Below are 230,686 nucleotides of genomic sequence, written 5' to 3' on the forward strand. Positions count from 1 at the left end.
TTTTCCGCTGGCACCCGCGAGCCTGTTGGTGCCGAGGCGCTGGTACGATGGAACCATCCGCAGCACGGTTTACTGATGCCGGACAAATTCATCGGGCTGGCAGAGAAAACCGGTCTGATCATCAACATCGGTGAATGGGTGCTCAACGAGGCCTGCCGACAGATGCGCGTCTGGTATGACGGCGGATTCACCCATTGGCGGATCGCCGTGAACCTGTCGGCTCTGCAGTTTTGTCATGCGGGACTGGTGGACACCGTCGCCCGCGCGCTGGCGACCCACGGCCTGCCGGCCAACTGCCTGACCCTGGAAATCACCGAAACCACGGCCATGAACGACGCTGACGCCAGCATGACGGTGCTGCAGAAATTGTCGGACATGGGCGTGGACCTTTCCATCGATGACTTCGGCACCGGTTATTCCAGCCTGATGTACCTGAAACGCTTGCCGGCCAACGAACTGAAGATCGACCGGGGTTTCGTGCGCGACCTGGAGCACGACAGCGACGACGCAGCAATCGTTTCCGCCATCGTGGCGCTGGGTCAGGCGCTGAACTTGCGGATCGTCGCGGAAGGTGTCGAGACCGCCAGCCAGCAAAACTTCCTGACCCGTCTGGGCTGTGATTCGCTGCAGGGTTATCTGCTGGGCCATCCATTGCCAGCGGACCGGTTCATGGCTGATATTAGCGCGGCACGGAAACACGTATCCGAAAACACCCACTGACGCTTCACGCTGTGCCAACACATAACAATAGAAAACACACAACACGTCACGAGCATCGATCGATTCGGAAACTTCATGGATAAAAACCTCCTCATCACTGGCGGCTCCCGAGGTATCGGCGCCGCCACGGCAGTTCTGGCGGCTGCACAGGGTTATCGCGTTTGCATCAATTATCTGTCCGACCACGCCGCTGCCGAGCGCGTGTGCGGCCAGATCCGCGAGGCGGGGGGACACGCCATCGCGGTACAGGGAGACGTCAGCAACGAAGACGAAATCATTCGTCTGTTCGCGCGCGTGGATGCCGAACTCGGACGGATCACGGCGCTGGTCAACAACGCCGGCACCGTGGCCGAGACCTCGCGCGTCGATGCGATGTCGGAGTTTCGCCTGCTCAAGATCATGATGAGCAACGTGGTCGGGCCGATGCTGTGCAGCAAACATGCATTGTTGCGCATGCTGCCGCGCCACGGTGGGCGCGGCGGCAGCATCGTCAATGTGTCTTCGGTGGCGGCGCGTCTGGGCTCGCCCGGCGAGTACGTGGACTACGCCGCGTCCAAGGGCGCGCTCGACACCTTCACGGTCGGGCTGGCCAAGGAAGTGGCGGGCGAAGGGGTGCGGGTCAACGCGGTGCGACCCGGGTACATCTTTACCGAATTCCACGCGCTGAGCGGGGATCCGCAGCGGGTCAGCAAGCTGGAGCCGACCATTCCCATGGGCCGCGGCGGGCTGGCCGATGAGGTGGCCGAAGCGATCCTGTGGCTGCTCTCGGACAAGGCGTCGTACTCCACCGGGACGTTCATCGATCTCGGCGGCGGTCGTTAGGTCCGGGGTCGATGAAGCACACCTGCGGCAGCGCAAAGATCCGCTCCCGCAGGTCTGATGTCTTGAGTATGAAATCAGGCAGACCTCGCGTTTAACCCACCATCATTGACCGGATGATCTTGCCCAGGGTCTCCATCGCGCGTTCGCTCGTGTCGCTCCAGGGCGTGCCGTAGTTCAGGCGGATGCAGTGCTTGAACCGGCGCGTAGGCGAGAAGATCGGCCCCGGCGCGACGCTGATGCCCTGCGCCAGAGCAATCTGAAAGACCTTCAGGGAATCCACCTGCTCAGGCAGTTCCAGCCAGAGGAAATAGCCTCCCGACGGTTGGCTCACGCGTGTCTGCGCGGGGAAATATCGCGCCACGGCACCCAGCATGGCGCGCAACTGATCTTCCAGACTGTTACGCAGCTTGCGCAAATGACGGTCGTATCCGCCATGTTGCAAGTAATCGGCAATGGCCGCCTGGGCGGGCATCGAGGCACACAGCGAGGTCATCAGTTTCAGCCGCTCGACTTTCTGCGCGTAACGTCCTGCCGCGACCCAGCCGACGCGATATCCTGGGGCCAGGCTCTTGGCGAACGAGCCGCAATGCAGCACCAGGCCCTCGGTGTCGAACGCTTTGGCCGGCTTGGGCGCATGCTGACCGTAATAGAGTTCGGCGTACACGTCGTCTTCGATCAGCGGGACGTCATGTTTGCGCAGCAATTCCACGAGTTTGCGTTTGCGGGCCTCGGAAACCGTCGCGCCCGTGGGGTTCTGGAAGCTGGTCATGCTCCAGCAGGCCTTGACCGGGTAGCGTTCCAGCGTCTGCGCCAGAATGCCCAGATCGATGCCGGTCTGCGGATGCACCGGGATTTCCACGGCCTTGAGCTTCAGCCGTTCCAGCACTTGCAGGCAGGCATAGAACGCGGGGGCCTCGATGGCCACCAGATCGCCCGGTTCGGTGACCGCTTGCAGACACAGGTTCAACGCTTCGAGCGCACCGTTGGTGATCAGCAATTCTTCCATCGGCAGCATCTGCCCGGCGACCATGTAGCGCAGGGCTATCTGCCGCCGCAACACCGGATTGCCCGGCGACAGGTCACTGACCACCATGCGCGGGTCCATGTCTCGGGTCGCGCTGGCCAACGAGCGGGCCAGCCGTTGCAGCGGGAACAGTCCGGCACTGGGGAATGCCGAACCGAAGGGCACGGTGTTGGGATCCTTGATCGATTCCAGCACCGAAAACACCAGTTCACTGACATCGACCTCGGTGGATTCGCTGACATGAGCCTCCTGCGAGGCATGCGCCGGGCTCTCCGGATCGAAACCCTGGGTGGCAAGGCCCTCGCGGCTGAAGCTGTCGTTGACGAAGTAACCCGACCGCGGGCGTGCGCGAATCAGGCCGCGTCGTTCCAGCAGGTAATAGGCCTGAAAGACCGTCGACGGGCTGATGCCGTGGGTCTGGCTGGCGTAGCGCACCGAGGGCACGCGTTGACCGGCGGCCAGCACACCGGAGCGGATCAGCTCGGCGATATCGTCGGCAAACTTTTCATAACGCTTCATGGAGGGCTCGCGAATGCCCGGTGCAGGGCAGGGAGGCGTTGGGGAACGTCCGGCACTATGCGCGGGAAAGAGGTTTCAGTACAGGTGCAGTTTTTTCGATAAACAGCAGATCAGATGAAACGGGCTTCGACGCCCCGAGCAAATCCGTGGCGACTCCATGAGCGGCTCTGCCCATGGAAATGCGCCGTGATCCCACGACATGTCGCTCGCAGGGCGGTTGTTCAACAGGCGCCTGGCGCGCCCGATCTCGTCAGTTCCGATCAGACGACCGGCGAATCTTCACCCGGCTCCACGCCGACGGTGTGATGGCGCAGGTCGCGGGCTTTGTAGACCGTCAGCGCGTCGGCTTCAGCCTCGGTGATCGGGACTTTCCTGCCGCCGATTTCGGCTTCGGACATGTGTGTGACGTCATTGGTGGTGATGATCACGTCGACCACCGCGCCGCGGTATTCGACGCCGTCGATGAGGGCTGAGCAATGCTCGTATGTGCCATCGAATTCCAGTGGCATGATCGTTCTCCAGCGCAGGTTGATGAAGGTACGACTGCACCTCCAGACCGTCGTTTCCGCCATCCGACCGTGGGCATCATGCCTTGGCGCGGAATTTCGTCCGAGGCGCCGCGGTCCATAGCTCTGATCGCCCGCAACGGGAAAAAGGAATGCCTATGAATGCCTGGTGGCAAGAAGTCGTGGACACGCTGCAAGCCGAATTTTCCGACATCACGGACGCCGCTCAACTGACCCGGGTGACCGTACGATTGGTCATCGCCGCGCTATTGGGGGCGGTGCTGGGGTTTGAGCGCGAGCATAAAGGCAAGGCGGCGGGGGTTCGCACGCACATGCTGGTGAGCATGGGGGCCGCGCTGTTTGTTCTGGTGCCGCGACTGGCGGGTGCTGACGACGCCGCGCTGAGTCGCGTGGTGCAGGGCATCGTGGCCGGGATCGGTTTTCTTGGCGCAGGCACCATTCTCAAGGGCGAGAATCTCAATACGCATCAGGTCAAAGGACTCACCACCGCTGCCGGTCTGTGGATGACCGCCGCCATTGGCATCGCCGCAGGAATGGGCAGGGAAATGACCGCTGTGCTGAGCACCATTCTGGCGCTGGGGATTCTCAGTCTGATGCCGTACATCGTTGATCGCTTCGATCCGCCAGAGAACCGGGAAAAGCGCCCGGATCGCAAGACCGGCGGCAATTCCCAGCAGCCCTGAGCATGCCCGATCCCGCCAGAGCAGGCGTCGGCATGCCCAGGCGTGGATCATTCCGGAAAGTTGTCGTCGAGAACCGCAGGTGGCTCCTGGGAAGGCGGGTCGCCCTTGGGCTCCTCGATTACCGGAGGCATGGTTGGCGGTGGCGGCACTTCGGGATTGCGCCCCGGCAATTCCGGGTTGTCGATGTTTGGATCGGGTGTTTCTGCGGGAATGGGAATGTTCATGGCTTCACCTTCCTTGAGCGCCGTGTCGAGAGGCGTCATTGCCGGTTTTTCAAAGCGCTCGCAGGCTTCGACCTGTCGCCGCTTTGAATGATTCAGCACAATTCTCAAGCGCGGATCAAACGGCTGACTAAGCTGGCATTGCTTCGATTTTTTTGCATCACAAGCTCTTTGAACTTTTCCCCAAGGCTGGCGTTCGGAACCTATGCGGCCACGTCGGGATGCGGTGAATCCGGTGGCTCCCCCTATTGTTTCTATGGATAAGACGTTGCTGGAACGGACTCTTACAAGGAGCGTCCCTGGGGCGTGAGGAGTGATGCTCGATGAATGTGACTGCAGATCAGCCATACGGTCCGGATTCCCTGGCCACCGATATACCGCACCCAACCCAGCCTTTACCCCTGACTCAGGCCTTGCAGCTGCCGCGTATCGTGATTGAAGACACGCAGCCGGTGATCGATGCCGGGCAGCTTGCGGCCAAGGCGATCGTCGGCCAACCGGTGGTGGTGACCAGCAAGGTATTCGCCGACGGTCACGACAAGATGGCCGTGCGTATCCTGTACCGTGCAGCAAACGAAGAAGAATGGCACCAGGCACCGATGCGGGAGCTGGGCAACGACAGCTGGATCGGCGAGTTCACCCCGACATCCGTGAGCCGGTATGTGTTCCGTCTCGAGGCCTGGATAGACCAGTTCGCCAGTTATCGCTACGAACTCGAGAAGAAGTATTCAGCCGGCGTGCCCATCGGCCTTGAGCTGGAAGAGGGGCGTCTGCACCTGGTCCATGCGGCCGAACGCAGTCAGCATGAATTGCGGGGCCAGCTCGACAGCCTTCTGCGGCGCCTGGGTGAGAACACTGAGCACGAGGCTCAGGTGGCGCTGCTGCTCAACAGCGAAACTGCGGCGATCATGGCCAAGGCCGACAATCACGCGTTTCTGAGCCGCAGTATTGAATTCCCCCTTGAGGTCGAGCGCGAGCGTGCCCAGTTCGCCAGTTGGTACGAACTGTTCCCGCGCTCGATTACAGACGACAAGCATCGCCACGGCACCTTCAATGACGTGCACAGCCGGCTGCCGATGATCCGCGACATGGGATTCGACGTGCTGTATTTCCCGCCGATTCACCCGATCGGTCGTGCCCATCGCAAGGGTCCGAACAACTCGCTGCAGGCAGGGCCGGACGATCCCGGCAGCCCGTACGCCATCGGCAGCGCTGACGGCGGCCACGACGCGATTCACCCGCAACTGGGCACCCGTGAGGACTTCCGCAATCTCGTCGCGGCCGCAGCCGAGCACGGGCTTGAAATCGCGCTCGATTTCGCCATCCAGTGTTCTCAGGATCACTTGTGGCTCAAGGAGCACCCGGGCTGGTTCTCGTGGCGCCCGGACGGCACGATTCGCTACGCCGAAAATCCGCCGAAAAAATATCAGGACATCGTCAACGTCGATTTCTACGCTCCGGACGCGATCCCGAGTCTGTGGCTTGAGTTGCGCGACGTGGTGCTGGGCTGGGTCGAGGAGGGCGTGAAGATCTTCCGCGTCGACAACCCGCACACCAAGCCGCTGCCGTTCTGGCAATGGATGATTGCCGACATCCGGGCTCAGCACCCGGACGTGATGTTCCTCGCCGAGGCGTTCACCAAGCCTGCAATGATGGCGCGGCTGGGCAAGGTAGGTTATTCGCAGAGCTACACCTACTTCACGTGGCGCAACACCAAGGCCGAGCTGGCCGAGTATTTCACCCAGCTCAACGAGTCGCCGTGGCGCGAGTGCTACCGGCCCAACTTCTTCGTCAACACGCCGGACATCAACCCGTACTTCCTGCACGATTCAGGGCGTCCGGGATTCCTCATCCGCGCGGCGTTGGCGACCATGGGCTCGGGCCTGTGGGGCATGTATTCGGGCTTCGAGTTGTGCGAGTCGGCGCCTGTGCCGGGCAAGGAGGAATACCTGGACTCCGAGAAGTACGAGATTCGTCCGCGGGACTTTACCCAGCCTGGCAACATCATTGCCGAGATCGCCCAGCTCAACCGCATCCGTCGCCAGAACCCGGCGTTGCAGACGCACCTTGGGCTGCGCATTTACAACGCCTGGAACGACAACATTCTCTACTTCGGCAAACGCAGCCATGACGGCAGCAACTTCATTCTGATCGCGGTGAGTCTGGATCCGGTCAACCCTCAGGAAGCTCACTTCGAGCTGCCGCTGTGGGAGCTGGGTCTGCCGGACGACGCCGCGACCCTGGGCGAAGACCTCATGACCGGGCACACCTGGACCTGGTACGGAAAGACGCAGTGGATGCGCATCGATCCGTCTTATCAGCCGTTCGGAATCTGGCGCATCAAAACCACAAACCAATAATTCAAAGGATGTGGTCATGGCGAAGAAGCCTCGCAACGCTGCCTTTATCGAAGACCCGCTCTGGTACAAGGATGCGGTGATTTACCAGGTCCACGTGAAGTCGTATTTCGATTCCAACAACGACGGAATCGGCGATTTCCCTGGCCTGATCGCCAAGCTTGATTACATTGCCGAGCTTGGCGTGAACACCATCTGGCTGTTGCCGTTTTATCCTTCGCCGCGCCGCGACGATGGTTACGACATCTCCGATTATCGGGGCGTACACACCGATTACGGCACCATGTCCGATGCGAAGAAATTCATCGCCGAGGCGCACAAGCGCGGACTGCGGGTGATTACCGAACTGGTCATCAACCACACCTCTGACCAGCATCCCTGGTTTCAGCGGGCGCGCCATGCCAAGAAAGGCTCCAAAGCCCGGGACTTCTACGTCTGGTCTGACGATGACCAGAAATACGACGGCACGCGGATCATTTTTCTCGACACGGAAAAATCCAACTGGACCTGGGACCCCGTGGCAGGCCAGTACTTCTGGCATCGGTTCTACTCGCACCAGCCGGACCTGAACTTCGATAATCCGCAAGTCATGAAGGCGGTGCTGGAAGTCATGCGCTATTGGCTGGACATGGGCATTGACGGGTTGCGTCTGGATGCGATTCCTTACTTGATCGAGCGAGACGGCACCAACAACGAGAACCTGCAGGAGACGCACAACGTGCTCAAGCAGATTCGTGCCGAAATCGACGCCAATTACCCGGACCGCATGCTGCTGGCCGAAGCCAACCAATGGCCTGAAGACACGCAGCTGTACTTCGGCGATCGCAAGGGCAAAGATGGCGACGAGTGCCACATGGCCTTTCACTTCCCCTTGATGCCCCGCATGTACATGGCGGTGGCGCAGGAGGACCGCTTTCCGATCACCGACATTCTGCGTCAGACCCCGGAAATTCCGGAGAACTGCCAGTGGGCGATTTTCCTTCGTAACCACGATGAGCTGACCCTGGAAATGGTCACCGATCGTGAGCGTGACTATTTGTGGAACTACTACGCCTCTGACCGCCGCGCGCGGATCAACCTGGGCATCCGTCGCCGCCTGGCGCCGTTGCTTGAGCGTGACCGACGCCGTGTAGAGCTCCTAAACAGTATGTTGTTGTCCATGCCAGGCACGCCGACCCTGTATTACGGCGACGAAATCGGCATGGGTGACAACATTTATCTCGGCGACCGCGACGGCGTGCGCACCCCGATGCAGTGGTCCATCGACCGAAATGGCGGGTTTTCTCGGGCCAACCCGGCCAGTCTGGTCCTGCCGCCGATCATGGACCCGCTTTATGGCTATCAGTCGGTCAACGTCGAGGCCCAGGACCACGACCCGCATTCGCTGCTCAATTGGACCCGGCGCATGCTCGCCGTGCGCAAGCAGCAGAAGGCGTTTGGCCGTGGCACGCTGAAGATGCTTTCCCCCAGCAACCGCCGCATCCTTGCCTACACCCGCGAATACACCGGGCCCGACGGCAAGAGTGAAATGATCCTGTGTGTCGCCAACGTCTCCTCAGCATCCCAGGCGGCCGAACTCGAACTGTCGCAGTACGCCGGCACCGTGCCGGTGGAAATGCTTGGCGGCAGCGCCTTTCCACCCATTGGCCAGCTCAATTACCTGCTCACGTTGCCGCCCTATGGCTTCTACTGGTTCTTGCTGGCCGCGGAGAATCAAATGCCCAGCTGGCACGTCGAACCCGCTCAAAGCATGCCGGACTTCCCGACGCTGGTGCTTAAACAGCGCCTGGAAGAAATCCTCGATCAACCGCTGCGCCAGACCATGGAGCAGACGTCGTTGTCGGTCTATCTGCCCAAGCGACGCTGGTTCGCGGGCAAAGGCACGGCCATCGACAACGTTCACATCGCCTATGCGGTGCGCTTCGGCACCACGGTGCGCCCGGTTTTGCTGAGTGAGATCGAAGTCACGTCAGGGGATGAGGTGGTGCGCTATCAGTTGCCGTTCGGCCTGTTGCCTGAAGACGACATCAGCAGCGCGCTGCCGCAGCAACTGGCCCTGGCCCGTGTGCGGCGCGGGCGTCAGGTCGGGTTGATTACCGATGCCTTCACCCTGGAGCCGTTCATTCGCGCCGTCATCAAGGGCATGCACGAAGAGATCGTGCTGCCGACCAATGATGGCGAACTCAGGTTCCAGCAGAGCTCGAAACTTGCGCCGCTGGGCTTGAATGAAGAGTCTGAGGTCCGCTATCTGTCTGCCGAGCAGTCCAACAGCTCGGTGGTCGTGGGCAAGGCGCTGGTCCTGAAAATGATCCGCCGTGTTGCCGCCGGCACTCACCCGGAACTGGAAATGGGCGCCTATCTGACCGAAGCCGGTTATTCGCACATCTCGCCATTGCTTGGCGCGGTGGTGCGGGTGGATCAGCAGGGCGAAAGCAACCTGTTGATGATCGCCCAGGGTTACCTGAGCAATCAGGGCGATGCCTGGGAGTGGACGCAGAACAATCTCGAACGCGCAGTGCGCGATGAGATGGCCCACGGTCATTCCAATCTCGAACAACATGCGAACGCGCTGCTGGAGCTCAAGGATTTCGCAGGGTTGCTGGGTCAGCGGCTGGGCGAAATGCATGTGGTATTGAGCGCGCCCACCGAAAATCCGGACTTCAAGACCGAGGTCACCAGCGTCAAGGACAGTCAGGCATCAGCAAAAAGTGTCTCGGCGCAGATCGAGCGTGCGCTGGGTTTGCTCGAACAACATCGAGATTCTCTGGAACCGCAGGATCAGCAATTGGTCAGTGAACTGCTGAGTAAACGCAAAGCGCTGCTGGCCCAGGTGCAAACCCTGGCCAGACAGTCAGTGGGCGGGTTGCGGATGCGGGTCCACGGTGACTTGCATCTGGGGCAGATGCTGGTGGTCAAGGGCGATGCTTATCTGATCGATTTTGAGGGTGAACCGGCTCGACCGCTGCAGGAAAGAAGGGCGAAATACAGCCCGTTCAAAGATGTCAGCGGCGTGTTGCGATCCTTCGACTACGCTGCCGCGATGGCTGTACGCAATGCGCAGAGCGCCGATACTTCGCCGCAGGCGCAAGCGGCGCGCAAACATGTTGCCGATACGTATTTGAGTCAGGCACGGGAAGCATTCCTCGAGGGCTACGCCAAAGCCACGGGCGAGGTCGCCCATGCCTGGAAAGATGCCAAGGGAGAAGCCGCCGCACTGGCGTTGTTCACCCTGGAAAAAGCCGCTTATGAAGTGGCCTATGAGGCCGAGAATCGGCCGACCTGGTTGTCGGTTCCGCTTCAAGGTTTGCGCGGGCTGCTGGACCTGTCTGATGGAGAATGAAAATGAGTGCGTCTGACCAATTCGGCAAAGGCAACCATGAGTTGTTGCCCAACGCCGCAGATATGGACGCGTTGATCCGCGCCGAACATCGTGACCCTTTCTCCATGCTCGGCCCTCACAGCGACGGCAAGGAGGGCCAGGTTATCCGCGCCTACCTGCCTAATGCTTTGAGTGTGCGGGTGCTGTCTCGCGATGGCGAGCGTGATCTGGGCGAACTGAGCATGAGCGAGAAGCCGGGCTTCTTCGCCGGGCATTTTGACGTCCGCGAGCCGTACTTGCTGAAGATCACCTGGGCGACCGGCGAGCAGATCACCGAGGACCCTTACAGCTTCGGCCAACTGCTGGGCGAAATGGACTTGTACCTGTTCGCCGAGGGCAATCACCGCGACCTGAGCAGCGCGCTCGGCGCGCAGGTGAAGAATGTCGACGGCGTCGACGGCGTGCGGTTCTCCGTCTGGGCGCCGAACGCGCGCCGTGTGTCGGTGGTGGGCGACTTCAACAGCTGGGACGGCCGCCGTCACCCAATGCGTTTGCGCCATCCTACGGGCGTCTGGGAAATCTTCATCCCGCGCATCGGCCCGGGCGAGTCTTACAAATATGAAATCCTCGGTCAGCACGGCGTTTTGCCGCTCAAGGCCGATCCGATGGCCCTGGCCACTACGCTGCCACCGGACACTGCCTCGAAAGTGGCGGCGCCGCTGAGTTTCGACTGGCAGGACAACGACTGGATGCAGTCGCGCGGTGACAAGCAGGACATTCACAAGCCGCTGTCGATCTACGAATTGCATGCTGGCTCATGGAAGTGGCACCACGGCGGCGAAGACGAACCGGATCGGCCGTTCAACTGGCACGAACTGGCCGAGCACCTGATTCCGTACATCAAGGATCTGGGTTTCACCCACATCGAGCTGATGCCGATCATGGAGCACCCGTTCGGCGGCTCGTGGGGCTATCAGTTGCTCTCGCAGTTCGCACCGAGTGCGCGCTACGGCACACCCGAAGATTTCGCGGCGTTCGTCAACGCCTGTCACCAGAATGACATTGGCGTGATCCTCGATTGGGTGCCGGCGCATTTCCCGACCGACACCCACGGCCTGGCGCAGTTCGACGGCACGGCGTTGTACGAATACGGCAACCCCCAGGAAGGCTTTCATCAGGATTGGGACACGCTGATCTACAACCTCGGTCGTACCGAAGTACACGGCTTCATGATTGCCTCAGGCTTGCACTGGCTGAAGAATTTCCACGTCGACGGTCTGCGCGTCGACGCGGTGGCGTCCATGCTGTATCGCGACTATTCACGTAAGGCCGGTGAGTGGGTGCCTAACCGCTATGGCGGCCGGGAAAACCTGGAGGCCATTGATTTCCTGCGTCACTTGAACGACGTCGTTGCTCTGGAAGCACCAGGAGCGCTGGTTATCGCCGAAGAATCGACGGCCTGGCCGGGCGTCAGCCAGCCGACCCAGCAGGGCGGCCTGGGCTTTGCCTACAAGTGGAACATGGGCTGGATGCATGACACGCTCAAGTACATCGAACAAGACCCGATTCATCGTCAACATCACCATGATCGACTGAGTTTCGGACTGGTGTACGCGTGGTCGGAGCGCTTCATTCTGCCGATCTCCCACGACGAGGTGGTGCATGGCAAGCATTCGCTGATCGACAAGATGCCGGGCGACCGCTGGCAGAAATTCGCCAACCTGCGCGCCTATCTGTCGTTCATGTGGACCCATCCGGGCAAGAAGTTGCTGTTCATGGGCTGTGAGTTCGGACAGTGGCGTGAATGGAACCACGACACCGAGCTGGACTGGCACTTCCTCCAGTATGCCGATCACAAGGGCGTGCATACGCTGGTGGGGGATCTGAACCGCCTGTACAAATCGGAAAAGGCGCTGCACGAGCAGGACTGCCAGCCCCAAGGGTTCCAATGGGTTATTGGCGACGATGCCGGCAATAGCGTTTACGCGTATCTGCGCTGGAGCAGGGAGGGCGAGCCGCTGCTGGTGGTGGCCAACCTGACGCCTGTGCCGCGTGAAGATTATCGCGTGGGTGTGCCTTTCAGCGGCAAGTGGGCTGAAGTGCTCAACTCCGATGCCGACGTTTACGCGGGGTCGAACTTCGGTAACGGCGGCGCAGTGACCGCGCAGGACGTCAAAAGCCATGGCCAGCCCTGCTCGCTGTCGCTCAGGCTCCCGCCACTGGGGGTCGTGGTATTCAAGCCCATAGCCGACAAGTGATACGGCAGCCGCCACGGCCAGTCTGTGGCGGCATCCTTTCTAAAGCGCGTTTGGTTGGGCAAGGGTGGGCAGCCGCTGCACAGGTGGTGGTTGGAAGTCAGTCTTCGCGGGCAAGCGCGCTCCTACAAGGGTAATGCGGAGCTGACTTGTATCGAGCGGGGCCACAAAAAATTGGGGCGAGCTTACTCATAAAGGCTGACTTCCGGACACTGCATCTCCATAGCGTGCACTGGCTCCTTCCCGGCTGAAGCCGGTCCTATAGACGGCGCAAGCTCTTCGTAGGACCGGCTTTAGCCAGGAAAAGGCCGGTGCGTCCGTCGGGCATGCGGCGGTGGGAATTCAGTCTTCGCGTGCAAGCTCACTCCTACAGACTCCAAGTCGGCCGCAACCAATCCAGGCTGCGCCACGCGACCGTTTACGCAACGCCGATTTTCCACTGTGCCGGGGGCGGGGTGCCGTTGACGGCGAAGTCGCCGACGATGCGGTCTTTGTAGATGCGCGGGTTGTGCGATGCCAGGGTCCGGGCGTTGCGCCAGAAGCGGTCCAGACCGTTCGGTCGCAGGGTCGCCGAGGCGCTGACGGCGTCGAACATCCGCGAGCTGGCGTCGATGATCAGGTCGCTGACGATGGTTTGCGACTGGGCGATTTCCAGTTCGGCGATGTCCACGGCCTGTCTCAGCTTTTCGGCATCGCCATGGGCGCCCGCTTCGTAGGCGCGCTGGATCGCCTCGGCATTTTTCAACACGATGGCGCCTGCGCTGTAGGCGGCCGCTCTGAGGCTGCCCACCACCTGCAGGACCTGCGGATCCTGCGCGACCCTGGACGCGTTGCCGTTGCTGAAGCTGCGGGTGCGCTTTGCCACGGCATTGGCCACTTCGCCGCTGAGGGCCCGACCGATGCCGGCCAGGTTGGCCAGATGAATGATCTGGAAAAACGCCGGCGAATATTGGAAACGCTCCTCGTTGCTGACGATGTTGCGAGGATCGACCGCCACCTGACGGAAATACGCCGTGCCGCTGGCGGTCAGGGTCTGACCGAAGCCGTTCCAGTCGTCGACGACTTCGACGCCGTGTGCATCGCGGCGTACGGTCACGAACACCCGCTTGCGGTCGTGGTCGCTGACCGCCACGTCGATCCAGTCGCTGTAGAGGCTGCCGGTGGTGTAGAACTTCTCGCCGTCGATGCGCCATTGCTCGCCGTCCAGGTACAGCCGGGAACTGAGTTGCGATTGCGGCGTCTGGCCGACTTCGCCAGTCGCCGGGCCCACGGTTTCGCCTCGTCCGATGCGTTCCAGCCAGAGGTGACGCCGCGCCTCGTTCGGGCTGTTGAGCACGCTTTCGGTAAAGCCCAGGTGGCCACGCAAGGCCTGCACCAGGTTGGAGTCCGCCTCGCCCAGTTCGATCAGCAGGTTGGTCAGCTCCGGAATGCTGACGCCCGAACCGCCAAAGGCCTTGGGCACCCGCAAAGCCGTGAAACCGGATGCCTTGAGCAACTGGATTTCTTCAAATGGCAGGCGCCGCTCGAGCTCGCGGGCGATCGCGCCTTCGCGCAGCGTGGCGAACAGAGGGCGGAAGCGCTCGGCCAGTTGTTCATAGTCGGCGGAAGGGCCGGCGCCCCATGCGGCGTTGATTTGGTGGGTCATGCGGGATTCTCTTTGCAGTCGAAAAAGGTCAGGCGAACGCCGAATTCAAGGCCGGTCGCCGTCATCGGGGCGATCAGATCGCCAGGGAAACTTCTCGCTTGAGTGTCGCCGGATGCGCGGGGCGCGGCAGGCCAAGGCGCTCGCGCAGGGTGTTGCCGACAGGCCCCTCGGCTGGCACCAGGCCACGACGTTTGAGCTCCGGAAGGATCAGCGAAATGAAGTCGTCGAGGCCCTCGGGATACGTCGGCGGGAGGATATTGAAGCCGTCCGCGCCGTAGCCCTCGAACCACGCCTGCAGCTGATCCACCACTTCTTCCGGCGAGCCGACCAGCGTCCAGTGCCCGCGTGCGCCGGCCAGACGCAGGTACAACTGGCGAATGCTCAGGCCTTCGGCAGCCAGTTGCAGAATCAGTTGCTGACGACTTTTCGACGCATTGGTGGCGGGCAGGTCCTGCGGCAACGGCCCGTCGAGGGATAAGTGCGACAGGTCGACCCCGCCGAGAAGGCCGGACAGCAGGCTCAAGCCGACCTGCGGATGCACCAGGTCCTGCAGGCGCTGGTGTTTGGCGTGGGCCTGGGCGGAAGTCGGTGCAGTAAAGATTGTCACGCCTGGCAGAATCTTGATGTGCTCGGGCTTGCGCCCCAGCACGGCCGCGCGGGTCTTGATGTCGCTGTAGAAGGCCTGCGCATCGGCCAGGCTCTGATGGGCGGCGAAGATCGCCTCGGCCGTGGCAGCGGCCAGCGCGCGGCCATCGTCGGAGGCGCCGGCCTGCACCAACACCGGCTTGCCCTGGGGCGAGCGCAGTACATTGAGCGGTCCGCGAACGTGAAAATGTTCGCCCTGATGATCGGCCAGGTGCAGCTTGGTGCGATCCAGGAACACGCCACTTTCCTTATCCAGCAGCAGCGCGTCGTCTTCCCAGCTGTCCCAGAGCTTGTCCACCACCTGATGAAATTCCCGGGCCCGGCTGTAGCGGTCGGCGTGTGCTGCCTGGGCGCCCTGCGCCGAGGTGCCGAAATTCTTCGCCGCGTCCGGGTCGCTGCTGGTCACCAGGTTCCAGCCGACGCGGCCGCCACTGATATGGTCGAGGGAGGCGAATTGCCGGGCCAGGTTGAACGGTTCGCTGTAGCTGGTGCTGGCGGTCGCGATCAGGCCGATGCGCGAGGTGACGGTCGCCAGTGCCGAGAGCAGTGTCAGCGGTTCGAAACTCAGACTGGGCGCGATTACGCGATCGAACGTCGGCGCATCGATCCCCCGCACCGACACGCTGTCGGCCAGAAACAGCGTATCAAATCCCGCCGCCTCGGCCTTGCGCGCCTGATCGATGAAGTGGTCCAGACGAATCCCTGCGTCGGCCTGGGAGCCACTGTCGCGCCAGGCGGCGATGTGGTGACCGGTGGCCCGCAGGAAGAGGCCGAGCTTGAGCGTGTCTTTGCGTTGAGTCATGTAGGGTTTCCTTGATGGCGTAGTGGCGCTAGCAGGCGACAGCGAACGAAAGGCTGCTGCTCAGCGGGATCGAGGGTTGCCGGTGGCCGGGAATGGCCGCCAGCAGGCGTTGGGTGTAGCGGTGTTGCGGGTCTTGCCAGAGCCGGTGCGGCGTCGCCTGTTCGACGATGTGCGCGTCGTGCATGACCAGCACGCGGTCGGAGAAATAGCGCACCACCGACAGGTCATGGGAAATGAACAGGTACGAGAGATCGAAGGCCTCACGCAACTCCACCAGCAGATTGAGGATCTGCGCCTGAGTGGAGACGTCCAGCGCCGAAACCGGCTCGTCGCAGATCACCAGTTTCGGCCTGACGATGAGCGCGCGGGCGATGCCGATGCGTTGACGCTGGCCGCCGGAAAACTGGTGGGGCAGGCGGTCCAGGCTGTTGCGCGCCAGGCCCACGGCGTCGAGCATGTCTTCGCGGGCCCGGCGCCTCAGGCGAGCGTCCGACTGGCCGTGCAGGCGTTGCACGCGGTCCAGCAGCGTGTCGATGGAGTGCCGTGGGTTGAGGGCGGCGTAGGGGTCCTGAAAGATCATTTGCAGCTGACCGCGCCACGTCAGCTGCTCGGTGGCGCTGAACGTGGCGATGTCGCGACCGCCAAAGGCGATGTGGCCCTGACGGGGCTTGAGCAGGCCCAGCAGCGCTTTGCTGAGGGTTGATTTGCCACAGCCGGACTCACCGACCAGTCCTACGGTTTCCCGTTTGCCGATGTCGAACGACAGCCCGCTGAGCACGTCACGCGCGCCGTAGCCCAGGCTCAGGTTGTCCACCTGCAACAGCGGCGGCGTGTCCTGACTGGCCGGCCGTGGCGCATGACCTGGCAGGTACCGCGTGCTGCTGACGCTGTACGCGTTGGGCTGACCCGGCGTGCGCGTCACCTGAATTTCCGGCAGGCGACTGGCAAGGTAATGCTGCCCGTGATCGCGGCCCAGCGAGGCATTGAGCAGACCCTGGGTGTAAGGGTGACGGGCAGCGCTGAACAGCTCGGCATTGCTGCGCCGTTCCAGCGCCTGACCGTCGTGCATGATGATCACGTGATCAGCCTGTTGCGCCACCACGCCCAGATCATGCGTGATCAACAGCAAGCCCATGCGCAATTCGCGGCGTAAACGGTCCAGCAACGCCAGGATCTGCGCCTGAACACAGACATCCAGCGCGGTGGTCGGCTCATCGGCAATCAACAAGCGCGGCTGACAGGCGACGGCCATGGCGATCATGACCCGTTGGCGCTGCCCGCCCGACAAATGCTGCGGGTATTCGCCGAGGTGCGCGCGCGGGCGCGGCAACTGCACCAGACCGAAGAGCTCTTCAGCGCGTTTCGCCGCCTGGCGCCGGGTCAGGTCAGTGTGGGTGAGCAGCGTTTCGGTCAACTGTTCACCCAGCGTCAGCACCGGGTTCAGGCTCGATAATGGCTCCTGAAACACCATGCCCAACGCGTTGCCCTGCAACTGGCGCATGTGCCGGGGCGACAGTTGCAGCAGATCGCGCCCTTCGAACAGCGCCTGGCCACCCAGGCGGGCGTTGTCCGGCAACAGCCGCAGCAACGCCAGCGCCGTGGTGGATTTACCGCAGCCGGACTCACCGACCAGCGCCAGTGTTTCTCCGGCGTCCAGAGTGAAGTCCAGTCCGCGGACGGCGTCGACACCTTCGTAACTCACGCGCAGCCCGCGTACGTCGAGCAGGCTCATGGGATGTACCGGCGCAGGCGTGGATTGAGCGCATCGTTCAAGCCGTCGCCGAGCATGTTGAAGGCCAGCACCACGCTGATGATCGCAAGGCCGGGCAGCGCGGTCAGGAACCAGGCGCTGGCAATCTGCTCACGGCCGCTGCCGATCATGCCGCCCCAACTCGGCGTGTTCGGGTCGCTCATGCCGAGAAACGCCAGGCCCGCTTCGATCAGAATGGCCGACGCCACCAGAATCGACGCCGTGACCACCAGGGGCGCCAAGGCATTGGGGAGGATTTCGTGGACGATGATAGCGCGGTGACTGAAACCCTGGCTGCGCGCCGCGGTGACGAAGTCGGCTTCACGCAGGGTGCGGAATTCGGCGCGAATCAAGCGGGCAATCGTCGGCCAGGACGAGACACCGATCGCCAGGGCAATGATGTGCACCGTCGGGTTGCCGATGGCGACGATCACGATCACCAGCAGAAACGACGGCACGGTCTGGAACACTTCGGTAATGCGCATCAGCACGTCGCCCAGGCGGGCGCCGTGATAGCCGGCCAGTGCGCCGACCAGCACACCGATGACCACGCTGATCAGCGTGCCGTACAGCGCGATCAGCAGTGAGGCCCGTGCGCCGTAGGCTATGCCGGCCGCGACGTTGCGGCCCAGTGAGTCGGTGCCCAGCGGATACGCCGGATCGCTGCCGGGCCAAAGCATGGGCTCGGCGACCATTTCCGAGAGGTCGCCGGGGAAGAAGTAGCCGGCGCTCGCGGCCATGGCCAGCGTCAGCACAAGGATGGCGCTGCCGGTCAACGCCGCCGGGCTGCGACGCAGCGCTGCCCAGAGGCTTTCGCTGTGGCCGGACCTGATCGATTCAATAGCCGTCGTGGTCATCGAACACTCACTCATCGAAATAAAGGGTTAATCCGCCTGGATACGCGGGTCGAGCCAGGCTTGCAGCAGGTCCATGGACACGTTGATCACCACCACCAGCATCGAGGACAGCAGCAGAATGCCGAGCAGCAGGTTGTAGTCGCGCGACAACACGGCATCGAGGGTCAGGCGGCCCAGGCCGGGCCAGCCGAACAGTGTTTCCGTCACCGCCGCGCCGCCCAGCAGCGCCGCGAAATGCAGGCCGGCCAGGGTCGTGACCGGCAACAAGGCGTTGCGCAGCACGTGACGGATCGCCACCCGCGCCGGGCTCAGGCCTTTGGCGCGGGCAGTGCGGACGAAATCCTGACGCTGCACTTCCAGCATCGAGGCGCGGGTCAGGCGGGCATACAGCGCGATGTAGAAGGTGGCAAGCGTCAGCACCGGAAGCACGGCGTGACGGACGCGGTCGAGCAGCCAGTCCACGCCGTGCAGGTCCATGCCCAGCGTCTCGCTGCCATCGCTGGGCAGCCAGCCAAGGGTGACCGAGAACAGCACGACGGCCATCAGGCCGATCCAGAACCCCGGCGTGGAATACAACAGCAACACGGCCAGCGTCAACACCCGGTCCGGCCAGCGCCCGGCCTTGCTGGCCATGACCGCACCGGCGGCGATGCCGACCACCAGCGCCAGGGCCAGCGCGCTGACCATCAACACCAGCGTGTTGGGTAACCGCTCGAGCACCAGCTGGATCACCGGCACGTTGAAGCGCGGCGACAGGCCCAGATCCAGGTGCGCCAGATGATTGAGGTAGGCGAGCAGTTGTTGCCACAGGTTCAGGTCCAGGCCAAAGTGCGACCGCCACTGCGCCAGCGTCGCCTCGGTCGCGCCGCCCGATTCGCTCGCCAGCACATCCACCGCATCGCCGGGAATCAGCCGCAGCAGGAGGAAGTTCAACAGCAGAATGCCGAACACCGTCGGCACCGCTTGCCACAGCGTTCGCCGGGCCATTCGCAGGATGCGCAGACGATCAGCCATGGGCCAGCGCTTCCCCGCCGAGGCGCACATCGGCCAGGCTGCCGTCCAGGCCGTTGCCGTCAGCCTCGAACCCGGACACCCGGGCGTTGAACACCGTTACCTGTTGTTGCATGACCAGCGTGATGTTCGGCAGCTCCTCGATGACGATCTTCTGAAAGGCCTTGAAGAACTCGCCGCGCTTGTGCTCGTCGGTTTCCACCGCAGCGGCTTCCAGCAGACGATCGACCTCGGGATTGTTGTAGTGCGAGCCGTTGGAAAAGGGCAGGCCTTTGCGAAAGTTCTTTGACCAGAACAGCCGCTGCACGCCGACAGTGGGGTCGAACATGGTGCCCATGCCCACCACCGCGAAGTCGAAATCCCGGTCGGTGTAGATGCGCTTGGTGTAGGTCGGGAAGTCCTGCGAGCGCAACTGCACGTCGATGCCGATGCGCGCCAGCGCCGTGCGGATGTACGCTGCCGTACGCGCGTAGCTGTCGCCATAGGGCAGGGGATCGAGGGTCAGGCTGAACCGCGACGGGCCTTTTCTCGGCAGTCCGGCAGCATCGAGCAGCGCGTTGGCCCTGGCGATGTCGAACGGGTAGGGATCCGGCCCTTCATACACATACTGGGCGAAGTTCTTCGGAATCGGCGAGACGCTGACATCGGCGTAACCGTAGTAGACGACTTTTCGGATGACTTCTCGATCGATCGCATGGGCGATGGCCTGGCGCACCTCGTGGCGCGCCAGCAGCGGGTTGTCCAGATTGAACTCGAGCATCGTCGGGGTGATGCTGTAGGCATAGCCCCGGGTGGTGAACTGCAGTTTTCCCGACTGAGTGATGCGCTTGAGATCGCTCAACGGCACCGGACTCTGACCACCGGCATCCAGGCTGCCGTTTTCGAAAGCGGCCAGCCGCGCGGCCGAGTCGGGCACCACTTTGAGGAACAGCGCGTCGACCCCCGGCAAGCTGCTGTCCCAGTAATCCGGATTGCGCTCATATTCGATGAAACTGCCACGCTGCCACTGCTTGAAGCGGTAAGGCCCGGTGCCCACCGGCGCGTTGTTGTGCGGGTTGCTCAGCGGGTCACCCGAGGCGTACAGGTGCTTCGGCACGATGGGCGTTTCACTGCCGGCAAACGCGCGAATCAGGTACGGCGCAGGTTTGCCCAGGCGGACGATGGCGGTGTGGTCATCGGGCGTTTCGACGCTCAGCAGGTTGGCGAAAGTGCTGCCGCCTCGCGGGTGGTAGCGTTTGTTCAGGTCCAGCGAAAACGCCACGTCCTGAGCGGTGAACGGCTGGCCGTCGTGCCATTTCACCCCTTGGCGCAGGGTGAAGCGGTAACTCAGGCCGTCGGCGGCCGCTTCCCAGGCCACCGCCAGCCCGGGCTGCGGCGTCAGGTTCTCGTCGTAACGAAGCAAGCCTTCGAGCACCTTGCTGCTGGCGGTGATGGTGGTGCCAGCGGTGGTGTTGAACGAGCTGAGCGACGGCGGCTCCGGGTTCACCAGCAAGTTGAAGATGCGCCGGCCGCTGACGGCTTCCGCGGTGGCCGCTGCCAGGGCGCTGGGCAGAAAAGGCACGCTGGCACCCAATAGCGGCAGTGCCGACAGGCCGGCGATGAATTGACGACGAGAGAAGGGCATTGACGGTTTTCCTTGCAGAATGTCAGTGGCGCAAACCGGCCTGATAGAGCAGGGGCAGCACGCGTTCGGCGAACTGCTCCAGGTCCGGCGCAAAGTCGAAAAAGCTCAGTTGAATGCCGTCGATGCCGGCCTGCTTCAGCCGGACGATGTCGCGCACCACGGTTTCCGGGCTGCCGACCAGCTGGATATTGCCGCCCACATAACGGTGGTCAGCCTTATGCCCGCGCCAGGCGTGGGCGTCGCTGGCTTCGCGAGCGTGACCTTCCAGCGTGCCGGGATCCCCTGCGGCGGTGATCGCGGCGTGAACTTCCCAGGCTTCGGCGTCGCTGTCGCGGCAGATCACCAGCGGGTTGATCAGCGTGCGCACCTGACGGCCGTGGCTGAGTGCCGCCTGTTTGATGCGCAGCAGGTGGTCGGGCAGCTTGCTCAGGGCGTCCTCGATTTCAGCGCTGCCGGGGCTGGTGGTAAAGACAATGTCGGAGTGACGGGCCGCGAAGTCGATACCGGCGGTGGAACCGGTGGCATTGACCAGCACCGGCCGACCGTAGCGCGGCTTGACGCTGCTGTAGGCTTCCTGCAGCCGGTAATAGTCGCCGTTGAAGTCGACGTTTTCGTCGCTGCCCCAGAGCTGTTGCACCACCCGAATGAACTCGTCGGCCTGCTGGTAGCGCTGGTCGTGCTCGATGGGCGCATGACCGAATCTGCGGTGTTCGCGATGGCGGTGGCCGGTGACCAGATTCAGGCCCCAGCGACCGTTGCTGATATGGTCGAGCGTGGCGCCGAACTTCGCCAGATGCAGCGGATGCCAGGGACCGTAGAGCACGTGCAAGGTTGAAATCAGCAGGATGCGCTCAGTCACCGACGCGAGGGCGGCCTGGGTGATGAAGGCATCGAGGGATTCGTCGTGGTAGCGAATGTCCCCTCCATAGCCGCCTTTGCCCAGCCATTCGGCAAGCGCGAACACCAGATCGAACCCGAGTGCCTCGGCGCGCAGCGTCAGTTGTTTGTTGTAATCGAATGTCCAGTCAGTGCCACGTGGCAGTGCCGAAGCGCTCCAGCCGCCCGATTGAATGGGAAGAAACAGACCCAGTATCAAGGGCTGATTGAATGCCCGGGATAACGGGCTGTCTGGAAAGTCGAGCGGCGACGTTAATAAAGACAAGAGAAACACCCCGGCAATGAATGTTGTCGCTGAACAATTGCAAGGCGTATGCCGCCGCTGACAACTTGTCAGTGAATGTCCGTAATTAAAGGGGCATGGAGGCGAAATCGTTGAAGCGCGCGTGACCCCGCTGCTGCGCTGGTTTGGCAGCATCTGCGGGACTGCTGTTGCTGGAGAAACACTTGTAAGACGGCACGCGCTGTCGAGTCATAACATTAGTTTAAAACGTTATAGGCAATCCATTAGTTGTGATTGACGATGAATAACGACGCTCTTTATTGTCGCCTCGATTCTTTATCTGCGCACGTCGTTCAACAGGGCAACTGTTATCCGCTTGTTCTGTGAAGTGTTTTATTTGCGTGCCTGTTTTTTTAATGGTTGTTGCAACAATGGAGTGGTCATGAGCGCTATCGAATATCGTCCCTTGGGTCGTCATGGAATCAAAGTTTCCCCACTGACGCTGGGCACCATGATGTTCGGCGGGCAGACGGATGAAGCGGTCTCCCGGCGAATCACCGACAAGGCGTTCGAACAGGGCGTCAACTTCATCGACACCGCCAACGGGTACAACGCTGGCGCATCGGAGCAGGTCGTCGGTCGACTGATCGCCGCACGTCGCCAGCAGTGGGTACTGGCGACCAAGTTCGTCAACCCGGACCCCGACGGCGCAGGCCCGAACAATCGAAGGAACAGCGACATGCAAGCACACAACAGCCGCAGGGCGTTCATCAAACAGGTCGCACTGCTGAGTGCCGCCGGCGCGGCAGGGCTGATCCTGCCGGGCTGCGACAAGCCGCCCAAGGTAGTCGACGGTGCGCCCGCGGTGATCAGACAGCGCGCCGATCAGGTGGTGAAGTTCAAATACCCGGACAACCCGTCGTTCGATCTGGTGTACCTGGCAGATTCGCTGGGTTACTTCGACGGCTCGCGCACCCGGCCCGACTACATCGGCAAGATTGCCGCGCCGCAGATCATCCCGCTGGTGGGCACCGGGGAAATCGACTTCGGGACGCGGATGGTGCCATTGGTGATTTCCGCCATCGCCAGTGGGCTGGACCTCAAGGTGGTGGCGGCCGGGGGCAAGACCCTGCAGGAAGCGCCGCACATGAAGTACTTCGTGCGTGCCGATTCCGGGATCTTCACGCCCAAGGACATGGAAGGCAAAACCGTCGGCTTCAACAGCTTCGGTGCCTGTGCCGAGTTCGTGACCAAGAAATACCTGCGTGAGCATCAGGTCGATGTCGACAAGATCAACTGGGTGGTGATCCCCGACAATCAGGGCGAACAGACGCTGGTCAGCCGTAACGTCGACATCGCGATCATTCATCCGCCGGCCTCCGGCGGGGCAGAGCACAACCCGGAACTGCGCAAGCTATGGAGCGATTACGATCTGGACAAGGGCCTGGGCGGCATGGCGCCTTACAGCGGCTACGGCAAGTTTATCCGCGCCAATCCCGAAGCCACGCAGGACTTCGTTGCGGCCATCGCCAAGGCGGCCAACTGGGTCAACGCCAATCCGGACGAGGCGCGCAAGATCGTCTCGCAACGCATCGGCACCCGGCTTGAACTGGTCGAGCGCTATGCCTACATCGACGACCTGATCATCACCGAACCGCCGATCCAGTACTACATCGACATCTTGCAGAGCGAACAGAAGATCCGCCCGGGCGCGGTGTCGGTGAAGGACGTGTACACCAACGATTTCAACCCCTTCGCCAAAGCCAAAGCGTGATCGCAGGGTGTTCTGGCGGATGCAACGACGGGTGCGCGGTGGCCCGCCTGTCGCGGGTTTTGGTTTTGCAGGGGATCAGGCGTGGCAGTGAAGATTTCGGCATCAGGCGTGAGGATGGACTACCAGGCTCAGGATGAGGCGGGGCGCAGCGAGCGGGTAGAAGTGCTGAAGGATTTCGATCTGGACGTGCGCGAAGGCGAGTTCCTGTCGATTCTTGGCCCGTCCGGCTGCGGCAAATCGACGTTTTTGAACATCCTGGCGGGGCTTGCGAACAAGACCGGTGGCTCGCTTTCCATCGACGGCAAACCGTTGCAGGGGATCAATAAAAATCAGGGCGTGGTGTTCCAGGGCTATGCCTTGCTGCCGTGGCGCACGGTGCTCGACAACATCGCCGTAGGGCTTGAAATTCGCGGCGTCGGCAAGGCCGAACGGCTCGAGCGGGCGCGCGAGTACCTTGATCTGGTGGGCCTGAACGGCTTTGCATCACGCTATCCCCACGAGCTGTCCGGCGGCATGCGTCAGCGGATCGCCATTGCGCGCTCGCTGGTCTATGAGCCGGACGTGCTGTTGATGGACGAGCCTTTCGCCGCGCTGGATGCGCAAACCCGCGAAAGCCTGCAGGACGAATTGCTGCGCATCTGGGACCTGCACAAGAAAACCATCGTGTTCATCACCCACAGCCTGGATGAGGCGATTTTCCTGTCGGACCGCGTGGTGGTCATGACGCCGAGGCCGGGACGGGTCAAGGAGATCATCGACATCGATCTGGCACGTCCGCGGCTGCCGCAGTTGCGCAACAGCCACGCGTTCGTGCAACTGCGCCAGCGCGCCTGGACCTCTTTGCGCGAAGCGATGGGGGCCGCAGTGGACGAACTTGCGCTGGAGCAGGCGCTGGGCCGTCATGAAAGCTGGCAGCACGTCGCGCAACGCAGCGGTTATCGGATCGGAGTGTAGCCATGACCTTGAACAGAACCTGGCGTCGGGTGCTCGACAGCTCCATCGGTATCCTCGCGTTTCTGGCGCTATGGGAAGCGCTGCCGCGACTGGGGGTGGTCAACCCGGGCTATCTGAGCCCGCCCTCGGACGTCGTCGGGGCGATCATCGACATGGCCGGCAACGGCCAGTTGGTCAGGCACCTGCAGGCCAGCCTCATCCGTTCGCTGGCCGGGCTGGTGCTGGCGATATTCGCCGGCGTCACTCTGGGCCTGTTGATGGGCTGGTTCGCCCGGCTGGAACGGATGCTCGACCCACTCCTGCAGCTCTTTCGGCAGACCTCGGCGCTGGCGCTGTTTCCGGTGTTCATCCTCTTTCTGGGGATCGGCGAGCTGTCCAAAGTGGCGATCATCTTCTGGGCAGCGTTCTGGCCGATCCTGTTGAGCACCATCAGCGGCGTCAAACAGGTGGACACCTTGCTGATCAACTCGGCGCTGTCGATGGGTGCGAACCGGCGCTTTCTGTTTCTGAAGATCGTCCTGCCTTCGGCATCGCCCTCGATCTTCACGGGCGTGCGGCTGGCGGGCGCTTACTGCATCACGGCGCTGGTGGCCGCGGAGATGATTGGCGCGCATTCGGGGCTCGGGTTCCTGACCCTCAATTCGCAGGAAGTGTTCCAGATCCCCAGCATGTACGCCGGCATCCTGCTGCTCGCCGTGGTCGGGCTGCTGCTCAACTTCCTGCTTGCGCTGCTGGAGCGCCGCTTCACCCGCTGGCGTCGCGGCCTCAAACATGCCGGCTGAGCAACCGAGCGGCCGTGCGCGACAGGGCCTGCGTTATGGCCTTGCGCTGTTGGCCGGGCTGGCGGTCGTCTGCGGCATCTGGCTCTTGCCGCTGCTGGACACGGCGGATCTGCAGGGCGGTCCGGTGCTGCAGGATGCGCGCAGCCACAACGTGTTGCGCATCGGCGTGCGCAGCTATCCGCGCCCCGGAAACAGCACAGAGGCGCTGGTGTCCGAACCCGACGACATGGACGCCGAGCTGGCCCGGGCGCTGGGTCGCTATCTGGGCATCGACGTGCGCCTGAGCGCCATTCCCAATGAGGCACTGGCGGATTACCTGAGCAAAGGCGAAGTCGATGCCGTACTGGTCGGCAGCCTTGACGTTCCGGCCCTCGAACGCCAGCGCGCCGCGTTGAGCGAGCCGCCACGGGCTTACCGCGAGGGTGGCTTGCTGAGCTTGCGCAACGCGCCGGTGCATTCGGGAATCAGCGGCCAGACCGTCTGCATTGCGTTCGGCAGCCCGTGGGCGGCAACGCTGCAACGTCAGGGCGCGCAGGTGCAGACGTTTGCCTCGAACATCCGGGCAGCCACCGCGTTCATGGCCGGTGAATGTCGGCTGCTTGCGGACGAGCGCAACGTGCTGGCGAGCCTGTTGCAGACCCCGGACTGGCGCTTTTACCGTCTGCTGCCGCAGGTACTCGACGCCAGCAGCGACGCGCGCGTTTACCTCGCTCGACCGGATCAGAAAACCCTGCGCGTCCTGCAGGCCGGGTTGCGCGACTGGCAATCGCGCGGCGGCCAGACCAAGGCGTGGGACTTGCACAGCAATGCCTTTCTGGTGGACAGCCTTAAGGTCGGCGACGGTCTGGTCTGCCACTGACCTGACCTGACCTGACCTGACCTGACCGCAGCGAGGCGAGGATCACCGCTGTTGCTGGAGCAACAGCGTGCCAGCAGTTGGGAGGAAAAACAGACAGTTACGACGCATTTGCGCCGTCAGCCAGAGCCATCGTATGGGCGGTTTGTCGACGTTGTTGGGAGTGGCACAAAGCCTGCAATCAGCGACAGATCACCTTTTAGTCGATTCTGGAGCTTTTGTGTCCCGCGTGCTGCCCCCGCAACCCCTCATTCAAGGTCGACGCTGACATGGCATTCGATGTCGCGTTCGCCTTGTCCACGCTTCCAGCCTTCATCACCGCCGTGGGCGTGACCTTGCAGGTCGGCCTGATCGCCATCGCGACGTCGCTGTGCGTCGCACTGATCAACGCTGCAATCGCGGCCTTTCAGATCCGCCCGCTTCAGCCCATCGTGCGTGCGTACGTCGAGCTGGCGCGCAATACGCCGCTGCTGATTCAGCTTTTCTTCATTTACTTCGCGCTGCCCGCGTTGGGCGTCAAAGTGTCCGGATTCGCCTCGGCGATCATCGCCATGACCTTCATGGGCGGCGCATACCTGACCGAAATCCTGCGTGCCGGGATCGAGGCGGTGCCCAGGTCGCAGATCGAATCGGGCCTGTCGATCGGCTTGTCGCGCTGGCAATTGCTGCGCCATGTGGTGCTGCCGCAAGCTGGCATCCTCAGCCTGCCGGCGCTGTTCGCCAACTTCGTGTTCCTGCTCAAGGAAACCACCGTGGTGTCGGCGGTGGCGGTGCCGGAAATCCTCTACACCACCAAGAGTTACATCGCGTTGTACTACAAGACCTATGAAATGCTCGCCGTCATGACTGGCCTCTGCGTGCTGCTGTTCGTGCCGCTTTCACTGTTGCTGCGGGTTGTGGAAAGGAGGCTCCAGCATGGCCAGTTCGGGTCTTGAGCTGTTATGGATCAGCGCCCCGCAGCTTGCACAGGGCATTGGCCGCACGCTGGGGATCTCGGCGCTGGCCATCGTCTTCAGCGCAGTGGGTGGCCTGATCTACGGTGTGCTGCGCAATCTGGGCATTCGCTGGATCGATTGGCTGCTGCTGGTTTACCTGGAGCTGTTCCGGGCCATTCCGGTGCTGGTCTGGCTGTATCTGTTTTTCTTCGGACTGCCGATTTTTCTTGGCTGGAGCATTCCGGGATTCTGGTGCGCCGTGCTGGTCCTGTCGTTATGGGGCGCGAGCGAAACCGGTGAGGTGGTGCGCGGTGCCTTGCGCTCGATTCCTCGCGGTCAGCGTGAAGCCGGCCTGTCGATTGGTCTGGGCCAGGTTCAGCTGTACGGCCGGGTGCTGTTGCCGCAGGCGCTGCGGCGCATGACGCCGCCGATGATCAACGTCTTCACCCGCCTGATCAAGACCAGCTCGCTGGCGGTGCTGATTGGCGTGGTGGACGTGATCAAGATCGGCCAGCAGATCATCGAGCGCACCTACGAGTCGGTGCTCATCTACGGCTTCCTGTTTGTGTTTTTCTTTCTGGCCTGCTACCCGCTGTCGGCGGTGTCGCGGGTGCTCGAACGGCGTTGGAATCATTCATGAGTGCGTTGATAGAACTGTCCGGTTTCAGCAAGCGTTTCGGCGCGGTGCCGGTGCTGCAAGACATCGACCTGAGCGTGCGCGAAGGCGAAGTGGTGGTGATCCTCGGCCCCAGCGGCTGCGGCAAGAGCACCTTGTTGCGCTGCCTCAACGGCCTTGAGCTGGGCCATGCCGGGCAGTACCGCTTCGGCGGACTCGAGTTGTCGGCCAATGCCGACTGGCGCCAGGTGCGCCAGCAGATCGGCATGGTGTTTCAGAGCTACCACCTGTTCCCGCACATGACCGTGCTGGACAACATTCTGCTGGGACCGGTGAGCGTGCAGAAACGCGCGCGCAACGACTCGCGTCAGCAGGCCGAAACCCTGCTCGCGAGGGTCGGCCTGCTGGACAAGCGCGACGCCTTTCCCCGCGAGCTGTCCGGTGGGCAGCAGCAGCGGATCGCCATCGTCCGCTCGCTGTGCATGAACCCCCAGGTCATGTTGTTCGATGAAGTCACCGCCGCCCTTGACCCGGAAATGGTCAAGGAAGTGCTGGAGGTGATTCTGGACCTTGCCCGCAGCGGCATGACGCTGTTGATCGTCACCCACGAAATGGCCTTTGCCCGCGCGGTGGCCGATCGAATCCTGTTCATGGACGGCGGACGCATCGCCGAACAGAGCGACCCCGAAACGTTTTTCAGTAACCCGCAGACCGCACGCGCGCAGCAGTTCCTGGAGAAGTTCTCCTACGTAGAAAACATGCCAAAAAGGAAAGCATCGTGACGTTTAAATCTGCCCTCGTTCTCCCTCTGATCGCCCTCGGTTTGCTGGCCGGCACTGCCGCGGCCCACGCCGAAGGCTATCTGGACAAAATCAAGGCGCGCGACAAACTCGTCGTTGGCGTCTTCAGCGACAAGCCGCCGTTCGGTTTCGTCAACGAGAAGGGCGACTATGTCGGTTTCGATACCGATCTGGGACGCCGCTTCGCGAAGGACCTGCTCGGCGACGAGAAAAAAATCGAGTTCGTGGTGGTCGAGCCGGCCAGCCGCATTCCGTTTCTGCAGAGCGACAAGGTCGATCTGATCCTGGCCAACATGACCGTCACCCCCGAGCGGGCTCAGGTGGTGGACTTCACCCATCCGAACCTGCGCGTGGCAGTTCAGGCGCTGGTGCCGGACAACAGTGCGGTGAAGAACCTTGACGATCTGGCCAGCAAGACGGTGATCGTCACCACCGGTACCACCGCGGACATCTGGCTGACCAGGCATCATCCTGACTGGAAGCTGCTCAAGTTCGAGAAAAACTCCGAATCGCTTCAGGCGTTGGCGAACGGGCGCGGTGATGCCTACGCGCAGGACAATCTGGTGCTGTTCAGCTGGGCGAAACAGAATCCCGGCTATCGGCTGCTCCCGCAGAAGCTTGGTGAAGAAGCGCCTATCGGCCCTGCGGTGAAGAAGGGCAATACCGAGCTGCGCGATTGGGTCAACACTGAGCTGGCGACACTGGGTCAGGAAAAATACCTGCTCACGCTGTACAACCAGTATGTGCGCGACCAACTGGCCGAGGGCACCGACCCGGCGGCGGTCATCGTTGAAGGTGGCGCCTGGAAGCCCTGACCGGCTGCTGAGTCGAGCCTTGGGTTGAATGCGGCCTGTCGACAGTTGTGCGTGACGCGCCTGACTGCCCACAGGCCGTCTTGCATCCGGCGATCCGGTTTCAGACGCAACAGCGCGGGCGAAGCTGCCGTACGGTTTCACTGTTATCGGCACGGTGGCTGTGGCGTACTGGGCCCCTGAGACTTCTTGCAACACGCCCTTTTTGATGAGGAAGCAGACAGATGAATGCGTTCGCGACGAAGGTAGTGCTCATTACCGGGGGTTCCAAAGGTATTGGTCTGGCCTGCGCCCGACAGTTTGTCGAGCAGGGCGCGCGCGTGGTGATCAGCTCGCGTTCGCAGGCCAATATCGATCAGGCCCTCAGTGAACTGCCCGGGGCGCAGGGCTTTGCCGCCGACCTGAGCGACGACACGGCTGCGGCGAATCTGGTCAGGCAGATGGAAGAGCAGGTCGGTCCCATCGACGTGCTGATCAGCTCGGCGGGCGCGGCGAAGCGTTCGCCGCCCGAGGAGCTGACCCCGGCGTTCTGGCGCGCAGCCATGGACGCTAAATTCTTCTCGACGATCAATGTGGTAGATCCGGTGATCAAACTCATGGCCCGGCGCGGTTGCGGTGTGATCGTCAACATCATCGGCGCGGGTGGCAAGGTCGCCAGCCCGATTCACCTGGCTGGCGGTTCGGCCAACGCAGCACTGATGCTCGCCACCGCCGGGCTGGGCAATGCCTATGCGGCGTCGGGCGTACGGATCATCGGTGTCAATCCGGGGCTGACCGAAACCGGCCGGGTCGGCGAAGGCATGGCCGCCGATGCCCGTCATGCGGGGATCAGTCCCGAGGCGGCGAAAGAGCGCGCCGTGAGCAAGATACCGCTCGGGCGCATGGCGCAGCCGGAGGAGGTCGCGCATCTGGTGTTGTTCCTGGCGTCCGGCAAGGCCAGTTACATCACCGGCACGACCGTGACGATGGATGGCGCGCAGCACCCGGTGGTGGTGTAGCCGATGTTACCCCTCGGCCAGCCGGCACAGCTGGTAACCGATGCCGTAAATCGTGTGGATGAGGGGAAAGGCAGCGCCGTCATCCACGATTTTTCTGATTTCGTGAAGCCGGGTGCCGACGCCGCTGGTGTTCTTGACGACGTTTTCGCCCCACAGAATCGCGGAAATCTCCTCACGACGGACGACGCCCGGGCTGCGGCGCATCAGCAGGGTGAGTATCTCGATGTTGGTCGGGTTGAGCCTCAGCGGCCTGTCGTTGCGAAACGCTCTGAGTTTTTCCGTGTCGAGCATCAGGTCTTCCACGATCAACATTTCTACATCCGTCACCGAGACAATCCGCGCATGGTAGGCAGGCAGATGTAAAAAATTGGTTTGGTCGTCGTGAAGGGTGTGTCATTTTGCCAACTGCGGCTGGCAGGCGGTTCCAGCGGCGGTTGACCAGTCGGTGCATCGGGCGCCCTGCGTCGGGGCCGGGTGCAGGATCAATGCGCCGGATTGCCCGGCGCGCAGCGGCAGAGTTTCAGAGCAGATGACCACTCGCCAGGGCCGGAAAGACGCTCCAGCGCTTTTGCGGTATCGGTAGATTGCAGGATTCGCCCCGGCCCATCGGGAAGTAATGAAAGCCTCGTCGGGCAAGCCGTTCCGGATCATACAGGTTGCGGCCGTCGAAGATCACCGGCGCGCTCAGGCGCTGCTGGATCAGCTCGAAATCGGGTGCCTTGAACGCTTGCCATTCGGTGCAGACGATCAGCGCGTCGGCACCTTCCAGCGCCGCTTCCGGCGTGCCCAGCAGCATGAGGTCCTTGCGGCGACCGTAGATCCGCTGGGTTTCGCCCATTGCCTCCGGATCGAACGCCCGCACGTTCGCACCGGCATCCCACAGTGCCTGCATCAGCACGCGGCTGGGCGCGTCCCGCATGTCGTCGGTGTTGGGTTTGAACGCCAGGCCCCACAAAGCAAACGTCTTGCCGCGCAGGTGACCTTGGTAGAACGCGTTGATGCGCTCGAACAACTTGTGCTTCTGCCGTTCGTTGATGGCTTCGACCACCAACAGCAGGTCGTTCGAGCAGTCGGCTTGCTGTGCGCTGCGAATCAGCGCGCGGATGTCCTTGCCGAAGCAGGAGCCGCCGTAACCGCAGCCCGGGTAGATGAAGTCATAGCCGATCCGCGAGTCGGCGCCGATGCCGCGGCGCACGGATTCGACATCCGCGCCCAAGTGCTCCGCCAGTTCTGCGATCTGGTTGATGAAGCTGATCTTGGTGGCGAGCATGCAATTGGCGGCGTACTTGGTCAGCTCGGCGCTGCGCAGGTCCATGAACAGGATCCGGTCATGGTTACGGTTGAACGGTGCGTACAGTTCGCGCATGACCTGGCGGACGGCTTCGTTGTCGCTGCCGATTATGATGCGGTCGGGCCGCCGGCAGTCATTGACCGCGGAGCCTTCTTTGAGAAATTCGGGGTTGGAGACGATCTCGAATTGCAGCAAGCGTCCGGCCTGACGCAATGCCCTGTCGATGTGGCTGCGCAGGGCGTCGCCGCTGCCGACCGGAACGGTAGACTTTTCGACGATGATCAGTGGCTGACTGCGATGCCTGGCGATGGCCTCACCGACGGCGAAGAAGCCGCTCAGATCGGCCGAGCCATCTTCGCGGGACGGCGTGCCGACGGCAATGAACAGCACGTCGGCGTGTTCGACCGCCCATTGCGCGTCGGTGGTGAATTGCAGACGCCTGTTGTCGAGGTTGTCGCGCACCAGAGCGGCAAGCCCAGGCTCGTAGATGTGCACCTGGCCCTGACGCAGCTGATGGACCTTGGCCTCATCGATGTCCATGCATACGACGTCGTGTCCCACCTCGGCAAGCACGGTGGCTTGCACCAGACCGACATAACCACTTCCGAATACGCTGATTTTCATGTGACGAGTCCCTGCAAGACGCGCGGAAAGTCGGGGCGCAAGACGCCCACCTGTTTCAGCGTGCCACTGGCAGTTTTCGATCCTGTGACGCTTTCATGCACATCCGATGTTGGGGAGTGCGTCGGACGTGATTCAGACGCTGCCCTCGCTTTCCACGACCAGGATCCGCGCCTCGCCGATCGGATGAGCGACGTGCGCCGTTCCAACGGAGGCATAAAAGATATCGCCAGTTTCCAGCCGTACGGCTTTCTCGATGTTTTCTTCTTTGTAATGCATGTCGACACGCCCATCCAATACCACGAACACTTCCTGGCCATCATTGACGTGCCACTTATAAGGTTGGTCAGTCCAGTGCAGGCGCGTGGTTATTCCATTCATGTTGGCAATGTCCAACGCTGCCCATGGACGTTCGCCGGTAAATGTTTTACTGCGGATGATTTTCAAACGAATACCTTCCTGAATGAGTCGTTCTGAACTTGAGCGCGGGTGATGTGGATACCCCCGGCGCCAGCGTCGCGATGATACGTGGGCTGACGACGGCTGCAACGGGATCGCCAACGCACTGGTCAATAACCGCAAGATTGCGCAAGTTGCGACGGCTTTTCCCATCTGTCTCGCGGCCTTTTACTCGCCATTGTCGCGATTCGGCGACCGGTAAGCCGCGAATTTAGCGGAGGACAGCCACGTTCGGCAGTCGATGTCCGGAATCCTTGCGGATTCGTCATTGTTGACCCATTTGATCGCCCCTAACATTCATTTCAACGGATTAGACGACTGGTCTACTCCAAAGTAACTACAGCAACAGTCAATTTACGCAATGCTCAAGACGGATAAGCAAAGTTGTCTTTCAGCGTGCCGGGTGCGACGAGCACTTAGGGCCTGATATACGCACCTTTCGAACTTACGAGCTGACTGATGTTGCACTTCTTATCTATATCGACTCACGCTTCTGGAGATTATTGATATGGCCACTGCCTCCCGCACACGTGTATCTAACAGCCTGTTCGACGGTCCTTATTACCTGAGCATTGCCGGCCAACTGGTCGAAACCCATGAAACATTCGATGTGATGAACCCGGCCACCGGCCAGGTTCTGGCTCAGGCACCGGCCGGCACCGCCGAGCAACTGGAAGACGCCATTGCCGCTGCCAAATCGGCGTTCAAAGGCTGGTCTGCGCTGAGCTACGACGAACGCGAGCAGTACCTGATTGCTTATGCCGACGCCTTGCAGGCGCATCGCGATGAATTGTCCGTGTTGCTGACGCTGGAGCAGGGCAAGCCGCTCAAAACCATGGCGCAGCCTGAAGTCGATCAGGCGATTTCCTGGATTCGCCAGATCGCCGCGCGGCGCATTCCGGTCGAGATCGTGGAAGAGAATGACAGCCACATCGTCGAGCTGCACCATACGCCGCTGGGCGTCGTCGGCGCGATCACGCCGTGGAACTTCCCGGTACTGCTGGCGTTGTGGAAGGTCGCGCCTGCGCTGCTGACCGGCAACACCATGGTGATCAAGCCGTCACCGTTCACCCCGTTGACCACTCTGCGTTTCGGGCAAATCGCCCAATCGGTACTGCCGGCCGGCGTTTTGTCGGTGGTCTCCGGCGGCAACGAACTCGGCCCGCAGATGACCGCTCACCCCGACATCGCCAAGATCAGCTTCACTGGCTCGACCGAGACCGGCAAGCACGTGATCCGCTCGGCTGCCGGCACGGTCAAGCGCCTGACCCTGGAAATGGGCGGCAACGATGCGGCCATCGTCATGCCCGACGCTGACTGGAAATCAATCATCCCGCAGCTGTTCTGGGGCGCCATCGGCAACTCCGGGCAGTGGTGCGTCGGCATCAAGCGCCTCTACATCCATCGCTCGTTCCATGCGCCGTTCGTGGCGGCGTTCGTCGAATACGCCCGTCAGCAGAAACTCGGTAACGGTCTGGATGCCGAGGTCACGGTCGGACCGGTGCAGAACAAGATGCAGTTCGACAAAGTCCGCACGTTCCTGGACGACATCAAGGCCAACGGCCAGAACATCGTTCTGGGCGGCGAGGTCGATGAAAGCCGTCCGGGCTACTTCATCCCGGTGACGGTGGTGGATAACCCGCCCGAGCAATCGAAGATCGTCCAGGAAGAGCAGTTCGGCCCCATCGTCCCGATCATCGTTTACGACGAAGTGGATGACGTGATCGAGCGTGCCAACGACAGCCCGTTCGGCCTCGGCGGTTCGGTCTGGGGGCGTGACACTCGCGCGGCGGTGGCGGTGGCCAATCGCCTGGAGACCGGCATGGTCTGGGTCAATGAAATGCACACCCAGGGCGTGGACATCCCGTTCGGCGGCCACAAGCAATCCGGGGTAGGCACCGAGCAGGGGCATGAAGGCCGGCTGCTGTTCACCAACCCCAAGACCGTCCTGATCAAGAAGTAAGCCGGCCGCTGGCCTCTCGCACAGAGAGGCCACGCGCCACTCGATTTATCTCCTCTTTCTCAACCGGAATACCGCCATGTCTCATCACGCTCTGTTTACGCCCGTGGAACTGGGTCGCCTGACCCTCAAGAACCGTATCGCTTTCCCGCCCCTGACCCGGCAACGGAGCGCCCAGCCGGGCGATGTCGCCTCCGACCTGATGTCGGTGTATTACCGCCAGCGCGCTTCGGCGGGCTTCATGGTCACCGAAGGTACGCAGATCGAGCCGCGCGGACAGGGCTATGCCTGGACGCCGGGCATCTACACCCAGGCGCAGATCGAGGGCTGGAGGAAAGTCACCGACGCGGTGCACGCTGAAGACGGCGTGATTTTCGCCCAGCTCTGGCACGTCGGGCGGGTCTCTCATCATGCGCTGCAGCCCGATGGCGCCGCGCCAGTGGCACCTTCGGCCATCCGTGCCGAAAACGCCAAAGCTTTCATTCAGACCGGTCCGGGCACCGGCGAACTGGTTGCGCCGTCACTGCCGCGTGCATTGAGCATTGCCGAAATCGAAACCCTGGTCGGGCTCTACGCCACCGCCGCGCGAAATGCGATTGCCGCCGGTTTCGACGGCGTCGAGATTCATGCCGCAAACGGCTATCTGGTCAATCAGTTCATTTCCGAGCATTCCAACCAGCGCGATGACCAATACGGCGGTTCGCTGGAAAACCGCCTGCGCTTTCTCCGCGAGGTGGTTCAGGCCGTCGCCGACGCCGTCGGTCCTGAACGTCTGGGCGTGCGCTTCACGCCGCTGTTCACCAGCACCGATCAGGACCGCGTGTACATCGGCATGGTGGAGAAAGACCCGCACCACACCTACATCGAGGCGATCAAGGTGTTGCAGGAGGCAGGCGTTGCCTATGTTTCGATTGCCGAAGCGGACTGGGACAACGCGCCCGATCTGCCCGAGCAGTTCCGTCGCGACGTGCGCACAACCTTCAGCGGCCGGATTATCTACGCCGGTCGCTACACCGCTGAGCGCGGCGCCCGGCTGGTAGAGGCGGGGCTGGCGGACCTCATCGGGTTCGGCCGTCCGTTCATTGCCAATCCGGATTTGCCGGCGCGCATCTCCAATGGCTGGCCGCTCAACCCGTTGATCCCGTCGACCCTCTACGGCGGCACGGAAGCGGGCTTCACCGACTACCCGGCCTACGCCGGCTGACCGCAACCCTTCGCCGGGCCGGCATGAGTCGGTCCGGCCCGTTCCGGGCTCGGAACCAAGCCGTCGCTGAGGGGCGCCATCGTCCGCTTGGCGCTGGTGGGCACGCCGGCCACCACGATCGCGTCGAGTGCCATTCATTCGGGGCAGTGCCGCTTCCGGCGCTCGGCATGGGCGGACCTTTCCCGCTGGCCATGACGCTGCCGCTTGACAATGCATCCATCCCGAAACGCTGCGGCCCAGGAAATCCGCGGGTTTCGGATCCAATAAGCTATCAAAGTGCTATTAGACGGAAGGTCGCTTCCAGCTATTGAGTTAGTAGTGGCTCAATGACATATTCGCGCCGTCTCCACTACCTCTCGTGTACAAAAATGCGCCCCCTCAAGTCGCTTGTAGCAGCCTCAGTGCTGATCAGCGGGTGCAATGGAATGCCAGTCGCTTTTACCCAGGATCCAGTCTATGACCAAGCGTTCGTCGTTCATTCCGGCGCGCCGCTGCCCTATATCCTGATGGGCACGGCGATCCAGTGGAATGAAGACTACGCGGTGACGGTCAAGCACATTCCTTATCTGTCAGGCTCGGTGTACCAGGGGCAGGGCGACGTGCAGTTCTTCCGCCACAAGGCCAATGGCGTCCCGCTCTGGCGCGCCTATCAGCCCGGCGAAGCAGTCACGGCGGTGGGCTTCAACTCGGTGTACATGTCGGTCAAGGGCAGCGGTCATGCCTTGCCGGCGATGGTCCGGCTGGACAGCAAAGAAGGCAACGTCATGTACGGCACCCACGATGGCCCGACCGCCAAGGGGATGTCCGGCGGGCCGGTTTTCGCCGCCGATGGCAAAGTGGTCGGCATCACCGTGGCGTTCCTTACGTCCGGTGACCTGACCGCCCTGAAACGTCCGGATCTGGCCAACCAGCCGCGGGTCAGCATCTTCATGCCGTACGCCGAGATCAACCGTGAATGGAACCGTTACCTGGCGCAGGCCGCCCCCGTCGCTGCGCCAGCCACCCACCTGGCCAGCCGCTGATCAACGCTCACGCAAGGCTTCGCGTGCGCGATTGAGCGGTTTGATCAGGTAGTCGAGCACGGTCTTTTCGCCAGTGCGGATGTCTACCGTGGCGATCATGCCGGGCACGATGGCGAAGCTTTTACCGGCCTTGTTGCGCAGTACATCCGACTGGGTGCGGATGTACACCCGGTAATAGAAGATCTCGGGTTTGACTTCGTCCTGGATAGTGTCCGGCGAAATGGTCACCACTTTGCCATCCAGGCTTCCGTAGATCGAATAGTCGTAGGCGGTGATCTTGACCTTGGCTTCCTGATCCGGATGGATGAAGGCAATGTCGCGCGGCGAGATGCGCGTCTCGATCAGCAATTGCTCATCCAGCGGCACGATCTGCATCAACTGACCGTTGGGCGGCACCACACCGCCGATGGTCGTGACTTCAATGTCCTTGACGACGCCGCGCACCGGCGAGCGGATTGTCAGGCGTGACAGCGAATCGGTGCGGCCGCGAATGACCGCGATCAGCGTCTGCGCTTCGGCGTTGGCCTTGGCCAGATCCTCACGCGCGCGCACCATGTAATCCGATTTCGCTTCGGTGACTTTCAGCTCAAGCTCCGATCGCTGACGGTTCAGCCGCAGCACTTCGACACGACTGGAAGCGCCGATCTTAGCCAGGTTTTCAGTGATGGCCAGCTCGTCACGCACCAGCTTGAGCGAACTCTGAATGCCTGCCAGGGTTTCTTCCAGGCCCTTGCGTCGAGTGGTGTACAGCTCGGTTTCGGCGCGGATCAGCTCGGGGTAGCGACTCAGTGACTCGTCGAACTTCAGCGGTTTCTCGCTCACTTCGGCCTGCAGTCGATTGACGCTCGCCAGCGCGGCCCGGTACTTGGCTTCACTTTCGCCGACATTGGATTCAGTCTTCACCGCGTCCAGTTGCGCAAGCACCTGACCGCGCTCGACGAGGGCGCCCTCGGTGACATTCATCTCCTTGATGATGCCGCCTTCCATTGACTGGATGAGCTGCTCGCGGGAGCTGGGCACGACCTTGCCGGTGCCGGTCGACACTTCCACGACTTCGAACCACGCCGCCCAGGCGAGAAAGCACGCCAGCATCAATGTGCATCCCCAGATCACCCGCACGCCGCCGGTGATGCTGCGCTCGTCGCTGCCGTCCAGATACGTCACCTGGTCGGGCAGGCGCGGCGTCTGGTCAGTGGTGAGTGATTTCATGCCTGAGCTCCTTGCGGCTGACGCAGTCGGGTGAGGGCCGCATCGCGATGGTCATCGATGACGATTCTGCCGTTGTCGACCACGATGATGCGTTCCACCAGTTGCAGCACGCTGACCCTGTGCGTTGCCACAATCAACGTGCGGCCCTGACACCAGGTCGTGAGCTTTTCCAGGAGCAGGCGTTCGGTGATGTCATCCAGCGACGCCGTGGGCTCGTCCAGCAACAGCACCTGCGGCTGGCGGATCAGCAGGCGTGACAGCAGCAGACTCTGGCGCTGCCCGCCGGACAGTCCCAGCCCGCCTTCCAGAATCAGATGGTCCATGCCTTTGGGCAATTGGCGGACGAAGTCGAGTGCGCCGGTCACCGCCAACGCCGCGATAATTTCCTGATCGCTGGCCTGACCGGCGCCCAGGGTGATGTTGTCTCGCAGCGTGCCGTGGAACAGCCGCGCCTGCTGGGACATCAGGCCGACATCGCGACGCAGGTCGGCCGGATCGATGTGAGCCAGAGCGATGCCGTCCAGGGTGGTTTCGCCGCTGCTCAGGTCCATGGCCCCGGCGAGCGCTTGCAGAAGGGTCGATTTACCCGCGCCGTTGCGACCCAGAACGGCGATGCGTTCGCCGGGACGGATCTTCAGGTCGATACCGCTCAGCGCTGGCGAGGCTTCTTCGCTATAGCGAAAGCCGGCCTGCCGCAGTTGATAGTCGCCGCGGATCGCCGGCAGGTGCACGCGCTGGCTGCCCTCGGGATGGTCCACCGGCATCTGCATGATCCGGTTCAAGCCCTGCAGGGCGACCTTGGCCTGTTGCCAGCGGGTCAGCACGTGGGTCAGTTGGGCCATCGGGCCCATCATCCGCGAAGACAGGATCGACGCAGCCACCAGACTGCCGGTGGTCAGGTCGCCGGAAATGACCATGGGCGCCCCGAAGACGATGACGATGGCAAACACGCCGCCTTGCACGTTCTGGGTCCAGGCCACCAGGCTGTTGGTCAGCGAGCGCAAGCGCAGGCTGCTGTCGGCCGATGCCGCGTTGTAGTGGTTCCACTGTTGCTGAAAGCGCTGCTCGGCTTGCAGCGCCTTGATGTCGTCCATGCCCTGGACGCTTTCCACCAGCATTGCATTGCGCAGCGCGGCCTCGCGCATCGATGCATTGGCCAGCTTCGCCAGCTTGCCCTGGGCGAGCATGCCCGGCAGCACCATCGCCACCAGCGCCAGCAACGGGATCAGCACCAGATTCCCGCCGATCAGATAAAACACCAGCAGAAACAGGAAAAAGAACGGCATGTCCGCCAGCGCCGTCGCGGTACTGGAGGTGATCAGGTCGCGGATCTGCTCAAGCTCGCGCAACTGTGAAATGAACGAGCCGGTGGATTTGGGGCGCACCGAATTGCGCAGGCGCAGGGCGTGGCCGAATACCAGGTCCGACACCCGCAGGTCGGCGCGTTTGCCGAGTACGTCGGTGATGCGCAGGCGCATGACGCGCATGACGAAGTCGAAGATCAGCGCCAGCATCACGCCGCCGAACAGCACATACAGCGTCGGCAGCGACTCGGCAGGGATGACGCGGTCATAGACCTGCATGGAAAACAGCACGCCAGCCATGCCCAGCAGGTTGGCCACCAGCGAGGCGAGCATCACCTGACTGTAGGGGCGCAGGTCGCTGAGGACGATGCGCCTGAACCAGTGCTCGTCGTACGGCTTGATGTAGTCGTTGGTGCGCACATCGCTCAGCGGCTGGGTGGGTCGCAGAATCACCGTGCGCAGCGCCTGGCTGGCCAGCGCCGACGGATCGATGCGACTCTGCAGGCCCTGATCGCCGCTGTAGGCGATGCCCAGTTCGCCGTGCTCGCTCACGCTTTCGATGACGCCAATCTGCCCGTCCTGCAACTGCACGATCAGCGGCGTTCGCCAGCGGCTCAGGCTCTTGTGATCATAGCGGGCGAACTTGACGCTCAGACCGGCCTGACGCGCCATGTGCCGGACGACGTCCTCCACCCGGCCTTCGCTGTGGATCGAAGCGAGGCGAATGCTTTCCGGCGAAACATCCAGCCGGTAGTGCCGCGCGACCTTGAGCACCGCTTCCAGCCACGGCGAGTAATCCTGGCGCTGGGGCCCGGCTGACGGATCGTGAGGGATGACCACGGAATCGTTCATGGCAGGATCTCCACATGCTGGATGGTGCTGTGATCGATACCGAAGGCACGTCGCAGCGCGCCACTGTTGTACAGGCAGTCGATCTGCAGACGGCGCAGGTCGGCCTGGGTGTTGGCGAGGTCGAAGCGCGACTGATGGATTTCCTGCTCGGCGTTGAGCAGGTCGAGCAGCGGGCGCGTGCCCAGTTCAAGGTACTGCCTGCCGTACAGTTCACGGGCTTCGGTGATGCTGGTCTGGCGGTATTCCAGCGAGTTGAGCCGGCGCGTGAGCCCGGAGGTTTGCGCCTGTGCTTCACTCAGTCCCTGGCGTGCCTGCAGGCGGGCGGCGTCTTCGGCCGAGTCGGCGGCAGTCAATGCGTACCCGGCCGCGCGGCTGCGGGCGCTGATGGCGCCGCCTTGATAGATCGGCACCTCCAGATTAAGGAAAATGCCGACCTGGGTGCGGTCGATGGCCGGGTTCTGATTGTCATAATTGTTGTCCAGGTACTGGTTGAACGACGGCTGCAGCGACAGCGTCGGATAGGCCTCGGACCTGGCCTGCGCCAGTTCGGCCTGCGCCTGGGTGCGTTGCGCGGCTGCCTGCAGCACGGCAGGCAGCGCGTCGGTGATGACCGGCGCGTTGCAGGCCTGTCCCAGCGACGGCGTAAACGCCTCGTTGACCTGCGGCGGCGTCTGGCGTCCGAGCAGGTTGGTCAGGGTGGCGAGCCAGCGGGCGTACTGCGCCTTGAACTCCTGCAACGTGGCCATGCCGCCCTCGGCGCGCGACTGGGCTTGAACGACATCGGAACGGGTGCTGGCGCCCATGTCACTGCGCTGCTTGGCAAGCTCGACGATGTCGCCGATGCCGCTGATCTGCTGGCGGGCAATTTCCAGCAAGTGTTGATAGCGCTGCACTTCGATGTAGGCGAAGGCCGTATCGCGGCCGACCTGATCGATCGCCAGCAGAATTCCGGCCTGGCTGCGGGCGGCCCGGGCTTTTGCGGCGTCGACGGCGTTGGAAACCTTGCCGAAGTCGTAGAGCATTTGCTTGAGCGAAATGCTGACCGACTGGCTGCTCGCATCGCTGCCGGTTCCGCTGCTGTATCCGCCTTTCACGCCGCCGGATATCTGCGGGTAGTAGCCGGCTTCGGCGACGTTGATGCCTTCGGCCTGCTGATACAGCGTACCGATGGCTTCGCTGATGCTGGGGTGCCAATCGACCGCAAGCCGCACCGCCTGCTCCAGGCCCAGCGTCTGGTTGTCCTCCCTCGCCGGCACAGAAGAGGCAGGCAGCACAGGTCTTTTGCGTGTATCGGCCGCCGGATGGGTTTGCAGGCGGGAAGGGCTGATGCTGCGCAGGCCGGGATCGATGTGATCCTGGGCCGTTGCAGCGGTAACCATCGGGTGGTACAGGCCGACGGTCAACACCACCATCGGCCATTTTTGACGACGAACGCCTCTCACATTATTCCCTTACTGTTCGAAAGCCGGCTTTCCTGGCAATTGCTTCAAACGACATGAATGCCGTTCTGTACCCATAAATGGTGAGTCGGGTCCTCCTGAGGTGTGTATTGGGTGTAGTCGATGCCGTTGGCCTGATGCACGCCGTCGGCAGCCCATGTGTTGGTGAGGTGCACGCTGTCCTCGGTGCCGCCCTTGATCAGCAGGGTGCTGGTGTCTGCCGAGGTGATCGCCAGCAGATCGGCCAGGCTCACCGTCAGCGAAACCGCGCTGGTGTGGTTCAGGTCCAGCACCTCGATGTTGTGGATTCGGCTCTGCAGATCGCCGAGGTTGATCGTCGCATCGCCGCCAGCCCACAACAGGGTATCAGTGCCGGTGCCGCCATCCACCGACGCGAACTTCTGGTCGGCGATAATCAGCGTGTCGTTACCGGCGCCGCCCTGCAGGGTGATGGCGCCGCCATGTGAACCATCCAGCGTGTCGTTGCCCTCCGTGCCCTGGATCAGCTCGGTGCCCGCCGCTGATGTCACGGTCGCTGCGTTGTGATCCTCGGCGCTGGTCAGTGTGCTCAGCGAGGCAACCGAAGTGCTGGCCAGTGCGCCGGCCTGGTCGAGATCGATGGTCAGGGTGGCCGTGTCGGTGGTGCCGTTGGGGTGAGTCAGCTGGTAGGTGAAAACGTCCTCATGTCCTATCACGGCGTTGGTCTGACCGGGCGTGAGCGTGTAGGTGTAACTGCCGTCGGCATGTACCAGCAGCGAGCCGTACGTCCCGGCAATCGTGGTGCCGTTGTAACCCGGCGTCACATAAGTGCTGCCAACGAGGACACTGAGTACGGTGTAGGCCGAGCCCAGAACGTCCGCCCCGGCGCCCGCCGCATCGGTCAGCAGGTTGCCGGCCACCGGTGTGTAGCTGCTGACCACGAACTGGTTGGTGTACGTCGCGGCATTGATCACGCTGGTGTTGACGGTGCTGAGCACACCCAGCCCGCCGACTGACACCTTCACCTGATACGTGCCGGAGGTCTGGTCATCGAAGCGGATGCCGTAATTGCCATTCCCCAGGTTCAACAGCGCCGAGCCGCCATAGCTCTTGACCAGCACGTACTGGTTGGTGGCAGTGTTGAGCTTGTACAGACCGACCGTCATCGCCCCGAGGAGGCTCACCAGATTACTGGCGTTGACCACTACGGTGAGGTCGCTGACGGTATTGGCCGCCACGCTGGTGGTGTAGGTGCCGCTGCCACCGCCGAGCAGGACGCCGAAGCTGCCCAGGTTCGAGGTGCTGGTCACCTCTCTGTTGACCAGGGTGATGTCCGTGGTGGCGAAGTCGTTGGTGGCGTCCACCAGCGTGGCAGGCGCGCCGAGATTAGTGTCGCTCCAGACCTCGGTGGCCTGCGGGCTGTCGATGCGCACATACAGATGCGCCGTGTCGCTCAGGCCGTTCGGGTGCACCAGTTGATAGTCGAACACATCGACCTTGCCGACGCTGCTGACCGCGCCGTTGGGCGTGTAGGTGTAATGCCCGCTGGCGTCGATGGTCAGCGTGCCGTAAAGCCCTTGCACGGTGACGCCGGTGCCGGCGCTGACATAGCTGCCGCCTTTCAGGATCTGCAGCTGCGCACCGTGGTCCGGACCGGTCTGGTCGGCCTGGCCGTCGGTGCCGACGTCGCTGATGACGTTGCCGGTGACGGGCGCGCCAGCGGTGCCGTTGAATTGCGTCAGGCTGGTGATGTCCAGCTGCAGTTGCGTGTTGACCGTTGCCAGCACGCCGATGCCGTTGCTCGCGACCGTCAGCCGATAATCGCCGCTGAGCAGGTCGCCGATGTTGACCCGCAGCCCTTGTCCGGCCAAGGCGACGAGGTCGAGCAGCCCCCCGTTGCCGTTGACGTCCAGGGTGATCCACGCGCCGCTGGCGCTTTTGACTTGCAGCGTGTAGACCACGCCGTCCAGCAGCGACACCAGACTGCCGGTGGTGAGGGTCAGGGTCGGATCGACACTGGTGCCGCTGCCGACGGTGAACGCGAAGGTCTTGGAGAACCCGGCCAGCAATGTAGTGAACGAGTCAGCGAAGTTCTGTGTGACCTTCACCGGCGCGATGACCACTGTGGCGGTGGCCAGATTGTCGCTGGCCACCACTGGCGCGTTGGCGTCGACGTCGGGCGCTGTGACCGTGCCGGAGACCGAGACGTTGCCGCGGCTGTCAGTGAGGCTGACGGTCAACCGCTCGCCGTTGATCTGCGCGGCGTTGAGTGTGACGCCGAAGCTGCCGGTCGGGCCAACGGTGGCGGTTCCGAGCACGGTGCCGCTGGCCGACTTGATGGTCACCGTCGAGCCGATTTCACCCGTGCCACTGACCGTCGCTCCGTCGGCGCTGACCAGTAGAGCGGCAGGCGCGGCGGGCGGTGTAAGGTCGGGCGCCGTGGTGGTGGCGGAAACCGATACGTTGCCGGCCGGGTCGGCCTGGGTCACGGTCAACACCTGATTGTCGATCTGTGCCGCTGCCAGGGCCACGGAGAAACTGCCATTGGCGGCAACGGTCGCGGTGCCCAGTACCGTGCCAGCGGCGTTGCGTACGGTCACGGTCGACCCGGCCACGCCGGTGCCCGTCACCACCGAGCCGCTGCCGTTGATGGCCACTGCGGTGGGCGCTGCGGGTGCCGTGATATCAGGCGCGGTCAACGTGGATGCGGCGGAGATGTTGGTGGCGCCGTCGACTTGCCGCACGGTCAGCACCTGACCGTCCAGTTGCGCGCTGTTGAGGGTGAGGTTGAAGGTGCCGCCATTGCCGACGGTGCCTGTGCCCAACAAGGTGCCGGCAGCGTTGTAGACGTTGACCGTGGCGCCCGCTTCGCCAACGCCCGTCAGTGTCAGACCGTTTGCGGCCAGGGCCAGCGCGGTCGGTGCGGCCGGGGCCTGAACGTCGGTGGCGGTCAGATCGGCCACCGGCGACGCATTGCCGGCAGCATCGGTCTGCTGAACATGCAGCAATTGCCCATTGAGTTGCGCGGCGGACAGCGACACCGTAAAGGTGCCCGCGGCGTTGACCGTGGCCGTACCCAGCAAGGTCCCGGCTGCATTGGTGACGCGCACGGTCGCGCCGGCTTCGCCGCTGCCGCTCACTTGCAGACCTGCGCTGTTCAGCGCCAGATTGCTCAGCCCGGCAGGCGGGGTGGTGTCGGCAGCATTGAGGCTGGCGTTCGTCGAGACGTTGCCGGCGGCATCGCTCTGGCTCACGGTCAACGCCTGCCCATTCAACTGCGGACCGGACAGCGAAACCGTGAAACTGCCGTTGGCGGCAACGAGTGCGCTGCCCAGTATCGCGCCGGTGGCGCTGCGTACGGTGACGGTCGCACCGGCTTCCCCGGTCCCGCTCAGCGCAGTGCCTGCGCCGTTCAGGGTCAGCGATGCAGGCGCGCCAGGAGCCGTGATGTCGGGCGCTGTCAGCGGTTGGTTCGCCGAGCTCAGGCCGGCGGCATCGGTCTGGTGGACGTTAATGCCCTGACCGTTCGCTTGTGCCGGCGTCAGCGTGGCGCTGAACGTACCGTTGGCGCCGACAGTTGCGGTGCCCAGCGTCGCGCCGTTGCTGGCGGTGACGGTGACGGTCGCACCGATTTCGCCGCGACCGGTCACCACGGTGCCTGTGGCGTTCACCGCAAGGTCGGTCAGCGACGCAGGCGCTGTGGTGTCGCCCGCCACCAGCGATGTCGGCAGGGAGGCGCCGCCGGCAACGGTGCTGGCGGTGACGCCGAGGTTCTCGCCGTTGGTCTGCGCCGTTTGCAGCGTGACGGTGAAGACGCCATTGCTGGCGGTGAGTCCCGTGCCGAGCACCGCACCGTTCAGGCCGTACACCGTAATGGTCGTGCCCGCAGCCGCGACCCCGGTCAGGGTCAAGCCATTGGCGGTCAGCGACAGGTTGGTCGGTGCATCGGGCGCAGGCGTTACAGGAACGGTGAGCGTTGCGTCTTCGGATGTGTTCAGCGCCGCATCCAGCTGGACGACCGTCAGTTCCTGGTTGGCTGTGATGCCAGGCGCCAGGTTGATCAGAAAGCTGCCGTTGGCACCCACCACGCCGGTGCCGACCGTGATGCCCGCGGCGTTGGTCACCACAATGCTCGCACCGACTTCGCCACGCCCGGCAAGGACAGTATGGTCGGCACTGATGGTCAGGTTGGTGACGGCTTCCGGCGCAAGGGTGTCGAGGGTGGTGTACGCCAGCGGCGCGGATTGATTGTTCGACCCGTCGCTGGCGACCACGGTGAGTACCTGGCCATTGTTCTGAGCCGCGTCGAGGGTTACCGAATAAGTGCCGTCTTCGCCGGTCACCGCCGTGCCCAAGACCGTTCCGTTCGCCGAGGTCACGGTGATCGTGCTACCGGCTTCGGCGGTGCCTGCCAGGGTGACGCCGTCGGTCAAGGATGTCACCGCAGGCAGCGCCGGCGGCGTGGTATCCGGCGCCGAAACCGTGGCAGGCGCAGCGTCGTTGCCGGCGACATCAGCCTGGACGACGGTCAGCGTCTGGCCGTTCACCTGAGCACTGGACAGTGTCACGCTGAAGCTTCCGTCGGCACCCACGGTAGCGCTGCCGAGCGTGTTGCCGCCCAGCGATACGCTGACCGTCGCCCCAGGCTCGCCGGTGCCGGTCACCAGCAGACCGTTCTGGCTCACTGCCAGATCGTCGACCGGCGCCGGGTCCGTGACATCGCGCACTTGATACGTGGTATCGGTCGAAACGTTGCTGCCGGTATCGGTCTGCGTGAGGTGCAGCGTTTCGCCATTCAGCTGCGGCGTGTTCAATGTGACGCTGAACGTGCCGTCAGCATTCACCGTTGCCGAGCCCAGGCGGATCCCGTCGGCAGTGGTCACGCGAACCGTCGCACCGGGCTCACCGGTGCCGCTGAGGGTGATGCCATTGCTGGTGAGCGTGGTGGCGACGGGCGGCGCAGGCGGCGTGACATCGGGGGCGGAAATTGTCTCGCCGATCGACGGGTTACCCGCCGCATCGCGCTGCACCACTGAGAGCTGCTCGCCATTGAGCTGGGCCACCGGCAAGGTCACGGTAAACGTGCCGTTCGCACTGACGGTACCGCTGCCGACGATGTTGCCGGCAGGATCGGTGACGTAGACGCTGGCACCGGCTTCGCCCGTGCCGCTGATGACATTCCCCGCGTCGTTGATCTGCAGGCCGGCCACGGTGGCGGGCGGTGTGGTGTCCGGCGCAAGCAGGCTGCCCGTCGCCGAGGCATTGCCCGCGGTGTCGGTCAGCACGACGAACACTTGCTCGCCGGCGGTCTGTGCCTGGGTCAGGTTGATCAGGAACGTGCCGTCGACCCCGACCGTGCCGGTGCCGACCTGTGTGCCGTCGGCCAGCGTCAGGCTCACCGTTGCACCGGCTTCGCCCGTGCCAGTCAGGACGTCGCCCGTTGCGTTGAATTGCAGCTGGGCGGCGACTGCCGGCGGCGTCAAGTCCGGCGCAGTGACGGTCGCAGGTTCGCTGACGTTGCCGGGCGGATCCGCCTGCTGAACGCTCAGGACCTCTTTGTTGATCTGTGGCGTGTTCAACGTCACGCTGAACGAACCGTCGCCCAGCACCGTGGCGGTGCCCAGAAGCGTACCGTTGGCGTCCTTGACCGTGACCGTGGCGCCGGGCTCGCCAGTGCCGGTGACCACGGCCCCGGCGGCATTGATCGAGACATTGTCCAGTGGATCCGGCGGGGTGAAGTCCGGCGTGGTCAGGCTTGCCGCCGGTGAGGCATTTCCCGCGCGGTCGGTCTGTACCAGTGTCAGCACTTCAGCGTTGGTCAGCGGATCGGCCAGGACCAGTGTGAAGGTGCCGGTGCTGCCGACCGTGGCGGTCCCCAGCACATTGCCGGCGCTATCGGTGACGGTAACGGTCGCGCCCGCTTCGCCATGGCCGCTGAGCGTGGCGCCGTCACTGGAAATCACCAGTTGGCTCAACGCAGCGGGCGCTGTGGTGTCGCCCGCATTGAGGCTGGTCGCGGTCGACGTGTTGCCAGCCGCGTCGGTCAGCGTCAACGACAACAGCTGCCCGTTTGCCTGCGCAGAACTGAGCGTGACCTGAAACGAGCCGTCGATGCGCACGCTGCCCGTGCCGAGCAGGGTGCCGTTGGCGCTGTAGACGTTGACCGTCGAGCCCGGCTCACCGGTGCCGGTCAGTAGTGTCCCCTCGACGCTCACCGCGAGGGCGGCAGGCGCCGTCGGCGCCACCAGGTCGCGAGCCACGACATTGAGGCTGGCGGACTCGTTACCCGACGCGTCGGTCTGGCTGACGCTCAGGGTCTGGCCCTGAATCTGCGGCGTGTTGAAGGTGATGCTGAAGGCGCCGTTGGCCGCCACTTGACCGGTGCCGACGATCACACCGCCTGCGCCCAGTACCGTCACCGTCGACCCGGCCTCGCCGTGCCCGGTCAGTGTGGCGCCGTTGGGAGCCAGCACCAGATTACTGAGGGAATCCGGCGCAGTGACGTCGGCGGCAACGTAGCCCGTTGGCAGAGAACTGACGCCGTCGGGAGAGGTGGCCGTCGCGGAGAGCGGCTCGCCGTTCAATTGCGCTGCATTCAGGGCTGCCGTGAACGTGCCGTCGCTGGCCACCAGCGCAGTGCCCAGCAGTACGCCGGAGGCGCTGCGCACGCTGACCGTACTGCCTGCAGTGGCGGTACCCGTCAGGGTGAGGCCGTTGCCGCTGAGGGCCAGGTTCTGCGGAGCAGGTTCGGCCAGATTACCGGGCGCGGTGACGGAGCTCGAAGGCGATGCGTTGCCCGCGGCGTCCGTCTGCACGACCGTAACGGTCGAGCCCGCAGGCGCCGCCGAAGTCAGCGTCACGCTGAAACTGCCGTTGCCGTTCACCGTTGCGGTGCCGAGTGTGTTGCCATTGGCGTCACGCACGACAATGCTGGCGCCCGGCTCGCCATTCCCGGCCAGGGTCAGGCCGTCGCCGCTGAGCGCCAGGTTACTGGTCGCCACTGGTGCTGTGGAATCCGCCGCGGTATAGGGCGCGGAAGCCGAGACGTTGCCCGCGGCATCGCTGGCCGTAACGGTCAGGGCCTGACCATTGAGTTGCGTGCTGGACAACGTGACCTGGAACGTGCCGTTGGCCGAGGCGGTGGCGGTGCCCAGCACGTTGCCGCCAGCGTCGCGCACGATCACCGTGCTGCCCGCTTCGGCGTTACCGGTCAGCTGCGACCCGGTGCTGTTGAGGGCCAGCGCGGCAGGCGCGTCGGGCGCGGTGAGATCGACCGACACGACATTCACCGCTGTGGACACATTGCCGGGCGGATCTTCCTGAGTAACGGTCAGAACCTGGGCGTTGATCTGCGCTGTGCTGAGGGTGAGGGTGAACGCGCCGTCCGCGCCGACACGTCCGGTTCCCAGCAGCGTGCCGTCAACGCTGCGCACCGAGACCAGTGCGCCCGGTTCGCCATGGCCCGTGACGGTCAGGCCATCGGCATTTACGGCCACCTGAGTGAGGGCAGCAGGCGGAGTGATGTCGGGCGCGGAAACCGTGGTTGATGGCGAGACATTGCCCGCCACGTCAGTCTGACTGACGTCCAGGGTCTGTCCGTTGCTGGGGGCGGACGGCAGGGCGACACCGAATGTGCCGTCCGCCGCCACCACGGCGCTGCCGAGCACGGCACCGCTGCCGTCAGTGACCCTGACCGTCGCGCCTGCTTCGCCCGTCCCGGTGAGCACAGTGCCGCTGGCGTTGACCTGCAGATTCTGCACGGCAGACGGCGGCGTTGTGTCGACGGTCGCAACCGCGGTAGGCGGTGAGACATGGCCGGCGGCGTCGGTCAGCGTGACTTGCAGTGGCGCGCCGGTGGTTTGCGCGGTCGGCAGGGTGACCTGGAAGTGGCCGCTCTGATCGACGATGCCGGTGTTGAGGATGTTTCCCGCCGCATCGCGCACGGTCACGGTCGCCCCGACTTCGCCCAGCCCACTGACCACGGTGCCGACATTGTTGATGGTCAGGCCCGTCGCAGCAGCGGGAGCCTGCAAGTCCGGGGCGATGACGCTGTCGGGTTGCGACACATTGCCGGCGGCGTCGCTTTGCGTGACGGTCAATGGTTGCGCGTTGATCTGTGCCGGGGTCAGCGTCACGTTGAACGTGCCATTGCTGGCAACGACCGCACTGCCCAGCACTGTCCCCGATGGATTGGTGATCGTCACCGTCGCTCCGGCTTCGCCGCGTCCCGACACCACACTGCCGCCAGCGTTGATGCTCAGACCGGTCGGAGCGTCGGGCGCCGTGCTGTCGGCGGCGACGATTATGCCGGGCACCGACGTGTGGCCGTCGGCGTCGGTTGCGGTAACGTGCAGCGACTGCGCGTTGAGCTGGGCGAAGCGCATCAGAATGCTGAAACGACCCAGGCTATCGACCCGGCCACTGCCAATATTCTGGCCGGTGCCGTCGAAGACATTGATGGTGGTGCCGGGTGTGCCCGAACCGGTCAGGGTGAAACCGTCACCGCTGATGGCCAGGTCCGAGGGCGAGGCCACTTGCGTGCCGTCAGGTCCGGGTAAGGTGACCGGCGGCGAACCGTTGCCGCCCGCATCAGTGCTGACCACGTTCAGATTGCTGCCGGCAGCTGCGGGCGGGTTAAGGCCGATGATGAACGTGCCGTCGCTGCCGACCGTACCGGAACCCAGCACGGTTCCGTCGGGCGCGGTCACCGTTACCGTAGTACCTGCTTCGCCGGTGCCTGAGACGCTGCTGCCGTCCGGACTGATCGTGAGGTTGTCCACTTGCGCAGGGGGGACGTTGTCCGGGGCGTTAGTGGCGATGGGGAGCGAATCGTTGCGGCCATCGGTGGCGATGACCTGCACCGGTTGTCCGTTATTCAGACCGCCTGGCAGAGGGAAGCTGAACGTCCCGTCAGGCCCGGCCGTCACGGTGCCGATCGTGTTGCCGTCGGCATCCACGATTTTCACTGCGCCGTCTGGCTGGGTGGTGCCGGTCAGCACGCCGTTGGCGTCGACGGCGACATCGCTCGGCGCGGGGGGCGCGGTCACATCCGGTGCGGTTACGGCGGCGGGCGAGGAGGGCAGGTTGCTGGCGTCGATCTGGATGATATTCAGTTGCTGACCATCCAGCTGCGCCGGGTTCAGCGTAACGGTGAAGGTGCCATTGCTGCCAACGGTCGCGGTGCCAAGCAAGGTTCCGCCTGCGTTACGCACTTCGATGGTATCGCCGGCAACGCCGTTGCCGGAAACGCTTTGACCGTCTGCGCTGATCGCAACGGCCGTAGGCGCCGTCGCCGGTGTGGTGTCTGGAACTGGCAGCGGCGTAGACGATCCGGCATTGCCTCGCGCATCCGACTGGGACACCTGCAACGTCTGCCCGTTGTTCTGGGCGGTGGGCAAGGTGACCTCGAATTGCCCGGTGACCGGGTCGGCGGTCGCGGTCGCCAGGATGTTGCCCGCCGCGTCGCGCACGGTCACAGTCGCGCCCGGTTCGCCCTGACCGGTCACCAGCGTGCCGGTCGGATCCAGCGTCACATCGGTGGGCGCGTCAGGTGCCTGAATGTCCGGCGCCTGCACGGCCACAGCGCCCGACGGCGTCGGCGACGCGTCGGCCTGACTGACGTTCAGCGTCTGGCCGTTGGTCTGAGCGGCGGAAAGATTGACCTCGAAGCGGCCATTGCTGCCCACCACGGCAGAGCCCAGCGTGACGCCATTGGCGTCCGTCACCGTTACCGTGGCGCCCGCCTGACCATTGCCGCTGATGACAAGACCATTCGCCGAAATGACAGCGTTGGTCACCGGTTCCGGCGTGCTCAGGTCCGGGGCGTTCACCGTCACCGACGTGGACTGATTGCCCGCGTTGTCGGCCTGGATGACTTGCAGCTGTTGGCCATCGGTCTGAGTGGTGGTCAGTGTCAGCGTGAATTGACCATTGCTGCCAACATTCCCTGTGCCGATCACCGTGCCGCTTGCATCGCGTACCGTGACGGTTGCGCCGGCTTCCCCGGAGCCAGTCAAGACCCGACCCTGACCGTCAAGCGCAAGCTGGGTCAGCGGCGCCGGCGCCTGGGTGTCGGGCGCGTGATAGGTCAGCGGCGGCGCGGCATTGCCGGCGCTATCGCTGGCGTTGATCGTCAAGGTCTGGCCGTTGTTCTGCGCGCTGCTCAGCGTCACGCTGAAGGTGCCGTCGGCCGATACCACGGTTGAGCCAAGGACACGGCCGCCCGCGTCGGTCACGGTGATGCGTGAGCCGGCTTCACCGGTGCCGCTCAACACCGTGCCGTTGGCACTGATGATGACATGGGCGGGTTGCAGCGGGCCGTCCAGGTCCGGTGCGGAAACGGGCGTGGTGGCCGACGGGTTGCCCGCAGGGTCGGTCAACACCACTTGCAATGATTGACCATTGGTCTGTGCAGCGTTGAGCGTCACGGAAAAACTGCCCGTCGGCGAAACGGTGGCGGTGCCCAGCACGTGGCCTTGAGCATCCGAGACCGTCACCGTTGCGCCTGCCTCGCCACGGCCACTCACGGACAAGCCGTTATTGGCGACGGTAAGGTCGCTGGCAGCGGTAGGCCCGGTGATGTCGGGTGCGCTGACGGGGACGGTCACCGAGCTTTCACCCGATGTGTCGGTGGCCTGGACATCGAGCACTTCGCCGTTGGCCTGGGCGGGCACGAGGGTGATCGTGAACCTGCCATCGCTGCCGGCCGTTGCGCTGCCCAGAACGTTGCCCTCTGCGTCGCGCACCTCGACCCGCGAGCCCGGCGAAGCGGTGCCGGTCAGTTGCTCGCCGTTTGCGCTGACGAGCAGGCCGGACGGCGTCGCCGGGCCGTCGGCATCCGGCGCGGTGACACTGAGCCCCGGTGAATGATTGCCGGCCGCGTCTGTTTGCGAGACCTGCAGCACGGCACCGGTTGCCACCGGCGTGGTCAGGTTGATCTGGAAGGTGCCGTTGGTGCCCACCACGCCGGTGCCGATGGGGTTGCCATTGGCATCATTGACCGTGACGGTCGCGCCAGGTTCGCCGCGGCCCGAGAGCTGAGTGCCGTCCGCACTGATGACGACGTTCTGGACCTGGGCAGGCACGGTCGTGTCGTTGGCGGTGAGCTGCACGGTCGAGGTATTTCCGGCGGCGTCGACGACGCTGACATCGAGTTTTTCACCATTGACCTGCGCGGCACTGAGCGCCACTGTGAAATTGCCATCGAGCCCGGCCTGCCCGGTGCCCAGCACCACGCCGCCCGCGCCGCGGATGACGATGCGCGCGCCTGCTTCGGCATGCCCGCTCAGCGACAGGCCGTCGGCCGACAAGGTGAGGGTCGTCGGTTGCGCCGGCGGTGTTGTGTCGGGCGACGTGATCGCCACGTTACTGGAGACGTTACCGGCAGCGTCTGTCAGGGTGACCTGCAACACCTGGCCGGCTGTCTGTGGCGGGTTGAGGGTGACGTTGAACGACCCGTCGGCGCCGACGACCGCGGTGCCCAGCACTGTACCGTTGGCATCGATCACGCTGACGGTGCTGCCGGCTTCACCGCGACCGCTGACCAGTTGCCCGCTGTGACTGATGGTCACGCCGGTCGGCGCTGTCGGCGGGGTGACATCGCCACCCGGTGGGTTGACGTCGACATCCGGGGCCTGTGCCTGGGCGGGCACCGAGGTATTGCCGGCTGCATCGGTCGCGCTGACCGACACGACCTGTCCGTTGGTCTGTGGCGGATTCAACGTCAGGCTGAAGGAGCCATCGGGCCCGACGATGCCGGTCCCCAGCAGCGTGCCATCCGCGCCGCGCACTTGAATCGTTGCGCCTGCTTCGCCGTTGCCGGTGAGAAGGGTGCCTGTGCTGTTGATCAGCAAGTTACTGGGCGCCAACGGCGCCGTGGTATCAGGCGGTGTCGTGCCACTGCCGCCACCGCTCGATCCACCACCACCACCGCCTCCACCGCCACCCGACGCGGCGGCCGCACCGCCTGCGCCCAGCAAGCCCAGCCCGGCAATGGCCCAGGCTGGCGTGGCGCTGCCGACCACGCCAGCCCCCGCGATCAATTCATCCAGAGAGTCGACCTCAGCGAAGGTGAACCCGTTGAAGGATTCGGCACTGTACTGAGCCTGCCAGAGCGTCCCGTCTTCAGCCTGAAAGACCATGTCGCTGGCGACGCCTTCCTGGGCATTGAAGAAGTTGGCGACCTTGACGTGTTCGCCGTTCTTGAGATTGACCACCAGGTCCTGACCGCTGCGGGTAACCGAGGCCACCTGGCTCGGCGCAACGGGCATTTGAACGACGGCGGGGTTGTCGAGGGCCAGGTCGCCCCAGGATTTGGCGGTGAGTTGAGAAGTTGATTTGTCGGCAACGACAATGTTGTCCATTTCAGGCAGTCCCTTTCATCGCAATTACGTTTCACGACAACGTAATGCTCACGCTAATTACCGCCGTGGAGCATCGTGGCGCTCCTAAAGCCGGCGGAGTTCTTTTGAGTGAAATCCGTTTGGAGGCAAATCTAGATTGGATCCACACGACTTCAATGGTCAGAGGATTGACATCACTGAAATGTTTCAGGAGTGGGCGTCGTAAGTGACTGGCAGGAAAGGACCGTCCATCGATCCGATATCGAAATGCCGGTCGTCGGGTAAGGCTGAGAAAGCCTTCAAACGAGGGCTTTTAGAGTTCGGTCAGATTGCACTTTTCGAGTGCGCTCAGACAGGAATACGCAAGTGAGTTGCAGCTATTTCGTCCCAGTCGGGGGTGGTGAGTGAACAGACACTGACGACCCATTCTTCCGTATCCGAAACAGCGACGCTTGCACGCCTGCGCCGTGGATCATGTTATTCCCATATGTTGGGATATTACGTCACATATTGAGGAGTGCGATCTTCTGGTCTAAGGTGGCCCTGTCGTCATCATCAGTCTCATAACAACAACAGCGAGGTGATATGCAACAGCCATCGATGCCAACGGACCTGCACGCCAGCACCATGAAGCGCCTGAATCTCAAGCTGATTCCGTTTCTGATGTTGCTGTACATGGTTGCCTACATAGACAAATCGAACATCTCGGTCGCAGCGCTGCAGATGAATGCAGAGCTGGGGCTGACGGCCCGGATGTATGGCATTGGAGTGGGGCTGTTCTTCCTCACTTACATCCTCTTTGAAGTCCCCAGCAGCGTCATCCTTACCCGGGTCGGTGCGCGCCGCTGGATCGCGCGGATCATGATCACCTGGGGCATCGTTGCAGCGGGGATGTCGCTGGTGCAGAGCGCCAATCAGCTGTACGGCATGCGCTTGCTGCTGGGTGCTGCCGAAGCGGGCTTCACGCCGGGCATCATCTACTACCTCTCCCAGTGGTATCCGCGCAGCGACCGGGCCAAAGCCATGTCGTTCTTCTACATCGGTGCTGCGCTGGCATCGGTCATCGGGCTTCCTCTGTCCGGCGCGTTTCTTCACCTTGACGGCTACTTCGGCGTCAGCGGCTGGCGCTGGTTGTTCCTTCTGGAAGGCATTCCTGCTGTCGTGCTGGGCGTAGTGGTGTTGCGTTACCTGCCGGATTCGCCGCACACCACCCACTGGTTACAGCCAGATCAACAGCAGTGGCTTAGTCAGACCATTGCAGCGGAGCAGGCCACGACGCCGATCTCCCCTCATGCCGGTTGGCAGATGGCGTTCCGCAGTCGTCAGGTCTGGCTGCTGAGCCTGTTCTGGTTGCTTCAGGCCTTCGGCACCATCGGCATCACCCTGTTCCTGCCCCTGATCGTGAAGTCGGTATCCGGCCAGGATTCGTTCACGGTCAGCGCGTTGTCCGCATTACCGTTCCTGTTCGCCTGCGTATTCATGTACTTCAACGGGACCCATTCGGACCGGACGCGAGAACGAGGCTGGCACCTTGGTGTGCCCTTGATGATCGCAGGCGTACTGTTGGCGGGTGCTGTGGCCACGGGTAATGCCTGGCTGGCGTACGGCTTGCTGGTGGTGGCGGTGGGGTTGAACTGGGCAGCGACGCCGGTGTTCTGGGCGACCACCACCGAATACTTGTCCGGCGCGGCGGCAGCGGCATCCATCGCCTTGATCAACTCCATCGCCAACATTGCCGGTCTCGGCCTACCGCCGGTCATGGGATGGATTAAGGATGCGACGCAAAGTTACGACTATGCCTTGCTGATGGTCGCTGCGGCACTGCTGGCGGGTGGTGTTCTGGGTTTATATCTGGTCAGGGCGCCCCGTCCGGTGCCGGCGGCGGAACAAGCCGCTGGCCCTTTGGCCAATTCCGCACGCGCTGATCAGCGGCATGAGACGCGGGGAGCCTGATCTGGATGATCAGGTCGTCGGCGGCGCAGAACGGCTAACACAGACCTGCGCCGCGCAGCGCCCGCGCCGGGCGCCCTGGTTGGCGGATCGCTTACTTTTTCTCGTCGTTCTGCTGCATCTGCACCGATGCCTTTGACGTGTCCTTGTCTTTGCTCTGATCGTTGTCAAAGCATCCATTGAGCGATGCCAGTACGCAGCAGATGCCTGCCAACGCGCACACTTTCCTGATCATCTCTATTCACTCCTGGTTCAAGAGGGACATGCGCCGTGCGCATGCAAACGTGTTTCGCCACGCTCAAGAGAGGGATGCCGCGATACCGGAAAAATTCAGCGGATCCGCCCGCGTGCGCGACGGCAGACCGCTCATCCATCGGCTGCCGAATTATTTTGAACGACGCTTTGCAAATGCCTACTGACAGTTTGGAGAGCAGATCATCATCCGTTCGAGTGAGTCTGGGGCTGCGCGACGTGCGAGGTCCGGGCCTAACCCAGCCGAAGAGGAATAACCATGATAAAGACTCATCGCAAATGGCTGTGGCTGATGTCCGCAGTGGGCGTTATCGCAGCGTTGAACGGTTGCGCCCGAGACCCCGAAAAACACTCGTTGTCGGAGCTGGCTGTCAGCGGCACCAAGAGCGTGCTGCGCACTGATTCGGACATGCAGACGGTGCTCAATAAATTTGCCAGCTTCGATGCCAAGGCGGTTGAGAAGACTACGCCGGCAGAGGCGCGTCAGCAACCAACCCTGGCAGACGCCGTCAAGGCGGTGCTCGCCGAACAGAAGCGTGACAGTGCCGGCACGGCGCTGGTGCCCGGCGTGACGACACGTGACATCAACGTCACCGGGGCTGCGGGTAATTTGCCCGCGACGGTCTATACGCCTGCCGGCAGCGGACCGTTTCCGGTTGTGCTGTACTTCCACGGCGGCGGTTGGGTGTTCGCTGACCGTCACGTGTATGACGCAGGCGCGCGGGGCCTGGCCAGACAGGCAAACGCAGTTGTGCTGTCCGTGGATTATCGACTCGCACCGGAACACAAATTTCCGGCGGCCCATGATGATGCGCTCGCCGCCTATCGCTGGCTGACGAATCATGCGACATCGATCAATGGCGATCCGCAGCGGCTGGCGCTCGCGGGCGAAAGCGCCGGCGGGAACCTGGCAGTGGCGACGGCTGTGGCGGCGCACAAAGCCGGGTTGATCGCGCCGCGCCACGTGCTCTCCGTTTACCCGGTCGCGCAATCGAGCACTGACACGGAGTCTTATCTGAAATACGCCGATGCAATGCCGCTGAACCGCCCCATGATGCTGTGGTTCATTGCTCAGGTGACGCGAAGTGCGGCAGACGCCAAGGACCCGCGCATTGATCTGGTTCACGCCGACTTGCAGGGACTGCCGCCGGTCACGTTGATCAACGCTGAAATCGATCCGCTGCGCGATGACGGCGCGCAACTCGAGCAGGCGTTGCGTACTGCAGGCGTGAGTGTCGAGCGTCGTCTGTATCCGGGCGTCACCCACGAGTTTTTCGGTGCGGCGGCCGTCGTGCAGAAGGCTCAGCAGGCCCAGCAATATGCCGGTGAGCGGCTTTCGGCTTCGTTTGAAAAGTGATTGAACCGACCTTCCTTTGTACGGAGACACCACTGCGATGGATGCCATTGAACATGAGATGCAGGACAAACGTTATCCGGTGGATGAGGACATCGCGCTGCAGCGCCGGATCTGGCGGTTCGAGCGCGTCGGCTGGTATTTACTGCTGGTGGTCGTGCTGTTGACGCTGTGCGGCCTGTTTTCCCATGGCATGCTGAGTTCAGTGAGTACCACCACGCCCCAGGGTGACCTGACAGTTGAGTACGAGCGCTTCCATCGCAGCGGCGCGGTCAATGCGATGGTGATCCACAGTCGCGGTGAACCGGGGCGACAGCACACCCTCACCCTCAGCCACCGTATGATGAAGGGCTTCAGCGTTGAATCGATGCAGCCCCAGCCGGTGCGTTCGGCCGGCACGCGTGAGGGCCTGGAATTGACCCTGCCGGCGGATGCGCATGGCGAAAGCACGCTGTATCTGACTTGGCGCAGCGACGGTCTCGGCTATTTTAAAAGTAAAATTGGCCTGGAAGGCGGCGGCCAGGTTTCAGTCACTCAGTTCATTTATCCCTAGGTGTGAAATGGATGCAGTCTTGCGGGCAGGTGCGATCTATCTGGCACTGATGGTGCTGTTCCGGATTTCCGGAAGACGATCGCTGGGGGAGTTGACGTCATTCGATTTCGTCCTGCTGATGATCATCGGCGAAGCGACGCAACAGGCGTTGCTCGGCGATGACTTCTCGGTGACCAACGCCATTCTGGTGATCATCACGCTGATTGCCATCGATGTCGGATTTTCACTGGCCAAACGTAAATCTACCCGGCTGGGTAAACTGATCGATGGTGGCCCGACCATCATCGTCGAGAACGGTGCATTCCTGCGGCATCGGATGAACGAGGCGAGGATCGGCGAAGACGACGTCATGCAGGCGGCACGGCTGGCTCAAGGCATCGAGCGGGTCGAGCAGATCAAATTCGCGATCATTGAGCGAAACGGCAAGATTTCGATCATCACCCGTGATCAGTCAGCAGACTGAGCGAGGACTCAGCAGAGGCAGGCCGTCGCACCGAGGCCGGCGCGACGACGGCACCATCAACGCAGGCGGACGTCGTCGGCGTACGGCGTTTGCAGGTCTCGCTCGGGAATTTCCCAGACCACCAGTTTCGGCGGTGTCTGCGTGAAGGCCGGGCTCTCCAGATAGCCCTTCGCTGCGCCGGAGAACTCGCCGCCATCCTTGGCAAAATTACCCACCGGTGCCCGCAGAGCCGCTTCCAGGAAACCCACGAAATTGGAGTTGCGCGAGAACGACGTGCCGATCAGCGCGGTGTTCGGCAGATTGTTGTCACCGAACAGATCGTCCAGATCATCGGCACCGCCGGTGGCCTCCATGCGTTCTTTGATCTGTGTTGCCGCAACGTATTCAGGCTTGGGTTGCCACGACACCGGCAGCCAGTCGATACCCGCCAGGCGAACCAGATCGCCCGGGCGTACGGCACTGGCTTGCGCCGTCAGGTCGAAGGCCTTGTGCGGCGTGGCGCTGAACTTGAGTGCGCTGATTGCCTGAGCGACACGGCCGGCCGCCGCCTTGGCGCCGGTCTCGCTCCAGTGCGTGTCGGTGCGCAGGTAGGCCGATTCGCCCAGAGGTTGCAGCGTCGGCGTAAGGTCCACGGCAGGTACGCCCGCGCCTTGCAGCATCGTCAGCCAGTCGCCGATGCGCGGCGCCAGTGATGCCGGGCGCGTCAGTGAGCACAGTTGCGCAGCGGCGATACGGCTCTTGTCGGGGACCACGGCGACAACCAGCTGAATGCCTCGGCTCGCCAGGCTGTGCTGCAGATCGATCACCGCCTGAGCCTTGGCCCGGGCGTTGAGCGGCGCATTGCGATTGAGGCGCAGCTCATCGGTGAGGAACAGCCAGTCCGCGCAGCCTTCACGGACCCGAGGGCCCAGGTCGCCGAACGCCAGCCAGCTGGCGCCGCGCTCCAGGTCTGCTGCGCGTTTGGGAATCACGGCATCGGACAGGGTCTTGGCGAAGCGGTGAGTGAGGTCGCCGTGCAGCAGCATGTCTTGAGTGACGACCTTGGGCACGAACTCGATCGGGCCTTTGATCATCAACCAGGCGCAGGAGGCAAATGCGGCGGCGATAAACAGGGAAAAGGTCACGCCGGCCAGCGGACTGACACGAAGCTCCAGCTCGGACGGCAGGGTGGGTGCAGTGCTCGGGGATTGCGTTGGCTTGGTCATCAGAACTGAAAGTACAGAAAGGGCACGGCTTCACGGCTGGCGATCAAAGCGAACGACAGGGCGAATCCGAGCACGGGCCAAAGGGCTGCAGCCAACGCAAAAACCGTATTGTCTGCGAATCGTCTTTCACAACGGGTCTGAAGCAAGGGTGCCAGGATGCACAGCACGCCAAGCAATGCCGCCAGACCGTGCACCGGGCGCAGCGTCACCGCCAGCGCGTCACCCAGGGCAAAACCGTGCTGCCCGAACTGACCGCCATACATGCTCAAGGCCGTGGCGAAATCCGGGGCGCGGAACAACGTCCAGGCCAGGCACACGAACAACAGCGTGCCGGTGTGCGATGCCCAGAGCGGCACCCGTGGCAGTGTCGAGCGTGACCAGGCGCGGTCCACGCACAGGGCGATGCCGTGGGCCGAACCCCACAACAGGTAGTTCCAGCTGTCGCCGCCGTGCCAGAGGCCTGCGATGGCCATGGTCAGGAACAGATTGCGATAGGTCTTCCACGCCCCTTTGCGGTTACCGCCCAGCGCGATGTAGAGGTAGTCGCGCAGCCAGCTTGACAGCGAAAGGTGCCAGCGCCGCCAGAAATCCTGAATGCTGTACGCAAGGTACGGACGGTTGAAGTTTTCCGGAAAGTGGAATCCCAGGATCAGCCCCAGACCGATGGCCATGGCGCTGTAGCCGGCGAAGTCGAAGAACAGCTGCAGCGAGTACGCCAGGCACCCGATCCAGGCATCGACGAACGACGGTTCCGGCAGATGGAAGGCCACGTCGACCAAGGGCGACAGGGTGTCGGCCACCAGCACTTTCATGCACATGCCGATCATGAATCGACGCGCGCCGAGCGAGAAGTTCTGCCAGTTGAAATAGCGCTGGTTCAGTTCCCGGCGTACCCAGTCGTAGCGAATGATCGGGCCGGCAATCGAGTGACCGAACATCGAAATGTAGGTCGCGTAATTGACGAAGCTGCGTTCCACCGGCACCACGTGCCGATGCACGTCCACCAGATAGGAAATCGCCTGCAACACGATGAATGACAAGCCGGCAGGCAGCGCGACTCGCTGCCAGCTCATCGGCATGGCGCCGTAGTAGGTGATCAGGTCATTCCAGGTGCCCGCCAGGATATTCGCGTATTTGTACCAGCAGAGCACGGCGGTGTTGATCACGATCAGGCTGATCAACAGACGGATGCGTCCTCTGGAGTCTTCGCGCGAGCGATCCACCAGCAGACCGCCGACCCAGGCCAGAACGGTCAGCACCATGTGCAGGAACAAAAACAACGGGCTCAGCCAGCCGTAAAACAGCCAGCTGCCGATCAGCAGAATGACGTTGCGCCATGCCGGTTTCGCCAAGGCGTAAACGAGCAGAAAAGCAGGCAGGAACAACGTCAGGAACTCGAGCGAGGCGAAAACCATGGCGGCGCGGTATTCCGATCAGTTGGACACAGCGTCCGTGGCGGTCAGGAGGCGAGGGCCGGTGGCCGATGGCAGCAGCAACAGGCTGTAACGCTTGTTCGCCTCCAAAGGACCGAGCTCGACCGCGGGGCCGACTTTGCTGCCCGCGCAGACCAGCTGCACGGCCAGCGAAGGACGTGGATTGAGTTCCTGACGACGAGGGTTGCCTTCGGGGGCTTTCTGGAACAGGTCGACATCGCGGTCTGCCAGGTTGACCTTGGCGTCCACGCAGCCCGGATCGGCGTTGAACAACGCCAGCGAGGCCTTGAGCTGGTTGGGGATGTCGAACGCTTCGTTCACCACGACCTGCCTGATGCCTTTATGGCCGTCGTCCAGCGCGAACACGGTGGCGAAATCGCCAGCGGCCACGCTGACGTCCAGCGGCACGCGGTTGCCGTCGCGGCTCAGCGTGCCTTTGATGGTCTGGCCACCCGGGACCGGGATGAAATCGGTGACCGCCTTGGTGCCTTCAAGCTTCAGCGTGGTGCTCGAACCGTCAGGTGCCAGCTCCAGCGCGCTGTCGGAGGCGTTGACGAAGCGAAGGTATGCCGAATCCTGAGAAGGACCGGTCGGGTAGAGAGCAATCTGTGCACTGAACGCGTTCGCGCTCAGTGCCAGACCTGCAAGCCCCAGCGTGACGTGCAGAGCCCGCTTCACGGATTGGCTCCTTTTACGGCGTCGGCAGGCAGTTCGCCCAGCGATTTGCCAATGGCGGCCGCCCACGACTTGTAGCCGGCAATGGTGAAGTGCTGGCCGTCGGAGGTGATCCACTCACCCGGTTTGGAGAACTTGGTTGAGTCGATGTAGGTGCACGGCGCGACCATGTTGGCCAGCGTGCTGGCAACCAGTTGGGTACGAACCTGGTTCTTGCCGTACTGGTTTTCGTTGGTGTTGCTGCCGTTGGCCTTGCCCCAGGCCGGACCGACCCAGACGCATTTCTTGCCGCTGTCGGCGATCTGCTTCGTCAGCGCGGTCACGCTCTGATAGGCCCAGACCTTGGGGAACGGCGTGGTTTTGTACGACGCCATGGTGTCACCCATGATCAGCACGACCAGGTCGGGCTTGTCCTTGGCGATCACGTCTTTGATCGGCTGGGTGTCCAGCGTGCCGCGACTCATGACCTTGATCTTCTCGCCCGGATCGCGGGTGGCGCCGCAGTCGAGTTTCAGCTTGGGCGTCACCCAGTCCGCCGGGTTGGCGCCACAGGCACCGATGGCGTGAACCTGGGCGCCTTGCTGGGTCAGGTTGTCATACAGCGGATTCATCAGTGAGTCGGGAAAACTCATGTGGCTTTCGCCAATCACAAGCAACGTCAAACCAGCGAGCACAGAAGAAGCCATGAACCATTCCTCGTTAAATCAATTCGTGTAAGGAGAACCAAAAGGGCTGACCGGCAGATTCATCGGGCCCGTCATGTCCTCGAAGGTGTAACGCAGGTACATCGCACCCACGTATTGTTTGTAATCACTGGCGTTATCCACGCCGACGCTGCCGCCCAGGAAGAAGTTGGAGCCGAACTTGTATTCTCCTGCGGCGTTGAAGCTGTAGCCGATACCGGTTTTGCTGTCGCTGTCGTAACCGTTCAGACCGGCTGCGTTGGCACGCGGATTCAGCTCGCTGTGACCGGGGAAGATATCGGCGCTGTCCTGACCGATGTACTGCACGCCCAACGAGCCCTTGACCCGGTACGTGAAGCGATCGGTGCGTTGCGACCAACTGACCGGCACGCCGAGTGCGAAGAACTTCTGCGGACTGAAATAGCCGCCGTGCCCGTAGGTGTAGAAGTCCTGGTTGTCGGTGTACGTCAGTGCCGATCCGCTGACGCCCAGGGTGAGGGTGCTGTCCGGCGCGTTGCGCAAGTACCAGTAAACCCCGCTGCCCAGTTCGAAACGGTTGTTGGAGTCGACATTGTTACCCAGCAGCTTGTGCGCCGAGGTGTAGCCATACGCCCCGAACGACTGATCGTCGTAGCTCAGCTCGCCACGCACGCCGTTGGCCGTCACGCCGCCCCATTTGTCGCCGGTGCGGGGATCCCTGGAACCGGCGAACGAGGTCTGGCTGTCGGTGACCGCGCGACGCGAAACGCTCACGCCATAGCTGTAATCGGGGCTGCCCTCGAACGGTCGGCTCACGCTGACACCGCCCACCGGCGTCGAGTAGATGAAACCGATCGGGCTCATCCCTGCATCGGCCTTGATGCCCTGATCTTTATCCCGGTACGCCACGGCAACACCCACGCCGCTGTCTTTCTGCGACCCGACCGAATCCAGGCCGCTGGCCCCGAAGCGCGCCTGAGCGAAGTTGCTCGGGCTGCCCGAATACAGCGACACCGGAGTGATCTGCAGCGCCATCATTGCGCTGTTGTAGCCGACCGGCATACCGATCTCGAACGGGGTTTCGATGTCAGTGAGTTTGCCCAGGCCTTTTTCACTGTTGTTGTTACGCACGCTCAAACCCTGGACCGCATAACCGCTGCGGTCCTGAAGGATGTCGTTCAACGCTTGCTGGGCGGGGCTTACGTCCGCGCGAGGGGTCGTTTCGCGAGCGTACGGATCGCCCGACGGCATGACGTTGCCGTCGAACGAGGAAGCCGCGTAGCTTTTGCGGCCCACGGGCATTGGCAACGCCTGCGGATCGCTGCTGCCAGCGCCGGTCATTGCGCCGGTGGCGGGTGCATCGACGGGCGGCGGGATCAGCGAAGCCGACGCCAGCATCGTGCTTTTACGACGCTGGCCCGGCAAGCCCACGAACGGGTTGGCCGGGGCCGTCGGATCGACCGGTGCGGCGACCACGACGGTTTCGATACGTTGACTGTTCTCGATCTCGATGGCCTTGCGCAGCAGCTTGCCCGCTTCGCCTGTCTTGCCCATGCCACGGTAAATCCGCGCCGAGGCCGTCAGGGTCTGTGGCACGGCGGGTTCCAGCTCCAGCGCCTTCTTCACCGAGCTTTCAGCGAGGGAAAAATCGCGGCCCTGAAGGGCGATGTCAGCCAGGCCTAGCTGCAGCCTGGCGTTGGACGGGTCGGCCTTGATCAGCGGCGCGTAAAGCTCCTGGGCCTTCTCAGTATTGCCACTGGCGGCGTACATGCGCGCCAGCGAGGCAACCGCCAGGCTGTCGTTGGGACGTTGCTTGAGCGCAGGCGACAAGATGTCGAAAGCCGCGACCAGATCGTCTTTCTCGCGCAGTTCATCGGCCTGCTTGACCCGATACAGGAACACCAGATCGTCGTAGCGCTTGCTGGCGGTCTCACTCATCGGCTTGCCCTGCAACTGACGCAGGATCTCGCTGACCTCGGTGTCTTCACCGGCCTTGAGCAGCACGCCTGCGTACAGCAACTGCAAATCCGGAGTCGAAGGCGATTTCTCCAGCAATGCGCGCATCATGCTCACGGCCTGATCCGGGTTGCCTGCATCGGCAAAGGCTGACGCCAGTACGGCAACCCGCTCAGGTTTGCCCAGCGTCAACGGCTCGCAACGCGACAACAGCGCCCAGGCTTCCTGACGCTGACCACGGCGTGCCACGTCGACCGCGATCTCGGTCTGAATGTGCAGCCTGATGTCGCGGTCCATCTCGTTCATGTCGCTGCTGCGCTTGGCCGCAGGAATTCTCGACAGCGTGCTTTGCGCCTTGGTCCACTCGCCCAGTTCGGCGGAGAGCAGGGTGCTGGTGTACAGCGCATCGGGTTGATCGGGTTGCTGCTTGAGCAGTTCGTCGATCAGGTCGCGCGCCACCTGGGCCTGACCGCTGCGCAGGTACACGCGGGCCAGGGCGAAGCGAGTCCACGGGTTTTTCGGGTCGTCAGCCAGGGCTTCTTTATAAGCTTTCTGCGCACCCGCCAGATCGCCACGGCGCTCGGCGCCTTTGGCCACTTGAATCGCCCGCAGCGAGCGAATGCGGATCGACGGCGCCAGCCGCGTCTGTTCGGCCGGGGACAGTGCGTCGATCAGTTGCAGTGCTTCATCGGATTTGCCTTCGCGCGACAGCACGCCGATCAGGCCGCTCAGGGCGTCCGGATAATTCGGGTTTTTGGCCAGCACCTGACGATACCCGGCTTCGGCGTCATCGTACTGTCCGGCCTGGGATTGCAGGCCGGCCAAGGCGGTCAGGCCGGCAGGTTCCTGCGGGTTCTTGGCGATGGCCTGACCGATCAGATCACGCGCCTGTGCTTGCCGGCCACTGCGTTGGGCTTCGTTGGCCTTTTCGAGCAACACCCAGTAGCGGACGTCTTCCAGCGCCTTGTTCCACTGAGCGCCGCCGGGCGTCTGGGTGGCCTGCACCAGATAGCGTTCGGCCTCGTCCAGGCGCTTTTGCTGTTGGCGCAAGATGCCCATGCCGCCCAGTGCGTCGAAGTCGCTGGGCTTGTCTTTCAGGCGAGCCTGAAATTCCTGTTCGGCAGTTTTCAGGTCACCTTCGTCGAGCGCTTTCAGCCCGCGCGCAACGTGAGGGTCGCGCTGCCAGCCGTTGCCGGTACGACCCTGCGCGATGCCTTTGTCCATCAGTGCACGGATTTCAGTGTCGTCGGGGTGCGCTTGAAGGTATTGCTGGAACAGCGAGACCTGATCACGCGAAGGAGGGCCCAGCCAGACCAGCGCAAAACGCCAGGTTTCATCGGCGTTGCCGCCGATGTCCGGGTTATGCGACAGACGCGCCAGAGCACGAATGCCCTCAGGGCGACTGTCTGGATTGCGCGCCAGGTGCAGCGCCAGGAACAGGTCCAGAATCGAGTCGTCCGGGCGCTCGGTGCGCAGGCGTTCGAGGCCGACACGGGCTTCGGGCCAGCCACCGGTCGCAAAGCCCAGGGTGTTGTAATACTCGCGGGCGATCAGCCCTTGGGGCTGGCGACCCTCGAGCAGTTCACGATAAGCCGCCACGGCCTTGTCACGCTCGCCGGCGTCGCTCAGCTCACGGGCTTTTTCGAGCAGTTGCTGTTTGTCATCCGGCGCCAGGGCGATGTCTTGCTCCAGCTGCAGGGCCTGGCGTGGCAACGGCTTGATCGCCTGCAGACGTGCCAGGTAGTTCTGCGCGCCCGGCAGGCGCTTTTGTTGCAGGTCGATCAGGCCCAGTCCGTACAGCGCGTCCGGCTGTTCAGGCACCAGGTTCAAGAGTTTGGTCCAGGCCTCGGCGGCGCGTTCCGGGTGCTCCTTGCCCTGCCAGTAATAACCTTGCTCGATCAACAACGATTGCGGAGTGCTGGTGCCTGCGGCAAAACCTGCAGAGCAGGTCATTGCGGCGCAGACCGCCAGGGCTAGGGTTTGCTTGCGCATGCGGCCTCCCAGGAGACTTTCACGGTGCCGTCAGTGTTGAACTGGTAGCGTTTTTCGCTCCAGCCGAGGGAGAACAGGCTCAGCATCACGTGGTAATACTGATGCTGCTGGTAGGCCGGGTCGGCAGGGTCGGTAAAGTGCGCGATCGCCTGATCGACGACGCGTTGCTGCTGATCGGCCAGCAGCGGCAACCCCTTGGCGCGCAGGTAAGGCACCAGTGAGGCAGAGAAACCGTAAGGCCCCTGGCCTTCGGTGGTGCCGGTCAACACTTGCACCTTTTCCGGCGGCACGCCTGTGGACGCGACCGACTGCGCCATGCCGTCGAGGTTATCCAGCATCGGCTTGGCCAGCGGGTCCTGAGGCGACGCCATGCCTGCCCACAAATACGTGCGGATGGCGTCATAGCTGCCCAGCGCGTTGGTGAACTTGTCGACCACGAACATGCCTTTGTTGACGTCGGTGGCGCGGTAGCCGATCCAGTCCGGTACGAAGCCCAGCGGGTTCATCTTCCTGTCGGCGAACATTTTCGCGGTGCTTTCAGCGACTTCTTTCCACGGACTGGACGGCGTCTCTCTGGTAAACCGACGCATCAGCGGCAGCGGCATGTAGCTGGCGTTGAAGCGCCAGAGCTGGTCCGGGTGCTCGTAACCGACCGGGCCAGGCAACACCATCTTGCCCAGGCCCGGAATGTTGCGGATCAGGGTTTTTTCGACGTTGTCGAGGATCAGCTGCGCGTCGGTGCGGTAGGCCGGCTTGTGCCACAGACGGTCAGCCTCGAGCAGCGCGTAGGCGAACCACAGGTCCGCGTCGCTGGCCGAGTTCTTGTCGATCACGCCCCATTTGCCGTCCGGCGTCTTGCCCCACAGCCAGCCGGGCAGGTTCTGCGCGATGTCGGCGCCGGCCATGTTGTCCTTGGTCCAGCGCCAGAGCTGGTCGAACGTCGCCTGATCGTTGGCGACCAGCGCGAAGAACATCCCGTAGGACTGTCCTTCGGAACTGCTCTGATCGGGGTCCATGCTCGAACCGAGCATGCGCCCGTCTTTTTGCACGAAACGTTCGGTGTAGTCTTTCCACAGCGGCCAGGTCTGCGTCGCGCAGCTCGACTGGGCGCTGGCGAAGGTCGGCATCAACGCCGCCAGCGGCAGCAGGGCGGCCAGCAGCCGTCCGGCCTTGCGCGTCGAACGTCGACTCGAAGGCGTCTGAAGCCCTTTGATGGTTGCGTTCACAGTCATGACAGGCGCTTCTTGGCACGGGAGCGCAGGTACAGATAAAGCAGGCCGCTGACCATGAACAGGCCGCAGACCGTGACCAGCAACATCCAGATCAGGTTTTGCGACAGCGTCCACTGCACGCGTTTAAACAGATTCAGATCGCCGACGTAATACTGATCGTCAGCCACCAGCGAGGTGATCTGCTTGCCGTTCACCACCGCCAGGCTGCCCTGGATGGTTTCCTTGTACTGATCGCCCCCAATCAGCGCGTCCGTCGCATCGACCAGGCCTTCCGGCTTGCCGCTGACAATCACCACGACGCTGCGCTCGGGTTTGAGCGGCGACTGGAAGCCGGCCAGGTACGTGCTGCTGGCGGGGCCGGTGTAGGTCACGTTCAGGCGTGGTTTACGCAGGTTGGCCTGCGGGTCCGGGCTGATCCAGTCACGCACGCGCAGGGTCAGGTCGGACAGGGAAAAACGGTGGGTTTCGCCGGTGAAGCTCGCCGGCAGGTGCGCTGCCCACTGCGTCAGCAACGGCTGGTTGTCACCCGAGGCGAGGACCAGCAGGTCCTTGTCGCTGACTGACTGCACGTCATTGGCCTGCACCACTTTCACCGCGGTGGCCGGATAACCGGTGGACTCACCGAAGCGCCCGAGCACGGTCAGGTATGCGCCCCATTCGGCAGGGCCGCTCTTGTCCGGCATCACCACGGCGCTCTGCGAAAGGTCGGCCATGCGTGTGAACGGGAAGCCGCTGTCGTTGAACACGCCCAGGTTCGGCAGGGCGATGTAGTGGTTGTAACCGCTCAGGTCGAGACTGGAATCCGGGTCGATCAGACCGCGCATGTTGTCGACGATGATGTCGCGGCATTCGCCCTGCTTGATGTAGTCGAACATGAAGCGGAACTGCAGCTGCGACTGCGCAGGCGCCAGGCCCAACGGCAACAGCACGCTGGCTTCGCGCGGCAGGCTGGTGTCCTTTTTCAGCAGCTCCAGCAGGTTGTCGCCACCTTTGAGGTTGGTGACCGAGGGCAGCGGCATGGACTTCATGAAGTTGTTGTTCAGGCTGACCAGCAACGAAGAGTTGGTCGACTCTTGTTGCGGCGTGTAGCGGTATTTCAGGTTCAGCGGAACGCCCGCTTCGCGCCAGTTGAACAGGTCCGGCGGCAGACGTACCGGAATGGTGATGTTGCCCGGGTTGTAGCCGGAAACACTGAGCAGTTTGGTGTCGAGCAATTCGCCAAGCTTGACGGGGCGGTCCGACGGCAGCCAGTTCGGTGCGTCGTAAGGTTTGCGCGGCGCGAGCGGGTCGAGGCGGTCGATCGTGACGCTGTTGCCGACCAGCGATTTGCTGCCCACGGCGACGGCTGAGGCGGCGAATTTCAGTTCGGCGGCATCGCGACCGGCCACGATCAGCAGTTTGCCGTGGGCATCGTTGGGATTGCTCATCAACGTGACCGTGGCGCCTTTTACCGCTGGCAGCTGCAAGCCGCCGAGCTGGATGGCGTCTTTGCTCTCGATCAGGACGATGGCGTTGCCCTTGTCCGGAATCTGCCCGACATTGCTGGTGAAACTGGCGCCACGGTAAGCGGCGAGGGCGCCGATCCATGACGACAGGGCGCCAGCGGCTTCGAGGGTGGCGTTGTCCGGCGCCGAAGCGAAGACGATCGGCAGGTTGACCTGACGGGCATCGCGTCGATCGAAGAACGGCAGCGGCAGAATTGCCAGATCATCCTTGAGCTGGATTGGCGAAACGTTGAGTTTCAGTTCCGAGCTGTTGTTGATCTTGGCCCACAGGCTGCTGTGTTGCGGGTCTTCGCACTGCATCGAGTAGTGACCGATGAACTGCAGGCGCAGACGGTTGAATTCGGTGATCAGGCGCGGCGGGATATCGACCACCTGCTCCTGCGGGGTGCCGGCGCGCTCTTTGGGCAACGACAGGCTGGCGGCCACCTCATCGTTGACCAGCACGTTGATCTGCGAGAGGTCTGCCAGCAGCGCTGGCGAATAGCTGTAGCGCAGCACCAGTTGGGCGCCGTTTACCACTTCGTCGGCGCGGATGTCGAAGTTGACACCGTCGGCCGCTTCCACGCCCTGCAGGTTCATGGTGTCCAGTCGGCCCAGCTGCTTGAGCGTCATGTTCTGGCTGTAGCTGCCGGCCGGCGCGGGTGGGTTGGTTGCGGTCTCGGCGTGCGCAGCCTGGCTCAGGCCCGACAGGCACAGGACAGACGACGCCAGCAGCGTGAGCGGGTGATGAGGGCGGCGGGTTTCACTGCGCACGGAAAATTTGCTGATCATGACTTGTCCATAGAAGATTCGAGCGATTTCGTTTGAGCCGGTGTCCCGGTGAGGCTGTGACGCGCCTGCAGGGCGGTCGCCTTGACCAGCGCGCCCATGCCGAGCAGGCCGATGGTGCTGACCTCGCGCAGGGCCGAGAGCGGGGTGTCGAGCTTGCCGCTGCCCCAACTGGTCGCCCAGGTGTCGGCGCGCGAGAAGGTCATGCGCACCAGTTCGCTCTGCTGACGCAGGGTCAGCGGGTCGAACAACGCGCCCAGGTCCTGGCCTTTGCTGAACACCACGGTGGTGTCGAACTGGCTGGTCCTGGCGTTGCGGAACAGCGAAACGCGCATGCGTTCGCCCGGCTTGACCGTCGTGCCTGGCGGCAAGCGCAGGCCCAGGCCACGCTGCGAAAAGTCCTGCGTGGTGCCGTAGACTTCGGTGCCGTCTTCCAGCTCGACCTTGACCGGCAACTCGGCGCGCACACGCGGTTCGGCACGCACCTGGCGCGTCTCACTCGCGACCGCCACCGCAGCACTGGTGATGATCAGGTTGTAGAGCGTCCAGGCGGTGTTGATGAGCACGGTGACGGCAGTGTCCGGCGCGCCCCAGATCAGTTGATGGATGCCGAAGCCCAGGCCGGTCAGGTTCATCAGCAGCAGCACGATGTAAGGACGTGCGAGCTTCCAGTCGAAGAAGTCCTTGTCGATGATGCCGCCCTTGTCGGTGACGTTGAAGCCGCCGAACTTGGGATTGACCAGCGCCATCAGCACCGGCGGCATGATGTACCAGGCCAGCACCGTCTCGTAGACCTCGTTCCAGAACGAATGCCGGAAACGCCCCTGAATGCAGGAGTTGGTGAGGTTGGAGTGAAACAGGTGCGGCAGCACGTACGCGGTGATCATCAGCGCCGAGGCGTGGAAAATCTCGGCGCCGAAGATCAGGTAGGCCAGTGGCGCGGTGAGGAAGGTCAGGCGCGGCAAGCCATAAAAGAAGTGCAACATGGCGTTGGCGTAGCAGACGCGTTGACCCAGGTTCAGGCCCTTGCCGAACAGCGGGTTGTCGAGGCGAAAAATCTGCGCCATTCCGCGAGCCCAGCGAATCCGCTGGCTGATGTGGCGTGACAGGCTTTCAGTCGCAAGACCGGCTGCCTGGGGAATGGCCAGATAGGCGGTGTTATAGCCGGCGCGGTTGAGCTTGAGCGCCGTGTGGGCGTCCTCGGTCACGGTTTCGACGGCGACACCGCCGATTTCTTCCAGCGGCTTGCGGCGCAGAATCGCGCACGAGCCACAGAAGAACGTCGCGTTCCACAGGTCGTTGCCGTCCTGAACCAGCCCGTAGAACAACTCACCTTCGTTCGGTACGGCACGGAACGTGTTGAGGTTCTTCTCGAACGGGTCAGGGGAAAAGAAGAAGTGCGGCGTCTGCAGCATCGCCAGCTTCGGATCCTTGAGGAACCAGCCCATGCCGATCTGCAGGAAGGAGCGGGTCGGCACATGGTCGGCGTCGAACATGGCGATGTATTCGCCATCGGTGACTTTCAGCGCCGCGTTGAGGTTGCCCGCCTTGGCGTGATGATTGTTGTCACGCACGATGTAGTTGACACCGATGGCCTGACAGAAACGCCGAAAGTCGTCGCGACGGCCATCATCGAGGACGTGGATACGCAGCTTGTCTTTGGGCCAGTCCATCGCCTGAGCCGCGAAAATGCTCAGTTTCACGATGCTCAGCGCTTCGTTATAGGTAGGAATGAACACATCCACCGTTGGCCAGTCGCTGGGGTCGCCGGTCAGCAGCACCGGTTGACGACGCAGCGGCCAGGCGGTCTGCACATACCCGAAGATCAACACCACCAATGCATAGATTTCGGCGAGCACCAGGCCATAGCCGAACATGATGTCCAGCCAGCCTTCGAAACCCAGCGTGTCGGTCAGGCGCCAGTACATGTAACGCAACGAGGCGACCAGCGACATCACGATCAACGCCAGGATCGGCAGGCGACCGGGAAGGCGTTTGATGAACAGCGCGGAACAGAAACACAGCGCCGCGAACAGGCACTGGGTATAGAGGTCAAGCGGCGCGCTGATGATGCTGATCAGCAGCAGCGCAGCGATGATCGAACCGACCAGAATCAGCGTACGGCGTACCGCGCGAGGCCATTGGCTGACGCGGTTGAACAAACCATTGGCGCGCAGTTCCGGGCGCCCCGGGGAGTGGGGCGTGGGATTTGTAACCTGGGTCATGACAAATAGGGCTCTTGCGTGCCTTCCATGAGGAGTTCGCAAAGCGAACCTGCGATGTCGAGGGTGTCCTGGCAGCCTCGGGTGCTTGGGGTGTGCGCCAGCGGATTGCGGTCGTACGCCAATGATTCACTGATGAAGTGATCCTGGCGGATCACGCCCAGCAGTTGATCGCCTATTCTTTTCTTCAGCAGATCGCACATGTCGAGGCTGAATTGGCGAGACGTGTCCAGCTGGTTGATGACGACTTTGCACTGCGCGGCATTTTCCCGTTGCAGGTAAGGCGCGAGCAGTCTGTCCATCTGGTTGTAACTGGTGTAGGAGGCCGCGTCGGCGAGGGTCACGACCACTACCACGCTGGCAACCTCCAGCACCTGGTTCAGATACACCGTGGCGCCGGGCGGCGTGTCGATCACGACGGTGTCCTGCTCACCCAGATTCATGGCTTCCAGGCAGCGGGCCAGCCACAGGTGATCGTTTGTGAGCAGCTGTTCGAAATCCACGCGTTCCTGGTCGGTGGTCACACCGTAAGCCAGGCACTGGCTGCCCGCATAACCCTTGCGGGCAATGTCGCGCCAGTCGACGTTGCGTTGGCTGGCTTGAGCGATGCCTGGCCATTGTTCATTGCCTCCAAGGTGCAGGCACAATGAATTCTGCGGATCGAAGTCGACGGCGAAGGTGCGACCGCCCGGGCGTTTGATCGCACTGGCCAGAGCGCCAGCCAGCGTACTTCGGCCCGCGCCGCCTTTGTTCGATACCACCGCGATGACGCTGGCTTCAAGGTGGGGTCTTGACGATTGCGCCGCGCGCTCATCGACGGGTGAACCCTCACGTTGCTGCTCGATTTCGTTCAACAGGCGGCTAAGCGCTGTGGAACCGGCCGCCGCAGGCAGCGCAGCCACCAATGGCTCGTCCACGCGCACTTCGTCCGCCCCGACAGTCATCGGCATTTCATGGGTGTGGGGCATATCCCCAACATTTTCAGAAGTGGTCTGCTCGCCAGGAACGCTTTTCAACGCCGCAGAAAAAGGCGTGGCCATCTCTTCGGTGTACTCGTAGCGGGGTTCGATCTCGCGATAAAACTCAGCGCTACTCCCGAATCTGCTGAACAAATTCGCAATATCGTCAGAACGGTGCATATAGGTATCCCTTCCCGGAAATGGGTTCGTACAACAATGAAGGGAATTGCTAGCCCAACTGCGCACTCCATGAAACATACGCAACTTCGTGCGTGATATCAATATGATGTTGCCCCGTATTGCTGTCTAATTGATTTTTTCAAAATCTGGAAAGTTTAAGCCAAGAATTTGGCGCTCAAACGGCGTGCGATGAGAATGCTGTCGGAGCTGAGTCAATAGATCCGGTTGAATTGCCTGCATTTTGGCGCGTAGGGCGTTTAGATCTGCGGTGGTGGCCTGATCGTAGCGGGGCGAGATAGGCTGGGCGGCGATGCGTCGACGCCTGTAAAGTCGCTGAAACACGTCTTCATTTGGGTGCTCGAAGAGCAAGTCCGTCGATTTTGACGATGTCGAATGTAACGAAGGGTGTAAGCCCGTTACTTGGCCGTATTCATGTTGCCGCTTCATATGCCGAAGGGGCGTGATGATTATCGGTGCGACACGACATCAAGTTTCAGCGATAAGTTTCATCGCATGTTCAAATTTTTATTAATACGCGCAACTCGTTGTCGTTCAAAGATTTCGAGAGCAATGGTGACGGCGGTATTGCCCGGGCGATTGCCCATGCACGCGCTTGAAGGCCACGCCGAACGCGGCATCGGACAGGTAGCCGAGCGAATCGGCCACCGTCGCGACCGTGTCCACGCCGTTGCACAGCCGGGAAGCCGCTACCTGCATGCGCCATCGGGTAGCGTATTCCACCGGCGTCTGGCCGACGCGCGTTTTGAACAACGCCGCGAAGCCCGAGCGTGACATGCACGCGATCGCCGCCATTTCCGCCAGTTTCCATGAATGCGCCGGTGCGCTGTGCACTGCCCGCATCACGTTGGCGATGGCCGGTTCCCGCAGGCCGCCCAGCCAGGCCAGCTCGGCCAGGTCAGCCGTGACAATGTGGTGGCGCAGTGCATGGACGAAAATCAGCCTGAGCAAGTCGTTGCACATGGCGTAGGCGCCGGCTTGCGCGGATTGCCATTCCCGGTCCAGCTCATCCAGCAGCCAGGCGAAGGAGGAGGCACCGCTCGCGCTGGCCTCGATGATGATCACCGGCGGCAGCCACTCCAGCAGATCGGCCGCGCCAGGACTGGACAGCGACACGCTGCCGCCCAGCAGTTCGACGTCATTGCCCACGCCGTAGATGGCAGAGGAGCCAGACTCCGCGAACACCTCCGAGGCGTTGATGGCCTGCATGTCAGCCGTGCTCGACAAGATAAACGGTGTGCGTGACACCACGAAACAGTCCCCGGCGCGCAGGCGACGCGCAGGCCGGTCACGGACGCGCAGCCAGCATGCACCGCGGCGCACGACGTTGAATTTCAATTCGATGGGCTGAAAGCGTAACGCCCAGTCGCCGCCCGCTTGCAGCCGGACCGAACAGGCAGCGCGCAGACCTGAGAGGGCGAGCACATCAGAGAGTGGGTCGGACAGTGGGTTCTGGATGATCACGATAGAAATCCGGATTATTTGAGCTGTTTCGTCCAGTGATATTAACCAAGAATCAACGCTTCAGAAAGACGCGGAGAGACCTCATGATCACCCTTCAATCCCCCCTTGCATCCCCCTTCGACGCCGCCAGCACCGCTGCCGAAGTCATGGCGGGTGTAGACCTGCGTGGGAAACTGGCAATCGTCACCGGCGGCTATTCCGGCCTTGGCCTGGTCACCTCGCGACACCTGGCCGCAGCTGGCGCCCGGGTCATCGTCCCGGCCAGAGACCCGAAACGGGCGAGCGCTGCACTGGCTGGCATCGACGGCTCAGTGGTCGAGCCGATGGACCTGATCAGTGCGGACTCGGTGAGTGTGTTTTGCGCGCGGGTTGTCGGCCGAGGTCAGCCTGTTTCATTGCTGATCAACTGCGCCGGTGTCATGGCATCGCCGCTTGCCCGTGACGTCGAGGGGCATGAGAGCCAGTTTTCAATCAATCATCTGGGGCATTACCGCCTGACGTGCGGGCTATGGCCGGCATTGCTCGCAGCGGGATCCGCCAGGGTGGTGGCCGTGTCGTCCCGTGGGCATCAGATCGCAGGCATGGACTTCGACGACACTGACTTCCAGCGTCGGCCATATGACAAATGGGTGGCTTACGGTCAGTCCAAGACCGCAAACGCGCTGTTCGCCATGGCACTCGACACGCGCGGTCGTGAGCAGGGCGTCCGTGCGTTCTCGTTGCATCCGGGGCAAATTCTGACTGACCTGGCGCGCCACTTGAGCAGCAGCGAAATCGAAGCGTTCGACGTGTTCGACGAGAATGGCCAGTACAAGGTCGCTCCGCAGGCAGGCCTGAAAACCCTGGAACAAGGCGCAGCGACCGGGCTTTGGTGCGCCACGAGCCCCGCGCTGGACGGCAAGGGTGGGGTGTACTGCGAGGATTGCAACATCGCGTCGGTCAATCAGCCGGAAATCGGCCGTAAAGGCGTGGCGCAATGGGCGTCCGACCCCGACGCCGCCGAACGGCTGTGGCAGCTGTCGCAGCAATGGACGGGGCTGAGCCTGGCCAAGTCCCGTGACATGGAAAGGTGAACGGGCGTCGATGGCCGTCCGCGCTGAGGCACAGGGGGCGACAAAATGCGCTATGCCTCGCTGTCTACCGGCTCAGTGCACCCGATCGATAGCGGCCGAAGGCCCCTGCCTCCACGTTGTAGGGGAGGCAGGGGCCTTGTCGACGGGCTATCAAAGCTGACGCTGGCCAGGAGGCGCACAGGTGCCATTGTCACCGCATGCAAGATCAGGCCTCGGTAGCGCCGTAATACGGATAGCTGGAATAGCCCTCGGCGCCTTGGGTGAACCAGGTGCTCGGATCGTCTTGCGACAGTGGTAACTGGTCTTTCAGGCGCGCTGGCAAGTCCGGGTTGGCGATGAACGGACGACCGAAGGCGATCGCGTCCGCCAGTCCGGATTCAACCGCCGCCTGCGCCCGGGCAATGTCGTAATCGGAGTTGAGGATCAGCACGCCCTTGAAGGCGCGGCGAATGGCCGGCGCCATCGGCGGCCGTTCCGACGCGCCGAATGTGCCATCCATGGGCGGTTCGCGCAGCTCCAGATGAGCGATCCCGATATCGGACAGCACCTGCGCGGCGCGAACGAACAACGGTTCCGGGTCACTGTCGCGCACACCCTGATCATAACTGCCGGGCGACAGGCGAACGGAAGTCCGATCAGCGCCGATGACCTCGGCCACCGCCTTTGTGACCTCCTTCAACAGTCGAATCCGGTTGTCGATCGATCCCCCATAGCCATCGGTGCGGAAATTCCCGCTGTCGCGTAGGAACTGGTCGATCAGATAGCCGTTGGCGGCATGAACCTGCACCCCGTCGAAGCCGGCTTCGATGGCATTGCGGGTCGCCTGGCGAAACTGCTCGAGCAAGGCAGGGATTTCATCGGTGCCCAGCGCCCTTGCCGCGCTGTAGGGTTGCTTGCCGGCATAAGTGTGTGCGAGGCCGGGCGCGGTGGTGACGGACGCCGATACCGGCTGCCCGCCTTGCAGGAAACTGGGGTGCACGACCCGGCCCATGTGCCAGAGTTGCGCGACGATCCGTCCGCCCCTGGCATGCACCGCGTCGGTAATTCGTTTCCAGCCGGCAATCTGCTCGCCGGACCAGATGCCGGTGGCGTACGCCCAACCCAGCCCTTGCTGACTGATGCCGATCGCCTCGGAGATGATCAGTCCGGCGCTGGCGCGTTGTGCGTAGTAGTCGATCATCATCTCGGTGGGTACGTGCTCACGGGTGCCGCGGCCTCGGGTCATCGGGGCCATGAGAATGCGGTGGGGCAGCGAGAGGGCGCCCATCTGCAGGGATTGGAACAGCGAAGTCATTGGCAGAATCTCCTGAGTCATTTGCAAGGGCGCCTTAAACCAGGCGGGCGCCGCCGTCGATGTTGAGCACCGCGCCGTTCATGAAGGTGTTGGCCATCAGAAACACCACGGCGTTGCCGGCTTCTTCAGCCGAACCGAGGCGGTGCAGAGGCAGTGTCTGTTCCAGCGACGCCACGAACGCATCACGCCCTTCGCCCAGCGCCTTGCCCAGAATCGGTGTGTTGATCGGACCGGGAGAGAGCGTGTTGACGCGCACTGGTGCAAGCTCCAGCGCCATGCCGCGGGCCATGGCCTCCATGGCGGCCGAGGCTGCGGCCAGCACCGCGGTGCCATAGGCGTTCGGACGGTCGGCGAGGTTGCCGGAAATGAAGGTGATCGAGCCGCTTTTCGACAGCTTGTCGCCCAACGCCCGAATGGCGTGGATGGACGCCCAGATGCGCTCTTCGAATGCGCGGCGCAGGTGATCGATGTCGGCATCCAGCACGCGGCCTGCGACGAAGCTGCCCGCCAGCAGCACCAGATGATCGACGTGGGCGATGTCCGAGACCGCCGCGTAAATCGTTTCACTGCGAGTGACGTCAGCCGCGCGCCATCCTGCCAGACCATGTGCTTCGGCGGCTTGTCTGGCTCGCTCGGCGTTCGAGCCGATGACGATCACTGCCGCGCCAGCGGCTTTTGCCTGAATGGCGGCGAGGCCGATGCCGGATGTCCCGCCAAAAATAACGACGGTCTGGTCTTGCAGATTCGAGGGGAACAGTGGGGTAGCGAAAGTCTTGGTCATGTCGATCTCCTTGGAACGCCGATGTGGCGTGCGATGGAGGTGAGATTAAAGCGTGACCTAAGGATTGATAATTGGGCTGGAAGTCGCTTTACTAGTGCCATGAAGGAACAAATGGGTTTAGAGCGTTTGACCGGCCTGATCGCGTTCGCGCGCGCAGCGTCCCTGGGCAGCTACACCGCAGCTGCGCGGGCGTTGTCGGTGTCCCCGTCAGCCATCAGCAAGAGCGTTCAGCGGCTGGAGCAGCACTTTGGCCTAAAACTCTTCACCCGCACGACGCGCTCATTGACGCTGACGCCGGAGGGTCGTGATCTGTTCGAGCGGGCGATGCGCATCCTGCATGAGGTCGAGGGGATCGATCAGGCCGCCGTCGCCTCGCGGGCAGAGCCTTCCGGCACGCTGAAAATCACCGCTCCGCTGCCCATCGGCCTGAACATCCTTGCGCCTGCGCTGCCGCGATTCCGCGAGCGTTACCCCAACGTCACCCTCGACTTGCGCCTTGGCGATCAGTATTCGGACATCATCGAACAGGGCATCGACGTCCTCATCAGGGTCGGGCAATTGTCGGACTCACGGCTGATCAGCCGTCATCTGGGTCCGCACCGCACCGGCGCATTCGCCTCGCCGCGTTACCTCGAACGCAAAGGCACGCCGCGTCACCCGTCGGAACTCAGCGAACACGACTGCGTGAATTTCCGTTATCAGAGTTCCGGGCAGGCGCTGCGCTGGACGTACAACGAAGGAGAGCGTTCGCAGGAGGTCATCCCCGAGGCGGGCATCACCATTGACTTGAGCGATGCGGTCGCAGCGACGATGGCGGCGGACGGCGGCATTGGCATCACCCCGAATTACGTGGCCGCGCCTTATGTCCTGCGCGGCGAACTGGTGCCGGTGTTGCCGCAATTGATCATGGAGCGGTTTCCGATCACTGCGCTGTGGCCGGAAAGCCGCAGGGGCAGCCCTAATGTGAAGGCGTTCCTGGCTTTTCTGGCCGAGGTCTTCCCATCGCCGGCACCTTGGGATCAGGCGGTGGCCGCACACATGCCAGGGGCTGACTGAGCTGAGTCGACCCCCGCGCGGCGTTCAGCACATGACGCGAATTCCCCGTTTGAACGAAGCGTGCGAGGTGCCAGTCGTAACAGCACAATCGTTATCGAGAGTTCTGGCCCATGGTTTTTCGTTCTGCCGTTTATGTCGGCCTGTGCGCCCTGGTCGTCAATTCCCCGGCGTGGGCGCAGGAGCCGCTGCGTATCGAGAGCCTGAAACGGTGCGGTGATCTGCTGGACAATCAACACCAACAGTGGTGCCTGAACGTTCAGGGCATGACCGCGCAAACCCCGACCCTTTACCTCGATAGTCAGCCGCTGTCGGCCACTGCTGTCGAGCGCGACGGCGACCGGTTGCGCGTGCAGGTCGACAGCCATGGACGCCAGAGCGGGCCGCTCTATCTCAGAGACGGGGCACGGTCGAGCAACGCGACCTGGCTGACGCTGCGCAACAGTCACGTGGTTGCCGCCGGCCCTGACGAAGTCGCGAAGAACATGGACGGCCTGACCACCTATGTCGATCTGGTCAGTGTGGTGATCGAAGAAGACCACGACGGACGTCCCGAGGCTGAAAGGCTGGCGAAAAAATACGGCGCAACGGTCGTCGGCAGCATCGCACCCTTGAACCTGTATCAGTTACGTCTGCCCGCCACGGACCTGGTGCAGCGCGACGCTTTGGTGCTGCGTCTGGGCAGCGAAACCAGTGTCGATGCGGTGGTCATCGAGGAGTCGGCTGCGGAGAAAACCGAAGAGGGCGTCAGTCCCGCTCCAGACCCGGCCAGGCCGTCGGTGGACTCCGATGAATGGGCGGCCAACCGCTTTCTCGACGCGGTGAATTATTACCGGCGACGTGTTCCGGCCCGGCAGGCGCCGATTCAGCCGCAACCGATCCGGGTGGGACTGATCGAGCGCGACGTTGATTTCGACACCGCCGACTTCGCCGAGTACGTGGGCAATTGTGCGCCGCCGCGCACCTGCGTGTATGCCCGAGATTCGAAGAAACCGGACGCTCACGGCACTACCGTCACCGGTATTCTCGCGGCTCACTGGGACGATGGCGGCAACACCGGATTTCTGCGTGGACTGGACAAGGCGGGCGGCGGTTTCGACGTCATCGTGGAGCGCAACTCCGATGCGGGGATAACGGCCAACATTGCCGCCTCGGTGAATCTGGTGGAAGACGGCGTGCGGGTGCTCAACTGGAGCTGGGGCATTCACCGGGTCGGGGCGAAAAATGTCGACGGCGACGACGTGGATTCCTTGCTGCGCTCGGGCATCGCAATGGGCGGCTACGAAGAGCTGCTCGAAGAGTTTTTCCTGTGGCTGCGCAAAGCGCATCCGGACGTGATCGTGGTCAATTCCGCCGGCAACGGGTCATCTTTTTCCGGCACGGATGAGTACCGTCTGCCATCGTCGTTCGTGACCGATCAGTTGCTCGTGGTCGGTGGCCACCAGCGCAGCGGGCAAGCCGACGTGCCCGTGGATGCGCCCACTTATGCGGTGAAGCGCAGTTCCTCCAACATTGATATGCGCGTCGACATCACCGCGGCCGCATGTGTTCATGCCTCCACCGTCAAGTCCGGCGAGACAGGCGCGGTGCACTGTGGAACGTCGTACGCTACGCCGATGGTCACCGGCCTGCTGGCGGCCATGCTGTCGATCAATCCGCAACTCACGCCCGAGCAGTTACGCATGCTGCTGCGGCGCAGCGCGATGGCCATCGGCGACAATTATGACTTCGAACCCATGGACGCCGAAGACCTGACGGCACCGATCCTGCCCTCTGAACGCGGCTTCCGGCTCGACGACAAAGACGTGGGCCGATCCGCGCGCCTGGACATGCAGAAAGCGCTGGATCTGGCAGTGGAAAGTCGCGGCCGCGTGCGCTGAGTCATCGGCTCACCCGCGATGCGCCTGCCGCCCCATGCGAGCGGCAGCCAGCCTTTGTCTGAACCTAGAGCGTCGGTTTGATCAGTTGCAGCTGCTGACGATAGTCATCGGTTACCTGACGCGCCTGACTGTTGCTGGTCACGACGCGCGGGGTGATCAACACGATCAGCTCAGTGCGCTTCTTGCTTTTGCTGGTGCTGCCGAACAACCAGCGCAAACCCGGCACGCGCCCCAGATACGGCACCGATGAAGCGGTGTCGCTGTTGTCCTGCTTGATGAGGCCGCCGAGCAGCACGGTCTGACCGCTCTGCACGGCAACCTGCGTCGACACCGAACGGGTGGAAATGCGCGGGTTGCCATTGCTGTCCGAGGCGGCCGTGTTGTCGGCGTCGCTGACTTGCTGCTGAATGTCCATGTAGACGAGACCGCCTGGATTGATGCGCGGCACGACATCCAGAATGACCCCGGTCTGCACGTATTCGACGCTGCTCAGCGTAGTGTTCGAGACGTTGGTGTTGACCGTGGTCTGACTGATGGGAATGTTGTCGCCCACCTGAATCTGCGCCTGCTGGTTGTTCATCACCACCAGCGACGGGGCCGACAGCACTTGCGTGCGACCGTTGGTTTCCAGCGCGTGCAGCGCCACCTGCAGATTGTTGCTGACGAAGGAGTAAAACAACGCGTCGGTGGCGCCCAGGCCGGCGCCGCCGCCACCCAGCGCGCCCTGGCTGCCGGAGGCGTTGGCGACGGTGGTGCTGGACGAGTTACCGGCCAGTTTGCCCAGATACCATTGCACGCCCAGGTCCAGTTCGCCGCTGAGATTGACCTCCAGAATGCGCGTTTCGATCTGCACCTGCATGGGGGCGTTGTCCAGCCGTTTGATGGCCGATTCGATCTCCGCCCACTGCGCCGGACGGGTGCGGATCAGCAACTGGTTGCTGCTTTTCTGCGCGGTAATGCGCGTGCTGTCGTCCAGCCGCTTGCTGGCGCCGGACTGCGTGTCGGCGGTTTCGCTGTCAGTGCCCTCGACCCCGCCGGCATCATCGTCGGCTCCGTCCTCGCTCTCCATCGCCTCGTCGCTCTGCTGCAAAGTGCCTTGCTGATTACCGTTGCTGCCGTTCAGTCCCATCCCGGACGAGACGCCTGAACCCATCCCTGACCCCATGCCCTGGCCCGTGCCGCTGAGCCCCATCGCGCCGCCGCTGCCATTGAGCGAGGACAATGAGCGCGTGCGCAGGCCGGGTGCGACCCGGGCGGCACTGTCATCCTTGATCTGGCCGTTGCCGTAGATCTGTCGCAGGTATCGGGCCAGATCGGCAGCCTTCATGTTGCGCACGTCATAGACGTACATCTGCGGCTCGTTGCCGCCGCCTTCGTCAATGGTGTGAATCCAGTCACCGACCTCGCTCAGATAGCGCGGCTGCGCGGAAATCCCCACCACCGAGTTGGTGCGGTCGATGGGCAGAAAACGCACCATGCCTGCCATCGGCATCCCGCTGTCCGGGCCGAACATTTTTTTCAGTTCCGGCATCAGTTCGCCGACGGTGGCCCGCTGCAGGCCATACACGGCGATCGACATGCCCTTGAGCCAGTCGACGTCGAAGGTGTCGATGGTGTCCTGATAGTTCGCCAACTCATCCGGCGTACCGGCCAGGCTCAGCACATTGCGGCCGGGGTCGACCAGCAGGAAGGCGTTATCCTGCGCGAAGGGCTTGAGCAGCTTCTGCATTTCGGTGGCCGAGATGTAATGCAGGGGGAACAGCCGCGCCGACAATCCGCTCGAAGGCCGCGCCACGGGCATCTCGGGCACCAGTTTGCCGGCCACCGCCTGATTGGCGGGCAGGATCACATAGCGCTCGCCCTGGCGAATCATCGCGTTGTCGGTCCAGGACAACAGGGTTTCCAGAATCGACAGCGCCTGCTGCTTGTTCACGGGGCGGGAGGTGGAGAAGCTGACGTCACCTTTGACGCCCTGGGCGATGCTGTAGTTTTCGTGCAGCAGGTCGCCCATCACGCTGTTGATCACCGCTTCGATGGGCTGATTGGTGAAGTTGAAGACGATATCGCCGTCTGCCTGCGCGGGGCCGCGGGAGCCCGCCGCAGGGGCCGGACTGTGCACGAAGGTCTGGCTGCCCCGGATGATCTGCTGGCGCGGCACCGTTCTGGCGGTCGCGTTGCTCTGGCTCGGCATCGGTTCAGGTTCGGCCAGCGGCGCTCGCTGCGAGCCGGTGCCATCGAGTGCTTCCTGCATCAGCGCCGGGTCGTTGTCGAAGTGCTCCGGCGTGGTGGCGCAACCGGCCAGCGCGACGGCGGTGGCCAGGCACAACAGAGGGCTGCGCAAACGGGGAAACTCAAGGTAGCGATTGTTCATGGTCTGGGTACGTCTGGAAGGGTAATGAGAGGCGCTTTCGAAGGCGCTGGAAGACGAAGCAGGGGCAGGCGCAGTTCACGGATCTGTCCCTGATGGGTAAACGTGGCGTTTTGCGCGGTGGCGCCGGTCAAGGTCCAGCCGTTGTCCAGCGTGCTGCCGACGGCCAGTTTCAGGTTGCGTTTGTCCGGCATGCGCAACAGCACCCATTGGGCCTGCCCGTCGATCACCACGCCGCTGAGGGCCACGCCATCGAGTGAGGACGCCTGATTTTTGCCGGTCACCTGATCCGGCTTGCGGTCCGGACTGAACATCGACTGCTGCCACGTCAGCGCCAGGGCCTGAGTCGGCATGGGCGCGATCGTCGGCGCTCGGGCGGCGGATGCGACGGCACGGGCTTCGCCTGCGGGCAGCCAGTTCACGCTCCGGCCGGCGCCCATCGCCAGACTGATCGCCATCGCACTCAGCAAAGCGGCACCTGCGCCCAGGACGAGTGTAAGTCGGTCGAACCTCATGCTTCAGGCTCCTCTTCAGGTGCAGGTGCGGGTGATGCAGATCTGACCTGCGCCGATGACGGCGCCTGTTGCAGATAGCCGCGCAGCAGCAGATGCACCTGCAAACGTCCGGCACCGCCGGTGGCGGGCGCATTCGTCGCACGGCGCAGGCTGAGGTTGTCGATGAACAGAAACGGCTGCCCGTATTCGAAGTCGTGCAGCAGATTGGCCAGCGGTTCCATGGCGCAATCCAGCGTCAGGCTGACCTTGACCTGACGATAGGGCTCGGTGCTGTCGTGCTCCGGAGTGATCGGCATGCGTTGCGTCACCTGACAGCCCGGCCCCTGGTCGGCGTGGCCTCTGACCAGATCGAGGCTGCGTTGCATCAGGTCGGCAGCCACCGCACTCGGGTCTTCGCCGGGCAGCAGGCTGGTGCGGCTGGCCGGGTCGCGGCGGGCGGCGTTCAATTGCTGCTCCAGGCTGTCGCGCTGTTGCAGGACGCCGGCGTACCGCTGCTGCTGCGTGCGCAGGGCATCGGCCTGCTCGTCGAGGGCGTTCAGCGGATCGAGGAACCAGCTTTGTACCAGCAGCCACCACGCCGCCCACAGCAGCAACGCCAGAACGATCAGTGCCGCCCCACGGCGTTCCCGCGGACTCAGTTCACGGCGCATTGGCGGCCTCCTTGCGCAACTGCGCACGCAGGGAAAACCGCTCTTTGCCGGTCTGGGCGTCGGGCTGGATGATGCCCTGGAACTGCGCGTCACTTAAGGTCTTGCAGTCCTTCATGCGGGTGATCAGCGCGCTCGCTCTGGCGCTCTGCCCGGAAAGGGAAACCGCACCGCCCTCGGTGATTTCCAGCTGTTCGACCCAGGTGTCGGCGCCCAGGCATCCGGTCAGGTCCACCAGCACGCTGGACAGCGTTGGCTGTGCCACTTTTTGCCGCGCGAGATAACGTGCGGCGCCCTGAGTGTTGATCAGTTCACGCCGAAGATTCTGCACCTGCTGCACCTGCTGGCGTTGCTCGTCGACAGTCTGCTGCATCGCTTCGACCACGGCCGTGCGGGCATCCAGCCAGAGCACCGTGCAGCCGATCAGCAGCGCGCCACAGAGCAAGGCCAGATAACCCGGCAATCGCGCGCGACCGTGGCGCGGCGGTTTCTGCCCGACGGGCAGCAAGTCGACGCCCAGACGCTCGCCACGACCGTCACGGCCATCCACGCCCTGCAGCGCCAGACCCTGTGCAGCGCACGCATCGAGTACCGGTCGCAGCCGCTCGCGCAGAATGGCCACCAGCAGCACGTGCATCAGCGCGCCTTGCTTGCCGGTCACCCGCGCGACGTAATGCAACTGGTCACGGGGGTAGGGCGTGTACTTGTCCAGCTCGAAGCCGATGACAGTGTGCAGGTCGCGCAGGGCGGCGGTCGGCAGTAAGAGGGTCTGGACCAGCGTCATGCTGGCCGGCAACACCAGAATCAGGCGCTCATCGTCGCCTGCATGAACCTGACCCGCCAGCGGCCAGTCGATCAGCCGCTCACGTACCGGCGGCAGCAGGCGCGCACGGGCAGCGGCGGGCAGCATCGCTTGCAATTCGCTCAGCCAGGCGTGCCACAACTGCTGTACCCGGCTGCCGCGCCAGTGGCTGTCCAGCCGGGCCTGGAAGGGCGCGAGCCGTTTGAAAAATAATGGTTTCATTCTTGCCAGCGCAGGACCCGATAAGGCCTCACACCCTCCTTCGATGGATTCAATAACAGCGTGACGCTCAGCGTCGTGCCGAAGCCGCCGGGCAAGGTCGCCCGGCTTTGTACGGTGATGACAGGGCCCGCATCGCTGGCGATCGCGCCGCCTTGTGGCAGGTTCAGCACGCGGCGCAACCAGGGCGAGGCCAGCCGCGCATCCGGCGCAGGCAGGCCGCTCCACAACGTCAGGTGGGCGCTGGTGCACAGGTAGACCTGTTGGTCCATGGCCGGCAGCTCGCGGACTTCCTCCAGGGTGCGCAACGGTGCCCGATCACCACCACGGCGCTGATTCAATGCCTGCGAGAGCTGCCCGGACTGCTCGGCCGATCCACCGCACGCCTGCACCAACCGGGCGAACGCATCGACCGGCGCGGCATTGACGTCCAGCTTCCCGGCTTCGCTGGTCAGGCTCACCGCCAGCGAGGCCTCGTTGAATCGCAGTGCGTGCGGCTGACCGTCAGCGAGCCAGCGATGTTGCGGGTCGCGCTCCAGTTGCGCCGTGACCGCCATCGCCACGCCCGCTTCGGCAGCCAGCAGCGCCTGGGTGTGCTGGCGCTGCCAGAGCGCTTGCCGGTTTTGCAGATGCACCCAACCCAACAGGCCTGCGAGCAAGGTGCCGAGCAGTGCCAGCACCCAGAGCACGAGCAGCAGCGCTACGCCGCGTTGCGTCGTCATAACGCCCGCGCCTCTGACGACAGGTCCAGGCGCAGGTCGATGCTTTGCAGCGGCCAGGGCACCGGCCCGGCCAGTTGGGCACCGATGCGCACGCTTATCGGCAGCCGTCCGGGCCAGGGCCAGTGATCCAGCCAGTCGGTTGCGCCGCCCTCAGGGGATACGCCTCGGTAGCTGAACTGCACGGTCTGCACCTGGTGCATCAGCACCTGCGGCTCTTGCGCGGGCAGCAAGCGCTGGTCCTGCAGACGCTCCAGGCTCACTTGCAAGCGCTGTCCTGCCGCCAGCGTCACGCTGTACCGATACAAACCGCCGCCCAGCGTGGTCATCAACGACGCGTAGAAACGCATGCTGTGCGGCTCGCCGATGAACACCGCAGGCTGCGCGACGCCCGGTTCGCCTGACGCCAGCGGCAAGGCCTGACCGATGACGTGACGCAGGAAATTCTGCGTGGAACGCACTTCGTCCAGGCGCGTGCTGTAGCGTTCGGCCTTGCCCATCGCCCGATTGGCGCCGGTGATCGCGCCTGCTATCAGGGTCAGCAACACACCGAGCAGGCTCAGCACCACCAACACCTCAAGCAAGGTGAAGCCTCGCGTGCGGCGGTTCATGGGCGGGCTCCGGAGCCCGCGCTGCGGACCTGCAACGTGCTGTAGTGCGCGTGCCGGGTGCCGTCGCGGACTTCCAGGTCCAGCCGCCAGGTCTTCACCGGCGCATCAGCGACCGGCAGCGCGCTGACGTTCAATGTCCATTTCACGCCAGACCATTGCCCCTCGCTGACACCCGGTTGCAGGCGGCCGGCGATGGCCTCGTCCATCAGCGAGCGTGCGGTCAGGCTCATCAGGTCACTGCGTTGCGCCTGTTGCAGGGCGCGCGCGCTCTGCCCGAAAGCCACCACCAGTACGCTGCTGCACACCGCCAGCACGGCGAGGGCAGCGAGCATTTCCAGCAGGGTGAATCCGTGCTCGCGGCTCAATTGAGCGTGCGCAACTGAACGTTGCCGGTCAGCCAGTTGATGTCGACCCGCCAGTGCTTGTCGCCCCGGGTCAGCAGCAAGTGGCCGCCACTGGAGCCGCCATCCGGATAGAACTCGAACGCCGCGCCCAGTCCGTCGGCGGTCTGCAGCTGCACGTGCATGTCATCGGGCAGGTGCCGGACCGCTTGCAGCGGTGCCTGAAATCGGCCGTTCCTGAGGTCGAAGCGGGTCTGCGCCGGTTGCCCCGTGACAATCGCCTGCACCCTCGCCGCGCGCAGTGCCTGGACCACCTCGCTCAAGGCCCGCCGTTCGCCGGCGCTGTGCAGACCTTTGCCCGCGCCGAACCCCACCAGTGCGACGCTGATACCGATCAGCACGATCACCACCAGCAATTCGAACAGTGTGAAGCCGCGGGTGCGGGGCAGGGCGCGCATGTTATTCCCAGTTACCGAGGTCGGCTTTATAGCCGTCGCCACCTGGCTGGCCGTCCTGGCCGAAGAAGATCAGGTCAAAGCTGCCGTGCTCGCCAGGGAAGCGATAACCGAAGGGATGACCGAACGGATCCTTCAGGTCCGACTGCTTGGCGTAAGGGCCTGCCCAGCCGGTCGCATTCGCGGGTTTGGTGACCAGCGCCTGGAGGTTGGCCGGGGGTGAGCCGACATCCAACCCGTAGCTTTCGATTTTCATGCTCAGACTGGCGAGTTGCGCCTTGCCGGCGCCGTACTTGCCCTTGTCGACGTTGCCGCCGACCTGACGCACGACGATGGTTGCCACGATGCCGAGCAAGACGATCACCGCCAGCATTTCCAGCAGGGTGAAGCCGCCCTGGCGATGGCCAGGGGCTGATTTGAATCGAGTCATGTGTATTTCCTCAAATGTTACTGGTCAGGCTCATCAGCGGGAGCATGATGGCCAGCATGATCACCGCCACCATGACGGCCATGACCACGGTCAGGCTGGGTACCAGCGCCGCGAGCATGCGGTCGATGCCACGTTTGGCCTCGACATCGAAAACGTCTGCAACCTTGAGCAGCATGCTGTCGAGGTTGCCAGCCTGTTCACCGACCTCGATCATTTGCAGCGCGAGTTCTGGCAGCAACGGCTGTGCGCCAAAGGCCTGGGCGAGGGTACCGCCGCCCTTGACCCATTCGGTCGCTTGCTCCACCTGGGCGCGCAGGGCGTGATTGCCGCAGACCTGGCGCACGATGTTCATGGCCTGCAGCAGGGCGACGCCATTACTGAGCAAGGTGCCCAGCGTGCGGGCCAGTCGGGCGGCCTCAATACGCTGCAGCAGCGGGCCGATGACTTTCAGGGACAGCACGCGCCGGTCGTGTCGTTGCCGTCGTTGCGGGTCGCGGCGCAGCACCGCGATGCTCCAGATGGTTGCAACTACGGCGACGAGCAGCAGCAGGCCATACGCGCTCAGAAACTCGCCCAGGCCGAGAATGGCTTGAGTGATCAAGGGAATCGGCACGCCCAGATCGCGGAAGATCGGCACGAATTGCGGCACCACATACGCCAGCAGCAGGGCCAGTGAGCCCAACACGCCCACCACCAGAAAAATCGGGTAGATCAGTGCGTTGACCACTTCACCGCGCAGCTTCTGACTGCGCTCCAGGTATTCGCAGAGCTGGCGCAGGGTATTTTCCAGCGAGCCGCCGGCCTCACCGGCGCGGACCATGCTGATGTAGAGGCTGGAGAACTGGCCGTGCTCTTCTTCCAGTGCCTGACTCAGCGGTTTGCCGGCCTTGACCTGTTCGCGCACCCGCTCGAACAGCGCCAGACGTCTGGGGTCGTGGTTTTGCCTGAGCAGCGTGCCGAGCGCACGCTCGAGCGGCTGGCCCGCACCTAGCAGGGTGGCCAGTCGCTGGGTGAAGCTGACCAGCGCTGCGCCGCTCAGCACGCTGCGCCGCATCGCAGCACCCATACCGCTGCTGGCACCGGCTTCCAGACTGAGCAGCAACAGGCCGCGCTTTTGCAGGGCCGTGGCGGCCGCCTGCTGATCGGCAGCTTCCAGTGAGCCATTCCGGGCGACACCCTCGGCGTCCAGCGCCCGGTATTTGAAGTGGGCCATGATCAATCGCCGCGCGTGACGCGCAGCACCTCTTCGAGGGACGTCACGCCGGCCACGGCCTGACGCAGCCCTTCTTCATAAAGCGTACGCAGTCCGCCCCGGCGGGCGGCCTGTTCCAGGGTGGCAGCGTCTGCCTGGCGCATCAGCAGACTGCGCAGTTCTTCGTTCATCACCAGCAGTTCGGTGATTGCACTGCGCCCGTGATAGCCACCGCCAGGCATATCGGTGGCGGGACGGTACAGCATGATCGGGCGCTGATCGGTGAAGCGCTCCAGGCCGTGCTCGGCCACCAGTTCGGCCGGCGCCTGAAACGCAATGCGCGTCAGCGGGTCGAGGCGGCGCACCAGTCGCTGGGCCAGAATGCCTTTGACGGTCGACGCGATCAGATAACTTTCCACGCCCATGTCGAGCAGGCGCGTGATACTTGCCGCGGCGCTGTTGGTGTGCAGCGTCGACAGCACCAGGTGGCCGGTAAGGGAAGACTGGATCGCGATGCGGCAGGTCTCCAGGTCGCGCATCTCGCCGATCATGATCACGTCCGGGTCCTGACGCACGATGGAGCGCAGCGCGCCGGCGAAGTCCAGCCCAATGGAAGGCTTGACCTGAATCTGGTTGATACCCTCAAGTTGGTATTCCACCGGGTCTTCGACGGTGATGATCTTGCGCTCGGCGGTATTGAGACGAGACAGGGCGGTATACAGCGTGGTGGTCTTGCCCGAGCCGGTGGGGCCGGTGACCAGCAGGATGCCGTGAGGGTTTTCCAGCACGTCGAGGAAATTCTGCAGACGCTCGCCGTCCATGCCCAGGCTCGGAAAGTCGAAGCTGACGGTCTGGCGATCGAGCAGGCGCATGACCACCGACTCACCAAAACTGGTGGGCACCGTGCTCACCCGCAGGTCCAGCTCCTTGCCCTGAATGCGCAACATGATCCGGCCATCTTGCGGCAGACGCCGCTCGGCGATGTCCAGACGGGCCATGATTTTCAGGCGCGAGATGACTGCAGCCGAGGAGCTGGAAGGCGGCGCTTCGGCTTCATGCAGCACACCGTCGATGCGGTAACGCACTTTGAACTGGTGTTCGAACGGCTCTATATGAATGTCCGACGCACGCTGCTCGACCGCCCGCTGCAGGATCAGGTTGACCAGGCGAATGACCGGCGCCTCGGAGGCAAGGTCCTTGAGGTGTTCGATGTCTTCTTCGGCGCCGTTGTGCTCATCCATGGTTTCGATCAGCGAGCCCATGGCCGAACGGCCCTGGCCGTAGAAGCGCTCGATCAGCCCGTCGACCTCGCTGGCCAGACCGACCGATACGTAGACGGGCGTCTGGCTGGCGTAACGGACGGCCTCCAGGGCATAGACATTGGCGGGATTGGCCGCCAGCACGTGCACGCCGTCGGCATGCCGGCCGATGGGCAGCAATCGTTGGTGGCGCATGAAGCGCTCGCTCAGCGCGGGTGACGTTTCATCGGGCACCGGCACTGCGTCGGCGATCAGCAGCGGCGACTCGAGGGTCGACGCCCATGCCCGGGCCATGTCCATTTCGGACACCAGGCCCAGGCGCGTCAGCAGTTCGGTCAGCGAACTGCCAGGGGATTCGTGTGCCAGTCGGCGCGCCCGATCCAGATCACCCGGTTTGAGTCCGGCATTAGCCAACAGCCAGGCGCACAACGCTTCTGACGGGTGCTCGGTCAGTTGTTCCAGACGGACAGGTTTGAGAGTATCGGACACGACGGGGCTTCAATTAGCGACAACTATGAAGGGACCGTTTAAAGTCCCCTCATCGATTGTAAGTGATTACGATAAGTTCTGATTCAGTGGGAAGAAGTCGACGACTGTTCCGTTGGGCGACCGCGCTTGTTTTCGTCCGCTTGAACTTGCTTATGTTGTTTCTTATCGACTTTCACGTTTTGAGTCTGGGTCATGACGGTCGAGTCAGGTGCGCCCGATACCGATTCCGTGGTGCTTGATTCGGCGGCCAGCGTGGTGCCGGCAACTGCAAAGGTCATGGCGGCGGCAGCGGCAAATAGTGGCAATTTCACGTGGTGATTCTCCAGATGTGCAACGAGTGTTGGGATGACGTCAGGCGTTGACCCAGACGCTTTTACTGGGCTGTGAAGCCAACTGAAACCCCCGGTTTCCGGGCGCTTCAAGGGCCTGCAGATCATTTTTGCTAAACCTACAGACCTGTAGGTTTAGCGAGAGTTCAGCGACTGTATCAAAAAATTTCCGATATTTTTCATTGTTGATATTTTCGTTTGACTTCAACTAAAAACAATTGCCTTAATTTAAATGACGCGGGGATTCGCCGCGTATTGGCTGGCGCTGTGCCAGTAACTTTGGTTTTACCTGACCTATCGCCCAAGTTCATTGCTTGCAGGTGCGCCACATTTCTTTGTCCGCGGTTTCTATTTGGAACTTCGGTATGGGCGACGTATTGCCCTGAATAAAAGGGTTGTGGTCTGTCAACTGCGACAATTGCGCGCAGGCGATATATGGAGAGTTTTTTCTGATGCGAACCCGTAGAACTTTAGGTGCACATTCGGCACTGGCGCTGTTGAGTCTGGCCATCGGTCATGCCAATGCGGCAACGACCACCCAGGAGCAGTTGGCCGCCAAGGAAGTGCGTGCAGACAAGGCCGCCGAGAAAACCCTGGCCAAGATGACCCAGGAAGAGAAGCTGGCGTACATCGGCGGTATCGGTGGCTGGGACGTCAAGCCGCTGTCCCAGTATGGCGTACCGCAGATCCACGGTGCGGACGGTGGTGCGGGCATTCGCTACACCAGCGAAGGCAACGATCCGGGCGTGGTCTATCCGTCCGGCCCGAACCTTGCGGCCACGTTCAACCCGCGTCGGGCGATCGACTTCGGCCGCGCGCTGGGTTACGACACTGCCACCGGCGGCTATCAGTTCGTGACCGGTCCCGGCATGAACCTGTATCGCATGCCGTGGAGCGGTCGGGCATTCGAGTACCTCTCCGGTGAAGACCCGTTCCTGGGCGCAAGCCTCGGTCCTGCGGTCATCAACGGCATCCAGCAGCGCCGTGTCTGGGCCGAAGCCAAGCACTACGCGGGTAACGATCAGGAAACCAACCGCTTCATCCTCAACCAGGTCATGCCCGAGCGCGTGCTGCGCGAGATGACCCTGCCGCCGTTCGAGTCGGCCACCAAGAACGGCACCGTCGCGATGATGATGTGCTCGTTCCAGAAGGTGAACGGCGAGTACGCCTGCGAGAACAAGCACTTGATCGCCGACATCCTGAAGAAGGAATGGGGCTTCAAAGGGCTGGTGCAAAGCGACTACAACGCCATCGTTCACGGTCTGCCTGCGGCGCAGGCCGGCTCGGATCTGGACATGATGGGCGGCCAGATGAACAGCTCGGTGCTCAAGCCGTATCTGGACAGCGGCGAGTTGGACATGGCGACCATCGATGACAAGGTTCGCCGCATCCTCAAGAACATCTACCTGTACCAGTTCGACAAGTTCGCACCGCTGACCGCGCACAACATGAACAGCGCGACCAGCAACAAAGTCGCGCTGAACATTGCCCGTGAAGGCATCGTGTTGTTGAAAAACCAGAACGATGTCCTGCCGCTGGACAAGTCGAAGGTCAAGCGCATCGCCGTGGTTGGCGATCTGGCCAAGTACGCGCCACCGACCGGTTTCGGCAGTGCCCACGTCGACGCCACCCGCTACGTCAGCGAGCTGAGCGGTCTGCAGCAGATGGCACCGGGTGCCAAGGTCGAGTTCCTCGACGGCCTGTCGCTGGACCCGACGGCGTCGACCTGGACCACCACCGACAGCAAGGGCAACGCCGTTGCCGGTCTGAAGACCGAGTTCTTCACCAACGCCAACTGGTCCGGTGATCCATCGGCGACGCGTATCGACACCCATGTCGATATGGACTGGTCCACAGACGATCTGCCAAGCAACGGCGACACGGCCAATACCTCGATCCGCTGGAGCGGCCAGATGACGCCGGTCACCAGTGGCGAGCAGGTGTTCAAGGTGCGTGCCGACGGCGCGGTGCGCCTGTGGGTCAACGGTGAGAAGATCATCGACAACGGCGATGGCGAGAACATCACCAACAAGAGCATTCCACCGACCATTCCGGTCTCCGGCAAGATCAAGCTGGAAGCCGGCAAGGCCTACGACGTGAAGCTTGAGTACTCGCGCCGTGACGGTTACCTGTCCACCATGGGCGGCCTGGTCGGCGTGCAGATGGCCTGGGCATCCCTGACCGCGCCGCAGGACCTGTCCAAGTACGACGCCGTTGTCGTGGCAGTGGGCAACAGCAGCGAATACGAAGGCGAGGGTTTCGATCACAGCTTCGATTTGCCCGAGTACCAGAACGAGCTGATCCAGAACATCGCCAAGGCCAATCCGAACACCATCGTCACGATGCATGGCGGCACCGGCCTGAAGATGAGCGACTGGATCGATCAGGTTCCGGCTGCGCTGCACGCCTTTTACCCGGGCCAGAACGGTGGTCAGGCGCTGGCCGAGATCCTGTTCGGCAAGGTCAACCCGTCGGGCAAGTTGCCGATCAGTATCGAGCGCAATATCGAAGACAACCCGCTGTACGCGGATTTCCCGCACTTCGATAACACCCGCACGCTCAAGGAAATCAGCTACAAGAATGACCTGACGATGCTCGGCTATCGCGGTTACGACAAGACCGGCACCAAGCCGCTGTTCGCCTTCGGTCATGGCCTGTCGTACACGCAGTTCAGCTACAACAATATCTCGGTCACGCCGGGCGTTGCCGTGGGCAACACGCCGATCAAGGTTTCCTTTGACCTGACCAACAGCGGCAAGCGTGCCGGTTCCGAAGTGGCTGAGCTTTACGTGGGTCAGCAGAACCCGAAAGTGGAGCGCGCGGTCAAGGAGCTCAAGGGCTACAAGAAGGTCTTCCTGCAACCGGGTGAAACCCGTCACGTGACCATCGAGCTCAACGACCGCTCGCTGGCTTACTACGACGACACCAGCAAGCAGTGGGTGGTCGATGCCGACACCTTCAACATTGCCGTGGGCGCCGCCTCCGATGACATCCGTCTCAACGCCAAACTGGTCAACTCGTTCCGCCAGGAGCTGTCGACCACCACCAGCAACCCGCTGCCGCGTTCGGCTTTGAACTCGGTGAAGGTCACGCTGCCTGCCGTGAAGACCGGTGGCGTCTTCGATCAGGATGAAAGTGTCGACGACAGTAACGGCAACGCCGATTACGACGGCAACACCGCGTACTGACAGAAGGGCGCGGGGCCGGGGCTGACCTCGAGGTCTGCGTCCGGTCCTGTCGCCATAGGAAGTCGGGGAGGTTGCTTCGCAACGCAGGTTGCAAGGCATCACCCCGATCTTTTACGCCTGAATCTCTCGCTTGACCTGCGCCATGTAGCTTTCGAAGGTCTTCACCAGATCGACCTTGTCTGGAAAGCGCAACCATTGCAGCTGCAAGCCGTCCATCATCGCCAGCACTTGCTGGATGACCCCGTCCAGGTCCACATCGCCACGCACTTCACCTGCCGCCACGAGGTAATCGAGGCGAGCCCGCATGCGTCCATGAATCATCTGATACCGCGACTGAAACCATTCCCAGGCTGGATGGCTGTCCACCAGACTTTCAGCATTGAGGATGCTGAACGCCCGGATGACGCCCGGCGCCGTGGCGTTCGAGCGGTTTATCTGCTGCAACCCTTCGATGAAACCATCGAGGGTCGGTTCACTCTGGACCTCGTCGGCCACTTTTTGGTTGACCTCATCGCGCCGCGTCAGCACGGCCATCAGCAAGGCGACCTTGTTGGGGAAGTGGTGCAGCACGCCCGCCACCGAAATGCCGACGAGGTCGGCGATCCGGGCAATCGACGCGCCAGCGTAGCCCTCCAGCGAATAGAGGCCGAGTGCGGCGTCGAGCACCTCTTCACGGCGCTTCTCGCCCTTGGGCGCGCGCCGCGTGCGGGGAGGGGAGTCTGACGTATGTTCTGGCATATCGACCTTGTTCGTGACGACCGGCAAAGTTCAGGGCACCCACTTTACGTGAGCTTTCCCCTCGGTCGCCAGTGTGGCGTGTCGTCGGCCTTGCGATGCCTGGGTGGCGTGTTCAAAACCGCTGGCACCCTTGAGCCAGCGGACTCAAGGCCGTATGCGCGTGAGCGCTGTCAAGGCACAAGCCCGGCCTTGCGATAGGTTTCAATGGTGGTGTCGTAGACGCCAATGTCGCCCCGGCCACGAGCGATCAGCTGCGCGCCCTCGACGGCGGCATAGATCGCCAGGGCCTGGAGCGCTTGCTCCTGACTGTTCAGTTGCGGCCGGCAGATGGCCAGGACCTCGGTCAGCCACTGCACGTTGAGCTGAGTAAAACCGTCCACTTCCGCGCGCACCTCGGCGGGCAGGTCGTCATATTCGGCGGCCATGATGCCGCACAGGCACATGCGGTTATCGTCCACCAATGCCATGCGAAAGACATCGGTGTAGCCCTTGATCCACACCGCCGTATCATCCGAATTGCCGCGCAGCGCCTGCAAATAGGCGCGACCGTCTTCGGTGTAACGCTTGGCCAGCGCCGCGCCCAGATCCCCTTTGGTGGGGAAGTGATAGTGGATGCTCGCGCTTTTGATGCCCACTTCCTTCGCCAGCTCCCTGAAGCTCAGCCCGTTGTATCCACGGGTCTGCACCATCTTGCGAGCGGCCGACATGATGACTTCACGTGTGTCCATGAAAATTTACCTCTCTATCGATAGATAGACGTTGACAGCCTGAAAATCTCTCGCCATTGTATATCTACCAGTAGATAGATAGCTATGGAGCACGCATGAAAGTTTTCGATATCCCCGGTTTTCCCAACCCGCTGCGCATCCGAATTGTCCTCGCGGAGAAGGGCCTGGCGTCCAGCGTCGAGTTCATCAAAGTCGACCTGCCAGCCGCCGAGCACAAGCAGCCAGCCTTTCTGAAGATCAATCCGCTGGGCACCGTTCCGGTGTTGCAGCTGGACGATGGCACTTACCTCTCCGAATGCACGGCCATCACCGAGTACCTGGACCATCTGGACGGCGATCCAGTGCTGACCGGTAAGACGGCCAAAGAGAAAGGCGTCATCCATATGATGCAAAAGCGCGCCGAATCCGAGCTTTCGGATCCCGTGGGTTTTTACTTCCACCACGCGACACCGGGTCTGGGCGCCGCCCTGCAACCTTACAAGAGCCCTGAGTGGGAAGGTCGCGTCGAATGGGGCAATCGTCAGCGGGATAAGGCGCTGGCGGGCATGCAGTACTTTGATCAGGTTCTGCGCAGTCAGCCGTACATTGCCGGTGAACAGTTCTCGATGGCCGACATCACCGTCTTCGCAGGCCTGATTTTTGCCGGTTTCGCCAGCATTCAGATCCCCGAAAGCTGCACCGCGCTCGCCGCCTGGCAAGCCAAGGTGCAAGAACGCCCTAGCGTGAAAAACCCGGCTTGACGCCGTGCCCCGGCCGATGAGGTCGGGGCGATCTTTCCTTCCATCCGTTCTGATTCTCAGGTGTTTTCAAATGACCGTGTTCAATTCTCGTTGGGCGCTGCGCCAGACTGTGGCCGTCGCCGTGATGGCGGCTGCGTGTTCGACCCTCTCTGCCAACGCCACGCCTGCGCCAGCGCAACCCAAGGCGGCCCATGGGTACACCCATCAAACCGCGCCCACTCGGTTTGTCGACGTCGATGGCGCTCACCTGGCCTATCGCCGGTTTGGCAAGACAGGCGGCGTGCCGCTGGTGTTTCTTCAGCATTTCGTGGGCAACCTCGACAGCTGGGACCCTAAAGTCATCGATGGCTTTGCCCGTGATCGCGAGGTCATCCTTTTCGACAACGCAGGCGTCGCCAGCTCGAGCGGTGAAGTGCCGGACAACATCGAGGACATGGCCCGATACGCGGCCGGCCTGCTTAAGGCGCTGGGTGTGAAACAAGCGGACTTGCTGGGCTTTTCGATGGGCAGCCTGATCGCCCAGCAAGTGACGCTGGATCATCCTGATCTGGTGCGTCGTCTGATTCTGGTGGGCTCTTCGCCGCGCGGTGGCGTCGGCATGGCTTCGCTGACCCCGGAATTCCAGGGCTATCTGGCGAAGAAGCGCGAGGTGCCGGACGAGCTGCTGCTGGACGTGTTCTTCACCCAGAGCGCAGAAAGCCAGGCCGCCGGGCGTGAGTTCCTGACCCGTCTCAGGGCGCGCAAAGTCAATCGCGATGTCGACGTCAACAGCAAGACCGCACCGGCACAGGCCGCCGCCATCGCCCGCTGGGGCAAACCTGCCGACAACGCCAACGACTACCTGAAAAACATCAGGCAGCCGACGCTGGTGGTATCCGGCAGCAACGACATCGTCTTCTACACGGTCAACGACGTGACGCTGCAGCAGCACCTGCCAAACGCGCAACTGGTCATTTATCCCGACTCCAACCACGGTGCGATTTACCAGTACCCCGAGCTGTTTGTGAAACATGCCTCGCTGTTCCTCAACGGGACCCGGTAAGTCTTCATCGCGCTGCCGATCCGCTCGGCAGCGCGCTTTTGTCGCGATCATTGCCTGAGGAAACGTACTCATGAAAGCGATCCAGTTCAGCACCTTCGGCGGCCCTGAAGTGCTCGAATACATCGATCTGCCGACGCCTGCGCCGGGTGTGGGCGAAGTCTTGATCGATACGTCCGCGGTCGGCGTGAACTTCCCTGATATCCGTGAGCGGATGGGGGTCTACAACCGTTCGGAGACACGCGTGGGTGGCGTGACGCTGCCCCATGTCGCGGGCCTGCAAGCCGTCGGCCGGGTGTCGCGGCTCGGGGAGGGTGTCGAGCCCACGCTGCTGGGCAGTAAAGTCATGGCGCTGATGCCCAGAGGGGCGTACGCACAGCAGGTCGTTGCCCGTGCCGATCTGCTGGTCACGCTGGACGAATCGGCAAACGATGTCGCCATGGCCGCACTGCCGTGCCAAGGCGTCACGGCGTACCTGGCCCTTGACGTCTGCGGTCGGTTGGCGGCAGGCGAGAGCGTCTTGATCCAGGGCGCCGCAGGCGGGGTCGGCAGCCTTGCGGTGCAGATCGCCAGGGCGATGGGCGCGCAGACGGTGATCGGCACCGCCAGTACCGAAGACCGGCGTGCATTCGTGCGCCGCCTGGGCGCGGACCATGCCATCGGCTACGACACGCCGCAGTGGCCCGAGCACGTCCGGGCCCTGACGCAGGGACGCGGGGTGGACGTCATTCTCGAGACCATCGGCGCCGAGGTGTTCGATCAGAACTTCGAGTGCCTGGCCATGCTTGGGCGTTGCGTGGTAGTGGGCTCGACCCGTGGCCCCGGCGAGCCGTTTGCACCGCGCAGGCTGATGGCCAATGCGCAGACGCTGACGGGGGTTTACCTGCCGACGTTTTTTCAGCGCCCGGCACTGATTCGCCAGGCGCTGCGTTTTCTTGCGGACGGCGTGAGCGCCGGCACCCTCAAGCCCGTGATCGGCGCCGTGCTGCCGTTGAGCAACACCGCCCATGCCCACGCGTTGCTGGAACGTCGTGAAGTGCAGGGCGTCATCGTGCTCGATCCGGGGCATTGACCACAGGCTTGTGTCGGGCTGCGAGGCCCGTTAGCCCAACAAAGTTTCAGCGACGGGAGTGAGCCAATGCGCTGCAGAAGATCGGCCCTTTGGATGAGCGTCATCACGCTGCTGTTGATGTGCGGTCTGATTGAACCAGCCGTCGCGGCGGATGTTCAGTATTGCTACGCGACAGTTGCGGGGAGCCGGATTTTCTATCGCGAAGCAGGGGATCCGGCCAGGCCGGTCGTGCTGTTGCTCCATGGTTTTCCGTCTTCGTCGCACATGTTCCGGGATCTGATCCCGGCGCTGGCGGCGCACTTTCATGTGATCGCGCCGGATTATCCGGGAATGGGTAACAGCGATGCGCCCGCAGCAGGCGCGCCGCCGCTGACGTTCGATGCCGTCGCGCAGACGATGGACGTCTGGCTTCGGCAATCGGGTATCCAGCGCGCAGTGCTCTATCTCCAGGATTTCGGGGGACCGGTCGGGATGAGACTGGCCACCCGTCATCCGTCATTTGTTCGCGGGCTGGTGATACAAAATACACCGCTGTCGCTGGACGGATGGGAGCCCGCGCGGCTGAAGGCAGTGCAGGCCAACGCCGGCCCGGAAACGCCTGAGAAGCGGGTGGCTGCAGAGGCGAGGGTGGTACTCGCGACCGATCTGTTTCTGTATCGACAGGGCGCTCGAAACCCGGACGGGCTTAGCCCGGATGCCTGGCAAAGCGATGCTGCAGCGCTCGGCGATCCGCAGAAAAGGCGGGCGATGACCGACTTGCAACTGGACATCGGCTCAAACCTTGCGCTGTATCCGCAATGGCAACACTACCTGAGCATTGCCAGGCCAAGGACACTGGTGGTCTGGGGCGATGGAGACCCGATATTTGCCCCCGCGGGCGCCGACGCAATCAAACGCTATGTCCCGACGGCGCAGGTCGTTCACTACCGCACCGGGCATTTTGCGCTGGAAGAAGAGCATAACGACATCGCCCGGCGGATCATCGCGACGTTCGGCGAATCCCGACCCTCCGTTCAACCCTGACCTTGCCATCGACGTACGGCCTGTAGCGACGTGTTTCGCCGTCAGCTTCCCCTCGCGGTTGACACCTGTGCATATACACATATGATAGGCGTCATCAAATATTGCGGCGCCGACCTCACAGAGCGGCGCCTGCTTTTGAGTCATGTTGTGTAATTGCACATGAAAGTATCATCCATGAAATCGAGGAGTTAACCGTGAAGCCATTTCCTGATATCCCATCCCTGGGCAACGTCGATCCCGCTGATCGCATTAGCGCGATCGACTTTGTGAACCGGCTTAACTGGTGGTTCGAAACCTGGGACGTGGAGTCGATGCTCAATGCTTTCTTACCCGACGCAGTCGCCTACCACTTTCATGGCACCCTCAACGGTCGCGATGAGATGCGCCGGTTTTTCGAGCGCGACTATCCCTACCTGATCCCGGGCGTCAGCCGACACGCCACCAACCACATCGTCGACGCTGACGAGGACGGCGTGGTGGTGCGTTATCAGAATCTGTTGGTGCGCTACGCATCGCCGGAGTCGGCGGCCGCGCTGGGCGATGGCCAAGCCATCAAAAGCCCTGATGGTCTGCCCGCCATCTGGTTGTACTCGCCGATGATGGATCGGCTGCGTCGGGCGGAAGACAGCTGGAAAGTCTTCGAGCGGTACATCGGCGGGTCAACCATCAACCCCCGACTGGACCCGCCGACAACCGACCCGGCCGAGCTGGCTCAGTACATGCCTAAACTCAAAAATGCCTGAGGCGTGACTCAGACGGGGCGCGCCGGCCACCACCCGGCAGCTGGCGCGGTTTCCTCAGGTCATGATTTGCCGATGAGCGCGTGCGCCAGTTTTCGATCATCCGCTGACAGGTTCTGCGCGCTCATCGCGTTGTTGAGGGCTGATTCTGCACTGGAGAGCGCCCCGCGCAAGGCGCTGATCTCGATTTGCAGCTGCTTGCCGCGGGCCTCTTTTTTGTCAGCGCCCATGCCCTTGTCACTGGCCAGTTGGGCCAATTCCTGAACCTTGTCGGCGAGCTTCTGCTCGATTTCCCGAATGGCTTTCAGCGAGTCCTTGATTCCGTCCGGCAAGGCGGAGGCATCAATGTCGGCATTGCGATGCTTGTCGTCTTCGGCCTTTTTCCGGGCTTCGGGAGACAGGCTCACCTCAATGCCCCTTGCGGTGCGGATCGGGCCGGCGTCCTGGTCTTCGGCAGTCGGAGCGGCTGATGCCGACGCCGCTGGCGTGGTGGTTGAAATGTGGGCCGTGAGCGGCGGGACCTGACCGTTTACTTTCATGATTCGACTCGTCCGTGTTGTTGTTTGTATCGAAAACCGCTGCGCGCAAATGCTGAGCCGCGGCTGAGTGCGACCGTCGCTCCTTCAAATCCTGAATTGCCTGATCGCAGCGCCCAGTTCAGCACTGAGCGAAGACAGCTCGCGCGCCGTGTCGGCGCCTTGCCGGGTGTCGCGGGCCACCGACTCGATGGACGTCGCGATGTGTTGAACGCTGCGATTGATTTCTTCGGACACGGCAGTCTGTTCGCTGGCCGCGCCAGCGATCTGGGCGTTCATCGAGTTGATGGTCGAGATAAGGCCAGCGATTGCTTCCAGTGAGGTCATCGCACGTAACGCGCGTTCACGGGTCCGGCTGCCTGTTTCGCTCGACTGAGTCATTGCGCTGACAGTGTTCACCGTGCCGTCCTCGAGCCGCCCGATCATGCCGTGGATTTCTTTCGTGCTTTCCTGCGTTCGGCTGGCGAGCGCGCGGACTTCATCGGCGACGACGGCAAACCCACGGCCGGCTTCTCCGGCGCGCGCCGCTTCGATCGCAGCGTTGAGCGCCAGAAGATTGGTCTGATCGGCTATCGATCGGATGACGGCAAGGACGCCAGCGATTGCGCCGACCTCTGACTGTAACCGGGTCAATGACAGGCCACTGGTGTTCAGGTTGTCTACCAGCACGTTCACGCTGTCCACGCTGGCATTGACGATTTCCCCCGCGCTGGCGCCCTCGTGCTGTGCCTGATTGGCCGCGTGTGCAGCTTGCTGAGCATGCTGCGCGACCTGCGACGCGGCGGCGGACATCTGGTTGATGGCAGCGGCGACCTGGTCGGTCTCCTGCCGTTGCAACGCCATCGCCTGCTCTGAGCGCTGCGCCTGATCCGTCACATGAGCGACCAGCGCGGTCAAGCGTTGGCCCATGCCGGCAACGTTGCCGACCAGACCCTGGATCTTGGCGACAAATCGATTGAACGAGTGGGCAAGCTGACCCAGTTCATCATGGCTGACGGCGGGCAGGCGGCGGGTCAGGTCACCATCGCCGGAGGCAATACTTTCCAGCTGCAGCCTGAGTTGCAGCAGTGGCCGAAACAGACGCTTGACCTGCCACGCCGCTAGCAGCGCAAGCACAATCGAGGCGGCAATGCTCAGCGCAAGTATCTGCATGACCAACTCGGACCGGCGTTGTCGAAGTTCATCTGTGATCTGAGCGACCTGGGCATCGATGTCGTCAAGATTCGCTGCCGTCCCGATCATCAATTTCCATTTGTCCAGGTACATCGCGTAGCCGAGCTTGGGGACGACCTTGTCACTGTTGGGCACCGGAAAACGATAGGTCTGGAAATGCGAGCCATCCCGGGCAACGCGGACTAACTCATTGATCACGAACACCCCGTCCGGGTCGCGGAAATCCTTGAAGCTTTCTCCGATCTTCAGGTCCTTGTCGGCCCAGAACACCCGCACGCTGTCAGCGTCGTAGCCGAAGTAATACCCGTCCGTTGAGTAATGCAGTTGCTTGAGAATAGCGATGGCCTTATCACGCGCGTCAAGGTCGCCCGGTGCGGAAGCGGCGTAGATCGGCGCGATCGCACTTTGTGCCACTTGGACCGCATGTTCCAGTGCCGTTTTACGCGTCGCGATAAGGGTCGCGCGGGTGTCCCTTGCTTGTTCGTCTGCCGTGGATTGAAGCAACGTGACCGCAAGGGCGGTGATCAGGATAGCAAGCAAAAGAGCAGGGGCAACGCACAGCAAGATGACCTTGCTACGGATTGACAGCGTCATGTTCTGGCACCGGCATTGTTATTGAATGAGTGGCACAAACGGCTCATTCATTATAGTCATCATCTAAAGCGTCGTATGCCCGTATTACTACGTACTCATGCTGCCCGATACGTGGACGCTTGCCCTGTGCTCACTCAAGTTGGCTCAGATAATTGAAGAGGTTGGCGGCTTCCGGTGACAGCCGCTGCGGGTCGGCGACCCCAACGAACAGGGTACGCGTCGCCCAGTCGCCTTCGATGGGGATCGCGCGTAATTTGCTCACCAGCAATTCAGGGTGCACCGACCCCAGTGGCAGGATGCCGATGCCAAGTCCGGCGTTGATCATCCTGCAGATGCCGTCGAAGCTGCTCACCTGGATGCGCACTTTCAGGATCTTCCCGGTGCCGGCGGCCGCGTCGCCGATCCTTCGCAGCAGTGAGCTGCCCTGGTTCAACGCGACGTAGTCGAAGTCAAGCGTGTCGGCCAGCGTCACGGTTTCGCGCATTGCCAGCGGGTGATCCTGGGGTGCCAGCACCACCAGCCTGTCGCGTCTGAACGGCCGTCTTTGCAGCCGGGGTGCGGGGACGTTATCGGCAAAAATGCCGATGTCCGCACGGCCGTCTTCCACAGCCTGGATGGTCATGTCGCTGAGGGCTTCTTCGAGGCCGATGCGCACGTGAGGGTTTGCGGTCAGGAAAGTCGCGAGATCGTCGGGCAGAAACTGGATGATCGCCGAGGTGTTGGCGAACAGCCTCACGTGACCCCGCACGCCGCTCGCGTAATCACTGGCGTCATGGGCCATGCGTTGAGCGCCTTCGAGGATATGCCGGGCGTGTTCGGCCAGGCCTCTGCCGGCCGGCGTCAGCTGCAGACCACGGGCCAGCCGGACAAATAACGTGCAGTCGGTCACGCGCTCCATTTCGGCCAGGCGCTTGCTTGCGGCAGACACGGTCATGTGCGCGGACTCGGCAGCCTTGGTCAGGTTTTCACTGTCGGCCGTGAGCACCAGCAGGCGCAGTGAAATCAGATCCAGCTGAAGCAGGTTAAGCATGTCTTCTTCCTACTGTTTCCATTAAGGAAAGGGTAGTGGAAAACTTTGAAATTCTCATCCGTTCGTTTTGGAGGGACTATCCACCCATCGCCTCCAACAAGAACGGAAAACGTCATGAGCCTACCGCTGGAAGGTATCAAGGTGGTTGAAATGGGTCAGCTGATTGCTGGGCCGTTCGCCGCGAAAATGCTTGCCGAATTCGGCGCCGAAGTGATCAAGATCGAACCGCCTGTCACTGGCGATCCCCTGCGCAAATGGCGCCTGCTTCACGACGGAACCTCCGTCTGGTGGGCCGCTCAGTCTCGGAACAAACAGTCGCTCACGCTGGACCTTCGTCAGGCAGAAGCCCATGACGTGGTCAAGCGCCTAGTCAAAGAGGCCGACATCCTGATTGAAAACTTCCGTCCCGGCACCCTTGAGAAATGGGGGCTGGGCTGGGAGGAGCTGTCGGCGATCAATCCCGGACTGGTCATGCTCCGGGTGTCCGGTTACGGCCAGTCCGGCCCTTATCGAGACCTGCCGGGCTTTGGCGTAATCGGCGAAGCCATGGGCGGGCTGCGGCATCTGTCCGGTGAGCCTGGCCGCACGCCGGTCAGGGTCGGCGTCTCCATCGGCGATTCCCTTTCCGCACTGCACGGCGTGATCGGCGTGCTGCTTGCCCTGCGTCATAAAGAACAGAACGGTGGCGCGGGGCAGCAGGTCGACGTTGCGCTTTATGAGTCGGTGTTCAACATGATGGAAAGCCTGATTCCGGAGTACTCGGTCTTCGGCACGGTCCGCGAACCTGCCGGCAGCAGCCTTCCGGGGATAGCACCCACCAACGCCTACCGTTGCCGGGATGGAAAGTACGCCCTGATCGCAGGCAACGGCGACAGCATTTATCGCCGGCTCATGGAACAGATCGATCGCTTGGATCTGGCCGACGATCCCGAGCTTGCACAGAACGACGGTCGTGTCCGTCACGTCGCCAGAATCGACGCGGCGATCTCCACGTGGACGGCCGAGCGCTCGCTCGAACAGGTACTGGCCGCATTGAAGGCCGCCAACATTCCCTCCGGGAAGATCTACGACGCCTCCGACATCGCTGCAGACCCGCATTACCAGGCGCGCGACATGCTGCTTCCCGGCACGCTCGACGACGGTACGGCCGTCACGCTGCCCGGCATTGTGCCCAAGCTCCTGGCCACGCCCGGCCGGGTTCAATCCCGCGCGCCGACGCTGGGCCAGCACACCGATTCAATCCTTCAACGGCTCGGCATCGACGCGAGCACTCGCGAGTCGTGGCGCAGCCGCGGCCTGATCTGATAACGGAGTAGCCTGAATGAAACGCTTGTTCATGCAGGAAGTCGCAACCCGTGACGGCTTCCAGAACGAAAAGACCTTCATCGAAACCGAGCAGAAGATCGCCCTGATCAACGCGCTGAGCCAGTGCGGTTACGCCAAGATCGAAGTGACTTCGTTTACCTCACCCAAGGCGATTCCAGCGTTGCGCGACGCCGAGGCTGTTATGGCCGGCATTACGCGTCAACCAGGGGTCGAATACACCGTTCTGGTGCCTAACGTCCGCGGGGCTGAACGTGCGCTGGGCTGTGGCATCGACGAGGCCAACCTGGTGATGTCCGTCAGCGAGCCGCACAACCGTTCGAACCTGCGCATGACCCGAGAGCAATCGTTCGCTCAGCTCAAGGATGTCGTCGGGGTGATCGGCAACGGTCCGGTGGCGGTCAACGTGTCGTTGTCGACCGTGTTCGGCTGCCCGATGCAGGGCGAAGTCCCCGACAGCGACGTGCTGGGTTGGGTAGAGCGTTTCGCCGAACTCGGCGTGCGCGGCATCACCCTGTGCGACACCACCGGCATGGCATACCCGACGCAGGTCGAGTCGTTGTCCCGTGCCGTTCGCGAGCGCTTTGCGCAGCTGCAACTGACCCTGCATTTCCACAACACCCGCGGCATGGCGCTGGCCAATACTTTGGCTGCGCTGCAGGCGGGTATCGACCGCTTCGACGCTTCGCTCGGTGGCCTGGGCGGGTGCCCTTACGCACCGGGCGCCAGTGGCAACGTGTGCATGGAAGATCTGGTGCACATGCTCGACCTGATGGGGTACGACACCGGCATGAATCTGGAGCGCGTGCTGGCGGCGTCGGCGCAATTGCCGGGGCTGATCGGGCACGACGTCCCGAGCCAGATACTCAAGGCCGGGCGACGTCTGGACCTGCATCCCGTTCCGATGCACGTGCACACGCTGAGCAAGCAGGTCACCAACCCGGAACTGGAGCGTGCGCAATGATCGATCATCTTGACCATCTGGTGCTGACCACCCTCGATGCTGACGCCTGCAGGGATTTTTACGTGCGCGTCATGGGCCTGCGCGAAGAGACCTTCGGCAACGGCCGCGTCGCATTCGTGTTCGGCAAGCAGAAAATCAACGTACATGTGCGAGGGCAGGAGTTCGAGCCCAAAGCGCACCTGCCGGTGCCCGGAGCACTGGATCTGTGCTTCATCGCCAGCACGCCGCTTGACCAGGTCGTCGCTCATCTTGAAGCGCAGGCGTGGCCGATCATCGAAGGCCCGGTACAGAGGACGGGCGCCACAGGCCCCATCCGTTCGGTTTATGTGCGTGATCCCGATCTGAACCTGATCGAGATTTCCGAGCCCCTCCAACCCTCAGTACGATAAGAGAGCAACCTGATGAATGTCGTTTTTCTGGATGGCGCAAGTCTGCCGAGCCCGATGGACCGGCCGATCGAGGCCACTGGCTGGATCGTTCGCGAGAAAACAGCGTTGGATCAGGTTGTCGACGTATTGGCAGATGCTGACGTCGCAATCACCAACAAAGTGCGTATCGGCCGTGAGGCGTTGGAGAAGTTGCCACGTCTGAAGCTGATTTGCGTGGCCGCCACCGGCTACGATTGCGTGGACATTGCAGCCTGTCGCGATCAAGGCGTCACGGTGTGTAACGTCCCGGCCTACAGCGCTGTGAGCGTCGCCGAGTCGGTCATCGGCTCGCTGTTCGCCATGCGCCGGCATCTGTTGGCGTACCGCGAAGCGTCGGCAACGCAATGGCCGCAGTCCTCTCATTTCTGCGTGCATGGCGCGCCGATTCAGGACCTGCAAGGTTCGACGTTGGGGATCATTGGCCGGGGCGATATCGGCAGCCGTGTTGCGCGCCTCGCCAGAGCGCTGGAAATCAATGTGCTGTTCGCCGAACACCGTGGCGCCGACCGGGTGCGCGAAGGTTACACGGCGTTCGAGCAAGTGCTCGCCATCTCTGACGCCTTGACGCTGCATTGCCCCCTCACACCTCAGACCCGCTATCTGATCGGTTCGGCCGAGATCGCCCGCATGAAACCCGGCGCGCTGCTGATCAATACCGCCCGCGGCCCATTGGTCGACGAGAACGCCATTCTTTCAGGCCTGGCATCAGGGCAACTGGGAGGCGCTGCACTGGATGTGCTGTACGCCGAGCCGCCGCAGGCCGACCACCCACTGCTGCACTGCGATCATCCGAATCTTCTGGTCACGCCGCATGTGGCCTGGGCCAGCCAGAGCAGCGTGGTGCGCCTCAAAACCGTACTCGCCGCGAACATCGGCGCATTCGCCGCCAACAAGCCGATCAATGTGGTGAGTTGAGCCCGTCAGCCATTCGTTAAAACAACAACAAGAAGGCAGAGCCATGACAAAAACAATCAGCTCTACAGTGGATGAAATGACCGAGGCGGCGGCACGCCGCAAACCGTTCTATCACCACCTGTACGTTCAAGTGCTTACGGCGATCATTCTGGGTGTGATCCTGGGTCATTTCAGCCCGGGGCTCGGTGAGCAGATGAAGCCGTTGGGCGACACGTTCATCAAGCTGATCAAGATGCTCATTGCGCCGATCATTTTCTGCACGGTGGTCAGCGGCATCGCCGGCATGCAGGACCTCAAGCGCATCGGACGGATCGGCTTCAAGTCTCTGGTGTACTTCGAGGTGCTGACCACGATTGCACTGGTGATCGGCCTGATCGGCGTGAACCTGTTCAAACCCGGCGCCGGCATGCATATCGACCCGGCAACGCTGGATCCTTCGGCGATCGCCGGGTATGCCAAGGCCGCCCACGATCAGTCAGTCGTGGGATTCCTCACCCACATCGTGCCGACGACGGTGTTCGGCGCGTTCACCGAGGGCGACATCCTGCAGGTGTTGTTCATTTCCGTGTTGTTCGCTTTTGGCCTGCAATTGCTCGGAGATGTCGGCAAACCGTTGCTCAACACCATTGACCTGATCGCCAAAGCGTTCTTCCGCATGCTCAAGATCGTCATGTACCTGGCGCCGCTGGGGGCGTTCGGCGGGATGGCGTTCACGATTGGCAAGTACGGTGTGCAGTCACTGGGCGCCTACGTGAACCTGCTGGTGTGCTACTACGTCATCGGTCTGGTGTTTGTCTTCGTGGTGCTTAACATTGTTGCCAGACTCGCCGGCTTCAGCCTGTGGAAGTTTCTCAAGTACATCCGCGAGGAACTGGTGCTGGTCTTGGGGACTTCGTCGTCCGAATCCGCGCTGCCGCGTCTGATGGGCAAACTGGAGAAACTGGGTTGCGAGAAATCCACGGTAGGCCTGGTCGTGCCATCGGGCTACTGCTTCAATCTGGACGGCAGTTGCATCAACATGACCGTGCTGGCGATCTTCATTGCCCAGGCGCTGGACATCAACGTGTCGCTGTATCACCAGATCACGTTGCTGCTGATTCTGCTGTTGACCTCCAAAGGCGCTGCCAGCGTGACGGGTGGGGCGTTCATCACACTGGCCGCAACGCTGGGCTCGATCGATGTGATTCCGGCAGCGGGTCTGGTGCTGGTGCTCGGCGTGTATCGCTTCATCTCCGAAGGCGGCGCCTTGATCAACGTCATCGGCAACGGCGTGGCGACCCTGTTCGTCGCCCGCTGGGATGGCGCGCTGGACCGCGAACAACTCAAGCGCGAGTTGGGCGAGTGACGCTGCAACCCGTTAAGCTATTGCTCGCTCTCACTGAAAACCCTGCCGTCTACCGACCTGATGATCACCGTGTTTGACTGAGATAGCCTGCGTTCTTTCTTCGCCTTCGCTCACGAAGGCTCCCTCGCGGCCGCGGCGCTTGCGCTGGGGGTGGAACACGCCACCGTGGCGCGGCGTATCGCTGCGCCGGAAACCTCGTTGAACATGAAACTGGTGGATCGTCGAGGCCGTGTCTACCCACTCACCGAGGATGGGGTGCGGGTCGCGGAATATGCCGCGCAGAGGGAGGCGGCCTCTTTCGTCCTGTTGCGCTAGGCGGACGGTGAAGAAGGCATTGCCTGATCGCGCAGAACGTTCCTGCACAGCGCAGAGCCGAAGCCAATGCGATCTTCAACATGGGCGGCTATGTGCCGGCCGGTGCGATCCCGGTACTGAGCGGTTACCTGATCGACTTCTTCGGCCTGGGTGTGGGTATCACCAGTCTGGCGCTGATCATCGCCAGCCTCGCCGGCGCGGCGCTGCTGGTGCTCTGGAGACGGTCGCCGCATCCGGTGAACGGCCCTGAAGAAGCGTGTCGGGCTGGAATCGGTCGGTAAATCCTGCGTCTGCCAACCAATATCGTTTTCACGCTGGCAGCGCCACTTTTGCTTGCGGAGGTTGATCGAAACCGGTTTTGCCGCTCAACTAACGGTTTTTGCACGGAGCATTGGCATTGACAGAACACTTCCACAGCGTCGTTCTTGGCCTGGGCGCCATGGGCGCGGCCACGGTCTACCAATTGTCCCGATCGGGCGTCAGGGTCGCCGGAATAGACCGGTTTTCGCCGCCGCATGATCAGGGTTCCAGCCATGGCGACACGCGCATCACCCGATTGTCGGTGGGAGAGGGCGCTCAATACGTGCCCATCGTGCGCAATGCTCATCGTATCTGGCGCGAGCTTGAGGCGTTGTCAGGGGAGTCGCTGTTCGAGCAGACCGGGTTGCTGGTGCTGACATCCCGCCCGGACTTCAATCCTGACGACAGAGGCGATTTCACGCTGCGCACCATCGATCTGGCGGTCCGATACGGCATTGACCATGAGGTACTGGGCGCTGACGAGATCCGCGCACGCTTTCCTCAGTTCGCCGATGTGCTGGACAGTGCCGTGGGGTATTTCGAGTCTGAAGGCGGGTTCGTCCGTCCGGAGCGCTGCATTGACGTTCAGCTCAAGCTGGCCCAGGGCAACGGGGCCACGCTGTTCAGAGGTGAAACGGTTACCGGCATTGCTGCGCAGGACAACGGTGTCGTCATCACCACTGACAAACGGACGCTTCACGCCGACAAACTGGTGATCACTGCCGGAAACTGGACGGGCGATCTGCTGGGAGAGCCGTTCGGCAAATGGCTGAAGGTTTACCCCCAGCGATTGTTCTGGTTCGCCCTGGACGACGCCCGCCTGGTGGGGCGCTCGCCAACGTTCATCTTCACCCATGGCGAAGGCGACGACGGGGTCAATTATGGTTTTCCCGCGATCAAGGGCGAGGGCAGCCTGAAAATTGCCACCGCGCAGTACCGAAGCAGCTCGACGCCGGCGGCCATGGACAGAACCGTCTCGGCAGCGCAGGGCCAGCAGATGTTCGAGGAACAGGTGAAAGGTCGCATCGCCGGGGTGTCCTCCACGGTGGTGAAATCGGCCGTCTGTGCCTACACCGTCAGCCCGGATCGGCACTTCATCATCGATGAGCATCCCGCCTTGCCGAATACCCTGGTGGTGTCAGCCTGTTCGGGTCATGGATTCAAACACTCTTCGGCGCTGGGAGAGGCATTTGCGCAATGGTGCCTGCATGGGAAATCCGAGCTCGACCTGTCCTCGTTTTCACTGGCCCGGTTCAAGGAAAGCGCGTTGACCCGATAACTGCCAGTTATCAATCAATGGAAAGATCTCATTATTATTCATCTATCGGTTGCCAGTACCATCCCGTCGGTGTTTCGAACCCATAACAACAAAATCGGCACATTCATGTGCCTGGAGTTCCCACCATGGCAACCGCATCTGACCGCCTGCCCGAATCCTCGGGCATGGGCCAAGCCAGCTTTGAAGACCGTACCTACCGCAAAGTCATCCTGCGCATCCTCCCCGTTCTGTTGCTGTGCTACATGGCCGCTTATCTGGACCGCGTGAACATCGGTTTCGCCAAACTCGACATGCTCAATGACCTGCAGTTCAGCAACACGGTCTACGCCTTGGGTGCGAGCATTTTCTTCTGGGGCTATTTCATTTTCGAAGTGCCCAGCAACCTGCTGTTACACCGCTTCGGTGCGCGGTTCTGGATTGCCCGGATCATGCTCAGCTGGGCCATCGTGTCCATGGCCGTGGCGTTCACGGTGCCGCTGGCGAAGTTTTTCCACGTCGAACCGGAAACCATGTTCTACGTGCTGCGTTTCTTGCTCGGCATCTGTGAAGCAGGGTTCTTCCCGGGCGTCATCCTTTACCTCAATTACTGGTTCCCGACGGGTCGCCAGAGTCGCGTGATGTCCGGTTTTCTGATGGCAATGCCGATCAGTCTGACACTCGGTGGCGTGATTTCCGGCTGGCTGATGACCAAGATGCAGGGCGTGCAAGGCATGGCGGGCTGGCAGTGGCTGCTGATCATCGAAGGCATTCCCTCGGTGATCATGGCGTTCGTAGTGCTGGCGTTCATGGCCAACAACATCGATGCCGCAAAATGGCTGTCGCCTGAAGAAAAAAGTCTGCTCAAGGCCAATCTCCAGACCGACAGCAAAGGCAAGGCAACGAATCTGCGCGAGGTCTTTTTCAACGGCCGCGTGTGGCTGCTGGTGCTGATCCTGCTGACCTTCAACACCGGCTTTTACGGCCTGGCGTTCTGGATGCCGTCGATCATCAAGAGCGCCGGCGTCACCAACCCGCTGGATATCGGCCTGCTGACCGCCATTCCCTACGGTATCGCCATCATTGCCATGACCCTCAACGCCCGTCATTCCAACCGGACAGGCGAGCGTCGGCTGCATGCTGCGATCCCCGCCATCATCGGTGGCATCGGGCTGATCCTCAGTGCGTACTTCGCCAACAATGTGGTGCTTTCGATCGTCTTCCTTAGCGTTTCGGCTTCGGGCGTCCTCAGCCTCATGCCCATCTACTGGACGCTGCCCGGTACCGTGCTGTCCGGCGTCGCAGCGGCGGCGGGTATCGGCATGATCAATGCTATCGGCAACCTGTCTGGCTTCACCGGTTCGATGATCACGGCGGTTGCCGAAAACCTGACGGGCAATATCAACAACGGAACGTACGTCTTGGGCGCCTGCCTGTTCGTCAGTGCCGGATTGATCCTGTCGATCCCGAAAACGATGCTGCAACGTCACACGCAAGAGACGCCGGTGCCGGGCAGCGCAGTGCCCCAGGCCTGACGCTTCGTCGCGGCTGAAACAGACCCGGTGCGACGTGCGGTTCCACCGGTTGCCTCTCAGGGTGAGTTGGCCCAGGTCATAACGGGCCGGCTTACCCCCTCCGCTGCAATTCCCACGCCCAGTAGGGCTTCGAACATCCACCCAGCGATATCTTGAACGGCTTTAGGCGACGGGTCGTGGCATTGCCTGAGTGCGTGGGCGCGAGTGAAGACGGCCACAGTCGCCGACACGTAAACTACAAAAAGCTTCTATCGATCTCCTCGATAGAAACAATCTGTAAAAGAAATGTGATTGTTTTGTGAAAATATCGTTATATCCCCTCGACCATTTACCCTCATTTGAGGGAAGGACAGGGGAAAGCACATTGCAAAGCACACAACACGACCTGAAAAACGCCTCGATGACAATACTGCTCAAGCTGGCGCTCACAGGGATCGCATTCGCCATGATCTGGCTCGACATCGCCGTATTTCATACCGACATTCTGGAAATTTCGTTCACTGAGGTTACTCAGGAAATCATGCTGTTCGCCAGCGCCTTGCTGTTCTGGTTTGCGCCAGGCGCGGCACAGCAACACGGTTTTCGAGTGCTGGCCGGGGGCTTCTTTGCCTGTCTGCTGATGCGTGAACTCGATGGCCTGTTTGACCCGATCAGCCACAGTGCATGGTGCTGGCCCTTCAGCGTGATCGCACTTGCCTGTATCGTCACTGCCTTCAAGTCGGCCAATCGCGGCGATACGTTCGATGCCCTCGCGGCGTTCGCCCGCACGCCCACCTTCGGCACGATCTCCACAGGGTTGGGCGTGCTGGTGTTTTCGCGCCTGTTCGGCATGGGCGCGTTGTGGCATCTGATTCTGAGCGACGGCTATGCGCGACTGGCCAAGACGGCAGTCGAGGAGGGCGTTGAACTGGTGACTTACTCCATGTGGCTGGCGGCTGCCGTCGAATACTTCGTGCGCCAGCGTGCGTCTGTCGCTCACGCGTCGTCGGTGGAGCACGTTGCCCTGGAACGCGCCGCGCTGGCCCGCCGCTGATACGGCTGATCACAGCACGCAAGCCGCTGCCTCATTGAAGAGGCCGCGGCTTTACTGATTGCGAGCGGACACCTTGAGCAACATGCGCGACAGCTGATCGATGGAATACGGCTTGTGCAACAGTTCGAAGCCATCGGTGCCGGACCGGGCGAGGACATGACTGAATCCCGAGGTGAGCACCACCGGCAGCATGGCAAACCTGGCGCGGATCGCATGGGCCAGTTCGATGCCACTCATGCCGGGCATGACCACGTCGGAGAACACCACGTCGAACCGACTGGCGTCCTTGTCAAGTTCGCTCAATGCCTCCTGAGCGTTGGCCGCCAGCACCGTCTTGTAACCCAGTTCAGCCAATGCCTGCACGGCAAAGGTGCCGACGTCGCCATTGTCTTCCACCACCAGCACGCACGTGCCGTGCCCATCTTCAAGAGGCAGCGGCGGCGCATCGGGCTCCGCCTCTTCGACACTGCCCGTCACCCGCGGAAGATACAGCGTGAACGTCGTACCTCTGCCGAGCTCACTGGCCACGGAAATTTCGCCGCCGGACTGCTTCGCGAAACCGAACACCTGACTCAACCCCAGCCCCGTGCCTTCACCGACATTCTTGGTGGTGTAGAACGGCTCGAAGATTTTCTCCAACTGCGTGGCCGGAATGCCGGTGCCCGTGTCGGTGATCGAAATGGCAACGAAGGGGCCGTCCAGCGCGGGATGCAGGCGTACGGACGGCATCGACTCAACCGGACGCACCGCCAGCGTGAGTCTGCCTTCGCCACGCATTGCGTCCCGGGCGTTGGCGACCATGTTGACCAACGCCGTGTCGAACTGGCTCGGGTCGGCGTTGACCAGACAGGGCGCGTCGGCCAGCTCGCTGATCAATTCGATCCGCGAGCCGGTCAATGTGCCCATCATTCCGCTGATGGCCCTGACGTTGTTGCAGACGCTGAACACCTCAGGCTTGAGCGTCTGCCTGCGGGCGAATGCGAGTAATTGGCCGGTCAGTTTGGCGGCGCGGTCGACGGTCTCGGAAATCGCCGTCACGTAGCGGATCCGGCGCGCTTCGTCCAGGCCTGGGCGCAGCAGCAGGTCAGTGGAGGAGCGAATCACCGTCATCAAGTTATTGAAGTCGTGTGCCACGCCGCCGGTCAGCTGGCCCACGGCTTCCATCTTCTGCGATTGCCGTAATGCCTCGGCCTGCTCGCGCTCGACGGTGACGTGCCGACCTGCTGCGTACACGCGGCCATCTTCGAAGGTGCCGGTCCAGCTGAACCACTTGTAGGAGCCGTCCTTGTGTCGCAGACGGTACTCGTAGGGCACGATCAATGGCGCTTCGAAAATGCCGGAAAACGCTGCCAGTGCCGGCATCAGATCGTCGGGATGGGTGTAGTCGCTGAACGTTGTGCCGACCAGTTCGCGCTCGGTCCAGCCCAGTTGTTCAGTCCAGCGTGCATTGACTTCATCCAGCGTGCCATTGGGCGAAGCGATTACCAGCAGCTCCTGTGAAAGTCCCCACGCACGGTCGCGTTCGCGGGTGCGGATCGCCAGACTGTTGGCCTGTTCCTTTTCCAGGGTGATGTCACGGCCACTGCAGTAAACCTTGCCATCTTCCAGTACGGCCACCCAGGCCAGCCAGCGATAGTGACCGTTGCGATGGCGGAAGCGGTTCTGAAATCGGGACACCGGCCGACCGTTGGCCGCCTGCGTGAACACCGCCTCGCTGGCGCGCACGTCGTCCGGGTGGACGAAGGACATGAAGGTGGTCAGCAGCTCTTCCGGCGCCCAGCCCAGTGTGATGGTCCAGGCTGGATTGGACGCCTCGATAACGCCCTGATCATTGATCACCGAGAGCAGGTCGTTACTTAACAGCCAGGTGCGACTGCGTTCGGTGGCGCGTTCGTTGACCTTGCGCTCAAGCTCCGAATTAAGGTCGCGCAGGGCGTCCTGGCTGCGGCGCAGGCGCTGGTCGGAACGGTGCCGTTCGATGGCCAGCGCAGCCGTCTGGGCAATCAGCGCGATGGCTTCGATGTCACTGGGCATCGGCGCGCGAGGCTCGCCGTAGTACACCGCAAAGGTGCCGAGAATTTTCCCGTCTGCCGCCGTGATCGGCATCGACCAACACGCACGCAACCCGTGAGGCACCGCCAGATCGGCGAAGCCATCCCACAGCGGGCTGGTGGCGATGTCCTGCACGTACACCGGTGTTCCCCGTGCCGCCGCCGTGCCGCACGAACCAATGCCTTCGCCAATGGCAATGCCATGGATCGCTTCGTTATACGCCGCGGGCAGGCTGGGCGCGGCGCCGTGCAACATGTACTGGCCGTCCTCGCTCAGAAACAGCACCGACGCCATCATGTCCTGGCTTTGCGCTTCGACGGCCAGCAACAGGTCGTTGAGCACTTCGGCCAGCGGCATGCCCGCAGCGATCTGGCCCAGCACGCGCCGTTCGCGCTCGATCAGCGCAACAGGCGAATAGCTGCCGCCCAGCAAGCTGAGGTCGATGGAAGGCTTCGCGCCAATTTCGTCAAACATGGGGAATCAGGTCCTGCATGAAGAGTGTCTCAGGGCATTTGATGAACAGGCAGGCTAAAGGCCTGACCAGCGAGTGTCGAGTGCCTGACGTGCGCGCAGCCGAGAAACCGGCGCATTGCTCAGCCTGCGCAGCTCAAACTGCGCATCGCCGCACAACCCCTTCAGCGCACGTACCCCGGCATCAGATCGTTGAACCAGAACAGAATCATGCTCACCAGGGCAGTGACCAGCAGCAGCAAGCCAACGCCCCACACGCAGGCGGCATACAGATAGCCTTGCTGCTCGTCCTTCAGACGCATTAAGGTCGGAATGCCGATGAACAACAGGAATGTCGAATAAGCCGCCGCCAGCAAGAGGACCGCCAATGCCAGCCATCTGCTGGGGTAAAGCGCACCAAGCCCGGCAATGAAGAACGGCGTGGCAGTGTACCCCGCGAAGCCGATGCACTGATGCAGGCTCGGACGTGCATCGAAGGAGCGGGACATCCAGCGGATGAATGCGCCCATCAGCACGGCGCCGATGAGGATGCTGCCGTAGAACAAGATGCACAGCTGCAATGCGCTCGAGGGCGACAGTTTGACAATCTCGTCGCCCACCAGGCTCCAGCCCACTTGAGTCGTGCCTACAAACAGGGCAACCACGGGAATCAGAGCGAGCAACACCAGATGCGCGATGTAATGCCGCGGATGCCGGGTTTCTTCGTCGCGAATGGCCCGCCAGGCATGGCCGGGGTGCGTGAACAGGTCAATGAAATGCGCAGACATTAAAATATCCTCCGCAAAATGTGTTGCCACTGCGCTCGCACCGGGGCGCAACGCAGCGGCGCGCCCGGCACTGCTAAGGCGGGTTGGGCTGGTCGTCCATCTCGGCGCTGTCGACGTCGACATCCGGCATCTTTTGTTGGCGTTGCGCTTGCTCATCGGTGTCGGCCGGCGTCTCGCCGTCGTTATCGGGAAGCTGGTCGGCATCAGGCGTGTCGCTTGGATTCAGATCAGTGCGACGGGGTGACAGCGGGTCGGGAGAATCGGGACGTGGATCATCGCCGCCCATGCCGCCCTGAAGCGTGGTTTCTGGGTTATTCATCACTACCTCCTGGCGCAGCATCTTGCTGCGCATACGCGTTGGAAATGGACGACTGCAAGGTGGTTCGAACCAGCTGACTGGCGGTACTGCGGCAGCATCCGCGGGTCGAGTCAGCCGGGCGGCGCACCGACCGGCTGCGTGCTGATTGGTTGCGCGGCGACGAGTTCAATGCCGGGCACAGGGACCGCGCCGATCAAACGTGCGCCGTCCGCTCTTTGGCTTCTGAGCTGCCAGCGCCAGGCATCGGCAAGCATGCAGTCGAGCGAGCGATGGGCCGACCAGCCCAGCTCGCGCAAGGCCTTGGCCGGGTCCGCCCAGCATTGCGCGATGTCGCCGGCGCGGCGCGGCTCATAGGTCAACGGCACGGTGACGCCACTGATCCGCTCGAAGGCCTTGACCACTTCAAGCACCGAATGCCCAAGGCCGGTGCCCAGATTCCAGACATGGATGCCGTGAGTCAGGCGCAGCGCGTGCAACGCTTTCAGGTGACCTTCGGCCAGATCCATCACATGCACGTAATCGCGGATTCCGGTGCCATCGGGCGTCAGGTAATCGGTGCCAAAAACCGACAGGGCCGGACGCTCCCCGCTTGCCACTTGCAACAGGTAGGGCAGCAGGTTGTTCGGCGTCACCGAACACGTCTCTCCGACGTCGCCCGACTCGTGCGCGCCAATCGGGTTGAAGTAGCGCAGCAGTCCGACCGACCAGCGGGGCTCGGCGTCGACCATGCTTTTCATGACGGTTTCCGCCATGAGCTTCGATTGGCCGTAAGGACTTGAGGGGTGACCGGTCGCGCAACGCTCGTTGATCGGCATCAGCGCGCAATCGTCGTAGACCGTGGCTGAGGAACTGAACACCAGGGTAAATATCCGTGCATCGGCCATCGCCTGGCAGAGGTTTACGCTGCCGCCGACGTTGTTGTCGTAATACCGCAGGGGCTCGCGCACGCTTTCACCGACGGCCTTCAATCCTGCGCAATGAATCACGGCATCAACCGGATAGCGCTCGAACAGCTCATCGAGCGTCTGACGGTCCCTGACATCACCCTCAATGAACGGGGGACGTCGGCCAGTGATTCGTGTGATGTCGTCCAGCGTTGAGCGGAAGCTGTTGCAAAGGTTGTCGAGAATGACGACTTCTTCGCCGTCCTCCATCAGCTCCAGCACCAGATGCGTACCGATGTAACCCGTGCCGCCGGTTATCAAGATCATCATCCGTCTCCGTTTACCCATTGGCTCGGCGACTGCGGGCTGCCGGACTGCGTTCTCGTCTGACGCCCTGCGGCGGCGTTGACGTGTATCGGTTTAGGGAGACGGAGTTGCCCAGTAGTTCAAGCCAGACGCTCGCCGGTGTGCGGTTCATCGGGTTCATCGGCAGAGACACTGAACGGCGGGCATCGCCTGGGCATCACATGCATTGAAGTGGCACCCTGTGATGCAGATCACCCGATGGCACTGTCAGTACATGAGTGCCGTCGAAGCCGGACACAGGGCTTCAGACTCGATTCCGCTCCCAAAAAGGAATTCGATATGAATCTTGAAGCCCGGCCGTCCCATCTTTCTCCCGTTCACGTCGACTCCGAACCGGCGGTCGCTGCCTGCGCAAGACCGACCCTGTTGTGCCTGTCGCACTTGCGCTGGGGCTTTGTCTATCAGCGCCCGCAGCATGTCATGACGCATCTGGCGAAAGACTACGACGTGCTGTTTTTCGAGGAGCCGCTGTTCGCCGAGGGCGCAGCCTGCACACTTGAAGTGGCGACGCCTGCCGCGGGCATTACGCTGCTGGTGCCGCACCTGCCGTGGGGCTTGAGCCAGTCGCAGGTCGACGCCGCGCAGCGCCGACTGCTCGATGATTATCTGACCGGGCACGCGGCAGCCGAGCTGCTGCTCTGGTATCTGACGCCGATGAGCCTGACGTTCACCGACCACCTGCACGCCAAGGTCACGATCTTCGACTGCATGGACGAACTGTCTGCGTTCAAGGGCGCGCCACCGGACCTGCTGCAAAGAGAGCAAAAGCTCATGGCTCGCGCCAATGTGGTGTTTACCGGCGGGTACAGCCTGTGGGAAGCCAAATCCAGACAACACGGCAACGCCCACTCATTGCCCAGCAGCGTGGATATCGCGCACTTCGCGGCCGCGCGCCAAACGTTGCCCGAGCCTGCCGATCAAGCCGGTATTGCTCACCCGAGGCTGGGTTTTTTCGGCGTTATCGATGAACGCTTCGACATTGCGCTGGTGGACGAGCTGGCGGCCCGGCGTCCTGACTGGCAGCTGATTCTGATCGGCCCGGTGGTGAAGATCGACGCCGCGTCGTTGCCACGCCGACCGAACATTCATTACCTGGGCCCGAAAGGCTACCCACAATTGCCGGACTATCTGTCGGGCTGGGACGTTGCCCTGATGCCCTTTGCGATCAACGAGTCGACCCGCTTTATCAGCCCCACCAAAACGCCTGAATACCTGGCCGGCGGATGCCCTGTTGTGTCCACGCCGGTACGGGACGTGGTCCGCGGTTACGGCGATTCGGGCGTGGTCACCATCGCCGCATCGGCCGAGGCCTTCATCGCGGCGGTCGAGGCCGCGCTTGAGGCAAAAACCGAAGACGGCTTCCTGCAACGCATCGATCAGGTGCTCGAAGGCATGTCGTGGGAAACCACCTGCGCCGCCATGAAGGAGCAGATCGAATGCCTCAGGTAACCGTGGAACACGCCATTCATGGCCCGTTGCATCTGAACAACGGGCAGCCGTACGACTATCTGATCGTCGGGGCAGGCTTCGCCGGCAGCGTGATTGCCGAGCGCCTGGCTGCTGGTCTGGGGCAGAACGTTCTGGTCGTCGATCGTCGTCCGCACATCGCAGGCAACGCCTACGATTGCGTCGACGAAGCCGGGGTGATGATCCATCGCTACGGTCCGCACATCTTCCATACCAACGCTCAACGCATCGTCGATTACCTGTCACGCTTCACCCAGTGGAGGGACTATTCACACCGCGTGCTGGCCCGTGTGGACGAGCATCTGGTGCCGATCCCGATCAACCTGACCACGCTCAACACACTGTTCGGACTGGACATGGATGAGGACCAGGCGCAGGCGTTTCTGGCCTCACGGGCCGAGCCGGTGGCCGATGTCCGCACGTCCGAAGACGTGGTGATCAACCAGATCGGGCGCGAGTTGTACGAGAAGTTCTTTCGAGGTTACACCCGAAAGCAGTGGGGGCTGGACCCCTCCGAGCTGGACAAGTCAGTGACTTCGCGCATTCCCACCCGCACCAATGAGGACGATCGCTACTTCACCGACACTTTCCAGATGATGCCGCTGCATGGCTACACGCGCATGTTCGAACGGATTCTCGATCATCCGCGGATCGATCTGCTGCTGGGCACCGACTTCAGGGCAGTCCGTGACCGCGTGCAATACAAGCAGCTGATTTACTGCGGCCCGATCGATGAATTTTTCGATTTCTGCTTTGGCAAACTGCCCTATCGCTCGCTGCGTTTTCAGCACGAGACACTGGCGCAAGGTCGCTTGCAGGCCGTGGCAGTGGTCAATTTCCCCGATCCGGCGGTGCCGTATACGCGGATCACCGAGTACAAACACCTCACCGGGCAGGAGCATGCGCGCACCAGCATCAGCTATGAGTTTCCCTGCGCCGAGGGTGAGCCGTATTACCCGATCCCGCGCCTGGAAAACGCCGAACTGTACAAGCGCTACAGCACACTGGCGGACAATACGCCGGGCGTGACGTTTCTCGGTCGGCTGGGCACTTACAAGTACTACAACATGGATCAGGTGGTAGGACAGGCGCTCGCGCTTTATCAGCGGATCGAACGAGAGCATTCCAGCAGTGCGCCCACGGGCGAGCTGGAAATCCGATGATCGCTGCGGGTGCCCGGCCAGCGGGTGGCCGGGATGAGTGAATCGCGCCTGTTCAGTTCATTCGTGATGGCCGGCTATGAGTGTTCTAGCCAGCGTCGCGGCGATGGTCGACGGCTGGATCTTCAAGCCTCCAGCGGCCACGCGAAATGGGTCAGCCAGGACTACGGCAGGCTGGCAGAGCTGGGTATCAAATGCGCCCGTGACGGCTTGCGCTGGCACTTGATCGAAACGCGTCCGGGGCACTACGACTGGCGCAGTTTCCTGCCGCTCTTGCAGGCCGCGCGCGACCAGGGCATTCAGGTGGTGTGGGACCTGTGTCATTACGGCTACCCGGACGACCTCGATATCTGGCGTCCGGCGTTTGTCGAGCGTTTCGCCCGGTTCGCCGGCGCGGCTGCAAGGCTGATGGTCGAGGAGGGCATCACCGCGGTGACCTATTCGCCGGTCAACGAGATTTCATTCTGGAGCTGGGCGGGCGGGGAGGTTGGCTACTTCAATCCGGGTGCGCGAGGACGAGGGCAGGAGCTCAAACACCAACTGGTGCGCGCCAGCATCGCTGCCATCGACACTATCAGGGCGCATATGCCCGACGCACGCTTCGTTCAGTGCGAACCGTTGATCCACGTGATCGCCGGTACTCAACGCGCTGGCGACATTTCCCGGGCTGAAGGCTATCGACTGGCGCAGTTCGAAGCCTGGGATCTGCTCGCGGGGCGCCAATGGCCGGGATTGGGTGGCCGCGAAGCGTATCTGGACGTCATCGGGGCCAATTTCTATCCGCAGAACCAATGGGCGCTCAGCGCGGGGAAGATCCTTCGCGGCGACGCCGATTTTCGACCGTTGGCCGGCATGCTGGCGGAGGTGCATCAACGCTACCGTCGTCCGGTGTTGCTCTCGGAAACCGGCGCCGAGGGCGACGAGCGCGTTCCCTGGCTCGACTACGTGGCGACGCAACTGGCTGCGGCGCGAGCGCGGGGTGTCTGCATCGAGGGGCTGTGCTGGTACCCGTTTCTGGATTACCCCGGCTGGGACGATGACCGCTATTGCCCCGCCGGGGTTTTCGGCTATGCAGACGGCGAAGGCAGCCGCGCGTCTTTTCACCCCTTGCATCAGGCGTTGCAAGCCCTGGGGCGAAACCCTGAACTGCGCCGTTAGCCTGCTGCCCAAGCAGTAGGCTAACGGAGGATACCGACCATGACTGATGCAAAGAAACAAACGCTCAAGCAACCTTCTGCACAAAAGCAGCCGACAGAGAAGCGACCCACGGAAAACGATGTGCCGGCCCATGCCACCGAGGCAGAAAAACAGCGACTCAAGGACTTCAACAAGGACGGCATTCCGCCGGGCTCCTGTTGAGCAGTCCACTCTGCCGACAGACGCCACGTGGCGGTTTACCTGTTCGCAAGCTCCGGGCAGTATGACGGCCTTTGATCGGCCGCAGGGGAGCCATACGACATGAGCAGCATCACCATTGACCGATATGTGCCGGGTGACGAACAGGGCATCACGGCGTTGATCGTACCGATTCAGCGTGAAGAATTCGGCATCGAAATCACCGCCGAAGATCAGCCGGACCTGATGCAGATCGAGTCGTTCTACCAGGCCGGCAACGGCGATTTCTGGGTGGCACGCAAGGACGACCAGATCATCGGCACCATTGGCTTGAAGGACATCGGCGAGGGCAATGCGGCACTGCGCAAAATGTTTGTGGGCGCACAGTGGCGAGGCCGGGAATTCGGCGTGGCCAGACAGCTGCTGGATCATTTGATCGAATCGGCGAGGGCGCGTGGCGTGCGCAAGATCTACCTGGGCACGACGGCGAAATTTCTCGCCGCGCACCGGTTCTATGAAAAGCATGGATTCGAACTGATCGACCAGCAGCAGCTTCCCGCAAGCTTTCCGCTGATGGTGGTGGACACGCGTTTCTACGCGCTGGCGCTCTGAGCCGCGCAATGTCCCGAACCTGTCATGAAGGTGCGCGCAACCAGCGCGCACCGTTGTTGCACCGCCGCCCCCCGTGTTCATTCCATCACGCTGCACTCCCGACAAACTGCTTCAAGGCGCCGTGGTCCAAGCCGACATCTCTTACAGATCCTGACCTTACCGAGGTTCTGCCTCCCATTACTTGAGTAGTCTTGATGACCCGCCTTTCCGCCGATGACCGTATCCAGGTGTCTCGGGACGCGACCGTTGAATACTGGAAGCACCTGCTGCCGATCGTCCAGATCGCCTTTGCCATCCATATTCTGCTGTTCGGCCTGTTCGTGATCGTCGACATCCCCATTCTCTGGGCCACCAACGCAGCGAGCATGGCCGCGTATGTCGCCTGCCTGCTGGCGATCCGCCGGCGTGCTTATCGCTGCGCGGGCATGCTGATCTGCACCGAAATCGTCGCTCATGCAGTAATCGCCACCTGGGTGCTGGGCTGGGACAGCAATTTTCATTTCTACGTGTTCTGCACCATTCCGATCATCGCCTTCAGTTTCCAGGCGGCGCCCATCCGTCGAGGCTGTCTGAGCGCTGCCGTCCTGGGGGTCGCGGTGCTGGGGTTCTTCTTCCGCCATCGCGTGGCGGTCACCAGCATCAGTGCCGACGTGCAAGACCTGTTCGGGCTGTTCAACGCATTCACCGCCACCGCATTGTCGTTGCATGCGACCGCGCTGTTGGTGCGATTCAACTTGTCCATGCACATGAACCTGTTTCACTCGGCCCATCGTGACAGCCTCACCAATCTGTACACCCGACGGCGCGTCATGCAACGCCTGCGTCAGGGCGCCGGCACCGCCAGGGCAACTCCCACGGCCATCGTCCTGATCGACATCGATCATTTCAAACAGATCAACGACCGCCATGGTCACGACGTCGGCGACACGGTGTTGCAGCGGATCGCTACCGTCATTTCAGGCTGCGTGCGCACCACGGATATTGCGGCACGTTGGGGTGGTGAAGAGTTTCTGGTGCTGATGCCGGACACAAGCCTGGAGGATGCGCGCCACATCGCCGAGCGCATGATGCATCAAATCCGTCAGCAGTCGGGGCTTGTCGACGGCAGGGCGCTGAGCCTGACGGCAACGCTGTCGGTGGTGACGCTGCAGGCCGACGAGACCTTCCGCGATGCGCTCAACCGTGCCGATCAGTTGCTGTATCAGGGCAAGCAGGAGGGCCGCGACCGCCTGATGCTTGCAAGCTGAAGGCGTGCGTCACTTGCGCGGCGTGGTTCTGACCCGCTTCAAGCGTGCAATGGCGATGTTGTGAAGATATTGCCGCACCGCATCATGGTGCGCCTGGCTGACGTGGTTGCAATCGAGTAACCCCAGCAGATAACCCTCGGCCATGGCGTGGTAACGCGAAACGCCCTCCCGGGTTTCGCTGGTCTGAAGTTTCGCCACCAGCTCATCGATGCGCGTGCGATTCTCGCGGGAGAACCAGCCTTCCTGCGGCGCCATGCCCGCTTCCGGATCCGGCACACCCTCACTTAAAACGTCTCTCACACGACCTCCGACCGTACAGTATTCAGACGATGACCTCGGCGGCGCTCGTGCGCCGGTTCCAGCGTCAATTCATAGCATGGAATCAACGCGAAGGGCCGAGGAACGAGCCTTGTGCGTGGCGCGTCGACCGTTCAGCCAATTCACAGAACCCTGTGTCACCGGCTTCCTCCAATTCGTGTGGCCTGACCGTTACGGGCCGATGGAGGTGCTTGTGAACAATGACATGCGCACGCAGGGCGGATCGGGTGCAGATGCGCCCATCGAACCACTGGAACCGGGCAGACCGGATATCATGCCCAACCCGCCACCTGACATACCTGACGGTGCGTCGACGGAAGGGGAACGCCCGCTCGATCCCGATGGCGGGATGCTTGAAGAAGACATGGAGGACGTGGACGTTAACAATTCGGTGTCTGAGGAAAACCCACCGAGCCAGTGATTCAGGTGAACAGGCCTACACCCGGCGGCGCGATCTCAGCATCACAGTTTGCCGATATCGCCCGTCGCCTCGGCCACCGTCGCCAATAGATCCTCGATCTCTTCGATAGAGGCCTGCAGGCTGCTGAAACACTGCGTCAGCGACTGCTTCGAGTCGACAGTCTGATTGCCCCGCAGCGGTTCGACCTGGTGCAGCTCAAGCTGTTCAAGCTCCTCCACGGCCTTGCGCAAAGTGCGCAACATGCTGGCAATGGCGATGATGTGTCGTTCGCTGGCGTTGGTCATGTTTCATCCCCGATAGAGACGCGTTCGCCTGGACTGCACTTCAGCGTAGCGGACTGCACGCCCGGAACACAATGTCGTTGGTTCGCAACCGTGTGGTTTGCTCATGACGGCTGGGCAATCTCCACCGCACGCTGACCCGCCGGCACCGGGCGGCCGAAGAAATATCCCTGAAAATGCGTGCAGCCTTCTGCGAGCAACTGTTGCAGCTGCTCGTGGTTTTCGACGCCTTCGGCGGTGGTTTTCATCATCAGGCTGGTGCTCATGCCCATGATCGCCCGAATGATTGCCAGCGCTTCTTTGCTCTCGTTCATCTCACGCACGAACGACATGTCGATCTTGATACGGTCAAACGGAAACGAGCGCAGATACCCCAGCGAGGAGTAGCCCGTGCCGAAATCGTCCAGCGAGATCGTCACGCCCAGCGCTTTCAGCGCCCGCAGCGTATCGAGGTTATCTTTGCTGTTTTCCAGCAACACCGATTCAGTGATCTCAAGTTCCAGCCGCCCGGCAGGCAAGCCGGAATCGGCCAGGGCCAGTTCGACCATGTCGACCAGACCGGTGTTGCGAAACTGCATCGGCGACAGGTTGACCGCCACCGTGTGGCGCGGATCCCAACCGGCCGCTTCCTGACACGCCAGGTTCAGCGCCCGCTTGCCGATCTCGTGAATCAAACCGGATTCTTCGGCCAGGGGAATGAAGTCATTGGGCATGATCGTGCCCTTGGTGGGGTGCGCCCAGCGCATCAGCGCCTCGTAACCCGAGATTTCGCTGCCGCGCTGCCCGACGATTGGCTGGTAATGCATCTGTAGCTGCCCCAGATGCAAGGCTGTGCGCAACTCGGTTTCGACCGCTCGGCGATTGCGCGCGGATTCATCAAGTTCCTGGCGGAAGCACTCGAAGCGATTGCGTCCGTTGCGCTTGGCCTCATACAGCGCCATGTCCGCATAACCCAGCAGCTGCTCGGGCTGGTCGTGGTCAGTGGGCGCAATGGCCACGCCGATACTGACGCCGACCAGGCAGCTGTGGCCTTCGATCATGAACGGCGTGGCGACGGCATTGATCAGTCGCTGGGCGGCGAGTTGTGCAGCGCCATCGGAATCCAGGTTCGGCAGGACGACCGCGAACTCGTCGCCGCCGAGGCGGGCGAGGGTGTCGTCGTCGCGCAGTTCTCGGCGCAGACGCTGGCCGAGCGCCCGCAGCAACTTGTCGCCGAACGCATGGCCAAGAGCGTCGTTGATGTTCTTGAAATTATCCAGATCGAGGCACAAGACTGCTGTCAGCTTCTGCGCCTGACCTGAACGGGACAGCGCGTCGACCAGTTGCTCACGCAACCGCGTCCGGTTTGACAGCCCGGTCAGTGCGTCATGGTGGGCCATATGATGAATCTGGGCCTGTGCGGCAATCTCTTCGGTGACGTCCTCGGCCACCAACAGCAGATAGTCAGATTGACCACCCGTGTGCTGGCCCCGCAGGACGCGGCTGCGCAAGGTGCGCGGACCGATGGCGGTCTGGACCAGGGTTTCCGCCTCATGGATGCGGTTGCCATGCAGCCCTCTGGCCATCTGCTGATCCAGAAAGGCCGCCGCTGCAGGGGAGACCACGTCTCTGGCGTAACCGCCGGCCATTTCAGTCTGATGCGAGGCGAACAGATAAGCCGCCTGATGGTTGGCCAGCAGAATCTTGCCGGTCTGCGCGTCCTGAGCGATCACTGCGGCCGGGATGTTGCTGATCACCGAGTCGAGAAAACGCGAGAGTGACGCCAGCTCCTTGCTCTGTCGCTCGGCCTTTTCCTTGCTTTTGAGGAGCTGCAGTTCGTGCTGGCGCTTTTCGCTGATGTCTTTAGTCACCTTCGCGAAGCCAATCAACCGGCTGCGGTCGTGTTCGTCGTAGATGGCATCGATGACCACGCTCGTCCAGAAATATGAACCGTCTTTACGCTGGCGCACGCCCTCGGCCTGGAAGCGTCCTTCGCGCCGCGCGATCGCCAGATTTTGCCGGGGAATGCCCGACGCGCGATCTTCAGGGGTGTAGAACACCGAGAAATGCTGGCCGACGATTTCCTCCGCCGTGTAACCCTTGGCCCGCTGGGCGCCCGCGTTCCAGTTCGCGACGACGCCGTCCGGAGTGAGCATGTAGATCGCATAATCCACCACGCTTTGAATGAGCAGGCGGTACATGACGTCGGAATTTTCAAGCTGCGGCATAGGAGTCACACCTCTTGATGGAGCAGAGCTCCCAGGCGCGCCTGCATCAAGGCAGGCTCGAAGCACCGTTGGGGTGGTGGCATTATGCCTACATTTAGACAAATGTTGTACCGGATATGAACCTTGTACAAGAAAATGTGCCGAGGCATGTGTTTGGGCAGTCATCCTCTCGTCTTGCGGGGTGGGAAAGCAGAAACGGGGGTGAGGGCGCGGGAACGCTCAGGCGATGTACTGGCTCAACCTGAGGTTTGATGGGAAGGATCAGAGGAGGACTAGTCTCGACCCGGTCTCCCGCCAGCGCGCGCTGCATTCGAAGCATGAACGCAACGCGCCTGGACAGCGGTCACCAGGTGCGATTTTTCAGGGAGTTAGCACCAGAGTGAAAAAAGTCGTTGGACGATCCGCTGATATCAGCTTTCCGGGGCGCCGCGTTCAACCATCTGTTGCCACTGCTGCACGCTGGGGCGCGCTTGCACCTTGGCGTGCCATGCCCGCAGCGCTTCACATTCCTCGGGCACGGCCAGCTTGACCAGCGAAGCGAAGATCATGCCGCCGAGAACGGCGATATCGGCCATCGAAAAATGATCACCGGCGACGTAGGGCTGCTGCTGCAGCACTCGGTCGAAGTAGTGCATGCCCCTTAGCGCCTTGTCACGCGTGCGCAGGCCCCATTCCTGGTTCTGATACAGCTCGACCTTCGGGCCGAGGCCCGGCGTGGCGTGGTGGAAATAGACGCTCACGGCGTCGAGAAACTCGATCTCGGCCCGCTTGGTCATCATGTGGATCAGGCCCTTTTCCAGCGGCGTTCTGCCGGTGAGCAGCGGATTGCCATCCAGAGCGTCGAGGTATTGAGTGATGGCCGTGCATTCGGCGATCAGCGTGCCGTCGTCCAGCTCGAGTACGGGTAACGTGCCGGAATAATTGATCGCCAGAAATTCCGGCTGCTTGTGCTCCCCGGTCCACAGGTTGACCGACACGAAATCAACGTGCGAAAGCATGTTTTTTTCTGCCAGCGCGATGCGCACGCGGGCAGGGTATGGACCGTTGAACCAGTCATGGATTTTCATGCGGGCGCCTGGGTTGGAAGGAGCGTCGGAGGAACGAATGTGAGGTTGCATGGTTTCACCTGTCTGTCAGTTGGTAGGTAAAACTTTGGACGCAAATCGATGCACTGTCAACCCCCTGCCTGTCAGTTGGCAGGTAACCTGATTCCGGCGTAGAATCGGGCATTGGCTGGCAAAGGAGGACACAGATGTGAGCAAGAACGCCCGTGAAGCGATTTTGGACGCCGCGAAAACCGCAGCGCAGTTGCATGGTTATGCAGGCATCAATTTCCGTAGCATTGGCGAGGCGGTAGGCGTGAAGAACGCGAGCATCTACTACCACTTCGCGAGCAAGGCCGAACTTGGCGCAGCCGTCGCGGCACGCTATTGGCAGGACACCGCTCAAGTGCTGCAAGGTATATGCGCGTCCACCGATGATCCGTTTGAATGTCTGGCGCGCTACCCCTCTATCTTTCGCACGTCGCTGGAGGACGGCAACCGCCTGTGTTTGTCCAGTTTCATGGCCGCCGAGCATGAGGATCTGCCCGACGAGGTCAAGGAACAGGTGCTGGCGTTCGCCGACACCAATGTGGACTGGCTGGCGCAGGTATTGGCCAAAACCGGGTTCGACCAACCAGGAAGTGAGCGTCGCGCCCGCGCCATTTACAGCGCGGTCGCGGGGGCACAGTTGATTGCCCGAGCGCGTCTGGACATTGCCGTGTTCGACGAACTGATCGCCAGTTACCGCGAGTCCGGCCTGATTCCGACGGCCGCTGCTTGAGGGATCTGAACGTCGCGTTTACGGCAGCGCCGCACAGGCGCGACCGGCTGACCCGGCACAACGGTCAGCCAGTCGCCTTTCACGTCCATGATGTCTCACAGTATTGCGTTGAAAATCGCGGTCAGGCGCCCGCGGGCACGCTCATCCCGCCATCTGCCATCACCACCGCACCGACAATGTAAGAGGCCCGCGCGGAAGCCAGGAAGGCCACAACTTCTGCAATTTCTTCTGGTTGGGCGGCACGCTTGATCGGCGTGTTCGCACCGTGTTGCGCCAGGAACTCGGGACCGTCATCCACGATATCGTTCAGGATGTTGGTGATCACGTCGCCGGATCCGACGGCATTGACACGGATGCCATGATCAATGGCCTCGAGCGCCAACGCTCGCGTCAACTGGGCAAGCGCACCTTTGGACGCGGCATAGGCAGCGATCGTCGGAAATGCCTGATACGCCGCATAGGACGCGATGTTGACGATGGCGCCGTGCCGATTCGGCGTCATCACTTTCACCGCTTCCCGAGCGTGCAGAAATGCGGCGGTGGTGTTCACGGCCTGAATCCGCTCCCAGTCCTCGCGGGTCATGTCCACCACACATTTGTTGATGATGATGCCAGCATTGTTGACCAGGATGTCCAGACGGCCGAAATGCGTGATGGCCGCTGCGACCGCCGCTTCGGCCGCGCCGTCCCGGGTGATGTCGGCAACCAGCGGAACCAGTCCCGGCCTTGCCAGTTGTTCCACCGTCGGGCTGATGTCTTCAGCGATTACCTTTGCTCCGCGTGCATGCAGCATCAGGGCGACGGCGCGCCCGATACCGCTGGCGGCGCCGGTGATCAGTGCCACTTGACCTTCGAATTCACGTGTATCTGCAGTCATCTCTTTCTCCCGTATGTATGCGCGGCAGCAGGCTGGCTGCCGTCGACACGTCCACCTTGCGCTATCCGGGTGTCCGCGTCTGACGGGTTTGCGCCAGACTGTCGGGGTTTTGCTTTTCTTTGCTGACTCTGGCTACGCTGTGAGGATATCTCTCCAGTAGCCGACCACAGACCTGGCACCATGGAAAAAACCGATTCGGTTCCGGATTCACCTTCACCCGCGCGCATCTCTGCGCGGAACATGCCTGATTACTTGCCGATGGGTGCGCATCAACCGGTCGGGGAACAGCTGGAATCACAGGTCCAGATTCAGTTGTTCAGGCATCGCAGCGTCGGTCAGACACTGACCGTTCCGGCTGTCGCGGAACCGCTACTGGTGCTGGTCCTGTCGGGTGCGGCGCAGGTGCAGGAGCGTGCGATCGACGAGCAATGGACTGCGACGGCGGTTGCCGCCGATGACTTCTTTCTGACGATGTCGCCGGAGCCATACGAGATGCGCTGGCAGACGGAACATGAGGCAGGCTTTGAGGTGGTGCATGTCTACCTGAGCCAACGGCTTCTGGACCTCGCTGCCCGTGACGTGTTTTCCAGCGGGCATGGTGCCGTGCGTCTTCGGGAGGTGTCGGGCGGGCATGGTGCCGTGCGTCTTCGGGAGGTGTCGGGCGGGCACGATGAGCTGCTGGCCCGGCTGGTGAGATCCCTGCTTCAAGAAATGACCTCGAAGCCCAGAGCCAGCGTGCTGTATCTGGAAAGCATCGGCCAGGCACTGGCGGTGCATCTGGTGCGATGCTACAGCGATGATGGCGGGTCGCTCAGCCGAGCCAATGCGTTGCCTGCGTACAAACTGCACCGGGCGATCGAAACCATGCGTGATGGGCTGGACAAGGCCTTCGACCTCGGCCGGCTGGCATCGCAGGCGAGCATGAGCGTTTCACACTTCAGTCGTTTGTTCAGCAAAGCGACGGGGCGCAGCCCGTCCCGGTACTTCATCCACCTGCGCATGGAAACGGCACGGCAACTGCTGCTGGAGTCGGACTTGAGCATTCTGGAGGTTGCTCTGGAAGTCGGATATGCCAGCCCGAGCCATTTTGCGCAGGTGTTCAAGCGCTACTCGGGCGTTACCCCGCGTGAATATCGGCATCCGCGATAAGCGGCTGGCGGTCTGTTCCGGCCTGCTCAGCTCGATCACTCAGTCTGAGGTGAGTCAAACACTGTCGATGCGCAATCTGCGTCTATGCTTGAGCGGCACCCCAATGGTCGCGCCGCCTGACTCGACATCACGCGCCCCGCAGGCCACAGCAGTCTCATGACAAGACCCGAACAGGGAGTCACGCGATGAAAACGCCGTTGCTCGTCACGCTGTTTTGCTGTGCCACTTTAGCGTTGACCGGGTGCTCCAGCGCCCGCGTCGATCCCAGTCAGTACTCCGGATTCCTCAAGGATTACAGCCGTCTCAAGCCCGCTGAAAGCGCCAGCGGGGCGCCTGTGATGCGCTGGATCGATCCAGACGTGAAGCTTGAAAGATACACCCGCGTGTACATCGAGCCGAGCCAGTTTTACCCCAAACCACAGCCCACGGCGGTGATCTCGGCGCAGATGCTGCAGTCGATCACCGGCTATTTCGACACCGCTCTGCGCCGCGAACTGGGGCAAAACCTGGCCCTGGCGCAAGGGCCTGGCCCCGAGACGCTCATCGTTCGGCCGGCCATCACCGCGGTCTCCACCCGTGCCGAGGGGCTGAAACCGTATGAGGTCGTGCCGATCGCGTTGGTGGCGGCGGCTGTCAACACCGCCGCCGGTGGACGGGACCAGAGCGTTGAAATCGCCACGGAAGCGGCTTTTCTGGATTCGGACACCAATAGTGTGCTTGCGCAGGTGGTGCGCAAGGGCAGTGGCAAATCGCTGGAAAACGACAAGGCACAACTGACGCTGGACGACGTCAAGCCGGTGCTCGACGGCTGGGCCAGAGACATGCGACTGGCTTACGAGAAGCTGAAGAGCAAGCACTAGCGAACGGGACAGCGGCCGCCGCGTGCCCGATCAGGTCTCGCCGCGCGAGGCGAACACCGCCTTGAGCACGGGTACCGCTGACATTGCTTTCGGCCAACCCACATAGAACGCCAGGTGGGTGACCACTCCGCCAGCCTGCTCGCGGGTCAGGCCGTTGTCCATCGCGCGATTGAGGTGAAAGGTCAGCTGCGCGGACTGATTCTGACTGATCAACGCCGCGACGGTGATCAGGCTTCGATCCCGCGGTGCGAGGTCCGTCTGGCGCCACACATCGCCGAACAGCACTTCATGGGTGTATCGGGCCAGTCCAGGCGCGGTGCTGCCTACTGCCTCGTCAACGGCAGCCCGGCGTCTGGTTCGCTCTGCGCGTCCAATTGCAGCGGTTCGCCGGCGGGAGGGGTGATCTGCGCAGGATCCAGGCCGTTTGTAAAGTGCCTGCAGGAGAGGGCGGTGCTTTTCTGCGGCGCGCTTGCGTTCTTCCTTCGACGCCGACTGATTGAATGGCCACCATTCGGTATTAAGCGTGTAAGTGTCCGTGGCCATCTTTTTACGCGCACCCACTCGGATAAAGCGGGATTTGACGACAGGCCCGATCCAGGCAGGATCCGGAGCGAGGCAGAGCTCCAGGAAACTCTCGGCATACGTGCGGCGCATCTCAAGCAGGGGAGTCCTGGTTTTGATGAGCGTCCACAAAAGGAGCCGCTCTACGTGAGTGCGGTAGGAATTGAACGTTGACTCGTTGCCGGCGTAGGATTTCAGGAAACTTCTGACGGCTCGATAACTTTCAGCGGCTTGAGGCTCGGCTGGAAAGGTTGCCAGGTAATCGGTGATGGAGGGCAGTTCATGTTTCAATGAGCTGAAGTTAAGCTGAAGCTCGACTTAGCTAGCCGCAGCTACTTCAATGGCCTCATAAAGCTCATCGACATGCGCATGTCTGCTAAAGCCCCGAAGCGCCAGGCTACTCGTTTGCATGCTCCGCCCCAGATCAGTGACCTGCCGATGCTCCCGCACTCAATCCTCCCGGTTTTATGCGTGGATTCTTGGCGATGGAGTCACAGCGAGGTACCAGCCGCTGGGTGGCCAATAGTGCGGAATGGACAAATTCCTAGGTGCCAACGCTAGTGCCTCTGTGAGGCATCCCGCATTGGTCAGCCGCAAGCCACGATTCTAGATGGCTCAAGAGAGCTTGAACCTTCGCCGACGGCTTCGGGCCTGCCGGAATCACGGCATAAACGTCGGCAGGCGCCAGCCGGTATGATTCGAGCAGCGCGATTAGCTGCCCGGTGCGCAATTCCTCACCCGCCATCAAGCGAGTACCTAGCGAAATGCCCATACCGGCCACGGTCGCTGCCAGTACGCCTGCTGCCGAGTTGATCCAAAGCTTGGCGTGTACATCGACGGAAGTGATCGTCCTGTTGCGTATAAATCGCCAGCTTTCACTGCCGAACGAGCCAGGCTGAACGATGCAATCATGTCTGGCCAGGTCTGCCGGCGTGGTCGGCACGCCATGAGCGGCGACATAGGCGGGCGCTGCAATGACGACTCGTTCGACTGTTGCAAGTTTTTTTGCACCGAATGTCGAGTCATCCAGCATCCCGATATTCAGGCGTATCGCAAGATCGACACCATCCGTAATGAGGTTTTGGCGTGCGTCGCTCATCGCCAGTTCGACCCTTAGGTCCGGATGGCTAGCCAGAAACGGCGCTAACGCCGGGATGATTGCCCGAGTCCCATACATCAGCGGCATCGCGAGTCGGATCACACCGTGGAGAGAATCTACTCCTCGGGTGGCCTGTTCGGCTTCTTCCATTTCCGCCAGCAGGCGCTTCGCGCGTTCCAGGTAGAGCGCGCCGGCATCAGTCAGGGAAACGCTACGCGTGGTGCGAAACAGGAGTTTTGTTCCTAGCCGCGTCTCTAACGCCCCGATGATGCGAGTCACCGACGGCTGCGAAAGTCCAAGCTCGCGTCCCGCCCTGGAAAGGCTCCCCGTGTCCGCCACGCGGACAAACACGGCCATTTCTTGCCAGCGATCACTCATTCGTAATTCTGATAAATGTTATAGATTTGCGGAGGGTACTCTTCCTTTAGCGAATAGCTCAATATCTTCTTCACGGCGCCAATGCCGGGAGTGCGGAGAGTTGAGATGAAGTACCAACACAAGCTCGACGAGATGCGTGAGAACTTCGATAACGGACGCTTTCCATCGGTTCAGACCCAGGCCCAGCTTGACACAATGCAGCGCGCGACCCAGGCGCTCATCGACAGCCGACAGGCAGAGAACGCTCGACTTTGCGCCAGAGTCCTCGCTTTGGGACATCGCTGGCATGACCGTGAGTTCACGGGCGCTCCCTGCTCAGGGGCCGCTGGTCGTAACTTTCTATCGCGGCGTGTGGTACCCCTATTGCAATCTTAACCTACGCGCGCTGGAGGAGATCCGGCCTGAGATTGAGGCGCGAGGCGCACGACTCATTGCGATCTCTCCCAGACGCCCGCGAACAGTCTCAAGTTGCAGCACGAGAGCAATCTGGGTTTTCCAATCCTCAGCGATGCAGGCGTGGCCGTAGCGGTCGTCTTCGGTCTGCGCTTTTGGCTGCCAATAGACCTCATCGAGGTCTACAAGCTGTTCGGAAACGACCTCGCTGAGATCAATAGCGATCCTTCCTGGGTTCTGCCGATGCCGGCGCGTTATGTCATCGGAACCGATGGCGTGATCGCCTATGCCGAGGTTAATCCGGATTGCACCCGGCGCCCAGCGCCATCTGAACCGTTGCCCGTGCTCGACCGCTTCCGCGGACGTGCGCTGGCCTGATACCTATTCATAAACCACGAAGAAGGAGTCCAGTGTATGGCTATCAAGATCTACGGAGACCCCGGCTCAGGCAGCCGTCGCCGCGTTACGGCCGCTGCGGCCCCCATGGGAATCGACATTGAGATCGTGAATATCGACCTCTTCAAGGGCGAGAGTCATACACCTGAGTTCCTTGAACTCAACCCTCACGGTTTGTCGCCCGTGATGGTAGACGGCGACTTCGTTCTCTACGAATCCGCCGCCATCAATCTTTATCTCGCTGAGAAGGCGAATAGCGACCTGGCGGGTAGATCCGCTCAGGAGAAGTACGAAATCCTTCAGTGGATGTTCTGGTCCGGCGAGCAATGGCGCGTGTTCGCAACACTCACCTTCGACGAGGTAATTGGCAAGCGCTTCATAGGTCAGTCTGCGGAGGACAAGATCGTGCAACTCGCGGCTGACAAGCTCCGTGCCGCAGCCGCAGTGCTGGATAAACATCTCGCAACACACACGTACATTGTTGGAGACCGGCTGACCTTGGCTGACTTCGATATCGCCAGCCCTTTCTCTCAGAACGAAAGAACCAGGATCCCGCTTAACGAATTCCCAAACCTGGTCGCCTGGCAGCAGCGCCTGCTACAGAACGTACCGAGCTGGGCAGCTACGAAGCGAGAAGTTGACGAACGCATTGACGGCGCTCTTGAAGTGGCTGGTATCACGCTCTAAACAGGGTGCGGGCGCCTCTTTGGGGCGTCCGGCGCCGACTGAGTAGGCAGACCCATGAATATGGTCTTGACTGGTCGGAACTCGGTCGTCACAGCATCGTCACTCTGGTTCAGAAAAACCAGGTAATTGCCGGACTCAAAAGTGATTCTGAAACCGATCTATCGAGTAGCCTGATCGTAGAGGGAGTTCAGAACGCCTTCCGCTTCGCAAACCGTGTCGTCTTCAAAGTGGGATATTGACAGTGCTGCCAGAATATTTCCCTCCTCAACAGCCGGTCGCGTCGGGCTTGAGATCGAAAGGCGGCGGTGTCGTTATGGGCGACAGATCAATCCCTGCGCTTTCACCTTTGTGGGCGCGGAAACCGACAATTTACCGGCAGAGATGACGCAGGAAATTCAGGCTTTCGCGGAGGTGAACGTCGCTTGGCTGAGCAGGCTTCTCATAGCCGCCAACCTATGCAAGCCAGAAGACGCGTTCCAGAAACCCTGAACGATGAAGAGGCTTACCCATGTTGGTATTGGGGATTGGCGTAAAGCGTGGAGCGAATTGAGGTAAGGTCCTGAACGTCCAAGTCCAGGCGATAGCCAATGCTCCGCGCCGCTGCTGGCAAACCCAACGAATTGAGTACTTTCTCGCTGTTTTCAGCCAGATTATCTGCACCGGCCAGTTGGAGCCCCGGTGGCGCTATGGTTCCGGCTTCCCAAGGCATTGCGCGAATCTGTCACAACGTAGTGATCTGTCCGTTGCGATCCAGCTCAAACACTTTGTTGCCCTGCAGTTTCTCTTTCAGCCAGCGTCCAGCCTTGCCCAATGGTCGTTGGCGCGCCCATAAAATGTCGACGCCAATTTGCCAGTCGGTGTGCGGGTAGGCCGAGAGGGGCAGTTCGACCAGTTCGCCCCTGACCAGCTCGCGCTGGATAAGCTGACGGGGGAGGGTTGCCCAACCGAGCCCAGCTCGGACCATTTCCAGCAACGCCAGGTAGCTCTCAGCTTGCCACAATTGCGTCGAACGCAGGTACTCGCTGCTGGGCAATTTGTTCGCGTGCGCGCTGAATGCCAACCGTCGATGTACGTGCAGGTCATCGAACGTCACGGTATCGAGTTGTGCCAGTGGATGATCGGGATGGCAGACGTGCAGCATGATCAATTTGCCCAATTGCTGAAACGCCAGTTCTTTCGCATAGCCCGGTTGCGAAAACGCCACGCCGAGTTCGGCCGCTCCACTGCTCACCAGTTCACTGACGTCACCGTGCACCGGATGGCGGATGATCAGGTCCACGAAGGGAAACGCCTGCTCGAAGGCCTTGAGCACCGGCATGATGGGTCCGTAGGGCGTTTCGATGGCCAAGGTCACGCTGGGTTCGACGTTATCCGACAGGCATTGGGCATGTGCCTCGAAGGTCATACAGCGCTCGAGCACGGCTTCTGCGTGGGTCAGCAATTTGTGGCCGCTGGCGGTGAGGGCAGGGCTGCGGTTGGTGCGATCAAACAGATCAATGCCCAGATCGGTTTCCAGATTGGCAATCGCTGCGCTGATGGTCGATTGCGTCTTGCCCAATTTACGTCCAGCGGCAGAGAAAGAGCCGCTTTTGACCACTTGGGCAAACATCTGCAGTTGATCGAGTGAAAAGCGCAATCAGTTTTACTCCTGGGCGAACGTGGCGGTTTAAGCATCAAGAAGAGTGCATGAGTGGGCCGCGAGTTGGCCATCGAAAAAATCGATAGTAGCCAATTTGTTTCATCGCTAAAAGCGCTCGAATATGGCTCTGCGTCAATCTATTCGAGGGCGGAGCCATGGGGCGACCGCCCCTGCGAATGAATGCGATCTCACCCTCTGCCGCACTTTCAGGAGCTTGTGACATGAATACACAACGCGTTCATCCGGTGGACGAGGTTTTGCCCATGCGTCAGTTGCTTACTTTCGGCTTGCAGCATGTGCTGGTGATGTATGCAGGGGCGGTCGCTGTGCCACTGATCCTGGGCAGTGCAATGGGGTTGACTTCGGCGCAGATAATTTTGCTGATCAACGCCAACCTGCTGACGTCCGGCGTGGCCACGCTGATTCAGACGCTCGGGTTCTGGAAGTTCGGTGCGCGCTTGCCGCTGATCCAAGGCTGCTCGTTCATTGCCCTGGCGCCGATGGTCATGATCGGCAAGGATTTCGGGCTCAGTCAGATATTCGGGGCGGTCATTGCCGCAGGCTTTATTACGATTGCCCTGGCACCGGTATTCAGCCGTCTGTTGCGATACTTTCCCCCTGTGGTGATTGGCAGCCTGATTACCATCATCGGCGTCTCGCTGATGCCGGCTGCCGCGATCTGGCTGGGCGGCGGCAACCCTGGCGCGGCAGATTTCGGCAGCCCCGCCAATCTGTTGCTCGGCCTGACGACGGTCAGCGTGACGCTGGTGATCTATGCCCGATTTAATGGCTTTATCGGCAACCTCAGTGTGCTTATCGGATTGTTTGTCGGCAGCCTGATCGCCGCAGCCTGTGGCATGACCCATTTCAGTCGAGTGAGCGAAGCGGCTTGGTTTGAAATGAGCGCTCCGATGGCATTCGGCGCGCCGCAATTCTCGCTGGGGCCGATTCTGATCATGACCCTGGCAATGCTGGTGATCATGGCGGAGACCACTGGCAATTGCCTGGCGATCGGCAAATTGACCGGCAAGCAGACTACTCAAATAACCCTGGGCAATGCGTTCCGCGCTGATGGTCTGTCGACTATGCTCGGTGGCTTGTTCAACAGTTTCCCCTACAACGCCTTCACTCAGAACACCGGTTTGATTGCGCTCTCAAACGTCAAGAGCCGCTTCGTCGTGGCGGCTGCCGGGGCCATCATGGTGCTAATGGGGATGTTCCCCAAACTGGGTGCATTGATCGCAGCGGTGCCCACTCCCGTGCTGGGTGGTTGCGCGATCGTGATGTTCGGCATGACCACCGTGGCAGGGATTCAGGAACTTTCGCGCGTGCAGTTCGAAGGCACTCGCAACGCCATCATCGTCGCGGTGTCGGTCAGTGTCGGCGTGTTGCCGATGTCTTTCCCTCCGTTGTTCGAGCACGTCGGCTCTACGCTGAAACTGGTGCTGGACAGCGGGATTTTTCTCGGTGCGATTACTGCCATTCTGCTCAACGTGCTGCTCAACAATGAAAAAGAATCGACCGACAGCGTTGGCGTCTCAGCGGCTGAATGAGTCGACTGATCTTTGTTTTTTCACTGCCCAAGGAGTTCCCATGAATCAATTCACTCAGCCCATTCCGGCCGGCGTCAGCGATCTGGATCTGGGGTTGCTGCGCCAGGCCATCGCCTTGTCGCAGGCATCAAAACAACGTGGTCGTCATCCATTCGCGGCGCTGGTGGCTGACCGCGATGGCAAGGTGATTGTCGAAGCAGGCAACAATTCGATGCCGCCGCAGGGCGATCCCACGCAGCACGCCGAACTGGTCGCTGCGGCTGGCGCCGCGAAGATTTTGTCTGCGCAAGAGCTGGAGCAGTGCACGCTGTACACCAGTGCCGAGCCCTGCTGCATGTGTGCCGGTGCGGTGTATTGGACCGGGATTGGACGCGTGGTTTACGCCTTGTCGGAGCACTTGTTACTTGGGCTGACGGGGGATCATCCCGAGAACCCGACGTTTGCTTTGCCGTGTCGCGAAGTATTTACCAGGGGCCAGCGCAAGGTCAGCGTATTGGGGCCGATGCTAGAAGCCGAGGCCGCCGAAGCTCATATAGGGTTCTGGTCATAAAGGGGTTCTGCCGGAACGTCAGGCTGGGAGGCTGGGGCTCTTTCATCACAGCGGCTAGCTCCAGCGTATCGATGTCCTCGATAGCCCCGCCTGCGGCTTTAAGTAACTCTCTGCCGATAGAAGAATGATTCGGAGCAGAAGGTCGACGCTACATAGTAAGCCACTGGTTGGTCAAGCGGCTGCTTTTGGCCTAAAGCAGTCAATCATGACCAGCACTGTCGACCAGTGTCCGTATGGATTCGCAGACATTGAGATTCGGACAGTCGCTAGCGCGTGCCGACGCCTCTGAGAAGACCATGAAGATATTTTATGAAAGCGCCAGCGTTCCACGACCATGCTCCAAGTAAAAAGCAAGAGATGAGTATCATGCGGTAAAGAGCACCGTCACCGACGGGTTGCTTTGTCATGCTGGCTGAGCTAAGGGCGAGAATAAATACCGATAGGAGAAAGAAAAAGAGTGCCCTTCCCAGCAGGTACAGCAGAACCCGGATCGTGGGACGCTCGATCCACTGACTGGGCTTTATTCGAACGGTTATCGCCCACGTCAGATGGAAGAGTGACGCATAGGCAAAGCACACCCATGCATAGCGGGCAACATGGTCGCTGATGGAGAACCAGGAGAACGGCGGTAACAGCTTCAGCGTTAGGCCCAAGCTGACGTTTCCGGCGCCCAGCGTATAGAGTCCCAGCCCCAACAACGCATACAGACCCACGACCACTACGAATTTCAAATACACTCCCGTTTGCTCCAGTGGAACGGTTTGAGCAGGGGCGCTCCAACAAAGGGAGATTCAGGTGACGAGTTATTTGTTGACCTGACTCCCACTCCAAGCCCGGTTTGAGCAAGCACGATGATGACGTTGGGGGCTGCGCCTGTCTCAGTGCCCCATTTAGAAGTGGTCCCAACTGGGTTGGCCCGCAAGCTCTTGCGCGAGGTAGTCTACAAAGCTGCGTAGCTTGGACGGAAGGTACTTCGAGGTTTGGTACACGGCATGGATCTCGAGATCCGCAGGCTTGAAATCAGGCAGCAACTGGATGAGAGAGCCATCGCGTAGGTGCGGTCCGAATACGAAAGTTGGGCCATAGGCGATGCCCAGCCCTTCAAAAGTTGCAGACAAAAGCATCTGCATGTTGTTGGCCTGCATACGTACCGGCCCGTCGATCAGGTGTGGATTGCTTCCACCGTCATGTAACACCCAGGCACCGGACGAGACCGCTTCGCTGAACGCCAGTCGGGGAGCAGATTCTAGATCTTGCGGGTGTTTGGGGATACCTATGAGTTCGAGGTAAGCCGGGCTAGCGCAAAGCACCATTCGACACGGCGCCAATGGCCTTGCGATCAGAGATGAGTCAGGGAGCCGGCCAATCCTGATGGCGACATCAATCCCGGACGCATGGAGATCAATATACCGATCATCGGCAATGACCTCAGCGTTGACTTGAGGATGGGCTGTAAGCCAGCGACCGATGATTGGAGCAACATGAAGCTCGCCAAATGTCACTGGGACTGCGATGCGTAGCGTACCTCGGATGACGACACCGCTGTCGCTAGCTTCCTGGCCTGCTTCTTCAAACTCTTCAATGATGCGTTTACAACGCAGGTAGTACGCTCGCCCTGCATCAGTAGCGCTGAGTTTACGAGTGCTGCGTTGGATCAAGCGGACACCGAGCTGAGACTCCAAAGCACTTACATGCTTGCCGGCCATTGAGGCTGAGAAACCGTAACGGCGACCAGCAGCGACCAAGCTGCCGTCCTCTAGCGCAGAGACAAAAATGCTGATGCTGGTAAACCGGTCCATTGCTTTCATTCGATAGCCAGAAGACGGAGTGATGATAGCAATTTGTGGATTATCGTCTGTACGTTATCTATCTAACATGCAGCCGAACAGTCCCATTAGAAGGTGCTTACGGATGGTTTTGCTCGCAAACGGTATCAACATTGGCTTCAAAGACGAGGGTAAGGGAACTTCAGCAATCGTGTTCCTCCATTACTGGGGAGGCTCGTCACGCACTTGGGACGACGTAGTTGCAGCCTTGCCTTCAGGCTATCGTCTGATCAGACCAGACCTGCGCGGGTGGGGGGACTCTCTACCCGCTCAGTCGGCAACAGCTTCCAGCTACGCCCTTGGCGATTTTGTGGCAGATGCTCAAGCGCTGTTTGAGCAATTAGAGCTTGAGAACTATGTGCTGGTTGGCCATTCGATGGGTGGGAAAATCGCGCAGCTCTTGGCGTCCAAGCGTCCTGCCGGGTTGAAGGGGCTGGTGCTCGTTGCCCCTGCACCCCCGGGTCCGCTGAATTTGCCGCCGCCGGCTCTTGAAGCTATGGCATCCGCTTATGAGTCTGCCGATTCGGTGGGGATGGCAATTGATCACATGCTCACGGGAAAATCACTGGGTGAAAAGCACCGTAAGCAGCTAATCGAGGACAGCCTTAAAGGGTTGCCGGAAGCGAAGGCAGCATGGCCTAAGTCCACTAGCCAAGAGGACATAACCGGTGAAGTCGGCAAGATCAATGTCCCAACACTGATCATTGCAGGGGAGTTGGATAAAGTCGACAGCCCCGCGGTCTTGAAGGCCGAGCTTCTTACGCGAATTCCTCGCGCCCGCTTGGTTGAGCTGGCCAGCACAGGGCATTTGTCTCCGCTGGAGTCGCCGACAGAAATCGCTGATTCCATTGTGAACTTCATCGAGGAACTGCCCGCCTGAAAAAGGCAAGAAACCGTTGAGTGGGCAGCTGCGCAGGCCGCTCACTCCCGAATAGCCGTAGCTGGCGGCCGCAGTGCCGACCGGGCTTCAGCAGGTTGGGCTATGGAGCAAGAGTCGCCAGTTCGTTGACAGCCTTTGTTCAGATCAGCTTGCGTTAGCTAGCAGTCTTGTCACTGCTGCCGCAATGACCAGTCGATCTCACTCGCCCGATGTGTCGGCACGCGCGTGACAACGTCTTTCAAACAAGTCTAAAGATCAAGCCGATTCGGCCCCGCCGACAGCCCGGTGTGTACGCGTTTATTCGTCCTGACGGCGCGTGTAGTGCAGTAAGCGATCTGTTTCTGTCTTGACTGCCCGATAACACTCGCAGCTGAGCCTCTCCAGACGCGGACGATCCAGCACCGTGATTTGTCCGCGGCTGTATTCGATGACGCCCTGGCGTTGCAGTTTACCTGCCGCTTCCGTCACGCCTTCCCGACGCACGCCGAGCATGTTGGCGATCAATTCCTGAGTCATGTTCAGGTGATTGCCCTGCAAGCGATCAAGGGACAGCAGCAGCCAGCGGCACAGCTGCTGATCGATCGAGTGATGACGGTTGCACAAGGCGGTCTGTGACATCTGCGTGATCAGCGCCTGGGTGTAGCGCAGCATGAGCAGGAGGAGATCGCCGTGGCGGTTGAACTCCTTTTTCAGCTTTTGCCCCGGCAGCCTGAAGGCGAATCCCGTGCTTTGCACCACGGCACGACTGGAGGTGCTTTCGCCCCCCATGAATAGCGCGATACCGACCAGCCCCTCATTGCCCACCACCGCAATTTCTGCGGACGAGCCATTTTCAGTGACATGCAGCAAGGATACGATCGAGTCGGTCGGAAAATACACGTGACGCAGGGTATCGCCGGGTTCGTACAGCACATCGCCCAGCGCCAGGCGCACCTGCTCAAGATGGGGTGCAAGGCGCTTCAGCTCGTCCGCCGGGAGCGCGGCGAGCATGTGGTTGTCGCTGGGCCGGGGTGGGGCTGGCATGGCAAGGCACCGTCATTAAGGAGAGGGCGTACCGGGTCAGGGTACACGCTTGTACCCCGGTGCTGGGGCCTTATCATGACTCATCGACGGCCTGTACAGGGTCCAGCACCTGAGGCCTGAGTGATGAGGCGCGGCAATCGACCTGAACCCAGTGTTCGCCGCCTTCGTCGTTAAGCTTCAGCAGGTTGTCATCCAGAGGCTGACCGTCGCGGATCATCGAGGTCGAGTCCGAGCTGCCCTGGCGGACGTCAAAATGATAAAGGGCGTTTTTGACGCGGTAGTGCAGGATAAAACCGGGCCAGCCAACAGGAATGAGCGGTTCGAGCCTCAAGGTCAGGCCTACACGTTGTAAACCCAGCAGCGACTCGACGATCAAGCGGTACATCCAGCCAGCGGAACCTGTGTACCAGGTCCAGCCGCCACGCCCGGCATGGGGTGCGGTGCCGTACACATCGGCAGCCATGACATAAGGCTCTACCTTGTAGGCGTCGATCCGCGCCTGGTTGGCAGGGGCGGCAGGGTTGATCAGGTTGAGTACTTCCCAGGCTTTGCTGGCATCCCCCAGTTGGGCGAAAGCCATCCCTGCCCAGACCGCCGCATGGGTGTACTGACCGCCGTTCTCCCGCACGCCGGGCACATAGCCCTTGATGTAGCCGGGTTCCAGAACGCCCTTGTCGAAAGGAGGGTCAAGCAGCAGCACCGCGCGGATATCCCGCTTTATCAAATGTTCGTCCAGTGACGCCATGGCCTGGCGTTGTCGCGTCAGCGACGCGGCGCCCGACAGCACTGACCAGCTCTGCGCGATCGAGTCGATGCGGCATTCTTCGTTGCTTGCCGAGCCGAGCAACTGGCCGTTGTCGAACCAGGCGCGGCGATACCAGGCGCCGTCCCAGGCGTGCTGATCGAGGTCACGCCGCAGCGCATGCGCTTCTTCGTTGCATCGATTGGCAAACGCCTGATCGCCGTGCAGGCGTGCCGTCTCAGTGAACTGCTCCAAAACCTCATAACCGAAAAACCCCAGCCAGACACTTTCACCCTCGCCCAGATGACCGACTTGATTCATGCCATCGTTCCAGTCGCCGCTGCCCATCAGTGGCAAGCCGTGACGACCCCGTCGCAGGCTGTGTTTGACGGCGCGCACGCAATGCTGATACAGCGACTCCTGCAAGGCCGACGTCCCTGGGAGGTCGTAATAGGACTCTTCATTTGGAGCAAGCGGGCGTCCTTCCAGATAGCCTGCCGTTTCGTTGAGTACACCGGCGTCGCCAGTCACTTTGACATAGCGACTGGTGGCGGCGACCAGCCACAGGAAATCATCAGAACACGCAGTGCGCACCCCACGGTTCATCGGTGGGTGCCACCAGTGCTGAACGTCGCCCTCGACGTATTGATGCCCGGCACACAGCAACAGGTGCGCGCGAACGGCGGCGGGATCGGCGTGAATCATCGCCATGCTGTCTTGCAGTTGGTCGCGAAAGCCAATGGCGCCGCCGGACTGGTAGTAGCCGCTGCGAGCCTGGAAGCGACAGGCAATGACCTGATACATCAGCCAGCCGTTGACCATGACATCTACCGATGGCGCGCAGGTCTCGATGCGAATGACGCCCAGCACCGAACGCCAGTGCTCGCGGACTTTCTTGAGTTCCGCCGCGGCGGCCTGACTGCCCCTGAAGCGTTGTACGGTCTGGCTCGCCGCCTGCGTCGAGGTGTCTGCACCCAGGCGCAGGATGACTTCCTGGTCATGGCCTTCAGCCAGCTCGACTGATACTTGCAACGCCCCGCAAGGGTCCAGCCCACCACCCACCCGGCCTGATAACCCCGCGTGAGCCATGGCCGCGGGCGAGGCGAGCGTTCCGCTGCGGCCCAGGAATTCGGTGCGGTCAGCGCTGACGCCGTGCTCGACGGTGTCGGTGTCGAAAAACGCCACCCTTTCTGAAAACTCCAGTGAATAGGCATTGCGGGCGAAAAGGGCACCTGTCACCGGATCTGACTGGGTGACCACGTGCATGGCCGACTTGCTGCGCAGATCCCCCAGCACCCATTCCACAAAGCCTGTCACCGACAGCGTGCGGGCGCGCCCGGAGCGGTTGGTCAGCAACAAGCGAGAAAACTTGATGGGGGCGTCCAGGGCCACGTAGATCCACAACTCACTGTGAATGCCGTCTTCTTCATGTTCAAACACGCTGTAACCGAAGCCATGTCGCGTGCGATACGGGCCAACGCCCGGGCAGGGTTGTGGCGTTGGCGACCAGAAATGCCCGGTCTCTTCATCGCGCAGATAGATGGCTTCGCCACTGCAATCAGTGACCGGATCGTTGTGCCAGGGACTCAGACGAAACTCATGGGCGTTCTCAGCCCAGGTGTAGGCACTGCCCGCTTGCGAGATCACGGTGCCCAAACGCGCGTTGGCCAGCACGTTGGCCCAGGGCGCAGGCGTGGGGTGCGCAGCCAGACCGGTGATGATGTATTCGCTGCCATCGGCGCTGAAACCGCCATAGGCATTGCTCAGTACCAATGGCGAATGGCTGGGCATGGCCGAGCTCGACGTCGCCTGGTACTGCCGGGTGGCCACGAACGGCGCATGCACCGGTGAAACCCTGCGCCGATGAACCTGCTCGGCCAGGGTGCCGAAGCCTTCGCTCAGAACCAGCCGGGCCACGGACAGCACCAACATACGGTCGTCCGCCGATATCTGCTGGGCGGGGCGCACGAAGATGCCGCCCGGACGATCCAGCAGCGTCGCTTCGCTGCCCGACGTGATCAAGCCCATGATTGCGTCCTGCAACTGCTGCCGATAGCCCGCCTGATCCTCGTTCCAGATCAGCAGATCCACCACCAGCCCCTTTTGCCGCCAATAGGCGTGGGCCTGCACCAGTTGCCGGACCAGCTCGATGTTTTCCAGGCTGTAGATCTGCAACAGCACGATAGGCAGATCGCCTGAAATCGCCTGCCCCCAGAGCCCTGACTGATTGCGTCGGTTGGCGATCAGGACGGCCGCGTCGGCGCGCATCGAGGTGTTGGCGTAGAGTAAGGAGGACGCCATTTGCTCGAACAGCCGGGCGTCGGGCAACGACCCGTTGAGCTGGCGCAGCAGCACTTGGCTGTGGGTCCAGGACAGGTCGAACACACGATCGGCCAAGTGGCGGTCGCGGTATTTGTTGATCAGCGACAGGCAGTCGTCGCGGCTGTTGGCGACACCGGTCACCAGATCGATGGTCGCTTGCTGGCCGGGTCGCAGCGTGACCCGGCAGCGGATGGCGACCACCGGGTCGAGTACCCGGCCAGCGGTGTTCGACAGCCGCACGCAGCCGGCATCCAGGGCCTGGGGCGAGACCAGGCTGCGTGCTCGCCCAATGAACTCCATGCGGTCCGTCTCATAGGAAATGTCGTCGATGTCGACCCCGTGCGCCGCCAGTAAATGGCACATCCAGGGCGTCGGTTCATCGCGGGCACGCGGCCTGCGACTGCAGACAATGGCTTGCAGCGAGGGCAGCAGCTCAGTCTGCACGAACAGTTTGCTGAACGCCGGGTGCATGGCGTCATTGCTCGACGCAGTGAGCACCATTTCGGCGTAGGTGGTGATCTCCAGTGTCTTGGCGAACGCTGCGCGGTTGGTGAGGTGCAATCGTCGCAGTTCGATGTCGTCTTCAGGTGAGACGACGATCTCCAGATGGGTGTCGAAATCCAGATTTCGCGCCCTGAACTCGGCCCGGGAGTCGCTGAAAATGGTTTCGTGGCTTTCAGGCTGATACAGGGTGGGTTGATAGGCCGCTGACCAGACTGTGGCGGTCTCGACATCACGCAGGTAGCAGAACATGCCCCAATTGTCTTGGGTGGTGTCTTCCTGCCAGCGAGTGACCGCCATGTCATGGCGACGGCTGTAACCGCCGCCACCACTGGTCAGCATCACGTGGTAGCGACCATTGGACAGCAATTGGACGGCCGGACGTTTGCGGCCTGGGTCGGCAAATACTCGTAGGCCCGGGTCTTGGCCACTGTCACCGAGCGGCGGCGATTGCTCGGTTTTCAGATAGGGCGCGGCGGCCTTGGGTACGCGTTCCTGCAACAGCAACAGCGCGGATTGCAGCGCCGGGTCCGCTGCAAAACGCCGTTGCATGGGATGATCCAGCAGCAGGCTGGTCAAGGCCAGCAGACTCATGCCCTGATGGTGAGCCATGAACGACTGGACCACAGCGAACGGCTGGCTGCGGGGTAAACGCGCTTCGGTGTAGTCCACCGCTTCATACATGCCGAAACGCCCCGACGCCCCCTGCAAGGCCAGGCGCTGCAGGTTCTTGCAGGCAGCGCTGGCATCGATCATCAGCGCCAGCGCGCTGGCGTAGGGGGCGATCACGATGTCGTCGCTCAGCCCGCGTTTGAGGCCCAGACCCTGAACGCCAAAAGCCCGGTACTGATAATTCAGATGCGCATCGAGGGTGTAGTAGCCCGATTCCGACACGCCCCAGGGAATGCCCAGGGCCTTGCCGTGTTCGATCTGGACCGCCACGGCGGCGCGACAGGTCTGGTCCAGCAGACTGCCGTCGTAGCTGGGCATGATCAGCATCGGCATCAGGTATTCGAACATCGAGCCGGACCATGACAGCAGCGTCGGCACCCCCGCGTTTTCGCCCAGCAACCTGCCGAGGGTGAACCAGGCGCGCTGGGGCATTTGTCCCTGGGCGATGGTCACGTAATTGGTCAGCCGTACTTCAGAGGCCAACAGGTCGTAATAGCCAGTGTCGAGTCGACGCTCGTCAGTGTTGTAACCGATGACAAACAGGTCACGCGGGCTGTCGTAGAGCAACGAGAAGTCCATCTGCGCCATTTCACCTGCGAGCGATATCAGGCGGTCCAGAAGGTTCAGCCGCTCCGTGGCGACGCGACGTACCTGCTCGATGTCGCTTCGCCGCCCGACATCCCATTGCGCGGTGTCCAGGCTTGCCAGTTGGCGCAGGGTATAAGGGGAGACCTGCGGGCCGGCCAGTGGCGCGGGCAGTCGAAAGCGTTGCAGTTCTTCAGTCCAGTCGACGCACTGAGCGATGAAGGCTTGTTGCCAATAGACGCTCTCTTCATCGTTCCCCAGTTGAGCGCTTGAAACCATGCCTCGAGCGGTGTGCAACAGGTCCGCCAAGGCGTCCGGATCAAGCGTTTGCGAGGCGCGCTCAAGTTCTTTTCTCAGCTGATTGAGTGGGGAATCCTCGGCCTCGCTGGCGTGTCGCGCCTGGGTCAAGGTATCCAGCGTGTCGCGCAGACCGTTGATCACGGCCAGTCCGCCCATCGGGGCGTCGGCGATTTGTGCCAGGCCCGCGCGCAGGGTCAACAACAGCCCGGCCAGGTTACCGCTGTCCACCGTCGAGACATAGCGTGGCTGCAGAGGCTCGCGCGTCTGCGTGTCGTACCAGTTGTAGAAATGCTGCCGATGCCGTTCAAGGCCATTCATGCTGTCCAGCGATGCGGCCAGTCGTGTCAGCAGACGTTCGCTGCTCAGATACCCGAAGTCATGGGCGGCCAGGTGGCCGAGCAACGACATGCCCATGTTGGTCGGTGAGGTGCGATGGGCAATGGCGGCCCTGGGGGCTTCCTGCACATTGTCAGGCGGCAGCCAGCTGTCTTGCGACCCGACGTACTGGTCGAAGAAGGCCCAGGTCCGGCGGGCCAGCACGCGCAAGAAACGCAGGTCCTGCTCCGACGGTTTGAACACCGACTCCCCGGCAGGCGAACTGAGCCGCCAGGCCATCCACGGACCTGCCAGCCATGCCAGCAGCAGGGGGCTGGCGATGATCAGGGTCAGCGGCGTATCGAGCAGCAGCGCGACAGTGATCAGTGCCAGCGTCGGAGCGATCCACATCAACCGATAAAAACCCGGCAACCGGCTCTGGGTCATGCGCTCGACTTCCCGCGAGGGCTGCCACTGCAACAGCAGCCGCCTGCTGAAACCGAGCCGCCACAGCGAGCGCAGGATTGCGTCGGTGCTGTACAGCATCTCGAAGGGCAACCAGGCCAGCGCCAGGCAGACGCGGGCAAGTTCTTGCCCAAGATCCCCCATCAGCGCCACAAGGTGTTGCCGGTAGGGCACACCGGCGGGTGGCTGCATCAGTTCGGTCGTGGCGCGAAGCACCGGCTGAACCACCAGCAAGCCGACGACCGTCAGCGTCCAACCCAGCGGCTCACTGCTGGCGAGCCACGCCCACGCCAGCATCATCAACGTCGACAGCGGCTCCAGGCTGCGCCGCAGGTTGTCGAGAATCTTCCAGCGCGCCATGACGCTGAGCCGATTGAGCATCCACGCGCCGGTCGCGTTGCGGGTCCAGGGCAAGACCCATGGCAGCAACTGCCAGTCTCCGCGAATCCAGCGATGCCGACGTTTGACATCGGCGTTGTAGCCCGAAGGGTATTGTTCATACAGCTGCACATCACTGAGCAGGCCCGAGCGCGCATAGCAGCCTTCGATCAGGTCGTGGCTGAGGATCTGGTTATTGGGCAGGCAACCTTCGAGCGCGCAGGTGAACGCGTCCACGTCATAGATGCCTTTGCCGATGAAAGAGCCTTGCTGGAACAGGTCCTGGTAGACGTCCGACACCGCCCGGGTATAGGGGTCGACACCCGCGTCGCTGCCGAAAAGTCGTGCATAGGTCGAGCGCGTGACGCTGGTCAGGCTGATACCCACCCGGGGCTGCAACACCGCATAGCCGGCAATGATTTGTTCGCCCATGGCATCGAAGACCGGTTTGTTCAGCGGGTGCATCATGGCGGCCACGCATTGGCTTGCGGCGTCACGGGGCAGCAGGGTGTCGGTGTCCAGGGTGATCACGTAGCGGGCACTTTGCAGCGGGGTGATGTCGCCGACAATGGCGTTAAAGCGCTCCCGCCCACTGCCACGCAGCAGCGCGTTGAGTTCAATCAGCTTGCCGCGCTTGCGTTCATGGCCCATCCAGACTCGCTCGCCCGGATTCCAGCGACGAGGCCGGTGCAGCAGGAAGAACCGGTCAGTGATCCCATCAGGGTATTTGCGGTTGAGCTGGGTGATTGCACCCGAGGCCCGGGCGATCAGCTCGGCGTCCTGCGGCAGAGACTCTTCAGCGGCATCGAGCAGGTCAGTGAGCAAGGCGAAGTACAGGTTGCTGTCGCGGTTGGCGAGAAAGCGCACCTCAAGGCCCTCCACCAACTCATCCACATCGGCGAGATGTGCGATGAGCGTAGGGATGACCACCAGCGTTCGAGCATCGTCGGGGATCCCTTGGGCGTAGTCCATTTTTGGCAAGACGGCAGGCTGCAGGCTGAAGGTTACCAGCCAGTTGATCAGGCTGATCGCCAGGCGGCTGACCATGATCATGCAAGGAATCGCCAGGACCAGCAGCGCCACATCCGGCATGCCGTCGCGATGCGCGGATGAAAGTAGCGGCCACGCAAAGATCAGCGTCAGCAGCGACACCGGAGCCAGGTAAAAGATGAGCGGTGAGCGCTGCAACAGGCGTTTCCAGCGCTCATGAATCGGCACCCGGGCGTTGAGTCTTTCTTCCAATAGGGGCAGTCCGTCGCTGATCAGGTAATAGCCGACATGGTGCGTCAGAACCTCGCAAGAGACCGCCGCTGCCTGAGCCGCGGCAAGGTCGATCGCGACGCGTGCCACCTGAATTTCCGAGTGCTGCGTACAGCGCCGGGCAAGGCGTTCGATGACATGCCGATAGCTGTCGCGGGTGCGAAAGCCCATCGTCCGGTAAACCGCTGCGGGGTCTTCACTCAGGATCTGTTCGACATGACTCATCGACTCGACAAACTCCCGCCAGTCCGTGGCGGATAATAATCGCAAGCTGCCTATGCTGTTACTGATGGAGACCTGATCGGCCGCCTGTTGCTGGGCATCGAGCTGAACCTGACGCTCGATGCTGGAGCCTTTTTCCCCCAGCATCTGCTCGATCCAGTTAAGGGGTAACGCCAATGCAGCACTCTGACCTTGCAAGCGTCGGGTGAATTCGGCGACGAAAGCCGCGGTCATCGGCGGGGTAGACCGGGCCATGTCGGCGACGGTCAGCACCACGCTCTTGACATCGCGTTCCGAAGTTTCGATCAGACGCTCGGCCCAGTCATCGGCCAGGTTACGATCGTCCGCGTTGGCCATCACCCGAGAGGCGACGCGGCGCAGGTTTTCGATCAGCGCCAGTCGCAACATGATCGGGATCGCCCACAGCTCGCCGAGGGCCAGCGGCATGACGGTCTGATACGAGAAGATGAAGCGGCTCAGGCCCTGTCCGTCGACCCGCCCGTCGCCATGGGAGATCGTTTCCAGAGCAATGTCGTAGACCCGCGGAAGCCCCGCAGAAGGCCCGTTTATCAGGCGCGGTAATTCTCGGCTGTAATCTTTGGGCAGATGGGTTCTGGCGGTGCGAATGTGCTCCTCGATCAGGAAGTAATTGTCCAGCAGCCATTCGGCCGCTGGAGTGACACGACGGCTGGAGACCTGCGCCTCGGACAGCACCGTGCAACTGCGTTTAAGCAGAGACTCGTTGTCGTCGAGCCTGCTCAGCATCGCGTCGCGCGCCGAAAGGGCGCTCAGCTGATGCTGTCTCGCCAGGGTGATGCCATGGCTGGCCATCTGATCGGCGCTGAAGAGCTCGGCGCGCAGAATCGGTTCGTATTTGAACCGAGCGGGGGAAAGCGACCCGTTCCGGTAAATCCCGGACAAGCGAGCAACCACTCCCCGTACACGTGTCCATGTGCTATTCATCAGTTGTGAGCCTGAGACGCGTGGCTGTCATCGCGCGAGTTTTTCAGAGGTGCGCCGATGTAGCCCGTCAGCGCCTGGCAGCGCTTTTCCACACGCCGCTGTGCAGCGCTGAGTGTGGCGATAGGCGGGCAGGTGCGTCTGTGCGCTGGCGAACATAGGGGAGGGCAGGATCCAACCTGGCGATCCCGGCGGGGCCAAGGGTAATCCGGTCGCCGTTCTGCCGGGCTATCACATCTGAGTGGCTGCTATTGGCCGAATGCAATTAGCCCATGGTCGGCCGCTTCCGACCCAAAATAGCCCTTCGTGAAGGGCAGGTTCTTGCACGGCCTACGACTTACCTAGGGCAGTTGGATGGGTACATCGATCAATCCACTTTCTTGCTCTCGGGCGGGTTGCTCGACTTTGCCTGCGGGGTTTCGCGGAACTCCTTCCAAGCTAGGGTTTAACAAGAATGACTTAACGGTACCTGAAATTCAGCAAAACATATCCGATCATGGTGAATGTTAGACCGATCAATATGTACTCGACACGAGGCAGAAATATAGCTAGGCCACCTAGAGAAAAAACGATTACCGTGTTTTCAATAATGTATTTCCTAATTTTAGGGACGGCTATGAAGTAGCCATATTGCTTGCCTAAGAAAAATAAGACCATGCCGATGACTGACATCATTTGGAAATCATGTATCGCAATGTCGTTCAAGATTGCGTGCCTGATCAAATTGGCCAGGAGGGCCAGTCCTATAAACAGGAAAAGGTGCGAGTAGATTAAGGAGTGCCCACTCATGCTGCTTTCATTTTTGCTCAGCAGGTAAAAGCTATCAAAATAGATCCACCATATACTGCAAATCATGATAAATCCGGTGATTGCCGCCATTACATTATAAGGATTCCATTGAATGTCAGATAACCCTCCAGAAAGGCTGATCACTGACTCGCCCAACAAGATGAGGGTGAGTAAGCCTAATCGTTCAACCAAGTGTTCTGTATGCGCTGGCAGAGGTTTTAATTTGCTCCAGGAAAAAACAGGAAGCAGAATATCAAGAAAAATCCCAAGGTAAGCCACCATGTAACGCATGGGCGGGTCAAAAATAACGGATGAAAGACTGACAGCTGAGCTTAGTAAAAGGGCGAAGCCGAGCCTGGAGGCGAATTCGCTACGGTCGTCGACAGTATTTATGGTCGTGATGTACATGATGCTGATGATGGCACGTATACCGACATAGCAGGTTATAACAAGCGGGTAGTATACTTCCAGTTTTTCGCCAATCCGTGCGGACAGCACGATGAGTAATAACATTATGAATAATGTTGACAGGCGGTGGAGATGGCCGTCTGTATCAAACCTGTTGGAGTAAATAGTGTGGCTTGACCAGATCCACCATAATGGAACAAAGAGCAGCAAGAAACTCCATAATTGCTCATGTTCAAAGTGGCCTTGATGAAGATGTCCGAGCGTATGCGTCACCTTGCCAATGGTAACGACAAAAATCAGGTCAAAAAACAACTCCAGCCATGTGGCGTGTCGATTTTTTTCATAATACTTCAAAGATTTCATTCGCTGCTGGCTCCGCGTGCACCTAGAAGTGTTCATTGCCTGAACCTTGATAGATGAGTGGTTGAGGCGTGCTCAGCGGGATACAACGTGCCCGGCGGGATAACTCAATCCACCAGCAGTGGATTCACAAAAGAAACGAAGCCTTTATTTCAGCCTGAACCTAAGTGTTTTCGGCCGCCAGACGTTGAAATTTCGCATTTAGAAGCACGACGAAGTCCTCCGTGTCTTCGCGGTATTGGATTGAGGGCCAAGCGTGTAGCAGATCGGCTGGATGCTCCCCGGCTCACCAGTGACTATAGCCGTGTTTGGCGCTAACCGTAGTCGCCGGACGAATTTTCGACATTCTCCAAGGCCAGCAGCACTTCGTACACGTATCTTGCTGCTAGTCGTTCGGGCAGAGGGCGATCACATCGGCGGAATGGTCGTGGTCCTTTCACCGCCAAACGGCGTCAATCTGACACTGCTTTTTATGTCACCTCTGAGCCTTTCTTCAGCGGGGCGGAGTTGCCTACAGTGCGCGACCGACGCACGAGTGGACAGTGATCGGCCGCCCACTAATTCTGGCTCTCTGTAGACCGGACGACCTCGAGAGTCTTCAGGAACCACCATGAATACTCGTCCCGATTTTCACAGCAATACGTTCCCAGAGTCGCAACGTGACATTCTCGGCATGATCGCAAGTGACCAACATCTGGACGAAATACTTTGCGCCATCTGCCAGATGCAAAACGCCCAGAGACCCGACACGTTCTGTTCCATTCTCCTCACTGACGCCGAGGGCAAGCACTTGCTGAGCGGCGCGGCGCCCGGCCTGCCGGCCAAGTACAGTGAGGCGATTCATGGAATGGCGATCGGTCCACGGGAAGGCACCTGCGGCACGGCAGCGTTCCGGCGCGAAATGGTGGTCACTGAAGACATCGCTCAAGATCCGAATTGGGAGCGTTTCCGCAGCCTGGCGCTTGGGCATAACTTGCATTCCTGCTGGTCGGTGCCTTTGCTCTCCCATGAAGGCAGCGTATTGGGCACATTTGCCCTGTATCAGAATCGCACCCATACGCCAGACGAATTACAGATTCAACAACTTGCCTGCGCCGCCCAACTGGCAGTCATCGCAATCCGCCATGAGCGTGACGGTCAGCGCCTGGAGGAGAGCGAGCAACGCTTTCGTTCACTGTTCACCTATAACCCCAACCCGGTGTTCGCGCTCGATCTACTCGGCAACATCCAGAGTGTGAATCCCGCAGGCCTGAAGCTTAAGCCGCAGACTGCAACCCAGTTCATTGGCCATCACTTTTCCCGTCTGGTGCCTGAGGAAGACCTGATGCGGGTCAGTCAGCATTTTTCCGCAGCGCGTGCCGGAGCCCCTCAACGCTTTGAGGCACGGCTTCGAGACGAGAATGAAAAACTATTGACCATGGACATTTCAAACCTGCCCATCATGGTCAACGGCGAGATCGTTGGTGTGTTTGGCATTGCCCGTGACATCAGCGATCAGAAGCATTTCGAGCGCCAGTTGAGTTTCAACGCCAGCCATGACCAGCTGACCGGCTTGCTTAACCGTGTGTCGCTTGAAGACCAGCTTATTCTGGATTGTCACCTCAGCCGTCTGCGAAAGCGGCTGCTGGCGGTAATGTGCATTGATCTGGATGGATTCAAATCCATCAATGATTCTATCGGGCACTACTTTGGCGATCAGGTGCTGATTGAGGTAGCGCGACGCATGGCAGAGCAGGTTAGGCCCGGTGACACGATCGTGCGCATGGGCGGTGACGAATTCATCGTTCTGCTGCCGGACCTGTTGCGTGATGAGGACGTCGTGCCAGTGGCCGAGCGATTGATGGCCAGCATTGCCAGACCCTACTGCATCCAGGGCATCGACCTGCACGTGAGCGCAAGTGTCGGTATCACCCTGAGCGATGGTCACCTTGAGCAGCCGATGCAGTTGATCCAACAGGCTGACATGGCCATGTACAAAGCCAAACAACAAGGGCGCAACAATTTTCAGTGGTACACCAGCGACCTGAATCAGCGTGTTTGCGAGCACGCCAGGCTGCGCAATGACCTGCAAAAGGCTATCGAGACTCAGTCGTTACAGCTGCATTATCAACCGCAGATCGACGCACGTACCGGGCGTGTGGTCGGGATCGAAGCGTTGCTGCGCTGGGAGCATCCGGAAAAGGGATTTATCCCCCCAGCGGTGTTTGTTCCGGTGGCCGAGGACAGTGGTCAGATCATCCCGCTTAGCCATTGGGTGCTCGATACGGCCTGCGCTCAGTTGCGCCAGCTGGACGAGCAGGGCAATTCGGGCATCTCGATGGCCGTCAATATTTCACCAATGCATTTTCAGCGTGGCCATTTCGTGCAGTATGTCCAGGCCACGCTGGATAAACACGGTCTGCGAGGTGAACAACTGGAGCTGGAGATCACCGAGTCGCTGCTGTTGCATAACGCTGAACAGGCGATCGAGACGTTGCACCGGCTCAAGGCTTTGGGGGTGCGCATTGCACTCGATGACTTCGGCACCGGTTTTTCCAGCCTCAGCTACCTCAAGCGTTTGCCGATCGATAAGATCAAGATCGACCGTTCGTTCATCCGGGAAGTCGCTACCGATCATCACGATGCAGCAATCACCCAGGGCATTATTTCCATGGCCCACCACCTCAGCCTCATTGTCGTCGCCGAAGGCGTGGAAACGGCATCCCAAATGGAATTTCTGAAAGGCAGTCGCTGCGATATTTTTCAGGGTTATCACTTCGCCAGACCGATGCCGTTTGCCGCCCTCGAAGCGTTCCTGAGCCATCCAGAGTTTCATCGCTGACCGGCCGTTCGGTTGGTCTGCGTCTTGAACATCGGATGCTGAGGGAAAGGGCGCCGCCGTCGAGTAAATGGGCTGGGTGCAGCTAATGACGGGTAACGACGCAGTCCGGCGTCCGCTTCTGGCCGTTTGCTCTGCCGGCGGAATGACTCGACGCTATCTTCCATCCTCACGACACTGGAGCTTGCTGGCAAGTCGGCAAATATCCCGTTGGGCTTACTGGAAAGCATGGCGCATGATGACCTGGTCATAACAAGAGGAGACACGTCATGGTCAACGTAGCGTTGTTCGTTCGTCTCGAAGCAAAACCCGGGAAAGAGAAAGAGGTTGAGGGCTTTTTAATGAGTGGTCTTGCAATCGTGGCGGAGGAGCCAGCCACCACGGCCTGGTTCGCCATCCGCTTGGGACCTTCCACCTTTGGCATCTTTGACGCCTTCCCGGATGAAGCAGGCCGACAGGCTCATCTTTCGGGCAAGGTCGCCGCCGCGCTTATGGCAAAGGCTGCCGAGCTGTTTGCCGAACCGCCGTCAATCGAGAAGGTTGACGTGCTTGCGGCTAAGCTGCCCGGCTAAGCAAGCCCGACAAGGCTCCAACCCGTCCCTGCCGCCTTTTTGCAGCCTCAGGGACGCGGCTGAGTCTGGACGTTACCGCGGGTCTCTTTTCGGCGGGCAGGTGCCTACAGCGACTATAGTCATTGGTGCGTCAGATCAAATCAGCCGTTGCGCTGCCAACCTGGCCTCAACCCCCACTCCGCGAAAGCACGGCGGATCGCCTCGTGCTCGTAATGCGGCCATACCCTCGCAGCGGAAGGCACTCAGGCTTGTCTCGAGGCCTCTTCGCCATTCTGAACCCCTTGACGGTGGATGAAATTACCCCGCCGGGCGAGTCGTATCCGGCTGTACAGAACCCACCCCACCTATCAGGGCTCAAGCAATGAACACTTCAGCATTGGATGATGCAAAAGAAACGACCGACCGCCTGCTTCAAGGACCACTTCCAGCCGGCACTGTCGCCCCCGATTTCTCCCTGTACGCAACGCCCGATCAGCGGCTGTCCCTGCACGAGCTAAAGGGAAGTCCCGTAATATTGGCGTTCTACCCCGCTGACTGGAGCTCGGTGTGTGGCGACCAACTGACCTTGTACAACCAGGTGCTTCCCACCTTCAGAGAGTACGGCGCGACGCTGCTGGGTATTTCCGTCGACAGCGCATGGTGTCATCAGGCCTTCGTCAAAGATCGTGGGTTTCACTTCAGCCTGCTTGCCGATTTCGAGCCCAAAGGAGCGGTGGCGCGACAGTATGGCGTGTACGATTCCCACCTTGGAGTGTGTAAGCGTGCGTTGTTCGTGATTGACAAGGAGGGGGTGGTCGCCTGGAGCTACGTTTCACCGATGGCAATCAATCCTGGAGCGGACGGCATTCTGGATGCGCTGGATGCTCTGGCAGAGTCCCCACACAGCACGCCCGCCAACAACCAGTAGGTGATCACATGGCCACTCTCAAAGTCCCGGTAACTGCAAACGACCATCGCCAGGGAAGGGCGGATGCCAAGGTCACACTGGTGGAATATGGCGACTACGAATGCCCCTATTGCGGTTTGGCGTACTGGGTCGTCAAGCAGCTGCAGCAGCATTTTGGCGAGGATCTGTTGCTTGTGTTTCGCAACTTTCCACTGACCACTGCTCACCCGCATGCGCTGGGCGCAGCTGTCACCGCTGAATATGCCGGGAGTCGAGGATTCTTCTGGGAGGCCCACGACGAGTTGTATGAAAATCAGGATCGATTGGGCGTGCCGCTGTATGGCGCCATCGCACTGAGACACGGCCTTTCCAGCGATGAACTCGTTGTTGCGATGCAAACCGATATCTATCTGCCCAAAATACAATCCGATTTCAATGGCGGCGTACGTAGCGGGGTAAACGGCACGCCTGCGTTCTACATCGACGGGCTTCGCTATGACGGGCCTCCCGAGGTCACCGAGATGAGTCAGGCGATTGAGCTTTCCTCAATGCGTGGACTCAATCGCTAGCTAGCGCCTGGGTTGATAGCTAACGACAGGCTGTTTATTCACACGAAATGTCTAGACGTCGTTCGTCGGTAATCAAGTAGCCGTGGCGCGCTGTCATGAGATCGCGACTATGTTGATCGGGTGGCATCGTTTCTCAAAGCTGCCATTCCCTCCCACGTCATCGTCTTCCCGACCAAGCTCAACGTATTGCTGGTCTCATGCCCCTGTTTCCTGAGCATCGTTCAGGGCACGTAGATCCATCTGTATGAGTCCGTGTTATCCATTTTGGAGACAACTCATCATGGCTACTCTCTGTGAAATATGTAACGCCAGACCGGCTGTCGCGCGAGTGACCGTGTCGCAAAATGGTCAGGCCAGAACAATGTCCATTTGCGACCACGACTACCGTCAACTTTTACGCCATCAAAGCATGTTGAACCCCTTCGACTCTTTGCTGGGCGGTGGCGTGTCCCGCTTTTTCGACAACATGGGCGGAGCAGCGGATCAGGGGGGTAATGACTTAAGGCTCTCTGCGCATGTGCCTCGCGAATCAGTCGACGCAACCGACGCATTCAGTTCCCAGACGCTGGAAATCCTGCAACGCGCTGGGGAGAAAGCCCATGAGTTCAACCGCAGCGAGCTCGACACTGAGCATCTGTTGTATGTGCTTGCCGATACCGACATAGGCACAGCGTTGCTCAAGGAATTGAAGCTTTCTGCGGACGACATCAAAGGCTACATCGATCAACACGCTCAAAGGGGTGCTGCGCAGGCTCCGGTCGATCAGATGAGCATCTCGCCTCGACTGAAAAAAGCGTTCAATTTTGCGTTCCAGGCATCTCGTGATTTAGGGCACTCGTATGTTGGCCCCGAGCATCTGTTGATCGGGCTTTCCTCGGTGTCCGAAAGCATTGCCGGAACGCTGCTAAAAAAATACGGCGTGACCCCTGAAGCCTTGCGGCAGAAGGTGGTCAAGGTGGTGGGTAAGGGGGCTGAGGACGGGAGAGTCGATACCCCCACGGGAACACCGACACTCGACAAGTTCGGTCGCGACCTGACGTCATTGGCTCGTGAGGGCAAGCTGGATCCCGTATTGGGCCGCGCGCTGGAAATCGAAAACACCATCGAGGTGCTGGCCCGCCGCAGGAAGAACAATCCGGTCCTGATCGGCGAACCCGGCGTCGGCAAGACAGCCATCGTTGAAGGGCTTGCACAGCGCATAGTTAAGGGCGATGTCCCGGAAATCCTGCGTGGCAGACGGCTCGTTGAAGTCAATCTGAACTCAATGGTCGCGGGCTCCAAATACCGTGGCGAATTTGAGGAGCGCGCCAAGCAACTGCTCGATGAAGTGGCTGCAAAGAGCTCGGAGCTGATTCTGTTCATCGACGAGCTGCATACGATCGTTGGCGCGGGGCAGGGAGGTGAAGAGGGCGGCTTGGACATTGCCAACGTATTGAAACCCGCACTGGCACGCGGGGAGCTCAGTCTGATCGGTGCGACGACGCTCAATGAGTACCAAAAGCACATCGAAAAAGATGCGGCGCTCGAAAGACGTTTTCAGCCCGTCCTGATATCCGAGCCCACCGTAGAACAGACCATCATTATCCTGCGTGGGCTGCGCGACAAGCTTGAGGCACACCATCAGGTGACGTTCGCCGACGAAGCATTCGTGGCAGCCGCGGAGCTGTCGGATCGTTACATCACCTCGCGCTTTCTGCCGGACAAGGCCATTGACCTGATCGACCAGGCTGCGGCCCGCGTGCGCATCAGCGCCTCCTCAAGGCCCGCTGGCATTCAGGAGCTGGAAGCAGAAATCACCCAGCTCAAACGCGAACAGGACTATTCATCCTCGCGTAAACGCTTCGATGAATCCAAAGGCTTCGAAGAGCGCATCGGTCAAAAACAAGCCCAATTGGGAGAGGAGACAGAAGCCTGGGAGCGCAAAACGGGTTCCGAAACCCTTGAGGTGACCCTTGAGTCGATTGCCGAAGTACTGTCCCGTCTGACCGGTATTCCGGTAACCGAACTCACCCAGGAAGAGCGTCAGAAGCTGCTGAATATGGAAGACACTTTGCGTGATCGGCTGGTCGGGCAGGAAGATGCTGTGCTTGCGGTCAGCGATGCGGTTCGTTTGTCTCGCGCCGGCCTTGGACAAGCCAACAGACCCATTGCCACGTTTCTCTTTCTTGGTCCAACCGGCGTAGGCAAAACCGAGTTGGCCAAGGCGTTGGCAGAGACGGTGTTTGGTGACGAGCAATCGATCGTTCGCATCGATATGTCGGAGTACATGGAGCGTCATGCGGTTGCCCGGTTGATCGGTGCGCCACCCGGTTACGTCGGATACGACGAAGGCGGTCAGTTGACAGAGCGCGTCCGCCGCAAGCCCTACAGCGTGATTTTGCTCGACGAGATTGAGAAGGCGCATCCCGATGTGAGCAACGTATTGCTGCAGGTGTTCGATGATGGTCGTCTCACGGACGGCAAGGGACGAGTTGTGGACTTCAGCAACACGATCATCATCGCCACCAGCAATCTAGGCTCTCCCGTCATCATGCAGAATCTTGAGCGACCAGAAGATGAACGCCTTACGGATAAAGCGTTACGAGATGAGTTGATGGGCGTCTTGAAAGGGCATTTTCGTCCCGAATTCCTGAACCGCATCGACGACATCATCGTGTTCCATGCCCTTACTCGGGACAACATCCGATCGATTGTGGGCATTCAGCTTGATCGGGTCATTCGAACCGCGGCTGCGCAGAACATCACGGTGAAAGTGGCTGACACCCTCATTGATCATCTGGCGGATGTTGGTTATCAGCCCGAGTTTGGCGCGCGAGAGTTGAAGCGTCAGATTCGCCAGACCCTCGAAACGCGGCTCGCGAAGGAAATGCTCGCTGGCAAACTCCAGGCAGGCGACAGCGTTGAACTGGGTTACGACAAAGCTCGTGACGTAGTGCTGTTCGATAAGCTGGATGCGCCAAACGCCTCAGCAAACATGAGTCCGCCCGACCAGCCTGATGATCGCGTGTCGATCGCGGGGACAGGGACTTAGCTGAACCTGCTCCCGTCATCGGGTAGCTGGGCTGTGGATGACGTCGTGCAATGAAGCACTGGGTCCTCGGATGTCTGGACGAGCCCGGCAGACGAAGATGCGTTCTTGATGCAGGCTCAGGAGGTGCCTGGTCCTGAAGGTCCATTGATGGCACAGGGCGGCGAAATTGCGTTTGTGCCATTGCCATGCGCTCAAACTCAGGGTCATCAGTACCGAAGTCACGCCAGCATGACGGCTATCTTGGTGCTCTCCATGGCGCTGGAACAGCGCCAGCCTGGCAGGCTTCGCCTTCGGTTGAACGCAACTCATGGTCACCCAGCCGTAGATCACATCGGCCGGGCGTGGCGGTGGTTGCGTGTATCAGTCCACTTGAGGACGCGGCTGTACCGCGAATTCCGGAACAATGTGAGTACCCAGCTCCTCAATGACTTCCTCAGCAGGGCGCTTTCCGTATTTGAGGTTCAGGATAACGTGGTCCACCCCGATCTCCTCAAGCGACTCCAGCAAAAAACGCAGATGGTAGCGTCCCAGTTTGAACCCTAAATGAATGCGGGTGGGCGGCGTGGATGGCGTCTCGTCAAGGTCGATATAAAGCGACTGAGCGAAGGGCTTATAGACGGCGCCACATTGCTTCATCACCTCACGTCGCCAGTCTTCGACGATCAACCGCTGCATGTTCGGTATGCGTGGATAGTTGATCCATCCGAGGCTTTCGCGCGCGATCCAGTCCAGCGACTGGCGACTGTTTCCAGTCACAAGCATTGGAATGGATTGGGTTGTGGGTTTGGGAATCAAGTCAGCGCCCTGCATCTCACCACCGCTCCAGCGGATGGGTTCGAAGCTGGTGCTGTGGGCGCGGCGGATCACCTCATAGTGCTCTCGAAAGATCTCTCCGCGCCTTTCGGGATCGACGCCGAAAGCTAAAAACTCCACCGGACGATCGCCGGAAGCCACCCCCAGAATCAAGCGACCTGCACTCAGTTGATCGACGCTGGCAGATGCCTTGGCGGTGTGCAACGGATGGCGCAACGGTATGGCAATGGACGCAGTGCCAAGCGCAATCTCAGACGTATGCGCGGCCATATAGCCCAGATAAACCCAAGGGTCGAACAGTTGGCCAACATCGCCGAAACCGGGATCCCGAAGAGGCACATCACGAAACCAGAGCGCGCAGAAACTCAACGCCTCTGCTCGTTTGGCCAAAGCGACCTGGTTGAGCATGCTGGGCGTATCCCCATCGAAGGCCTCCAAAGGGAAAAACAATCCAAGGCTCAAATGACCCTGAGTAAAGGTCCGGCTGAACCCTCGATGCTGCTGATAAGTAATGGTACTCGGCCGATACATACTGATTTCCTCAATGGGAGAACGTGAACAGCGGCCTCATTTCCAGCGGGGCTGCGGCATCGGTCGCTTGAGAACGACAGGTGGGGAGTGCTTAAAACGTTTACCCGTTGTGCGGTAAATGTTGGTCGGGCGGGACGTGTTAAGGGGCCAGTGGCTGGCGATACACGCGGACAGGTCCAGATCGCACGAACGGACGGTCAGAAGGGAATCTGATTGCCCCAGCCTTTGCCTCAACTGAGTAAAGGCGTGGGGTAATCCAACAAGCGTAGGCGGGTTTGCAATGATTCGCCATGCTGATTGTGACCATGAAGCGCGAGCGACTGTCGAGGCACCACGAATGGCAGCAGTTGAAAAATCTTTGCACCAACTTTGAGAGATCAAACGATTGCCTGAGCTGTGATCTGCAAACAGATCCCGCGACGGAGGACACCAGACTCGATTCTCACGCTAGCGTTTAAGGATGAGCCTGATTATTCCAACGCCATGAATGGCGTTCCTCCGATCAACACGACCTCGCTGACGCCCGGGTTTTTTCGCCGTTTGGCCAGACCATCGCTCTGGGTGGTGTTTATTCGGATCTGGATACAACCGTCGTTAGAAGCGTGCCGTTTCTGTGTAAAACCCCAGGCTTCAAATGGTTGTTTTCCAGCAGTTCGACCGTGTCGACCAGCACTGAGCTGGTTCTCTTTCTCACGCCGGTACTGGTTGTTGAGTGATCTGAATTTCGACCCTCCTTGAGGAGGGTCTTAGCCGGTGCTGTTGCAGCACCAGGGCAGGACGTTTTTACATCGTCATCGACGAACTGGTTTGATCCAGCAACGGGTGCGATCGTGAGATCCCTGTAACCACCCGATTACTACCAGCATATTGTGAGCTATTGTTTGGTTTTCTTGTTATAGCCAAACTAAGCAGCCATTTAGTGTGGTTATAGCTTATTATTAGTGGAGTAGGGTAGCTCACAAGATGATCTACGGATAGCTCATCCTTGTTCGTTATCTTCCAAGCATGTTCGGTATCTTTCAAGCACACGTCTCATCGGTAAAAGCCCCGTAAATCAACGGCTATAGCCATCTGAGGTGCCTATTCAAAGGAGTATTCAATGGGTCATTTTCCAAGCTGGATGCTTCAAGGCGCTCATCATTACCTGAAAGCTTCTGAGGTTCTGGACGCGCAGAACCTACCGCACGTTGCCCAGGTCAATGCGGCGATTGGTATGGAAATTCTGCTCAAGAGCTTTATTTCCGTGCCTGACCAACATCCAGGTACATCCGGCGAGACCTACAAACTCGACTCTGCAGCGCTGGCCGCGGCTCACCAACATCTGAAAAGCGTCGGCAAAACCAGCCATAAAACGGCTGATAAGCACGATCTATTGACGTTGTTTCATGCGATGCCCGAAGCGATTCGTAGCAGCTTGTCCCTGGACAGCCAGGAAGATTCCTTCGAGAGATACCGCGACGTGTTCACTCACCAACAGCCGGCATCCGTATGAGTCGAGCAGCTGGAAATTTTCCGACCCGGTGCTGATGAGGTTGCTGCAGTGGACGCTGTCCAATGTGGTTGGGTATTACGAGGCGCAAGGTTCTCAGGATCAGTTCGTCCTGAATTACATCGTTGAGGTGCAGGCACGAGCTGCGGCACAGTGAATCGAGGCTTGGGCGTGGCTTCAAATCTGAACACCAGAGCCCCCCAGTCCTGTATAGGACAGTACGCATAATGTATATTATGTTAAATCGAGTATTTGGGTCCGATAACCTTATCCCCATTCTCACCAGCTCCCGAAAGCCAGACTTCGCTGAATCGACCATGCTCTCCCGAACCTACCCGTTACATTCCATGCTTCCAACACCTTCCAGCTTCGTAACCCGCCATCGCTGATTATCCGGTTTGAACACCATAACGCTGCAGCCAAAAACCTGTCTCAAATCTCACCGTCCGGTCATCCATCGCTCTCGGTTTACGACTGAGGTTACGACGCTCCACTGAACTCAACTGAACCTGTGATCACTGAGGAGCGCATAACAGCGTTGGGTAGTTGGAGATCCTGCTGAATATGTCAGAGCGCTGATGCGAATCCAAAACCAGGTGGTGAGAACTCTCTTGCGTGAGGATATGCAAATCAGTCTAGAAAACCGCTATCCGACACTTTAATTGCTTCGACTATAAGTTTGGATATCAGGGCTAACGCTCAGCATAAGGCGAGCCAGAGTCGGATAATCTACAACACAGCAGCGCAGCCCGGCTTCGATCACGGCCTGCGCGCCCTTCTCTCCTGCGTATTCGCTGATGCAGAAGCAAGCACAGACTCTGTCTCCACCGCAAAAATGATCTCTCATGCAGAGGCCAGCGTCAGAATATTTGACTTCAGCATGCAAGCTCCTCGTTACGCGTCCGGCGCTAAAGGGGTTGTACTGATCAGTGCCGATCAGCCTCACTGGCTGCTTCTTCGATTAGATCGGCAATCTCGCGGGGATGGGAAATCAGAGACACATGGCTGGCAGCCAGTTCAATCGTATGGGCATTTATGCGCTTAGCCATGAACAGTTGCAGTTCAGGGTTGATAGTTCGGTCCTGGGTTGATACGGCATACCAGCTGGGTTTGCTCTGCCACGCAGCTGCATTAGTCTTTGCGGTGGCGATGGCCTTAGCGAAAGGTTGCTGGACTGAAAAGAATACGTTGGCTTCCTGCTTGGGCAAGTCCCCGGCGAAGTCCTGCAGGAAGGCTTGCTGGGACAACACACCAAAACCGTCGGCAGACCACTGGAGCCCCTTGGCAGCAGGAGCCGGGGGAAATTTAGCGGCCAAGGCTGGATAGTCTTCCCCGGCTTCCGGGGCACGAGCAGCGACATACACTAGCCCTTTGACTTTGGGGTCTACGCCAGCCTGGCTGATGACCATACCACCATAGGAGTGAGCGACGAGAATCGTCGGGCCATCCTGCAGGGCCAGTGTGCGCTTGACGGCGTCCACGTCGGCCTCGAGCGATGTTGTGGGATTTTGCACGGCTGTCACCCGATATCCCTTGGCCTGCAGCAATGGAATGACCTTTGCCCAGCTTGATCCGTCGGCATACAGGCCATGCACCAGCACAATATTCTTGACCCCGAGCCCCGCAATGGTGCCGTTGTCGGGCGCTTTCTCTGCCGCCGAAACGGTGAGCGAAAGCACTATGGCCAACAGGGTTGAACAGGCTACGACATGCTTTTTCATCATGAACTCCATTTAATTGAGACGCTCAGCGCCAGTGATTGATGTTGTGTCAGTTGCAAGTTCTGTCGTGCAGGCCACTCAGCCATTGCGGCGACGGGCCTGCGTCGCCAGCAGGCAAATGCCGCAATCGGAAGGTAGAACGCACCAAAAGCTACGCAAGGCGCGAACTCACCAACGCTTCGCAAAGCCGAATGCCTGATAAGAAAAACCACCCGGCAAGGCGGAATGTGAAACGCTGCGGATCAAGACCCATTGCGTACCCTGCACCTCCAGTAACCTCGGTCGGCGTTTACTCGTTCGACGCTCGTGATCTCCGCTACGGCTTGTTGCCAGCACTGACTGACAAGCGTCTGTACAACTCAACTTTGGTGGCAAAGCGGTGGTGAACGCTGGTAGATGTATTCCCACAAACTCGGAGATGCCGGAGTCACCGAAGCCGCGGTAGTTGGCCGCGATGATCAGTAGGCGATCACAATGGCGAATTTCACAACAAGCGTTAAGCAAATTCCCTAATCAACCCTACCTTCTAGTAGGGTGCCAGTCAAGATTTAAGGCTATAAGGCTCACGGCTGGTAGCAACAGCCGTGCTTTGAAACGGTTGGCTCCTTGACTCGCAGTGGATGACTGAAGTGCGGAATGATGCGGGCTTCCCCAGGGAGAGAATGACTAAGATCGTAACTGTGTGCTTGACGTGCGAAACCTGATTATCTTCCTCTAGCTGTGGCCTACATCGTTGCTTTCGCAGCCGAAATACCGTTTCTCAAATCCGCTCACGCCACTGCTCGTACAAATATGTACGTTGGGATTGCAGCGATGGCAGTCCCGTAGCGATCCTCTGGTCCTCATACTGGTCCGAACACACACCTCCCCTGCTGGGCTCGAGGAAACGGTCGAGCATCGCAGATGCTGTTGCATTGAGGCCTACCTTCTAGTAGGTTTGTTGGCACTTGGGCTCTGGACTGCTCGATGATTCACTGCTGACAGCCGTGAGAACTGCGGCCCGAAGCCGACTCGCACAGTTCGGTTACGAAATCGATCTGTTATTAAGGACTACGTGAGGACCACGCAGGGACTTCAAAAAGTACAGCTTAAGAGAGGACATTTCGTGGACACACCAGACGTCGGCACCCAACTTTCGACATTCCGACAGACCATCGACAATATTGACGCCGCATTGATCCATATGCTCGCCGAGCGCTTTCGTTGCACTGACCAGGTTGGAGTGCTCAAGGCAAAACATCAACTGCCGGCGGTTGATAAGGGACGTGAGCGCCGTCAATACGAACGGCTCACCCGCCTGGCTGAGGAAGCCAATCTCGATTCTGGCTTCGTTGAAAAACTGATGGAATTCGTGATCAGTGAGGTGGTACAGCGCCACCGTCAAATAGCCGCCGTCGAGCAAGCCACAAGTACTGATCAGGCTGACGCTCCCCAGTTCACCTGATTTGAGACTCGACTGAATTCTTCAAGAAATCTGCAGGCCATTAAACCTTTGCACCCATTGCTTTTCCGCAGATGCGCGAAGAACAAAGAGACATTTTCCATGATGAAAGTTTTGATGAGATCAGCGCTGCTTCTCCTGACTTTCATCGGCCTGCCCTCTTTGGCTGACCCAGCATTGCCAAAGGTCGCCAAGAACAGACCGCATGAGATGACACACTGATTCGAGGCTCCGAAGAGGCTGTGCATCTCTAGACCTTCCGCTCCCGCTGCAACACGGTGATAGCTTTCAATCACGTCGATAAGGTGAAGTAGATGAATTGGCCATCGATCAATGAGATCCGCATGTTCACGCCGCTCCCCACTGGCTACCGCTGGGATTTGTTGAGGCTTGAAGAGATCGACAGCGCAATATCCTTCTTTAAAACATGGTTTCCTTCCATCTCTGCGGGGATGGGTAGCTCCTTCATGGACGAATCTTTCTATAAAGAAAAAGCCGTAGGCGCTGACCGCAGCACCACCACAATCCTTGCCTTGGTCGTTCGCCACAGCGATGAAATCGTCGCCATCGCAACATGGGAAAAGATCGACGGCGCAGACGTGATCTTCGGCCGCGTTGGTGCGGTTGCCCGCCCGCATCGACAATCCAGTCTGGCAGTAGCCGCCCAAGAGCTTGGCGAGAAGATGGGCAGACACATGGGCGCAGGGTTGATCTACGGCATGGCGACTACCAGAACTCCCTATATGCAACAAGCTTTGGAACGGGCCGGTTACAAAGCGGTGGGTATAATGCCTGGATTCGATCTTGAAGAAACCGAGCCGGGCACCCTCCTTCGCATCTATGAAGTCATTTATGTCAAGCAACTCGCACCAGCAGATGCCTTTCTTGTGCCTTTGAAGCAGAACTTCACTCCTACCGTCGCTAGGCTCTACGCAGAGATTTTCGAAGAGAGTTAAAAAAGCTTCGATGTTCAACGAGTTGATCGTCACTTGCGGATATCCCCAGAGCAAATAGTCTGAGTCTTGAGTGGGTCAGTTTGGTCACCAGCCTTCAGGCGAAGTGAACTGAGGTTTCGGAAAACAGTTGGTGCATGGAACGTGGTTGTAACGGTTGACATGGTTTGAGGCCATGAAGGCCAGGCAAACACGTAATGCGTAAGGGCTTGATATAAGGCGTGCGTCGAGGAGACGAAAAATGAGGAAAATACTGATTGTCGGAGCCGGCCAGTCTGGACTTTTATTAGCGCTCGGACTGCAGTCGGCTGGCTATTCAGTGACGTTAATTAGCAATCGGACTGCTGACGAGATCAGAGATGGAAACATTCTTTCAACGCAGTGCCTTTTTGGTGCCTCGCTGAGCCATGAGCAGAATCAGGGTCTGGATTTTTGGTCAGAGGTCGCACCGAAGATTACTGGTATCGGTGTTTCCTTAGATGGCGGCCAGGGAGGACGGGCAGTGAATTGGGTTGGCAGCCTGAATCGTGCCGCACAGTCTGTCGATCAGCGCTTGAAGATGTCTCAATGGCTTTCCTTATTTGCGGAGAGAGGTGGGAATGTTGTCATTCGGGAAGTCACCCGGGAAATATTATGCAAGTTCGCCCGTGATTATGATTTGACCTTAGTGGCATCTGGCAGAGGCGAATTATCGACACTGTTCAGACGAGACGAAACTCGATCAAGATTCAGTACAGCTCAAAGATCACTCGCTGCAGCTTATGTTCATGGGATGACCCCGAGCGCAGACGACACATTGGAGGCTGTACGATGTAACTTGATACCCGGCGTTGGCGAGCTGTTTGTGATGCCCTGCCACACGCATACAGGGAGTTGCGGTATTCTTTTGTGGGAAGCTGTCCCCGGAGGAACCCTGGACTCGTTCTCCAAAAATATTACTGCCAGTCAGCATCTCCAGCATACGCTGGCGCTGATGAAACGTTTTACACCTTGGGAGTACGATCGCTCGAAAAACGTGCAACTGACAGATGCTAATGCCACGTTAACCGGATCGATCACTCCAGCCGTCCGACAACCGGTAGCTGAGATTGAATCAGGACTGTTCGTATCAGCAATCGCCGACGCTGCCGTTACAAACGATCCGATCACCGGACAAGGCGCAAATAATGCCGTTAAATGCGCCCAGGTATATTTGGAAGCGATCATCCGGCAAGGCGATAAAGATTTTGACGCTGAATTTATGCAATGTACCTTTGAACGTTACTGGGGAGTTGTGGCCTCTTCTGTAAAGTGGACCAATGCTATGCTGACACCGCCTCCAGCACACGTTTCAGAGCTGTTGCTGGCAGCTAATGATGAAACACGCATCGCTGACCGTTTTGCCAACAGTTTTGACAACCCCTCAGATTTAGAAAATTGGTTCTTCGATCCTGTCAAGTTTCATCAGTATTTGAGAAGCCTCTAAGCGCTTATCAGGTTAAACAACTGTGGGAGTGTGACATTTCACTTGCGCCCGCATATTTGTAGCCCGAAGCTCCCAACCTGTGAACGTGCTCCGGTAATGCGCCCAAAGACCCGTCGACGGTGCCGTCGATGCAGAACGTTACCGTATTGAATGGTTGCATCAGATCGGTCGAGCCAAGTCAGAATGCTTCATGCAGAACCTTCAGACCTACCCTTCATCGGCGGGCGCGCCCTCTGTCAAATGACAAAGGATTTACGCGGTCTGACTCATGTTTGAAACAGTGGGTGAACGGTGCGCAAATCAAGTGGCATCGTGAGCGTCCCTGGAATCTCAACCATTGGAGTCACCATGAGCCTAGCTAAACCTGCAGCGACTGATACCAATACGCTTTCTGTAGTCGGGACTGACGGTCCAGATGTACTCGATGGCACTGCCATTGGCGAGACCATTCATGGCGCAGGCGGCGATGATCGCCTCAACGGCGGCGGCGGCGGTGACCACCTGTACGGTGACGATGGCGATGATGTCATCTCAGGTGGCCTGGGTCGCGACACGCTTTCTGGAGGGGCGGGAGCCGACACCTTCGTTTTTTCCAATATCAGCGAGAGTCATGAAGGCGGCGGTACGAGCTTCTCCGACCTGATCCTGGACTTCTCAAGCGATGACCGCATCGATGTGTCCGCGTTGGGATTCACCGGATTAGGCAATGGCCATGATCATACGCTGAGAGTTGAAGTTAACGACGCCGGCACCCGCACCTACCTCAAGTCCTACGCATACGACGAAGGAGGTGACCGCTTTCAGCTGTCTTTCGAAGGGGATGTCAGCCAGTACCTCACTCAAGATCACATCATCGGTAACGGCGCAGAAGACGTGATCAACAGCGGCCCAGGCGCCAATACCCTGAGGGGCGGCGCGGGCGCTGACACTTTTGTCTACGACCACCTTAACGACAGCTATCAACGCGACGGCCTTAGCCAATCCGACTTGATCCTTGATTTTACCGCCAAGGACCGCGTCGACGTGTCTGCCTTGGAGTTCACCGGATTAGGCAACGGCCATGACCATACGCTGAGGGTCGAGGTTGATGCTGCAGGCGCCCGTACCTACCTCAAGTCCTATGACGCTGATGAAAGCGGCAGCCGCTTTCAAGTGTCATTCGAGGGCGATGTCAGCCAATACCTTAAAGGCGACGGTATCGTTTTCGCCCCCAATGCCTCCAGTGCCGCGACAGCGCCGAGCGACCAGACAACACCGCCAGCCCCTGAGCTGGCGGACGACGCGGCGACCTTCCAGTTACTGGGCATGGCAGAGCAAATTCATTCCGGCATAGGCTGATCCGCGCGGGTCGTGTCAAGCGGCGTAGTCAAGCGAGGGCTGCCCTGATAGCGCGGTGGCCTTCTTCCTACCCCACAGCATCGTGACCAGAAGACCGTGCGAACTGGATGACTCCTAGCGCCGAGAAAGCGGTCCGCATTCACGAATCCCAGGCGAAACAAACAGTGTCCGCAGGGGTGCCGTCCGTTCTCAGTCTTGCACAGCCCATGGCGGCCACGACGACCGTTGCGGGGCTTTCTCGAAGCGCGCCTACAACCATTTACCGGGCCAATACTGGTTAGGCTTGAAGCCGACGATGGTCTTTTCTCTGCCAGCCATGCCCGTTACCCCGGTTCACAGCGAGTGCAGGCCGACCGGGCGGATATGAGATACTCCGCAGCCCGACCACAAACCGCACTTTAAGGCCTGCGCATATCCTACGGCACTCCCCAAGACCTGGTACTTACGCTCGCGCTGAGCTCACTGCTCGACGATCAGGTCCGCGATGGGCATTACGCTACGGTTGCCGATGCCCGGCGTGCCGTTTCGAGGATTATGCAAGCGTCCAGCTCCACCGATCGTGACGTGCTGGCTGAAGCCGTGGCTGAGTCGGCGCTTCACGATTCCATGGATTTCGCGCGCCTGGCCCTGTCCGCTGTGAGCGGCGTCGGGGTCTGGACCTATGAAATATCCACTGACTGCTTCTACTGCGATGCGGGAATCAGCGAGCTGTACGGAATAGATCCGGTGCAGGCGGCAACGGGAATCAAGCGTCAGGACTTCCTTGCGAACGTGCATCCGGACGACCTTCTCGCCCTGCGCAAGACCATGGCTGGCGGTCTGGTCGACAGCGGTGACCTTGAGCTGGAATACCGCATCGTGCATCCCGACGGCGGCGTGCGATGGGTCCTGTCCCGTGGCCACACGTATTTCAGCACCGCCGGCGAGCCGATTCGTCGTACGGGTGTCGGTATTGAAATGACGGCCCAGCGATTATTGGAGCAACAACTCAGGCAAAGTCAGAAAATGGAAGCGGTCGGCCAACTCACAGGCGGACTCGCTCACGACTTCAACAACATGCTCGCCGGCGTGATGGGCAGTCTGGACATGCTCAGGGCGCGGATCGAGCAGGGTCGGATAGATGAAACGGCACGTTACCTTGATGCCGCGCAAGGCGCTTCTCGCCGGGCCGCCGCGTTGACTCACCGTCTGCTGGCATTTTCACGCCGGCAAACGCTGGCGCCTGCGTTCACGAATCTAAGTGTTCTTGCCAACGGCATGCTCGATCTCATTCGAAGCACCGTGGGCCCCTCGGTTGACGTCGAGATTCACAGCGAGCCAACGCAATGGCTGAGCCTGGTGGACCCCAATCAGCTGGAAAACGCCCTGCTCAATCTGTGTATCAATGCGCGGGATGCGATGGCGTCAGTGGGTACGCTGACCATCCGCACGGGCACCTGTGTTTTGAACATGGCGGCTGCGGCTGACCGTGACCTGCCCGCCGGCGACTACAACGTCCTGAGTGTCAGCGACAACGGCAGCGGCATGAGCGACGAGGTCATCGCCCACGCTTTCGAGCCTTTCTTCACCACCAAGCCAATGGGCGAAGGGACTGGACTTGGGCTTTCCATGATTCATGGATTCGTGCGCCAGTCAGGTGGCAACATCCACATCGAGTCGACTCTGGGGCTGGGCACCACGATGACCCTTTTGCTGCCTCGTTCACTGGCGGACAGCGTTGCACAGGACGTGCCCCACGCCCCGTTGCGTCAGACACCGAACGACCGCAAAGCGACCGTGCTGGTGATTGAAGATGACGCCATCATCCGAATGCTGATTACCGACGCGCTGAAAGACCTGAGATACGACGTCTATGACGCCGATGACGGCCCAAAAGGCTTGCAGTGGGTTCAGTCCGGGCAGCACTTTGACCTGCTGATCACCGACGTCGGACTGCGAGGCGGTATCAATGGCCGTCAGGTCGCCGACGCTACGAGATCGCTGCGTCCAGACCTCACGGTTCTTTTTATCACCGGCTACGTTCAAGACGCGCTCAGCTGGGAGAGCATGCTCGAACCGGGCATGCACTTGATGACCAAACCCTTTCAGATCGACGAGTTGACGCGCCGGGTCGCCTGCTTCGTGGCTGACATCGCCGGGTGATTTCAAGCCGCGGGTTCATCCCCGACGGCGCCCTCGCCCGTCTCATCCAAAGTTCTTGCAAGCTGGCTCTGTACCTCATCGAGTCGCCTGGCCAGATCGACTTCCCGATGAGTTGCCAGCGCGGCGGCGAGCGTAAGCGCCTTGATCTCTTCCCGGAGCTGCACGGCCTGGTCTTTGTGATGCTCAATGATCGCTGACGCCTTCGCCTCGCTGAGTGTGAGCTTTTGAACCTGCGTGCTCAGTGAGTCAACGTGTTTGCCCTGCGCGCGCGATGCTTCGGCTTGCTGACGAGCTTCACTCAGCAGGCGCTCGTTGTCGCGGTTCAAGCGGGTCAGCTCGTCTTGCTTGATTGTCTGCGCCTGTTGCAACTCACGGAGTTCAAGCTGTAACTGCTGCAACTGTCCTTCATGCCGATGCGCTTCCTGATCGCGCTGCTCTTCGACGGCATCGCGATAATGCTGCAGCGCATCCCGCGCATGCACATGCTTCTCTTCCAGCGAACGAATCTGTTCGTCCTTGTCCAGCACGCGCACTTCAAGGTCAGCACAGTGTTGGCTCAGCCTCGCATTTCGGGTGATCTCGGTCTGCAAACTGGAATGACACGTGTGCAGCTCGGAGGTCTGCGCCTGCAGCGCCACGTGCTGACTGTCGTACTGACGTTGCAGCGTGGCCAGTTCACGCTGGGTCGCGGCGAGCCTGGCTTCCAGCGCCTGACGCTGCGCATCGAATTCGGCCTGAGCCAGAACGACCGCCTGCCCACCCTCTTCCACCAGCCGCGCCAGCAAGCGGCTGACAAGTGTTGAAAGCTCCTCGCTCAACCGCTCCGTCGACCCTTGTGGTCGCGGATCGGCGCTGTCGATTTCGCGCAGATAGCGATGAATCGTGGTTTTCGAGCCGGTATTGCCCAGCTCAACCCGTACCGCATCGATACTCGGATGCTCACCCCGCGCGATGATCGATTGCCGCGCCTTGTGCACGATTGTCTTGTCGATTCCGCCACGTGCCATGCTTGTTATCTCGGTTACGTACTGTGGTACGTATTCTAGTGGTACGTAATGGTGGTGTCGAATTCTATAACTCTAAAGCAACGGTCGTTTCAGCCCCTCGCTGCCCCCCGTACAAAAGTGAACGGCCGGGGTGCAGCAATGGCAGTCCCGCCGCAGTTCCGCGCCTCGCATACTGAATTCCACATGCGACTTCAACTCACATCGAGGGACTCAACATGCACATTGGTTTCATCGGGACAGGCAGCATGGGCCGAGCAATCATTCCACTGCTGATCAAGGCGGGCTATCGCGTCAGTGCCTGGAATCGCAGCCGCGACGCCTTGGCGAATCTGCAGGGCGTGAACGCGCTGGACTCACCGTCCGAGGCGTTCCAGGGCGATGTGGCGATCAGCATGCTGGCCGATGATCGCGCCTTTAACGAGGTGCTGCTTGCTTCAGGGGCGCTGCAGCGCGCGGATCAGCGATGCATCCACATCGTCATGTCCACCCTCTCGCCGCAGCTCATGGAAACGTTACAAGCACGCCATGACGAATTGGGCATCCCGCTCATCGCTGCGCCGGTGTTCGGCGTACCCGCCGTGGCCGCCCGTGGAGAGATGAACATCATGGTCGCGGGGCCACAGTCCGCTATCACCAAGGTCCAGCCGATCCTTGACGTATTGGGTAAGAAAACCTGGCCTCTGGGCACGCAGCCCGTTCAGGCATGCATCGCGAAAATCGCGGGCAACATGATGATCACGCAGGCCATCCAGTCTCTGGGCGAAGCCAGCTCGCTCGCCGAGCGTCACGGGCTGCCCAAGGCCACGTTCATTGAGCTGATGACGCAGACCCTGTTCGCCAGCCCCAGTTATCAGCGCTATGGGCAGAACATCGTCAACGGCACGTTCGAACCGGGCTTCAAGATGTCTCTGGGTCTGAAGGACATCAACCTGGCGGTCGATGCTGCTCATTGCAAAAATCTGGAACTCCCGGCTGCCGACGTGGTGCGAGCAAAGATGACGGCGGCCGTGGCGCGCGGCTTCGGGGACAAGGATTGGTCCATGTTCGCACTGGAATCCGTCACTCGCTCAGCGCAGGCATCTGATCAGCCCTGGCTGACAGCCCCCGTGACACGCTCACGCCGCGGCCACTTCTGGGTCACCGGGGCTCGCGTCACTCAGAACGGCAGGCAATACCAGAAAGGCCCCATGTATGTCGCCTGGCAAGCGCCGGAATTCGTCACTCAGCCCTACCCCATCGTCCTGGTCCACGGCGGCACCCTGCAAGGCACCGAATGGCTGGATACGCCCGATGGTCGACCTGGCTGGGCCCAGCGATTTGTAGAAGCGGGTTTTGTGGTGTTCTGCGTGGACAGGCCTGGCCATGGCCGCTCGCCGTATCATCCGGACATACTGGGGCCGATGGGGCCTGCCTTCTCTTATGAACGTGCCCGCGAAGTCTATTTCCCGGACGGCGGCGCTGAGAGCCAATGGCCGTTTGCGCCGGACGACGATGAAGCTTTCGACGCGTTCATGGCCAGTTACGGCCCGATGCCGGCCGACCTGGCCGCTTCGCAGACGCTGGACGCGGATCGCTTGTCCCAGCTGCTGGACAGGATCGGCAAGGCCATCATCGTGACCCATTCCGCTTCCGGACCCAGTGGCTGGTTGATCGCCGATCGCCGACCTGATTCAGTGGCGGCCATCGTGGCGGTAGAGCCCATGGGCCCGGTGTTTGGCCACACGCCTGGAATCGGAACGCTGGAATGGGGCCTGACGGCGGCGCCGATCGCGTTCGACCCACCGCGAGAAACGCCCGATCAGGTACGCACGGCCGACCCTGCCACCCTGAAAGTGCCCGCCTTGAAGGACATGCCAGTGGCCTTGGTCACGGGCGAAACGTCAATGTTCGCCTCATTCACCTCCAGCATCGTTCCGTTTCTGCAAACAGCAGGCGCACAGGTGGACCACCTGGACCTGCCGGCCTTGGGCATTCATGGTAACGGGCACGGGTTGGTGTATGAGCGTAACAGCGACGAGTCATTCGAGGTTGTCGCACAATGGCTGGCCAGGACGATGAGCGCGCCTGGCCCGGCGTGAGCGTCCGAAGTTTGCCAATCTCCGGGGCATGTTGAGCCCCATTTTTTAAGGGCGTGTGCTGAGGGAACGACGCACGCACCCTTTGTTACGTTTGAAGCAGATGAACGCGGTGATCAAACCTTGCTTGATCACCGGTTGATCGAATGGCTTGGCTGATGCTCTCGCCGAGGCAGTTTCAAACCTTGAAACGACTTGCGACTTACGCTTGCTGCGATGCGAAAGGTTCGTTGCCCGCAACGGGCACCCAGTCTTTCAGAGGCGTCAGGTAGTGGAGTTCGAAATGCCTCGACGTGAATGCCCACTTCCCTGCCCGACGTTCGAAGGTGTCGTGGTAGAGCCCGCTGACTTGTACGGGGCCTTTCTCGACATCGTAAAACACGCAGTCCGCCGCGACTGTCCCTGTCGCGCTGTCGCCGTCGATCCGGATCAGAGGGTTGGCCATCCAGTGGTGCATGTGGGGCATTTGACGCCAGCTGTTTTCAGCCATCAGCAAAATGTCGTCACGGTTTGAGGCGCTGCCGAAACCTGGCAAATCAAGGCTGGAATCAGCGTGCCAGATGCTCTGTAGAAGCGCCCTGTCCAGGCGATCGAATGCGTTTGCGTAGGCAGAAATCAGGGTTTCGATAGCCGCGCGACTTTCCAGCGCGTCCAGTCGAGCGAGCAGCTGTTCGGTGTTCATGACGTTATCCTCCTGGGGATCACCCTGTCTCTGAGGGTTGCGGATAGCACGGTGGATTTCAGATTTGCGACAGACCGCCGTCGACCATCAACTCGACGCCGTTCACGTAGCGCGCGTCATCGGACGCCAGGAACAGCGCGCAAGAAGCGATTTCTTCAGGTTGAGCCATGTAGCCCAACGGCGTGATTTGCTCCACGTGCTTGCGCAGCTCTGCGATGTCGCTTTCGCTCATCCCCAGGCCGTTGTCCATCAGCGGCGTGCGCGTGAACCCAGGGCTGAGCACATTCGCGCGGATTTTGCGGCCTTTGAGTTCATTGGCCCACGTGCGCGCGAAAGAGCGCACGGCGGCTTTCGAAGCGTTATAGAGGCTCAGCCCTTCCATGCCGTTGCTGGAGCAGATCGAGGCGGTCAGGACAATGGACGATTCGTCCTTCATCAATGGCAACAGGGTCTGAACGGTGAAGAAGACGCCTTTTACGTTGATGTCGAACATCTTGTAGTACGCGGCCTCGCTGGTCTCGCCCAGCGGATTTTTTTCGCAGATGCCCGCGTTGGCAAACACCGCGTCCAGCTGATCGCCTTGCTCCTCGATGACGGCCCTGAGTTCATCGAGGTCAGCTTGACGAGACACGTCTGAAATCACCGCCACAGCCTTGTCGCCCAGCGTCTCGACCGCGGCGTTCAGGGTGCCTGCAGAGCGGCCTGTGATGTAAACGCGTTTGGCGCCCTCGGCAATCAGCCCCTGAGCGATGGCCAATCCAATGCCGGTGGAAGCGCCCGTCACGACGGCGACCTGATTCGAAAATTTTCCTGACATCTCTGACTCCTCATGTGTTGTCCGCGTGGATCGTTTGAAACCACGGTGACCCATTCTGGAAGTCGGTGAACGCCGACGGTACTGCCAGAAATGCACGCGGGTCGTTCATTTTTGTGCGTCCTGAAGGTGGAGAAAATCCTTTAGATTGGAACTGACCGGTTCTTGACCTGAGCCGGTATTCAGGAGCGCTGATCAATGACTCATGCATTCGGACCCGGGCGCCCTCGGCAGTTTTCACTGGAAGATGCTGCCCGCAGCGCGATGAACGTATTTTGGGATCGTGGGTATGAAGCTGCATCGCTGCCGGACTTGATCGAAGGCACCGGGTTATCGCGGGGAAGCTTGTACAAAGCCTTTGGCGACAAGAAAGGCCTGCTCTTGGCGGCCCTCGATATCTACACCTCGCATGCCTTGAAGGTGACGGCAGAGCTGCTTTCCCGACCTGGCACCGCCAGGCAGGCGATCCACGAATCCATGCTGCGTCACGCCCGCTCCTCGTCAGGCGATGAAGGACGACGAGGCTGCATGCTGGTCACGGTGGCCAACGAACGGGTTGCGCAAGAGCCCGAGGTCGCGCAGCGAATTGCCCGCATGCTCCATCGCACTCAACAGCTGTACGCCAGCGCGATCATCCGCGGGCAAGCGGCCGGGGAGTTGGTAGAAGGCGACGAACAGGGGATGGCGTATTTCCTGGTCTGTCAGATCGAGGGCATGCGGGTGCTCGGCAAGACCGGTGCAAGTGAGGTGGACATGATCGCGCTGGTCGAGCGCTCCATGCGTCTACTTAACAGCTGATAACCGTTAATCCATCTGGAACCGAACGGTTTCTTCAAGGACCTTTTATGTCTCTTACCATGACTCAAAACGCCGATATCACACATGATCCAAAGCGCTGGTTCATGTTCGTCATCCTGCTGGTCGGCGCGTTCCTGCCGCCACTGGACTTCTTCATCGTCAACGTTGCCCTGCCTTCGATTCAGGGTGATCTGGGGACCGGCTCGTCCGCGGAACAGCTGGTGATCTCTTCCTATGCGACGCTCTATGCCGTCACGCTGATCACTGGCGGGCGGCTGGGTGATCTTTACGGTCGTGGGCGTATGTTCTTTCTGGGACTGATCGGGTTCGCGGCAGCATCGCTGCTCTGTGGACTGGCAACGTCGCCGTGGATGTTGATCTGCGGGCGGGCGCTGCAAGGCATAACCGCGGCAGTGATGGCACCGCAGGCCCTCGCGTCGGTGCAGGCGATTTTTCCTGAATCGGAAAAGCCGCTGGCGTTAAGCATCTACGGCGCCGTGTTCGGCCTGGCCTCGGTGATCGGTCAGGCGTTGGGCGGTGTTCTTATCTCCCTCAATGTCATGGGGATGGGGTGGCGAGCGATCTTTCTGGTCAACCTCCCCATTGCCTTGCTGGTCGTGGTGTTCGGGATTCCGGTGTTCAAGGAGACCCGGGCGGCGCACGCCAGTACGCTGGACCTCTGCGGCACGGCCCTGTCAATTCTGACGCTAGGTGCTCTGATTGTGCCTTTGATCGAGGGGCGCGAAGCTGGCTGGCCGATGTGGGCCTGGCTGTCGCTTGCTGCAGCCCCGGCGCTGGCCTGGTTGTTCTGGCAATACGAAATCCGTTTGCACCGTGCCGGCGGCACACCGTTGCTGAATCCCGCCGCGTTGAAGGCGCCTGGCCTGGGCCGAGCGCTGACGGTCGCCCTGTGCTTTTATGCGATCGGCGTGTTCTTCCTGTTGTTTTCGATTTATCTGCAGGGCGCTCTGCACGCAACCCCTTTGCACGCGGGTCTGATCTTCCTGCCTTTTGGCGCGGGCTTTCTGTTGGGGCCGCTGTCGACCGGGCCGTTTAAACGCCTCTTCGGCGCTTACGTCAATCCGGTGGGCATGGCGTTGGAAGTCATCGGGTTCCTGGCGCTGGCCTGGCTGGTGTCAGCAACGCCCATTGACGTTGCGCCTTCTGCGTCGCTACTGGCAGTCATCCTTTTCGTCATCGGATTCGGGCAAGGCCTGGCCCTGCCGACGCTGATGCGAATGGTGACGGGAAGGGTCGCTCCAGCGTACTCGGGCATGATCGCGGGTATCACCAGCGCCTCATTGCAGATCAGCACTTCGCTGAGCGTCGCGGTGATCGGCGGAGTGTTCTACAGCCTGTTGGGAACACACTCGGACGCGGCAGCGATCACCCACGCCTTCAGCGTTTCCATTCTCTGTATCGCGGCCTTTCTGGCGCTGGGGGCGGGGTTGAGTTTCACCCTCCTGCGACAGCCTGCCGCCGCGTAAAAACCTGCAGCGGCGCGCCGCTGTCCCGCAAGGGTCAGCACTCGGTCATTCGGAACCGATCATGTTCGACGCTAGGTCGGCCAGCGCGCGGAGCCTGTCCATGTTGCGCATGTCCTGGTGATAGCCCATCCAGATATCGCGACCGGGTGGCGGCTCGGCCGCGTCAAGCAACCGAATGCCCGGGATTCGATCTCCGAGCGGCCGCGGCAGCACCGCCACGCCCAGGCCACTTGCACACATCTGGGCCTGCACCGTGCGGCTGCTGCTGGTGAACACGGTGCGGGCCAGCGGATATCGCTGCTGCAACCAATGCACGTCAGGATAGTGGGACTGGGCAACGTTCATGGTAATCAGGCCCAGGCCTTCACCGTCGGGCTGTGGCGCAGGCCCCTCCTCACGCGTGTACAAGCCGTAGTGCATGGTGGTCAGCTTGCGATGAACGATGTCAGGTTCGGTGAAAGGCACGATGCGAAAGGCGATGTCCGCATCACGGCGGGCCAGATCGAACAACCGATGCCCCGGGATGACCTCGGGCATGATCAACGGATAACGGCGCGTCAACTCACACAGGACCGGCGCCAGAACGTAGCCGGCGAACCATTCTGCGGACGAGATGCGCAAGAGCCCCTCAGGCTGGTCCCTGTCACCCGCCAGACGGCGCTCGATCGACAGCGCGCTCTGCTCCATTTCTTCTGCCAGGCCGAGAATCCGTTCCCCGGTGTCGGTCAGCACCAGCCCTTGCGCCGTGCGTAAAAACAGCGGCTGCCCGCTTGCCTGCTCCAGCACCTGCAAGCGACGGCCAACGGTGGGATGACTCACACCCAACTGCCTCGCCGCCTCGCCCAATGATCGGCTGCGGGCCACTGCCAGAAAGACCCGCATATCACTCCAGTCCATCGACCCGCCCTTTATATAGAAGAGCGACGAGGTTGCAGCATCGGCACGCACGTAGCAATACCTCTGCCGACGATGGAGACCGCGCGCAGCTTCGGTCAAAGACCGGACGAGGGCGTTTAGATGGCTAACGAATTCGAATGGGTGACATCAGCGACTTGCAAGGGATTGTTTCCGGATCGGGAAGAGTGAATTGCAGAATGTTAGCTGGCTAACGTTCTGATCGCCTGCTACTTTTTCAAGCGTTAAATCCGCCGATTTAACGCCCCCCCTGAGCCGTCTTTGCGTCCGAGATAACGCCAAGGCGGCTTTTTTTTGCCTGTTGCCGTTCACGCCAGGCTACCTTCCCTCCCTTTTCACGGCCGAGTGCGACATCATGTCGAACGGGTCGACACGCTCGGTCGTGTCATTCATCACCCTTTATCGCCCTTCATTACTACGAGCAAGAGATCTACATGGCAAACCAAGACCTCACTTTCCTGCCCGATCCCGATGCGGATTCGATTTCCTCGGACGTCGCCGGTTTTGGCGGCCTGCTGGTTTCGACCCAGGTTCCAACGCGCGCTGACGGCAGTCTCGAGCTGGGCGGTATCACCGAACAGAGTGAATGCACGCTGCAGGCGCTGAAGGTTGCGCTCGAGCGCGCCGGCAGCTCGATGGACCGCGTCATGCACCTGACTATCTACCTTACCGACATGGCGGACCGTGCCGCTTTCAACGAGGTGTATCAGCGTTTCTTCGCCAAACCCTGGCCCGTTCGCGCAGCGGTCGGCGTCGCCGCGCTGGCGGTTGAAGGCATGCGTGTGGAAGTCACCGCAATGGCCGCCAAGGCCTGACAAGCCGCTCGCCTGATGGCTCGGCGCCCTTTCGCGCCGCCATCGGGCAGTCGACGGGTGCCGGTCGGGCGTTTCGCCGCTACAATGCGCGCCTTGACCGTGACCATGTCGACTAAAAAAATTATGTCCTTGCCCAAACATCACCTGGAATTGCTCAGTCCCGCCCGCGACGTCGCCATCGCCCGCGAGGCCATCCTGCATGGCGCCGATGCCATTTACATCGGCGGCCCGAGCTTCGGCGCTCGCCATAATGCCTGCAATGAAGTCGCTGAAATCGCTGATCTGGTGGAATTCGCCCGCCGTTACCATGCCCGGGTTTTTACCACCCTCAACACCATCCTGCATGACAATGAACTCGAACCTGCGCGCAAGCTGATTCACCAGCTGTATGACGCCGGGGTCGACGCGCTGATCGTTCAGGACTTGGGCGTCATGGAGCTGGACATCCCGCCGATCGAGCTGCATGCCAGTACGCAGACCGACATTCGCACGCTGGAGCGCGCCCGTTTTCTCGATCAGGCCGGGTTTTCCCAACTGGTGCTGGCCCGAGAGCTGAACCTGAAAGAGATTCGCGCCATTGCCGATGAAACCGACGCGGCCATCGAATTCTTCATCCACGGGGCGCTGTGCGTTGCGTTTTCCGGGCAATGCAACATCTCTCACGCGCAGACCGGCCGCAGTGCCAACCGCGGCGATTGCTCTCAGGCCTGCCGCTTGCCCTACACGCTCAAAGACGATCAAGGCCGCGTGGTTGCGTATGAAAAGCATCTGCTGTCGATGAAGGACAATAATCAGAGCGCTAACCTCAGCGCCCTGGTCGATGCAGGCGTGCGTTCATTCAAGATCGAGGGCCGCTATAAGGACATGGGCTACGTGAAGAACATCACAGCCTATTATCGTCAGCGTCTGGACGACATCCTCGAGGACCGCCCGGAGATGGCCAGAGCGTCCAGCGGTCGCACGGCGCACTTCTTCGTGCCGGACCCGGACAAGACATTCCATCGCGGCAGCACCGATTACTTCGTCAGCGACCGCAAGATCGACATAGGCGCCTTCGATTCGCCGACGTTCACCGGTCTTGAGGTCGGTATCGTTGAAAAGGTCGGCAAGCGCGATCTGCAAGTCGTCACCCATGAGCCGCTGTCCAACGGCGACGGCCTGAACGTGCTGGTCAAGCGCGAAGTGGTGGGTTTCCGGGCCAACATTGCCGAGCTCAAGGGTGAGTTCGAGGAAGACGGCGCGAAGCGTTTCCGGTATCGCGTCGAACCCAACGAAATGCCCAAAGGCCTGCAGCTGCGCCCCAACCATCCGCTTAGCCGCAACCTGGATCACAACTGGCAGCAGGCATTGCAGAAGACCTCGGCCGAGCGCCGTATCGGCGTGGCCTGGGAGGCCCGTCTGCGCGAAGAGCGCCTGCAGTTGACCGCCACCAGCGAGGAAGGCGTCAGCGCGTCGGTCGAGCTCAAAGGCCCCTTCGGCCTGGCGAACAAGCCGGAACAGGCGCTCGAACAATTGCACGACCTGCTGGGCCAGCTCGGCACCACTGAGTATCACGCCACAGCGATTGAGCTGGATGCACCGCAGGCGTGGTTCATTCCCAATTCACAGCTCAAGGCGCTGCGTCGGGAGGTCATCGAAGCATTGACCGCTGCGCGCATCAAGGCGCACCCGCGCGGTGCGCGCAAGGCCGAAACCACGCCACCGCCGGTGTACCCGGAGGCGCATCTGTCGTTTCTGGCCAACGTGTACAACCAGAAAGCCCGGGATTTCTACCACCGTCACGGCGTCAAGCTGATCGATGCAGCGTATGAGGCCCACGAGGAAACAGGCGAAGTGCCGGTGATGATCACCAAACACTGCCTGCGTTTCTCCTTCAATCTGTGCCCCAAGCAGGCCAAAGGCGTGACGGGGGTGCGAACGAAGGTGGCGCCGATGCAGCTGATACATGGCGACGAAGTGCTGACCTTGAAGTTCGACTGCAAACCCTGCGAGATGCACGTCATCGGGAAGATGAAGGGGCACATCCTCGACCTGCCTCAGCCTGGCAGCGTGGTTCAGGTGGTCGGGCACATCAGCCCGGAAGACCTGATGAAAACCATCCCTCGCGCGCCTCATTGAGGCGCCGCCGGACGAGAGGCGGATGCGTCCGCCCTCGCCCGTCTGATTTCCCGCAATCGCAACATCCTGGGAGCACAGTGCCTCCGGGATGTTTTCAACGACGCGCCAGTTCGTGTTTGATGCAGCCCTCGTAATAGACCTGTCTGACGCTGTCGGGGCGCAGTCGCGAGGGGCTGTCGTAGGTTTGCTCGGCAATACCCAACGCACTCATGCGCATCCACTGCTGGGAAAAATGCTGCGCCTGAATCTTTTTGCGAGCGCCGTACAGGGTCAGGCCTGACAGTTTGTACTGTTGCGCGGTACCCGCCATGCCGGCTCCCCAGGTGCAGATATCACGCTCGTTCTTGCTCAGATCCCGCGCCGATGCCACGCCGGAGATCGCCGCGAAGGCCCATAACGTCAGAACAAACCTGATACTCTGCATGCGAATCCTTTCCTAAGCGACTGAAAACAGGAGGATTCTGCCGGGACATTCACCTGCCGGGGGCCAGCATAGTGCCTTCTTTACTGCGCAGCCGACCAATGACACTCGCGCTTCCCCAAATGCGTGGCGAAGCTTCACAATGGAGTCACGAATGCCCGCGCGCCCTGCTACCTTGTAGGGGATGGGGGTGAACCTTATCGGTCGATCTCCGGTCGATAGTTGCACCTCTGGCCAGGGTTGCCCGGTAACTGCGCCGATGACCGCCCCGGCCAGCTTATTTCCAGAAGGACCGTCCATGATTCCAATTCAACGTATCGCCTGGCTCAAAGCATGGGGCGCCCATGGGTTTACGGCCACTGGCGTGGTGCTCGCCTTCCTGGCGACGATCGCCCTTTTCGACAATCAGCCCAAGGCTTGCCTCCTGTGGCTGGGCATTGCGTTGATCGTCGACGGCGTTGACGGCTCCATCGCGCGCAAGCTCAACGTGCAGTCGGTGCTGCCGCATTTCGACGGCTCGGTGCTGGACTTGGTCATCGATTACCTGACCTACGTGTTCATTCCTGCCCTGTTCATCTACCGTTACATTCCGTTGCCCGACTACACGTTACTGCTGACGACCTCGATCATTCTGGTGTCATCGCTGTTCTGCTTCTGCAATGTGGAAATGAAGAGCAAGGACAATTACTTCCAGGGCTTCCCCGCCGCCTGGAACGTCGTTGCGCTGTGCGTCTACATCCTTTCGCCGGCGCCATGGCTGACTTTCATCACCGTGATCTGCCTGGCATTGCTGACGGTAACGCGCATGAAGTTCCTGCACCCGTTTCGCGTGCGCCGCTTCATGCCGATCAACATTGCCGTGACTAGTGTGTGGTTCCTGTGCAGCTTTCTGCTGGTCATCAACCATCCCTACAACGGCTCATTCACACTGACGGTCTGGCTGGTGATGTCGGCCTATTTCCTGGGCATCTGCATCTGGCGCACGTCGATGGAGTGGATCGATAAATCCCGCGTCTGAACGCCCTGCGCGCTGCGCCCGGCCATAAAAAACAGCGATCCCCGGATCGCTGTTTTTTTTGCGCGGACGATGCCCTCAACCGGCGTAGGTCAGCGGCAACCGGGTGGTGGATTTGATTTGTTCCATGGCGAAACTGGAGCTGATGTCGGTGATGCCCGAGAGCTGGATCAGCCGTTTGTACACGGCATCGTAGCCGGCGATATCGGGTACCACGATGCGTAACATGTAGTCGGTGTCGCCCGCCATCCGGTAGCACTCGACGACTTCGGGTAACGTCGCGATCAGGTCATGAAACTGCTCCAGCCATTGAGCATTGTGTTGATTGGTACGGATCGCGGCGAACACCGTGACGGCGACGTTCAACTGACCGGCGTCGAGCAACGCCACCCGGCCGCGGATCATGCCCTGCTCCTCCAGCTTCTGCACCCGGCGCCAGCAGGCGGTGCTGCCCAGCCCGATGTTGTCGGCGATCTCGGCAATGGGCCGCGTGCAGTCGCTCTGCAGGATACTCAGAATTGCTTGGTCGAATTTATCCATTGAGTGCAGGCACGGTTGTCAGTGGTGAGGATGGCTGATTGCTCATCATAGTGCGCCAAGGCTGCCGAGCGAAATGATATTCCGAAGCAACCTGCACGAGGAGAAAAATATTCTAAAGAAAGGGCAAATCTCGGGGCAGTAATCAATTTTTTTTCGCCTGCGCGCCAGTACCATTTTCTGCATTACGGACAGCGCGGATTCCAGCCCTATGACGACCTTACCTTGTTACTTCGATTACGCAGCCACCACTCCCGTCGACGATCGGGTCATCCAGGCGATGGTGGCCTGCCTCGGCCGCGAGGGCACCTTCGGCAATCCGGCCTCCAGCTCCCATGCTTACGGCAATCAGGCACGTCAGGCCGTTGAACTGGCGCGCCGTCAGGTGGCTGAACTGGTCGGCTGCACGGCGGACTCGGTGATCTGGACCTCGGGCGCCACCGAATCCAACAACCTGGCGATCAAGGGCATCGCCTCGAACGCATCCAATGGCCATCGCGGCCACCTGATCACCAGCCGCATCGAACACAAGGCCGTCATCGACACAGTGCGTCAGCTCGAACTCGCCGGTTATCCGGTGACCTGGCTGGAACCGGACAGCCAGGGCCTGATCAGCCCGGACGCGGTGCGGCAGGCGCTGCGCGAAGACACGCTGCTGGTTTCGCTCATGCTGGTGAACAACGAACTGGGCACTGTCACCGACATCGACAGTATCGGCCAGATCGTTCGCCAGCACGGCGCGCTCTTTCACGTCGACGCTGCGCAAGGTGCAGGCAAATTGAGCATTGATCTGAATGCGCTGCCGGTGGACCTGATGTCCTTTTCCGCGCACAAGATCTATGGCCCCAAAGGCATCGGCGCGCTTTACATCGGCGCTCGCGCGCAGCCGCTGCTCGAAGCGCAGATCCATGGCGGCGGCCACGAGCAGGGTTATCGCTCGGGCACGCTGGCGACTCATCAGATCGTCGGCATGGGTGCCGCTTACGCCCTGGCCAGCGCTGAAATGAACGAAGAAGTCGAACGCATCAGCGCGCTGTCTGCGCAATTGCTGGACGGCCTGCTGGGGCTGCCGGGCGTGAATCTCAATGGCGACGCACTTGCGCGCATTCCCCACACGCTGAACATTCGCGTCGACAGCCCAGGCTTCAACGCCGCGAGTCTGGCCAGTGATCTGGCCGTCTCATCGACCTCGGCCTGCAACTCGGCCAGCAGCGCCGTTTCCCACGTGCTGCTGGCCCTCGGCCTGACAGCCGCGCAAGCGGGCAGCAGTCTGCGTCTGAGCCTGGGCCGCTACACTCAGGCCAGTGACATAGAAAAAGCCATCGCAGTGATTGCTACGCGCCTGAGCGCACCCGCAACCACCTTCTGGTAATTGATGTAACCTCTGAGCGTTACTTTTATCGATGTAACGTTCGGAGGTTACTTGGCGCACATCCCACTTCCACGTCCAACGCTCCAGTCAGCCGCTGGAGAGTCGCAGCACGGCAAGCCCGATGGCGATGCTGGAGGTGAAGCTGACAAGCGTCCCCAGCAGCACATACTCGCTGAGCGAGCGCTGGCGGGCGTCCTTGATGTCATTGAAGCGCAAGATGCTTTTGGCAGTGAGCAGAAACCCGATGGCTTCCCATTGCTCCAGCAGCACGAACGTCAGGATCAGTGTGCGTTCCAGATAACCGATCCACGTGCCCGCCTGCTTGAGCGAGTCTTCGTCCTTGCCCTTCACGAGAAACGGCGTCAGCACGGCACCGATCAGAATCGACGACGGGCGCCACACCAGAACGTAAGCCAGCAGCACCAAGAGGTTGTGCGACGTGATCAGCGTCCTGGCGCCCTGCAGCGCCCAATGCCAATAGCCTTCAGCACTCAGCCAGATCAGCGTCAACGCCAGCCATTGCAGAACGAACTGCAGGGCCACGGCGAAACCGGACGCCAGTCTGCCGGTCACTTCGCGGCTGACGCCCCAGATCACCGCAAAGGCCGCACCTGCACCCACTGCAGGCAGCGGCAGCCGATCAAAGGCAAACATGATCGCAGCAACCAGCACGCCCTGACACATAGCCAGGGCCAGCTTGGACACTGGCGTGAAAGGCGCGGCTCTGTGACCACGCCAGGCTGAAATCCCGTAGTCCGACAACAGAGTGCTCAGTATCAGCACAAGCAATACGATGGCCGGGTCACGCATCTGCGACCTCCGACACCCATTGCCTGGCGCAACTCAGATATCGGTCCAGCAGCCGCGCCTGACCTCGTTGCAGAGCCTTGGTGACAGCGACCCGCGACTTGCCGAGCGCGTCTGCGATGCTCTGCTGGTCGCCAACGCCCAGCAGGTGCGCGTGATAAGCCTGAGATTCAACGACGGTCCACTTGTCGAGGATGGCGGCCACGAACTCCGTCACCAGCCCCATGCAGCGCAGCAAAGTCGGATCGTTGCTGAACACGCCCAGCGTCAGCTTTTTCATGCCGTCCAGGCCCTGGCCAGACAGGACGAACGCTTCGCCGTAGTGCTTGCCCTCACCCGAAGCGCCGATACCCACAGCAATACGTGCGTCCCAGCGTTCACCCGCAGGGCTCAGCGCAATAAGCCCGGCACGGATGGCCAGTGCGCAGTCAAAGGCTTGCGACGGCTGAACGAGCACCACCTGGAACCCATCGCCGCGGTAGGTTTCAGTGCTGGAAGCGAAACGTTGAGTGACGGTGTCGAGCACCTGTTTCAGGGCTTCCAGATAGGCCTGGGTGTCGGCCACGTCCTGGGAGTGCATGAGATCGCCCGTCAGCACCGCTTTGATGGTCATCTTTCATTCCGTTGCAGAGTGTCTGCGTCCACTATAGGTCAAAATCAGTCATGTAACCTTAAAAGGTTACTAAGCGGTATGTAACCCTTATAGGTTACCTCACCGGTTGCTGGGCGCAACGCTTAAGTCGCCCGCCGTTGTCTGGCACAATCGCCGATTATCTCCGGCAAGACAGGCAAGACCATGGATCTGAACAGCGTGTTCCAGCGCTTGAACACCGGCAGCAAAAAATGGAGTCAGTATCCCGAGGACGTGCTGCCCATGTGGGTGGCCGACATGGATTTCCCTGTCGCCGAGCCAATCGTCCAGGCGCTGAAAAACCGCCTCGAGCACCCGCTGCTGGGTTACTCCGTTGCGCAAGACAGCCTGCGCAAGACGCTGGTCGACCATCTGGCCCGGCGTTACCACTGGCAGATCCAGCCTGAGGATCTGGTCTTTCTTCCCGGTGTCGAACCGGGCGTGAACATGGCCCTCAACGCCCTGGTGCCAGCAGGCAGCGGCGTGCTGGTGCAGACGCCCAACTATTCGCCGCTGCTGCACGCACCTGCCCACTGGAAACTGCCCCGTGTCGACTTGCCTTTCCATGCCGACGCCGGTGGCGAATACCACACCGACCTCGACGCTCTGGAACAGGCGCTGCCCAAGACTCGCGCGCTGCTGTTGAGCAATCCGCACAATCCGCTGGGCAAGGTGTTCGACCGCGACGAGTTACAGGCCATCGGCCAGGCCTGCGTGCGCCACGACGTGCTGATCATCTCTGATGAAATTCACGCCGACATCCTGTTCGACGGTCGCCAGCACACGCCGATAGCGGCGCTCAGCGAAGACATCGCGGCGCGCAGCGTGACGTTGATGTCGGCGAGCAAGGCGTGGAACATCGCCGGCCTGAAAACCGCGTTCGCAGTCATCCAGAACGCCGCGTTGCGCGAGCGTTTCAATGCGGGCCGCCTGGGTCTGGTGGACAGCGTCAACGCGCTGGGCCTAGAGGCAACTGAAGTGGCCTACCGCCACGGCGCCCCGTGGCTGGCGGAGGTCATGGCGTACCTGCAGGGCAATCGGGATTACCTGGCCGAGGCCATCAACACCCGCTTCCCGGGCATCCGCATGCATCTGCCGCAGAGCACGTATCTGGCCTGGCTGGATTGTTCGGGCCTGGGGCTCGAACACCCGCAACGGTTCTTCCTCGAACACGCCAGAGTCGCGCTCAGCGACGGCCTGGAGTTTGGCGACGAGTGCGGACAGTTCGTGCGGCTGAATTTCGGCTGCCCGCGGCCGATGCTCGAAGAAGGTCTGGCGAGAATGGAACGCAGCCTGCGTGAGCGCCGCTGAACGAAGCCGCGGCCTCGTTCAGCGGCGTCATTGCCCTCAATAACCCAGGGACAGACCGGTATTGCGGCGTGGATCGTTGGCGCCGTAGAACCGGTTGTTGCCGACCGGCTGGCCGCCCAGCGAAGGCGCGCCGACCAGAATTGCCGCCAGATGGTTGGCGTCCTGAGGGCCTGCGAACGTGTGGCCCCAACTTTCCAGAATCTTGCGAGTGTCGGGGCTCACGGCGAAGTTTTCCAGGTTGGTGGTCTCCGGCATCCACTGCTGGTGGAAACGCGGCGCGTCCACCGCCTCCTGAATGTTCATGCCGTAGTCGATGACGTTGAGCATGGTCAGCAAGGTGGCCGTGATAATCCGGCTGCCTCCTGGCGTGCCGACGACCATCACCGCCTTTCCGTCTTTGGTGACGATGGTCGGGCTCATCGATGACAGCGGTGTCTTGCCTGGCGCGATGGCGTTCGCTTCCCCCTGAATCAACCCGTACATGTTCGGTACGCCGACCTTGGAAGTGAAGTCGTCCATTTCATCGTTGAGGATGACCCCGGTCTTGCTCGCCATCACGCCAGCGCCAAACCAGTCGTTGAGCGTGTAGGTGACCGAAACCGCGTTGCCCCACTTGTCGACGATGGAATAGTGCGTCGTGTTATTGCCTTCATGGGGCGCGACGCCCGGTTTGATCGCCTGCGAAACGCCGGCCTTCTGCGGCTCGATGGCGGCACGCAGCTTCGCCGCATAGTCGCGATCGAGCAGATGACTGATCGGGTTCTTCACGAAGTCCGGGTCACCCAGATAGCTGTTGCGGTCCACGTAGGCATGCCGCATCGCTTCGATCTGATAATGCAGGCCCTGGGCCGAGTGATAGCCCAGCTCCTGCATCGGATAGCCTTCGAGGATGTTCATGATCTCGCAGATCACCACGCCGCCTGAACTGGGTGGCGGCGCCGAGACGACATGGTAGCCGCGGTAGTCGCACTCGATAGGCGCCAGCTCTCGGGTTTTATATGTGTCCAGGTCGGCCTGGGTGATGATGCCCTTGCCCGCCTGGCTCGAATCGACGATGGCTTTCGCAACCCAGCCCTTGTAGAAACCGTCGGTGCCTTTGAGGGAAATTTCCTTGAGGGTTTTCGCCAGGTCTTTCTGCACCAGCCTGGCACCGACCTGCAGCGGCTGGCCCTTGCTCAGAAAGATCGGGCTCAGGTCTTTGTCTGCCTTGAACTGGTCGGTGGCGGTATTCAGCAGATCGACGTCGCCCTGCTCCAGCGCAAAGCCGTTTTCCGCCAGCTTGATGGCCGGTGCGATGATCTCGGCGCGCTTTTTCGTGCCGTACTTGCTCAGCGCCATCTCCATGCCGGAGACCGTACCCGGTACGCCCACGGCCAGATGGCCTTTGGCGCTGAGGTCGGGAACGACATTGCCGTCCTTGTCCAGATACATGTTGGCGGTGGCGGCCAGCGGCGCCTTTTCGCGGAAGTCGAGGAACGTCTTGCGCCCGTCGGCCAGCTGAATGGTCATGAAACCACCGCCACCCAGGTTGCCAGCTGCGGGGTAGACCACGGCCAGGGCATAGCCGACGGCGACGGCTGCGTCCACCGCGTTGCCCCCGGATTTGAGGACGTCGACACCGACGTGAGTGGCCAGGTGTTGCGCCGTCACGACCATGCCGTTTTCGGCAGCGGCAGGCGCAACGGAGGCCGCGTATGAACAGGAAAGGCCAAAGGTAAAGGCCGTCGCAACCAGCGATCGGGCGAAGGGTTCGAACTTCATGAACAGACTCTCTTGTTGTTGTGATTAAGCCGTGTGAAACGGATCACGCGGCGGCGTCAGTCTCGCCTTGCCACGGCGTTGCCCGGCATCTCTGCGTGCACGGAAGCGCTTTGAACACGGCTGCGTAATTTGATTGCCACTGCATCAAAGTAGCGCCTGTCGCAGAACTTACTAGTCACAACTTGGAGAATTTCACGAAAGCAGCCACGACACGCTGCGGCTCGCGACCTCGAACGCGTGCAGGCAGGATCGCCACCAGGCAGGCCGACGCACAAGGCGTCGCCCTCCTCATTCAGCGGCATGGCTGCGTCAAACGTTGCTTCAGAACCAGCGATCGTTGCGCTTACGACCCCGGGTCAGCGCGGGAAGGATCAGGCCCAGCAAGAGGCCGGCCCCGGCAATGCTGCCGCCGTAGACCATGTAACGCATCAGGACCTGATTGTTCTCATCACCGAGCTTGGCCTGGGTCGAGCGCAGTTCGGATTGCGCGTCGGTGAGCTGCGCATTGAGGTCCTTGCTGCGGGCCTCCAGCTCATCGACCAGTTTTTTCCGCGAATCGAGGGTTTCCTGCATGCCCTGGACCTTGGTTTTCCAGTCGTCATCGATGGTTTTCAGCTGCGCACTCAGGTCAGCGACCTGTTGCGTCAGCTGCGGCAGACGTTCGGCCTGGCCGGGGACTTCCTGCAGGTCCGCCGACGGAATCCATACGCTGTCGCCTGAGCCACCGCGCACCTGGCTGTAATCGCCCTGGGTATTGAGCAGCTCGACTTTCTGTCCGGACTTCAGCGTACCGACGATGCGATAGCCGTCGGTGGGACCGCTGCGTACGTAGGTGCTCAGGGTGTCGCTGACCCAGCGATCCTTGCTGGCGGTTTCGGCGTGCGCCTGGGAGGCGAGCGTCAGGGCGAACAGGGTTCCCGTCAGGCCGGCGCTGAGCAAACGGCGTCGAGCGCCCGGCAAGGAAGATGGCGACGGGAAAGTAGCGGAATCTGGACGAAATAGAGACATGGGAGATCTTCGACAAATAAAAAAGAACGGCCGGATGGTCGGGCCGCATGCAATGGACAAACGCCTGGCGTGCAGCGAAGGCAATGCGCTGCAACAGCGAAAGAAGGCAACCGGGCGTGCACGCAGCTGCAGATCTGTCGGCGTCTCAAGACCCGGCGAGCAGCGCGCGCAGTGGTCAACAGACCGTACAAATGGTTTCAGGTTCACTGCAGCGGGGTGACGTTCGTCCGGAGAACGGCCGCAAAGCGAGGGGATCGCCTGGGTCACCTGCACGCTGGCCGCGCATCCGCGCCCGGATCTTCTGCAGCAGAGCCGCTGTCATACGGCGCGTGAATGGCGGAAGGCAGCCGGAGTCGAACCTGCCCGGGAACGGCTGCCGTCCCCAACCGGGTTTGAAGCCCGGCCGCGCCACCGGGCGCGATTGCCTTCCATGATCGATCAGAACGCATCGTCCTGTGCAGCACTGGACTGCGCCAGCGCATTGTCCGGCCGAATCCGGCGCTGGTCGCCTATCCGCCGGGTGAAACCGATGCGATCGAAAAAATCGAGAATCTGGATACTGCGCTTGCGGCCAATGCCCAGGCTGTCCCTGAACGCTGCGGCCTGAATCACCGGTTCACGCTCCGACTGCCGCAACAGCATAGCGGCCATTGTTTCAATTGTGGACTGGCAATAGAAAAGATCGCGCACCACCTGATGCGCCTGACCGATCCGCCCCAGTTTGCGCAGCAACAGGCGCACCAGCGCCTCGCCCTGCCCGGTCGCCTGCGCCAGATCGCGCACCCACGGCGGGTCGAAACCGCCCTGCTCCATCATCGGCAGGATCTGCTGCCAGAGCGCGGCGTCCTCGTCGTTGAGCTGCACGCGGTGATCCGGCAAATGCAGCCATGGCCCGCTGCTGGCGACGCTGCCGCTGGCAAGCGCCTCTTCCAGCAGTGCGATGAAAGCGGGCCGCTCCAGCGGCAGCGCACTGAAACGTCGAAGGCGGTCGCGGTCCGGGCCCAACTGGTCGGGCTCGGCCTGGTGAAACCTGCCCAGATGCTCCAGCAGCAGGCCGTGCAACGCCTGCCAGCGCATGTCGCTGAACAGCAACTGACCCTGCCGGGTGGTGATGACCCGAATACCGGCCGGCAATTGCCAGGTCGATCGCAGCCGGTTGAACTGGCGCTCCAGCCGCTGCGGATCGAGGCCGGTCTGGCTGCTGGCCATCCATTCGTTCAGCGCCTGCTCCAGGCCGTCGGCGCGGGCAAGGATTTGCAGCTGGCCCAGCCGCTCTGCGCTGCGCCGCTGACGGGATGGCGCAAACGGATCAAGAACCCGGCCGCCGCCCAGCGTGCGCTGCGCGCTCTGGTCGCGCAGCACTATTCGATCGCCGTGCACCGCATGAACAGGCGCATTGAGCAGCAATTGCGCGAGCATCCGCTGCCCCGGCGCCACGCTGCTGCCTTCGAGCAGCGCCACGCGCGCGGTGACATCCTGCGTGCCGAGGTGCACGTGCACCGGGCTGAAATGCTCGAAGGCGCGGGTCTCGCTGCTCAGCAGGTGCAACGTGATGTCGATGCGTTGCGTCGGTGCGAACAGCCATTCGGGCAACAGCCAGTCGCCCCGGTGTATCTGCTCCAGCGATAACTTCTCGGCGCTCAGATTGAGCGCGACACGCTGACCGGCGCGAGCGTGCGTCGAGGCCTGATTCTGCGCATGCAGGCCGCGCACGCGAACGCGCTTGCCTTGCTGGCCGAGCAGCAGTGTGTCGCCCACCGCCACGTTCCCGGCAAGCGCCGTTCCGGTGACGACGATGCCCGCGCCGGCAACGCTGAACGCTCGGTCGACATCGAGACGAAAGCCGCCACGGTCGCTGCGTTCAAGCACCTTGTCGGCCGCGTCCAGCAGCGTTACGCGCAGCGCGTCGACGCCCTCGCCGGTGAGACTTGACACTCGATACTGCGCAGCCTGTGCGTACGGCCCCCCAGCAAGCAACTCGTCGATCTGCGCGCTCACTTGCTCGATGCGGGAGGCGTCGACCCGGTCACATTTACTGATGACCACAAGCAAACCGGGGATGCCGAGCAGTTCGACGATCGCCAGATGCTCCCGGGTTTGCGGCATGACGCCGTCGTCAGCGGCCACCACCAGCAGCACAACGTCGATGCCCTGTGCCCCGGCCAGCATGTTGTGGATGAAACGTTCGTGCCCGGGGACATCGATGAATCCGGTCAGGCCGGCTCCCGGCGCAAGCTCGGCGTACAGGTAGCCCAGATCGATGGTGATGCCACGCTCGCGTTCCTCGCGCCGTCGATCACCCGCCTGACCGGTGAGCGCTTCGAGCAAAGCAGTCTTGCCGTGATCGATATGCCCGGCGGTGCCGACGATCATGCTGCCGGTTCCTCCCAGCGAAACTGCGGCAACTGGGCGATCCAGGCGGCTTCATCATCCAGCTGGCGCAGGTCGAGCCACAGCGCATCGTCAGCGATCCGGCCCAGCACCGGAATCGGCAGTCCGCGCAGCGCCGCCTCAAGTGCGTGCAGACGGCGGCCTCGGTGCTTTTTCGAGACGATCGGTCGTAAACATATCGATGCGCTCGGCAGGCGCGCCACCGGCTGGCTGCCGCTGCCGATCATCCCCAGGCTCGGCTGCACCAGCACGCCCCAGCTCTCCCCCAGCACCTGCGCAAGCAATGGCCGCAGGCGCTCGGCCTGCGCAAGGATTTCGCCCTGTGGCCGGGTCAGCAGCCGCAGGCTCGGCAGCCGGGCCGCCAAGCGATCCGGGTCGCGGTACAGACTGAGCACGGCCTCCAAAGCGGCAAGGGTCAGCTTGTCGACGCGCAGTGCACGTTTGAGCGGGTTTTTCTTGATTCGGGCGATCAGCGCCTTGTCTCCGACAATCAGACCGGCTTGCGGGCCGCCAAGCAATTTGTCGCCGCTGAAGGTGACGATGTCCGCGCCTTCGGCCAGCGTCTGCCGGACCGTGGGCTCGGGTGGAAGGCCCCAGCGCGTCAGGTCGAGCAGACTGCCGCTGCCCAGGTCCTCGAGCAGCGGCAAGGCGTGGCGATGGGCGATTTGCGCCAGCTCGCCGGTCGGCACGCTGGCGGTGAAACCCTGAATGCTGTAATTGCTGGTGTGTACGCGCATCAGCAGCCCGGTGCGCGGGTTGATCGCCGCCTCATAGTCTTTGGCGTGAGTGCGGTTGGTGGTACCGATCTCGTGCAGTCTGACGCCAGCCCGCGCCATGATGTCGGGAATGCGGAACGCTCCGCCGATCTCGATCAGTTCGCCCCGGGAAATGATGCCTTCTTTGCGCGCGCCCAGACTGTTCAGCGCCAGCAGCACCGCCGCAGCATTGTTGTTGACCACCGTGACGGCCTCGGCACCGGTCAGTTCGCGGATCAGGCCTTCGATGAGGTCGTCCCGATCGCCGCGCTTGCCGGTCTCCAGGTCGAATTCGAGGTTGAGCGGATAGCGCGCAGCGGTCTGTATGGCCTCGATGGCTTCCTCCGGCAGCAGCGCACGGCCCAGATTGGTGTGCAGCACGGTGCCAGTGAGGTTGAAGACGCGACGCACGTTGCTGCGGTGCTGCATCACCAGCCGCTCCGAAGCCCGGCCTGTCAGCACGTCTGCGCTGGTTTCCACCGCGTCGACCTGACCCAGACGCGCAGATTCACGCACGTCGTCGAGTAACTGGCGCAGCGTCGCCAGCACCGCATCGCGGCCAAAGCGGTCGATCAGAGGGTGGCAAGCGGGATGACGCAAAAGGCTGTCGACGGAAGGAAGACGCAGGGGGAACGAAACAAGGTGTTCAGCCATTCAGTGACTCCGTAACAGGCCGTTGCTGCCGATGCCAGGCCAGAAGCCTTGAGCGCGAACACTGAAGTGTAGACGCGGTTTTCACGCTTCCCCAGGCGCCAGCATCAAGTTGGGCGCGATACGCTGGACCCCTTCCAGGTCCAGGCGCATGTCCAGCATCAGGCTCGACAAGTCTGCCGACAGCGCCTCGGCCTGCGCATCGTTCTCCAGATAAATATGCTTGAGGTAGCTGTTGCAGCCAGGGCACACCTCCGCGCGCAACGGGGCTTTGTCTGCGGCCACGCGATCATCGTCCAGGCTCACGTATTTCAGGCCCTTGCTCTGTTCGCAGTACACGCATTTGACCCGCACGACATGCCATTCGCAGGCGCACAGCGAGCACACCAGATAGCGCAGCCCGGTGTACTTGCCGCGATGGCGAATGACACCGGCCATGGCGGGCGAACCACATGCCGGGCATTGGCTCAGGCTGTCGCAGGGCTTCAGATGGTCGGTGGGCAGCGTCAGCAGCCATTGGCTCCAGGCCGCCTGCAGGGCCGCGCCGAGGAACGGCACCAGCGCTGCGGGAAGTCCTGCGTACTGGCCGCTGAGCAGCGAAATCGCCCAGACCTTGCGCTGGCCTTCATCGGCGTCGCGCAACCGGTCCAGCGCCTGGCCGACCTGGTCATTCGCAGGGTGGAAGCGCTGCAGCAGTGCCTGCAGATACACCTGCCAATGCGCCTCGCGCACCAGACTGTCGGCGGCCAGCGGCGGCAGACCGTGCTGTCGGCACAGGTCAAGGCGCTGGTTGTCGGGTGTCCAATGTTGCGGGGGCTGATCCAGCAGGCTCTGCTGCACCCGACACAGACTGGCGATCAGGCGCAGGTAATCGGCCATCGGGTTGCCGGCCGCAAGGGACTCCAGGCGCTCGGCACGCAAGGCGAACAGGTTGTCAGGCGGCAAGTGCAGGAACGGCAGGACGAAGCTGCCGCCCTGCGCCTGGATTTCCTCGGGTTCGAGAATCTGACTCAAGACTTCATCCTTTTCGTCGGGTAGGTGGAGCGGCCTGTGTCGGTGGCGATTGCTTGTCGACGACCTGGCGATACCACAACTCATGGTGCTTTCTGGCCCATCGGCGACTGACCCAGCCATGCAACATCGCGCCGACCGAGCCCTTGATCCAGATACCCGCGTAAATATGCACGATGATGCTGACGATCAGCACGAAACCGGCCAGGGCGTGGATCAGCGCACCCAGGCGAATCACGGTGATGTCGAAATACTCGCTGAACCAGGCGCGCCAGATTACGATCCCACTGAGCAACAGCGCCAGCATGCAGAGCAACAACGTCCAGAACAACAGTTTCTGTCCGGGGTTGTACTTGCCCACCGGCGGCACGCCCTCCTCCTCGTTCTGCATCACCTGACCGATGCGCTTGAGCCACAGTCGATCATTGGCGATGAACAGGTTGGCACGCCAGAAGCGAATCACCAGGCCGAAGAAGAACACGAACATCGCCACACCCATGAACGGGTGCAGGATGCGCGTCCACGGCCCGCCGCCGAACAGATGGGTGAGCCAGAACATCGCCGGGTGAAACAGCGCAAGGCCGGACAACCCGGCCATGAAGAACAGAATCGCCACCAGCCAGTGGTTGGTCCGCTCGTTGGCGTTGTAACGCAGAATGGTCTTTCCGGGTTCACGGTTGTCGCTCATGGCCGTTGCTCCCCTTCAGGTCCCGGGCGTTTCGGATCGTAGACGTGCACCGCCGGATCGACTTCATGCACGCTGGCGTCCCCTGTCGGGTCGGCTGGATGGACGTCGTCCTCGTGCTCTTCGCGTTGCGGCCCGATCCTCACGTAATGGAAGAATCCGGCCAGCACGGCCAGGCCCATCGCCAGCAAACCCAAGGGTTTGGTCACGCCTTTCCAGAGCCCGACCAGTGGACTGATCTCCGGGTTCTGCGGCAGTCCCGCGTACAGCTTGGGGTTGTCGGCGTGGTGCAGCACGTACATCACATGGGTGCCGCCCACGCCCGCCGGATCGTACAGGCCGGCATGCTCGAAACCGCGGGATTTCAGGTCGACGACGCGTTCGGCGGCGTGCACTTTCATGTCCTCCTTGGTGCCGAAGACGATTGCGCCGGTCGGGCAGGTCTTCACGCACGCAGGCTCCAGCCCTACCGACACCCGGTCCGAACACAGCGTGCATTTGTATGCTTTGTGATCTTTCTGGGAAATGCGCGGGATGTCGAACGGGCAACCGGTGATGCAATAGCCGCAGCCGATGCAGTGATCCTGGTTGAAATCGACGATGCCGTTGGCATGCTTGATGATGGCGCCGGGGCTCGGGCACGCCTTGAGGCAGCCGGGATCGGCGCAGTGCATGCAGCCGTCCTTGCGGATCAGCCACTCCAGATCGTTGTCGGCGGTCTCGTGCTCGGTGAAACGCATCAGGGTCCAGGTCTGCGCGCTCAGGTCCTGCGGGTTGTCGTACGTGCCGTGGTTGTGACCGACCTCGTCGCGCAGCTCGTTCCATTCCGAACATGCGACCTGGCAGGCCTTGCAGCCAATGCATTTGGTGGTGTCGATCAGCTTGGCGACTTCGTCCAGCTGGCGGACCGAAGACGGCACCGTGGTGGTGGCTGAACGGGCAATGATGTCTTGAATGGCCATTCAGATTTTCTCCACGTTGACCAGGAACGACTTGGATTCCGGGGTCTGTGAATTACCGTCACCCAGGAACGGCACCAGCGTGTTGGCCAGATAGCCGTTGCGCGTCGTACCGGTAAAGCCCCAGTGAATGGGAATGCCGACCTGATGGACCACCTGGTTGTTGACCTGCAGCGGTCGAATCCGCTTGGTCACCACCGCCACCGCCTCGATGAACCCGCGCTTGCAGCTGACCCGGACCCGATCGCCCGCGACAATGCCTTTTTCTTTGGCCAACGCCTCACCGATCTCGACGAACTGCTCGGGTTGGGCAATCGCATTGAGCCGGCAATGTTTGCTCCAGTAATGGAAGTGCTCGGTGAGCCGGTAGCTGGTGCCTGCGTATGGGAAGTCCTTGGCGACGCCCAGCGAATCCCACACCGAATCGAAGATGCGCCCGGCCGGATTGCTGGTCGCCTTCTTGTTGTTCGGGTGCAGCGGGTTGATCCCGATGGGGGTCTCGAACGGCTCGTAGTGTTCCGGGAATGGCCCTTCGTTCATCTTGTCGACGGCGAAGAACCGGGCCACGCCTTCGGGGTTCATGATGAACGGGTTCATCCCTGCTTCCGGCGCCGAGGTCACGGCGAAGTCCGGCACGTCGGTACCGGTCCAGACCTTGCCGTTCCACCAGATGACGCGTTTCTTCGGATCCCACGGCTTGCCCTGCGGGTCGGCTGAGGCGCGGTTGTAGAGAATGCGCCGGTTGCTCGGCCACGCCCATGCCCAGCCCTGATGCTGGTGCATGGCATACGGGTCGCTGTTGTCGCGACGGGCCATCTGATTGCCCGCCTCGGTCCAGCTGCCGCAGAAAATCCAGCACCCGGACGCCGTGCTGCCGTCGTCCTTGAGCTGCGCGAAGCCGGCCAGTTGCGTGCCGCCCTTGACCGCAGCCCCCAACGGATCGGTGTAATCCACGGTAGCGGCGCCGTTGATCTCTTTGGCGATTTCCTCCGGCGACGGCTCTTCGGCGACTTTGTAGGGCCAACTGAGTTTGAGCAACGGCTCGGCGTAGGCCCCGCCTTCTTGCTCGTAGCGCTTGCGCAGGCGAATGAACAGCTCGCTCATGATGCGGATGTCGGTGATCGCCTCGCCGGGTCCTTCGGCCCCTTTGAAGTGCCATTGCAACCAGCGACTGCTGTTGACCAGCGAGCCATCCTCCTCGGCGAAGCAGGTTGTGGGCAGGCGAATGACTTCGGTCTGGATGTCTTCGGTCACCACGTCGTTATACGGGCCTACCTTTTGCCAGAACTCGGATGTCTCGGTGGCAAGCGGGTCCATGATCACCAACCACTTCAGCCGGGCCAGCGCTTTCATCACCCGGTTTTTGTCCGGCAGCGCCGCAATCGGGTTGAAGCCCTGACACACGTAGCCGTTGACATGGCCGTGGCCCATCATGTCGAACATCTTGAGGATGTCGTAGTTGGCGGCATCCAGCTTGGGCAGGTAGTCGTAGCACCATTTGTTTTCGGCGGTGGCGTTGGCGCCGTACCAGGACTTCATCAGGCTGACGTGAAACTTGCTGTAGTTCTGCCAGTATGACAACTGCCCCGGCCGCAACGGTTTCTGTGTGCGTTTGGCGATGAATGCGTCGTAGTCCTGCTCGCCATCCTGAGCCAGGGTCAGATAGCCCGGCAGCGAGTTGGACAACAGGCCAAGGTCGGTCAGCCCTTGAATGTTGGAGTGACCGCGCAGCGCATTGACGCCGCCACCGGCCATGCCGACGTTACCCAGCAGCAGTTGCACCATCGCTGCGCTGCGGATGATCTGCGCGCCGATGGAGTGCTGGGTCCAGCCCAGTGCGTAGAGGATCGTCATGGTTTTGCCCGGTACCGAGCACGTGGCGATCTCTTCCCAGATCTTCATCATCCTGTCCTGCGGCATACCGCAGGTGAGGCTGGCGATTTCCGGGGTGTAGCGGCTGTAATGCTGTCTCATCAACTGGTAGACGCAGCGCGGATCCTGCAGCGTCGGATCGACCCTGGCGAAGCCGTCCTCGCCCAGCTCGTAACCCCAGCCGGATTTATCGCTGTACACCCGTTTTTCGGCGTCATAGCCGCTGAAAATTCCGTCTTCGAAGCCATAGCCGGCTTTGACGATGAACGACACGTCGGTGTAATTGCGCACGTATTCGTGCTGGATCTTGTCCTGCGTCAGCAAGTAGTTGATCAGGCCGCCCATGAAGGCGATGTCGCTGCCGGTGCGGATCGGTGCGTAATAGTCGGCCACGGACGCGGTTCGCGTGAAGCGTGGATCGACCACGATCAGTCGCGCCTGGTTGTGCGCCTTGGCTTCGGTCACCCATTTGAAACCGCAAGGGTGCGCTTCTGCTGCGTTGCCCCCCATCACCAGGATCAGATTCGCGTTGGCGATATCGGTCCAGGTATTGGTCATGGCACCACGGCCGTACGTCGGGGCAAGACTTGCCACCGTCGGGCCGTGTCAGACACGCGCCTGGTTATCGAACCCCAGCATGCCGGTTGCACGAACGACCTTGTGGGTCAGATAACCCGCCTCATTGGACGCCGCCGAGGCCGCAAGAAACCCGGTGGTCAGCCAGCGGTTGACGGTTTCGCCTTTGGCGTTCTTCTCGATGAAGTTGGCATCGCGGTCAGCCTTCATCAGGTCAGCGACACGATCGAGCGCCTCGTCCCAGGAAATCCGGGTCCACTCGTTGCTGCCCGGTTTGCGGATCTGTGGATACTTGAGGCGGCCGGGGCTGTGAATGAAGTCCAGCAGGCCGGCGCCTTTGGGGCACAAGGTGCCGCGATTGACCGGATGGTCGGCGTCACCTTCGATATGAATGATGTTCTGCGCGACATTTTTCGCCGCGTCGCCCTGGCTGTACATGATCAAGCCGCAACCCACCGAGCAATACGGGCAGGTGTTGCGGGTTTCATGGGTATGAGCGAGTTTGAAGTGGCGTATCTGCTCGGCGAACGCAGGCGTCGGGGCCATGCCCAACGCTGCCAGGCTCGAGCCTCCAAGACCGACAGCGGCGACCTTGAAAAACTGCCGACGGTTGAGATCCATCGTGCACTCCTGATCAGGTAATTCCCGGTACGTTGCCGGAGGTTGATTCATCACGGCGTCGGCGCTCTCCCGCCAACTTCAGAAACTCTAGACCAGTTTGCCCGTGCCGCCATGAAATCGTTTGACCTCGCGCAGGGCAACGCGTGATGGGACCTGTCAGGCCAGATAGCGACGGTAGAAATCCTCCACGGCAAGGTTTTTGTCCTTGGCCTCGAACATGATGTCAAAGCGATCCAGAAAGCTCAGGGCATAGGTATTCGTCCACGCGTTCCACATCCGCGCGCTGTGTCCGTAAAGATCGCGCTTGCCGACCTTTTCAAGCAGCGCATCCATTTCAAGCTTCTGGTCGGCACTGAAACCGGCCAGTTGCAGGAACTCCGGCGGCTGGGAGTAATGCATGACCGGCCGCACGCCGCGCCAGCTGTCGATGATCCGCTGAACGCGTGGATCGTCTGTGGCGATGTAGCGGTTTTCATTGATCCAGCAGTGATGAATATCGAGCACCACGGGCGCCAGATCGGCGAGTTCCAGGCAGGCGTCCACGCCGTAGACCTTTTCCTCGTTCTCGAAGGTGATGCAGTTGCGCGCCGCCTCGGAGAGACGGGGCCAGACAGCGCGAACGCCCTCGCTGCCCAGTCGCCCGGCGATGTGCACATTGCATTTGAAGTCCTGAAACCGTACGCCGTAGCCCATCATGCGGATCATGTCGGCGTGGTACTCGAACTCCGCGATGCTGTTTTCCACGACATCCGGGCGATCCGAGCCCAGCACGCAGAACTGTCCGGGATGAAACGAAAGCCGGATGTCCGATTCCCGCGCCAGCGCACCGATGGCGGCGAAGCGCGTGCGCAGGTTGTCCATGACCGCTGGCTGACGGTAGAACTCGACCACGCGAGGATGACTGTAGAACGGCAACAGATCGCTGCTCAGCCTCAACATTCGCAGCGTGGCTGGCAACTGGGCGACGTGCGCCAGCAGACGCAGTTGCGCGTCCAGGTTGTGCTCGACGATTTCCAGCAGCTTCTCCCAGGCAACCTCGCGCGTCACACTTTCCATCCAGCGCAACGTGGTGGTGCGCGGGTTCAGCCCGCCTTCCAGCGCCTTGAGTTCTTTGGCCGACAGTGCCTGCCCCGGCACGTCGCGCCCGGCGTGACGAAACTGACAAGCAAAACCGATTCGAGGCCCCGACATGAGCGCTCCCCTTTTCTGACCTTAATCTCAGGCAGACCCTCACCACAGGTGCTTAGTTGCGGGTTTTTTTGGCCCGTTGGGGACCATGACGGACATCAGGGTGTTCATTTCTGCCAAACCGCGCCCGGTGGCGTGCTGCCGCAAAACGGCTGCGTATACTGCGGTCGCTATGATGAAAAAGGCTGCAAACCGCAGGGGGGCACGATGCTGGAAGAACGTTACGCTCAGAGCCACACCGACACGCCGTCCGCCAGCGACTCGACCCTCAAACGCTTGCTTGAGCGGGCATGGTCCGCTGATGTTTCGGCGCCCGTGCGCGCTGATCGGGCGTCTCGACTCGCGATCGATCCGCACACCGGCCAACGGGCAACGGTCGCCAGCGCGCCGACGATGCCGTCAGTCCCTTGTCAGCGGCTGGCGATGCTGCAGTTGTCGACCCCGAAGATGGACGTCGGCGGTTCCCTGATCGACACCTATCCGCGCGCTGTCGAAAGGATCAGCCTCCAGCCCGTTGCCGCGACAGCGGCTACCGCGACGGCACAGGCTGATCTCGCCCGCTCACTGCACGACAAGATGATGGCCGAGCTGAGCGCCTCGATTGCCCACGAAATCTGTCAGCCGCTGATGGGCATTGTCGCCAACGCCGCCGCGAGCCTGCGCTGGTTGCAGCGCGACACGCCCAATGTCGAGGAAGCGGTCGCCGGCCTCAAGGACATCCGCGCCGGCTGTGAGCGCGTGGCCAGCATCGTCAAATCCCTGGGCGCGCTGGCCCGCCAGGCGCCTTTGCACCAGCAGCTGTTCAAGGTCGATGACGCCATCGGTGAGGCGACCGCCATCGCGACGCCAGCCCTGGCCAGGCATCAGGTCCGGCTGGAGCTGTCACTGATGGCGACGCGCTTTGTCTTCGCCGACCCGGTGCAGCTTCAGCAGCTGTTGCTCAATCTGATCACCAACGCGCTGGAGGCCATGGCCGAATCCCGTGGCGATGGCCGACTGCTGCGGATTTCATCCTGTGACGTGGCCAACGGCGTCGAGGTTTGCGTCGATGACAACGGCCCCGGCATCCCTGGCGATCAGCACGAACAGATTTTCACAGCGTTTCACACGACCAAGCCGGGCGGCCTGGGGATCGGTCTGGCAGTCTGCCGGTCGGTGATCGATGCCCACAAAGGCAGCCTGTTCGTGGAAACATCGGAAATGGCCGGCGCCCGGCTGCGGTTTCGACTCCCCGCATGCTGTGATGACCGCCCGCAACCGGCGCTGTAGCGACCGATGACCTGAACCCTGCATCCGTCGCGCCCTTCATGGCTCAGCCCTGTCACAAACATTCACACGATCATGCGTGCAATCCCCTAGAATGCCGTCTGTATTCAGGCAATGGCCCGACGCTGCGCGTGCAGCTCAGGGTGAAGGAAAGGCGATTGACGCATGCGGGAATCTGCGCACAAAACCGTGGTAATGGTCCTGTTCAACGATATGTTGATGCTGGACGTCACAGGGCCGATGGATGTTTTCTCGATCTCCAATCGCTTGCTCCCCGAGCACCAGCACTACCGGCTGCTGACCGTGTCCGAGCATCAGACCCTTGTGCGCAGCTCGTGTGGGCTGAAGGTCCAGGCCGATATGACGCTCAAGGATCTGCCTGCAGGCACCGACCTGTTGCTTGTGCCCGGCGGACCTGGCGCCTACGGCGTTGCCCATCCGGGCCTGACGGCGTGGCTGCCGACGGCGGTCAAGGGTGCGCGGCGTTTTGGTGCGATCTGCACTGGCGCATTTCTGCTGGGCGACGCCGGGTTGCTGGACGGCTACCGCTGCACCACGCACTGGAATTATGTCGAGCGCCTGGCGCAGCGCAATCCCGGCTCACGAGTCGAGACCGAGCAGATTTATGTCATTGACCGAAACCTGATCACCTCAGGCGGCATCACCGCCGGCATCGACATGGCGCTGGCGGTGGTCGCGGAAGATCACGGCAAGGACATCGCGCTGGAAGTCGCCAAGGTCTTGCTGGTGGTGATGAAGCGCCAGGGCGGGCAGACGCCTTATGGGCCGTTGCTGGCCGCTGTGCCTCGCGATGACACCGCCATCGCCAGAGTACAGGCCTACATCGTCGACCACATCGAGGAGCCATTCACGGTTCAACGCATGGCGGAACTGGCAGCGATGAGTACGCGCAACTTCGCCAGGGCGTTTCAGCGCGAAGTCAACCTGACGCCGATGCAATACGTGCTCAACGCGCGCATCGATCATTCGCGAAAACTGCTGGAAGGCAGCGATCTGCCGCTCAAGGTCATCGCCTGTCGCTGCGGGTTCGGCAGTGCCCGGCACATGCGCAAGGCGTTCAGCGAACGCATTGGTCTGACACCCAATCAGTACCGGCAACAGTTCGGCGGCGATTGATCCGGCGTCGCGAGGTCTGGCGCAGGTGCACTTGCACCCGTCGCCGGGGCGCGAGCACACTGATCGGCATCCACCGTAAAGATCATCGATGAGAAGGATTGAACATGACCACGCGCACTGAAACCGCCCTGCTCGCCGGCGGCTGCTTCTGGGGCATGCAGGATTTGCTGCGTCGCTACCCGGGCGTCCTTTCCACCCGCGTCGGCTACTCCGGCGGCGACGTCCCGAACGCCACCTACCGAAATCACGGCACCCACGCCGAGGCCATCGAAATCGTCTTCGACCCGGCCCTCATCAGCTATCGGAAAATTCTGGAGTTCTTCTTCCAGATCCACGACCCGTCGACCGCCAATCGGCAGGGTAATGACATCGGCTTGAGTTATCGTTCGGCCATTTTCTACCTCAGCGACGAGCAGAAAGCCGTCGCTGAAGACACCGTGGCCGATGTTGATGCCTCGGGGCTGTGGCCAGGCAAAGTGGTCACGGAAATCGCCCCCGCCGGGCCGTTCTGGGAAGCAGAGCCCGAACACCAGGACTACTTGGAGCGCATCCCCAACGGCTACACCTGTCACTTCGTTCGTCGCGACTGGGTGCTGCCGTCCCGGAATTGATTTCGACGTCTGGCGTTGAGGGCTGACTCACGAGTTCAGTCTTCAAGCCGGGTTGAACCAGCGCCTGTCACTGAAAAAAAGCCGAACTCCCATCGGGCGCTCACCTCAAACGTGAGTAGCCCAACGAGGACAAGGCAATGAACAACGATCGAACCATCTCCCCCGACGCCAGCAGACCGCAGTCCGATGCTCCACCCGTCGACAGTTCCGGCAAGCCGGTCAATGTCGTTGAGCGGGACCTCACTGACCGTGACGATGACACCCGCGGCGTCGATGAAGTCATCACGCCCAGCTCCACGCGCACCAAGGAGCAGGACGTCGAAGAACTCAACAAGAAAACCGCGGAGATCGAGCGTAAGGTCGCGGACGGCAACTGATCTGGCGCCGACACAGCAAGCCGGTTGCAGAACCACCGACAAGGCGACTTCTGCCGTTTTGTCGGTTGCCTTGTAACCGATATTTGGCTTACCGGCCAATGGACTGCGCCTTTATTCCTGCACAGACCCAACGCATATCCGGAAATATTAAATATTCACCGCTCGCCTGCTGCGCAATTAATTAACGTGCAAACTATAAGTGGAAGTTTCAATGGCGAGGCATTCTGGCAACGTTCCACGCAAAATTTTATTATCAACTTCGATAATTCCAATGTGCCACCCTTTACAATCATGCCGTATTAATTTATTCGCGCCCGAATAAATGCACTCGTCTGCCAAAGTTTCAGGAAGTCGTCGATCAGTATTTTCAATCGGCGTCATTGGCAAAACAAAATAGCTGGCTAATATCGCGCCACTCATTATTCCCCGGCTATTAAAAATAATCCGGAGATAATACCAATGACTGTTAAGTATTCCCCTTGGCGCCTCTCTTTGGCTGCCGTTCTGGTGGCCGCCAGTATGTCGTCCGTACAGGCAGAGCAACTGACCCGTGACAGCGGTGCCCCGGTGGGCGATAACCAGAATTCGCAAACCGCCGGTGAAGCCGGCCCGGTCCTTCTGCAAGATGCACATCTGATCGAAAAGCTGCAGCGCTTTGACCGTGAGCGAATCCCGGAACGCGTCGTGCATGCCCGCGGCACGGGGGCGTTCGGCGTATTCGAACCGGGTGCCGACCTGCATGATCTGACCGTTGCGCAGGTGTTCAAGCCCGGCACTCAGACGCCGGTCTTCGTGCGATTTTCCACTGTCATGGGTTACCGGGGTTCACCCGAGCAAGCCCGCGATCCGCGCGGTTTTGCCGTGAAATTTTATACTGCGCAAGGCAACTGGGACATGGTCGGCATCAACTGGCCAATATTCTTTATTCGCGACGCCATCAAGTTCCCCGACTTTGTGCATGCGAATAAACCGAGTGCCGTCACCGGGGTTCAGGATCAGAACCTGGCGTTTGATTTTTTCGCCCACACACCTGAAGCCACCAACATGCTGACCCACCTCTATACGGTTGAAGGCATGCCTGACTCCTATCGACATATGGACGGCTCCGCGGTGCACGCATTCAAGTTCATCAATGCTGACGGCGTGACGCATTACGTGAAGTTCACCTGGAAAAGTCGTCAGGGCGTCCACGGGTTGCAACCCAAGCAGATTGCCGGTTCCGTCGGCGAAGACTGGAACTTGATGACCAACGATTTGTACGGCGCCATCAAGAAAGGCGACTTCCCGAAGTGGGATTTGTACGTGCAAGTGTTGACGCCGGGTGAACTGGGCAAGTTCGACTTCGATGCGCTGGACGACACCAAAGTCTGGACCGGCGTGGCGCAGCGCAAGGTCGGCACGATGACCCTCAACCGCGTGCCGGACAATTATTTCGAGTCCACCGAGGAGTCCGCGTTCGCCCCGTCCCGTCTGGTGCCGGGCATCGAAGCGTCGGAAGATCGCATGCTGCAGGGCCGCCTGTTCGCCTACGCCGACACGCAGATGTATCGCCTGGGCGCCAATTATCAGCAACTGCCGATCAACGCCCCGAAGACCATCGTCAGCAATAACAGCCAGGACGGCGCGATGAACGCCAGCGGGCGCAAGAGTGAGGTCAATTACGAGCCATCCGGTGTCCATGAGCTGAGCCAGGACCCGGCCTTTAAATATGCACAGACGCCTGTCAGCGGCACCACCCAGCAACGCATGACTTCCAGGCCACGCAACTTCTTCCAGGCCGGCGAGTACTACCGTGGCCTTTCCGAAGCCGACAAAGGCTATCTGATCGAGGCGCTCAGCGGTGATCTCAATCACGTGCGTAACGAGGCGAACAGATACACGATGCTTTCGTACTTCTACAAGGCCGATGCCGATTACGGCACCCGTCTGGTGACCGCCACTCACGCGGACGCCGGGCGCGTCAAGGCGCTCGCGGAGAAACTCCAGGACTGATTCCGGCGCAACCCTGCCGCCACGCTGGCCAACAGCGTGGCGGTCTCGAGAAGGACGCAACATGCTGACGCTTACACGTCGCTGGCGCTGGACAGGCGCTGGCGCAGTTATTATCGGCCTGGGCTGGGCGACACTGCGCGCCAGTCACCTGCTGTTTCCCAACCTGTGGCTGCCTGCAACCGCAAGCCATATTCAGTCACAGGCAGCGGTGCAACGGGTCGATCCTCATGTGTACGACACGCAATGGTTCGACGCCGCCAGAGCCGGCCGTCAGGACATCAGCCAGGCGTTGATCGACGCCGGGTTTCCGGTCGACAGCCGGACCGGGTCGGGCTACACCGCGCTGGTTCTGGCGACGTATCACGGCCACCTGGACGAAGTCGGGACGCTGCTTGCGGCCCACGCGGATCCCTGCATCGCCGATAACAACGGCAACAGCGCGCTGATGGGCGCACTGTTCAAAGGGGAAACGGCGGTTGCGCGCGCGCTGCTCGGCCGCTGCCCGGTGGATCAGGCCAACAACAGCGGCCAGACTGCCCTCGCCTTTGCGGCGCTGTTCGGCCGCCTCGACATGATCCCCGAACTGGTGAAGCTGGGCGCCGACCCCGACCATGTCGACGCCCGCGGCAAGACTGCCCTGGGCATCGTTCTGGAGCAAGGCAACGAGCAGGCCGCTGCGGCATTGCGCAGCGCGGGTGCCAGTGTCGGCAGCAGTTTTTGACGCAGGGCCAAGATCAGGGGGCTGATCGCCCCCCCGTCCCGACCGGACTGCCTGTCGCCGAACGTGGCGATGGCGCCTGGCAGGCTTGCCCTGGTCACCCCTGCGCCGTCACGCTCAGCGTAGGCTGGTGGTGACGCCTGGGCCCTGCCAGCCGCCGCCCATTGCCCGGTACAGCGTCACGGCAGCACGCGAGGAGTCCGCTTCTGTGCTGTTCAGGCTGTCACGAGCCGTGAGCAATTCTCGGTTGGCATCGAGCACATCGGTCAGCGGGATCGCCCCCGATTTGTAGGCGGTCTCGGACAAGTCCCTGGCCCGCGTCAGCGCGCCGACCTCACCGGCCAGTTCCTCTCGGCGCTGTTCGGTCTGGGACAACGAGACCAAGGCGTTCTCGACATCCTCACAGGCCCTCAGCACTGACTGGCGATACTGCGCAAGCGCCTCGGCGTTGGCACCCTTGGCCTGGGCAACCTCGGCATCGATCTTGCCGAAGTCGAACAACCGCCAACGCACCAGTCCACCGATCGAGGGCTGAAATGCACGCTCGGTGAACATGTGCCGACCGGTGATGCTTTCGTAGCCCAGGGCGCCTGACAGCGACACTTTCGGGTAGTAATCGGCAATGGCTTCGCCGATCCGCTCATTGGACGCCGCCAGTCGGCGCTCGGCGGCGATGATGTCCGGACGTCGGCGCAACACGTCAGCCGGTGCAATGCTGTCCTTGATCGCCGGCAGTGACGGGATCTGCGAGGCCATGGCCAGTTCCCTCGCCGAACGGCCCGGCTGTTTGCCCATCAGCACGTCGAGGCGATTGAACTGCGCCTCCAGCGCGATGCGCAGCAACGGCACGGTGGCCCGCGCCTGCTTCAGCAACGCCTGGGCCTGAGCCACTTCGCGCTCATCGACATCGCCCAGGCGTCGCCGAACCTGCACCAGATCGAGCAGATGCTCGTCGGTGCTGATCTGATCGGCGGCAACCGCCAGCCGCGCCTGGTAGCCGCGAATCTGCACATAGGCGTCCGCAGCCTCGGCGACCACCGAGATCCGCGTGCCCAGATGAGCGGCCTCTGCAGCCTGCGCCTCAGCTTCGGCGGCAGATGCACCGCGCCGAAGACCGCCCGCCAGGTCGATCTCCCAGCTGGCAGAGGCGCCGGCGGTGAGGTCTTTCTGATTGCGCTCGTAGCCCGGCAAGTTGCGGCCCAACGACCCCAGCGGACTTTGCAGGCTCTGCCGCTGCTTGGTAGCCGAGCCGACGAAATCCACCGTCGGATACAACTCGGCGCCCGCCGCGCTCGCCACGGCACGGGCCTGTTCGACCCGCGCCAGCGAAGCCACAAGATCCAGGTTTTGCGCCAGCACCTGATCGACGATGCTCACCAGTTGCGGATCGTCGAAGCCGTACCACCAGGTCGCCAGATTCTGCACAGCGGCGGGATCGGCGTTGCCCTCTGTGCCCTGGTTGTGGAACGGCACCAGCGCGGTGTTCGGCGCCTGGTAGTCAGGGCCCACCATGCAGCCCGACAACGCGGCGCTCATCAACACCAGACCGATGATGGCCGGCAGGCGCGCCCGTTTCGGCCTGAATTCTCGCGCGCCGCGACCGGCTGCGGTCATGGCCGGGTGTTTATCCAGCGTCTCGCCCACAAGGCGCGCGCTGAAAGAAAGCTTGCTGGACATCAACGCCTCCCGTGGAAGTATTTGCGGATGAAAATGTAGAACGCCGGGGTGAACAACAGACCGAAACAAGTCACGCCAAGCATCCCGAAGAACACCGTGGTCCCCAGCGACTGACGCATTTCCGCGCCCGCGCCGGTGGCGACGGTCAGCGGCGCCACACCGAGAATGAACGCCAGCGAGGTCATCAGAATCGGCCGCAGTCGCGTGCGGGCGGCATGCACTGCCGCATCCACCGCTGTCGAGCCGTCGTCCTGTTTCTGCTTGGCGAACTCGACGATGAGAATCGCGTTCTTCGCCGCCAGACCGATCAACACGATGAAGCCGATCTGCGCCAGAATATCGATGGGCATGCCGCGGAAGATCAGCCCGCTGATCGCCGCCAGAATGCACATCGGCACGATCAGCACGATGGCCACCGGCAAGCGCCAACTTTCGTACTGCGCCACCAGAACCAGAAACACGAACAGCGCCGCTGCGGCGAACACCAACAACGTCGGCGTGCCCTTTTGTTGCTGCTGGTAGGCAAGCTCGGTCCATTCGAAGCCGATGCCTTTGGGCAGGACTTTCTCGGCCAGTTGCTCCATTTTGAGCAGTGCCGTGCCCGTCGCGACCCCAGGAGCTGCCGCGCCCTGGACCTCTGCCGCCGGGTACAGGTTGTAGCGTGGCACTCGGTACGGAATGGTGTTGTGTTCGATGTCGGCCACCGTACCCACTGGCACCATCTGGCCGCTGTCGTTACGCACCTTCAAGCGGGTGATGTCTTCCGGCGTGCCGCGAAACCGGGCATCGGCCTGGGCGACCACTTGATACGTGCGGCCCAGATAGTTGAAGTCGTTGACGTACTGCGAGCCCAGATACACCTGCAACGTCGAGAACACGTCAGTCGGCTTAAGCCCGACTTTTTCGGCCTTGACCCGGTCAATGTTGGCGAAGATCGACGGCGAGCCGGCATTGAACAGCGTGAACATGCCGACGAAGTCAGGGTCTTTGCGCGCCTCGGCCACCAGCTTGTTGGCGGCCTCGGCAAGTGCCTTGGAGCCCAGTCCAGCGCGGTCTTCGAGCATCAGCTTGAACCCGCCGGAACTGCCCAGGCCCTGCACCGGTGGCGGCGGAATGGTCAGCACGTAGGCGTCCTTGATCACCGACAGGCGCTTGCGCAGATCCGCCAGCACGGATTGCGCGGTGAGTCCGGGCATGTCGTGGTTGTACAACGACGGCAGACCGGTGAACACCGTTCCCGCATTGGAGGCGACCGTCGAGGTGGTGGCATCCAGCCCCACGAACGGCGCGATGTGCTCGATCCCGGGCGTCTGCAGCGCGATGTCCATGACCTGGCGCACGACTTTCTCCGTGCGATCCAACGACGCACCCGGCGGCAGCTGCACGATGGTAATCAGATAGCCCTGATCCTGCTCGGGAATAAAGCCGGTCGGTGTGCTGTGAAACTCGACGCCGGTCAGGGCGATCAGGCCGACGTAGACCAGCATCACCAGCCCGAGCACTCGGGCCAGACGCCGGGTGACGTTGCCGTAGCCGTGGGAGAGCCTGTCGAATCCGCGGTTGAAACGGCCGAATGAGGCGTCCATGAAGCGCTTGACGCGTTTGAACCGGCCGTTGTCATGCCCCTTGTGCTTGAACAGCACCGCACACAGCGCCGGACTCAAGGTCAGCGACACCACGCAGGAGATGATCGTCGACGCAGCGATGGTCACCGCAAACTGCCTGAAGAACAGCCCGGAAATACCGCTCAGAAAGGCTGCAGGCACGAACACCGCACACAGCGTCAGCGCGATCGACAACAGCGCGCCGCCGACTTCGTCCATCGTGTGGTGCGCCGCCGCCACCGGCGTCATGCCTTCGTGAATGTTGCGCTCGATGTTCTCCACGACGACGATCGCGTCGTCGACCACGATCCCCACCGCCAGCACCAGGCCGAACAGCGACAGGTTGTTGAGGGAGATCCCGCACAGGTACAGCACGGTGAACGCGCCCAGCAACGAAATCGGGATGGCGACGACCGGAATGATCGTGGCCCGCCAGTTCTGCAGGAACAGGAACACCACCAGCACCACCAGCACGATGGCCTCGAAGATGGTGGTAATGACCTCATCCACAGACTTGCCGATGAAGATCGTCGGGTCATAGATGATCGAGTAGGCCACCCCGGACGGAAATTCCTTCTTCAAGTTTTCCATGGCGCCGAGCACGGCGTGGTCGACGTCCAGCGAGTTGGCGCCCGGTTGCGCGTAGATCAATAGTGTCGCAGCGTCTTTCTTGTCCATGAACGCGGTGGAGCCATAGTCCACCGCGCCGACCTCGACCCGGCCAATGTCGGCGATTCGGGTGACACGGCCCGATGGGTCGGTCTTGACCACGATGCGCTCGAACTCTTCGGGGCTGGACAGCCGCCCCAAGGCTTCGATGTTCAGTTGATACGCTTCGGCTGTTCGGGTTGGCGGCTGGTTCAGCACACCGGCCGAAACCTGCAGGTTCTGTTGGCGCAGAACGGCCAGCACTTCACTGGCGCTCAAGTCATAGGCAGCGACCTTGTCCGGGTCGAGCCAGATGCGCATGGCGTACTCGCGTCCGCCCTGGAACTGCACGTCGCCGACACCGGGAATCCGCGCCAGCACATCCTTGATGTGCAGCGTGGCGTAGTTGGACAGGTAGAGCGTGTCCTTGGTGCTGTCGTCGGAGAACAAATGCACCGCCAGCAGAATGCTCGGCGTCGCCTTGCGCACCTGAACGCCAAGTCGCTGCACGTCTTCAGGCAGGCGTGAAATGGTGTTCTGCACCCGATTCTGCGTCAGGTTTTGCGCGACGTTGAGGTCGGTGCCGATGCGAAACGTCACAGTGATCGTCAGCTTGCCGTCACCGGTTGACTGACTGCTCATGTAAATCATGTTCTCGACACCGTTGATCTGCTGCTCAAGCGGTGTCGCCACGGTCTTGGAAATGGTTTCCGCCGAAGCACCGGGGTACGAAGTCGTGACCTGCACCGTTGGTGGGACGATCTCCGGGTATTGCGCGACGGGAAGGACGAACAGCGCGCCCAGGCCGATCAGCGTGATGAAACAACTGACGACCACGGCGAAACGCGGGCGATCGATGAAAAAGTGGGCTATCCGCATGTCGTCTAGTCCTTCGCCTGATCATTGTCGGGCTTGATCTCACCGTCTCGGGCGTTGACTTTTGCCCCCGGCGCGGCGAACGGCAGGCCGCCAATCATCACCCGGTCGTTGGCCGTCAGGCCCGACTTGACCACCCGAAGCCCTGCGCGCATGTCGCCGACTTCTACCTGCTTGGGCACGACCGCGCCGTCATCGGCCACGGTCATCACGATGAAGTGGGACTGATCGGGCAGCACGGCGGCATCCGGCACCAGCAAGGTCGGGCCTGGCGCTGCGGCGACCACGCGCAATCTGGCGAACTCACCCGGGGTCAGGACGCCGTCCGGATTGTTCACCGTCGCCCGGGCGTGAATCGTGCCACTGGCGCGGTTCAGCGCGTTATCGATGAAATCCAGATTGCCGGAGGTCGAGTACCGTTGCCCGCCGCTGGCGGCGATCTGCACCTGCTCCGGCGCATCACCCGAACGGCGTGCCTTGTATTGCTTGTACTGCTGGTAATCGGACTCGCTCATGTCAAAGTCCAGATACACCGGGTCCTGAGAAACAATGGTCGCCAGCAGTGTGGTCGGACTGATCGCTGCGCGGCTGCCGGCGATCAGGTTGCCCACAGACACCTGGTGATTGCCGATGCGCCCGGTAAACGGCGCGACGATCTGGCAGTGATCGAGGTCGAACTGCGCGTCGCGGATCTGCGCGTTGGCATCGGCCACCGCCGCTTGCGCTTCTTGCCAGTCGGACTTGCGCAGTTCCATGTTCTGCACGGAGCCTGCCTGGTTGCGCGCCAGTTCATCGGCCCGGTTGAATTCACTCTTGGCGTAGGCCAGTCGTGCGCTCGCCCGTTGCAGTTGCGCGTTGGCCTGGGCCAGGCGGATCTCGTAAGGCACGCGATCGATGCTGAACAGCAGCGCGCCTTTCTTGACCAATTGGCCGTCTTTGAAGTGAATGCCGATCAGCGTACCGCCGACCTGAGCCCGCAGTTCGACGCGGTCGACCGCCGAGAACTGGCCGAGAAACGACAGCCTGCTGTCGAGGTCCTTCACCAGAGGCCGGCTGACAACCACTTCGGCCAGCGGCGGCGCATCGGCTGCAACGGCGCGCTCGCGCTCGCCCCCAACCAGAAAAACACCCGCGCCGACGGCAGCCGCCAGCAACCCGGCCCCTACCACCGCTCTTGTCATGTTGCGCTTAGCCGCGGGCGTAGCATCGTCCGCCGACGATCCGCCATTGCTCTCTACCGAATTCACTATCAGCCCCCTGGCTTGAACTTGAACAACATGAAGAGCCTCATATCAGAGTGCCCCACCTTCCCGATCTGTGCCGTTGGCCGTAGCCCGCAGAACGACTCGCAGGCGTAACCCGGACAGATGAATTTCTTCCTGATAACGTTTTGATGCTACGTATCATCAATATCGATGTAAACATGACGGGCGTAATCATTACTATCATTCATTTTGATTCCGGAAGGGTCAGCCACTGTGATAAACCGGCGCACACTGCGGTTCGTGGGCTGCGAATGCGGGGCTGCGAGAGAGGCAGCGCCGCAGCACCATCCGGCGCGGGACGGGCAACCGGGCGTATACTCGCGCCGCCATGCATCAGGAGGTCGTTATGAAAGTCACCAAGGAACAACGCTTACTGAACAAGGAGAAGATTCTCACCGCCGCCTCCCGCCTCTACCGCGAGCACGGCATTGACGGAATCGGCATCGGCGAGCTTTCCAAATCGGTGGGCCTGACCCACGGCGGTTTCTACCGGCAGTTCCCCGATGGCAAGGAGCAACTGGTGGCCGAAGCGATCCGCCGCACGTTCGATGAATACTTCGTGCAGTGGGAAGCGAGCACCCGCGTGTTTGACATCGTGCAGAACTATGTAACGGCCGAGCATCGCGACAGCAAACTCGACTGCTGCCCGATTCCCACGCTGGCGGCCGATGTGTCGCGCATGGGCGGCGTCGTCAGCCAGACCTACACCCAAGGCATCGAGCGCTTGCTGCAGATGCTGATGGAGAAAAAGGGCGACTTGCCGGAAGGGACGTCGCGTGAGCGCGCCATGCAGATCCTTGCCTCCATCTCCGGCGCGATGATGCTTGCCAGGGCCTGTAACGATAACGCACTGACCGATGAAATCATGGCCGCGGTGATCGACCAGTGGCGCGGTCTTGAAGACCATGCCGGGCAATCCGCCTGACCTGGGCTTCAGTGCATCCTGCGTTATCAGGCAGCGCATCGCTGGATGCAGTGAGTCAGCCACACCGCATGTACCGGTCTTACTGCTGCTGCGCGGCAGATCGCGGGCAAGCGCGCTCCTACAGTCCTGTATGTCCATAAAGCTCAGCATGGACTCTCGGCGGATAACTGTGGGAGCGTGGCGTGTCCCGCGATCTGCCGCGCAGCGGCAGCAAAACGGGCACCTTGGTTGAGTCAGATATATATCATTCTCAGGATTGGCTGCCGGTCCCCGGCAGTTCGTGGGACACGCCACGCTCCTACGGCCTATGGCCAGAATCAGAGACAGAATGCCCCCTTCAGATCGCGCGACACGGCAGCGGTCCGTCCGTTCAGGATCGGCTGATGGAGGCGATCGCCCGGGCCAGTTCCAGCTGATTGAAGGGCTTGGGCAGTCGTTGTGTGGTGACGGTGGTCAGCGTCGGGTTATCGGTGAAACCCGACGCGATGATGACCGGAAGCGCGGGATCCAGTCGGGCAATGTGCCGGGCCAGTTCGGTGCCGGTCATGCTCGGCATGATGTGATCAGTGATCACCAGGTCAACGTCCACATGGTCACTGATAACGGTCAGTGCTTCGTCGCCGCTGTTGGCCGTGACCACCTGATGACCCAGGTCTTCGATCATCGCCTTGGTGCTCATCAGCACCAGAGGATCGTCATCCACAAACAGCACTTTGAGCGGCATCGAGCGCGCCTCGCCATCGCTCGCCCCTTCATTCAAGGGCACAGACTGCTCCGGCGTGGCAACCGAGACGGGCAGCCACAGTTCAGCTGTCGTTCCTTTGCCAGCGGTGCTGCTCAGCACCAGTTTGCCGCCGGACTGCGCGGCCAGCCCATGCACCATCGACAGCCCGAGGCCTGTGCCTTTGCCCAGTCCCTTGGTCGTGAAAAACGGCTCCATGGCGCGCTGCAACGTGGCGTCATCCATGCCGCTGCCGGTGTCGGATACCGAAATGCAGACGAACTCCTCCAGCCGCATTGCGCCAGCCACACGTGGCAACGACACTTCCTTGGCCGACACCACCACGCTGCCGCCGTCGGGCATGGCGTCCCGCGCGTTGATCATCAGGTTCATGATCGCCATTTCCAGCTGCCCTGCATCGACGAACACCGGCTTCAGGCGCAGTGGGAAGCGGGTTTCCACGGCGATATTGGCGCCCAGCGACGTACCCAGCAGCTCCGACATGCCACGGATCAGGTTGCCGACATCGACAGCCCTTGGCGTCAGCTCCTGCCTGCGCGCGAAGGCCAGCATTCGCTGCGTCAATGACGAACCGCGCTGTGCAGCGGCCATCGCGTTGTCCAGCAGCGAGGCCGATTTCGGATCGTCCACCAGACGTTTTTTGACGATGCCCAGACTGCCGAGGATCACCGTCAGCAGGTTATTGAAGTCATGGGCGATACCACCGGTGAGCTGGCCAATGGATTCCATCTTCTGGGACTGATACAGCGCTTCGCGGGTCTCCTTCAGCGTAGTCTGTGCCTGGACTGCTTCGGTGATGTCGCGGGTGATTTTGGCGAAACCGATGAATTGCCCGTCGTCATCGCGGATCGGATCGATGACCACGTGCGCCAGAAAACGCGTCCCGTCCTTGCGCAGCCTCCACCCCTGCCCCTCGAACCGCCCTTCGCTGCGCGCGGTCAGCAACGCGTGTTGAGGTCGGCCGGCGTCGGCATCCACTGGCTCGAAGAACAGCGAGTAATGCTGGCCGATGACTTCGGCAGGGCTGTAACCCTTGATTCGCTCGGCACCGGCATTCCAGGTCGTGATGATGCCCGTCGGATCAAGCATGTACAGCGCGTAGTCAGTGACACCTTGAACCAGCAGGCTGAACTGCCGTTCACTGTTGCGCAATGCCTCTTGCGCCAACCTGCGCTCGGTCAGGTCGCGGGTGACCTTGGCGTAGCCGATCAACGTGCCATCGGGGGCATGGATCGGGTCGATCACCACCAGCGCCCACAGCCGCGTGCCGTCTTTTCTGACACGCCAGCCCTCGCCTTCGAAGCGTCCGGACGTGGCGGCGATCTGCAGCGCTCTGCCGGGCATGCCCGCCAAGCGGTCCTCTTCGGTGTAAAACAACGAGAACGAACGGCCGACGATCTCGGCTTCTTCGTACTGTTTGATCCGCCGGGCGCCGGAGTTCCAGCTGCGTACGATCCCGTCGGTGTCGATCATGTAGATGGCATAGTCGATGACGGCATCGACCAGCAAACGGTAGCGATTATCTTGTGTGAGCAATCCTTGGGAGGACTCGGCTGGTTGCATGGTCGCCTCGGCGCGGGGTTTCAGGCTGCGCAATGTGGATGAATCCGCCGGTAAACGTTGTCGCACATGCATTCAATGGCACGGCACAGCGCCCGGCGGCGACTTGATGCAGATACGACTCGCATTGCTCAGTCCGATCGGAGAACGTCCTTCACGGCTGCGATGACCGCCTGGATGTCGAACGGCTTGTCGAAGACCCTCACGAACAGATCCGGGCGCTCCATTCCCAGATGCGCCTGGGCGCCACTCATCAGCATGACCGGCACATTGCCCAGCGTCTTGTGCGTACGGATTGCCTCCACCAGCTCAATGCCGTTCATGCCCGGCATCATGTAGTCGGTTATGACCAACTGCGGTTTCTCCCGGTCCAGGATGCTCAGCGCCTTCTGCCCGCTGCCGGCCGTGACTGTCAGATACCCCTCGTCTTCCAGCGCGTAACTCAGTATGTCGGCGATCAGGTATTCATCGTCGACAATCAGTATCGTGGTCATAAGGTCCCCCGCCCGCTCAAGCGATCATCAGCTTAAGGACGACCGAGAGGTGGATGCATTGTCCCTGCCGTCAGGGCCATGCAAGCCAACCTTGTTGACGTTCATTCCCTGAGCACCGAGGGCAAGTTCGAGTATCGACGGGTCGTAGGCGTTGTCGCGGATCTTCAGGATCGACAGTTGACGGGTGATCTGCATCGGTTCCTGCGCGAAGCGGATCAACAGCAGGTTGTCGACAATGCCCGACAAGTCCGGCGCCGGCGCGTCGATTTCGTTGCCCAGGAGGCTGCGCACTTCCCATGAGGCCAGCACGGTGACGCCTCTGGCGCGCAATTCACCCATCAACGCGGTGAACAGGTCCAGAATGCGTGTCTTGTCGGCGGCTGCGCGGGCCATGCCGCCCAGGCTGTCGATGAAGAGGCGCTTGATTGACTTCTGCTCGACCAGTCGCAGCAGATCGATCGCCAGTTTGTCAACCAGCTCGGTGGTGACCGACCGCCAGACAACGTGCAACGCGCCGGACTGCTCCATCGCTTCGAGATTCAGTCCGAATGCGGCAGCCTTGAGCCGGAGCCGCTGGGGCGACTCATAAAAGCCGAACAGCAAGCCGGGGGCTTCCGCGGTCGACTGGCCAAGGAAGTTCAGGCCGAACGATGTCTTGCCTGCGCCCGAAGGGCCCAGAAGCAAGGTCACGGACGAACCGACCAGACCGCCGCCGATCATCGGATCGAGGGTCGGCAGGCCACTTGGCACGATCGAGAGGCGATCGCTGTCACGCAGCGCCGAGCAGGTGACCGTGCTCTCAAGGCGCGGGTACACCACCAGACCGTCCTCGGTGATTTCGCACTCGTGCGACCCGGAAATCGCGCCGCTGCCGCGGGTCTTGCGTAACTTGATGCGGCGCACGGAGCGGCTGCCGACCAACTCCTCGCCCAGCTCCAGAACACCGTCCACCATGGTGTGCTCAGGGCTGCCGTCGTCCAGTTGCGAGCTGGTCAGGAAGAACACCGTGCAACCGGCAAACGCAGCGTGCCCTTGCAACTCGGAGATGAAGCGTTTGGTGTTCAGCGCCGACTCGGCTTTGGAGCGAGCATTGAGCAGGCCGTCGAGGATCATTACCGTGGACTTCTGACGAACGATCTCCCGGCGCAGCAGCTTGACCACTTCTTCGAGGCCGTCGTTCTCCATGGTGTCGAAGGCGCTGACGAACTGAATCTGATCGCCGATCTTGTCCTTGTCGAAAAAGCTCAGCGTCGAGAGAAACTGGAACAGCCGCTCATGGGGCTCGGCAAGCAGCGTAGCGAACAGGACGCGACCGCCATTGGTGGCGTGGTGGAAACCGATCTGGTTGGCCAGAATGGTTTTGCCGGAACCCGGGCGTCCCTGGATGATGTAAGAGGATCCCGAAACGAATCCGCCTTTTAGCAGCTCATCCAGTCCTTCAATTCCGCTATGAAGGCGTTTTAGCTGGTTCAAAATGTGCTTCCTCCGCTGAAGGGTCAGCGTAGTGAATGGTGCGGCTGGAACGCGCGTTTAAAGTGCGCATTCTTCCGTGTTTGAGGAAGCTTTCCAAGCTCAATCATCAACGTGGCTGCAACTGGCGGGAATTAATGCGCGCAAGGCGGGCACAGTGCTGCGTCTTCAGGGCGTTTCGGACGTGTCCGACGTGGCAGGTGCTTCTTCGACACAGCCGGCCGTTTCCGCTCGGGACTGTTCGCTGCGGCGTTCAGGGTCGTCCGGTTTGATCGGTGCAGAGAGAGGATACTCAGGCGTATCATCGCCGCCCTGGACCGGATCGGTGCTGGCGTCAGGGGCGGGTATCGTTGGTTTGCTGGTCATTGCGATGGGGTCCGTGGAGTGGATGCAGTCGTTTGAGGGCGACTGCTCCAACACGTGCTGTTTATCGGACCAGTGGGCGCGGTCGACGCAGCTGACGCAGCCGATGCAGCCGATGCAGCCGATGCAGCGCGCATTCGCCGCTGCAGCCGACGATTTGCCTCATTCGAGTTCGGCCAGGCACTGCTCCAGAATGTCCAGGCCTTCATTGAGCACATGGAGTTCGATCGTCAGCGGCGCGAGCAAGCGAACGATGTGTCGGGATTTACCGCTGGGCATCAGCAACAGTCCGCGACGTCTGGCGGACTCCAGCAGTTGCGCCATCTGCGCGGTCCCAGGCTTGCCATCGGCTGACAATTCGATGCCGCGCATGGCGCCCACGCCGGTCAGACGTCCCAGAAACCTGGACAGGCCTTGCGCTTTCCATTGTTCATAACGCGCCTGCACCACCGTGGCCTGCTGCTCGCCCCACTGCGCCATGTTGGCGTCACTCATCTCGTCCAGCGTCGCAAGGCCTGCGGCGCAGGCGATCGGGTTGCCGGAATAAGTCCCGCCCAATCCGCCCTTGGGCAACGTGTCCATCAGCGCCTTTCGCCCCACCACGGCACCCAGCGGCACGCCGCCGGCGATGCTCTTGCCGAGCAGAAGCAGATCCGGTTCGATGCCCAGTCGGCTGAACGCAAAGCGCTGCCCGGTGCGGCCGAACCCGGACTGGATTTCATCGATGATCAGCACGATGCCTTTTTCGTCGCACAGCCTGCGCAGCGCCTGAGCGAATTCGATGTCCAGCGCCAGGAACCCGCCCTCGCCCTGCACCGGTTCGATGATGAAACAAGCGACCTCGTCGAGGTCGATTTCCACGCTGAACAGCCGCTCCATTGCCTTGAGCGCCTCGGCTGCGGTTACGCCGTTGTCCGCGCTCGGGTACGGCAAGTGATAAACAGTGCCGGGCAGCACGCCGACTCTCTGTTTATAGGGCGCCACCTTGCCGTTGAGGTTGAGCGTCGCCAGGGTTCGACCGTGAAAGGCGCCGTCAAATGCGATCACTGCCGATTTGCCGGTGTGACCACGGACGATCTTCAGCGCATTTTCAGCCGCCTCCGCGCCACTGTTGGTGAGCATGCCGCTGACCGGATAACTCACCGGGACGAACGCGGCGAGGCGCTCGATGAACTGCCGATAAGGCACGTGAGGCGCGGCATTGAACGCGTAATGGGTCATGCGTTGCGCCTGTTCGCAGATGGCGCTGACGATGCGCGGGTTGCAATGGCCCAGGTTCAGCACGCCGATGCCACCCACGAAGTCAATGTAGCGCTTGCCGTCGACGTCCCAGACTTCGGCATTCTTGCCATGGGTCAGGCTGATGGGATGAACCACGGAAATGGAATTGCTGACAGCGGGAAAAGCCATGCTCGATCGTCCTGGAAACGGGTGGAATGGCTGCTATCTAAGCGATCTGCGGTCGTCCTCGACAAGCGAAATAAAGGCAACGGGTCATTCCGCAAATTCCTGATGTCCGTCGCGCTTCAGCGGGCCGGCAGGCGCAGCAGAATGTAGTCTTCTTTGTCGAACCGGCCGCTGAGCACCACCGGCAACCTTCCCAGACGCGTGCCTTGCAGCTGCTGGAAGTCGGCATTGCTCATCACCACATCGGCTGCGCCGTGCAAGGCTTCCAGCTCCGCCGGGGTCAGGGTGAACAGCGGTCGCAGGTCTTCATCGACGTTGACCATGAACTTGATGCCTTTGCCATCCTTGCCCATCCCGTGCAGCACGAGCGGGGCGTTGTCGGACCGGATGGCCTGGCGCACCGCCGCGGTGAACTGGCGCGTGTCATAGAGGTTACGCTCAGCCTTCTCGAATGCACCGATGTAGCTCAGCCAGACCGCCAGCACCGCGCAGGCCGGCAAACCATAGAGCCGCAGCCGCGGGCGCATCAGCAGCGGCAGCGCCACCAACTGCAGCAGGCCCAGTGCGATCAGCAGCGGCCCGGTGTCACCCAGCGCTTCGGGGAAACGCGGTCGGATCAGCAGCAAGCCGACCATCAGCGCGCCGGGAATGAAGCAGCAGAGCGTCAGGATCAACCCGCGCAGCCACGCGAAACAGCGTCCACTGCGCGCGTGAAACGGATACGCGGCAATGATTGCCGCCATGGGCAGCATCGGCAGCAGGAAGCGGGCTTTTTTTGCGGCCGGAATCGACAAACCGATCATCACCGTCAACCCGGCAATAGCACACAGATGCAGCAAGTGCGAAGCCGCGTTCTTCTGCCCGCGCGCCGTGACGCCCGCTGCCAACAGGACCACGATCGCCAGCGGATAGGCCAGCGCGTAATTTCCCAGCGAGCGGCTGAAATACCAGAAAGCCGAACTGCCACCGTCTTCAGGGTCCAGGCGTGCGGTGATCTGAGTGCGAACCACTTCAGCCAGCAGTGCCTCACCGCCAGAAAGTTGGGCCAGCAGCAGCAAAGCCATGGTGCACGCCGCCAGCAACGCCACGGCGATCAACGCAGACACCCACGCCTGGCGCCGGTTGTGGTTGAACAGGCGATAGCTGCACAGCACGGCAGCGGGGATAATTAGACCGATCGGTCCACGAATGATGAACCCCAGCACCATCAGCCCGTAAATCAGCCAGAGCCGGCGTCCGGAGGAAAAATGGTCCGTGGCGTAGGCCAGATAAAACACCGCGAAGGTGATACTGGCCAGCATCTGCTCCAGCGACACGGCGCGGGTTTCGGTGATAAAAGTATTGGTCAGCAGCAACAATGCGATGCTCAGCCACGCCCATCGCCGGGAGTATGGTGCCAGCAGCCGGTACATCAGGCCCACCATGATGGCCGATGCCAGGCAAGTGGGCAGCCACGCGCTGAAACTGGTCACCTCCCCCAACGGCACTGAGCAGAGGTAAATGAGCCAGGTGGGAAAACCGGTGTAATCGGGATAGGGCACGCCGTAGGTGGTCGGGAAGACGCTGGGGCCATGACGCAGCATTTCTTGAGCAAACACCACGAATCGCGAATCTGAGCCGACGATCGCCAAGTGTCCGCTGGCTATCACGAACAGCACCAGGGCCAGACCGCCGGCGCTCCAGGCCTGCCGTCTGGCGCGGGCCGGGGTGACACCGGAAAGAAACTCGGACGCGAGCGATGTCAACGGGGTCTCCTCTCGTCAGCGCGAAGCGCGCTCTGCAACGACAGACAGAAGCGTAGCTGCGTTCGCGAGACACACATCACCAGCTGCACGAGCGGACCGCCTGACAGCCCCATTGCCTCGAGTTGGGCAGTGCTCGTGCGAGCCAGTTCCCGGCTGAAGCCGCTCCTACAACGCATTCACCGGGGACATCGCAGTTCACACCGTATTCCCGGTTACACCGCGGCCCGCCCCGCAATCCCGGGCGAGCCGCACAACCGTAGGACCGGCTTTAGCCGGGAAGGCGTCAGGTGTTACGACACAGATACGATGGCGACCAAACCAGCCTCTTCCCGGCTGAAGCCGCTCCTACAACGCATTCACCGGGGACATCGCAGTTCACACCGTATTCCCGGTTACACCGCGGCCCGCCCCGCAATCCCGGGCGAGCCGCACAACCGTAGGACCGGCTTTAGCCGGGAAGGCGTCAGGTGTTACGACACAGATACGATGGCGACCAAACCAGCCTCTTCCCGGCTGAAGCCGCTCCTACAACGCATTCACCGGGGACATCGCAGTTCACACCGTATTCCCGGTTACACCGCGGCCCGCCCCGCAATCCCGGGCGAGCCGCACAACCGTAGGACCGGCTTTAGCCGGGAAGGCGTCAGGTGTCACGACACAGATACGATGGCGACCAAACCGGCCTCTTCCAGCAAGAAACACGCCGCACCGACCGCCAGTTCTCCCTCTTGCAGCGTGACGGTAAAACAGCAGCCCCCCGATGGTCGACTCGCCAGCGTGACCTGCCAATGCTGGTTGGCGCAGATGCGCTGCACCAGCGAGAGCCCGAGGCCCAGGCCCTCCCCGCGCTGTTCGTCGCCGCGCACGAACGGCTGGAACATCGCTTGCTGTTTTTCCAGCGGGATGCCGATGCCACTGTCCTCCACGCTGAAGCCGTCGTCCCACAGGGTCACGCGGATGAACCCCTGATCGGTGTAGTGCCAGGCATTACGCAGCAGATTGCCCATGACTGAGCGTAGCAGCGGTGCGTTGTAGGTCTTCTGACTGTGGGCCCGATGAGGGCGACTTTCTGCCTGAACAATGAAGGTCAGGCCTTTTTCTTCGATTGGTCGTCGCCAGGTTTCGGCCAGTTCATCGGCGATCTGCTCAAGGCCGGCCCTTTGCCCCTGAGGCGCATTCCTGCCCTCGGTGCGGGCAAGCAGCAGGAAGGTTTCGACCAGTTGGTTCATGCCCGCCGTGGCTTTGCTGATGCGCTGCACCTGAGCGCGTGAGCGTTCATCCAGTTGCGGATAATCCATCAGCAGCTCGCACGACGTCGCCAGCACCATCAAGGGCGTGCGCAACTCGTGGCTGACGTCGCTGGTGAAGAGTTTCTCGCGGCCAAGCGCCTCGCGCAGTCGCCCAAGGGTTTCGTCGAACGATTTCGCCAGCGCGCCGACCTCGTCGTCGGCATAGTCCCCCGCCAGCACCGGGGCGAGTTCGAGGAGCTGATCGCGATGGCGAACCTGGCCAGCCAGACGCGACACCGGCGCCATCACACGGGAGGCGAGCAGGCGGCCCAGCAGAATGGCCAGCAGCACGCTGAGCACGAAGCCGATCAGCACGACGCCGAACAGAATCCGCTCGCGCTTTTCGAACTTGCGTTGATCGCGCAGCAGCACGTAGCGGCGCTCGCCCACGGTCGTGACCATGGCGTAATACGCCCGCTTGCCGCGATAGAACTCCTGAAAACCAGGCTGCAGGCCTTTCAGGTCGTCACTCATGGCAACGTCGCCGACGCCATCGTCGGCGTAGAACAGCTCGCCCTTCTCAGGCCGGTGCCGCCAGTCGTCGATACTGTCTTGGGCCAGGATCCGGTGCAGGTTGCCGCCCAGGCTGATGATCGTCAGGCGTTTCTCGACCACGTGAACGGTGGCAATGATGCCGACGGCGAAAACACCGGCGACCAGGGTGCTCATCAGCGCGAATACGATGACGATCCGCTGTTTGAGGCTGTGCTTGATGTCCATGAAGGTCCGTGCATGGCGGTACTCGTATCTTGGGGCAGCGCCCCGCCGCCGCCGATTATCCGCCAGGCCATGTCATGGTTTTGTCAACGAACGGTGTTGTCCCGCCGCGGCTCGACGATTTCTGTTCAGTCGGCGACCGTTGCAGGCGGCATCAGCCACATTGCCATCGCGCACCCGGCCATCAACAGCGACGTCACCACGAAGACCACGGGCATGCCGAAATGCCCGCCCAGATAACCGCCGGTGAGCGGGCCGAGGACTTGGCCGACGTACTGGCTGGACGTCGAGTAACCGAGCATGCGCCCCGCCACCGCGTCAGGTACCGAATGGCGAATGATCGCGGCGATGCAGGGCAACAGCCCGCCCAGCGCGATGCCCATGAGAAAACGCAGCACCACCAATTGCCACTCGTTGCTGACCCATGCCTGAGGAATCAGCAGGATCGCTGCGGCGCTGAGACAACCGATCACCACTTTCCAGTGCCCCACCCGGTCGGCCAGCTTGCCGATCCGCGACGCCGACAGGATGCTGGCCAACGCCGTCGCCGACATCACCACGCCTGCCATCAGTGTGACGTTTGCCGTGTGCAGTTGGGTCAGGTACACCGTGATGATCGGCTCGATGGACATGATTGAAAACATCACCAGACTCGCCACCACGTACATGATGATCACGGGCTTCTTGTCCGGGATCAGCTCCCAGGCGCGGATCGTCGCAGGCTTCGCTGAATCGGCAGCGCGCCTGGGACGCTGCGCTTCCTTCATGAGGAACGCGGTGGCGAGGAAGGCCAGAAATATCACCCCGCCCGCCAGGAAAAAGGTATTACGAATGCCAATCAACGGCGGCAACAGCCCGCCGATCAGAGGCCCGGTCAGGTTGCCCGCCATGATCCCGGACGCCAGCATGCCCAGCGCCCAGCCGGAGCGCTCTTTCGGCGTCTGCGTGGCGACCAGAATCGTTGCCCCGGAGGCATAACCGCCGAGCAGCCCCGCCAGCAGGCGCAAGCCCACCAGTTGATAGATGTTTTCCGCCAGGCCGATCAGCGACATGGCAATCGCCATGCCCAAGCTGGCGCGAATCAGCATCAATTTACGACCGTAGCGGTCGCCCAGTCTGCCCCACAACGGCGCGGTGCAAGCGGCGCTGAGGAACGGTGCCCCAAACGCCACGCCCGACCACTGCACAATGGCTGCAGGGTCACTGACACCCAGGTGCTCGACATACAGAGGCAGAAACGGCAGCAACAGCGTCATCGCGACGATGGTGGTGAAAGCCCCCAGCACGCAGACGGCCAGGTTTCGTTTCCAGTGCTGCTCGACGATGGATGTTGGCGGCTGGGCTGTCATGACGACTCCACGGTAGACGGAATCCGCCTACGGTAGAGGCCTGAACGCCATAAATAAAATTCATGTTTTTTATATGCTGGATTCCAGCGAGGAATGAAGCAGCCTGCCACCCTTCGGACTCCCAATGCTCCGTCGTGGAAGCGCAACGCATTGCCGGCGCGCGCCTCGCTTGAGGAGATTGACCAGTCAAAGCGACTCGACGCCCAGTTCATCCCACACGGATTCCGCCAGGTGGAACGATGCGTTGGCAGCCGGAATCCCGCAGTAGATCGCGCTTTGCATCAATACCTCTTTGATTTCGTCGCGACTGACCCCGTTGTTTTTTGCGGCGCGCAGGTGCAGGCGCAGTTCACCCTCTCGATTCATGCCGATCAGCATCGCGATGGTGATCAGGCTGCGGGTGTGACGTGACAGGCCCGGCCGGGTCCAGATGTCGCCCCAGGCGTGACGCGTGATCATTTCCTGAAACTCGCCATTGAAGGGCGTGATGTTTTCCAGGCTGCGTTGCACATGGGTTTCGCCCAAGACCGCCCGGCGAACGTTCAAGCCTTCTTGGTAACGTTGATTTTCGTCCATTCTGGTTCCAGTCATCTGATTAACGAAGATTGAATGCCTGATGATCAGCCACCGCGCGCTTGACCCAGCGTCTGGATTGCCCAAGGTACTGCGCAGGGTTGAGCAGGTTGTCCAGCGCCTGCGACGAAAGCTGCCCGGTGACCTCTGGCTCGGCGCCCAGCACGTCACGCAGGTGCACGTTCTGGTCCACTGCCCGGCGACAGCATTGCTCGATCAGGTGATGGGCGGCATCGCGGCCGATGCGCTGCGCCAGGGCGATGCTGACCGCTTCGGCCAGCACCAGCCCTTTGGTCAGGTCTAGGTTATGCAGCATACGGGCGGCATCGACCTCGAGATCGGGAATCACCGCCAGCGCCTGCTGCAGCGCACCGGACACCAGGCAGCAGAGCTGCGGCAGGGTTTCCCATTCAGCGTGCCACAGGCCCAGGCTGCGTTCGTGCTCCTGCGGCATGGCACTGAACATGGTTGCGATCAGCCCCGGCGCGCAGGTCGCCGCTGCGATCATGACCGCGGCGCCGACGGGGTTGCGTTTGTGCGGCATGGTCGATGAACCACCCTTGCCCGCCGCCGCAGGCTCGAACACCTCACCGGCTTCGGTCTGCATCAGCAGGCTGATGTCTCGACCCAATTTACCCAGACTCCCGGCGATCAGCCCCAACACACTGGCGAATTCCACCAGCCGATCGCGCTGGGTGTGCCAGGGCTGATCCGGGAGGCCGAGCTTCAACTCACGGGCCAGCGCCTCAGCCACCGGAAAGGCCATTTCACCCAGCGCCGCCAGACTGCCCGAGGCGCCGCCGAACTGCACGCACAGCAGGCGCGGTTTGATCTCGTTCAAGCGTTGCCGATGCCGGGTGATCGCCCCCAGCCAGCCGGCGATCTTCGCGCCCAGAGTCACCGGAGTCGCCTGTTGCAGCCAGGTCCGCCCGGACATCGGCACTGCCGCATGACGCTGCGCCTGCTGCGCCAGAGCGTCGGCCAACAGGCTCAGATCTTTTTCCAGCAGCGCCACCGCCGCCCGCAATTGGAGGACCAGGCCGCTGTCCATCACGTCCTGGCTGGTGGCGCCCAGATGAACGTAGCGCTCGGCGCTGGGGTTACGGCCGGCGATCTGTTGTCCCAGCGCTTTCACCAGCGGGATCGCCGAATTGCCGGCGTTGCCGATCGCCTCGGCGAGTGCATCGAAGTCATACAGGCGGGCGTCACAGGCCGCGACGATGTCTGCCACTGCATCGCCGGGAATGACGCCCAGCCCGGCCTGAGCGCGGGCCAGCGCGGCTTCGAAATCCAGCATGCCCTGCACGCGGCCCTGATCGGAAAAAATGTCGCGCATGCGCGCCTGAGTGAAGTAACGGTCAAAAAGCTGGTTGCCCGGTCTGTTCAAAGTACTGCTCCTGGCTGGTCGTCCCAACGGAAATCCTCGTCAAACCGGCCCCGTAATCACCGCTGCAATCAATGTGATTGCGCCTGCAGTCACGGGGCCCTGCGTCAGAAATCGAAGAACACCGTTTCGTCTTCGCCCTGAACGCGGATGTCAAAACGATAGGCCAGTTTTCCGTCTACGGCGCAGCGTCTGGCGATCAGGGTCTGGCGTCGCTGAGGCTGCTCGATCAGATTGAGCACCGGATCCAGCGCGTTGCCTTCGGCCTCATCATCGAAATAAAGACGCGTCTGCAGGTGGATATTGATGCCGCGGGCGAACAGCGACACGTTGATGTGCGGCGCCATTGGCACACCCGCCGCATTGAGCACGATCCCCGGCTTGACCGTCTTGACCAGCCATTCACCCTCGTCAGTGGTAGCGGTCCGGCCGAAACAGTTGAAGTCTTTGCTCAAGTCATAGGCGGTGTCGTAGACCCCGTCGGCGTTGGCTTGCCAGAACTCCAGAAACGAATCGCGGACAAGGTGGCCGTTACCGTCGTAGACATGGCCCAGCAGGACGATGTGCTCGCCGGGCGCACCGGCCTTGGCCATCTCGTTCCAGATTTCCTGTTCACGCGGAGGATTGCCTGCCGCTTCGAGGGCCAGGCCGATGTGCACGTAGGGACCGGCGGTCTGAGACGGGGTTTCAGGCAGAATTTCTAAAGGCATGACTGGCCTCCTCTCAGGCGTTTTCAAAGTGCGTCTTGCGCTGACCGCGCAGGACAATGTCAAACCGGTACGCCAGGCAATCCATCGGATTGGCCGTGCTCATGTCCAGTCTGGCGATCAGGCTCTGCACCGCTTCGGGACTGGCGATGGACTTGACGATGGGGCACATGGCGATGAGTGGATCGCCCTCGAAATACAGTTGTGTGATCAGCCGCGTGGCGATGGACGGGCCGCTGATGGAGAAATGAATGTGCGCCGGACGCCAGTCGTTAGGGCCGTTGCGCCATGGGTAAGGGCCGGGCTTGACGGTGCGAAAGCGGTAATGGCCGTCGCGGTCGGTCAGGCAGCGACCCACGCCGCCGAAATTGGGGTCCAGCGGCGAAAGATAAGCGTCTTTCTTGTGACGGTAGCGACCGCCAGCGTTGGCCTGC

Annotated in this window: 181 protein-coding genes, 1 tRNA gene and 2 pseudogenes (2 of these 184 cut by a window edge); 84 read left to right on the forward strand and 100 right to left on the reverse strand. The window is 61.4% G+C overall.

Annotated elements, in window-relative coordinates; all coding sequences use genetic code 11:
- Together BMZ10_RS02615 and BMZ10_RS02620 are read left to right on the forward strand one after the other, a co-directional pair.
- Positions 1 to 720, forward strand: the end of a protein-coding gene (locus BMZ10_RS02615) for a putative bifunctional diguanylate cyclase/phosphodiesterase (RefSeq protein ID WP_093458487.1). The gene continues 1,371 nt to the left of window position 1, outside the view; the window shows 720 of its 2,091 coding nt (coding positions 1,372–2,091); its start codon lies off the left edge, out of view; its stop codon occupies positions 718 to 720.
- Positions 721 to 795: 75 nt separating this feature from the next.
- Positions 796 to 1,542, forward strand: a complete 747-nt coding sequence (locus tag BMZ10_RS02620; protein WP_093458488.1) for an SDR family oxidoreductase — start codon at positions 796 to 798, stop codon at positions 1,540 to 1,542.
- Between the two features lie 91 nt (positions 1,543 to 1,633).
- Here BMZ10_RS02620 and mapR read toward each other — a convergent pair whose 3' ends face one another.
- Positions 1,634 to 3,085 carry a GntR family transcriptional regulator MpaR gene (gene mapR, locus BMZ10_RS02625; RefSeq protein ID WP_093458489.1) on the reverse strand — a complete coding sequence of 484 codons (1,452 nt, stop codon included), beginning with the start codon at positions 3,083 to 3,085 and terminating at the stop codon, positions 1,634 to 1,636.
- 260 nt (positions 3,086 to 3,345) lie between these two features.
- The gene (locus BMZ10_RS02630; RefSeq protein ID WP_093458490.1) at positions 3,346 to 3,594 is read right to left on the reverse strand and encodes a DUF3203 family protein; all 249 of its coding nucleotides are present in this window, start codon (positions 3,592 to 3,594) and stop codon (positions 3,346 to 3,348) included.
- 155 nt (positions 3,595 to 3,749) lie between these two features.
- Here BMZ10_RS02630 and BMZ10_RS02635 point away from each other — a divergent pair, with 155 nt between their 5' ends.
- Positions 3,750 to 4,295: an MgtC/SapB family protein gene (locus BMZ10_RS02635; RefSeq protein WP_093458491.1), complete on the forward strand. Its 546-nt coding sequence runs from the start codon at positions 3,750 to 3,752 to the stop codon at positions 4,293 to 4,295.
- Between the two features lie 47 nt (positions 4,296 to 4,342).
- Here the strand turns inward: BMZ10_RS02635 and BMZ10_RS27360 are convergent, their stop codons facing one another.
- On the reverse strand, positions 4,343 to 4,864 hold the full coding sequence (locus BMZ10_RS27360; protein ID WP_143070243.1) for a hypothetical protein: 522 nt from the start codon (positions 4,862 to 4,864) through the stop codon (positions 4,343 to 4,345).
- Here BMZ10_RS27360 and BMZ10_RS02645 point away from each other — a divergent pair.
- The 3 genes from BMZ10_RS02645 to glgB are packed head-to-tail and all read left to right on the forward strand — an operon-like array spanning position 4,840 to position 12,450.
- Positions 4,840 to 6,876 (forward strand): alpha-1,4-glucan--maltose-1-phosphate maltosyltransferase, encoded by a 2,037-nt coding sequence (locus tag BMZ10_RS02645; protein ID WP_093458493.1) that lies wholly within the window; start codon positions 4,840 to 4,842, stop codon positions 6,874 to 6,876. The two genes, BMZ10_RS27360 and BMZ10_RS02645, sit on opposite strands and share 25 nt — an antisense overlap.
- A gap of 16 nt (positions 6,877 to 6,892) precedes the next feature.
- Positions 6,893 to 10,213, forward strand: coding sequence for a maltose alpha-D-glucosyltransferase (gene treS, locus BMZ10_RS02650; protein ID WP_093458494.1), 3,321 nt, complete (start codon positions 6,893 to 6,895; stop codon positions 10,211 to 10,213).
- Positions 10,214 to 10,215: 2 nt separating this feature from the next.
- The gene (gene glgB, locus BMZ10_RS02655) at positions 10,216 to 12,450 is read left to right on the forward strand and encodes a 1,4-alpha-glucan branching protein GlgB (protein ID WP_093458495.1); all 2,235 of its coding nucleotides are present in this window, start codon (positions 10,216 to 10,218) and stop codon (positions 12,448 to 12,450) included.
- 415 nt (positions 12,451 to 12,865) lie between these two features.
- On the opposite strand, the gene BMZ10_RS02660 is transcribed toward glgB, so the two are convergent.
- The 7 genes from BMZ10_RS02660 to BMZ10_RS02690 form a co-directional block, all read right to left on the reverse strand.
- Positions 12,866 to 14,092 carry an acyl-CoA dehydrogenase family protein gene (locus BMZ10_RS02660; RefSeq protein ID WP_093458496.1) on the reverse strand — a complete coding sequence of 409 codons (1,227 nt, stop codon included), beginning with the start codon at positions 14,090 to 14,092 and terminating at the stop codon, positions 12,866 to 12,868.
- Between the two features lie 73 nt (positions 14,093 to 14,165).
- Positions 14,166 to 15,539 (reverse strand): LLM class flavin-dependent oxidoreductase, encoded by a 1,374-nt coding sequence (locus tag BMZ10_RS02665; RefSeq protein WP_093458497.1) that lies wholly within the window; start codon positions 15,537 to 15,539, stop codon positions 14,166 to 14,168.
- Positions 15,540 to 15,567: 28 nt separating this feature from the next.
- Positions 15,568 to 17,271, reverse strand: a complete 1,704-nt coding sequence (locus BMZ10_RS02670) for a dipeptide ABC transporter ATP-binding protein (protein ID WP_093458498.1) — start codon at positions 17,269 to 17,271, stop codon at positions 15,568 to 15,570.
- Positions 17,268 to 18,146 (reverse strand): ABC transporter permease, encoded by an 879-nt coding sequence (locus BMZ10_RS02675; RefSeq protein ID WP_093458499.1) that lies wholly within the window; start codon positions 18,144 to 18,146, stop codon positions 17,268 to 17,270. Before BMZ10_RS02675 ends, BMZ10_RS02670 begins: the two co-directional genes overlap by 4 nt.
- 27 nt (positions 18,147 to 18,173) lie before the next feature.
- Positions 18,174 to 19,160 carry an ABC transporter permease gene (locus BMZ10_RS02680; protein WP_093458500.1) on the reverse strand — a complete coding sequence of 329 codons (987 nt, stop codon included), beginning with the start codon at positions 19,158 to 19,160 and terminating at the stop codon, positions 18,174 to 18,176.
- Positions 19,153 to 20,781, reverse strand: a complete 1,629-nt coding sequence (locus BMZ10_RS02685) for an ABC transporter substrate-binding protein (RefSeq protein ID WP_093458501.1) — start codon at positions 20,779 to 20,781, stop codon at positions 19,153 to 19,155. Before BMZ10_RS02685 ends, BMZ10_RS02680 begins: the two co-directional genes overlap by 8 nt.
- Positions 20,782 to 20,803: 22 nt before the next feature.
- Positions 20,804 to 21,943 carry an LLM class flavin-dependent oxidoreductase gene (locus tag BMZ10_RS02690; RefSeq protein WP_093458502.1) on the reverse strand — a complete coding sequence of 380 codons (1,140 nt, stop codon included), beginning with the start codon at positions 21,941 to 21,943 and terminating at the stop codon, positions 20,804 to 20,806.
- A gap of 400 nt (positions 21,944 to 22,343) precedes the next feature.
- Between BMZ10_RS02690 and BMZ10_RS02695 the strand changes: the two genes are divergently transcribed.
- The 9 genes from BMZ10_RS02695 to BMZ10_RS02735 all read left to right on the forward strand — a co-directional run bounded on the left by BMZ10_RS02695 (position 22,344) and on the right by BMZ10_RS02735 (position 30,428).
- Positions 22,344 to 23,675 carry an aldo/keto reductase gene (locus BMZ10_RS02695; RefSeq protein ID WP_093458503.1) on the forward strand — a complete coding sequence of 444 codons (1,332 nt, stop codon included), beginning with the start codon at positions 22,344 to 22,346 and terminating at the stop codon, positions 23,673 to 23,675.
- Between the two features lie 114 nt (positions 23,676 to 23,789).
- Entirely contained in the window at positions 23,790 to 24,629 is an 840-nt protein-coding gene (locus BMZ10_RS02700; protein WP_093458504.1) for an ABC transporter ATP-binding protein, read from the forward strand.
- 2 nt (positions 24,630 to 24,631) lie between these two features.
- Entirely contained in the window at positions 24,632 to 25,411 is a 780-nt protein-coding gene (locus BMZ10_RS02705) for an ABC transporter permease (RefSeq protein ID WP_093458505.1), read from the forward strand.
- The gene (locus BMZ10_RS02710) at positions 25,401 to 26,270 is read left to right on the forward strand and encodes a substrate-binding periplasmic protein (RefSeq protein WP_093458506.1); all 870 of its coding nucleotides are present in this window, start codon (positions 25,401 to 25,403) and stop codon (positions 26,268 to 26,270) included. The genes BMZ10_RS02705 and BMZ10_RS02710 overlap by 11 nt, the downstream gene beginning before the upstream one ends.
- 266 nt (positions 26,271 to 26,536) lie before the next feature.
- On the forward strand, positions 26,537 to 27,202 hold the full coding sequence (locus BMZ10_RS02715) for an amino acid ABC transporter permease (protein WP_093458507.1): 666 nt from the start codon (positions 26,537 to 26,539) through the stop codon (positions 27,200 to 27,202).
- A complete protein-coding gene (locus BMZ10_RS02720; protein ID WP_093458508.1) occupies positions 27,183 to 27,842 on the forward strand; it encodes an amino acid ABC transporter permease in 660 nt (219 codons plus the stop codon). The genes BMZ10_RS02715 and BMZ10_RS02720 overlap by 20 nt, the downstream gene beginning before the upstream one ends.
- Positions 27,839 to 28,600 (forward strand): amino acid ABC transporter ATP-binding protein, encoded by a 762-nt coding sequence (locus BMZ10_RS02725; protein ID WP_093458509.1) that lies wholly within the window; start codon positions 27,839 to 27,841, stop codon positions 28,598 to 28,600. Before BMZ10_RS02720 ends, BMZ10_RS02725 begins: the two co-directional genes overlap by 4 nt.
- Positions 28,597 to 29,433: a transporter substrate-binding domain-containing protein gene (locus BMZ10_RS02730; RefSeq protein WP_093458510.1), complete on the forward strand. Its 837-nt coding sequence runs from the start codon at positions 28,597 to 28,599 to the stop codon at positions 29,431 to 29,433. Before BMZ10_RS02725 ends, BMZ10_RS02730 begins: the two co-directional genes overlap by 4 nt.
- Before the next feature lie 221 nt (positions 29,434 to 29,654).
- Entirely contained in the window at positions 29,655 to 30,428 is a 774-nt protein-coding gene (locus BMZ10_RS02735) for an SDR family oxidoreductase (RefSeq protein ID WP_093458511.1), read from the forward strand.
- Positions 30,429 to 30,434: 6 nt separating this feature from the next.
- Here BMZ10_RS02735 and BMZ10_RS02740 read toward each other — a convergent pair whose 3' ends face one another.
- From BMZ10_RS02740 to BMZ10_RS02750, 3 genes are all read right to left on the reverse strand, one after another.
- Positions 30,435 to 30,719, reverse strand: coding sequence for a winged helix-turn-helix domain-containing protein (locus BMZ10_RS02740; protein WP_177182030.1), 285 nt, complete (start codon positions 30,717 to 30,719; stop codon positions 30,435 to 30,437).
- A 229-nt stretch (positions 30,720 to 30,948) separates the two neighbouring features.
- Entirely contained in the window at positions 30,949 to 32,343 is a 1,395-nt protein-coding gene (locus BMZ10_RS02745; RefSeq protein WP_093458513.1) for a UDP-glucose dehydrogenase family protein, read from the reverse strand.
- Positions 32,344 to 32,475: 132 nt separating this feature from the next.
- Positions 32,476 to 32,787: a cupin domain-containing protein gene (locus tag BMZ10_RS02750; protein WP_093458514.1), complete on the reverse strand. Its 312-nt coding sequence runs from the start codon at positions 32,785 to 32,787 to the stop codon at positions 32,476 to 32,478.
- Positions 32,788 to 33,307: 520 nt separating this feature from the next.
- On the opposite strand from BMZ10_RS02750, the gene BMZ10_RS02755 reads away from it, so the two are divergent.
- The 3 genes from BMZ10_RS02755 to BMZ10_RS02765 all read left to right on the forward strand — a co-directional run bounded on the left by BMZ10_RS02755 (position 33,308) and on the right by BMZ10_RS02765 (position 36,985).
- The gene (locus BMZ10_RS02755; protein WP_093458515.1) at positions 33,308 to 34,762 is read left to right on the forward strand and encodes an aldehyde dehydrogenase family protein; all 1,455 of its coding nucleotides are present in this window, start codon (positions 33,308 to 33,310) and stop codon (positions 34,760 to 34,762) included.
- Between the two features lie 76 nt (positions 34,763 to 34,838).
- Positions 34,839 to 35,963, forward strand: coding sequence for an alkene reductase (locus tag BMZ10_RS02760; protein ID WP_093458516.1), 1,125 nt, complete (start codon positions 34,839 to 34,841; stop codon positions 35,961 to 35,963).
- Between the two features lie 425 nt (positions 35,964 to 36,388).
- Entirely contained in the window at positions 36,389 to 36,985 is a 597-nt protein-coding gene (locus BMZ10_RS02765; protein ID WP_093458517.1) for a trypsin-like peptidase domain-containing protein, read from the forward strand.
- On the opposite strand, the gene BMZ10_RS02770 is transcribed toward BMZ10_RS02765, so the two are convergent.
- The 4 genes from BMZ10_RS02770 to BMZ10_RS02785 all read right to left on the reverse strand — a co-directional run bounded on the left by BMZ10_RS02770 (position 36,986) and on the right by BMZ10_RS02785 (position 54,130).
- Positions 36,986 to 38,194: a beta-barrel domain-containing protein gene (locus tag BMZ10_RS02770; protein ID WP_093458518.1), complete on the reverse strand. Its 1,209-nt coding sequence runs from the start codon at positions 38,192 to 38,194 to the stop codon at positions 36,986 to 36,988.
- Positions 38,191 to 40,350 carry a type I secretion system permease/ATPase gene (locus BMZ10_RS02775; RefSeq protein WP_093458519.1) on the reverse strand — a complete coding sequence of 720 codons (2,160 nt, stop codon included), beginning with the start codon at positions 40,348 to 40,350 and terminating at the stop codon, positions 38,191 to 38,193. Before BMZ10_RS02775 ends, BMZ10_RS02770 begins: the two co-directional genes overlap by 4 nt.
- Positions 40,347 to 41,762 (reverse strand): TolC family outer membrane protein, encoded by a 1,416-nt coding sequence (locus tag BMZ10_RS02780; RefSeq protein WP_093458520.1) that lies wholly within the window; start codon positions 41,760 to 41,762, stop codon positions 40,347 to 40,349. The genes BMZ10_RS02775 and BMZ10_RS02780 overlap by 4 nt, the downstream gene beginning before the upstream one ends.
- Before the next feature lie 74 nt (positions 41,763 to 41,836).
- On the reverse strand, positions 41,837 to 54,130 hold the full coding sequence (locus BMZ10_RS02785; RefSeq protein ID WP_093458521.1) for a BapA/Bap/LapF family large adhesin: 12,294 nt from the start codon (positions 54,128 to 54,130) through the stop codon (positions 41,837 to 41,839).
- Between the two features lie 564 nt (positions 54,131 to 54,694).
- On the opposite strand from BMZ10_RS02785, the gene BMZ10_RS02790 reads away from it, so the two are divergent.
- Positions 54,695 to 56,062: an MFS transporter gene (locus BMZ10_RS02790; protein ID WP_093458522.1), complete on the forward strand. Its 1,368-nt coding sequence runs from the start codon at positions 54,695 to 54,697 to the stop codon at positions 56,060 to 56,062.
- Between the two features lie 91 nt (positions 56,063 to 56,153).
- Here the strand turns inward: BMZ10_RS02790 and BMZ10_RS27640 are convergent, their stop codons facing one another.
- The gene (locus BMZ10_RS27640) at positions 56,154 to 56,294 is read right to left on the reverse strand and encodes a hypothetical protein (RefSeq protein ID WP_177182031.1); all 141 of its coding nucleotides are present in this window, start codon (positions 56,292 to 56,294) and stop codon (positions 56,154 to 56,156) included.
- 276 nt (positions 56,295 to 56,570) lie between these two features.
- Between BMZ10_RS27640 and BMZ10_RS02795 the strand changes: the two genes are divergently transcribed.
- From BMZ10_RS02795 to BMZ10_RS02805, 3 genes are read left to right on the forward strand one after another with little or no spacing between them, the layout of a single operon-like run.
- A complete protein-coding gene (locus BMZ10_RS02795; protein WP_177182032.1) occupies positions 56,571 to 57,668 on the forward strand; it encodes an alpha/beta hydrolase in 1,098 nt (365 codons plus the stop codon).
- Positions 57,669 to 57,705: 37 nt separating this feature from the next.
- Positions 57,706 to 58,218, forward strand: a complete 513-nt coding sequence (locus BMZ10_RS02800; RefSeq protein WP_093458523.1) for a hypothetical protein — start codon at positions 57,706 to 57,708, stop codon at positions 58,216 to 58,218.
- Between the two features lie 7 nt (positions 58,219 to 58,225).
- Positions 58,226 to 58,681, forward strand: a complete 456-nt coding sequence (locus tag BMZ10_RS02805) for a DUF421 domain-containing protein (RefSeq protein WP_093458524.1) — start codon at positions 58,226 to 58,228, stop codon at positions 58,679 to 58,681.
- A 56-nt stretch (positions 58,682 to 58,737) separates the two neighbouring features.
- Here BMZ10_RS02805 and BMZ10_RS02810 read toward each other — a convergent pair whose 3' ends face one another.
- The 10 genes from BMZ10_RS02810 to BMZ10_RS02855 all read right to left on the reverse strand — a co-directional run bounded on the left by BMZ10_RS02810 (position 58,738) and on the right by BMZ10_RS02855 (position 74,952).
- Positions 58,738 to 59,886 carry an alginate O-acetyltransferase AlgX-related protein gene (locus BMZ10_RS02810; protein WP_093458525.1) on the reverse strand — a complete coding sequence of 383 codons (1,149 nt, stop codon included), beginning with the start codon at positions 59,884 to 59,886 and terminating at the stop codon, positions 58,738 to 58,740.
- The gene (locus BMZ10_RS02815; RefSeq protein ID WP_093458526.1) at positions 59,886 to 61,301 is read right to left on the reverse strand and encodes an MBOAT family O-acyltransferase; all 1,416 of its coding nucleotides are present in this window, start codon (positions 61,299 to 61,301) and stop codon (positions 59,886 to 59,888) included. The genes BMZ10_RS02810 and BMZ10_RS02815 overlap by 1 nt, the downstream gene beginning before the upstream one ends.
- Before the next feature lie 18 nt (positions 61,302 to 61,319).
- On the reverse strand, positions 61,320 to 61,997 hold the full coding sequence (locus tag BMZ10_RS02820) for a DUF4397 domain-containing protein (RefSeq protein ID WP_093458527.1): 678 nt from the start codon (positions 61,995 to 61,997) through the stop codon (positions 61,320 to 61,322).
- Positions 61,994 to 62,680 (reverse strand): SGNH/GDSL hydrolase family protein, encoded by a 687-nt coding sequence (locus BMZ10_RS02825; protein ID WP_093458528.1) that lies wholly within the window; start codon positions 62,678 to 62,680, stop codon positions 61,994 to 61,996. Before BMZ10_RS02825 ends, BMZ10_RS02820 begins: the two co-directional genes overlap by 4 nt.
- Positions 62,681 to 62,698: 18 nt before the next feature.
- Positions 62,699 to 66,604: a cellulose biosynthesis protein BcsC gene (locus BMZ10_RS02830; protein WP_093458529.1), complete on the reverse strand. Its 3,906-nt coding sequence runs from the start codon at positions 66,602 to 66,604 to the stop codon at positions 62,699 to 62,701.
- The gene (bcsZ, locus tag BMZ10_RS02835; RefSeq protein WP_177182072.1) at positions 66,586 to 67,731 is read right to left on the reverse strand and encodes a cellulose synthase complex periplasmic endoglucanase BcsZ; all 1,146 of its coding nucleotides are present in this window, start codon (positions 67,729 to 67,731) and stop codon (positions 66,586 to 66,588) included. The genes BMZ10_RS02830 and bcsZ overlap by 19 nt, the downstream gene beginning before the upstream one ends.
- A gap of 101 nt (positions 67,732 to 67,832) precedes the next feature.
- Entirely contained in the window at positions 67,833 to 70,112 is a 2,280-nt protein-coding gene (gene bcsB, locus BMZ10_RS02840) for a cellulose biosynthesis cyclic di-GMP-binding regulatory protein BcsB (protein WP_093458531.1), read from the reverse strand.
- A complete protein-coding gene (gene bcsA, locus BMZ10_RS02845; RefSeq protein WP_093458532.1) occupies positions 70,109 to 72,334 on the reverse strand; it encodes a UDP-forming cellulose synthase catalytic subunit in 2,226 nt (741 codons plus the stop codon). The genes bcsB and bcsA overlap by 4 nt, the downstream gene beginning before the upstream one ends.
- Positions 72,331 to 73,470: a cellulose biosynthesis protein BcsQ gene (bcsQ, locus tag BMZ10_RS02850; protein ID WP_093458533.1), complete on the reverse strand. Its 1,140-nt coding sequence runs from the start codon at positions 73,468 to 73,470 to the stop codon at positions 72,331 to 72,333. Before bcsQ ends, bcsA begins: the two co-directional genes overlap by 4 nt.
- A 552-nt stretch (positions 73,471 to 74,022) precedes the next feature.
- The gene (locus BMZ10_RS02855; protein ID WP_256214303.1) at positions 74,023 to 74,952 is read right to left on the reverse strand and encodes an AraC family transcriptional regulator; all 930 of its coding nucleotides are present in this window, start codon (positions 74,950 to 74,952) and stop codon (positions 74,023 to 74,025) included.
- An 83-nt stretch (positions 74,953 to 75,035) separates the two neighbouring features.
- Here BMZ10_RS02855 and BMZ10_RS02860 point away from each other — a divergent pair, with 83 nt between their 5' ends.
- On the forward strand, positions 75,036 to 76,025 hold the full coding sequence (locus tag BMZ10_RS02860) for an oxidoreductase (RefSeq protein WP_093458534.1): 990 nt from the start codon (positions 75,036 to 75,038) through the stop codon (positions 76,023 to 76,025).
- Positions 76,026 to 76,230: 205 nt separating this feature from the next.
- On the opposite strand, the gene BMZ10_RS02865 is transcribed toward BMZ10_RS02860, so the two are convergent.
- Positions 76,231 to 77,319: an alkene reductase gene (locus BMZ10_RS02865; RefSeq protein ID WP_093458535.1), complete on the reverse strand. Its 1,089-nt coding sequence runs from the start codon at positions 77,317 to 77,319 to the stop codon at positions 76,231 to 76,233.
- Positions 77,320 to 77,353: 34 nt separating this feature from the next.
- Entirely contained in the window at positions 77,354 to 78,100 is a 747-nt protein-coding gene (locus BMZ10_RS02870) for an SDR family oxidoreductase (protein WP_093458536.1), read from the reverse strand.
- A 111-nt stretch (positions 78,101 to 78,211) separates the two neighbouring features.
- On the opposite strand from BMZ10_RS02870, the gene BMZ10_RS02875 reads away from it, so the two are divergent.
- A complete protein-coding gene (locus BMZ10_RS02875; RefSeq protein WP_256214304.1) occupies positions 78,212 to 79,156 on the forward strand; it encodes a LysR family transcriptional regulator in 945 nt (314 codons plus the stop codon).
- Positions 79,157 to 79,266: 110 nt separating this feature from the next.
- Complete coding sequence (locus BMZ10_RS02880; RefSeq protein WP_093458538.1) at positions 79,267 to 81,033, forward strand: S8/S53 family peptidase; 1,767 nt, start codon at positions 79,267 to 79,269, stop codon at positions 81,031 to 81,033.
- Positions 81,034 to 81,097: 64 nt separating this feature from the next.
- Here the strand turns inward: BMZ10_RS02880 and gspD are convergent, their stop codons facing one another.
- From gspD to BMZ10_RS02940, 12 genes are all read right to left on the reverse strand, one after another.
- Positions 81,098 to 83,404, reverse strand: a complete 2,307-nt coding sequence (gene gspD / locus BMZ10_RS02885; RefSeq protein ID WP_093458539.1) for a type II secretion system secretin GspD — start codon at positions 83,402 to 83,404, stop codon at positions 81,098 to 81,100.
- On the reverse strand, positions 83,401 to 83,916 hold the full coding sequence (locus BMZ10_RS02890) for a DNA utilization family protein (RefSeq protein WP_093458540.1): 516 nt from the start codon (positions 83,914 to 83,916) through the stop codon (positions 83,401 to 83,403). The genes gspD and BMZ10_RS02890 overlap by 4 nt, the downstream gene beginning before the upstream one ends.
- Complete coding sequence (gspM, locus tag BMZ10_RS02895) at positions 83,913 to 84,566, reverse strand: type II secretion system protein GspM (protein WP_093458541.1); 654 nt, start codon at positions 84,564 to 84,566, stop codon at positions 83,913 to 83,915. Before gspM ends, BMZ10_RS02890 begins: the two co-directional genes overlap by 4 nt.
- Positions 84,556 to 85,587, reverse strand: a complete 1,032-nt coding sequence (locus BMZ10_RS02900; protein ID WP_093458542.1) for a hypothetical protein — start codon at positions 85,585 to 85,587, stop codon at positions 84,556 to 84,558. Before BMZ10_RS02900 ends, gspM begins: the two co-directional genes overlap by 11 nt.
- Positions 85,584 to 86,306 carry a general secretion pathway protein GspK gene (locus BMZ10_RS02905; protein WP_093458543.1) on the reverse strand — a complete coding sequence of 241 codons (723 nt, stop codon included), beginning with the start codon at positions 86,304 to 86,306 and terminating at the stop codon, positions 85,584 to 85,586. Before BMZ10_RS02905 ends, BMZ10_RS02900 begins: the two co-directional genes overlap by 4 nt.
- Positions 86,303 to 86,914, reverse strand: coding sequence for a prepilin-type N-terminal cleavage/methylation domain-containing protein (locus tag BMZ10_RS02910; RefSeq protein WP_093458544.1), 612 nt, complete (start codon positions 86,912 to 86,914; stop codon positions 86,303 to 86,305). Before BMZ10_RS02910 ends, BMZ10_RS02905 begins: the two co-directional genes overlap by 4 nt.
- The gene (locus BMZ10_RS02915) at positions 86,911 to 87,279 is read right to left on the reverse strand and encodes a type II secretion system protein (RefSeq protein ID WP_093458545.1); all 369 of its coding nucleotides are present in this window, start codon (positions 87,277 to 87,279) and stop codon (positions 86,911 to 86,913) included. The genes BMZ10_RS02910 and BMZ10_RS02915 overlap by 4 nt, the downstream gene beginning before the upstream one ends.
- Positions 87,276 to 87,713, reverse strand: coding sequence for a GspH/FimT family pseudopilin (locus BMZ10_RS02920; RefSeq protein ID WP_093458546.1), 438 nt, complete (start codon positions 87,711 to 87,713; stop codon positions 87,276 to 87,278). The genes BMZ10_RS02915 and BMZ10_RS02920 overlap by 4 nt, the downstream gene beginning before the upstream one ends.
- Position 87,714: 1 nt before the next feature.
- On the reverse strand, positions 87,715 to 88,140 hold the full coding sequence (gene gspG, locus BMZ10_RS02925) for a type II secretion system major pseudopilin GspG (RefSeq protein WP_093458547.1): 426 nt from the start codon (positions 88,138 to 88,140) through the stop codon (positions 87,715 to 87,717).
- Positions 88,141 to 88,150: 10 nt separating this feature from the next.
- Positions 88,151 to 89,353, reverse strand: coding sequence for a type II secretion system inner membrane protein GspF (gene gspF / locus BMZ10_RS02930; protein ID WP_093458548.1), 1,203 nt, complete (start codon positions 89,351 to 89,353; stop codon positions 88,151 to 88,153).
- Positions 89,354 to 89,355: 2 nt separating this feature from the next.
- Positions 89,356 to 91,080 (reverse strand): type II secretion system ATPase GspE, encoded by a 1,725-nt coding sequence (gene gspE, locus BMZ10_RS02935; RefSeq protein WP_093458549.1) that lies wholly within the window; start codon positions 91,078 to 91,080, stop codon positions 89,356 to 89,358.
- A gap of 83 nt (positions 91,081 to 91,163) precedes the next feature.
- Complete coding sequence (locus tag BMZ10_RS02940; RefSeq protein ID WP_093458550.1) at positions 91,164 to 91,391, reverse strand: hypothetical protein; 228 nt, start codon at positions 91,389 to 91,391, stop codon at positions 91,164 to 91,166.
- Between the two features lie 470 nt (positions 91,392 to 91,861).
- On the opposite strand from BMZ10_RS02940, the gene BMZ10_RS02945 reads away from it, so the two are divergent.
- Positions 91,862 to 94,597 (forward strand): beta-glucosidase, encoded by a 2,736-nt coding sequence (locus tag BMZ10_RS02945; RefSeq protein WP_093458551.1) that lies wholly within the window; start codon positions 91,862 to 91,864, stop codon positions 94,595 to 94,597.
- 111 nt (positions 94,598 to 94,708) lie between these two features.
- On the opposite strand, the gene BMZ10_RS02950 is transcribed toward BMZ10_RS02945, so the two are convergent.
- Together BMZ10_RS02950 and BMZ10_RS02955 are read right to left on the reverse strand one after the other, a co-directional pair.
- A complete protein-coding gene (locus BMZ10_RS02950) occupies positions 94,709 to 95,335 on the reverse strand; it encodes a TetR/AcrR family transcriptional regulator (protein WP_093458552.1) in 627 nt (208 codons plus the stop codon).
- Between the two features lie 170 nt (positions 95,336 to 95,505).
- The gene (locus BMZ10_RS02955; RefSeq protein ID WP_093458553.1) at positions 95,506 to 96,063 is read right to left on the reverse strand and encodes a TetR/AcrR family transcriptional regulator; all 558 of its coding nucleotides are present in this window, start codon (positions 96,061 to 96,063) and stop codon (positions 95,506 to 95,508) included.
- A 95-nt stretch (positions 96,064 to 96,158) separates the two neighbouring features.
- Between BMZ10_RS02955 and BMZ10_RS02960 the strand changes: the two genes are divergently transcribed.
- From BMZ10_RS02960 to BMZ10_RS02980, 5 genes are all read left to right on the forward strand, one after another.
- The gene (locus BMZ10_RS02960) at positions 96,159 to 96,803 is read left to right on the forward strand and encodes a glutathione S-transferase (RefSeq protein WP_093458554.1); all 645 of its coding nucleotides are present in this window, start codon (positions 96,159 to 96,161) and stop codon (positions 96,801 to 96,803) included.
- A gap of 70 nt (positions 96,804 to 96,873) precedes the next feature.
- Positions 96,874 to 97,845: an alpha/beta fold hydrolase gene (locus tag BMZ10_RS02965; RefSeq protein ID WP_093458555.1), complete on the forward strand. Its 972-nt coding sequence runs from the start codon at positions 96,874 to 96,876 to the stop codon at positions 97,843 to 97,845.
- A 70-nt stretch (positions 97,846 to 97,915) separates the two neighbouring features.
- A complete protein-coding gene (locus BMZ10_RS02970) occupies positions 97,916 to 98,914 on the forward strand; it encodes a quinone oxidoreductase family protein (RefSeq protein ID WP_093458556.1) in 999 nt (332 codons plus the stop codon).
- Positions 98,915 to 99,007: 93 nt separating this feature from the next.
- Positions 99,008 to 99,937 (forward strand): alpha/beta fold hydrolase, encoded by a 930-nt coding sequence (locus BMZ10_RS02975; protein WP_256214307.1) that lies wholly within the window; start codon positions 99,008 to 99,010, stop codon positions 99,935 to 99,937.
- Positions 99,938 to 100,131: 194 nt separating this feature from the next.
- On the forward strand, positions 100,132 to 100,680 hold the full coding sequence (locus tag BMZ10_RS02980) for a nuclear transport factor 2 family protein (RefSeq protein ID WP_093458558.1): 549 nt from the start codon (positions 100,132 to 100,134) through the stop codon (positions 100,678 to 100,680).
- 59 nt (positions 100,681 to 100,739) lie between these two features.
- On the opposite strand, the gene BMZ10_RS02985 is transcribed toward BMZ10_RS02980, so the two are convergent.
- The 4 genes and pseudogenes from BMZ10_RS02985 to BMZ10_RS02995 form a co-directional block, all read right to left on the reverse strand.
- Positions 100,740 to 101,216, reverse strand: coding sequence for a hypothetical protein (locus BMZ10_RS02985; RefSeq protein WP_093458559.1), 477 nt, complete (start codon positions 101,214 to 101,216; stop codon positions 100,740 to 100,742).
- A gap of 84 nt (positions 101,217 to 101,300) precedes the next feature.
- Complete coding sequence (locus tag BMZ10_RS28125) at positions 101,301 to 102,122, reverse strand: methyl-accepting chemotaxis protein (protein ID WP_371265936.1); 822 nt, start codon at positions 102,120 to 102,122, stop codon at positions 101,301 to 101,303.
- 36 nt (positions 102,123 to 102,158) lie between these two features.
- Positions 102,159 to 102,980: pseudogene (locus BMZ10_RS28130) on the reverse strand (cache domain-containing protein); the annotation flags it as partial.
- A 130-nt stretch (positions 102,981 to 103,110) separates the two neighbouring features.
- Positions 103,111 to 104,010 carry a LysR family transcriptional regulator gene (locus BMZ10_RS02995; RefSeq protein WP_093458561.1) on the reverse strand — a complete coding sequence of 300 codons (900 nt, stop codon included), beginning with the start codon at positions 104,008 to 104,010 and terminating at the stop codon, positions 103,111 to 103,113.
- A gap of 114 nt (positions 104,011 to 104,124) precedes the next feature.
- Here BMZ10_RS02995 and BMZ10_RS03000 point away from each other — a divergent pair, with 114 nt between their 5' ends.
- From BMZ10_RS03000 to BMZ10_RS03045, 10 genes are all read left to right on the forward strand, one after another.
- Complete coding sequence (locus tag BMZ10_RS03000; RefSeq protein ID WP_093458562.1) at positions 104,125 to 105,315, forward strand: CaiB/BaiF CoA transferase family protein; 1,191 nt, start codon at positions 104,125 to 104,127, stop codon at positions 105,313 to 105,315.
- 16 nt (positions 105,316 to 105,331) lie between these two features.
- Positions 105,332 to 106,297 carry a hydroxymethylglutaryl-CoA lyase gene (locus tag BMZ10_RS03005; RefSeq protein ID WP_093458563.1) on the forward strand — a complete coding sequence of 322 codons (966 nt, stop codon included), beginning with the start codon at positions 105,332 to 105,334 and terminating at the stop codon, positions 106,295 to 106,297.
- Positions 106,294 to 106,686, forward strand: a complete 393-nt coding sequence (locus BMZ10_RS03010) for a VOC family protein (RefSeq protein ID WP_093458564.1) — start codon at positions 106,294 to 106,296, stop codon at positions 106,684 to 106,686. Before BMZ10_RS03005 ends, BMZ10_RS03010 begins: the two co-directional genes overlap by 4 nt.
- 12 nt (positions 106,687 to 106,698) lie before the next feature.
- The gene (locus BMZ10_RS03015; protein WP_093458565.1) at positions 106,699 to 107,640 is read left to right on the forward strand and encodes a D-2-hydroxyacid dehydrogenase; all 942 of its coding nucleotides are present in this window, start codon (positions 106,699 to 106,701) and stop codon (positions 107,638 to 107,640) included.
- 76 nt (positions 107,641 to 107,716) lie between these two features.
- Positions 107,717 to 108,985, forward strand: a complete 1,269-nt coding sequence (locus BMZ10_RS03020) for a dicarboxylate/amino acid:cation symporter (protein WP_177182074.1) — start codon at positions 107,717 to 107,719, stop codon at positions 108,983 to 108,985.
- An 87-nt stretch (positions 108,986 to 109,072) separates the two neighbouring features.
- Positions 109,073 to 109,300, forward strand: a complete 228-nt coding sequence (locus tag BMZ10_RS03025; RefSeq protein ID WP_371265937.1) for a LysR family transcriptional regulator — start codon at positions 109,073 to 109,075, stop codon at positions 109,298 to 109,300.
- A gap of 26 nt (positions 109,301 to 109,326) precedes the next feature.
- The gene (locus BMZ10_RS03030) at positions 109,327 to 109,581 is read left to right on the forward strand and encodes a hypothetical protein (protein ID WP_371265938.1); all 255 of its coding nucleotides are present in this window, start codon (positions 109,327 to 109,329) and stop codon (positions 109,579 to 109,581) included.
- A 116-nt stretch (positions 109,582 to 109,697) separates the two neighbouring features.
- Positions 109,698 to 110,879: an N-methyl-L-tryptophan oxidase gene (solA, locus tag BMZ10_RS03035; protein WP_093458568.1), complete on the forward strand. Its 1,182-nt coding sequence runs from the start codon at positions 109,698 to 109,700 to the stop codon at positions 110,877 to 110,879.
- A gap of 125 nt (positions 110,880 to 111,004) precedes the next feature.
- Positions 111,005 to 112,390 carry an MFS transporter gene (locus BMZ10_RS03040; RefSeq protein ID WP_093458569.1) on the forward strand — a complete coding sequence of 462 codons (1,386 nt, stop codon included), beginning with the start codon at positions 111,005 to 111,007 and terminating at the stop codon, positions 112,388 to 112,390.
- A 364-nt stretch (positions 112,391 to 112,754) separates the two neighbouring features.
- On the forward strand, positions 112,755 to 113,423 hold the full coding sequence (locus tag BMZ10_RS03045; RefSeq protein WP_256214310.1) for a hypothetical protein: 669 nt from the start codon (positions 112,755 to 112,757) through the stop codon (positions 113,421 to 113,423).
- 51 nt (positions 113,424 to 113,474) lie between these two features.
- On the opposite strand, the gene BMZ10_RS03050 is transcribed toward BMZ10_RS03045, so the two are convergent.
- From BMZ10_RS03050 to galE, 4 genes are all read right to left on the reverse strand, one after another.
- Positions 113,475 to 115,949, reverse strand: a complete 2,475-nt coding sequence (locus BMZ10_RS03050; protein ID WP_093458571.1) for a PAS domain-containing protein — start codon at positions 115,947 to 115,949, stop codon at positions 113,475 to 113,477.
- A 161-nt stretch (positions 115,950 to 116,110) separates the two neighbouring features.
- Positions 116,111 to 116,713 carry a Yip1 family protein gene (locus BMZ10_RS03055; protein WP_093458572.1) on the reverse strand — a complete coding sequence of 201 codons (603 nt, stop codon included), beginning with the start codon at positions 116,711 to 116,713 and terminating at the stop codon, positions 116,111 to 116,113.
- 73 nt (positions 116,714 to 116,786) lie between these two features.
- Positions 116,787 to 117,032: a hypothetical protein gene (locus BMZ10_RS03060; protein WP_093458573.1), complete on the reverse strand. Its 246-nt coding sequence runs from the start codon at positions 117,030 to 117,032 to the stop codon at positions 116,787 to 116,789.
- A gap of 110 nt (positions 117,033 to 117,142) precedes the next feature.
- Positions 117,143 to 118,243 (reverse strand): UDP-glucose 4-epimerase GalE, encoded by a 1,101-nt coding sequence (galE, locus tag BMZ10_RS03065; RefSeq protein ID WP_093458574.1) that lies wholly within the window; start codon positions 118,241 to 118,243, stop codon positions 117,143 to 117,145.
- A 318-nt stretch (positions 118,244 to 118,561) separates the two neighbouring features.
- On the opposite strand from galE, the gene BMZ10_RS03070 reads away from it, so the two are divergent.
- From BMZ10_RS03070 to BMZ10_RS03090, 6 genes are all read left to right on the forward strand, one after another.
- Positions 118,562 to 119,731: a glycosyltransferase family 1 protein gene (locus BMZ10_RS03070; RefSeq protein WP_093458575.1), complete on the forward strand. Its 1,170-nt coding sequence runs from the start codon at positions 118,562 to 118,564 to the stop codon at positions 119,729 to 119,731.
- Positions 119,719 to 120,912 (forward strand): UDP-galactopyranose mutase, encoded by a 1,194-nt coding sequence (gene glf, locus BMZ10_RS03075; RefSeq protein ID WP_093458576.1) that lies wholly within the window; start codon positions 119,719 to 119,721, stop codon positions 120,910 to 120,912. Before BMZ10_RS03070 ends, glf begins: the two co-directional genes overlap by 13 nt.
- Before the next feature lie 33 nt (positions 120,913 to 120,945).
- Positions 120,946 to 122,067, forward strand: a complete 1,122-nt coding sequence (locus BMZ10_RS03080; protein WP_093458577.1) for a beta-glucosidase — start codon at positions 120,946 to 120,948, stop codon at positions 122,065 to 122,067.
- Between the two features lie 39 nt (positions 122,068 to 122,106).
- Entirely contained in the window at positions 122,107 to 122,268 is a 162-nt protein-coding gene (locus BMZ10_RS27645; protein WP_177182013.1) for a hypothetical protein, read from the forward strand.
- 99 nt (positions 122,269 to 122,367) lie between these two features.
- Entirely contained in the window at positions 122,368 to 122,856 is a 489-nt protein-coding gene (locus BMZ10_RS03085; RefSeq protein ID WP_093458578.1) for a GNAT family N-acetyltransferase, read from the forward strand.
- Between the two features lie 194 nt (positions 122,857 to 123,050).
- Positions 123,051 to 124,103, forward strand: a complete 1,053-nt coding sequence (locus tag BMZ10_RS03090) for a diguanylate cyclase (protein ID WP_093458579.1) — start codon at positions 123,051 to 123,053, stop codon at positions 124,101 to 124,103.
- A 9-nt stretch (positions 124,104 to 124,112) separates the two neighbouring features.
- Here BMZ10_RS03090 and BMZ10_RS03095 read toward each other — a convergent pair whose 3' ends face one another.
- Positions 124,113 to 124,403: a hypothetical protein gene (locus tag BMZ10_RS03095; RefSeq protein WP_143070244.1), complete on the reverse strand. Its 291-nt coding sequence runs from the start codon at positions 124,401 to 124,403 to the stop codon at positions 124,113 to 124,115.
- Between the two features lie 211 nt (positions 124,404 to 124,614).
- On the opposite strand from BMZ10_RS03095, the gene BMZ10_RS03100 reads away from it, so the two are divergent.
- Complete coding sequence (locus BMZ10_RS03100) at positions 124,615 to 124,842, forward strand: hypothetical protein (RefSeq protein ID WP_143070245.1); 228 nt, start codon at positions 124,615 to 124,617, stop codon at positions 124,840 to 124,842.
- Between the two features lie 41 nt (positions 124,843 to 124,883).
- Here BMZ10_RS03100 and BMZ10_RS03105 read toward each other — a convergent pair whose 3' ends face one another.
- The 3 genes from BMZ10_RS03105 to BMZ10_RS03115 form a co-directional block, all read right to left on the reverse strand.
- Positions 124,884 to 125,126 carry a hypothetical protein gene (locus BMZ10_RS03105; protein ID WP_093458582.1) on the reverse strand — a complete coding sequence of 81 codons (243 nt, stop codon included), beginning with the start codon at positions 125,124 to 125,126 and terminating at the stop codon, positions 124,884 to 124,886.
- A 101-nt stretch (positions 125,127 to 125,227) separates the two neighbouring features.
- Positions 125,228 to 127,330: a sensor domain-containing protein gene (locus BMZ10_RS03110; RefSeq protein WP_256214312.1), complete on the reverse strand. Its 2,103-nt coding sequence runs from the start codon at positions 127,328 to 127,330 to the stop codon at positions 125,228 to 125,230.
- 410 nt (positions 127,331 to 127,740) lie between these two features.
- Positions 127,741 to 128,397: a glutathione S-transferase gene (locus BMZ10_RS03115; RefSeq protein ID WP_093458583.1), complete on the reverse strand. Its 657-nt coding sequence runs from the start codon at positions 128,395 to 128,397 to the stop codon at positions 127,741 to 127,743.
- Positions 128,398 to 128,584: 187 nt separating this feature from the next.
- Between BMZ10_RS03115 and BMZ10_RS03120 the strand changes: the two genes are divergently transcribed.
- Entirely contained in the window at positions 128,585 to 129,154 is a 570-nt protein-coding gene (locus tag BMZ10_RS03120; RefSeq protein WP_093458584.1) for a TetR/AcrR family transcriptional regulator, read from the forward strand.
- A 121-nt stretch (positions 129,155 to 129,275) separates the two neighbouring features.
- Here BMZ10_RS03120 and BMZ10_RS03125 read toward each other — a convergent pair whose 3' ends face one another.
- On the reverse strand, positions 129,276 to 130,031 hold the full coding sequence (locus tag BMZ10_RS03125; protein WP_093458585.1) for an SDR family NAD(P)-dependent oxidoreductase: 756 nt from the start codon (positions 130,029 to 130,031) through the stop codon (positions 129,276 to 129,278).
- A gap of 240 nt (positions 130,032 to 130,271) precedes the next feature.
- On the opposite strand from BMZ10_RS03125, the gene BMZ10_RS03130 reads away from it, so the two are divergent.
- Both BMZ10_RS03130 and BMZ10_RS03135 read left to right on the forward strand, forming a co-directional pair.
- On the forward strand, positions 130,272 to 131,180 hold the full coding sequence (locus BMZ10_RS03130; RefSeq protein WP_093459940.1) for an AraC family transcriptional regulator: 909 nt from the start codon (positions 130,272 to 130,274) through the stop codon (positions 131,178 to 131,180).
- A gap of 185 nt (positions 131,181 to 131,365) precedes the next feature.
- Positions 131,366 to 132,040: a DUF3313 domain-containing protein gene (locus BMZ10_RS03135; RefSeq protein WP_093458586.1), complete on the forward strand. Its 675-nt coding sequence runs from the start codon at positions 131,366 to 131,368 to the stop codon at positions 132,038 to 132,040.
- Between the two features lie 30 nt (positions 132,041 to 132,070).
- On the opposite strand, the gene BMZ10_RS03140 is transcribed toward BMZ10_RS03135, so the two are convergent.
- Together BMZ10_RS03140 and BMZ10_RS03145 are read right to left on the reverse strand one after the other, a co-directional pair.
- Positions 132,071 to 132,694, reverse strand: a complete 624-nt coding sequence (locus BMZ10_RS03140; RefSeq protein WP_256214313.1) for a carboxymuconolactone decarboxylase family protein — start codon at positions 132,692 to 132,694, stop codon at positions 132,071 to 132,073.
- A 451-nt stretch (positions 132,695 to 133,145) separates the two neighbouring features.
- Positions 133,146 to 134,078 (reverse strand): LysR family transcriptional regulator, encoded by a 933-nt coding sequence (locus BMZ10_RS03145; RefSeq protein WP_177182033.1) that lies wholly within the window; start codon positions 134,076 to 134,078, stop codon positions 133,146 to 133,148.
- A 286-nt stretch (positions 134,079 to 134,364) separates the two neighbouring features.
- Between BMZ10_RS03145 and BMZ10_RS28135 the strand changes: the two genes are divergently transcribed.
- Genes BMZ10_RS28135 through BMZ10_RS03155 form a run of 3 tightly spaced genes read left to right on the forward strand, consistent with a single transcriptional unit; the run spans position 134,365 to position 135,554 of the window.
- Complete coding sequence (locus BMZ10_RS28135) at positions 134,365 to 134,604, forward strand: redoxin domain-containing protein (protein WP_371265916.1); 240 nt, start codon at positions 134,365 to 134,367, stop codon at positions 134,602 to 134,604.
- Complete coding sequence (locus BMZ10_RS28140; protein ID WP_371265954.1) at positions 134,547 to 134,849, forward strand: thioredoxin domain-containing protein; 303 nt, start codon at positions 134,547 to 134,549, stop codon at positions 134,847 to 134,849. Before BMZ10_RS28135 ends, BMZ10_RS28140 begins: the two co-directional genes overlap by 58 nt.
- A 36-nt stretch (positions 134,850 to 134,885) precedes the next feature.
- Positions 134,886 to 135,554: a glutathione S-transferase family protein gene (locus BMZ10_RS03155; RefSeq protein WP_093458588.1), complete on the forward strand. Its 669-nt coding sequence runs from the start codon at positions 134,886 to 134,888 to the stop codon at positions 135,552 to 135,554.
- Positions 135,555 to 136,275: 721 nt separating this feature from the next.
- Here BMZ10_RS03155 and BMZ10_RS03165 read toward each other — a convergent pair.
- Complete coding sequence (locus tag BMZ10_RS03165; RefSeq protein ID WP_093458589.1) at positions 136,276 to 137,190, reverse strand: LysR family transcriptional regulator; 915 nt, start codon at positions 137,188 to 137,190, stop codon at positions 136,276 to 136,278.
- Between the two features lie 224 nt (positions 137,191 to 137,414).
- Between BMZ10_RS03165 and BMZ10_RS03170 the strand changes: the two genes are divergently transcribed.
- Together BMZ10_RS03170 and BMZ10_RS03175 are read left to right on the forward strand one after the other, a co-directional pair.
- Positions 137,415 to 138,746, forward strand: a complete 1,332-nt coding sequence (locus BMZ10_RS03170) for a nucleobase:cation symporter-2 family protein (protein ID WP_093458590.1) — start codon at positions 137,415 to 137,417, stop codon at positions 138,744 to 138,746.
- A 40-nt stretch (positions 138,747 to 138,786) separates the two neighbouring features.
- Entirely contained in the window at positions 138,787 to 139,296 is a 510-nt protein-coding gene (locus BMZ10_RS03175; protein WP_093458591.1) for a nucleoside deaminase, read from the forward strand.
- A gap of 266 nt (positions 139,297 to 139,562) precedes the next feature.
- Here BMZ10_RS03175 and BMZ10_RS03180 read toward each other — a convergent pair whose 3' ends face one another.
- Both BMZ10_RS03180 and BMZ10_RS03185 read right to left on the reverse strand, forming a co-directional pair.
- Positions 139,563 to 140,027, reverse strand: coding sequence for a hypothetical protein (locus BMZ10_RS03180; RefSeq protein ID WP_143070246.1), 465 nt, complete (start codon positions 140,025 to 140,027; stop codon positions 139,563 to 139,565).
- Positions 140,028 to 140,186: 159 nt separating this feature from the next.
- Positions 140,187 to 141,104, reverse strand: a complete 918-nt coding sequence (locus BMZ10_RS03185) for a LysR family transcriptional regulator (protein ID WP_256214315.1) — start codon at positions 141,102 to 141,104, stop codon at positions 140,187 to 140,189.
- A 103-nt stretch (positions 141,105 to 141,207) separates the two neighbouring features.
- Between BMZ10_RS03185 and BMZ10_RS03190 the strand changes: the two genes are divergently transcribed.
- The gene (locus BMZ10_RS03190; protein ID WP_093458594.1) at positions 141,208 to 142,002 is read left to right on the forward strand and encodes an alpha/beta fold hydrolase; all 795 of its coding nucleotides are present in this window, start codon (positions 141,208 to 141,210) and stop codon (positions 142,000 to 142,002) included.
- A 297-nt stretch (positions 142,003 to 142,299) separates the two neighbouring features.
- On the opposite strand, the gene BMZ10_RS03195 is transcribed toward BMZ10_RS03190, so the two are convergent.
- The 3 genes from BMZ10_RS03195 to BMZ10_RS03205 form a co-directional block, all read right to left on the reverse strand.
- Positions 142,300 to 143,025, reverse strand: a complete 726-nt coding sequence (locus BMZ10_RS03195; RefSeq protein ID WP_093458595.1) for a Crp/Fnr family transcriptional regulator — start codon at positions 143,023 to 143,025, stop codon at positions 142,300 to 142,302.
- Positions 143,026 to 143,098: 73 nt separating this feature from the next.
- On the reverse strand, positions 143,099 to 151,750 hold the full coding sequence (locus BMZ10_RS03200; protein WP_093458596.1) for a glycoside hydrolase family 94 protein: 8,652 nt from the start codon (positions 151,748 to 151,750) through the stop codon (positions 143,099 to 143,101).
- Between the two features lie 456 nt (positions 151,751 to 152,206).
- A complete protein-coding gene (locus BMZ10_RS03205; protein ID WP_093458597.1) occupies positions 152,207 to 153,307 on the reverse strand; it encodes a low temperature requirement protein A in 1,101 nt (366 codons plus the stop codon).
- Between the two features lie 607 nt (positions 153,308 to 153,914).
- Between BMZ10_RS03205 and BMZ10_RS03210 the strand changes: the two genes are divergently transcribed.
- The 5 genes from BMZ10_RS03210 (at position 153,915) to BMZ10_RS03230 (ending at position 161,180) form a co-directional block, all read left to right on the forward strand.
- On the forward strand, positions 153,915 to 156,125 hold the full coding sequence (locus tag BMZ10_RS03210) for a putative bifunctional diguanylate cyclase/phosphodiesterase (RefSeq protein ID WP_093458598.1): 2,211 nt from the start codon (positions 153,915 to 153,917) through the stop codon (positions 156,123 to 156,125).
- 266 nt (positions 156,126 to 156,391) lie between these two features.
- Positions 156,392 to 156,694 carry a putative quinol monooxygenase gene (locus tag BMZ10_RS03215; RefSeq protein ID WP_093458599.1) on the forward strand — a complete coding sequence of 101 codons (303 nt, stop codon included), beginning with the start codon at positions 156,392 to 156,394 and terminating at the stop codon, positions 156,692 to 156,694.
- A gap of 361 nt (positions 156,695 to 157,055) precedes the next feature.
- A complete protein-coding gene (locus BMZ10_RS03220; RefSeq protein ID WP_093458600.1) occupies positions 157,056 to 157,601 on the forward strand; it encodes a redoxin domain-containing protein in 546 nt (181 codons plus the stop codon).
- Positions 157,602 to 157,609: 8 nt separating this feature from the next.
- Complete coding sequence (locus tag BMZ10_RS03225) at positions 157,610 to 158,149, forward strand: DsbA family protein (protein WP_092408324.1); 540 nt, start codon at positions 157,610 to 157,612, stop codon at positions 158,147 to 158,149.
- A gap of 277 nt (positions 158,150 to 158,426) precedes the next feature.
- Positions 158,427 to 161,180, forward strand: a complete 2,754-nt coding sequence (locus BMZ10_RS03230; protein WP_371265939.1) for an ATP-dependent Clp protease ATP-binding subunit — start codon at positions 158,427 to 158,429, stop codon at positions 161,178 to 161,180.
- A gap of 360 nt (positions 161,181 to 161,540) precedes the next feature.
- On the opposite strand, the gene BMZ10_RS03235 is transcribed toward BMZ10_RS03230, so the two are convergent.
- Positions 161,541 to 162,524, reverse strand: coding sequence for an LLM class oxidoreductase (locus BMZ10_RS03235; RefSeq protein ID WP_093458602.1), 984 nt, complete (start codon positions 162,522 to 162,524; stop codon positions 161,541 to 161,543).
- A 548-nt stretch (positions 162,525 to 163,072) separates the two neighbouring features.
- Between BMZ10_RS03235 and BMZ10_RS28145 the strand changes: the two are divergent.
- Both BMZ10_RS28145 and BMZ10_RS03245 read left to right on the forward strand, forming a co-directional pair.
- Positions 163,073 to 163,240 (forward strand): annotated as a pseudogene (locus tag BMZ10_RS28145) (pilus modification protein PilQ); the annotation flags it as partial.
- A 383-nt stretch (positions 163,241 to 163,623) separates the two neighbouring features.
- Positions 163,624 to 164,016 (forward strand): hypothetical protein, encoded by a 393-nt coding sequence (locus BMZ10_RS03245; protein ID WP_256214318.1) that lies wholly within the window; start codon positions 163,624 to 163,626, stop codon positions 164,014 to 164,016.
- A 923-nt stretch (positions 164,017 to 164,939) separates the two neighbouring features.
- On the opposite strand, the gene BMZ10_RS03250 is transcribed toward BMZ10_RS03245, so the two are convergent.
- Entirely contained in the window at positions 164,940 to 165,641 is a 702-nt protein-coding gene (locus BMZ10_RS03250) for an alpha/beta fold hydrolase (protein ID WP_256214419.1), read from the reverse strand.
- Positions 165,642 to 166,839: 1,198 nt separating this feature from the next.
- On the opposite strand from BMZ10_RS03250, the gene BMZ10_RS03255 reads away from it, so the two are divergent.
- From BMZ10_RS03255 to BMZ10_RS03275, 5 genes are all read left to right on the forward strand, one after another.
- Positions 166,840 to 167,178, forward strand: coding sequence for a chorismate mutase (locus BMZ10_RS03255; RefSeq protein ID WP_093459943.1), 339 nt, complete (start codon positions 166,840 to 166,842; stop codon positions 167,176 to 167,178).
- A gap of 311 nt (positions 167,179 to 167,489) precedes the next feature.
- Entirely contained in the window at positions 167,490 to 168,131 is a 642-nt protein-coding gene (locus BMZ10_RS03260) for a hypothetical protein (RefSeq protein WP_143070247.1), read from the forward strand.
- 238 nt (positions 168,132 to 168,369) lie between these two features.
- Complete coding sequence (locus BMZ10_RS03265; protein ID WP_093458606.1) at positions 168,370 to 169,593, forward strand: styrene monooxygenase/indole monooxygenase family protein; 1,224 nt, start codon at positions 168,370 to 168,372, stop codon at positions 169,591 to 169,593.
- Positions 169,594 to 169,941: 348 nt separating this feature from the next.
- A complete protein-coding gene (locus tag BMZ10_RS03270) occupies positions 169,942 to 170,931 on the forward strand; it encodes a M10 family metallopeptidase C-terminal domain-containing protein (protein WP_093458607.1) in 990 nt (329 codons plus the stop codon).
- Between the two features lie 534 nt (positions 170,932 to 171,465).
- On the forward strand, positions 171,466 to 173,073 hold the full coding sequence (locus BMZ10_RS03275) for a PAS domain-containing hybrid sensor histidine kinase/response regulator (RefSeq protein ID WP_093458609.1): 1,608 nt from the start codon (positions 171,466 to 171,468) through the stop codon (positions 173,071 to 173,073).
- 2 nt (positions 173,074 to 173,075) lie between these two features.
- Here the strand turns inward: BMZ10_RS03275 and BMZ10_RS03280 are convergent, their stop codons facing one another.
- Positions 173,076 to 174,080, reverse strand: a complete 1,005-nt coding sequence (locus BMZ10_RS03280) for a DNA-binding protein (protein ID WP_093458610.1) — start codon at positions 174,078 to 174,080, stop codon at positions 173,076 to 173,078.
- Positions 174,081 to 174,295: 215 nt separating this feature from the next.
- Between BMZ10_RS03280 and BMZ10_RS27825 the strand changes: the two genes are divergently transcribed.
- Entirely contained in the window at positions 174,296 to 176,158 is a 1,863-nt protein-coding gene (locus BMZ10_RS27825; protein WP_218147162.1) for an alpha/beta fold hydrolase, read from the forward strand.
- 199 nt (positions 176,159 to 176,357) lie between these two features.
- On the opposite strand, the gene BMZ10_RS03295 is transcribed toward BMZ10_RS27825, so the two are convergent.
- A complete protein-coding gene (locus tag BMZ10_RS03295) occupies positions 176,358 to 176,837 on the reverse strand; it encodes a nuclear transport factor 2 family protein (RefSeq protein WP_093458611.1) in 480 nt (159 codons plus the stop codon).
- A 58-nt stretch (positions 176,838 to 176,895) separates the two neighbouring features.
- Entirely contained in the window at positions 176,896 to 177,654 is a 759-nt protein-coding gene (locus tag BMZ10_RS03300) for an SDR family NAD(P)-dependent oxidoreductase (protein WP_093458612.1), read from the reverse strand.
- A 195-nt stretch (positions 177,655 to 177,849) separates the two neighbouring features.
- On the opposite strand from BMZ10_RS03300, the gene BMZ10_RS03305 reads away from it, so the two are divergent.
- Positions 177,850 to 178,449 (forward strand): TetR/AcrR family transcriptional regulator, encoded by a 600-nt coding sequence (locus BMZ10_RS03305; RefSeq protein WP_218147163.1) that lies wholly within the window; start codon positions 177,850 to 177,852, stop codon positions 178,447 to 178,449.
- 47 nt (positions 178,450 to 178,496) lie between these two features.
- Positions 178,497 to 179,936, forward strand: coding sequence for an MFS transporter (locus tag BMZ10_RS03310; protein WP_256214320.1), 1,440 nt, complete (start codon positions 178,497 to 178,499; stop codon positions 179,934 to 179,936).
- Between the two features lie 45 nt (positions 179,937 to 179,981).
- On the opposite strand, the gene BMZ10_RS03315 is transcribed toward BMZ10_RS03310, so the two are convergent.
- A complete protein-coding gene (locus BMZ10_RS03315) occupies positions 179,982 to 180,833 on the reverse strand; it encodes a LysR family transcriptional regulator (protein ID WP_093458613.1) in 852 nt (283 codons plus the stop codon).
- A gap of 452 nt (positions 180,834 to 181,285) precedes the next feature.
- Here BMZ10_RS03315 and BMZ10_RS03320 point away from each other — a divergent pair, with 452 nt between their 5' ends.
- Together BMZ10_RS03320 and BMZ10_RS03325 are read left to right on the forward strand one after the other, a co-directional pair.
- Positions 181,286 to 181,666, forward strand: coding sequence for a RidA family protein (locus tag BMZ10_RS03320; RefSeq protein ID WP_093458614.1), 381 nt, complete (start codon positions 181,286 to 181,288; stop codon positions 181,664 to 181,666).
- Between the two features lie 123 nt (positions 181,667 to 181,789).
- Positions 181,790 to 183,784: a peptidase U32 family protein gene (locus BMZ10_RS03325; protein ID WP_093459955.1), complete on the forward strand. Its 1,995-nt coding sequence runs from the start codon at positions 181,790 to 181,792 to the stop codon at positions 183,782 to 183,784.
- Positions 183,785 to 183,878: 94 nt separating this feature from the next.
- Here the strand turns inward: BMZ10_RS03325 and BMZ10_RS03330 are convergent, their stop codons facing one another.
- Positions 183,879 to 184,208: a hypothetical protein gene (locus BMZ10_RS03330; protein ID WP_093458615.1), complete on the reverse strand. Its 330-nt coding sequence runs from the start codon at positions 184,206 to 184,208 to the stop codon at positions 183,879 to 183,881.
- 295 nt (positions 184,209 to 184,503) lie between these two features.
- On the opposite strand from BMZ10_RS03330, the gene pcsA reads away from it, so the two are divergent.
- A complete protein-coding gene (gene pcsA, locus BMZ10_RS03335; protein ID WP_093458616.1) occupies positions 184,504 to 185,223 on the forward strand; it encodes a phosphatidylcholine synthase in 720 nt (239 codons plus the stop codon).
- Between the two features lie 75 nt (positions 185,224 to 185,298).
- Here pcsA and BMZ10_RS03340 read toward each other — a convergent pair whose 3' ends face one another.
- On the reverse strand, positions 185,299 to 185,760 hold the full coding sequence (locus BMZ10_RS03340) for an Lrp/AsnC family transcriptional regulator (RefSeq protein ID WP_093458617.1): 462 nt from the start codon (positions 185,758 to 185,760) through the stop codon (positions 185,299 to 185,301).
- A 208-nt stretch (positions 185,761 to 185,968) separates the two neighbouring features.
- Between BMZ10_RS03340 and BMZ10_RS03345 the strand changes: the two genes are divergently transcribed.
- Positions 185,969 to 187,129, forward strand: coding sequence for a cysteine desulfurase family protein (locus tag BMZ10_RS03345; protein WP_093458618.1), 1,161 nt, complete (start codon positions 185,969 to 185,971; stop codon positions 187,127 to 187,129).
- 87 nt (positions 187,130 to 187,216) lie between these two features.
- Here the strand turns inward: BMZ10_RS03345 and BMZ10_RS03350 are convergent, their stop codons facing one another.
- Complete coding sequence (locus BMZ10_RS03350; protein WP_093458619.1) at positions 187,217 to 187,939, reverse strand: hypothetical protein; 723 nt, start codon at positions 187,937 to 187,939, stop codon at positions 187,217 to 187,219.
- Positions 187,932 to 188,549, reverse strand: coding sequence for a hypothetical protein (locus BMZ10_RS03355; protein WP_093458620.1), 618 nt, complete (start codon positions 188,547 to 188,549; stop codon positions 187,932 to 187,934). The genes BMZ10_RS03350 and BMZ10_RS03355 overlap by 8 nt, the downstream gene beginning before the upstream one ends.
- 183 nt (positions 188,550 to 188,732) lie before the next feature.
- Between BMZ10_RS03355 and BMZ10_RS03360 the strand changes: the two genes are divergently transcribed.
- The gene (locus BMZ10_RS03360) at positions 188,733 to 189,878 is read left to right on the forward strand and encodes a MalY/PatB family protein (protein ID WP_093458621.1); all 1,146 of its coding nucleotides are present in this window, start codon (positions 188,733 to 188,735) and stop codon (positions 189,876 to 189,878) included.
- A 36-nt stretch (positions 189,879 to 189,914) separates the two neighbouring features.
- Here BMZ10_RS03360 and ggt read toward each other — a convergent pair whose 3' ends face one another.
- The 10 genes from ggt to BMZ10_RS03415 form a co-directional block, all read right to left on the reverse strand.
- On the reverse strand, positions 189,915 to 191,639 hold the full coding sequence (ggt, locus tag BMZ10_RS03365) for a gamma-glutamyltransferase (protein WP_093458622.1): 1,725 nt from the start codon (positions 191,637 to 191,639) through the stop codon (positions 189,915 to 189,917).
- A 321-nt stretch (positions 191,640 to 191,960) separates the two neighbouring features.
- Positions 191,961 to 192,647, reverse strand: coding sequence for a TIGR04211 family SH3 domain-containing protein (locus BMZ10_RS03370; RefSeq protein WP_093458623.1), 687 nt, complete (start codon positions 192,645 to 192,647; stop codon positions 191,961 to 191,963).
- Positions 192,648 to 192,981: 334 nt separating this feature from the next.
- Positions 192,982 to 193,077: transfer RNA gene (locus BMZ10_RS03375), tRNA-Sec, on the reverse strand.
- Positions 193,078 to 193,085: 8 nt separating this feature from the next.
- On the reverse strand, positions 193,086 to 195,020 hold the full coding sequence (gene selB, locus BMZ10_RS03380) for a selenocysteine-specific translation elongation factor (protein ID WP_093458624.1): 1,935 nt from the start codon (positions 195,018 to 195,020) through the stop codon (positions 193,086 to 193,088).
- Complete coding sequence (gene selA / locus BMZ10_RS03385; protein WP_093458625.1) at positions 195,017 to 196,447, reverse strand: L-seryl-tRNA(Sec) selenium transferase; 1,431 nt, start codon at positions 196,445 to 196,447, stop codon at positions 195,017 to 195,019. The genes selB and selA overlap by 4 nt, the downstream gene beginning before the upstream one ends.
- Positions 196,448 to 196,528: 81 nt before the next feature.
- Positions 196,529 to 197,458, reverse strand: coding sequence for a formate dehydrogenase accessory protein FdhE (fdhE, locus tag BMZ10_RS03390; protein WP_093458626.1), 930 nt, complete (start codon positions 197,456 to 197,458; stop codon positions 196,529 to 196,531).
- A 4-nt stretch (positions 197,459 to 197,462) separates the two neighbouring features.
- Positions 197,463 to 198,143 carry a formate dehydrogenase subunit gamma gene (locus BMZ10_RS03395; RefSeq protein WP_093458627.1) on the reverse strand — a complete coding sequence of 227 codons (681 nt, stop codon included), beginning with the start codon at positions 198,141 to 198,143 and terminating at the stop codon, positions 197,463 to 197,465.
- On the reverse strand, positions 198,140 to 199,102 hold the full coding sequence (gene fdxH, locus BMZ10_RS03400) for a formate dehydrogenase subunit beta (protein ID WP_093458628.1): 963 nt from the start codon (positions 199,100 to 199,102) through the stop codon (positions 198,140 to 198,142). Before fdxH ends, BMZ10_RS03395 begins: the two co-directional genes overlap by 4 nt.
- Positions 199,103 to 202,168: a formate dehydrogenase-N subunit alpha gene (fdnG, locus tag BMZ10_RS03405; protein WP_143070248.1), complete on the reverse strand. Its 3,066-nt coding sequence runs from the start codon at positions 202,166 to 202,168 to the stop codon at positions 199,103 to 199,105.
- Positions 202,169 to 202,324: 156 nt separating this feature from the next.
- Positions 202,325 to 203,359 (reverse strand): apurinic/apyrimidinic endonuclease family protein, encoded by a 1,035-nt coding sequence (locus BMZ10_RS03415; protein WP_093458631.1) that lies wholly within the window; start codon positions 203,357 to 203,359, stop codon positions 202,325 to 202,327.
- Positions 203,360 to 203,563: 204 nt separating this feature from the next.
- On the opposite strand from BMZ10_RS03415, the gene BMZ10_RS03420 reads away from it, so the two are divergent.
- The 6 genes from BMZ10_RS03420 (at position 203,564) to BMZ10_RS03445 (ending at position 209,460) form a co-directional block, all read left to right on the forward strand.
- Complete coding sequence (locus BMZ10_RS03420) at positions 203,564 to 204,625, forward strand: sensor histidine kinase (RefSeq protein WP_143070249.1); 1,062 nt, start codon at positions 203,564 to 203,566, stop codon at positions 204,623 to 204,625.
- Positions 204,626 to 204,787: 162 nt separating this feature from the next.
- A complete protein-coding gene (locus tag BMZ10_RS03425; protein WP_093458633.1) occupies positions 204,788 to 205,759 on the forward strand; it encodes a GlxA family transcriptional regulator in 972 nt (323 codons plus the stop codon).
- Between the two features lie 104 nt (positions 205,760 to 205,863).
- Positions 205,864 to 206,370 carry a peptide-methionine (S)-S-oxide reductase MsrA gene (gene msrA, locus BMZ10_RS03430; RefSeq protein WP_093458634.1) on the forward strand — a complete coding sequence of 169 codons (507 nt, stop codon included), beginning with the start codon at positions 205,864 to 205,866 and terminating at the stop codon, positions 206,368 to 206,370.
- 137 nt (positions 206,371 to 206,507) lie between these two features.
- Positions 206,508 to 206,747 carry a hypothetical protein gene (locus tag BMZ10_RS03435; RefSeq protein WP_093458635.1) on the forward strand — a complete coding sequence of 80 codons (240 nt, stop codon included), beginning with the start codon at positions 206,508 to 206,510 and terminating at the stop codon, positions 206,745 to 206,747.
- 450 nt (positions 206,748 to 207,197) lie between these two features.
- Positions 207,198 to 208,739 carry a catalase gene (locus BMZ10_RS03440; RefSeq protein WP_371265940.1) on the forward strand — a complete coding sequence of 514 codons (1,542 nt, stop codon included), beginning with the start codon at positions 207,198 to 207,200 and terminating at the stop codon, positions 208,737 to 208,739.
- Between the two features lie 61 nt (positions 208,740 to 208,800).
- Positions 208,801 to 209,460 (forward strand): ankyrin repeat domain-containing protein, encoded by a 660-nt coding sequence (locus tag BMZ10_RS03445; RefSeq protein WP_093458637.1) that lies wholly within the window; start codon positions 208,801 to 208,803, stop codon positions 209,458 to 209,460.
- Positions 209,461 to 209,574: 114 nt separating this feature from the next.
- Here BMZ10_RS03445 and BMZ10_RS03450 read toward each other — a convergent pair whose 3' ends face one another.
- The 3 genes from BMZ10_RS03450 to BMZ10_RS03460 are packed head-to-tail and all read right to left on the reverse strand — an operon-like array spanning position 209,575 to position 215,509.
- Positions 209,575 to 211,134, reverse strand: a complete 1,560-nt coding sequence (locus BMZ10_RS03450; RefSeq protein WP_256214331.1) for an efflux transporter outer membrane subunit — start codon at positions 211,132 to 211,134, stop codon at positions 209,575 to 209,577.
- Positions 211,134 to 214,265 carry an efflux RND transporter permease subunit gene (locus tag BMZ10_RS03455; protein ID WP_093458638.1) on the reverse strand — a complete coding sequence of 1,044 codons (3,132 nt, stop codon included), beginning with the start codon at positions 214,263 to 214,265 and terminating at the stop codon, positions 211,134 to 211,136. The genes BMZ10_RS03450 and BMZ10_RS03455 overlap by 1 nt, the downstream gene beginning before the upstream one ends.
- 5 nt (positions 214,266 to 214,270) lie before the next feature.
- Positions 214,271 to 215,509 carry an efflux RND transporter periplasmic adaptor subunit gene (locus BMZ10_RS03460; protein WP_256214332.1) on the reverse strand — a complete coding sequence of 413 codons (1,239 nt, stop codon included), beginning with the start codon at positions 215,507 to 215,509 and terminating at the stop codon, positions 214,271 to 214,273.
- 364 nt (positions 215,510 to 215,873) lie between these two features.
- On the opposite strand from BMZ10_RS03460, the gene BMZ10_RS03465 reads away from it, so the two are divergent.
- A complete protein-coding gene (locus BMZ10_RS03465) occupies positions 215,874 to 216,452 on the forward strand; it encodes a TetR/AcrR family transcriptional regulator (RefSeq protein ID WP_093458639.1) in 579 nt (192 codons plus the stop codon).
- 370 nt (positions 216,453 to 216,822) lie between these two features.
- Here the strand turns inward: BMZ10_RS03465 and BMZ10_RS03470 are convergent, their stop codons facing one another.
- The 12 genes from BMZ10_RS03470 to pcaH form a co-directional block, all read right to left on the reverse strand.
- A complete protein-coding gene (locus tag BMZ10_RS03470) occupies positions 216,823 to 218,757 on the reverse strand; it encodes a hybrid sensor histidine kinase/response regulator (RefSeq protein WP_093459964.1) in 1,935 nt (644 codons plus the stop codon).
- Between the two features lie 128 nt (positions 218,758 to 218,885).
- Complete coding sequence (locus BMZ10_RS03475) at positions 218,886 to 219,248, reverse strand: response regulator (RefSeq protein WP_093458640.1); 363 nt, start codon at positions 219,246 to 219,248, stop codon at positions 218,886 to 218,888.
- A gap of 27 nt (positions 219,249 to 219,275) precedes the next feature.
- On the reverse strand, positions 219,276 to 220,724 hold the full coding sequence (locus BMZ10_RS03480; RefSeq protein ID WP_371265941.1) for an ATPase domain-containing protein: 1,449 nt from the start codon (positions 220,722 to 220,724) through the stop codon (positions 219,276 to 219,278).
- Positions 220,725 to 220,886: 162 nt separating this feature from the next.
- Positions 220,887 to 221,084: a hypothetical protein gene (locus BMZ10_RS03485; RefSeq protein ID WP_093458642.1), complete on the reverse strand. Its 198-nt coding sequence runs from the start codon at positions 221,082 to 221,084 to the stop codon at positions 220,887 to 220,889.
- Positions 221,085 to 221,243: 159 nt separating this feature from the next.
- Positions 221,244 to 222,491 (reverse strand): 2-aminoadipate transaminase, encoded by a 1,248-nt coding sequence (locus tag BMZ10_RS03490; RefSeq protein ID WP_093458643.1) that lies wholly within the window; start codon positions 222,489 to 222,491, stop codon positions 221,244 to 221,246.
- A gap of 116 nt (positions 222,492 to 222,607) precedes the next feature.
- Positions 222,608 to 224,233 (reverse strand): ArnT family glycosyltransferase, encoded by a 1,626-nt coding sequence (locus tag BMZ10_RS03495; RefSeq protein WP_371265918.1) that lies wholly within the window; start codon positions 224,231 to 224,233, stop codon positions 222,608 to 222,610.
- A gap of 650 nt (positions 224,234 to 224,883) precedes the next feature.
- Positions 224,884 to 226,242: a sensor histidine kinase gene (locus BMZ10_RS03500; protein WP_093458644.1), complete on the reverse strand. Its 1,359-nt coding sequence runs from the start codon at positions 226,240 to 226,242 to the stop codon at positions 224,884 to 224,886.
- A gap of 125 nt (positions 226,243 to 226,367) precedes the next feature.
- Positions 226,368 to 227,588 (reverse strand): MFS transporter, encoded by a 1,221-nt coding sequence (locus BMZ10_RS03505; RefSeq protein WP_093458645.1) that lies wholly within the window; start codon positions 227,586 to 227,588, stop codon positions 226,368 to 226,370.
- Between the two features lie 186 nt (positions 227,589 to 227,774).
- Complete coding sequence (pcaC, locus tag BMZ10_RS03510; RefSeq protein WP_093458646.1) at positions 227,775 to 228,164, reverse strand: 4-carboxymuconolactone decarboxylase; 390 nt, start codon at positions 228,162 to 228,164, stop codon at positions 227,775 to 227,777.
- A gap of 19 nt (positions 228,165 to 228,183) precedes the next feature.
- The gene (locus BMZ10_RS03515) at positions 228,184 to 229,548 is read right to left on the reverse strand and encodes a 3-carboxy-cis,cis-muconate cycloisomerase (protein WP_093458647.1); all 1,365 of its coding nucleotides are present in this window, start codon (positions 229,546 to 229,548) and stop codon (positions 228,184 to 228,186) included.
- A gap of 104 nt (positions 229,549 to 229,652) precedes the next feature.
- Entirely contained in the window at positions 229,653 to 230,255 is a 603-nt protein-coding gene (gene pcaG, locus BMZ10_RS03520; RefSeq protein WP_093458648.1) for a protocatechuate 3,4-dioxygenase subunit alpha, read from the reverse strand.
- Between the two features lie 13 nt (positions 230,256 to 230,268).
- On the reverse strand, positions 230,269 to 230,686 hold the 3' portion of the coding sequence (pcaH, locus tag BMZ10_RS03525) for a protocatechuate 3,4-dioxygenase subunit beta (RefSeq protein WP_093458649.1). 302 nt of this gene lie beyond the right edge of the window; the window shows 418 of its 720 coding nt (coding positions 303–720); the start codon falls outside the window, past its right edge; its stop codon occupies positions 230,269 to 230,271.

The sequence above is a fragment of the Pseudomonas sp. NFR16 genome, assembly GCF_900108875.1.
GTDB lineage: Bacteria > Pseudomonadota > Gammaproteobacteria > Pseudomonadales > Pseudomonadaceae > Aquipseudomonas.

Bases quoted from the DNA above. Each gene is read 5' to 3' on its own strand.
- BMZ10_RS03175 (WP_093458591.1), top strand. From the start codon at position 138,787: ATGAATCAATTCACTCAGCCCATTCCGGCCGGCGTCAGCGATCTGGAT.
- BMZ10_RS02825 (WP_093458528.1), bottom strand. From the start codon at position 62,680: ATGGCTTCTTCTGTGCTCGCTGGTTTGACGTTGCTTGTGATTGGCGAA.
- BMZ10_RS03105 (WP_093458582.1), bottom strand. From the start codon at position 125,126: ATGACCAACGCCAGCGAACGACACATCATCGCCATTGCCAGCATGTTG.
- BMZ10_RS03355 (WP_093458620.1), bottom strand. From the start codon at position 188,549: ATGACCATCAAAGCGGTGCTGACGGGCGATCTCATGCACTCCCAGGAC.
- BMZ10_RS02890 (WP_093458540.1), bottom strand. From the start codon at position 83,916: ATGAGGTTCGACCGACTTACACTCGTCCTGGGCGCAGGTGCCGCTTTG.
- BMZ10_RS02725 (WP_093458509.1), top strand. From the start codon at position 27,839: ATGAGTGCGTTGATAGAACTGTCCGGTTTCAGCAAGCGTTTCGGCGCG.
- BMZ10_RS02670 (WP_093458498.1), bottom strand. From the start codon at position 17,271: ATGAGCCTGCTCGACGTACGCGGGCTGCGCGTGAGTTACGAAGGTGTC.
- BMZ10_RS03130 (WP_093459940.1), top strand. From the start codon at position 130,272: ATGCCTGATTACTTGCCGATGGGTGCGCATCAACCGGTCGGGGAACAG.
- BMZ10_RS03315 (WP_093458613.1), bottom strand. From the start codon at position 180,833: ATGGACTGGAGTGATATGCGGGTCTTTCTGGCAGTGGCCCGCAGCCGA.
- BMZ10_RS03325 (WP_093459955.1), top strand. From the start codon at position 181,790: ATGTCCTTGCCCAAACATCACCTGGAATTGCTCAGTCCCGCCCGCGAC.
- BMZ10_RS02970 (WP_093458556.1), top strand. From the start codon at position 97,916: ATGAAAGCGATCCAGTTCAGCACCTTCGGCGGCCCTGAAGTGCTCGAA.
- glf (WP_093458576.1), top strand. From the start codon at position 119,719: ATGCCTCAGGTAACCGTGGAACACGCCATTCATGGCCCGTTGCATCTG.
- BMZ10_RS03110 (WP_256214312.1), bottom strand. From the start codon at position 127,330: ATGCCGCAGCTTGAAAATTCCGACGTCATGTACCGCCTGCTCATTCAA.
- BMZ10_RS02860 (WP_093458534.1), top strand. From the start codon at position 75,036: ATGATCACCCTTCAATCCCCCCTTGCATCCCCCTTCGACGCCGCCAGC.
- bcsA (WP_093458532.1), bottom strand. From the start codon at position 72,334: ATGACCCAGGTTACAAATCCCACGCCCCACTCCCCGGGGCGCCCGGAA.
- BMZ10_RS03020 (WP_177182074.1), top strand. From the start codon at position 107,717: ATGACCGAGGCGGCGGCACGCCGCAAACCGTTCTATCACCACCTGTAC.
- pcaG (WP_093458648.1), bottom strand. From the start codon at position 230,255: ATGCCTTTAGAAATTCTGCCTGAAACCCCGTCTCAGACCGCCGGTCCC.
- selB (WP_093458624.1), bottom strand. From the start codon at position 195,020: ATGATCGTCGGCACCGCCGGGCATATCGATCACGGCAAGACTGCTTTG.
- BMZ10_RS03360 (WP_093458621.1), top strand. From the start codon at position 188,733: ATGGATCTGAACAGCGTGTTCCAGCGCTTGAACACCGGCAGCAAAAAA.
- pcaC (WP_093458646.1), bottom strand. From the start codon at position 228,164: ATGGACGAAAATCAACGTTACCAAGAAGGCTTGAACGTTCGCCGGGCG.
- BMZ10_RS03000 (WP_093458562.1), top strand. From the start codon at position 104,125: ATGAGCCTACCGCTGGAAGGTATCAAGGTGGTTGAAATGGGTCAGCTG.
- BMZ10_RS28125 (WP_371265936.1), bottom strand. From the start codon at position 102,122: ATGGGCCAACGCTTGACCGCGCTGGTCGCTCATGTGACGGATCAGGCG.
- BMZ10_RS03445 (WP_093458637.1), top strand. From the start codon at position 208,801: ATGCTGACGCTTACACGTCGCTGGCGCTGGACAGGCGCTGGCGCAGTT.
- bcsQ (WP_093458533.1), bottom strand. From the start codon at position 73,470: ATGCACCGTTCTGACGATATTGCGAATTTGTTCAGCAGATTCGGGAGT.
- bcsB (WP_093458531.1), bottom strand. From the start codon at position 70,112: ATGATCAGCAAATTTTCCGTGCGCAGTGAAACCCGCCGCCCTCATCAC.
- BMZ10_RS02775 (WP_093458519.1), bottom strand. From the start codon at position 40,350: ATGAACGATTCCGTGGTCATCCCTCACGATCCGTCAGCCGGGCCCCAG.
- BMZ10_RS02780 (WP_093458520.1), bottom strand. From the start codon at position 41,762: ATGGTGGTGTTGACCGTCGGCCTGTACCACCCGATGGTTACCGCTGCA.
- BMZ10_RS02660 (WP_093458496.1), bottom strand. From the start codon at position 14,092: ATGACCCACCAAATCAACGCCGCATGGGGCGCCGGCCCTTCCGCCGAC.
- bcsZ (WP_177182072.1), bottom strand. From the start codon at position 67,731: ATGCCGACCTTCGCCAGCGCCCAGTCGAGCTGCGCGACGCAGACCTGG.
- BMZ10_RS03185 (WP_256214315.1), bottom strand. From the start codon at position 141,104: ATGAAAGCAATGGACCGGTTTACCAGCATCAGCATTTTTGTCTCTGCG.
- BMZ10_RS03190 (WP_093458594.1), top strand. From the start codon at position 141,208: ATGGTTTTGCTCGCAAACGGTATCAACATTGGCTTCAAAGACGAGGGT.
- BMZ10_RS03195 (WP_093458595.1), bottom strand. From the start codon at position 143,025: ATGCCAGCCCCACCCCGGCCCAGCGACAACCACATGCTCGCCGCGCTC.
- BMZ10_RS03005 (WP_093458563.1), top strand. From the start codon at position 105,332: ATGAAACGCTTGTTCATGCAGGAAGTCGCAACCCGTGACGGCTTCCAG.
- gspD (WP_093458539.1), bottom strand. From the start codon at position 83,404: ATGAACAATCGCTACCTTGAGTTTCCCCGTTTGCGCAGCCCTCTGTTG.
- BMZ10_RS02995 (WP_093458561.1), bottom strand. From the start codon at position 104,010: ATGCTTAACCTGCTTCAGCTGGATCTGATTTCACTGCGCCTGCTGGTG.
- BMZ10_RS02790 (WP_093458522.1), top strand. From the start codon at position 54,695: ATGCAACAGCCATCGATGCCAACGGACCTGCACGCCAGCACCATGAAG.
- BMZ10_RS02830 (WP_093458529.1), bottom strand. From the start codon at position 66,604: ATGCGCAAGCAAACCCTAGCCCTGGCGGTCTGCGCCGCAATGACCTGC.
- BMZ10_RS02875 (WP_256214304.1), top strand. From the start codon at position 78,212: ATGGGTTTAGAGCGTTTGACCGGCCTGATCGCGTTCGCGCGCGCAGCG.
- BMZ10_RS02870 (WP_093458536.1), bottom strand. From the start codon at position 78,100: ATGACCAAGACTTTCGCTACCCCACTGTTCCCCTCGAATCTGCAAGAC.
- BMZ10_RS02810 (WP_093458525.1), bottom strand. From the start codon at position 59,886: ATGACCAAGCCAACGCAATCCCCGAGCACTGCACCCACCCTGCCGTCC.
- BMZ10_RS03140 (WP_256214313.1), bottom strand. From the start codon at position 132,694: ATGCGCCGCACGTATGCCGAGAGTTTCCTGGAGCTCTGCCTCGCTCCG.
- BMZ10_RS02675 (WP_093458499.1), bottom strand. From the start codon at position 18,146: ATGACCACGACGGCTATTGAATCGATCAGGTCCGGCCACAGCGAAAGC.
- BMZ10_RS03420 (WP_143070249.1), top strand. From the start codon at position 203,564: ATGCTGGAAGAACGTTACGCTCAGAGCCACACCGACACGCCGTCCGCC.
- BMZ10_RS03305 (WP_218147163.1), top strand. From the start codon at position 177,850: ATGACTCATGCATTCGGACCCGGGCGCCCTCGGCAGTTTTCACTGGAA.
- BMZ10_RS03135 (WP_093458586.1), top strand. From the start codon at position 131,366: ATGAAAACGCCGTTGCTCGTCACGCTGTTTTGCTGTGCCACTTTAGCG.
- BMZ10_RS03280 (WP_093458610.1), bottom strand. From the start codon at position 174,080: ATGGCACGTGGCGGAATCGACAAGACAATCGTGCACAAGGCGCGGCAA.
- BMZ10_RS03060 (WP_093458573.1), bottom strand. From the start codon at position 117,032: ATGAATAACCCAGAAACCACGCTTCAGGGCGGCATGGGCGGCGATGAT.
- BMZ10_RS03155 (WP_093458588.1), top strand. From the start codon at position 134,886: ATGGCTATCAAGATCTACGGAGACCCCGGCTCAGGCAGCCGTCGCCGC.
- BMZ10_RS03295 (WP_093458611.1), bottom strand. From the start codon at position 176,837: ATGAACACCGAACAGCTGCTCGCTCGACTGGACGCGCTGGAAAGTCGC.
- BMZ10_RS03370 (WP_093458623.1), bottom strand. From the start codon at position 192,647: ATGTCTCTATTTCGTCCAGATTCCGCTACTTTCCCGTCGCCATCTTCC.
- gspF (WP_093458548.1), bottom strand. From the start codon at position 89,353: ATGGCCCACTTCAAATACCGGGCGCTGGACGCCGAGGGTGTCGCCCGG.
- BMZ10_RS03475 (WP_093458640.1), bottom strand. From the start codon at position 219,248: ATGACCACGATACTGATTGTCGACGATGAATACCTGATCGCCGACATA.
- BMZ10_RS03015 (WP_093458565.1), top strand. From the start codon at position 106,699: ATGAATGTCGTTTTTCTGGATGGCGCAAGTCTGCCGAGCCCGATGGAC.
- selA (WP_093458625.1), bottom strand. From the start codon at position 196,447: ATGGCTGAACACCTTGTTTCGTTCCCCCTGCGTCTTCCTTCCGTCGAC.
- BMZ10_RS27360 (WP_143070243.1), bottom strand. From the start codon at position 4,864: ATGGCTGATCTGCAGTCACATTCATCGAGCATCACTCCTCACGCCCCA.
- BMZ10_RS02745 (WP_093458513.1), bottom strand. From the start codon at position 32,343: ATGAAAATCAGCGTATTCGGAAGTGGTTATGTCGGTCTGGTGCAAGCC.
- BMZ10_RS03435 (WP_093458635.1), top strand. From the start codon at position 206,508: ATGAACAACGATCGAACCATCTCCCCCGACGCCAGCAGACCGCAGTCC.
- BMZ10_RS02865 (WP_093458535.1), bottom strand. From the start codon at position 77,319: ATGACTTCGCTGTTCCAATCCCTGCAGATGGGCGCCCTCTCGCTGCCC.
- treS (WP_093458494.1), top strand. From the start codon at position 6,893: ATGGCGAAGAAGCCTCGCAACGCTGCCTTTATCGAAGACCCGCTCTGG.
- BMZ10_RS03320 (WP_093458614.1), top strand. From the start codon at position 181,286: ATGGCAAACCAAGACCTCACTTTCCTGCCCGATCCCGATGCGGATTCG.
- BMZ10_RS27645 (WP_177182013.1), top strand. From the start codon at position 122,107: ATGACTGATGCAAAGAAACAAACGCTCAAGCAACCTTCTGCACAAAAG.
- BMZ10_RS03350 (WP_093458619.1), bottom strand. From the start codon at position 187,939: ATGCGTGACCCGGCCATCGTATTGCTTGTGCTGATACTGAGCACTCTG.
- BMZ10_RS03330 (WP_093458615.1), bottom strand. From the start codon at position 184,208: ATGCAGAGTATCAGGTTTGTTCTGACGTTATGGGCCTTCGCGGCGATC.
- gspG (WP_093458547.1), bottom strand. From the start codon at position 88,140: ATGACTCGATTCAAATCAGCCCCTGGCCATCGCCAGGGCGGCTTCACC.
- BMZ10_RS03270 (WP_093458607.1), top strand. From the start codon at position 169,942: ATGAGCCTAGCTAAACCTGCAGCGACTGATACCAATACGCTTTCTGTA.
- BMZ10_RS02815 (WP_093458526.1), bottom strand. From the start codon at position 61,301: ATGGTTTTCGCCTCGCTCGAGTTCCTGACGTTGTTCCTGCCTGCTTTT.
- BMZ10_RS02715 (WP_093458507.1), top strand. From the start codon at position 26,537: ATGGCATTCGATGTCGCGTTCGCCTTGTCCACGCTTCCAGCCTTCATC.
- BMZ10_RS02785 (WP_093458521.1), bottom strand. From the start codon at position 54,130: ATGGACAACATTGTCGTTGCCGACAAATCAACTTCTCAACTCACCGCC.
- glgB (WP_093458495.1), top strand. From the start codon at position 10,216: ATGAGTGCGTCTGACCAATTCGGCAAAGGCAACCATGAGTTGTTGCCC.
- BMZ10_RS02740 (WP_177182030.1), bottom strand. From the start codon at position 30,719: ATGCTCGACACGGAAAAACTCAGAGCGTTTCGCAACGACAGGCCGCTG.
- BMZ10_RS02985 (WP_093458559.1), bottom strand. From the start codon at position 101,216: ATGAAAGTAAACGGTCAGGTCCCGCCGCTCACGGCCCACATTTCAACC.
- BMZ10_RS03235 (WP_093458602.1), bottom strand. From the start codon at position 162,524: ATGTATCGGCCGAGTACCATTACTTATCAGCAGCATCGAGGGTTCAGC.
- BMZ10_RS03200 (WP_093458596.1), bottom strand. From the start codon at position 151,750: ATGAATAGCACATGGACACGTGTACGGGGAGTGGTTGCTCGCTTGTCC.
- BMZ10_RS02960 (WP_093458554.1), top strand. From the start codon at position 96,159: ATGAAAGTTTTCGATATCCCCGGTTTTCCCAACCCGCTGCGCATCCGA.
- BMZ10_RS02630 (WP_093458490.1), bottom strand. From the start codon at position 3,594: ATGCCACTGGAATTCGATGGCACATACGAGCATTGCTCAGCCCTCATC.
- BMZ10_RS03215 (WP_093458599.1), top strand. From the start codon at position 156,392: ATGGTCAACGTAGCGTTGTTCGTTCGTCTCGAAGCAAAACCCGGGAAA.
- BMZ10_RS02645 (WP_093458493.1), top strand. From the start codon at position 4,840: ATGAATGTGACTGCAGATCAGCCATACGGTCCGGATTCCCTGGCCACC.
- fdxH (WP_093458628.1), bottom strand. From the start codon at position 199,102: ATGGCCATTCAAGACATCATTGCCCGTTCAGCCACCACCACGGTGCCG.
- BMZ10_RS03260 (WP_143070247.1), top strand. From the start codon at position 167,490: ATGAATTGGCCATCGATCAATGAGATCCGCATGTTCACGCCGCTCCCC.
- BMZ10_RS03450 (WP_256214331.1), bottom strand. From the start codon at position 211,134: ATGTCCAGCAAGCTTTCTTTCAGCGCGCGCCTTGTGGGCGAGACGCTG.
- BMZ10_RS02700 (WP_093458504.1), top strand. From the start codon at position 23,790: ATGGACTACCAGGCTCAGGATGAGGCGGGGCGCAGCGAGCGGGTAGAA.
- BMZ10_RS02765 (WP_093458517.1), top strand. From the start codon at position 36,389: ATGCCAGTCGCTTTTACCCAGGATCCAGTCTATGACCAAGCGTTCGTC.
- BMZ10_RS03505 (WP_093458645.1), bottom strand. From the start codon at position 227,588: ATGACAGCCCAGCCGCCAACATCCATCGTCGAGCAGCACTGGAAACGA.
- BMZ10_RS03170 (WP_093458590.1), top strand. From the start codon at position 137,415: ATGAATACACAACGCGTTCATCCGGTGGACGAGGTTTTGCCCATGCGT.
- BMZ10_RS03485 (WP_093458642.1), bottom strand. From the start codon at position 221,084: ATGACCAGCAAACCAACGATACCCGCCCCTGACGCCAGCACCGATCCG.
- BMZ10_RS03470 (WP_093459964.1), bottom strand. From the start codon at position 218,757: ATGCAACCAGCCGAGTCCTCCCAAGGATTGCTCACACAAGATAATCGC.
- BMZ10_RS27640 (WP_177182031.1), bottom strand. From the start codon at position 56,294: ATGATCAGGAAAGTGTGCGCGTTGGCAGGCATCTGCTGCGTACTGGCA.
- BMZ10_RS02680 (WP_093458500.1), bottom strand. From the start codon at position 19,160: ATGGCTGATCGTCTGCGCATCCTGCGAATGGCCCGGCGAACGCTGTGG.
- BMZ10_RS02665 (WP_093458497.1), bottom strand. From the start codon at position 15,539: ATGACTCAACGCAAAGACACGCTCAAGCTCGGCCTCTTCCTGCGGGCC.
- ggt (WP_093458622.1), bottom strand. From the start codon at position 191,639: ATGAAGTTCGAACCCTTCGCCCGATCGCTGGTTGCGACGGCCTTTACC.
- BMZ10_RS02755 (WP_093458515.1), top strand. From the start codon at position 33,308: ATGGCCACTGCCTCCCGCACACGTGTATCTAACAGCCTGTTCGACGGT.
- BMZ10_RS03465 (WP_093458639.1), top strand. From the start codon at position 215,874: ATGAAAGTCACCAAGGAACAACGCTTACTGAACAAGGAGAAGATTCTC.
- BMZ10_RS02620 (WP_093458488.1), top strand. From the start codon at position 796: ATGGATAAAAACCTCCTCATCACTGGCGGCTCCCGAGGTATCGGCGCC.
- BMZ10_RS28135 (WP_371265916.1), top strand. From the start codon at position 134,365: ATGACCGTGAGTTCACGGGCGCTCCCTGCTCAGGGGCCGCTGGTCGTA.
- BMZ10_RS02800 (WP_093458523.1), top strand. From the start codon at position 57,706: ATGGATGCCATTGAACATGAGATGCAGGACAAACGTTATCCGGTGGAT.
- BMZ10_RS02880 (WP_093458538.1), top strand. From the start codon at position 79,267: ATGGTTTTTCGTTCTGCCGTTTATGTCGGCCTGTGCGCCCTGGTCGTC.
- mapR (WP_093458489.1), bottom strand. From the start codon at position 3,085: ATGAAGCGTTATGAAAAGTTTGCCGACGATATCGCCGAGCTGATCCGC.
- BMZ10_RS02695 (WP_093458503.1), top strand. From the start codon at position 22,344: ATGAGCGCTATCGAATATCGTCCCTTGGGTCGTCATGGAATCAAAGTT.
- BMZ10_RS02685 (WP_093458501.1), bottom strand. From the start codon at position 20,781: ATGCCCTTCTCTCGTCGTCAATTCATCGCCGGCCTGTCGGCACTGCCG.
- gspM (WP_093458541.1), bottom strand. From the start codon at position 84,566: ATGCGCCGTGAACTGAGTCCGCGGGAACGCCGTGGGGCGGCACTGATC.
- BMZ10_RS03225 (WP_092408324.1), top strand. From the start codon at position 157,610: ATGGCCACTCTCAAAGTCCCGGTAACTGCAAACGACCATCGCCAGGGA.
- BMZ10_RS03205 (WP_093458597.1), bottom strand. From the start codon at position 153,307: ATGAAATCTTTGAAGTATTATGAAAAAAATCGACACGCCACATGGCTG.
- BMZ10_RS03050 (WP_093458571.1), bottom strand. From the start codon at position 115,949: ATGTTTGACGAAATTGGCGCGAAGCCTTCCATCGACCTCAGCTTGCTG.
- BMZ10_RS03010 (WP_093458564.1), top strand. From the start codon at position 106,294: ATGATCGATCATCTTGACCATCTGGTGCTGACCACCCTCGATGCTGAC.
- BMZ10_RS02705 (WP_093458505.1), top strand. From the start codon at position 24,632: ATGACCTTGAACAGAACCTGGCGTCGGGTGCTCGACAGCTCCATCGGT.
- BMZ10_RS03500 (WP_093458644.1), bottom strand. From the start codon at position 226,242: ATGGACATCAAGCACAGCCTCAAACAGCGGATCGTCATCGTATTCGCG.
- galE (WP_093458574.1), bottom strand. From the start codon at position 118,243: ATGATCTTGATAACCGGCGGCACGGGTTACATCGGTACGCATCTGGTG.
- BMZ10_RS02910 (WP_093458544.1), bottom strand. From the start codon at position 86,914: ATGAACCGCCGCACGCGAGGCTTCACCTTGCTTGAGGTGTTGGTGGTG.
- msrA (WP_093458634.1), top strand. From the start codon at position 205,864: ATGACCACGCGCACTGAAACCGCCCTGCTCGCCGGCGGCTGCTTCTGG.
- BMZ10_RS02795 (WP_177182032.1), top strand. From the start codon at position 56,571: ATGATAAAGACTCATCGCAAATGGCTGTGGCTGATGTCCGCAGTGGGC.
- BMZ10_RS03395 (WP_093458627.1), bottom strand. From the start codon at position 198,143: ATGAGCGACAACCGTGAACCCGGAAAGACCATTCTGCGTTACAACGCC.
- BMZ10_RS02965 (WP_093458555.1), top strand. From the start codon at position 96,874: ATGACCGTGTTCAATTCTCGTTGGGCGCTGCGCCAGACTGTGGCCGTC.
- BMZ10_RS03210 (WP_093458598.1), top strand. From the start codon at position 153,915: ATGAATACTCGTCCCGATTTTCACAGCAATACGTTCCCAGAGTCGCAA.
- BMZ10_RS03265 (WP_093458606.1), top strand. From the start codon at position 168,370: ATGAGGAAAATACTGATTGTCGGAGCCGGCCAGTCTGGACTTTTATTA.
- BMZ10_RS02955 (WP_093458553.1), bottom strand. From the start codon at position 96,063: ATGGACACACGTGAAGTCATCATGTCGGCCGCTCGCAAGATGGTGCAG.
- BMZ10_RS27825 (WP_218147162.1), top strand. From the start codon at position 174,296: ATGCACATTGGTTTCATCGGGACAGGCAGCATGGGCCGAGCAATCATT.
- BMZ10_RS02920 (WP_093458546.1), bottom strand. From the start codon at position 87,713: ATGCGCGCCCTGCCCCGCACCCGCGGCTTCACACTGTTCGAATTGCTG.
- BMZ10_RS02720 (WP_093458508.1), top strand. From the start codon at position 27,183: ATGGCCAGTTCGGGTCTTGAGCTGTTATGGATCAGCGCCCCGCAGCTT.
- BMZ10_RS02735 (WP_093458511.1), top strand. From the start codon at position 29,655: ATGAATGCGTTCGCGACGAAGGTAGTGCTCATTACCGGGGGTTCCAAA.
- BMZ10_RS03300 (WP_093458612.1), bottom strand. From the start codon at position 177,654: ATGTCAGGAAAATTTTCGAATCAGGTCGCCGTCGTGACGGGCGCTTCC.
- BMZ10_RS03125 (WP_093458585.1), bottom strand. From the start codon at position 130,031: ATGACTGCAGATACACGTGAATTCGAAGGTCAAGTGGCACTGATCACC.
- BMZ10_RS02805 (WP_093458524.1), top strand. From the start codon at position 58,226: ATGGATGCAGTCTTGCGGGCAGGTGCGATCTATCTGGCACTGATGGTG.
- BMZ10_RS03275 (WP_093458609.1), top strand. From the start codon at position 171,466: ATGCAAGCGTCCAGCTCCACCGATCGTGACGTGCTGGCTGAAGCCGTG.
- BMZ10_RS02710 (WP_093458506.1), top strand. From the start codon at position 25,401: ATGCCGGCTGAGCAACCGAGCGGCCGTGCGCGACAGGGCCTGCGTTAT.
- BMZ10_RS03115 (WP_093458583.1), bottom strand. From the start codon at position 128,397: ATGAAAATCCATGACTGGTTCAACGGTCCATACCCTGCCCGCGTGCGC.
- BMZ10_RS03055 (WP_093458572.1), bottom strand. From the start codon at position 116,713: ATGTCTGCGCATTTCATTGACCTGTTCACGCACCCCGGCCATGCCTGG.
- BMZ10_RS02900 (WP_093458542.1), bottom strand. From the start codon at position 85,587: ATGAAACCATTATTTTTCAAACGGCTCGCGCCCTTCCAGGCCCGGCTG.
- BMZ10_RS02635 (WP_093458491.1), top strand. From the start codon at position 3,750: ATGAATGCCTGGTGGCAAGAAGTCGTGGACACGCTGCAAGCCGAATTT.
- BMZ10_RS02905 (WP_093458543.1), bottom strand. From the start codon at position 86,306: ATGACGACGCAACGCGGCGTAGCGCTGCTGCTCGTGCTCTGGGTGCTG.
- pcsA (WP_093458616.1), top strand. From the start codon at position 184,504: ATGATTCCAATTCAACGTATCGCCTGGCTCAAAGCATGGGGCGCCCAT.
- BMZ10_RS03415 (WP_093458631.1), bottom strand. From the start codon at position 203,359: ATGTCGGGGCCTCGAATCGGTTTTGCTTGTCAGTTTCGTCACGCCGGG.
- BMZ10_RS03310 (WP_256214320.1), top strand. From the start codon at position 178,497: ATGTCTCTTACCATGACTCAAAACGCCGATATCACACATGATCCAAAG.
- BMZ10_RS03340 (WP_093458617.1), bottom strand. From the start codon at position 185,760: ATGGATAAATTCGACCAAGCAATTCTGAGTATCCTGCAGAGCGACTGC.
- BMZ10_RS03070 (WP_093458575.1), top strand. From the start codon at position 118,562: ATGAATCTTGAAGCCCGGCCGTCCCATCTTTCTCCCGTTCACGTCGAC.
- BMZ10_RS03085 (WP_093458578.1), top strand. From the start codon at position 122,368: ATGAGCAGCATCACCATTGACCGATATGTGCCGGGTGACGAACAGGGC.
- BMZ10_RS02950 (WP_093458552.1), bottom strand. From the start codon at position 95,335: ATGCCAGAACATACGTCAGACTCCCCTCCCCGCACGCGGCGCGCGCCC.
- BMZ10_RS02770 (WP_093458518.1), bottom strand. From the start codon at position 38,194: ATGAAATCACTCACCACTGACCAGACGCCGCGCCTGCCCGACCAGGTG.
- BMZ10_RS03145 (WP_177182033.1), bottom strand. From the start codon at position 134,078: ATGAGTGATCGCTGGCAAGAAATGGCCGTGTTTGTCCGCGTGGCGGAC.
- BMZ10_RS03040 (WP_093458569.1), top strand. From the start codon at position 111,005: ATGGCAACCGCATCTGACCGCCTGCCCGAATCCTCGGGCATGGGCCAA.
- BMZ10_RS03220 (WP_093458600.1), top strand. From the start codon at position 157,056: ATGAACACTTCAGCATTGGATGATGCAAAAGAAACGACCGACCGCCTG.
- BMZ10_RS03090 (WP_093458579.1), top strand. From the start codon at position 123,051: ATGACCCGCCTTTCCGCCGATGACCGTATCCAGGTGTCTCGGGACGCG.
- BMZ10_RS03345 (WP_093458618.1), top strand. From the start codon at position 185,969: ATGACGACCTTACCTTGTTACTTCGATTACGCAGCCACCACTCCCGTC.
- BMZ10_RS03080 (WP_093458577.1), top strand. From the start codon at position 120,946: ATGAGTGAATCGCGCCTGTTCAGTTCATTCGTGATGGCCGGCTATGAG.
- BMZ10_RS03455 (WP_093458638.1), bottom strand. From the start codon at position 214,265: ATGCGGATAGCCCACTTTTTCATCGATCGCCCGCGTTTCGCCGTGGTC.
- BMZ10_RS03425 (WP_093458633.1), top strand. From the start codon at position 204,788: ATGCGGGAATCTGCGCACAAAACCGTGGTAATGGTCCTGTTCAACGAT.
- BMZ10_RS02945 (WP_093458551.1), top strand. From the start codon at position 91,862: ATGCGAACCCGTAGAACTTTAGGTGCACATTCGGCACTGGCGCTGTTG.
- BMZ10_RS03490 (WP_093458643.1), bottom strand. From the start codon at position 222,491: ATGGCTTTTCCCGCTGTCAGCAATTCCATTTCCGTGGTTCATCCCATC.
- BMZ10_RS02760 (WP_093458516.1), top strand. From the start codon at position 34,839: ATGTCTCATCACGCTCTGTTTACGCCCGTGGAACTGGGTCGCCTGACC.
- BMZ10_RS03245 (WP_256214318.1), top strand. From the start codon at position 163,624: ATGGGTCATTTTCCAAGCTGGATGCTTCAAGGCGCTCATCATTACCTG.
- BMZ10_RS02975 (WP_256214307.1), top strand. From the start codon at position 99,008: ATGAGCGTCATCACGCTGCTGTTGATGTGCGGTCTGATTGAACCAGCC.